167 protein-coding genes, 4 tRNA genes and 1 riboswitch (2 of these 172 only partly in view) are annotated in these 230,686 nt (G+C 63.5%); of the genes, 110 read left to right on the forward strand and 61 right to left on the reverse strand.

Annotation, left to right across the window (positions count from 1 at the left end):
- Window positions 1–351: the 3' portion of an O-antigen polymerase gene (locus tag ACJMKZ_RS16270; protein WP_405234273.1), read on the forward strand. Its footprint begins 1,122 nt before the window's first position; only the last 351 of its 1,473 coding nucleotides appear in the window; its start codon lies off the left edge, out of view; it ends in the stop codon at window positions 349–351.
- On the opposite strand, the gene ACJMKZ_RS16275 is transcribed toward ACJMKZ_RS16270, so the two are convergent.
- Window positions 324–1,046 (reverse strand): dTDP-4-amino-4,6-dideoxyglucose formyltransferase, encoded by a 723-nt coding sequence (locus ACJMKZ_RS16275; RefSeq protein WP_405234274.1) that lies wholly within the window; start codon window positions 1,044–1,046, stop codon window positions 324–326. The genes ACJMKZ_RS16270 and ACJMKZ_RS16275 overlap by 28 nt on opposite strands.
- A 371-nt stretch (window positions 1,047–1,417) precedes the next feature.
- Between ACJMKZ_RS16275 and ACJMKZ_RS16280 the strand changes: the two genes are divergently transcribed.
- The 18 genes from ACJMKZ_RS16280 (at window position 1,418) to ACJMKZ_RS16365 (ending at window position 24,825) form a co-directional block, all read left to right on the forward strand.
- On the forward strand, window positions 1,418–2,191 hold the full coding sequence (locus tag ACJMKZ_RS16280; RefSeq protein WP_405234275.1) for a class I SAM-dependent methyltransferase: 774 nt from the start codon (window positions 1,418–1,420) through the stop codon (window positions 2,189–2,191).
- Window positions 2,192–2,538: 347 nt separating this feature from the next.
- Window positions 2,539–3,594 carry a glycosyltransferase family protein gene (locus ACJMKZ_RS16285; protein ID WP_405234276.1) on the forward strand — a complete coding sequence of 352 codons (1,056 nt, stop codon included), beginning with the start codon at window positions 2,539–2,541 and terminating at the stop codon, window positions 3,592–3,594.
- Window positions 3,591–4,571: a sulfotransferase family protein gene (locus ACJMKZ_RS16290; RefSeq protein WP_405234277.1), complete on the forward strand. Its 981-nt coding sequence runs from the start codon at window positions 3,591–3,593 to the stop codon at window positions 4,569–4,571. Before ACJMKZ_RS16285 ends, ACJMKZ_RS16290 begins: the two co-directional genes overlap by 4 nt.
- 1,207 nt (window positions 4,572–5,778) lie before the next feature.
- The gene (locus ACJMKZ_RS16295) at window positions 5,779–7,446 is read left to right on the forward strand and encodes a heparinase II/III domain-containing protein (RefSeq protein WP_405234278.1); all 1,668 of its coding nucleotides are present in this window, start codon (window positions 5,779–5,781) and stop codon (window positions 7,444–7,446) included.
- A gap of 50 nt (window positions 7,447–7,496) precedes the next feature.
- On the forward strand, window positions 7,497–8,735 hold the full coding sequence (locus ACJMKZ_RS16300) for a glycosyltransferase family 4 protein (protein ID WP_405234279.1): 1,239 nt from the start codon (window positions 7,497–7,499) through the stop codon (window positions 8,733–8,735).
- A complete protein-coding gene (locus ACJMKZ_RS16305; RefSeq protein WP_405234280.1) occupies window positions 8,732–9,661 on the forward strand; it encodes an NAD-dependent epimerase/dehydratase family protein in 930 nt (309 codons plus the stop codon). The genes ACJMKZ_RS16300 and ACJMKZ_RS16305 overlap by 4 nt, the downstream gene beginning before the upstream one ends.
- A gap of 17 nt (window positions 9,662–9,678) precedes the next feature.
- On the forward strand, window positions 9,679–10,692 hold the full coding sequence (locus tag ACJMKZ_RS16310) for an MraY family glycosyltransferase (RefSeq protein WP_405234281.1): 1,014 nt from the start codon (window positions 9,679–9,681) through the stop codon (window positions 10,690–10,692).
- A gap of 361 nt (window positions 10,693–11,053) precedes the next feature.
- Entirely contained in the window at window positions 11,054–12,832 is a 1,779-nt protein-coding gene (locus ACJMKZ_RS16315) for a polysaccharide biosynthesis protein (RefSeq protein WP_405234282.1), read from the forward strand.
- A 125-nt stretch (window positions 12,833–12,957) separates the two neighbouring features.
- Entirely contained in the window at window positions 12,958–14,334 is a 1,377-nt protein-coding gene (locus ACJMKZ_RS16320; RefSeq protein ID WP_405234283.1) for a UDP-glucose dehydrogenase family protein, read from the forward strand.
- A 4-nt stretch (window positions 14,335–14,338) separates the two neighbouring features.
- Window positions 14,339–15,418 (forward strand): mannose-1-phosphate guanylyltransferase/mannose-6-phosphate isomerase, encoded by a 1,080-nt coding sequence (locus tag ACJMKZ_RS16325; RefSeq protein WP_405234284.1) that lies wholly within the window; start codon window positions 14,339–14,341, stop codon window positions 15,416–15,418.
- A gap of 221 nt (window positions 15,419–15,639) precedes the next feature.
- On the forward strand, window positions 15,640–17,010 hold the full coding sequence (locus tag ACJMKZ_RS16330; RefSeq protein ID WP_405234285.1) for a prolyl oligopeptidase family serine peptidase: 1,371 nt from the start codon (window positions 15,640–15,642) through the stop codon (window positions 17,008–17,010).
- Between the two features lie 277 nt (window positions 17,011–17,287).
- Window positions 17,288–20,212: a penicillin acylase family protein gene (locus ACJMKZ_RS16335; protein ID WP_405234286.1), complete on the forward strand. Its 2,925-nt coding sequence runs from the start codon at window positions 17,288–17,290 to the stop codon at window positions 20,210–20,212.
- Between the two features lie 140 nt (window positions 20,213–20,352).
- Window positions 20,353–21,420: an FtsH protease activity modulator HflK gene (gene hflK / locus ACJMKZ_RS16340; protein WP_405234287.1), complete on the forward strand. Its 1,068-nt coding sequence runs from the start codon at window positions 20,353–20,355 to the stop codon at window positions 21,418–21,420.
- Window positions 21,417–22,364, forward strand: a complete 948-nt coding sequence (gene hflC / locus ACJMKZ_RS16345) for a protease modulator HflC (protein WP_405234288.1) — start codon at window positions 21,417–21,419, stop codon at window positions 22,362–22,364. The genes hflK and hflC overlap by 4 nt, the downstream gene beginning before the upstream one ends.
- Complete coding sequence (locus ACJMKZ_RS16350; RefSeq protein WP_405234289.1) at window positions 22,364–22,630, forward strand: hypothetical protein; 267 nt, start codon at window positions 22,364–22,366, stop codon at window positions 22,628–22,630. The genes hflC and ACJMKZ_RS16350 overlap by 1 nt, the downstream gene beginning before the upstream one ends.
- Before the next feature lie 208 nt (window positions 22,631–22,838).
- The gene (locus ACJMKZ_RS16355; protein WP_405234290.1) at window positions 22,839–23,090 is read left to right on the forward strand and encodes a type II toxin-antitoxin system ParD family antitoxin; all 252 of its coding nucleotides are present in this window, start codon (window positions 22,839–22,841) and stop codon (window positions 23,088–23,090) included.
- Window positions 23,083–23,373, forward strand: coding sequence for a type II toxin-antitoxin system RelE/ParE family toxin (locus ACJMKZ_RS16360; RefSeq protein ID WP_405234291.1), 291 nt, complete (start codon window positions 23,083–23,085; stop codon window positions 23,371–23,373). The genes ACJMKZ_RS16355 and ACJMKZ_RS16360 overlap by 8 nt, the downstream gene beginning before the upstream one ends.
- 96 nt (window positions 23,374–23,469) lie before the next feature.
- Entirely contained in the window at window positions 23,470–24,825 is a 1,356-nt protein-coding gene (locus ACJMKZ_RS16365) for a phosphohexomutase domain-containing protein (RefSeq protein ID WP_405234292.1), read from the forward strand.
- 102 nt (window positions 24,826–24,927) lie between these two features.
- On the opposite strand, the gene ACJMKZ_RS16370 is transcribed toward ACJMKZ_RS16365, so the two are convergent.
- From ACJMKZ_RS16370 to ACJMKZ_RS16385, 4 genes are all read right to left on the reverse strand, one after another.
- A complete protein-coding gene (locus ACJMKZ_RS16370) occupies window positions 24,928–25,953 on the reverse strand; it encodes a DUF4382 domain-containing protein (protein WP_405234293.1) in 1,026 nt (341 codons plus the stop codon).
- A 231-nt stretch (window positions 25,954–26,184) separates the two neighbouring features.
- Entirely contained in the window at window positions 26,185–26,853 is a 669-nt protein-coding gene (locus ACJMKZ_RS16375; protein ID WP_405234294.1) for a PEP-CTERM sorting domain-containing protein, read from the reverse strand.
- A 160-nt stretch (window positions 26,854–27,013) separates the two neighbouring features.
- A complete protein-coding gene (wecB, locus tag ACJMKZ_RS16380) occupies window positions 27,014–28,105 on the reverse strand; it encodes a non-hydrolyzing UDP-N-acetylglucosamine 2-epimerase (protein ID WP_405234295.1) in 1,092 nt (363 codons plus the stop codon).
- A gap of 212 nt (window positions 28,106–28,317) precedes the next feature.
- Window positions 28,318–28,947 (reverse strand): PEP-CTERM sorting domain-containing protein, encoded by a 630-nt coding sequence (locus ACJMKZ_RS16385; protein ID WP_405234296.1) that lies wholly within the window; start codon window positions 28,945–28,947, stop codon window positions 28,318–28,320.
- A gap of 245 nt (window positions 28,948–29,192) precedes the next feature.
- Between ACJMKZ_RS16385 and ACJMKZ_RS16390 the strand changes: the two genes are divergently transcribed.
- The 3 genes from ACJMKZ_RS16390 (at window position 29,193) to ACJMKZ_RS16400 (ending at window position 32,061) form a co-directional block, all read left to right on the forward strand.
- A tRNA-Val gene (locus ACJMKZ_RS16390) sits at window positions 29,193–29,268 on the forward strand.
- A 55-nt stretch (window positions 29,269–29,323) separates the two neighbouring features.
- A complete protein-coding gene (serA, locus tag ACJMKZ_RS16395; RefSeq protein ID WP_405234297.1) occupies window positions 29,324–30,553 on the forward strand; it encodes a phosphoglycerate dehydrogenase in 1,230 nt (409 codons plus the stop codon).
- 89 nt (window positions 30,554–30,642) lie between these two features.
- The gene (locus ACJMKZ_RS16400) at window positions 30,643–32,061 is read left to right on the forward strand and encodes an FAD-binding oxidoreductase (protein WP_405234298.1); all 1,419 of its coding nucleotides are present in this window, start codon (window positions 30,643–30,645) and stop codon (window positions 32,059–32,061) included.
- Between the two features lie 7 nt (window positions 32,062–32,068).
- Here ACJMKZ_RS16400 and ACJMKZ_RS16405 read toward each other — a convergent pair whose 3' ends face one another.
- A complete protein-coding gene (locus tag ACJMKZ_RS16405) occupies window positions 32,069–34,372 on the reverse strand; it encodes a protein kinase domain-containing protein (protein ID WP_405234299.1) in 2,304 nt (767 codons plus the stop codon).
- Window positions 34,373–34,511: 139 nt separating this feature from the next.
- Window positions 34,512–35,459, reverse strand: a complete 948-nt coding sequence (locus ACJMKZ_RS16410) for a hypothetical protein (RefSeq protein WP_405234300.1) — start codon at window positions 35,457–35,459, stop codon at window positions 34,512–34,514.
- Window positions 35,460–35,881: 422 nt separating this feature from the next.
- Between ACJMKZ_RS16410 and ACJMKZ_RS16415 the strand changes: the two genes are divergently transcribed.
- From ACJMKZ_RS16415 to ACJMKZ_RS16425, 3 genes are all read left to right on the forward strand, one after another.
- On the forward strand, window positions 35,882–37,297 hold the full coding sequence (locus tag ACJMKZ_RS16415; RefSeq protein WP_405234301.1) for a TIGR03013 family XrtA/PEP-CTERM system glycosyltransferase: 1,416 nt from the start codon (window positions 35,882–35,884) through the stop codon (window positions 37,295–37,297).
- A gap of 4 nt (window positions 37,298–37,301) precedes the next feature.
- Complete coding sequence (gene prsK / locus ACJMKZ_RS16420) at window positions 37,302–39,356, forward strand: XrtA/PEP-CTERM system histidine kinase PrsK (RefSeq protein WP_405234302.1); 2,055 nt, start codon at window positions 37,302–37,304, stop codon at window positions 39,354–39,356.
- A 269-nt stretch (window positions 39,357–39,625) separates the two neighbouring features.
- Window positions 39,626–41,560: a TonB-dependent receptor plug domain-containing protein gene (locus ACJMKZ_RS16425; protein ID WP_405234303.1), complete on the forward strand. Its 1,935-nt coding sequence runs from the start codon at window positions 39,626–39,628 to the stop codon at window positions 41,558–41,560.
- A gap of 23 nt (window positions 41,561–41,583) precedes the next feature.
- Here the strand turns inward: ACJMKZ_RS16425 and ACJMKZ_RS16430 are convergent, their stop codons facing one another.
- The 16 genes from ACJMKZ_RS16430 to ACJMKZ_RS16505 form a co-directional block, all read right to left on the reverse strand.
- On the reverse strand, window positions 41,584–43,938 hold the full coding sequence (locus tag ACJMKZ_RS16430) for a VWA domain-containing protein (RefSeq protein ID WP_405234304.1): 2,355 nt from the start codon (window positions 43,936–43,938) through the stop codon (window positions 41,584–41,586).
- Window positions 43,931–45,484: a BatA domain-containing protein gene (locus ACJMKZ_RS16435; protein WP_405234305.1), complete on the reverse strand. Its 1,554-nt coding sequence runs from the start codon at window positions 45,482–45,484 to the stop codon at window positions 43,931–43,933. The genes ACJMKZ_RS16430 and ACJMKZ_RS16435 overlap by 8 nt, the downstream gene beginning before the upstream one ends.
- Window positions 45,485–46,369, reverse strand: coding sequence for a DUF58 domain-containing protein (locus tag ACJMKZ_RS16440; RefSeq protein WP_405234306.1), 885 nt, complete (start codon window positions 46,367–46,369; stop codon window positions 45,485–45,487). It abuts the gene before it with no gap.
- Window positions 46,345–47,334, reverse strand: a complete 990-nt coding sequence (locus ACJMKZ_RS16445) for an AAA family ATPase (protein WP_405234307.1) — start codon at window positions 47,332–47,334, stop codon at window positions 46,345–46,347. Before ACJMKZ_RS16445 ends, ACJMKZ_RS16440 begins: the two co-directional genes overlap by 25 nt.
- The gene (locus ACJMKZ_RS16450; RefSeq protein ID WP_405234308.1) at window positions 47,331–48,389 is read right to left on the reverse strand and encodes a hypothetical protein; all 1,059 of its coding nucleotides are present in this window, start codon (window positions 48,387–48,389) and stop codon (window positions 47,331–47,333) included. Before ACJMKZ_RS16450 ends, ACJMKZ_RS16445 begins: the two co-directional genes overlap by 4 nt.
- Complete coding sequence (locus ACJMKZ_RS16455; RefSeq protein WP_405234309.1) at window positions 48,386–48,874, reverse strand: hypothetical protein; 489 nt, start codon at window positions 48,872–48,874, stop codon at window positions 48,386–48,388. The genes ACJMKZ_RS16450 and ACJMKZ_RS16455 overlap by 4 nt, the downstream gene beginning before the upstream one ends.
- Window positions 48,862–50,049 carry a hypothetical protein gene (locus ACJMKZ_RS16460; protein WP_405234310.1) on the reverse strand — a complete coding sequence of 396 codons (1,188 nt, stop codon included), beginning with the start codon at window positions 50,047–50,049 and terminating at the stop codon, window positions 48,862–48,864. The genes ACJMKZ_RS16455 and ACJMKZ_RS16460 overlap by 13 nt, the downstream gene beginning before the upstream one ends.
- 12 nt (window positions 50,050–50,061) lie before the next feature.
- On the reverse strand, window positions 50,062–51,144 hold the full coding sequence (locus ACJMKZ_RS16465; protein ID WP_405234312.1) for a prenyltransferase/squalene oxidase repeat-containing protein: 1,083 nt from the start codon (window positions 51,142–51,144) through the stop codon (window positions 50,062–50,064).
- A complete protein-coding gene (locus tag ACJMKZ_RS16470; RefSeq protein ID WP_405234313.1) occupies window positions 51,141–51,830 on the reverse strand; it encodes a hypothetical protein in 690 nt (229 codons plus the stop codon). Before ACJMKZ_RS16470 ends, ACJMKZ_RS16465 begins: the two co-directional genes overlap by 4 nt.
- A 453-nt stretch (window positions 51,831–52,283) precedes the next feature.
- Window positions 52,284–53,684 (reverse strand): sigma-54-dependent transcriptional regulator, encoded by a 1,401-nt coding sequence (locus ACJMKZ_RS16475; RefSeq protein WP_405234314.1) that lies wholly within the window; start codon window positions 53,682–53,684, stop codon window positions 52,284–52,286.
- Window positions 53,685–53,686: 2 nt separating this feature from the next.
- Window positions 53,687–55,009 (reverse strand): sensor histidine kinase, encoded by a 1,323-nt coding sequence (locus tag ACJMKZ_RS16480; RefSeq protein ID WP_405234566.1) that lies wholly within the window; start codon window positions 55,007–55,009, stop codon window positions 53,687–53,689.
- 114 nt (window positions 55,010–55,123) lie between these two features.
- Window positions 55,124–55,750, reverse strand: coding sequence for a hypothetical protein (locus ACJMKZ_RS16485; RefSeq protein WP_405234315.1), 627 nt, complete (start codon window positions 55,748–55,750; stop codon window positions 55,124–55,126).
- 69 nt (window positions 55,751–55,819) lie between these two features.
- Complete coding sequence (locus ACJMKZ_RS16490) at window positions 55,820–56,452, reverse strand: PEP-CTERM sorting domain-containing protein (protein WP_405234316.1); 633 nt, start codon at window positions 56,450–56,452, stop codon at window positions 55,820–55,822.
- Window positions 56,453–56,558: 106 nt separating this feature from the next.
- The gene (locus ACJMKZ_RS16495) at window positions 56,559–58,667 is read right to left on the reverse strand and encodes an Ig-like domain-containing protein (RefSeq protein ID WP_405234317.1); all 2,109 of its coding nucleotides are present in this window, start codon (window positions 58,665–58,667) and stop codon (window positions 56,559–56,561) included.
- Between the two features lie 335 nt (window positions 58,668–59,002).
- Complete coding sequence (locus ACJMKZ_RS16500) at window positions 59,003–59,272, reverse strand: DUF3303 domain-containing protein (RefSeq protein WP_405234318.1); 270 nt, start codon at window positions 59,270–59,272, stop codon at window positions 59,003–59,005.
- Window positions 59,273–59,288: 16 nt separating this feature from the next.
- Entirely contained in the window at window positions 59,289–59,876 is a 588-nt protein-coding gene (locus ACJMKZ_RS16505) for a VTT domain-containing protein (protein ID WP_405234319.1), read from the reverse strand.
- 103 nt (window positions 59,877–59,979) lie between these two features.
- Here ACJMKZ_RS16505 and ACJMKZ_RS16510 point away from each other — a divergent pair, with 103 nt between their 5' ends.
- The 19 genes from ACJMKZ_RS16510 (at window position 59,980) to ACJMKZ_RS16600 (ending at window position 84,455) form a co-directional block, all read left to right on the forward strand.
- The gene (locus ACJMKZ_RS16510) at window positions 59,980–61,218 is read left to right on the forward strand and encodes a radical SAM protein (protein ID WP_405234320.1); all 1,239 of its coding nucleotides are present in this window, start codon (window positions 59,980–59,982) and stop codon (window positions 61,216–61,218) included.
- Window positions 61,215–62,234: a methyltransferase gene (locus tag ACJMKZ_RS16515; RefSeq protein ID WP_405234321.1), complete on the forward strand. Its 1,020-nt coding sequence runs from the start codon at window positions 61,215–61,217 to the stop codon at window positions 62,232–62,234. Before ACJMKZ_RS16510 ends, ACJMKZ_RS16515 begins: the two co-directional genes overlap by 4 nt.
- A 2-nt stretch (window positions 62,235–62,236) precedes the next feature.
- A complete protein-coding gene (locus tag ACJMKZ_RS16520) occupies window positions 62,237–62,968 on the forward strand; it encodes a YdjY domain-containing protein (RefSeq protein ID WP_405234322.1) in 732 nt (243 codons plus the stop codon).
- A 5-nt stretch (window positions 62,969–62,973) separates the two neighbouring features.
- Complete coding sequence (locus ACJMKZ_RS16525) at window positions 62,974–65,127, forward strand: TonB-dependent receptor (protein ID WP_405234323.1); 2,154 nt, start codon at window positions 62,974–62,976, stop codon at window positions 65,125–65,127.
- A gap of 220 nt (window positions 65,128–65,347) precedes the next feature.
- A tRNA-Val gene (locus ACJMKZ_RS16530) sits at window positions 65,348–65,423 on the forward strand.
- A 278-nt stretch (window positions 65,424–65,701) separates the two neighbouring features.
- Window positions 65,702–68,512, forward strand: coding sequence for an XrtA/PEP-CTERM system TPR-repeat protein PrsT (gene prsT, locus ACJMKZ_RS16535; RefSeq protein ID WP_405234324.1), 2,811 nt, complete (start codon window positions 65,702–65,704; stop codon window positions 68,510–68,512).
- 88 nt (window positions 68,513–68,600) lie between these two features.
- Complete coding sequence (locus ACJMKZ_RS16540; protein ID WP_405234325.1) at window positions 68,601–69,221, forward strand: XrtA/PEP-CTERM system exopolysaccharide export protein; 621 nt, start codon at window positions 68,601–68,603, stop codon at window positions 69,219–69,221.
- A gap of 16 nt (window positions 69,222–69,237) precedes the next feature.
- Window positions 69,238–70,836 (forward strand): XrtA system polysaccharide chain length determinant, encoded by a 1,599-nt coding sequence (locus ACJMKZ_RS16545; protein ID WP_405234326.1) that lies wholly within the window; start codon window positions 69,238–69,240, stop codon window positions 70,834–70,836.
- A complete protein-coding gene (locus tag ACJMKZ_RS16550; protein ID WP_405234327.1) occupies window positions 70,833–71,726 on the forward strand; it encodes an XrtA-associated tyrosine autokinase in 894 nt (297 codons plus the stop codon). Before ACJMKZ_RS16545 ends, ACJMKZ_RS16550 begins: the two co-directional genes overlap by 4 nt.
- Window positions 71,665–73,149, forward strand: coding sequence for a TIGR03016 family PEP-CTERM system-associated outer membrane protein (locus ACJMKZ_RS16555; RefSeq protein WP_405234328.1), 1,485 nt, complete (start codon window positions 71,665–71,667; stop codon window positions 73,147–73,149). Before ACJMKZ_RS16550 ends, ACJMKZ_RS16555 begins: the two co-directional genes overlap by 62 nt.
- Window positions 73,150–73,195: 46 nt before the next feature.
- Entirely contained in the window at window positions 73,196–74,137 is a 942-nt protein-coding gene (locus ACJMKZ_RS16560; RefSeq protein ID WP_405234329.1) for an XrtA system polysaccharide deacetylase, read from the forward strand.
- Window positions 74,137–75,216: a FemAB family XrtA/PEP-CTERM system-associated protein gene (locus ACJMKZ_RS16565; protein WP_405234330.1), complete on the forward strand. Its 1,080-nt coding sequence runs from the start codon at window positions 74,137–74,139 to the stop codon at window positions 75,214–75,216. The genes ACJMKZ_RS16560 and ACJMKZ_RS16565 overlap by 1 nt, the downstream gene beginning before the upstream one ends.
- Window positions 75,213–76,439 (forward strand): TIGR03087 family PEP-CTERM/XrtA system glycosyltransferase, encoded by a 1,227-nt coding sequence (locus ACJMKZ_RS16570; protein WP_405234331.1) that lies wholly within the window; start codon window positions 75,213–75,215, stop codon window positions 76,437–76,439. Before ACJMKZ_RS16565 ends, ACJMKZ_RS16570 begins: the two co-directional genes overlap by 4 nt.
- Complete coding sequence (xrtA, locus tag ACJMKZ_RS16575) at window positions 76,423–78,015, forward strand: exosortase A (RefSeq protein WP_405234332.1); 1,593 nt, start codon at window positions 76,423–76,425, stop codon at window positions 78,013–78,015. Before ACJMKZ_RS16570 ends, xrtA begins: the two co-directional genes overlap by 17 nt.
- Before the next feature lie 3 nt (window positions 78,016–78,018).
- Window positions 78,019–79,170, forward strand: a complete 1,152-nt coding sequence (locus tag ACJMKZ_RS16580) for a TIGR03088 family PEP-CTERM/XrtA system glycosyltransferase (RefSeq protein WP_405234333.1) — start codon at window positions 78,019–78,021, stop codon at window positions 79,168–79,170.
- Window positions 79,171–79,179: 9 nt separating this feature from the next.
- Window positions 79,180–81,108 carry an XrtA/PEP-CTERM system amidotransferase gene (locus tag ACJMKZ_RS16585; protein ID WP_405234334.1) on the forward strand — a complete coding sequence of 643 codons (1,929 nt, stop codon included), beginning with the start codon at window positions 79,180–79,182 and terminating at the stop codon, window positions 81,106–81,108.
- Between the two features lie 6 nt (window positions 81,109–81,114).
- Entirely contained in the window at window positions 81,115–82,095 is a 981-nt protein-coding gene (locus tag ACJMKZ_RS16590) for a sulfotransferase family protein (protein WP_405234335.1), read from the forward strand.
- A 15-nt stretch (window positions 82,096–82,110) separates the two neighbouring features.
- On the forward strand, window positions 82,111–83,289 hold the full coding sequence (locus tag ACJMKZ_RS16595; RefSeq protein ID WP_405234336.1) for a glycosyltransferase: 1,179 nt from the start codon (window positions 82,111–82,113) through the stop codon (window positions 83,287–83,289).
- A complete protein-coding gene (locus tag ACJMKZ_RS16600) occupies window positions 83,286–84,455 on the forward strand; it encodes a glycosyltransferase family 4 protein (RefSeq protein ID WP_405234337.1) in 1,170 nt (389 codons plus the stop codon). The genes ACJMKZ_RS16595 and ACJMKZ_RS16600 overlap by 4 nt, the downstream gene beginning before the upstream one ends.
- 13 nt (window positions 84,456–84,468) lie before the next feature.
- Here ACJMKZ_RS16600 and ACJMKZ_RS16605 read toward each other — a convergent pair whose 3' ends face one another.
- From ACJMKZ_RS16605 to ACJMKZ_RS16615, 3 genes are read right to left on the reverse strand one after another with little or no spacing between them, the layout of a single operon-like run.
- Window positions 84,469–85,320: a hydrolase 1, exosortase A system-associated gene (locus ACJMKZ_RS16605; RefSeq protein ID WP_405234338.1), complete on the reverse strand. Its 852-nt coding sequence runs from the start codon at window positions 85,318–85,320 to the stop codon at window positions 84,469–84,471.
- Complete coding sequence (locus tag ACJMKZ_RS16610; protein WP_405234339.1) at window positions 85,317–86,153, reverse strand: hydrolase 2, exosortase A system-associated; 837 nt, start codon at window positions 86,151–86,153, stop codon at window positions 85,317–85,319. The genes ACJMKZ_RS16605 and ACJMKZ_RS16610 overlap by 4 nt, the downstream gene beginning before the upstream one ends.
- Entirely contained in the window at window positions 86,150–86,404 is a 255-nt protein-coding gene (locus ACJMKZ_RS16615) for a phosphopantetheine-binding protein (RefSeq protein ID WP_405234340.1), read from the reverse strand. Before ACJMKZ_RS16615 ends, ACJMKZ_RS16610 begins: the two co-directional genes overlap by 4 nt.
- Before the next feature lie 145 nt (window positions 86,405–86,549).
- On the opposite strand from ACJMKZ_RS16615, the gene ACJMKZ_RS16620 reads away from it, so the two are divergent.
- Complete coding sequence (locus ACJMKZ_RS16620; protein ID WP_405234341.1) at window positions 86,550–87,776, forward strand: glycosyltransferase; 1,227 nt, start codon at window positions 86,550–86,552, stop codon at window positions 87,774–87,776.
- A 28-nt stretch (window positions 87,777–87,804) separates the two neighbouring features.
- On the opposite strand, the gene ACJMKZ_RS16625 is transcribed toward ACJMKZ_RS16620, so the two are convergent.
- Window positions 87,805–88,761: a polysaccharide deacetylase family protein gene (locus ACJMKZ_RS16625; RefSeq protein ID WP_405234342.1), complete on the reverse strand. Its 957-nt coding sequence runs from the start codon at window positions 88,759–88,761 to the stop codon at window positions 87,805–87,807.
- 20 nt (window positions 88,762–88,781) lie between these two features.
- Window positions 88,782–90,086 (reverse strand): putative O-glycosylation ligase, exosortase A system-associated, encoded by a 1,305-nt coding sequence (locus ACJMKZ_RS16630; RefSeq protein ID WP_405234343.1) that lies wholly within the window; start codon window positions 90,084–90,086, stop codon window positions 88,782–88,784.
- Window positions 90,087–90,283: 197 nt separating this feature from the next.
- Here ACJMKZ_RS16630 and ACJMKZ_RS16635 point away from each other — a divergent pair, with 197 nt between their 5' ends.
- The 4 genes from ACJMKZ_RS16635 to ACJMKZ_RS16650 all read left to right on the forward strand — a co-directional run bounded on the left by ACJMKZ_RS16635 (window position 90,284) and on the right by ACJMKZ_RS16650 (window position 97,259).
- The gene (locus tag ACJMKZ_RS16635; RefSeq protein WP_405234344.1) at window positions 90,284–92,095 is read left to right on the forward strand and encodes an asparagine synthetase B family protein; all 1,812 of its coding nucleotides are present in this window, start codon (window positions 90,284–90,286) and stop codon (window positions 92,093–92,095) included.
- 1,903 nt (window positions 92,096–93,998) lie between these two features.
- The gene (locus tag ACJMKZ_RS16640) at window positions 93,999–94,697 is read left to right on the forward strand and encodes a tetratricopeptide repeat protein (protein WP_405234345.1); all 699 of its coding nucleotides are present in this window, start codon (window positions 93,999–94,001) and stop codon (window positions 94,695–94,697) included.
- A gap of 63 nt (window positions 94,698–94,760) precedes the next feature.
- Window positions 94,761–95,585, forward strand: a complete 825-nt coding sequence (locus ACJMKZ_RS16645; RefSeq protein WP_405234346.1) for a sulfotransferase — start codon at window positions 94,761–94,763, stop codon at window positions 95,583–95,585.
- Between the two features lie 810 nt (window positions 95,586–96,395).
- Window positions 96,396–97,259: a sulfotransferase family protein gene (locus ACJMKZ_RS16650; protein WP_405234347.1), complete on the forward strand. Its 864-nt coding sequence runs from the start codon at window positions 96,396–96,398 to the stop codon at window positions 97,257–97,259.
- A gap of 16 nt (window positions 97,260–97,275) precedes the next feature.
- On the opposite strand, the gene ACJMKZ_RS16655 is transcribed toward ACJMKZ_RS16650, so the two are convergent.
- Window positions 97,276–97,755, reverse strand: coding sequence for a hypothetical protein (locus ACJMKZ_RS16655; RefSeq protein WP_405234348.1), 480 nt, complete (start codon window positions 97,753–97,755; stop codon window positions 97,276–97,278).
- Window positions 97,756–98,858: 1,103 nt separating this feature from the next.
- On the opposite strand from ACJMKZ_RS16655, the gene ACJMKZ_RS16660 reads away from it, so the two are divergent.
- The 11 genes from ACJMKZ_RS16660 to ACJMKZ_RS16710 all read left to right on the forward strand — a co-directional run bounded on the left by ACJMKZ_RS16660 (window position 98,859) and on the right by ACJMKZ_RS16710 (window position 114,648).
- The gene (locus ACJMKZ_RS16660) at window positions 98,859–100,694 is read left to right on the forward strand and encodes a right-handed parallel beta-helix repeat-containing protein (protein WP_405234349.1); all 1,836 of its coding nucleotides are present in this window, start codon (window positions 98,859–98,861) and stop codon (window positions 100,692–100,694) included.
- Window positions 100,695–101,143: 449 nt separating this feature from the next.
- Window positions 101,144–102,640, forward strand: a complete 1,497-nt coding sequence (locus ACJMKZ_RS16665) for a lipopolysaccharide biosynthesis protein (RefSeq protein ID WP_405234350.1) — start codon at window positions 101,144–101,146, stop codon at window positions 102,638–102,640.
- Between the two features lie 86 nt (window positions 102,641–102,726).
- A complete protein-coding gene (locus tag ACJMKZ_RS16670; RefSeq protein ID WP_405234351.1) occupies window positions 102,727–103,836 on the forward strand; it encodes a CapA family protein in 1,110 nt (369 codons plus the stop codon).
- Between the two features lie 750 nt (window positions 103,837–104,586).
- Entirely contained in the window at window positions 104,587–105,378 is a 792-nt protein-coding gene (locus ACJMKZ_RS16675; protein ID WP_405234352.1) for a sugar-transfer associated ATP-grasp domain-containing protein, read from the forward strand.
- Window positions 105,379–106,506: a sugar-transfer associated ATP-grasp domain-containing protein gene (locus ACJMKZ_RS16680; protein WP_405234353.1), complete on the forward strand. Its 1,128-nt coding sequence runs from the start codon at window positions 105,379–105,381 to the stop codon at window positions 106,504–106,506.
- A 169-nt stretch (window positions 106,507–106,675) separates the two neighbouring features.
- Complete coding sequence (locus ACJMKZ_RS16685; RefSeq protein ID WP_405234354.1) at window positions 106,676–108,187, forward strand: asparagine synthetase B family protein; 1,512 nt, start codon at window positions 106,676–106,678, stop codon at window positions 108,185–108,187.
- A gap of 117 nt (window positions 108,188–108,304) precedes the next feature.
- Complete coding sequence (locus tag ACJMKZ_RS16690; protein ID WP_405234355.1) at window positions 108,305–110,053, forward strand: asparagine synthase-related protein; 1,749 nt, start codon at window positions 108,305–108,307, stop codon at window positions 110,051–110,053.
- A gap of 180 nt (window positions 110,054–110,233) precedes the next feature.
- Entirely contained in the window at window positions 110,234–111,250 is a 1,017-nt protein-coding gene (locus ACJMKZ_RS16695; RefSeq protein WP_405234356.1) for a hypothetical protein, read from the forward strand.
- 52 nt (window positions 111,251–111,302) lie between these two features.
- The gene (locus ACJMKZ_RS16700) at window positions 111,303–112,214 is read left to right on the forward strand and encodes a sulfotransferase family protein (RefSeq protein ID WP_405234357.1); all 912 of its coding nucleotides are present in this window, start codon (window positions 111,303–111,305) and stop codon (window positions 112,212–112,214) included.
- A 188-nt stretch (window positions 112,215–112,402) separates the two neighbouring features.
- Complete coding sequence (locus tag ACJMKZ_RS16705) at window positions 112,403–113,269, forward strand: glycosyltransferase family 2 protein (RefSeq protein WP_405234358.1); 867 nt, start codon at window positions 112,403–112,405, stop codon at window positions 113,267–113,269.
- Window positions 113,270–113,379: 110 nt separating this feature from the next.
- Window positions 113,380–114,648: a methyltransferase domain-containing protein gene (locus ACJMKZ_RS16710; RefSeq protein WP_405234359.1), complete on the forward strand. Its 1,269-nt coding sequence runs from the start codon at window positions 113,380–113,382 to the stop codon at window positions 114,646–114,648.
- Between the two features lie 18 nt (window positions 114,649–114,666).
- Here ACJMKZ_RS16710 and ACJMKZ_RS16715 read toward each other — a convergent pair whose 3' ends face one another.
- On the reverse strand, window positions 114,667–115,674 hold the full coding sequence (locus tag ACJMKZ_RS16715; protein ID WP_405234360.1) for a hypothetical protein: 1,008 nt from the start codon (window positions 115,672–115,674) through the stop codon (window positions 114,667–114,669).
- Window positions 115,675–115,849: 175 nt separating this feature from the next.
- Between ACJMKZ_RS16715 and ACJMKZ_RS16720 the strand changes: the two genes are divergently transcribed.
- From ACJMKZ_RS16720 to ACJMKZ_RS16750, 7 genes are all read left to right on the forward strand, one after another.
- A complete protein-coding gene (locus ACJMKZ_RS16720; RefSeq protein ID WP_405234361.1) occupies window positions 115,850–116,737 on the forward strand; it encodes an NAD-dependent epimerase/dehydratase family protein in 888 nt (295 codons plus the stop codon).
- Between the two features lie 101 nt (window positions 116,738–116,838).
- Window positions 116,839–117,873, forward strand: a complete 1,035-nt coding sequence (locus tag ACJMKZ_RS16725) for an NAD-dependent epimerase/dehydratase family protein (protein ID WP_405234362.1) — start codon at window positions 116,839–116,841, stop codon at window positions 117,871–117,873.
- Window positions 117,873–118,436, forward strand: coding sequence for a dTDP-4-dehydrorhamnose 3,5-epimerase (rfbC, locus tag ACJMKZ_RS16730; RefSeq protein ID WP_405234363.1), 564 nt, complete (start codon window positions 117,873–117,875; stop codon window positions 118,434–118,436). The genes ACJMKZ_RS16725 and rfbC overlap by 1 nt, the downstream gene beginning before the upstream one ends.
- A complete protein-coding gene (locus ACJMKZ_RS16735; RefSeq protein ID WP_405234364.1) occupies window positions 118,433–119,713 on the forward strand; it encodes a DUF4910 domain-containing protein in 1,281 nt (426 codons plus the stop codon). The genes rfbC and ACJMKZ_RS16735 overlap by 4 nt, the downstream gene beginning before the upstream one ends.
- A 9-nt stretch (window positions 119,714–119,722) precedes the next feature.
- Window positions 119,723–120,505 (forward strand): sugar phosphate nucleotidyltransferase, encoded by a 783-nt coding sequence (locus ACJMKZ_RS16740; RefSeq protein ID WP_405234365.1) that lies wholly within the window; start codon window positions 119,723–119,725, stop codon window positions 120,503–120,505.
- A gap of 12 nt (window positions 120,506–120,517) precedes the next feature.
- Window positions 120,518–121,177, forward strand: a complete 660-nt coding sequence (locus ACJMKZ_RS16745; protein WP_405234366.1) for a PIG-L deacetylase family protein — start codon at window positions 120,518–120,520, stop codon at window positions 121,175–121,177.
- 46 nt (window positions 121,178–121,223) lie between these two features.
- Window positions 121,224–122,105 carry a phytanoyl-CoA dioxygenase family protein gene (locus tag ACJMKZ_RS16750; protein WP_405234367.1) on the forward strand — a complete coding sequence of 294 codons (882 nt, stop codon included), beginning with the start codon at window positions 121,224–121,226 and terminating at the stop codon, window positions 122,103–122,105.
- Window positions 122,106–122,149: 44 nt separating this feature from the next.
- Here ACJMKZ_RS16750 and ACJMKZ_RS16755 read toward each other — a convergent pair whose 3' ends face one another.
- Window positions 122,150–123,373: a pyridoxal-dependent decarboxylase, exosortase A system-associated gene (locus ACJMKZ_RS16755; protein ID WP_405234368.1), complete on the reverse strand. Its 1,224-nt coding sequence runs from the start codon at window positions 123,371–123,373 to the stop codon at window positions 122,150–122,152.
- Entirely contained in the window at window positions 123,370–124,956 is a 1,587-nt protein-coding gene (locus ACJMKZ_RS16760; protein ID WP_405234369.1) for an acyl-CoA ligase (AMP-forming), exosortase A system-associated, read from the reverse strand. The genes ACJMKZ_RS16755 and ACJMKZ_RS16760 overlap by 4 nt, the downstream gene beginning before the upstream one ends.
- 190 nt (window positions 124,957–125,146) lie before the next feature.
- Between ACJMKZ_RS16760 and ACJMKZ_RS16765 the strand changes: the two genes are divergently transcribed.
- Complete coding sequence (locus ACJMKZ_RS16765) at window positions 125,147–126,265, forward strand: NAD(P)/FAD-dependent oxidoreductase (protein WP_405234567.1); 1,119 nt, start codon at window positions 125,147–125,149, stop codon at window positions 126,263–126,265.
- Here ACJMKZ_RS16765 and ACJMKZ_RS16770 read toward each other — a convergent pair.
- Window positions 126,258–126,962 carry a putative Ig domain-containing protein gene (locus ACJMKZ_RS16770; RefSeq protein WP_405234370.1) on the reverse strand — a complete coding sequence of 235 codons (705 nt, stop codon included), beginning with the start codon at window positions 126,960–126,962 and terminating at the stop codon, window positions 126,258–126,260. The two genes, ACJMKZ_RS16765 and ACJMKZ_RS16770, sit on opposite strands and share 8 nt — an antisense overlap.
- A gap of 85 nt (window positions 126,963–127,047) precedes the next feature.
- Window positions 127,048–127,132, reverse strand: a riboswitch (cyclic di-GMP riboswitch).
- A gap of 454 nt (window positions 127,133–127,586) precedes the next feature.
- Here ACJMKZ_RS16770 and ACJMKZ_RS16775 point away from each other — a divergent pair.
- The 10 genes from ACJMKZ_RS16775 to ACJMKZ_RS16820 all read left to right on the forward strand — a co-directional run bounded on the left by ACJMKZ_RS16775 (window position 127,587) and on the right by ACJMKZ_RS16820 (window position 144,881).
- Entirely contained in the window at window positions 127,587–130,496 is a 2,910-nt protein-coding gene (locus ACJMKZ_RS16775; RefSeq protein WP_405234371.1) for a PQQ-dependent sugar dehydrogenase, read from the forward strand.
- A 52-nt stretch (window positions 130,497–130,548) separates the two neighbouring features.
- Window positions 130,549–131,334 carry a sulfotransferase domain-containing protein gene (locus ACJMKZ_RS16780; RefSeq protein ID WP_405234372.1) on the forward strand — a complete coding sequence of 262 codons (786 nt, stop codon included), beginning with the start codon at window positions 130,549–130,551 and terminating at the stop codon, window positions 131,332–131,334.
- A 161-nt stretch (window positions 131,335–131,495) separates the two neighbouring features.
- A complete protein-coding gene (locus ACJMKZ_RS16785) occupies window positions 131,496–133,004 on the forward strand; it encodes an asparagine synthetase B family protein (protein WP_405234568.1) in 1,509 nt (502 codons plus the stop codon).
- A 227-nt stretch (window positions 133,005–133,231) separates the two neighbouring features.
- Window positions 133,232–139,438: a golvesin C-terminal-like domain-containing protein gene (locus ACJMKZ_RS16790; RefSeq protein ID WP_405234373.1), complete on the forward strand. Its 6,207-nt coding sequence runs from the start codon at window positions 133,232–133,234 to the stop codon at window positions 139,436–139,438.
- Window positions 139,439–139,467: 29 nt separating this feature from the next.
- Window positions 139,468–140,085: an SCO family protein gene (locus tag ACJMKZ_RS16795; RefSeq protein ID WP_405234374.1), complete on the forward strand. Its 618-nt coding sequence runs from the start codon at window positions 139,468–139,470 to the stop codon at window positions 140,083–140,085.
- Between the two features lie 243 nt (window positions 140,086–140,328).
- The gene (locus tag ACJMKZ_RS16800; RefSeq protein ID WP_405234375.1) at window positions 140,329–141,507 is read left to right on the forward strand and encodes an acyltransferase family protein; all 1,179 of its coding nucleotides are present in this window, start codon (window positions 140,329–140,331) and stop codon (window positions 141,505–141,507) included.
- An 824-nt stretch (window positions 141,508–142,331) separates the two neighbouring features.
- The gene (locus tag ACJMKZ_RS16805) at window positions 142,332–143,045 is read left to right on the forward strand and encodes a PEP-CTERM sorting domain-containing protein (RefSeq protein ID WP_405234376.1); all 714 of its coding nucleotides are present in this window, start codon (window positions 142,332–142,334) and stop codon (window positions 143,043–143,045) included.
- 144 nt (window positions 143,046–143,189) lie between these two features.
- Window positions 143,190–144,605 (forward strand): glutamate--tRNA ligase, encoded by a 1,416-nt coding sequence (gene gltX, locus ACJMKZ_RS16810; RefSeq protein WP_405234377.1) that lies wholly within the window; start codon window positions 143,190–143,192, stop codon window positions 144,603–144,605.
- A 109-nt stretch (window positions 144,606–144,714) separates the two neighbouring features.
- A tRNA-Ala gene (locus tag ACJMKZ_RS16815) sits at window positions 144,715–144,790 on the forward strand.
- A gap of 15 nt (window positions 144,791–144,805) precedes the next feature.
- Window positions 144,806–144,881 (forward strand) — tRNA-Glu (locus tag ACJMKZ_RS16820).
- Window positions 144,882–145,276: 395 nt separating this feature from the next.
- On the opposite strand, the gene ACJMKZ_RS16825 is transcribed toward ACJMKZ_RS16820, so the two are convergent.
- From ACJMKZ_RS16825 to ACJMKZ_RS16835, 3 genes are all read right to left on the reverse strand, one after another.
- Window positions 145,277–146,029: a class I SAM-dependent methyltransferase gene (locus tag ACJMKZ_RS16825; protein ID WP_405234378.1), complete on the reverse strand. Its 753-nt coding sequence runs from the start codon at window positions 146,027–146,029 to the stop codon at window positions 145,277–145,279.
- A 48-nt stretch (window positions 146,030–146,077) separates the two neighbouring features.
- A complete protein-coding gene (locus ACJMKZ_RS16830) occupies window positions 146,078–147,394 on the reverse strand; it encodes a right-handed parallel beta-helix repeat-containing protein (protein ID WP_405234379.1) in 1,317 nt (438 codons plus the stop codon).
- A 127-nt stretch (window positions 147,395–147,521) separates the two neighbouring features.
- Complete coding sequence (locus tag ACJMKZ_RS16835; protein ID WP_405234380.1) at window positions 147,522–148,703, reverse strand: VanZ family protein; 1,182 nt, start codon at window positions 148,701–148,703, stop codon at window positions 147,522–147,524.
- Window positions 148,704–148,951: 248 nt separating this feature from the next.
- On the opposite strand from ACJMKZ_RS16835, the gene ACJMKZ_RS16840 reads away from it, so the two are divergent.
- Genes ACJMKZ_RS16840 through ACJMKZ_RS16855 form a run of 4 tightly spaced genes read left to right on the forward strand, consistent with a single transcriptional unit; the run spans window position 148,952 to window position 151,848 of the window.
- Window positions 148,952–149,437 carry a hypothetical protein gene (locus ACJMKZ_RS16840; protein WP_405234381.1) on the forward strand — a complete coding sequence of 162 codons (486 nt, stop codon included), beginning with the start codon at window positions 148,952–148,954 and terminating at the stop codon, window positions 149,435–149,437.
- A gap of 50 nt (window positions 149,438–149,487) precedes the next feature.
- Complete coding sequence (locus ACJMKZ_RS16845; RefSeq protein WP_405234382.1) at window positions 149,488–149,796, forward strand: HPr-rel-A system PqqD family peptide chaperone; 309 nt, start codon at window positions 149,488–149,490, stop codon at window positions 149,794–149,796.
- Between the two features lie 5 nt (window positions 149,797–149,801).
- The gene (locus tag ACJMKZ_RS16850) at window positions 149,802–150,731 is read left to right on the forward strand and encodes an HprK-related kinase A (protein WP_405234383.1); all 930 of its coding nucleotides are present in this window, start codon (window positions 149,802–149,804) and stop codon (window positions 150,729–150,731) included.
- Window positions 150,721–151,848, forward strand: coding sequence for a nucleotidyltransferase domain-containing protein (locus ACJMKZ_RS16855; RefSeq protein ID WP_405234384.1), 1,128 nt, complete (start codon window positions 150,721–150,723; stop codon window positions 151,846–151,848). Before ACJMKZ_RS16850 ends, ACJMKZ_RS16855 begins: the two co-directional genes overlap by 11 nt.
- Window positions 151,849–151,875: 27 nt before the next feature.
- On the opposite strand, the gene ACJMKZ_RS16860 is transcribed toward ACJMKZ_RS16855, so the two are convergent.
- Window positions 151,876–152,271, reverse strand: a complete 396-nt coding sequence (locus ACJMKZ_RS16860) for a VanZ family protein (RefSeq protein ID WP_405234385.1) — start codon at window positions 152,269–152,271, stop codon at window positions 151,876–151,878.
- A 171-nt stretch (window positions 152,272–152,442) separates the two neighbouring features.
- Here ACJMKZ_RS16860 and ACJMKZ_RS16865 point away from each other — a divergent pair, with 171 nt between their 5' ends.
- The 6 genes from ACJMKZ_RS16865 to ACJMKZ_RS16890 all read left to right on the forward strand — a co-directional run bounded on the left by ACJMKZ_RS16865 (window position 152,443) and on the right by ACJMKZ_RS16890 (window position 171,697).
- Window positions 152,443–153,099 carry a PEP-CTERM sorting domain-containing protein gene (locus tag ACJMKZ_RS16865; RefSeq protein ID WP_405234386.1) on the forward strand — a complete coding sequence of 219 codons (657 nt, stop codon included), beginning with the start codon at window positions 152,443–152,445 and terminating at the stop codon, window positions 153,097–153,099.
- Window positions 153,100–153,281: 182 nt separating this feature from the next.
- Window positions 153,282–154,427, forward strand: coding sequence for an acyl-CoA dehydrogenase family protein (locus ACJMKZ_RS16870; protein ID WP_405234387.1), 1,146 nt, complete (start codon window positions 153,282–153,284; stop codon window positions 154,425–154,427).
- Between the two features lie 13 nt (window positions 154,428–154,440).
- Complete coding sequence (locus tag ACJMKZ_RS16875; RefSeq protein ID WP_405234388.1) at window positions 154,441–155,649, forward strand: acyl-CoA dehydrogenase; 1,209 nt, start codon at window positions 154,441–154,443, stop codon at window positions 155,647–155,649.
- Window positions 155,650–155,792: 143 nt separating this feature from the next.
- On the forward strand, window positions 155,793–156,074 hold the full coding sequence (locus tag ACJMKZ_RS16880; RefSeq protein WP_405234389.1) for a type II toxin-antitoxin system RelE/ParE family toxin: 282 nt from the start codon (window positions 155,793–155,795) through the stop codon (window positions 156,072–156,074).
- Between the two features lie 9 nt (window positions 156,075–156,083).
- Complete coding sequence (locus ACJMKZ_RS16885) at window positions 156,084–156,374, forward strand: HigA family addiction module antitoxin (RefSeq protein WP_405234390.1); 291 nt, start codon at window positions 156,084–156,086, stop codon at window positions 156,372–156,374.
- 311 nt (window positions 156,375–156,685) lie between these two features.
- Window positions 156,686–171,697 carry a hypothetical protein gene (locus tag ACJMKZ_RS16890; RefSeq protein ID WP_405234391.1) on the forward strand — a complete coding sequence of 5,004 codons (15,012 nt, stop codon included), beginning with the start codon at window positions 156,686–156,688 and terminating at the stop codon, window positions 171,695–171,697.
- 383 nt (window positions 171,698–172,080) lie between these two features.
- Here ACJMKZ_RS16890 and ACJMKZ_RS16895 read toward each other — a convergent pair whose 3' ends face one another.
- The 4 genes from ACJMKZ_RS16895 to ACJMKZ_RS16910 form a co-directional block, all read right to left on the reverse strand.
- A complete protein-coding gene (locus ACJMKZ_RS16895; RefSeq protein WP_405234392.1) occupies window positions 172,081–172,467 on the reverse strand; it encodes a hypothetical protein in 387 nt (128 codons plus the stop codon).
- Window positions 172,464–172,949, reverse strand: coding sequence for a bacterioferritin (gene bfr, locus ACJMKZ_RS16900; RefSeq protein ID WP_405234393.1), 486 nt, complete (start codon window positions 172,947–172,949; stop codon window positions 172,464–172,466). The genes ACJMKZ_RS16895 and bfr overlap by 4 nt, the downstream gene beginning before the upstream one ends.
- Before the next feature lie 143 nt (window positions 172,950–173,092).
- Window positions 173,093–173,314, reverse strand: coding sequence for a (2Fe-2S)-binding protein (locus ACJMKZ_RS16905; protein ID WP_405219725.1), 222 nt, complete (start codon window positions 173,312–173,314; stop codon window positions 173,093–173,095).
- Between the two features lie 225 nt (window positions 173,315–173,539).
- The gene (locus tag ACJMKZ_RS16910) at window positions 173,540–175,732 is read right to left on the reverse strand and encodes a TonB-dependent receptor family protein (RefSeq protein WP_405234394.1); all 2,193 of its coding nucleotides are present in this window, start codon (window positions 175,730–175,732) and stop codon (window positions 173,540–173,542) included.
- A gap of 393 nt (window positions 175,733–176,125) precedes the next feature.
- On the opposite strand from ACJMKZ_RS16910, the gene prsR reads away from it, so the two are divergent.
- Both prsR and ACJMKZ_RS16920 read left to right on the forward strand, forming a co-directional pair.
- A complete protein-coding gene (gene prsR, locus ACJMKZ_RS16915; protein ID WP_405234395.1) occupies window positions 176,126–177,508 on the forward strand; it encodes a PEP-CTERM-box response regulator transcription factor in 1,383 nt (460 codons plus the stop codon).
- Window positions 177,509–177,724: 216 nt separating this feature from the next.
- Window positions 177,725–178,420, forward strand: a complete 696-nt coding sequence (locus ACJMKZ_RS16920) for a PEP-CTERM sorting domain-containing protein (RefSeq protein WP_405234396.1) — start codon at window positions 177,725–177,727, stop codon at window positions 178,418–178,420.
- Between the two features lie 107 nt (window positions 178,421–178,527).
- On the opposite strand, the gene ACJMKZ_RS16925 is transcribed toward ACJMKZ_RS16920, so the two are convergent.
- The 5 genes from ACJMKZ_RS16925 to galE form a co-directional block, all read right to left on the reverse strand.
- Entirely contained in the window at window positions 178,528–179,007 is a 480-nt protein-coding gene (locus tag ACJMKZ_RS16925; protein WP_405234397.1) for an REP-associated tyrosine transposase, read from the reverse strand.
- 196 nt (window positions 179,008–179,203) lie between these two features.
- Window positions 179,204–180,568 carry a sigma 54-interacting transcriptional regulator gene (locus tag ACJMKZ_RS16930; protein ID WP_405234398.1) on the reverse strand — a complete coding sequence of 455 codons (1,365 nt, stop codon included), beginning with the start codon at window positions 180,566–180,568 and terminating at the stop codon, window positions 179,204–179,206.
- Window positions 180,549–181,172: a hypothetical protein gene (locus ACJMKZ_RS16935; RefSeq protein ID WP_405234399.1), complete on the reverse strand. Its 624-nt coding sequence runs from the start codon at window positions 181,170–181,172 to the stop codon at window positions 180,549–180,551. Before ACJMKZ_RS16935 ends, ACJMKZ_RS16930 begins: the two co-directional genes overlap by 20 nt.
- A complete protein-coding gene (locus ACJMKZ_RS16940) occupies window positions 181,165–182,631 on the reverse strand; it encodes a HAMP domain-containing sensor histidine kinase (RefSeq protein WP_405234400.1) in 1,467 nt (488 codons plus the stop codon). The genes ACJMKZ_RS16935 and ACJMKZ_RS16940 overlap by 8 nt, the downstream gene beginning before the upstream one ends.
- 46 nt (window positions 182,632–182,677) lie before the next feature.
- Window positions 182,678–183,688 (reverse strand): UDP-glucose 4-epimerase GalE, encoded by a 1,011-nt coding sequence (galE, locus tag ACJMKZ_RS16945; RefSeq protein WP_405234401.1) that lies wholly within the window; start codon window positions 183,686–183,688, stop codon window positions 182,678–182,680.
- 303 nt (window positions 183,689–183,991) lie between these two features.
- Here galE and ACJMKZ_RS16950 point away from each other — a divergent pair, with 303 nt between their 5' ends.
- The 6 genes from ACJMKZ_RS16950 (at window position 183,992) to ACJMKZ_RS16975 (ending at window position 195,289) form a co-directional block, all read left to right on the forward strand.
- On the forward strand, window positions 183,992–186,571 hold the full coding sequence (locus ACJMKZ_RS16950) for a PKD domain-containing protein (protein ID WP_405234402.1): 2,580 nt from the start codon (window positions 183,992–183,994) through the stop codon (window positions 186,569–186,571).
- A 50-nt stretch (window positions 186,572–186,621) separates the two neighbouring features.
- The gene (locus ACJMKZ_RS16955; protein WP_405234403.1) at window positions 186,622–187,248 is read left to right on the forward strand and encodes a hypothetical protein; all 627 of its coding nucleotides are present in this window, start codon (window positions 186,622–186,624) and stop codon (window positions 187,246–187,248) included.
- A 253-nt stretch (window positions 187,249–187,501) separates the two neighbouring features.
- Entirely contained in the window at window positions 187,502–191,029 is a 3,528-nt protein-coding gene (locus tag ACJMKZ_RS16960; protein WP_405234404.1) for an EAL domain-containing protein, read from the forward strand.
- Window positions 191,030–191,139: 110 nt separating this feature from the next.
- Window positions 191,140–192,033: an N-formylglutamate amidohydrolase gene (locus tag ACJMKZ_RS16965; protein ID WP_405234405.1), complete on the forward strand. Its 894-nt coding sequence runs from the start codon at window positions 191,140–191,142 to the stop codon at window positions 192,031–192,033.
- 54 nt (window positions 192,034–192,087) lie between these two features.
- A complete protein-coding gene (locus ACJMKZ_RS16970; RefSeq protein WP_405234406.1) occupies window positions 192,088–193,230 on the forward strand; it encodes a carboxylate-amine ligase in 1,143 nt (380 codons plus the stop codon).
- A 139-nt stretch (window positions 193,231–193,369) separates the two neighbouring features.
- The gene (locus ACJMKZ_RS16975) at window positions 193,370–195,289 is read left to right on the forward strand and encodes a diguanylate cyclase domain-containing protein (RefSeq protein WP_405234407.1); all 1,920 of its coding nucleotides are present in this window, start codon (window positions 193,370–193,372) and stop codon (window positions 195,287–195,289) included.
- A 35-nt stretch (window positions 195,290–195,324) separates the two neighbouring features.
- Here ACJMKZ_RS16975 and ACJMKZ_RS16980 read toward each other — a convergent pair whose 3' ends face one another.
- Window positions 195,325–196,650 carry an NTP/NDP exchange transporter gene (locus ACJMKZ_RS16980; protein WP_405234408.1) on the reverse strand — a complete coding sequence of 442 codons (1,326 nt, stop codon included), beginning with the start codon at window positions 196,648–196,650 and terminating at the stop codon, window positions 195,325–195,327.
- 137 nt (window positions 196,651–196,787) lie between these two features.
- Here ACJMKZ_RS16980 and ACJMKZ_RS16985 point away from each other — a divergent pair, with 137 nt between their 5' ends.
- Complete coding sequence (locus ACJMKZ_RS16985; RefSeq protein ID WP_405234409.1) at window positions 196,788–197,435, forward strand: VOC family protein; 648 nt, start codon at window positions 196,788–196,790, stop codon at window positions 197,433–197,435.
- A gap of 42 nt (window positions 197,436–197,477) precedes the next feature.
- Here the strand turns inward: ACJMKZ_RS16985 and ACJMKZ_RS16990 are convergent, their stop codons facing one another.
- Window positions 197,478–198,467, reverse strand: coding sequence for a CpcT/CpeT family chromophore lyase (locus ACJMKZ_RS16990; RefSeq protein WP_405234410.1), 990 nt, complete (start codon window positions 198,465–198,467; stop codon window positions 197,478–197,480).
- 257 nt (window positions 198,468–198,724) lie between these two features.
- Between ACJMKZ_RS16990 and ACJMKZ_RS16995 the strand changes: the two genes are divergently transcribed.
- Window positions 198,725–199,945: a putative porin gene (locus ACJMKZ_RS16995; RefSeq protein WP_405234411.1), complete on the forward strand. Its 1,221-nt coding sequence runs from the start codon at window positions 198,725–198,727 to the stop codon at window positions 199,943–199,945.
- A 34-nt stretch (window positions 199,946–199,979) separates the two neighbouring features.
- On the opposite strand, the gene ACJMKZ_RS17000 is transcribed toward ACJMKZ_RS16995, so the two are convergent.
- The gene (locus tag ACJMKZ_RS17000; RefSeq protein WP_405234412.1) at window positions 199,980–200,540 is read right to left on the reverse strand and encodes a hypothetical protein; all 561 of its coding nucleotides are present in this window, start codon (window positions 200,538–200,540) and stop codon (window positions 199,980–199,982) included.
- 126 nt (window positions 200,541–200,666) lie between these two features.
- On the opposite strand from ACJMKZ_RS17000, the gene ACJMKZ_RS17005 reads away from it, so the two are divergent.
- Entirely contained in the window at window positions 200,667–202,685 is a 2,019-nt protein-coding gene (locus ACJMKZ_RS17005; RefSeq protein WP_405234413.1) for a tetratricopeptide repeat-containing sulfotransferase family protein, read from the forward strand.
- A gap of 220 nt (window positions 202,686–202,905) precedes the next feature.
- Window positions 202,906–205,851: a TonB-dependent receptor domain-containing protein gene (locus ACJMKZ_RS17010; RefSeq protein ID WP_405234414.1), complete on the forward strand. Its 2,946-nt coding sequence runs from the start codon at window positions 202,906–202,908 to the stop codon at window positions 205,849–205,851.
- A gap of 138 nt (window positions 205,852–205,989) precedes the next feature.
- Here ACJMKZ_RS17010 and ACJMKZ_RS17015 read toward each other — a convergent pair whose 3' ends face one another.
- Window positions 205,990–208,137 (reverse strand): tetratricopeptide repeat-containing sulfotransferase family protein, encoded by a 2,148-nt coding sequence (locus ACJMKZ_RS17015; RefSeq protein ID WP_405234415.1) that lies wholly within the window; start codon window positions 208,135–208,137, stop codon window positions 205,990–205,992.
- Window positions 208,138–208,146: 9 nt separating this feature from the next.
- On the opposite strand from ACJMKZ_RS17015, the gene ACJMKZ_RS17020 reads away from it, so the two are divergent.
- A complete protein-coding gene (locus ACJMKZ_RS17020; RefSeq protein ID WP_405234416.1) occupies window positions 208,147–209,994 on the forward strand; it encodes a tetratricopeptide repeat protein in 1,848 nt (615 codons plus the stop codon).
- Window positions 209,994–211,634: a tetratricopeptide repeat-containing sulfotransferase family protein gene (locus ACJMKZ_RS17025; protein WP_405234417.1), complete on the forward strand. Its 1,641-nt coding sequence runs from the start codon at window positions 209,994–209,996 to the stop codon at window positions 211,632–211,634. The genes ACJMKZ_RS17020 and ACJMKZ_RS17025 overlap by 1 nt, the downstream gene beginning before the upstream one ends.
- Window positions 211,635–211,652: 18 nt before the next feature.
- Here ACJMKZ_RS17025 and ACJMKZ_RS17030 read toward each other — a convergent pair whose 3' ends face one another.
- Window positions 211,653–212,621, reverse strand: coding sequence for a class I SAM-dependent methyltransferase (locus ACJMKZ_RS17030; protein WP_405234418.1), 969 nt, complete (start codon window positions 212,619–212,621; stop codon window positions 211,653–211,655).
- Between the two features lie 82 nt (window positions 212,622–212,703).
- Between ACJMKZ_RS17030 and ACJMKZ_RS17035 the strand changes: the two genes are divergently transcribed.
- Entirely contained in the window at window positions 212,704–213,951 is a 1,248-nt protein-coding gene (locus ACJMKZ_RS17035) for an MFS transporter (protein WP_405234419.1), read from the forward strand.
- Between the two features lie 17 nt (window positions 213,952–213,968).
- On the opposite strand, the gene ACJMKZ_RS17040 is transcribed toward ACJMKZ_RS17035, so the two are convergent.
- Complete coding sequence (locus ACJMKZ_RS17040) at window positions 213,969–214,733, reverse strand: RES family NAD+ phosphorylase (RefSeq protein ID WP_405234420.1); 765 nt, start codon at window positions 214,731–214,733, stop codon at window positions 213,969–213,971.
- Window positions 214,711–215,082, reverse strand: coding sequence for an MbcA/ParS/Xre antitoxin family protein (locus tag ACJMKZ_RS17045; RefSeq protein WP_405234421.1), 372 nt, complete (start codon window positions 215,080–215,082; stop codon window positions 214,711–214,713). The genes ACJMKZ_RS17040 and ACJMKZ_RS17045 overlap by 23 nt, the downstream gene beginning before the upstream one ends.
- A gap of 143 nt (window positions 215,083–215,225) precedes the next feature.
- Here ACJMKZ_RS17045 and ACJMKZ_RS17050 point away from each other — a divergent pair, with 143 nt between their 5' ends.
- Genes ACJMKZ_RS17050 through ACJMKZ_RS17060 form a run of 3 tightly spaced genes read left to right on the forward strand, consistent with a single transcriptional unit; the run spans window position 215,226 to window position 218,242 of the window.
- Entirely contained in the window at window positions 215,226–215,678 is a 453-nt protein-coding gene (locus tag ACJMKZ_RS17050) for a ZapG family protein (protein WP_405234422.1), read from the forward strand.
- 15 nt (window positions 215,679–215,693) lie between these two features.
- The gene (pdxH, locus tag ACJMKZ_RS17055; RefSeq protein ID WP_405234423.1) at window positions 215,694–216,278 is read left to right on the forward strand and encodes a pyridoxamine 5'-phosphate oxidase; all 585 of its coding nucleotides are present in this window, start codon (window positions 215,694–215,696) and stop codon (window positions 216,276–216,278) included.
- The gene (locus ACJMKZ_RS17060) at window positions 216,278–218,242 is read left to right on the forward strand and encodes a tetratricopeptide repeat protein (protein ID WP_405234424.1); all 1,965 of its coding nucleotides are present in this window, start codon (window positions 216,278–216,280) and stop codon (window positions 218,240–218,242) included. Before pdxH ends, ACJMKZ_RS17060 begins: the two co-directional genes overlap by 1 nt.
- 37 nt (window positions 218,243–218,279) lie before the next feature.
- On the opposite strand, the gene ACJMKZ_RS17065 is transcribed toward ACJMKZ_RS17060, so the two are convergent.
- From ACJMKZ_RS17065 to ACJMKZ_RS17080, 4 genes are all read right to left on the reverse strand, one after another.
- Window positions 218,280–218,756, reverse strand: coding sequence for a hypothetical protein (locus ACJMKZ_RS17065; protein ID WP_405234425.1), 477 nt, complete (start codon window positions 218,754–218,756; stop codon window positions 218,280–218,282).
- Window positions 218,757–218,798: 42 nt separating this feature from the next.
- Complete coding sequence (locus ACJMKZ_RS17070) at window positions 218,799–219,035, reverse strand: EF-hand domain-containing protein (protein ID WP_405234426.1); 237 nt, start codon at window positions 219,033–219,035, stop codon at window positions 218,799–218,801.
- A gap of 336 nt (window positions 219,036–219,371) precedes the next feature.
- On the reverse strand, window positions 219,372–221,648 hold the full coding sequence (locus ACJMKZ_RS17075) for a copper-transporting P-type ATPase (protein WP_405234427.1): 2,277 nt from the start codon (window positions 221,646–221,648) through the stop codon (window positions 219,372–219,374).
- Window positions 221,645–222,871, reverse strand: coding sequence for a permease (locus ACJMKZ_RS17080; protein ID WP_405234428.1), 1,227 nt, complete (start codon window positions 222,869–222,871; stop codon window positions 221,645–221,647). Before ACJMKZ_RS17080 ends, ACJMKZ_RS17075 begins: the two co-directional genes overlap by 4 nt.
- 74 nt (window positions 222,872–222,945) lie before the next feature.
- Here ACJMKZ_RS17080 and ACJMKZ_RS17085 point away from each other — a divergent pair, with 74 nt between their 5' ends.
- A complete protein-coding gene (locus tag ACJMKZ_RS17085; RefSeq protein ID WP_405234429.1) occupies window positions 222,946–223,221 on the forward strand; it encodes a metal-sensitive transcriptional regulator in 276 nt (91 codons plus the stop codon).
- Between the two features lie 9 nt (window positions 223,222–223,230).
- On the opposite strand, the gene ACJMKZ_RS17090 is transcribed toward ACJMKZ_RS17085, so the two are convergent.
- The 3 genes from ACJMKZ_RS17090 to ACJMKZ_RS17100 are packed head-to-tail and all read right to left on the reverse strand — an operon-like array spanning window position 223,231 to window position 227,153.
- Window positions 223,231–225,111 (reverse strand): potassium transporter Kup, encoded by a 1,881-nt coding sequence (locus tag ACJMKZ_RS17090; RefSeq protein ID WP_405234430.1) that lies wholly within the window; start codon window positions 225,109–225,111, stop codon window positions 223,231–223,233.
- Window positions 225,108–226,541, reverse strand: coding sequence for a Na+/H+ antiporter NhaC family protein (locus tag ACJMKZ_RS17095; protein ID WP_405234431.1), 1,434 nt, complete (start codon window positions 226,539–226,541; stop codon window positions 225,108–225,110). Before ACJMKZ_RS17095 ends, ACJMKZ_RS17090 begins: the two co-directional genes overlap by 4 nt.
- A gap of 9 nt (window positions 226,542–226,550) precedes the next feature.
- Window positions 226,551–227,153: a YceI family protein gene (locus ACJMKZ_RS17100; RefSeq protein ID WP_405234432.1), complete on the reverse strand. Its 603-nt coding sequence runs from the start codon at window positions 227,151–227,153 to the stop codon at window positions 226,551–226,553.
- 172 nt (window positions 227,154–227,325) lie between these two features.
- On the opposite strand from ACJMKZ_RS17100, the gene ACJMKZ_RS17105 reads away from it, so the two are divergent.
- From ACJMKZ_RS17105 to ACJMKZ_RS17115, 3 genes are read left to right on the forward strand one after another with little or no spacing between them, the layout of a single operon-like run.
- A complete protein-coding gene (locus ACJMKZ_RS17105; RefSeq protein ID WP_405234569.1) occupies window positions 227,326–228,066 on the forward strand; it encodes a glycosyltransferase family 2 protein in 741 nt (246 codons plus the stop codon).
- Window positions 228,059–228,364 (forward strand): lipid-A-disaccharide synthase N-terminal domain-containing protein, encoded by a 306-nt coding sequence (locus ACJMKZ_RS17110; protein ID WP_405234433.1) that lies wholly within the window; start codon window positions 228,059–228,061, stop codon window positions 228,362–228,364. Before ACJMKZ_RS17105 ends, ACJMKZ_RS17110 begins: the two co-directional genes overlap by 8 nt.
- A 4-nt stretch (window positions 228,365–228,368) precedes the next feature.
- Window positions 228,369–230,075, forward strand: coding sequence for an ArnT family glycosyltransferase (locus ACJMKZ_RS17115; protein ID WP_405234434.1), 1,707 nt, complete (start codon window positions 228,369–228,371; stop codon window positions 230,073–230,075).
- Between the two features lie 46 nt (window positions 230,076–230,121).
- Here ACJMKZ_RS17115 and ACJMKZ_RS17120 read toward each other — a convergent pair whose 3' ends face one another.
- A protein-coding gene (locus ACJMKZ_RS17120) for a DUF2785 domain-containing protein (protein WP_405234435.1) crosses the window boundary here: on the reverse strand, window positions 230,122–230,686 show its 3' portion. 365 nt of this gene lie beyond the right edge of the window; only the last 565 of its 930 coding nucleotides appear in the window; the start codon falls outside the window, past its right edge — the gene reads right to left on this strand; its stop codon occupies window positions 230,122–230,124.

Consider the following 230,686-nt stretch of genomic DNA (forward strand, 5'->3'; position numbering starts at 1 on the left):
GGTGACGCATGGTACGGGATACCGGGTGGTGTGCCCCCGACAATAGTAGGAGAGGTGATCTTGAATTTCGGACTGACTGGGATAGTGCCAGTCATGATGATACTTGGGATCATCTTCGCCGCAGTCTATCGCTATGTTCGGAGAAGATCCGAATTTCTAATCTACGTCGTTTATTTGTCGCTACTTTTCAAGTTCGTATTCATCCTGCCAAAGGGCGAAATAAGCAATATAGTGGGTGCAATCTGGCATTTCGTCCCCACGATCATACTGTTTGGTGTACTAAATCTTGTTGTAGGTGCTATCGACAATTACAAACGATGGAATCAAGGGTCAAGACGATCGGTTAACTGACCGTCTTCGTCCGGCTCCAGCGAGATCTGGACGAATACCTTCCGCCCATTCCGGTCGACGAAATAGGCGTTGCGAAAGTCATCGTGCGTTAGAGCGCGCAGTCGTTTCAAAAAAGTGTCGAAGGTGCCGTGTTCATCAAGGTCCAGCCGGCACAGATCCTCGAAATCAGCGCGAAAGTTGACGTTGCCCTCGCTTTCAGGCCGGCTGGTCACGTAATCGTGATCGCGGAGCGAGCCGAAGCACTCCAGGAGCATTTCTCTTTCAAGCGATATGAGCTTCTTATATGCGGTACCAGATGTATCCCATTCCTCGATGCGGCATTCTCGTCGAAGGATGATAGGTCCGTGATCCAGTTGGTCGTCAATCTCGTGAATAGTCACCCCGGCCTTTTTACCATTGATAATCGAGAATACTTGGGGATACCAGCCTCGGTTGTAAGGGTTGTAGCCGGGGTGGACGTTGATACACCGTATGGATGCCAGCAATTCTCGATTGAAGAGTTGTTTGCAGTGTATCGACAACACCAGTCGATAGTTGCTCTTCACCCATTCGATACGATCGTTGATCTTTAATCTGGCGACGCCGGGCAACGGACCTTGCGGCGACTGGAACACGTCGATCTCACCATGCAGGTTCTGCAGTTCAAGAGCGAGAGCGAGGGAGTAGGGATTATCCGTGAGTATAAGGGTCTTCATGGCCAAACTCGGTATTACACCCAGTTTATCAATATTCGTTACACAGCTCTATCAGCATACGCTTGTCGGGCATAGATCGTTTCTTGGATCGGCGCAACTGCAATTAGTCATCTTGATCAGTTCTTCGACCTTCACCGGCCGGTCTTTACTGTCCGCATTGAGGGTGCTCGTCATCGATATCGAATTCTTGTATGCTCGCATCGCGAGCTTGATTGCGGCACGCAGAATCCAATCGCAGCCTGTTTTCTTCTATCGGGGTGGCTCGCATAGAGGTAGGGACAGCCTGTAGTGTCGGGTGTTAGATTTGGGCCAATGGCAGTCGTGGCCATTTGTCTGACGTGACACGGCAGTTGCGCTTACGGAGACAATTAATGGATCGAGAAACTACTCTGAAGAAGTTGTCGGAATACACGTTCCACCATACTGTGGACTTGGGCGATGGTATAAAGACACCCGGCCCACCCATCAGCGCCAAGCAACGTCAGGTTATCAAGCTGATCGAATCACTGGATCTGGAAGGCAAGCGAGCAGTTGATCTTGGTTGTGCCAATGGGCTTTTTGCGTTAGCCGCCGAGAAGCAGGGTGCAGGGGAGGTGTTAGCCGTCGATCATACGCAGATGTACATCGAATCACTGCGCGATCTGATTATCCCCCGATTGGAATCCAACATCATACCTGTGCATCGGAACGTAATGGACTTCAAAGGTGAAGAGTACGGTAAGTTTGATCTCGTCGTATTTGCGGGGCTTCTCTATCATCTAAGGTACCCGTTCGCGGCGCTGAAGACGATAAGAGACCTGCTGCGAGACGATGGCCATCTCATACTCGGAACCGGGATCATCGAAGACTTCAATATCAACAGTGTCTTATATTGCCCTTCCCCTGCCGACACACCCTCAGAATCCCGCGGCGGCAACTCCTGCTCTTTCTTTAACGAGAAGGCTCTACGGGAAACGCTGGAGTATTTCGGCTTGCGGATCGTTAGCAAGGCGGTCGCAGTAAGCCCCCTTCGGCGGCTCGGCAAGAAAATTTTCCGCAGACGCCTTACGGGATACCGCATCAGTGGCACGGTGATTCATTGTCGTCGGGACCGATCAATCGAAAACCCGGAATTGATAGAGTTCTACGAAGCCGTTACGCAATAGTCTCGATACTCCACGATGGTGTCAGCCGGAATATCTGTCGGGCTCGCCATGTGTTGTCGAGAGACTGGGGGCGCGCAGGCGGAAGAAGTAGATTGGTCACGAAGGAAGGGCGAGCCCGGTCCTCTCGATCGAGGTAATCGACAGTAGCTCAGAGTTTGACGATCGACATCAGCAATGCTGCGCTGTCGGTAAACGGGGTCCGATCCAGCTCGCGCAAACGACAGCATCCGATGACCTTATCGTCACCGTTGGTTAGAGCATTACACGGAATACGCTTAGTGCATGCGTCAAGGGAGCTAGCTAGAGATCGGGCGTCGATGCACGCGTGATACGCGGAGATAGTTGAGATGAGGGTTCTGTTCATCTTGAATCACGCGCCAGACTATCGTGAGCGCTTCCTCCGAATGCTCGGGCACGATGTAGAACTTACCGTCGTCGCGCAGCCGTGCTTGCCAGATGGCTTGCATCCACCAGAGCGTCGTGAAGCCTATCAGTATATTGAAGTCGCTCCATTTCAGTTCGCTGGGTTTCGATGGCAAAAGGGTTTGGCCGATATCCTTCGCAGTCAAGACTGGGACATTATTTGTGTTAGCGCGAATATGCGGCAGCTCAGTCGCATCAGTCTCTTTCTTGGCAATCCGGAGTATCGACGACGCTGGATTTGGTGGGGACTCATTTTCGGGGAGAATGACTCACGTCACCTTGCCGCGGTCAAGAAGCGACTCATCTCGCGGGCGGCGGCTTGCCTCGTGCATAGTCGTCAAGTGGAGCGCCGGCTTATGCGGGAGTTCGGTGTTCAGGCCCAGTCCTTTAATAATACCCAGACGCTGCGCGCGGAGTACCGTGACGCGACGTTTTCTTTGGAGAAAGACGTTCTCAAGTTGCTGTTTGTAGGTACGAACAAACCAAGAAAGAGATTGGACCGATTAGTCGCGATCGCTGAACGTAGAAGAGATGTTGCGATAAGGGTGATCGGCCCGGGAATGGACACTCTTGGAGTGCCAGTCGATAGTGAGGGCAATGAGCGACTGAAGGCGTTTGGACGGACTACAGGTGCAGACCTGAATAGGCATTTTGATTGGTGTGATTTTGTCGTCAGCCCAGGCAATGCGGGATTGCTGGTGCAACTCGCGGCCCAACATGGCAAGGGAATCGTTGTTGATCGAGACAGCTATCATGGGCCGGAGGTTGAGTTAGCGCATGCCAGTGGGCAACCTTTCATCGATTTCGGATGCACGGGCGCGGTGGATAGATTTATTGACTCGACAAAGGGTCGATACGACCTTTTGTCGAGCTATGGAAGGTCGTTACGGGAAGTTGCGAGAGAAGAATATTCGTTGGAGAACATGGTTCGAGTGCATCTTGATGTGTTCGCGCGACTTGACAGGGAGAATCGTCGTTGACCAGCGCACAGCCTCGGCTGATTTTTGTCGTTGGGGTGGGGCGATCAGGTACCTCCCTGTTGCAGAGCATGATGGCGGCACATTCGAAGATCTCCTACTTGCCAGAGACTTCGTTTTTCAGGCGATATGTGTCGACCAAGTCGCTAGGTAAGCTATATGAGAGGGATGGCAAGAGGAGCGTAGTCGATACGTTGAATGCTGATCCTCACTTTCTGCGGCTCGGATTAGACGCGAGCCGAATCGTCGATGCGTCCATGGACGCAGGTGGCAACCTAGACCTTGCGATCTATACGCGAATATTGCGGTCGTTCGTTCGTGGAGAGACTTATTTTGTTGGAGATAAGGACCCGCGGATGATCGAGTACCTTCCGCTCCTCGCGGCGTGCTTCTCCCGCTGTGTCGTAGTGAACATGGTCCGGGATCCCCGGGATGTCATCGTGTCAAAGAAAAAGGCGGATTGGTCCGCAGGTCGGCACGTCTGGGCATACGTCTTTGCGAACCGCGTGCAGATGAAGTCCGCGGTCTGGTACGGGGAGCGTCGTTTCGGCAGAAGGTATCTGGAAGTAGTCTACGAGGACCTGATAGACAAGCCCGAGGGTACACTGCGGCGGATTTGTACGGCGATCGGCCTCGACTTCGAGTATTCAATGCTGACGTTTGGAGATGCTGCAAAGAAACTTGTTGCGAATAATGAGATGGCGTGGAAGAAAGAGACGCTAGGACCACTATTGGCATCGAATAAGAACAAATGGAAGGAGGAGTTGCCCCGGCGTGAGGTGCGACTGACCGAACTTTGCTGCAAAGACGCCTTTAAGATCGGAAATTATACCTTGGAGACCGGTACGCGGGCCCTAGGGCTGCCCAACATGCTTTGGGTATTTACTGGATACTGTATTGTCGTCGCAGCAACCTATCCATATCTGTTACTCCGGTTCTTCGGTTTATCGCACAGATGGAAGAACCCGGCAAAATCCTAGGACGTTTGCTCTGGGCAGACTCCGACCGACTGATCGTCGGTCGCGGGCCGGACTTGTTGGAATCGAGGCGTGATGGCCTTGGTTGGCACCGGGTTTCTAGGCTAACCACAACAAGAACAGACGTATCTCTCAGATTCCTACCTTTGGTCGGGCGATTGCTCCGGAGAGGTATTCATCATGTTTCGCTGGCGGAATGCGGGTTCTGCGCAGTGGTCGATGGTCAAGTGGTCGTGCAACGAAATAGAGGGGAACGCCTTCAGCGGCATGAATTAGTCGGGTCTCGCCCACTCGCACTCTGTGCAGCGGAGGGAGCCTATTATTATGGTGAGTATAGAGCAAACCACGAACGTTCACCCGTTAGTGTATGGAAGTATGATGGAGGCTCATCCGATTGGCGCGCAGTTTGGACCTTCAAGGAAGTAAGGCATATTCATGGCGTGTACTTTGACTCGTATACGCAGTCTTTTTGGGTTACTACTGGAGATGAGGACGACGAGTCAGCGGTTTGGCGAAGCACCGACGGTTTTCGCTCCCTGAGTTCGATTATCAGCGGATCGCAGGAGAGCCGGGTCGTGTCCCTTCTTTTTACAGATCGACATGTCTATTTCGGCACGGATAGTCCTCATAGGGTCAATTATCTCTATCGGATGGATCGCACTGGGGATAACCTCTTGCGATTGCAGGAAGTTGGTGGGAGCGTTTTTTACTCCTGCAAGGTAGGAGATGCGCTGTTCTTTTCGACGGCTGTAGAGCCAAGCGAGGCGAACAGTTCCCGTTACGCGGAAGTATGGGGCTCGATGGATGGATTAGCGTGGAAGAAGGTCATGGAATTTCGCAAGGACCTTTGGCCGATGAAGTGGTTTCAATACGGGCAAGTTCTATTTCCGAATGGCCCGGGGGACAGTCGAAACCTGTACGTGACGCCTTTCGCAGCGCAAGGGCATGGGGAAACGTTGGTTCTTCCCCTTCGAGACGTCTTTGAGTGATGACAAGAGAGCGGCGGCCGGGCTCAGCCGCTTAGTTCAGTTGTCGGGCTTCCAGGGATGGCCAGCGATGCGTGGAAGGCGAGGACGGCTGCAAGCTGCAGACCAGGATGCGTACTAATATCACGTATCTGGAACCTGTGCCTTAGGGGTACCACGGCTCCGCTTGTTGAATTTCGGGATTATTTTGACGACTTCAGGCTGCGGTCTTTCGTCCGGCTTAGATGAGGTTGATTTTGGCGCGCTTGGCTAATATTCCTAGATACTGGCGTACCGTGCGCTATCTCCGTTGGAAGCAGATTGTTTACCGTCTTTACTATGCGTGGCGCGTTCCGAAAGCGAAGCACATAAAAGGACCTATAGGTATCCGAGCTTTGAGTCCGGCCTTCCCAGCATGGCAAGAGCCGGGTTGGAAGAACGCGCGAACCGTGCGCTTCTTGAATCTGGAAAAGAGACTGCCAGATCAAAGGAAATGGGAAGTTGCTGAGTCCCTATTGTGGAAATATCATCTTCACTACTTCGATGATCTGGCTGCAAAGGGCGCTGCCGCTCACCGAGCGCTGCACTCTTCTCTAATTTCTGAGTGGATCGATGCGGTAACGGATCAAACATCCCCAGCCTGGGATCCTTACCCGACATCCTTGCGAGTTGTCAATTGGACCAAGTTCTTTCTGAGGAATAGGGACCAATATCAGAACGATCCGCGAGCCCTTCATTGTTTGGCAGTCCAAGCAGAGTCGATCTCCAAACGTCTTGAATATCATTTGCTAGGCAATCATCTTCTCGCAAACGCGAAAGCTCTAGTCTTTGCAGGTACTGTGTTGGAGTCCCGGCGTTCACGGGCTTGGCTACGCAGGGGCCTGGAGGTTCTGGATCAGCAATTGCCGGAGCAATTCCTGGAGGACGGGGCACACTACGAACGTTCTCCGATGTACCACAATCTAGTCGTGTGGGATTTGTTCGACTTGATACGCATTGGATCGAGCGGCGGAATTGGCGAAATTGACCAGAGATTGCCCAGCTGGCGGGCGCTCGCTACACGAGCCCTCGAGTGGTCGCAGATGGTGAGTCATCCGGATGGTGAAATTGCTTTCTTTAACGATGCGGCGCTTGGAGGATCACCTTCCGTACCCGATCTGATCGCATACGCAAAAGAGCTAGGGCTAGTTACGCAGTACGATCAAGACCAGCCATCTCGGGAAGAAGTAGTCGTACGTCGATCGGTTAGCGGATATACGGTCGTTGAGGGACCTTCTTATAAAGCTATCCTGGATACGGCGCCGGTTGGGCCAGATTTCTTACCCGGCCATGCACATGCGGACACACTCAGCTTCGAGTTCTCTGTGAGCGAACATCGAATTCTTGTTAACGGCGGAGCATCAACATATGCAGCCGGACGAAGACGTGATTGGGAGCGGTCTACAGAAGCCCACAATACCGTTGAAGTGGCAGGACTAAATTCATCAGAGACTTGGGGAGCTTTTCGGGTCGGAGCTCGCGCCTATCCCGTGGATTACCAATGCCGAGAGATTCCGGGAAAGGGGTGGGAGGTTGTGTGTGGTCACTCCGGGTATTTGCATAGAGGCGTGAATACGCTTCATCGACGACGATGGTCATTCTTTGAGCGTGGTTTTCAAATACAGGATGAACTGGAGGGGGAATGTACAGAGGGAGCAGCTTTCTTTTACTTGCATCCGGACTGTACGCTCGAAGGTCATCCGCCAGACTCACTGCGCATTCGGGTCGGTAGAGAGGCTATGAACGTAGAAGTGACAAATGGGCGGCTATCGTTAGTTCATGTGCAGTGGGCAGAAGCATTCGGACGTCTACGCGAGACAACGGGAATAAAGGTGATTTTTCAGAATAGACTCTCTATCGAGTTTTCAATCTAGGCGTCCGTAGCATGTGGTGTCACGCAGGCGGCAACAGAGATTATTGAGAGATGCGGATACTTGTTTTTTCAGATCATTTCTACCCGGAACCGAGTGCGCCTGCTGCGCACGTATTCGAACGCGCAAAGAAATGGGTCGAGATGGGCCATGACGTGACGGTTATATGCAGCGCGCCGAACTTTCCGGAAGGTAAAGTCTACGACGGATATACGAATGCTTGGCGGACCGTCGAAGACCTATCGGGCGTGCGGGTTGTCCGGGTCAAGACGTACGTGACGGTAAATGAAGGTACGTTTCGACGTACCTTAGATTATTGCTCATACTCGCTGTCGTCTTCGTTCTTCTCGCTATTCGAACAAAGGCCTGACGTAATTCTCTCGACATCGCCGCATTTGTTTATCCCGGTGGCTGGCGTCTTTGCCGCAATGTCGAGACGCGTTCCACACGTATTCGAGATTCGTGATCTCTGGCCGGCGAGTTTGGTCGCGACCGGCGCTATGAGCCGGAGCCGTATCCTACAGGGGCTGGAGAAGCTGGAGCTTTGGCTGTATCGCCGCTCCGAGAGAGTCATGACATTGACGCCGTCGTTCAAAAGAGATCTTGTTTCGCGGGGTGTCAGCGATGGGAAGATCGACGTTGTGGTCAATGGCGCAAATCTGGATCTTTTCCGTCCGATGGAGGTCAAGGACGCGGAGATAGTCTCGAGGTATGGCCTCGAAGACCGGTTCGTGGTTGGCTACCTCGGGACCATTGGGTTGGCGCATGGTCTGGAGAATGTCGTGGCTGCAGCCGAGCATCTTCGGGATACGGATGTCTGCTTCTTTTTCGTTGGCGTTGGCGCAGCAAAAAGAACGCTCGAGGAGATGGTGGCGAAGAAAGGGCTGTCAAACGTCGTATTTGCGCCAAGGCAACTGAAAGAGGATATGCCGCGGTTCTGGAGTGTTTGCGATCTGTCGCTCATCCATCTGAAAGACGATCCCGTTTTCGGTACGGTCATTCCGTCGAAGATCTTTGAATCCATGGCAGTGGGTGTAGCGGCGCTATATTGTGTGCCGCGCGGCGATGGCAGTGATATTGTGGAGAAGCATCAAACGGGGCTCGTTGTGCCGCCAATGAACCCGGAAAAGCTAGCGGAGGCTGTGATGTCCCTGCGCAATGACGAGGCACTCCGCAGAAAATTTGCGGAAAGTAGTAAAGCGGCGGCAGGGAAATTTTCCCGACATAAGCAAGCGGAGGCATCACTTGCCGTACTTCGGCAAGCGGCAGAAGAATATGGGTCGTCGCAATGACAAGGGTCTTGATAACCGGGGCAAGCGGATTCATCGGGAACCACCTGGTCCCACGTCTGGCAAAAGATCATACTGTCAGGTGCGCAGTACGGGCGTTTGGCACTTCGTCAGCGGACTGGGGCGCGCAGTGCGAGATTGCAGTAGTGGGCGATATTGGACCGTCGACTCGGTGGGAAGACGCGTTACATGGCGTGGATTTGGTCGTTCACCTCGCTGCGTTGGCCCATAAGAATTCCCCGGACCCCGAGCAATTGGAACGGGTGAATGTGGAAGGGCTCCGCCAGCTTGTGAATGCATGTGAGATATCGGGTGTATCCAGGATCGTGCTGCTGAGTAGCATTGGGGTGCTGGGAAATAAGACTGGACAGGAGTCGTTTACGGAGGAATCTCCCCCTTGCCCGCATGACCTGTATTCGCGTTCAAAACTCAAGGGGGAAGAGTTACTGCGCGAGAAATCAGGACAGTCGGCCTTGGAGTTCGTCATCATCCGGCCGCCGCTCGTTTATGGCCCGCAGGCGCCGGGCAATTTTGGACGAGTTGTCGGGATTGTAAAACGCGGAATCCCGCTACCGTTTGCTGGACTTCAGAATCGGAGAAGCCTCATCTCCGTGGCCAATTTGGTCGATTTCATCGCTTTGGCGGTGGCTCACCCAAATGCTGCAAACGAGACTTTCGTGATCTGTGACGGCGAAGATGTTTCTACACCCCAGCTGTTCAGTGCCATAGCCAAGGCTTGCGGTAAGCGACCGCGGGTGTTTTACGTGCCCCTCCCTATTCTTAAGCTGGCGTTTGCGGGTATCGGGAAAGCTGACTACTTTATCCGGCTTTGCGAATCGTTGAAGGTGGACTCTACATATGCGCGTGAGCGACTCGGCTGGCAGCCCCCACAGTCGCTTGAAGAGGGGCTAAGACAAGCCTGCGTTTGACAGTTCAATAACTCTACATGACGTCGAATGTGATCTTCGCTATTGCGGTATTTGGGGGCGCCTATTTGCTCACTGGATTGGTACGCCGATTCGCGCTCCAAAGCAACATGGTTGATGTTCCGAATGAGCGTAGCTCGCATAATGTCGTTACACCGCGCGGCGGCGGTGTTGCGATCGTCCTCGTTTTTACCGTAGTTCTCTTGTACTGGGGACTTGCGACCGATTCCGCGTTGAATCCGCTGATTGCTCTTGGAGGAGCGCTTCCGGTCGCGGCGATCGGATATCTGGACGACAGGTTCGGCATGTCGGTGAGCATACGGATGCTCGTGCACGTTTTGGCCTCCGGCTGGTTTGTATATTGGGTATCGCCGGTGGCGCCAGTTCCATCATTAACTTTCGTGGTTTGGGACTCTTGGGTACTCGATGTGATGGCTGTGCTGTGGATGGTCGCACTACTCAATTTCTATAATTTCATGGACGGCATAGATGGACTAGCGGGGGTTGAAGGCGTGACCGTCGGGTTCGGCGCGGCTACTCTCGCTATGCTTAATGGAGATTCCCAGTCAGCGTTTCTCATTGCCCTACTTGCATGCTCAGTGTCGGGTTTCTTGATCTGGAACTGGCCTCCGGCACGTATATTCATGGGCGACGTTGGAAGCGGTTTCGTTGGCTTCACGTTCGCAGGGCTGGCGGTTGTAACGCACGACAATGGCGCTTTGGTAATCTGGTCGTGGCTGATTCTTCTCGGACTCTTCCTCGTAGATGCGATCGTCACTTTGCTACGTCGTATGATACGTGGAGACAGAATTCACGAAGCACACAGGACTCATGCCTATCAGCGGGCAACCCGGCGGTTCGGCAGTCACCGGCCAGTGACAATTGCCGCTGCGGCGATTAACTTGTTCTGGCTGCTTCCCTTTGCGTGGGTCGCGGCTGCTAACCCTTCATGGGGCCCCGTCGTTCTGATTCTTGCATGGTCGCCTCTTGTCGCCGTTGCCTTTTGGCTCGGCGCAGGACGTCCTGATCCCTAGTGGATCACGGGTTCGAGAGATCGCTCTGTGCCCGTCGATGTAAGAACCTTGATTCGGCGCACACTTTGCCTTTGACATTGGTTATACTATGTCAAATATCGTCAGCAAGGCCCTGAATTGCCTTAAGAAGGACCGTTTTCGCTGACGTTACAGCGGGGAGCACGTGAGCCCACAGGAAAGGAAATCGCTGGGACGCATTCGGGCATCCATAGTCCAGCTATCTCGGCCCGCCAAGCAGACTGTCATGCTGGCGGCGGATTCGGTCGCCATCCCCCTCATTGCACTGATTGCGCTAGCCGTCACGCTCGCTCCTGGCTGGCCTTCCGTTGCGCTGGGCACGACGGTGGCGGGCGTCGTGTTGATGGCTACTGTTCCCGTGATGTGGGGCATGGGGCTCCACCGCTCGGTGGTCCGATTCATGGGCCTGGATCTCTTCGTCAACGCGTTCCGCGTGGCGACCTTGTCGGCGGTACTGCTCACGTTACTCAGCGTGCTGCTCCCCACGGTTCAACTCCCCATCCGGACGATCGTCGTAATATGGGCCGGCATCCTCATCTGGATCTCGGGTAGCCGCCTGATGGCGCGACTATTGCTGCGCGGGTCACGGCAGCGCGCTGACCGTGTGATCATATACGGCGCCGGCGAGGCCGGGGTGCGGTTGGCGCAGTCGTTGACCAGCGGACAGGACTACTTGCCGGTCGGCTTCGTGGACGACAATGACAAGCTGTGGGGCAGCGTGCTGAATGGCCTCGAGGTGCATCCGCCGCGCTCGATGTCGTCCCTGGCTGATGAACTCGAAGTCTCCCGAGTGCTCCTCGCACTCCCGAGTGCTTCCCGCCGCCGCCGCCGGGATATTCTTCTCAAGCTGGAATCTCTGGCTGTTCACGTCCAGACCATTCCCGACATCACGGACCTGGTGACGGGCCGCGCGAAGGTCGACTCCATCCAAGACGTCGACGTGGAGGATCTTCTCGGCCGCGATCCCGTACCACCGGTTCCGGAGCTGCTGGACGCCTGCATCCGCGGCAAGTCCGTGATGGTAACGGGTGCAGGCGGTTCCATCGGCTCGGAGCTCTGCCGCCAGATCGCCCGGCTGGGTCCTAGTCGACTGATTCTTCTTGAGATTTCAGAGATCGCGCTTTACAACATCGAGAAGCAACTGTGCGCACTGAAGGAAACGGAGTCGCTCCAGTTCGAGCTGATCCCGCTACTGGGCTCTGCCCATCATAAGCCGCGGATTCGTAGCGTGATGAGCTCCTACGGCGTTCAGACCGTCTACCACGCTGCCGCCTACAAGCATGTGCCCATCGTGGAGCACAACGTACTGGAAGGCGTGCACAACAACGTGTTCGGAACGCTGCATACGGCGGAGGCCGCGCTGGAGGCGAAGGTGGAGACCTTCGTGCTGATCTCCACGGACAAGGCCGTGAATCCCACCAACACGATGGGCGCCACAAAGCGCTTCGCTGAGCTGGTGCTGCAGGCACTGCAGGAGCGCTCCGAGGCCACCACCTTCTGCATGGTGCGCTTCGGTAACGTGCTGGCCTCGTCCGGGTCGGTGGTGCCACTGTTCCGGGAGCAGATCCGCCAGGGCGGTCCCGTGACGGTCACCCACCCGGACATCATCCGCTATTTCATGACGATCCCCGAGGCGGCCCAGCTGGTGATCCAGGCGGGTTCCATGGGGCAGGGCGGCGACGTATTCGTGCTGGACATGGGCAAGCCGGTGCTGATCCGGGATCTGGCTTACCGGATGATCCATCTCATGGGGCTGACCGTCCGCGACGACAACGATCCGGACGGCGACATCGAGATCCACTACACGGGTCTGCGGCCGGCGGAGAAGCTCTACGAGGAGCTCCTCATCGGCAACGATGTCGTGGGTACAGACCATCAGCGCATCATGCGGGCGGCGGAGGCTTATCTATCCTGGGACGACCTGGAGCCCCGCATAAAGACTCTGTGGGACGCCTGCCAGCTGGGCGACTGCGAGACCGCACGCTCACTCTTGCTGGAGGCGGTGACCGAATACCAGCCGACGAACGAGATCGACGACCTCGTCTGGCGGCGGCGCAAGGTGCTGGCGTCCGGCAAGAAGAGCGCCAGCGTCACCGACATTACGGTGCGCCGTAGCAGCTGAGATTGCCCCCGATCACGCCGGAATCTGCCGATTCTGTCACTTACAGTACTCCTGCAATCGCTATAATTTCGGCGCTACGCATCACTCATGCCGTCCGCGGCACCTGACACCATAAGGTTGGCGAAATGAGACTCACTATCTTCGGCTCCGGCTACGTGGGCCTGGTCACGGGCGCCTGTATGGCCGAGATGGGCAACCACGTGGTCTGCGTCGATATCGACGCGGACAAGATCAAGCGCCTGAACAAGGGCGAGATTCCCATCTACGAGCCCGGGCTGGAGCCGCTGGTCGAGCGCAATGTCGAGGCGGGCCGTCTCGAGTTCACCACCGACATCGAAAAGGGCGTGGACCACGGTACCTTCCAGTTCATCGCGGTGGGCACGCCGCCGGACGAAGACGGTTCCGCCGACCTGAAGCACGTGCTTGCCGTCGCCGAGAGTATCGGCAAGCACATGAAGGAGTACCGAATCATCGTGGACAAGTCCACGGTGCCGGTGGGCACGGCCGACAAGGTGCGCGAGCGCGTCGCCCGGGTGCTCGCCAAGCGGGGCCTGCCGCTGGAGTTCGACGTGGTCTCCAACCCGGAGTTCCTGAAAGAGGGTGCGGCGGTCACTGACTTCCTGAAGCCGGACCGCATCGTGGTCGGCGCCGATAACCCGCGCACGATCGAGCTCTTGCGGGTTCTCTACGAGCCTTTCACTCGGCAGCACGACCGGCTGATCGCGATGGACGTTCGCTCGGCCGAGCTGACCAAGTACGCGGCGAACGCCATCCTGGCGACGAAGATCAGCTTCATGAATGAACTGGCCAACCTGGCCGAGCGTTTCGATGCGGACATTGAACAGGTACGTGTGGGTATCGGCTCGGATCCGCGCATCGGTTACCAGTTCATCTACCCCGGTATCGGCTACGGTGGCTCCTGTTTTCCGAAGGACGTGCAGGCGCTGGCCCGGTCCGCAACCGCCGTGGGTTACGACGCCGAGTTGCTGAACGCCGTGGAGTCCGTTAATAACCGGCAGAAGCGACGGCTGTTCGAGAAGATCCGCGAGCACTACGATGGCGATCTTTCGGGTAAAACCTTCGCGCTGTGGGGCCTTGCGTTCAAGCCCAAGACCGACGACATGCGCGAGGCGCCCAGCCGGGTGCTGATGGAGGCGCTGTGGGACGCCGGTGCGAATGTCCGCGCCTATGACCCCGTGGCGATGGAAGAGGCGGAGCGCATCTACGGCAACAGGGAGGATCTCGTCTTCTGCGAATCGTCCATGGAGACGCTGGATGGCGCGGATGCACTGGCCATCGTTACCGAGTGGCAGGAGTTCCGCAGCCCTGACTACGACACCATCAAAGACAAGCTGGCCCAGCCCGTAATCTTCGACGGACGCAACCTCTACGAGCCGCACCTCATGGAGCACATGGGTTTCACGTACTACGCGATCGGTCGCGGCCACATTCCCGGCCGGGAGGAGCGCGTAGCGGCGCCGAAGCGGCGCAAGGACGACTGACGCCGTGATCGTCCCCGTCATCCTCTGCGGCGGTTCCGGCACCCGGCTGTGGCCGGCGTCCCGGGCGGGGAACCCGAAGCAGCTGCTGCGCCTGACCGGCGAGCGTTCGCTGCTGCAGGAGACCCTGCGTCGCCTGGAGGGTCTGGCCGGCGACTGTGCCCCGCCCATCGTGGTCTGCAACGAGCAGCATCGATTTGCGGTCGGCGAACAGCTTCTGGAGGTACTGGGGCCGGAAGCTGCATCCAGCGCTTCCATTATCCTGGAGCCGGCGGGCAGGAACACCGCACCGGCGGCCGCTGTGGCCGCGCTCCTGGCCGAGGCCGTCCACCCGGGCGAGAATCCGCTCCTGCTGATCCTGCCGGCGGACCACATGATCCGGGATGCAGACGCCTTCGTCGCCGCGGTGCGCACGGCGCTGCCTTCGGCGGAGGCAGGCAATCTGCTGACCTTCGGCGTGGTGCCGGATCATCCCAACACGGGCTACGGCTACATCCAGGCGAAGCCGGAAGGCGCGGGTGCCGTGCCGGTGGCGTCCTTCGAGGAAAAGCCGGACGCCGCGACCGCCGAGCGCTATATCGCCGGCGGCGAACACTTCTGGAACAGCGGCATGTTCTTCTTCCCGGTGCGCGAGCTGCTGGCGGAGCTGGAGACGCACGCGCCGGAGATCCTCGCCGCCTGCCGCCGCTCCGTGGACGGCCGGGAAGAGGGCGACTTCGTCCGACTGGACGCCGAGGCGTTCGACGCCTGCCCGTCGGATTCCATCGACTACGCGCTGATGGAGAAGACGAACCGGGCGATGATGGTGCCACTGGATGCCGGCTGGAGCGACGTCGGCAGCTGGTCGGCGCTGCACGACGTCGCCGGCAAGGATGGCGACGGCAACTCTCTGTTCGGCGACGTGATCGCCGAAGGCTGCCGTGACACCTACGTGAGCGCGGGCAGCCGCCTGGTGGCGACGGTGGGACTGGAAGGCTTCGTGGTCGTGGAGACCGAGGACGCCGTGATGGTACTGCCGAAAGACCGCGCCCAGGACGTGAAGAAGATCGTGGAACGTCTGAAGAAGGCAGGCCGCTCGGAACTGTAACCGGTAGGAGGGCCTTCAGGCCCGATTCGATCGCCCGATCCTCATCCCCACCCTCACAACACCCGGTTAACATAATTGCGCTTCCCCGATATCCCCCAATCTCCTCTATACTCCCCTTAAGCAGGCACCCGGCGCAGAACAAAAAGCAGACGGATTGCGCCCCTGCATCCGCCCACGGCATTCCTGCGGGCAAGAAAGACAATCACGAGGGGGAGTAATCCATGAAGCGATTCGCAGCGCGTGCGCGCACGTTTTCCGTATGGCACAGGGGAACACTGGCGTCTCTGTTGTTGCTGGTGGTGGCGCCTCTCGCGGCGCTGGCGGCGAAGCCGCCCCAGTATTTCGTCGACGAATCCAAATTGCCGTTCGAGGCGCTGCCGGGTGCGACCGCTTATTGGGGCGTGCACACCGGCGCCGGCTACCGCATCGAGGTGCCTGAGAACTGGAACGGCACGCTGGTGCTGTGGGCGCATGGTTTCCGTGGCGAGGGGCTGGAGCTGACGGTGGATAATCATCCGCTGCGCGAATTCCTGATTCCCAATGGCTATGCCTGGGCGGCCTCCAGCTACCGCCGCAACGACTACGATGTGGCCTCCGGCGTGCAGGACACCCACGCGCTGACGAAGCTGTTCAACGGCATCGTGGCGAAGCCGGACAAGGTCTATATTGTGGGTGCCTCCATGGGCGGCCACGTGACGGCGGTCGCCATCGAGCAGTACCCGAAGACCTATGACGGCGCGCTGCCCATCTGCGGCGTGATGGGGGATTACGAGGTGTTCGACTACTTCTTCGACTTCAACATCGCCGCGCAGCAGATCGGCACGGGATCATCCAATTTCCCGGTCAACCCGCTGGTGTATCTCGGCATTACGGTACCGACGATCAAGGCAAACCTCGAGGCGTTCCCGGGCGGCTGGCCGGCGGTTCTGAATGCCGACGGCCAGAACTTCAAGAACCTGGTGGAGTTGCGCTCCGGCGGCGACCGGCCCAACTTCGATGAGGCCTGGTTCTTCTGGAACAGCTTCCCGGAGTTCGCCAGCGGCCCCGGCAACTTTCTGTTCGACCTCGGCACCACGGACGGCACACTGGTGCGCGCCCCGGGCGTCGCGGTGGACAACCGGGACGTGGTCTACCAGTTCGACACGGACCCCGCCCTGAGCCCGGCCGAGCAGAACTTCAACGACTCCGTCTTCCGCCAGGACGCCGATCCCCAGGCCCGCAAGCCCAACGGTCTGGCACAGGTGCCGACGGTGCAGGGTGACCCCTCCATCCCGGTGCTGACGCTGCACAACCTGGGCGACCTGTTCGTGCCCGTGCTGAACCAGGTGGAGTACGCCAAGCGCGTGCAGGCCAACGGCAAGAGCGATCTGCTGGTGCAGCGGGCCATCCGCGGCGTGAACCATTGCGGCTTCACGGGCATAGAGCTCGCTACCGCGTTCTCCGAGCTGGTCGCCTGGGTGGAATTCGGCGTAAAACCCGCAGGGGATAACTTCCTGGATCCGGCGGAAGTGGCCTCACCGGATTTCGGCTGCCAGTTCACGGACTTCAGCGGCACGACCGGCGACCACCTGCTGGCAACGCCCTGCGATTGATGCACTGAACGACTGTAGGAGGGCCTTCAGGCCCGATTTTTCGATGAATCGGGCCTGAAGGCCCTCCTACAGTCCGTCCTACCAGCCCCTCCTACGTCTTTATTGACGGCGTCGCGTCTGTCTGCGACTCTTTAAACCACATAAGAATAGCGGCCACGCAGAAGACGACGGGAGGGGGAGTCTCCAGTCTCTGACGGTCGACGAACAACCCCTTCCTCGAGCGATTTGCTGATCTGCCTGGTCATTGCCTCTCGCACTCAGACCAGGAGAACACGTTATGTTTAATCGAATCGGGGCTTCGATCGCGACGGCTCTGTTTTCACTTCTGCTGGCATTCCCGCTGTCCGCCGAGACGGTGGAACTGCCCGGGCTCTCGCAGCCGGCGGAGATCGTCCGCGACGAGCAGGGCATCGCCCACATCCGCGCGGCGAGTCAAGAGGACCTCTATTACCTCCAGGGCTGGGTGCACGCCGAGGACCGGCTGTTCCAGATGGATCTCAGCCGACGGCAGCCGAGCGGGACGCTGGCCGAGTTATTCGGTCCCGGCTCGCTGGCCGGTGACGTCGAGCTTCGCACCATCGGCCTTCGCCGCGCGGCCGAGCGCTCGAAGGACGTGCTCAGCCGCGAGACCATCGAGGCGCTCGAGGCGTATGCGCGCGGCGTCAACGATTGGGTGATGCTCAACCCGAACGGGCTGCCGCCGGAGTATGCGTTCCTCGGCTTCACGGAGCGGGAGGATTTCCGCCCGTGGAACGTGGTCGACAGTATCGTCATCGCAAAGCTGATCGCCTTCGGCCTGTCGTTCGATCTCGATACCGGCCTGACGCAGCGGCTGGAGGCGTACGTCGGAGAGCTGGGCCCGATCGGCGCGCTCGTCTTCTCCCAGGATGTGTTCCGCTCGCAGCCCTTCGACTGCGCCTCCACGGTGCCGGACGCGACGGGCGAGTATCCGTTCGAGCCGGCGCCGCCGATGGTGCCGAACCCGTTCGCCTGCCCGGATGCGACGGTGGAGACTGTCGGCAAGGGCAAGGGCAAGGCAAGGGGACGGGACGAGGCCGGCGGTCCGGCTGAGGCGTCCGCCGCCGCCCGGGGCAGGGGTAGCGCTTCCGCCGCGGTCTCGGCGCTGGCCGGCAAGGCGTCCGCCAAGCTGCGCCGCTCGCCCTACATACAGAACGTGCTGGATGCGGACGGCGAGATCGGCTCCAACGAGTGGGGCATCACGCGCGCCCTCGGTGCGAACGGCCGCCCGATCATCGCCAACGATCCGCATCTGGCGCTGAATACGCCGTCTACCTTCTACCCCATGGGCCTGGAGGCGCCGGGGCTGAACGTGTTCGGCAGCACTTTCCCCGGCGTGGCGTTCGTGGTGCTGGGCCACAACAAGCACATCCACTGGGGCGCGACCACTAATCCCATGGACGTGACGGACACGTTCTTCGAGTTGCTCGCTTTCGACGAGACCGGCACGCCGGTGGCCACGATCTTCCAGGGTCAGCCCGAGCCCGTCGAGCTGATTCCGGAGACGTTCTTCTACAGCGACGGAAGCGGCGGGCTCGTAGAGGCGACGGGCGTGCCGGCGGCCACCATCATCGTGCCACGGCGCAATCAGGGTCCGATTATCACGACGCTGGCGGACCCGGCTCCCGGCGCGACGATACCCGCGCTCAGCGTGCAGTACACCGGCTTCAGTGCCACCCGCGAACTCGACACGTTCCGTCTCTGGAACGAGGCCCGCAACCTGAATGACTTCAAGGAAGGCCTGCAGTATTTCGATTTCGGCTCCCAGAACTGGGTCTACGGCGACAACGCGGGCAATGTGGCCTATTTCGCGAGCGCCGAGATGCCGATCCGTACCGACCTGCATCAGGGTACGGTGGCACCCGGCAACCCGGCCTTCTTCCCGCCGGGTGCGGGCATCCCGCCCTGGCTGATCCGGGACGGGACCAGCGGCGCCCACGAGTGGCTGCCGGTGGAGAATCCCCAGCCGGGGCAGGCGATCCCCTACGAGATCCTGCGCCAGGACGAGCTGCCGCACACCGTCAACCCGCCGGCGGGCTGGTTCGTGAACGCCAACAACGATCCGGCGGGCACGGTGCTCGACAACGACCCGCTGAACCAGCTGCGCAAGGGCGGCGAAGGTATCTACTATCTGAACCCGGGTTACGCGGGCGGCTTCCGGGCCGGCACCATCACGAACCGGGTGCGCGAGTACGTCGCCACCCAGGGCGAGCTGAGCCAGGCGGATCTGAAGTCCATCCAGGCGGACGTCTCGCTGCTGGACGCGAAGTACTTCGTGCCCTTTATCACGGCGGCCTTCGATAACGCCGGCGCCTCGGGTGTTGCGGAGCTGGAGGCGTTCGCGGCGGACGACGAACTCTCCGACGCCATCGACTATCTCCGCGACTGGGACTTCACGACGCCCACCGGCATCCAGGCCGGTTACGATGCGGGCGACCCGGTCGTGGCCAGCTGGACCGACCTGCCGGAGCCGAGCGAGGCAGAGATCGCCCACAGCGTCGCGGCGACCATCTACAGCATGTGGCGCGGCCAGGCGGTGCGCAGCATCGTCGATACGCCGCTGAATGCCCGCGGCCTGCCGACGCCGGGTAACACCGAGGCGATGACTTCGCTGCAGCACCTGATCCGGAGCGAGGGCGGCCTGGGCGTCATCCCGTTCTTCGAGGTGCCCGGCCTGAGCGACTTCGACGATCGGCGCGATTACCTGCTGCTGGCGGCGCTGCGCAGCGCTCTCGATCTGCTGGCGAGCGACGAGTTCGCGCCGGCCTTCGGCGCGACGCCGACGCTTGCGGATTACCGCTGGGGCAAGCTGCATCGCATCGTGCTGGATCATCCGTTTATCGGCCCGGCCAGTCTTCCGGCCCAGGGCGGCTTCCCGCAGCCCGTGCCCGGCCTGCCCGGCTTCCCGACGGACGGCGGCTTCAATGTGGTCGACGCCTCTTCCCACAGCGCCCGCGCCGATGGCCTGAACGACTTCATGTTCGGCAGCGGCCCGGTGCGGCGGTTCACCAGTGAGCCCCAGGGCGCCTTCCGCAGCAACGCGGAATCGGTCTGGGCCGGCGGCACGAGCGGCGTGCCGAGCTTCCTGTTCGGCATCGACAACCCGTTCTACGGCAACCTGCTGAACTACTGGCTGGTGAACGAGACCCTGCCGCTGGTGCTGCGTGCGAGGGATGCGGACTAGAAATGTAGGAGGGGCTTGTAGGAGGGGCTTGTAGGAGGGGCTTCAGCCCCGATTCCTCACGTAATCGGGCCTGAAGGCCCTCCTACATTGTCATCGCCAAAACCCGTACACTCTCCCCCTGATTTTCCAGGGAGCGAGAAATGATCCGAGTGGTCGACTCGAACGGCAAGGGACGCGGCGGCGATGGGCCGTCTGACATCACCGACATCATCAACCGCCTGAAATCAGGCGGCGGCGGCAGCGGCGGCGGGCCCTCGGCCCGTCCGATCATCCTCGGCATCGTCGTCCTGCTGCTGGCCTGGGGGGCGATGACCTCGTTCTACACGGTGCAGCCCGAGCAGCGCGCGGTGGTGAAACGCTTCGGCGACGTCATCGGTATTTCCGATCCGGGTCTCCACTTCAAGCTGCCCTTCGGCATCGACCAGACCCAGTTCGTCGCCACCGAGCGGGTGCTGAAGCAGGAGTTCGGCTTCCGCTCGGAGGAAGTGCGCCAGCAGGGCCCCACCCAGTACAGCGAGCGCGAGTTCGACAACGAGTCCGCCATGCTGACCGGCGACCTCAACATCATCAACGTCGAATGGGTGGTGCAGTACCGCATTAACGACCCCATCAAGTTCCTGTACGAGTTGCGCGAGCCCACCCGCACGCTGCGCGACATCTCCGAGTCGGTGATGCGCCGGGTGGTGGGCAACAGGCTGGGCTCCGAGGTGCTGACCGTCGGCCGCGTCGAGATCCAGGCGCAGAGCCGCGACGAGATCCAGCAGATCATGGACCGCTACGACTCCGGCATCCACATCATCACGGTGGAGCTACAGGATGTGGTGCCGCCGCGCGCCGTGCAGCCGGCGTTCAACGAGGTGAACGAGGCGCGCCAGGAGCGCGAACGGATGATCAACGAAGCGCAGAAGCGGGTGAACCAGGAGATCCCGCGGGCCGAGGGCGCGGCCATCCGCACCATCGCGGTGGCGGAAGGTTATGCCACCGAGCGTGTGAACCGGGCGCTCGGCGAGAGCGCGCGTTTCACCGCCGTGCTGGATGAGTACCGGGATGCGCCGGAGGTGACGCGCTCGCGGCTGTATCTGGAGACACTCAACGAGGTGCTGCCGACCATCGGCCAGGTGCTGGTGGTGCAGGACGAGCAGGTGGGGCCGCTGCCGCTACTGGACGTCAACCGCAACCGCGCGCCGCGCACGGGAGGTGACGAATGAAACCGATCATCGCAGCCGTCGCCGTGGCGGTACTCGCCATCGGCGGCATGACCATGCTCTACATTATCGATGAGGCCGAGCAGGCCATCATCGTGCAGTTTGGTGAGCCCATCGGCGACGTGGTCACCGAGCCAGGCCTGCACGTGAAGATGCCGTGGCAGAACGTGCGCTATTTCGACAAGCGCCTGCTGAGCTGGGACGGCGACGTCACCCAGATCCCGACGCTCGGCCGCGAGTTCATCCTGGTGGACACGACGGCGCGCTGGCGCATCGCCGACCCGCTCCAGTTCCTGAGGAGCGTGCGCGACGAACTCGGCGCCCGTACCCGGCTGGACGATATCGTGGATTCCGTCGTGCGCGACATGGTGTCCTCCACTCAGCTGGAGGAGATCATCCGCTCCCAGGATTGGGAGGTGGATGTGGAGGCACTGGAGGAGGAAGACCCGGCACTCGCCCAGCGCGACGACGTGGACCTGCAGCAGAAGCCGAAACTCGGCCGCGAGCTGCTGGAGCAGGAGATTCTCACCCGCGCGCGGCGGCTGATGCCGGAGCTCGGCATCGAGCTGGCGGACGTGCGCGTGAAGCGGGTGAACTACATCGAGTCCGTCCGCCGCCAGGTGGAGAGCCGCATGATCGCCGAGCGCCAGTCGATTGCGGAACGCTTCCGAGCGGAAGGCCAGGGCCGCGCCCAGGAGATCCTCGGCGACATGCAGCGCGACCTGCAACGCATCCAGTCCGAAGCCGCCCGCGAGGCCGAGGAGATTCGCGGCAACGCTGACGCCGAAGCCACCCGCATCTACGGCGAAGCCTTCGGCGCCGACCCGGAGTTCTACGCCTTCTTCCGCACACTGGAAAGCTACCGCGCGCTGGGCGAGAACAGCACGCTGATGCTGCGGGCGGATTCGGACTTCTTCCGGTATCTGGAGGAAGCCCAGGCGCGGTGATGATGCAGGAGGGCCTTCAGGCCCGATTGTTTTATTATGGATCGGGCCTGAACGCCCTCCTACAAGAGGAAATCGTGACCTCTACCCGATTCGTAATCTGCATAGACAACCGGGATTACCCGGTTTCGCTCGAGCGGCGGAAGCTCTATGAGGTGGTGCCGGACGGGGCCGCCGAGCAGCGCGATCAATTCCGCATCATTGACGAGTCCGGTGAGGATTACCTTTATCCTTCCCGGTGCTTCGTCGAGCCCGATATCTCTGAATAAGCTCAGGCGGCGCTCGCCCCGACCTCTCGCGACAGGACCTTGTTGAGATTGCGCGGCACGGCGGAGGCAGTCTGCCCAATTTCTATTTCACGCCAATCCACCAAATTTCCGCTCTGGCAGGTACGACAGTATCCAGGCAGATTCATCGGTATGGAGCCGGTACCGAATGTATGATAATGTCATACTTTGTTACCACTCGGACACCGTGATGAGCATGACACGCAAGACGATAACCGTTACCGATCAGATGGATAAGTGGATCAAGGCGCAGATTCGCTGTGGCCGCTACGGCAACGACAGCGAATACGTTCGCGACCTGATTCGCCGCGATCAGGAGAGGCTGGCCGAATTGAAGCTCGGTGAGATGATCGATGCAGCCGACGCCGAGGGATTGAGCGAACTGACCGCGAGCGAAGTCTGGGAGGAAGCGATATCGAAGGCCAAGGAACAGGTTGGCTGACTATCGTCTCACTCGCCAGGCTGCCGAGGATCTTCGAGAGATCGCGACATTCTCGATGTGTCGATTCGGAGCGCGGCAAGCACAGTCATACGGCGACGAACTGATATCGACCCTGAACATGCTCTCGGGACAGCCTGGGCTTGGCAGTGATCAGGGTCACGTGCGGCCAGAACTTCGCAGGTACGTCTTCGGCTCACATTCGATCTACTATCGCATCATCGACGACGGCATCGTCGTTCTCCGGGTCCTTGGCCCGGGACAGGATCCGTTGGCTCAGCTTTGAGTCGGGAATCAGCCCCGCCTGCGAACACCGCGTCACAAACAACCCGCCGTCCATTTGCTATTCTTGTCCGCGATACGATTCTCAGGAAACATACGCATGCCCATCCAGATCACCTGCTTCAAGGCCTATGACGTCCGCGGCCAGATCCCCGGTCAGCTGGATGCCGACATCGCGTATCGCATCGGCAACGCCACGGCCGAGTTCCTGAAGGCGGAGAAGGTGGTCATCGGCCGCGACATCCGGCTCTCCAGCCCGGAGATGGCCGACGCCATCGCGAAGGGCCTGATGCAGGGCGGCGCGGACGTCATCGACGTAGGCGTCGGCGGCACGGAGCTCGTCTACTTCGCCACCGAGGCGCTGGACGCCCATGGTGGCATCATGATCACCGCCAGCCACAATCCGGCCGACTACAACGGCATGAAGTTCGTCCGCGAGGAGTCGAAGCCCATCAGCGCGGACACCGGCCTCGCCGACATCCGCCGCCTGGCCGAGAAGGACGAGCGCTACGAGCCGCGCGAGTGGGGCACGCGCAGCGAGCACGACATCTGGCCGGCCTACGTCGAGAAGCTGCTGAGCTACGTCGACGTCTCAGCGCTGAAGCCCTACAAGGTGGTGGTGAACGCCGGCAACGGCGGCGCGGGCCCGGTCATCGACGCCCTCGAGCCGCACCTGCCGTTCGAGTTCGTGAAGATCCACCACGAGCCGGACGGCACTTTCCCGAACGGCGTCCCGAACCCGCTGCTGCCGGAGAACCGGGACGTCACCATCGACGCCATCCGCGAGCACGGCGCCGACTTCGCCATCGCCTGGGACGGCGACTACGACCGCTGCTTCTTTTTCGACGAGAAGGGCGGCTTCATCGAGGGCTACTACATCGTCGGCCTGCTCGCGATCTCGCTGCTGGCGAAATCGCCGGGCGAGAAGATCGTCCACGATCCGCGCCTCACCTGGAACACGATCGCCATGGTCGACGAGGCCGGCGGCGTCCCCATCCAGTCGAAGAGCGGCCACGCCTTCATGAAGGAGACCATGCGCCGGGAAGACGCTATCTACGGCGGTGAGATGAGCGCCCACCATTTCTTCCGCGACTTCGCCTTCAGCGACTCCGGCATGATCCCCTGGCTGCTGGTGGCGGAGATTATGAGCCGCCAGGGCAAGCCGCTGTCCGAGCTGGTGGCCGAGCGCATCACCGCCTACCCGGCCAGCGGCGAGATCAATCGGGAGATCTCCGGGACGGACGCAGCGTTCGCGGCCGTGCGCGAGCGCTACGAAGACCAGGCGCTGTCCGTCGACGAGACCGACGGCATCGGCTTCGAGTTCGAGGACTGGCGCTTCAACCTGAGGGCGTCGAACACCGAGCCGGTGGTGCGGCTGAACGTGGAGAGCCGCGGCGATCGCGGCCTGATGGAACGGAAGACCGAAGAGATTCTGAATCTGCTGGATTCGCTCTGATCGGATGTAGGAGGGCCTTCAGGCCCGATTGTTGAATGGATCGGGGCTAAAGCCCCTCCTGCAACCACGGCATCCTGAATGCCCTCCTACAGGGGTGCCTCTTTAGAACGAGCCGTCCGCCGTCAGGTCCACCTGCACCTCCACCAGTTGATCGGCGATGAAGCCGAACTCCTGGGGGTCCTCCGAGGCTGGGTCGTACTCGTCGCTGTCGGGCAAGTCCGCGTCGGCACTACAGGTGAGCGCCACCCGGTAGGTGCCCGCCAGCAGGAAGCCCGCCTCGTACTCGTACACCTCGTCGACGTCGTTCCACGCGACCGTCGCCGTGGTCACCGGACCTGACTCGGGGTCCACCGACGTGTCGATGTCATCGGGCACAACATCCTCGTTCGGATCCTCGAAGACGTAGACCGCCACGTTCTCGTACAGTCCGGTGGCTTCGTCGGCCGTGCAGCTTTGCTCCAGCGCGGAGCCGGGGCTGTCGTCCACGGTGCCGGCGATGGCTCCCACCTCGGTCGTGTCGACGATGCGGATGGCCGGCTTCAGCACGTAGTTCTCGTTGCACATGTCCGTGGCGGAGCCCGCGAGGCCCGGCGGATTCGTGACGGACTTGCGCACGTCGAAATCGAGGGTGTAATCCGAGACCCCGTTCGCCGTGACGGTGATGCCGCTCACGATCTGCAGGCCGCGCTCGGAACCGCTCGGGATGTACAACGGGCAATCCATACCGTCGGTGGTGGTCAGGTACGAGTCCATGACGTTGCGCTCGGCGTTGACCAGCAGACGCACCCACGCATAGTCGCCTGCCGGCAACTCCTCGCTGAAGACCACGCGCCGGTCCGTGCCGACAAGATCGAGCAGGTCGATGGAACAGGTCCCGGTGGCGGCATCCCACGTATCGCAGGAATCCTCGTCCAGGACGAACGGATCGAGCGCGGGGCCGCCTGCGGGCTTCACCTCGATGCCCGTGAACTGCACGACGACCGCGTCGGCGCTCTCGACAGGTCCGTCGGTCAGACCGAGGGTGAGGTTGCCGGTGGCGGGATCGCCGCTGCTGCCGCCGCAGCCGGCGGCGAGCAGGGCCGAGCAGGCGAGGGCGCCGATGAGTCGTGGAGATCGATTTGTGAACATGGTGGCCTCCGTCGGATGACTTCGGCGGATTGTGTGGGGTCGCACATGGTGCGAACTGTGAACCGTGTCACATTTGATCGTATCTGGGACAATTAGTCCCTTCAAGCTCAATGTAGGAGGGCCTTCAGGCCCGACTCGACTGGATTAGGAATCGGGGATAAATCCCCTCCTACAAGGCCCCTCCCACAAAAAAGCCCCGCACCAGGCGGGGCTTTCGCAGGTGGCGAGCGATTATTCTGCTTTCTTCCGCCTGCGAGCGAAACCTACTCCGACGAGACCGATGCCGAGCAGCGCCAGCGTACCGGGCTCGGGCACCCGCGCCACGTACATCTCGCCGAAGAACTCGTTGTCGATGCCGCCGACGATCTCGTGGAACTGAACCTCGTCGAAGGCCTGATCGAGAATCAGGCCCCCGAAGAACCACTGATCAGGGAACTCAGCCGAGGGGATAAAGCCAATTTGGTCGATCACTACCCCACCAAGCAGGAAACTGATGCGAAACTGTGAGTTGACGCAGGTGGCATTGCACCCATCGACGACTCCGGTGTTGTTCCCGGTTGGTTCGTAGAAGTAGAAGCCGAAGGCGGTGGCGAGGCCGACATCGATGGATATGTCCAGATTCTCGGGCCCGCTGATCGCGATGGCGTTGCGGTCGGAGGTGTAGGTATTGCCGACGAAGATCGTATTGTCCGCCGTCAGGGTGGCATCGCCGAGCGTCACTGTCAGACCCGACCCGCCGTCGATGTCGGGCAGCGCGCCGGTAAGACTCTCCGCGCCCGTGACGGCGGCAAAAGCGTCATCGTCTGCGTAGACCTGAGCAGAAATGATATCCGCATTGGCGACGCTGCCCCAGAGAAGTAGCGGAGCCGCGATCAATTTCAGCTTTCCGAAGTTTTTCATTTATCAGTTCCCATACCAGGCTTGTTAAGTCTGGTCAGGGAGAAGCAACTATCGTGCCATCCAAAAAATTGATCAACAAAACAGAACGTTGGCGTTTCGAAGCGAGGGATGAGACCGGTGATATGTAAAGAAGCCCGACGCCGGGCGGGCCGAAGATGGATCAGGTCAGGAATCGCCGCAGGCTCTCCGCCGCCCGCCCGGCGGTCTTGCCATCCCACAGCGGCGGGCGCTGGCCCGTCTTCCACTCGCCGGCCATGATCTTCGTGACGCTGTCCGCCAGCGTCGCCGCATTGATCAACTCGTTGGTGCCCATCGTCACCGTCACCGGCCGCTCCGTGTTCTCCCGCAGCGTCAGGCAGGGGATGCCGAGATAGGTCGTCTCCTCCTGCAGCCCTCCGGAGTCGGTGATGGCGAGTTTCGCGCCGGTGACCACGTTCATGAAGTCGATGTAGGGAATCGGCTCCAGAAGCTGGATGTTCTCCACCTGCTCCAGCGCCTCCTTCAGCCCGTGGCGCTCCAGGCTTTTGGTCGTTCGCGGGTGTGCGACGAAGGCGAGTTTCAGCGACTGCGCAGCCGCGGTGAGCGCGCCCACCAGCGGTTCCAGCGTCGCCTTCGCGTCCACGTTGGAGGGGCGGTGCAGCGTGACGATGGCGTAGTCCTCGCCGTCCAGGCCCAGGTCCTTGCGCGCCGTCGACGCCTCGATCTTGTCCCGCAGCAGTTCGAAGGAGTCGATCATGATGTTGCCGATGAGGTCTATCTTCTCCGCGGGCACGCCCTCGGCCTGCAGGTTCTCGTCAGCGTCGGCCGACGGCGTCCAGAGCAGATCGGCGATGGCGTCCGTCACCAGCCGGTTGATCTCCTCCGGCATGCGCCGGTCGCGGCTGCGCAGCCCCGCCTCGAGATGCACCACCGGAATCCAGAGCTTCGTGCCCACCATCGCGCAGGCGGCGGTGGAGTTGACGTCGCCCACGACGATGATGGCGTCGGGCTTCTCCTCCAGGCAGACCTTCTCGTAGGCGATCATGACGCCGCCGGTCTGCTCGGCGTGGGATCCCGAGCCGACGCCGAGGTGATGGTGCGGCTTCGGCAGGCCGAGGTCGCGGAAGAAGGCGTCCGACATGTTGTAGTCGTAGTGCTGGCCGGTGTGCACGACCTTCGGCTCGCACCAGTCGGTGGCAGCCAGCGCGTGGTACAGCGGCGCCACCTTCATGAAGTTGGGCCGCGCGGCGGCGATGAGATGGACGGTTTTCATGGGATCGCGGTTCCTGACTGTAGGAGGGCCTTCAGGCCCGACTGCCAAATATCTCGGAGCTTAAGCCCCTCCTACGTGAGATTCCGCGGCGGAGAATAGCAGATTGGCGTGCTGTCCGATGTGATGGCCGCCGGGTTACGGTCATCCGGCCTGGCAAAAAAAACGCCCCGCGAAAGGCGGGGCGTCGGTCTTCGGAACGGTTTTCGTAAGCGTCAGGCTTTGCGATGGCGCCGGGCTACGCCCATGCCGAGCAGACCCATCCCGAGCAGAGCCAGCGTGCCGGGTTCGGGTACGGGCTTTGCCGTCACGTTGATGAAGTAACCCGTGGCGCCGCCGTGATCGGCGCGGAGAATCTGCAGAGAGTGATCGCCGGCACCCAGGCCCGCGACGCTGACGTCGTACTCGTTCAGATTGGCTCCACCACTTCTTGTCGCCCCGAACAGAAAATCGCCGTTGAGCCAGATGATGATTCCATTGTCTATGCCGACGTCGATGTGCAGATCAGAGGTGCCAGCGAGGCTGAAGTCATAGACGATGGCGGTCTCGTCGTTGACCGTCCAGGTCGACGGGATGGCAACCGGACCCTCGCTCCAGGTGCCGCCGCTGTAGTCGCCATTGAGCCAATCCGCGCCGAACTCGTCCGTGAAGGCCAATTCCGGATCCTCGCCGAGCACGATGGTCGGGTCGCCTTCGCTCACATTCGGTCCCGGCAGAAAACCGCCTTCACCGTCAATGGCCTCAAGGTCGCCCAGACCCGCGTTATAACGGCCCTCGGTCGATCCGTCGATAATGATCATGTCCGCAAGAGCCGGTGTGGCGCCGATCAGGCCGATTGCTGCCACGAGTGCCAGAGTCCTTGATTTCACGTCTGCCTCCGATGCATGGAAAATCTGCTCGTCCCGAAAAAAATTGAGCAAGAATCGGGCCAGTAATAGATAGTTTTTGAAATCAATAAGTTAGATCATTGCTTGTTGCCGTCCGGCCGTGGTTGTCAAGTATGCCGACATTCCCATGCGCGAACCGAATCCGATCCCCCGGGGTATGGTTTCCGTTCCACCATTTCCTGTATTATTGCGATCCCTCGGGCGGGCGATTAGCTCAGCTGGGAGAGCGCCGCAGTCACATTGCGGAGGTCGCAAGTTCGATCCTTGCATCGCCCACCAGTCCACCACGGTGACGGTCCGCCGCCGGCACCCTGATCAAGGCCCCGATTGACCCGTGACCCGTTTGTCGCTGTCGAAGGACCGCATCCGCTTCCTCTTGCTGGAAGGCGTCCACCCGGCGGCCCGCGAGGCACTGCGCGAGGCCGGTTACACCAACGTCGAGTCCGTCACCGGCTCGCTGACGGGCGGCGACCTCAAGCAGGCCATCGCCGATGTCCACTTCGTGGGCATCCGCTCCCGTACCCAGCTCACCGCCGACGTGCTGGCCGAGGCTCGCAAGCTCGCGGCCGTCGGCTGCTTCTGCATCGGCACCAATCAGGTGGACCTGGACGCCGCCGAGCTGAAGGGCGTGCCCGTGTTCAACGCGCCGTTCTCCAACACCCGCAGCGTGGCCGAGCTCGTGCTGGCGGAAGTCGTCTTCCTGCTGCGCGGTATCCCGGCGAAGAACGCCGCCGCGCACCGGGGCGAGTGGGCGAAGACCGCGTCCGACTCGTATGAGATCCGCGGCAAGAAGCTCGGCATCGTCGGCTACGGCCACATCGGCAGCCAGCTCGGCGTGATGGCGGAGGCGCTGGGCATGCGTGTCATTTACTACGACATCGAGAACAAGCTGCCGCTGGGCAACGCGGCCTCCCGTCCGCACCTCTCCGACCTGCTGGAGGAGGCCGACGTGGTTAGTCTGCACGTGCCCGAGACGCCGGAGACTCGCCGCATGATCGGCGCCGGCGAGCTGGAGACGATGAAGGAGGGCGCCCACCTCATCAACGCCTCCCGCGGCAGCGTGGTCGACATCGACGCCCTGGTCGCGGCGCTCGAGTCCGGCCGGCTGGCCGGCGCCGCCGTGGACGTCTTCCCCGAAGAGCCCAAGTCGAATACGGATCCCTTCGTCTCGCCGCTGGCGAAGTTCGACAACGTGGTGCTCACCCCTCACATCGGCGGCAGCACCCAGGAGGCTCAGGAGAACATCGCCCTCGAGGTGGCCGGCAAGCTGATCAAGTACTCGGACAACGGCTCCACCACCCAGGCCGTGAATTTCCCCCAGGTCTCGCTGCCCTACAATGTCGAGTACCGGCGCATCCTGCACGTCCACCGCAACGTCCCGGGCGTGCTGGAAAAGATCAACCACATCTTCTCGGAGGAGGGCGTCAACATCGCCGCCCAGTACCTGCAGACCTCGCCCCGCATCGGCTACGTGGTCATGGACGTCGAACTCGACGACGCCAAACCGCTGGTCAAGCGTCTGAAAGGCATCGAGGGCACCATCCGCACGCGTCTGCTGCAGTGACGAGGCGGGCGCCGGCCGCAAGGCCGCGTCCGAAGCCGCTGACCCCACCCGCGAAGCCATCATGAGCGAAACCGAATGACCGATAGCGAATGACCGATAGCGACCGCCAACAGGCCCTCGACCGCATCCGGGAGATCGTCGGCCCCAAGGGCCTCGTCGACGCCGCCGCCGCCGACGGCTACCTGATCGACGAACGCCAGCTCTACAAGGGCAAGGCGGCGCTCATCGTGCGCCCGGCCAGCACCGCCGAGGTGGCCGAGGTCATGGCCACCTGCTATCAGGCCGGTCTCGGCATCGTGCCCCAGGGCGGCAACACCGGCTACTGCGGCGGCGCCACACCCGACGACGCCGAAGGCCAGGTGCTGATCTCCCTCTCGCGCATGAACGAAGTGCGCGCGATCGACCCCGTTGGCTTCACGATGACGGCAGAAGCCGGCGTAATACTGGCGAATGCGCAAGAGGCCGCCGCGGAACACGACCTCCTGTTCCCCCTCAGCATGGCCTCCGAGGGCAGCGCCGAGATCGGCGGGATCCTCGCCACCAACGCCGGCGGCCTGGCGGTGTTGCGCTACGGTACCGGCCGCGAGCTTTGCCTGGGCCTCGAAGTGGTGCTGCCGGACGGGCGCATCATCCACGGCCTCACGGGTCTCAGGAAGGACAACACCGGCTTCGACCTGAAGTCACTTTTCTGCGGCGCGGAGGGTACGCTCGGCATTATCACCGCCGCGACGCTCAAGCTCTTCCCCCAGCCGAAGTCCCGCCAGACGGCCTGGCTGGCGGTGGCGGATGCCGAAGCCGCGTGCCGCCTGCTGGGCCGCGCCCGCCGGGAGAGCGGCGACTGCGTCACCTCCTTCGAATACGTCACCCGGCCTTCGCTGGATCTGGCGTTCAAGCACGCCGACGGCCTGGTCGACCCCCTCGACGAGTCGCAGGACCACTACGTGCTGCTGGAACTCTCGTCCGGCCAGAGCGAGGAGCAGCTACGCGAGGTCAGCGAGGCCATCCTCATGACCGGCATGGAGGAGGGCGAGATCACCGACGGCGTTATCGCCGAATCCGGCCAGCAGCGCGAGCAGCTCTGGCGGCTGCGGGAGTCCATCCCGGAGTCCGAGAAGCACGAGGGCGGCTCGGTCAAGCACGACGTTTCCGTGACCATCGACCGCATCCCCGAATACCTGGCCGAGGCGCCGAAACGTCTGGCGGAGATTGCCGAGTGCCGGTACTCCATCTACGGCCATATCGGCGACGGCAACCTCCACTACAACCTGCTGGCGCCCGACGGCGAGGATGCCGAGGCGTTCAAGCGCGAGCACGGCGCCACGCTGTCGAAATGCGTCCACGACCTGACTGCCGAGCTGGGCGGCAGCTTCAGCGCCGAGCACGGGGTCGGCAAGCTTAAAAAAGGCGAACTCGCGACCTACAAGGACCCGGAGGCGTTGGAGGCCATGCGGGCCATCAAGACGGCGCTGGATCCGAAGGGGCTGATGAATCCGGGGAAGGTGCTTTAGCGGGATCTCAGTCAGAAGACGCCGCGGTTTCCGGCTTGCCCTGCAGCGGGGCGGGCAGCAACTCCACCAGTTCGCCGTACCAGTGGTGCTCTGCGCCGAGGGTGCGGGCGAATCGCTCGCGCAGCTCGAGCGCATGATCCACCGCACCCTGCGAATTGCTCTCGATGAGTGCCTTGGCGTAGATCAGCTGGGTGTAAAATGTTGCGGGGTTATCGAGCCCGCGGGTTTTCTCGAGACGCCGGACGAGTCCGGGCAGGATCTCCAGGGCATCTTCGGTCCGGCCCATGGTGATGAGGGTCGAGGCATAGTTGGACTGGGCTCTCAGGATCCGCACATTGTCGGGCCCGCGGATCGCGATCATCTTCTCGATGGCGGTGCGCTGCAGCGCCTCGCTCTTCTCGAGTTCGCCGAGTTCGCCGTACATGGCGCCCACGAAAGCCTGCTTGCGGAGGGTCCGGAAATCGTCGGGGCCGTACACGATGCGGTGTCGTGCGAGCACATCCTCGTTGTAGGGCAGTGCCTCGCCGATTCCGCGGACGACGTAGACCGAAGCGGCCATGTTGTTGAGCAGGCTCATGGAGATGGGATGGTTCTCGCCCAGCGCGGCGTCCGCGCGTGCGAGCGCTTCGGTGCCGACGTCGATCGCCTCCTCGTGGCGGCCCAGCCGATACAGCACGTTGACGAGCGCCACCGCGCTGCGAAGCGTGCTCTCGGCTTGCGGATTGCGGGCCTCGCGCTGGCCGTAGATCTCCCGGATCATGCCGAGGGCCTCGTCCAGCCGCCCCTCGTCGAGATAGCTGGAGGCGAGATTGGCGCGGGCGTCCAGGGTCCGTTCGTCGTCCGGTCCGAAGAGCGCCCGGATCCGCTCGAGAACATGCTCCAGCAGGGGCGTGGCCGCGGCAAGGTCTCCCTGCTCGCGGTAGATATTCCCGAGGATGCCCTGCAGCCGGAGGTGCACCGCGCTGTCGGGGCCGAATTCTGCCTCGCTCACTTCCAGCCCCTGCAGGACCATGGACTGCGCCTTGTCGAGCTGCTCCAGGCTCTTGTACACGGAGCCGAGGGAAAGCAGCACGCGCGCCCGCACGGCGGGCTCGTTGATCGTTTCCCCGGCGGCGCGCGCGGCACCCTGATCGAGCAGTTCCGTGGCCGAGATTTCGCGGCCCTGGGCGTTCTCCGGCGCCGCCGCCTCGAAGACATCGAGCAGAAAGTCGAGCGATGCGTCCGCCATCCGCGTCTGGCGCAGCGCCTCGTCGCGCTCCAGGCCAACGGCTCGCGTGTACCAGATGGTGGAGCCGACGATCGAGATCAGCGCAAGGGTCACGACCGCGGCCATCGGCCGGTTGCGTCCCACCAGCTTGCGGAACCGGTAGGCGGGACCCATGCCGGCGGCGCGCACCGGAAATCCGGCGAGGAAAGCCTTCAGGTCGTCCTTCAGCGCGTTGGCGTCCGGATAGCGATCGTCCGGGTCCGGCCTCAGGCATTGCTCGATCACGAGCACGAGCTCCCGGGGCAATTCACTGCGGGACGACGCCGGGATCTGCAGCGACCGGCCGGCCGCCGCCCGCTCGATCGCGTCGTTCAGGGTGTCTCCGCCACTGATCGATTGCCCCGTGAGCGTGGCATGGATCAGCAGCCCCAGCTGGTAGACGTCCGAGGCGACGTTGGCCTGACGGCCGAGCAGCTGTTCGGGGCTGGCATAGCCCGGCGTCATGGCGAGGGTGCGGGTGTGCACATCCATATCGCCGCTGATGAGCCTGGCGATGCCGAAATCCAGCAGCTTGGGGGTCCCTTCCCGGTCGACGAGCACGTTCGCGGGCTTGATGTCCCGGTGCACGATGAGCCTGGCGTTGGCATAGGCCACCGCCTCGGCCACCTGGATGAGCAGCCGCACCCGGTCGTCGAGGCCAAGGCCGGCCTCCTCGCAATAGCGATCGATCGGCCGACCGTCCACCAGCTCCATCACGATGTAGGGCCACTGCTGTTCCGTGACCTGGGCGTCGTAGAGCCGGGAGATGTTCGGATGGACCAGCTCGGCGAGCAGTCTCTGCTCGCGAAGGAACCGGCGCCGCATGTCCTCGTCGAACCCGCCGACCGGTGCGATCTTGATGGCGACCTCGCGCTCGAAGCTGCCGTCGATGCGTTTGGCCCGATAGACCTTCCCCATCCCGCCTGCGCCGATCAGGCCGGTGATGCGGTAGTCGCCGAGTTCCTTGCCGACGAAATCGATCTCGTCCATGCCGGAGATGTTCGCCAGCAGATCAAGCCCGCCGCCCGTTTCCAGTAGCCGGTCACTCTTGCGCTTGTCAGCCATGCGCGTCCTCCCCTCTCGTTCCGGCGAATTAAGCCCCTCTCAATATCCTAAATCGAATCTGAGCGGCTTTTCCCGCCAGCGCCACCGCCGAGGCCGGGTGCGCCTTTGCCGGGATACCGGTGGAGTGGTCCCGCCAGGGTCAAGGAATCCCGGGGCAGACAGGCTCGCCGGCACCCAGCCGGATCGCGTCCAACAGGAACACCTCCGTCCCCTCCGTATCGATCAGGAAGAACGTCATCCCGGCGATGGCGGCGAGCTCCATGCGGCGCCCGTCCGGCGCGTTCGCGATGTCGGTAATCGGAACGCAATACTCCCGCGGCTCCGGACCGATCGCGAAGGATCGGTTGAAGCGATCGACGAAGCGGTTGTCGTGGGCCTCGTCGTGGACGCGCAGCGTAAGCTCATGGGACGCACCGTCTCCGGCCGCCGCGACGAATCGCAGTTCGCTGAATCCGCCCCAGTGCGGATACGGATCCCGGAACTGCACGCCGGCGTAGCGCCGTGCCGGCGTCTCCACCCGCAGCAGGTAATGCCCGGCCGCCGGCCAGCCGGCTGGCGTCGCCACCCGCTCTCCGGCCGTGATGAGGGCGGTTTCCCATGCACCCTCGAAGTCGGCGATCACCGGCGCCGCGGCGGACCGCGCCGCCAGGACCCAGGTCCACCACACCACCGGCGCGAGCACGACTACGAGAAGGAACCCGCCGCCGGCCGTCACGGCGCGGGCGCGGTCGGACCGCAAGCGCCCCTCCCGCCGGCCGTGGCGGCCGATCATCAGGCAGAGCGCGGCAGCCGTCCCCAGCGCATCCTGGCCGATGTCCCGGAGAGAATATTCCTGGCCGTTGAGCCACTGGGCGAGTTCGCCGGCCGGCCCGGCAAGGAGCGAGGCGGCGGCCGCGAACAGCGCCGCGCGGTAGACGCCCAGCCGCGGCAGCGCGAGCCGGAAGATGATCAGTGTGAAGACGAAGAAGGCCAGCCCGTGGAGGGAGTCGCGCAGGGACTGGCCGATGTAGGAGTGGCCGCCGAGCGGGAGCAGGTGGCCGAGCAGGAGGATGGCGACGCCGCAGCCGGAAAGGGCGAGCAGGCGCAATAACGGTCTATGGGTCGATATCACCCCTCTCGCCCGTCGAGGCGATCGAGCGTGTCGAGCAGCGCCAACAGTCCGCCCGACCCGCGCTTGCCATCCTGCTTCCCAGGGATTCCGGCCAACAACGTCACCTGTCTTCGTCGAGGCGCCGAAAAGGATGGATCACCGGCATCGCAAGCTCAAGTCCCGTCACGCTGCGGCGCGGAATTCGGCGGCGAGCAACGCGTGCACGAAGCCGGGAGTCATCCGCACGTCACGCGGGCCCGCTATCCTGTCTCAAGCGGTTGATAAGTCTTTCACATAATTCTGTGGAATGCATCACAACCCGCTGAAACCTTTGGCCTATAATGCTAATCAACAACAGGGCCCGGTGGGACTCGATAGCCCATCGGCAAAGAACCCATGCCCGCTCGCCGGGAGACACGGTGCATATCGGCCTGATGCCATTCCGCCTTTTCAATAACTACCTGCGGCTGCCGGTAGTGCTGCTGGCTGCCGCGGAATGCGCGGTGATCTTCGCGTCGCTGTACGTCGCCGCCTGGGCGCGGTTCGACTGGAATTTCCAGGCGTACTCGTTGATCCACGGCCCGATCTGGTCCCAGGCGACGGTGCTGACGATCATAGTCTGCATCAGCCTGATTGCTCTCGGCCTCTATCAGTTCCACCAGCGCCTCTACTTCAAGGAATCGCTGGCCCGCCTGGCCGTCGCCTTCATCCTCGCTGGTTTCCCGCTGGCCGTCGTCTGGTACACGTTCCCACAGGTGGCGCCGACGCGAGGCGTGGCCGCTCTCGCCGCGCTGGTGGCCTTCGCGGGACTCTCCGGCATCCGGTATCTCTTCCTGCGCACCGCCGACGAGAACATCTTCCGTCGGCGCACGCTGGTCTTCGGAGCCGGCGAACGGGCGGCGGCCATCCGCGACATCCGCAGGAAGGCCGACCGGCGCGGTTTCCAGGTGGTGGCCAACGTGGGCGCGGCCGGAGACGGCAGCGTCAATCGTTGCGACAAATACGTCGACCATGATCGACCGCTACTGGCCATCACCCGGGAGCGCGAAGCCGACGAGATCGTGGTCGCCATGGACGATCGCCGTGGCAACCTGCCCATCGACGAGTTGCTGGCCTGCAAGGTGCGCGGGATCGATTGTCTCGATCTTCTCGGCTTCCTGGAGCGCGAGACCGGCAAGATCCGCATCGACCTCGTGAACCCGAGCTGGATGATCTTCTCCTCCGGCTTCCGCATCACGCCGCTGCGCCGGGCCACCAAGCGTGGCCTCGACCTGTTCGTGAGCCTTCTGGCGATGTTCGTTGCGCTGCCGGTGATGGCGCTCTGCGCGCTGGCCATCAAGCTGGAGGACGGACTCCGGGCGCCGGTGTTCTACCGCCAGCGGCGGGTAGGCCTGTACGGCGAAAATTTCGACGTGCTCAAGTTCCGCAGCATGGTGGAGGACGCCGAGGCGCCAGGCCAGGCGCAATGGGCGGAGAAGGACGACCCGCGCGTCACCCGGGTGGGCGGCGTGTTGCGCAAACTCCGCTTCGACGAACTGCCCCAGCTCCTGAACGTGCTCAGGGGCGAGATGAGCGTCGTCGGACCCCGGCCCGAGCGGCCCGAGTTCGTCTCGCAACTGAAGCAGAACATCCCGTTCTACGCCGAACGCCACACGGTGAAACCGGGCATCACCGGCTGGGCCCAGCTCAAGTACCAGTACGGCTCCACGGAACAGGACGCCATCGAGAAACTGCAGTACGATCTCTACTACGTGAAGAACCACAGCCTGCTGCTGGACCTGGTGATCATGCTGCAGACCGCCGAAGTCATCCTCTGGGGCAAGGGCGCCCGCTAGCCCCATGCTCGCTAGCCTGCCCGCGATCGGCTACGGCCTGGCTGGCGCGGCATTCCTGATCCTCACCCTTCTGCTGCTGACCAGCTGGCAGGGGCGTCTCCACGGCGCTTTGCTCACCACCGCCGCTGGCTTCTCGGCGCTGTGGGGTATCGCCCTGGCCGTGAGCCTTTCGCCGGATCCCGCCCTGGCGGTCCTGAAAGTGTTCCTGGTCGAGACGCTCAGGAACGGCGCCTGGCTCGTCTTCCTCTCCGCGCTCTTCGCCGGCGGCCTCGGCGGCGGCGCCGGCCATCGGGTGCTGGTATTCGGCGGGCCCGCTCTGGCGGCCGCCGTGCTGCTGGGCGGCGTCGGCCTGTTCGTAGCGGAGGCCGCCGGCATGCCGTCTCCCGGCGTCGGCCAGGCGCTCATCACGGGGTCGCTCGGCCTGTCGTTGTTCTCGCTGATCATGGTGGAGCAGATCTACCGCAACGCCCGTTCGGCGCAGCGGGCGGCGTTGAAGTTCCTGTGTCTGGGGCTGCTCGGCCTGTTCGCCTACGACCTGGTGCTCTATTCCCAGGCCATCCTGTTCGGCCGCATCGACGAGGTGCTCTGGAGCGTGCGCGGTATTGTTGCGGCCTTCTGCGTGCCGCTGATCGCCGTCTCCGCCCAGCGAAATCCGGACTGGTCCGTGGGCATCTTCGTCTCCCGCCAGGTGGTCTTCTACACCACCACCCTGATGGGCGTGGGCATCTACCTCATCCTGATGGCCGCGGTCGGCTACTACATCAAGGTATTCGGCGGGGAGTGGGGGCCGGCGGGGCAGGTGGTCTTTTTCGCGGCCGCCATCCTGATACTCGGGATTCTGATCTTCTCCGAGCGGCTGCGGGCGCAGCTGAAAGTTTTCATCAGCAAGCACTTCTTCAGAAACCGTTACGACTACCGGGAGGAGTGGCTGCGCCTGATGCATACGCTGTCGGCGCCCGAGGAGCCGGGCCTGCCGCTGGCCAAGCGCGGCATCAAAGCCCTGTGCGACATCCTGGAAGCGCCGGCCGGCGTGCTCTACCTGCGCGAGGATGGCCGCTTCCGCTGCACGGCAGGCTGGAATACCGCGCCCGACGGCCAGACGCTGGCGGCTGAGCACTCACTGCCCCGATTCCTGGAACAGAGTGGCTGGGTGATCGATGCCGACGAGTATCGACGCGAGCCTCCGCGGTATGAGGGCCTGGATGCCGATCCCGGCGTGCTGGGCATCGACCCGCCCGGCGTGATCGTGCCGCTGGTGGGCGAGGAGCAGATGCTCGGTTTCGTGGCCCTCGCACGCTCCGAGCGGCCGCGCAGCCTCAATTACGAGGACCATGACCTGCTGAAGACCGCCGGACGCCAGATCGCGAGCTATCTCGACCAGGAGCTGAAGAAATACCAGCTGGCCGAGAGCCGGCAGTTCGAGGCTTTCAACCGCCTGACGGCGTACCTGATGCACGATCTCAAAAACCTCATCGCCCAGCAGTCGTTGGTGGTGGAAAACGCCCACAAGCACAAGGACAAGCCGGAGTTCATCGACGACGCCATCCGCACGGTGGACAGCGGCGTCGCGCGGATGAAAAAGGTGCTGGAGCAGCTCAAGCAGGGCGCGCCGATGCAGGCCGCTATCCGCATCGAGGTGGGCAAGCTGGTGATGGAGGCGGTGTCCCAGTGCGCCGACCGCCGGCCCGAGCCGCGCACGGAGATCGGGGATCACCGGTTGTGGATACGGGCCGACCGGGAGCGGCTGCTGGCGGCGCTGATCCATGCGATCCGCAACGCGCAGGACGCGACACCTGCGGACGGGAGCATCCGCGTTACCGTCGAGGATTGCAACGGAGAATGCGCCATCCGTGTGATCGATACCGGCCGTGGCATGGAGCGCGAGTTCATCGAGACCCGGCTGTTCAAGCCCTTCGACAGCACCAAGGGCACGTCCGGCATGGGCATCGGCGCCTACCAAGTGCGCGAGACCGTGCGCGCCAGCGGCGGCGAACTGCACGTGGAGAGCGTTGCAGGGGAGGGCACGAGGATTTCGATGGTGCTCCCCCTGGCACAGTAGGAGGGGCTTTAGCCCCGATTCATCAGCCCCGATTCATCAGACCCGATTCGGTTAAGGCCCGGTCCCGGATGGCTCACCGGTGGTCGGGCCTGAAGGCCCTCCTACATTATGTCGAGGAATTCCCTGTCGGATTTTCCTACATCGAAAGCCGGATTTCTGACCGCAATCACGGCAAGAGGCTGTCCGATGGGCTAAAAATCAGCACTTTGAGCAGTTGGCACAGGCCTTGCCTGTTAATGAGTAAACTTTTTCCTGCGCAGAGGAAGCCCGTGACAAGAAGAACAATACCCCTCCCGGTGTCCAGTGTGACCCGGCTTGCCGCCCTCATCGTGCCTGCCGTCGGACTCGGCGCCGTTCCACCCGCATTGGCGCAGGACGATCCCATCGAGACCATCGTCGTGACCGGCAGCCGGGTCACCGACCTGCTGGCCGACATACCGAATTCGACCACCGTGATCGGCCTGGACCGGATAGAGGCGCAGAATCACGCCAACGTGCTCGACATCCTCAGGGAAGTGCCGGGTCTCCAGGTTACGCAGCCCGGCGGGCGCGGCGGCATCGCCTCGGTGTTCATCCGCGGCGGCGAGCCGAACTTCACGATGGTGCTGATCGATGGTATCCGCGTGAACGACCCCAACAACACGCGGGGCGGCTCTTTCGATTTCTCGACCCTGAACGTGGAGGACATCGAGCGCATCGAGATCGTGCGCGGGCCGCAGTCGGCGATCTACGGATCCGATGCCCTGAGCGGCGTCATCAACATCATCACGAAGGGGCCGGCCGAAGAACTCGGCACGACGCTGCACGCGGAAGCGGGCGAGGACGACTACCGGCGAGCCGCCATCGAGGTGGCGGGCCCCACGACGGAGACGGGCGGTTTCGCGCTGCGTCTCGGCCACGTCGACGACGACGGAGCCACGCCCGGCAATCGTTACGAGAGCAATTCCGTGAACGCAAAGTTCTCCTTCGGGGACGGCCGGGCGTGGGATCTTCGCTTCTTCGGCCGTTATTCGGATAACGAGGGCACGAGCTTTCCGGAAGACAGCGGCGGCCCGGAACTGGCGGTGATCCGCGATCTCGACGAGAAATCCTCCGAAGACCTCAGTATCGGTGTCGCGGGCGGCATCGACATCGCCGACGGCTGGCGGTTGAACGCGACGGCGAACCGCTATGACCACCAGGACAGCTACGTGTCGCCGGGCATAGCGTCGGGCGTGCGCGACGGCGTGCCGCCGAACGGGGCGGATTCGGAGCTGGAGCGAACGAGCTACTCGGCCCACGTCGTCGGAAACTTGACGGATTCCCTCAGAGCGACGTTGGGTGTGGATCACTATCGCGAGGACGGTGAATCCGAGGGCTTCGTCGAGTTCGCTCCGGGCTTTTCGATCCCGGCCGGATTCACGATCGACCGTGAGGTGACCGGCTATTTCGGCGAGTTCCGCTACCAGCCCGTCGCGGCTCTGACGCTGCTCGGCAGCCTCCGTCACGACGAGCCGGACGAGGAAGCGGGCGAGACCACCACGAAGCTGGGCGCACTCTACGACCTGGCAGGCGGCCGCACGACGTTCCGGGTCAATTGGGGCGAAGGGTTCAAACTGCCGAGCTTCTTCGCGCTGGCCAGTCCCCTGGTCGGCAATCCGGATCTGAAGTCGGAGAAGAGCGAAAGCTTCGATATCGGCGTGACGCAGCGGTTCTTCGCCGGCCGGCTGGCGACGACGGTCACGCTCTATCGCAACAAATTCAAGGATCTCATCGATTTCGACCCCGCGCTGTTCACGAATGTCAATCGCTCCGAAGTGGAGGCACAGGGTGTGGAACTGGAGGTCGACTACCGGGTTTCCGACACGCTGGACGTTTACGCCGAAGCCGTCTATCTCGACCTCGAAGTGAAGGACGCCGACCGGGAGCTGCTGCAACGCCCGGATTGGCGCGGCAGTGTCTCCGTGCGCTGGCGCCCGGCGGCGACCTGGCTGCTGCAGTCCTCCTGGCTCTACGTGGGTGAGACCTTCGACTCTTCGGTCCCCACGGGCCAGGTTGTTCTGGACGGCTACAACCGTTTCGATACGACGCTGACCTGGAGAGCGGCCGACAGCACGGATCTCGTTTTCGCCGTCGACAATCTCTTCGACGCGGATTACGAAGAAGCGGTCGGTTTCCCGTCTCCGGGCCGCCGCGGCCGGCTGGCACTACGCTACCGCTTCTGACCACCTCAATTGTAGGAGGGCCTTCAGGCCCGATCCCTGTCCCGACCGCTGTCCCGATCGCTGTCCCGATCGCTGTCCCGATCGCTGACCCTGTCCCGGCCCGGCCAGCGAACCGCGATCGGAGCTAAAGCCCCTCCTACGTATCGCTCCAGGGCCAGAGTGGCAAGAAACACCAGCAGCGCCGCCAGCGCCAGCCCGCGGCGTAGCGGCAGTGGCGGCGACAGGGCCGCCATCGATGCTTCGCCTTGCCACCGCCTGAGGACCCCGACCTCGACCAGGTCGCTGGCGAGAATTTGGTCCGGCCCGCCCGGATCGTCCTGGCCGGCCAGGAAAGCGTGACGCCACCGTCGCGCGTCGGTCTCCCAGGCCAGCTGCCACACGCCGTCGGGTCCGTCCGGCAACGGCACACGCCAGCGCCCCGGCGCCAGGGGTTCGGCTCGTACTTCGACGACGCCCGTCGGGGTCGTCAGGACGACACGCCTCGGCGGCTGCGAGCCGATCCCGGTGTCGATCACGACCTCCGCGGCACCACGCCGGTAGGCGATCGCCGACGGCCCCGTACTGCCGACGGCAACGGCTTCCACGACGCCGGCGGCGAGCGCCGGCCAGTGCTCCCAGCCGAGCCAGTCTCCGGCCCATGCGCCAAGCCCGCCGGTGAGGACCGCGACCCGGCCGGCACCCGCCGTGCCGGTAACCAGCAGGGGCTCGCCCCCCGGCGCGACGAGATAGACCGTGGCCTCCGGGCGCGGCCGGGTGACGAGCCAGGCGTCCAGCGGCGGCCAGCCCCGGTCGGCCGCATCCGGAAGGAAACCCGCGCGTACCACCACCGGCTCTGCCGGCCCCGTAGCGAAGGCGGGCCGGCGGGATTCCACCTCGTCGCGCATCAGCGCCGGGAGTCCGGCGAGATCGCGGCTGACGATCACGGTCACGTTCTCGCCGGCATCCAGCCGCTCGACGGGGACGTCGGCATCCGCATCACCGACGACGATCGCGATGAGTTCGGCGCCTTTGCCGTGCAGGCCGGCATCCAGCGCGGCGAGATCGTCGTCGGCGAGCTGTCCGTCGGTGACCAGCACCAGCAGGCGCTGGTACTGGCCAGCATCGGCGAGCATCGCGAGTCCGGTCCGGATGGCGGGCAACAGCCGGGTGCCGCCGCTGGCACGATCCGGAAAGGCCGCGCGCAGTGCCCGGGCGTGATCTTCGCGGGACGCCGATGCAAGCAGCACCCGCGCCTCGGCTTCGAACGCAACGAGGCCGGTGCGATCGGTCGGCGTCAGTGCGCGCGCGGTCGCGACGACTGCATCCCGCGCCGCACGCAGTGCGCCGTAGTCGTCCCGTCCCATGCTGCCGGAGACATCCACCAGGAAGACGAGGTCGGCGGGTTGGTCCGGCGCGGGGGGCTCCGAGACGACGGGCAGAACAGACTCCAGCACCGAGCCCCGGTAGGCGCCCAGGCCGAACGCATCCGGTCCGCCGAGCACGAGCAGGCCGGTCGCGCTTTCTCTGACGGCCGCCGCCAGCGAGCGCCAGGCGGCATCCGGGACGCCATCGGCCGGCACGTTGTCGAGGATGATGGCGCCGTAACGCCCCAGGCTGTCGGCCGCGGCCGGCCATGCATGCGGTTGCATGCGAACGACCGGCCAGCCGCCCCCCGCGAGTGCATCGCCGAGCGCCGACCGGTCGCGGCTCACGACGAGCAAAGCCGGTCGTCCGGCAATATTCACGATCGCGGCACCCGTCAGGCGATCCACTGGTTCCCCGGTCGATCGGTCTGCCAGCTCGGCGTCGAGCTGCAGCACTCCGGTGCGCGGCGCCTCGAGACTGAGCCGGGTCACCTCGTCGGGGCTCGCGCTCACCCGAGCGAGCCGCGCCCCCTCGTGCTCGAGGACCACATCGAGGGCCGCTCCCGCGGGCGCCTCGTGCCGGACCTCGAGGAAGATTGGCTCGCCGGCCGCGGCACGAGCCGGCGCCCGCACGCCGATAATCACGGGTTCGTGCACCCCGCGCGTCGGTTGCCAGAAGACCGGGTGGCCGGCTTCGGCCGACTGTCTGACGAGAGTCGCCGTGCGTGCCGGCCAGCGCCCTCGGGATGCGAGGACAATGACGTTGCGATCCCGCGGCGCCAGATCACGTAGCGTCGCCTCCAGTACGGCATCCATGCGGCCGGGCGGCGCCTGCCGGCTGGATACGGTCGTGCTGCGTCCATCTGTCACGGCCACGATCCCGTCGGCCGCCGACATGGCCGCCTTGGTCGGCTCGGCGATCACTGTCAGCACGCTTACGCCCTGGCCAGAGTCGTGCCCGGGCACCAGGACGGCTGCCGCCAACAACAGCGCCGCCGCCGCGCGCCCGACCGGGCCCCGCCACCGCCTAGCCAAGTCGGGTCTCCCGGGCCGATCGCTGCAGGCGCAGACCGTCGAGCAGCAGCAGGGCGAGAGCGGCAGCGAGCAGCGGTGACGTCAGCGACCTCCGTTCCGAGACCGTGGCCGAGGCAGCGGCCGAAGCGATGGCCGGAAGGGCCAGCGGCGCGATGTCCGACTCCGCCGCCGGCCTCTCCGCCAGGGCGACGGGGTCGAGCACCGGTCGGCCGAGCGCGAGGTCGACCAGCGCGCCGACCAGGGCCGCGTACTCGGGTTGGCCCGTCAGGGCCGGGTTGGCCATGTCGATCACGGTCTCGACGAGCGGGCCGGGCCCACGCCGCAACAACGGACGTTCGCCTGCAGCGAGCAGCGTCTCGTACCCATTGGACGCGCCGTCATCGGGCCAGGCGGCGGCCGCGATCCAGTCGGGCTGCAGTCGAAACTCCGCGGTCTCCGCCAGCACCGCGGCCTGCAACAGGGGGGCGGTGACGGGTTCGGTTGCGCCGGTGTGCAGCACGATGCCCGGCATGCCGGGCGCGGCGCGCTTGCCGCAAGTGACCTGCAGCGCGGCGGGTCCGTCGCTGGCGCGAGTCACGAGCCCGGGGTGATGGGCGAGTGCCCGCTGCAGGTCGCCGGGACACACCGGATCGATTCGCGCGCGCACCGCATGCAGCGGCGTCATGTCGAGCGTGAGCCCGTCGTCGGCGGGCAGCGCGTCGCCGGGCTCGAGTCGGGCGGACAGTCGGCCCGTCCCGACCGGGATTTCCATTCGCAGCGGCGGGGCTTCGCCGGGTGCCATCTCCAGTTCGTAACTGCTTGCCGCTTTGCCGTCGGTTTCCAGCTGCAGACGGCGAAGCTGCTGCTGTTCGCCCCGGTTGGCGACGACGACGAGCACACGTGCCATCGTCGGCTCATCCGGATTGCGGCGGGCGGCGAGACGGACGACGCTCGCATTCTCGGTGGCTGCGCCGACGAGTAACGACCGACTGATCGGGGCCCGAGCGGCCCAGTCGGCGATGCGGCGGTCCGCGCCGTCGCTGACGAGCCAGTGAGACGTATCCGTCTGCATGATTGCGGCGGGAGGCGGAGAGGGACGCACGGCGTCCGCGGATTGCCAGGCCGGGGCTCGCAGCGCATCCGGATCGCCGCCGTCGAGGGCGAGCGCGGGATCGGTGAGTGAGCGCAGGATCACGGAAGAGGCGGGCGCCTCGTCGAGTGCGTCCGCCAGGCGCGCGAGACCGGCCGTGAGGCGCGACTCACTGTCTTCTTCCGCGAGCATGCTCAGCGTATCGTCGATCCACACCGTGATCCGTCCGCCGGCCTGCTCCCAGCCGGGATCGGCGAGGGCGAGGATGACCAATGCCGTGATCAGTGCGCGCAGGCGCCAGGCCGGGTCGGGCGGACGCTTCGCACTGGCGCCGGGCCGGAGGCCGCTCGCTTCCCGCCACAGGAAAACGGCACCCGTAGGCACCTCGATCAGTGGCGCCTGCCAGCGGTGCAGCCAGCGGATGACCGGCAGCACGGCGAGGGCCGCCAGCCAGAGCGGTGCGCCGAGGACGAACACTCAGGCTCCGAGATGGGTGAGCAGGGTCCGTTCCCAGTCGCCGTCGTCGCGACAGCGGCTGAAGCGCATACCGAGCCCGACGGTGATGGCCCGCAGGCGTTCACCGTGCCGATCCAGGCGTTCGCGAGCAGCGACAATGGTGGCCGGGGAGAGGGTGAGCGGGCGGCGCTCGCCGCTCTCGACGTCACGCAGGAGCGCGGGTCCGACTGCCGCCGGGTCCGCCTCGTCGCGAGCGAGGACCTGGATCACCTCGGCGCCGGCGACACTCGCGCGCAGCCGCCGCAGATCCGCCGCCATGGCATCCTCGCGCAGCAGATCGCTGATCAGCATCAGGTTGCCCGAGCGCCGCATGTGCGCAGTGCACACGCCCGGCAGCGAGGCGCCGCCCCGCGGCAATGGCTCGAAACGGCGGAGTTCGCGCACGAGCGTCGCGAACTGGCGCGAACCGCGCCCGGCGGCCACGCGGACGCGCACGCGGTCGTCGAACACCAGCAGTGACACCCGGTGTCCCGCCTGCAGCAACGCATAGGCGAACCCGAGTCCCAGTTCCACGGCGAAGGGCCACTTCCGTCCCAGGGCCATCGAGGCACTGCCGTCGACGGCGAGATACCAGTCCGCGGCCGACTCGTCCCGGTAGCGGCGGATCAGCGTCCGGCCCCGGCGGGCGGACTGGCGCCAGTCGATGTGGCGGATGTCCTCCCCCGGCGCGTAGGCGCGCAGGTCCAGGAACTCGAGGCCGGCCCCGGCCCGGTCCCGTGCCGAGCGTGGCCCGACCCCCTGTACGGCATGGCCGCCGAGGAGTGGCGTTGCCAGCCGGGCGAACCGCCGCAGCCGCGCCTCGTCCGGCGGCGCGGTGCCGGTCAGCCGATGTGCCTGGTGCGCCATGCCGTCAGTATGCCCTCGACGACCGCATCGACCGTGATGCCCTCCAGTTCGCTGGCGGTATGCAGCAACAGCCGGTGCAGGAGTATGGCTGGCGCCACCTCGGCGACGTCCTCGAAACCGGCCTGGGGCCGGCCGTCGAACAGCGCCCTGACGCGTGCACAGCGGATCAGTGCCTGCAGCGCCCGGGGACTCGCCCCGTAACGGATATGGCGCGCGGCCGGTTCCGTCGCGGTGCGCGCATCCGGCTGGGTGGCGAGCACCAGTTCGATGGCCGCCTGCCGTACCGGCGTGGAGACGATCACCTCGCGGGCGGCGGCGCGGATCGCCAGGGCCCGGTCGCGGTCGACGAGGCAGCCGAGCTGGTCGGCCGGTTCGCCGTCCAGCGACGTCTCCAGCAGCGCTTCCAGGCTGTCGGCCGACGGGTAGGCGATGGGTATCTTCAGGAGGAAGCGGTCCAGCTGGGCCTCGGGCAGGGGATAGGTCCCCTCGAGTTCGATCGGGTTCTGCGTGGCGATCACCCAGAACGGGTCGGGCAACGGAAAGCGGATGCCGGCGTAAGTGACCTGCCGCTCCTGCATCGCCTCCAGCAGCGCGGACTGGGTGCGCGGGGTCGCCCGGTTTATCTCGTCGACCAGCACGAGGTGGGCGAACAACGGGCCCGGGCGGAATTCCACCTCGCCGGAGCCGCCGCGCAGCACCTCGCTGCCGGTAATGTCCGCCGGCAGCAGATCGGGCGTGCACTGGATGCGGCCGAGGTCCACGCCGACCGCGCCCGCGATGGCTTTGGCGAGGTGGGTCTTGCCCAGCCCGGGCAGTCCTTCCAGCAGGACGTGGCCGCCGGCGAACAGGCCGATCAGGAGGTGGCGGACCACGGCCTGCTGGCCGACGATCACGGCATTCAGCGCCTCCTCCAGCCGCTGCATGTCCCGGCGGATCGTCTCGGCGGTGTCGGCGAAATCGTTCACGATCCGTCCCTCCTCGACTCGAGGTAGCGGCGCGCATAAGCGGTCTGCGCCGGGCTCAGTCTCGCCTGTGTTGCGCCCTCCGGCGGTGCGGCGGCCGGGCGCAATAGCGATCCCCGAGGCGCGCGGTCGGCACCCTCTGCGTAATCCGCACCGGTTGTGGCGGCGGTTGCCACCACGGTTCCCTGCCGGGCAAGTGTGGCCGCATCGCTCGGCATCATGCCACTGTCCCGGCCGTCCATTTCGTCCGTTCCGTCGCGCGCGCCGGCTTGCGCGTCGCCTGCCTCGGCACCGCCGCCGGTGCTCCCCGCCGCATGGCCCGGAGCGCGGGGCTGGATTTCCGCTGCCTCTTCGCGCATCGCTCCCGGTTCCGGCGGTTCCGCCGATGGAGCCTGGCTGCGCATCCGGTCTTTGCCGTGGGAGGCCTCGGGCTCTTCACTGCCGTTGGCCGTCAGTGTCTGCCGAAGACGCTGCAGCGACCTCCCGTCTTCCTCCCGAGCCATCAGGGACGCCGTGCCGGTTGCCCTTCCGGCTTCGCGCGCTGTCATCGATGCCTCGTCGGTCGGCGAGGCCAGCCGGAGCACCAGCAGGCCGAGGAAGGCAGGGATCAGCGCGAGCGCGGCACGGGAGATGTGTGGCGCCTGCCGCAGTCGTCGGCGCTCGGTCAGCAGTGCGTCGGCTGTTTCTCTCGCCCGCCGTGTGACTTCGCGGGCCGCGGGCGAGGGGGCGAGGGCTGCATCCGCCTCGAGCGCCGAGACCAGCAGTGCGCGGGTGCCGAAAGTGCGGTCGGCGTGCAATGCGGCATCCGTAAGTGCAGGTCGGGCGGCGAGGCCCGGGGCGAGCGCGGCCAGAATCGCAGCGCACACGAGGCTCGCCGTTACGGTCCAGTCGGGTTCGAAGGCCGGCAGCAGGGCTGCGCCGCCGACCGCCAGCAGCGTCAGGCCCCCGAGCCAGGCGGCAAGGGGCACGCGGCGCACGATCATGCCCCACCAGAGGCTGCGTCGCGCGGCGCGCAGGAGTCGCAGCAAGGGGTCGGAGGCTGCCAGAAGCCGGGTCACGGCTGCACCCAGTTGCTTATCGGCGAACGCGCCAGCCAGATCCCGGCGGCGACACTTGCTCCGAGAGCCACGGCCAGCGGCTGCGCGGTCTCCTCGCCGACCGGCAGGCGTGAGATCAGTTCGCGGCCGAGGAGCACCACGCCGAACAGCGCTGCCGCGCCGGCCTGGGTGGCGGCGAGCGTGAGGGTGTCAATACCGGTCGCCGCCCAGAGCATCGCCAGCAGCGGCCAGAGCGGCAGGCTGGCGGCGGCGAGTATGGGCAGCGCCTCGCTCATCGGCGTATCCCGTGGGGTCCAAAAAGGTGTCAGCACCGCGATCAGGATCCACTGCCCGGTGATGCAGGCCGTCGCAGCGGTCGCGCTGATGGCGACGCTGGCGCCCGGCAGGCTCGGCGGCACCAGTGCCAGACTGGAGAGCCACCAGACGCTGGTCGCGGCCACCAGCAGAAAGACGGCGATCCCCGGTGCCGCGGTCAGCCGCTGCACGGTGCTGCCTCCGCCGACGGAATCTCCCGGCGCACCAGCCAGGCATCCTGTGCGATCCGGTCTCCGGGGATCGCCAGCCGGAGGAGCACCGCCAGCCCGCCTGCGCGCTCGCGCAGCAGCCGGGTTGCCGGGCCGGGAGACACGGCCGTGCCCGCGGCCTGCCAGATCTCGCCCGGCGCGAGGGGAGGTACGGCGTACACGCCATCTGCGGCCGCCAGCCACGCACCTTCGACGGTCCGGTGGCTACGATTGCAGACCCGTGCCGTGCCGTCCCTGATCTCGGCGCGCAGGCTGGGCTCCGCCGGGAAGCTTCCGGCCGACTCGACGGATAATTGCGCCAGCAGCGTGGCGCGCCACTCGATCCGGTTTGCCTCCTCGTCGAGCACGTAGTCGGTTCCGATCACGCGCGTGGGATACCCGCCGAATTCCCCCAGCGGCAGACGGTGCTCGCCGCGTCCGGTCGCAACTGCCGTGCCGAGGCTGACGTAGCGCGCGATCCGGTCGCCGCGGTCCACCTCGGCCCAGGCCACGAACGCGTCGTTGCGCCCGCCGGTCCAGAGCACACCCGCGACGGCGGTGGCCAGCAGGCAGAAGCCGAGAGCGGCGGGGCGCAGACCGGGCACAGCCAGCAATACCAGGAACACACCGAGGAAGCCGGCCACGAACACGGCCATCAGTTCGATCTCGCCATTGGCGTCGGGCAGCAGGGGCCGCAGCGCCTCCGCATCGATCATCGCCGGCGGTCCGTCCGCCGTCAGCCGTTCGAGCACGGCGGTCGAACTCCGCGCGTCGGCCCCGGCAACGAACCGGCCGCCACAACCCGCCCGCCGTGCCAGTACGTACTCCGCGTCGCCGGGGGCCCCGATCAGGATCAGCGGCCCGCAGCGACCGGCATACTCGAGCAGGGCGCGCAGCCGGTCCGTATCCAGGCGGGCGAGTGCGGAGCCGTCGATCACCAGCGCCTCGACTGCCGCATAGTCCTGCGGCTGCGTCGGCAGGTCGTCTGGCGATCTGGTCGGTACCGCGGCCAGATCGCCAGTAGACTCCATAGCGCCGATGGCGGCGGCCGCCGTCTCGCCAACCGCGACGACGCCCCTGAGTGGCTCCTCAGCGCCGGAACCGGCTGCCGGCGCGGCGACGACCAGCAGCAGGCCAAGGGCGAGGGAACCGGCCATACAAGATGCGGTTTACTGCAGCGCGGCGTTCAGCGCGATCACACTCCAGGCCGTGACCAGCTCCGGGTTGCCCTCCCACCAGCGGGGCGAGTCCGGGTTGACCCAGGAACCGTCCTCACGCTGCAGGCTGAGTAGCTTGCGCGCGATATCCTCGCGCCAGTTGTGTTCCGTCCCGTCGGTGTCGGTCACCGTGGGATCGCCGTAGGCCGACATCGCCTTGGAGAAGACGTTGTAATAATAGTAGAGGCCCTGCACGCCATCCGTTGCGCCGGGATTCTTCTCCAGGGTGTAGTTGTCCCGGATCCAGTCGTAGGCGGCCTGTACGCGCGGGTCGTCCTTGTCGGCGCCGGCGAACAGCAGGCTGAGCAGGCCTGCCGCCGTCATGCCGCCGTAGGAGTCCGTACCCTTGTGCGGGCTGTAGCCCGGCATGTAGGTAAAGCCGCCGTCGTTGCCCGCCCATTCCTGGTCGTTCGACTCACTGCGGTTCTGCGACCGGCTGACGAAAGTCAACGCCTTGTCCCACACCGGATCCTCCGGGTCCATGCTGCTCGCGCGCAGGCCCTCGAGCGCCATGTAGGCGTTGGAGAGGTCCGGCCGTTCGTCGCCGCCGTAGCCGATGCCGCCGTAGTAGGCGTGGTCGCTCTCGTAGCCCTCTTCCTCATCGATCTGCAGGCCCTTCAGGAAGTTCTGCCCGCCGCGGATGACTTCGTCGTACTCGTCGTTGCCGGTGGCGGCCAGGGCCGTCAGGGAGACCGCCGTGTTGTAGTTGCGGTTCTGGTTGGTCTCGCTGATGGAGCCGTCCGGGTTTACGTGGGCCAGGAGGAAGGCGATGGGCCGGGTGATGAAGGCGCCGTCCCTCTCGCCGTAGCCGCGATGGCTCTCTAGGAATGCGCGGAGGCCGAGCGCGGTGACACCGACGGAGTCGGACCAGGAGCCGTCATCGGCCTGGTTGTTGCGGAGGTAGTGGAGGCCGGCATCGACTGCTCTTTGCGCCTTGGAGCGGAGTTCAGGGTCCATCTTGTCGGCATCGGCCCCGTGGAGGCCTGCCATCGGCAACGTGAGCGCTGCCATCAACGCGAGGAAATTCTTCTTCATGAGTGCGCCTCTCGTGGAAATCGAACAAAGGGTTGCGCGCCTGCTGCCACAACGCGGCGGACCAGTACGGCCGCAGGCAACACGGACAGGCAGGCGAGGATCGTCAGCCATGTCGGGTAATCATAGCGCATGGATCCGAGAGCACTGTGCGCGTAGAACCATGGAGTGCGGAGATAATCCAATTCGATCGCGACAGACAATGCAGTGAGTGGACTGGCGCCGATCACCAGCCCCCGGAGCCAGCCTGGATTGCCGGCGAGTTCTACCAGCGGTCCTGCCCAGACCGGTGCGAGCGTAAGTGCAGCGAATACCGTGATCAGCTTGCCGACGCTGATCGTACGGGCCGCCGTGGCCGCGGTGGCACACAGAAGAAATACCGCGAGCAGGTACCCGTCGAGAACGCCGGCCAGCGACCGCGTCACAGGGTCGGCCAGAACGATCAGGCCCACGAGCAGCGTCGCGACGGCCGCTTCGAACAATGAGCGCTCGGGCCGCGCATCGTCGCACCGTACAAGAAAGAGCAGGGTGGCCAGAATACCGGCGCAACCGTAGATTGCTGCGCTGAGCAAGGCGGCCGCGGGTTCGGTCCCCACCGGGACCACGAGTCCCGAGATCAGCACCAGTACGGCCGCCAGGGCCAGTCGCGCCCCGGCATCGCTCGCCTTCTGCCCGCCAATACTGCCCATCTGTCTTCTCGTTATTCGCGGGCGAAGGCCGAGTGCGCGGTGCCGCCTTCGCTCGCCGTTATTGTTCGCACCGGAATCCGGCAGGGCAGCAAGCAGGCGGCGCGCCTCTTGGGGCGCGCCGCCCACACCCCCGCAGGGGGCACTGCCTGGACTCTGCCGCTATTCGGGATTGGGGTGGGGCCGAATCCCGTTCGGCGGCCGCCCGGGGTTATAGGTGGGGTACCCCGTTCGACCTGCCCTGTGTTGACAGACTCCACTATTGGAGAAGCAGGAATCATGCCAGCAGGACGTGCCGCGTGAGGTCAATGAAATCAGTGTCTTACATCAGAGATATCTGTGCGCAGAAGGCGACTGCTGGCCGATTAAACAGCACCTGTGGATTTTCTCGTCAAGGCGAATTTCGGGGGTCCCGGCGGGAGTGGCGGCAATGGTCGGAACGTCCTCAAGGGCCGGCTAGTCATCGGCCTCGCTGAGCTTCTTGCGTAGCGTCGACCGGTTGATGCCCAGTAGTTTGGCGGCAGCGACCTGATTGCCATCCGTGACGTCGAGGGCCGCTCGGATGAGTTGATAAGCCGCATTGTCCAGGAGGCACTGGTAAATCTCGCCTTCGCCGCCGTATTTGTCAGGATTGTTCACCATGGCACCGGCCTGGGTGCGCAATGCCTGCTCGAGGCTGGGAGGCTGCCGCCGATCCCTGCGGTTTGCTTCCGGCATCTCGAGATCATGCACCGTCAGCGTGGGACCATGAGCCGCAAGCACCGAGCGCTTGATGCAGTGCTCGAGCTCCCGTACGTTTCCCGGCCAGCTGTGCGATTTGAGCCGCTCTATGAAATCCGGCTCGATGCGGTCGATCGCCCTGCCCATTTCTTCGCTGGCGCGCGCGACGAAGTGCTCTGCGAGCGGTTCGATGTCATCGCGCCGATCACGCAACGCAGGCACCAGGACGGTCGCGAGATTCAGCCGGTGATACAGGTCGTCCCGAAAACGCCCGGCATCGATCTCCGCCTCGAGATTGCGGTTGCTGGCTGCGATCAGACGGGCGCGAAACTCCAGGGGCTTGACGCTGCCGAGACGCTCGAAGTTCCGTTCCTGCAACACTCGGAGCAGCTTGCTTTGCAAGTGGTAGGGCAGCTCCGAAATCTCGTCAAGAAACAGAGTGCCGTCGCCGGCAGCTTCGAATCTGCCGGCGCGAGTCGTCTTCGCGTCCGTAAACGCCCCTGCCTCGGCACCGAACAGCTCGGCCTCGATGAGGGTATCCGGTATAGCTGCGCAATTGACGGCAATGAACGGCTTGTCCGCGCGCGGGCTGTTGTCGTGGATGGCGTGCGCCACCAGCTCTTTTCCGACCCCGCTTTCACCCATGACCAGCACGGACAGGTCGTTGCCGGTCAGCAGCACGATCTGCTTGAACAGCGACTGCATGGCCGCGCTCTGGCCTATAAGTACCGGCTGCCCGTGGCTGCCGCCATCGACGAATCGCGTACCACGTGAGTCCGGCTTGTGCAGGGCTTTCTGCAGCAATTCGCGCATCTGGGCGAGTTCGACCGGCTTGCCCATGTAGTCGAACGCGCCGAGATCCATCGCCCGCTTGGCGGTATCGAGCGTGCCGAATGCCGTCATTATGATGACCGGCATCCCCGGCGCGAGCGTGCGCATCGATTCCAGCGCAGTGATACCGTCACCGCCGGGCATCCGCACGTCGAGAAACGTCACTGCGGGAGACTCCTCCCGAACGATCCGGATGGCCTCTTCGCCGCTCGAGGCGAGCAGCGCCTCGTGCCCCTCGGCCTCGAGAAAGGCCGAGAAAGCCTCGCAGATACTTCGCTCGTCATCGGCGACAAGGATTCGCGCCACGCTCAGCTGCTCCCGTTCCGGTCCCGGCCCATTATAGAGAGCGGCAGCGTTATCGTGAATTTGGCGCCGCCGAGCTTGTCACTTGCGCCATGATCCAGCGTACCGCCGTGGCGTTCCACGATCTCCCGGCTGATCTTCAGTCCCAGGCCAAGGCCGAGCGGTTTCCGCGAGCCTGACGGGTCGGGCGAGGCGGAGAGGCCCGGGCCGGAGTCTTCGACGGCGATGAAAGCGGTGTACTCGTCGCTGAGCCCCGCCGAGACGAGTATCCTGCCGCCGGCCTTCAGTTCTTCGGCTGCATTGTTCAGCAGATTCAGCAGAACCTGTTTCATGCGATCGGCGTCGATCGGGACACGCGGCATCCGACCCGTCACAGTGTCCAGTTCGATGTTCCGGTGTTCGAGGCTCGGTCCGACCATGGAGATCACCTCTCCGATGAGCCGGCCGGGGTCCGCGGGCGCCGGGTTCAATGAATCGGGTCCGCCGATCGCAAGCGAAGAATTCACGATCAGTTCGAGGCGCCGTATCTCATCGAGTATGCCGCCGAGGCGCGCGCGTTCGGCTCCCTCCGATCTTTCCTCGAGCAGCTGCAATTGCATTTTGATGGCCGTGAGCGGATTGCGAAGCTCGTGTGCCATGCGTGAAGCGAGCTCGCCGAGAGCGGAGAGCCGGCTCTGGTTGGCGAGGTCCGCTTCGTACTCACCCAGTCGCGAGCTGAGGCGATTCAGCGCGCTTGCGAGAACCCCGATCTCGTTCGATTCCCGGATATCGGTGGATATGCCGCGTTCGCCGTCTGCGATCCGGTCTGCCATGTTGGCGAGATCAGTGACCGGGCGGGTAACACTGCGCATGAAGAACGCCGCGATGGCGGCAACGAGCGCCATCGCCGTGAACATGGCGGCGGCCAGGAGAACGGCCGATTCCCGGGCAACATTCCTCGTCGCGGTCAGAGGGGCGGCCGCCGCGACATAGGCGTAACGATCGTCGAGTCCCGGCGAGAGCCGACGCACGGCGACGCGCCACCGTTCATTGTCGCCGTCGAAATGGAAAAACGTGACTGTCTCGGGATCGATCTCGTCACGCCTCGATCGGATCCGGTCGAGCGCAGCGTCTGCCTCCGCTCCGCCGGTGTTGAGGGCAGTCCGGGCGGCGGGGTCCAGCAGGGCAATCCGTGCGTCCAGGAGACGATCGAGCCGCGCGATGAGATCCGCGCTGAATGGAAAAGTCGCATTCGCCAGCGTTGCTGTGGCGTTTTCGAGACGAGCATCGAGTCGATTGTCGATGGCACTGATCAGCAGGTGGACCGCGATAGCCCACGCCGCGAGCATCGCGAGCACGAGAGCCAGTCCCAATGGCAGCAGCAGGCGTAGGTACAGGCTATTCAGTTCGTCTCACCGGCGGAGGACCACGATCCCGACAATAGCGTCCCTGAACGGCGCTGCCTACTCCGATTCCGGCGAGCCGTCGGCGCGGCCCTGAAAATAGTAGATACGGAAATGATCCTCGGCAGGCTCTGCGAATGAGACGACGAGCTTCACGGGGGAACTCGCCCCGGGTTGCGCGGCGAACTCATCGGCGATGGCCCGGACCACCTCGGTCGCAGACTCGACCGGCTTTTCGTTGATCGCCGCAATACGGTGGCGCGAACTCAAGCGCAGCTCGCTCGCCAGCTCGCGAGCGAGTTCCTCGTCCGTCAGTCGGCCAGCCTCCGCCGCGAGTTTCTCGATGCGCGCGCGCCCCTCGCCGTCGACCATCACGGGTCCGCCGCTCGTCTGAGTGGCCAGCGCGTCCGGGCGTTCCCGATCCGACTGGACGAGTTCCAGCACGATCTCGCCTTCGGGCAGCTGAAGTCGAACCAAACGGTCGGTGACGGAGACGACCCGGCCCTCGCCGATGCGATCACCGGCGCGGACAAGTTGCTGTGCACCGTCGGGCAGCTCTATCAGTGCGAGCGCATCGCCCGAATCGGGCGTGATGATACCCGCCAGACGATAGGTGGAATTTGCCAGTGCCACTGTGGAGACCAGCATGATCAAGGTGCCCAGAGCCGTTCCGGTGACGATTCTCATGACATAATCCAAGAAAAAGGCCCGCCGGCGATCGCCGGCGGGCCCAACAGAGACAGAAAGCTTCGTCTTTCAGGCAGCTGCGGCGCGGCGCCTTGCGAAACCGGCACCGATGAGTCCGATCCCGAGCAGCGCCAGGGTGGTCGGCTCCGGAACCTCTGCAATCGGGCAGCCGTCCGGCCCCACGCAGATTCGGCCCGGAGACAACGTCGGCACGATCTCCACGCCGAACTCTTCTCCGAAAACGGCCACCTGGCCGAACGTCAGGTCGGTGACGCCCACCGAGGCACCCACGAACGTGAAGGTGGCAAGCGTGAAGGCATTGCCGAGGCTGTCCTGGTTGGCGGTCAGCGTTCCGACATCATCGAACGATACGTGGAAGATCGATGTATCTCCGGCACCGCCCACCTGTCCGCACTGGCCGATAAGCTCAGCAAAGGCATCGCACCCAAACGCAGAATCGACGCCGAGATCAGGGTCGATTGTGACATCCGACAGCCCGGCTATGGCAGCGTCCCAGAGTATCTGGATGTCGAAGTCGCCCAGGTATTCACCTGCCTCGCCGGTCCAGACGAGATCCATGATGATGTCGTCGCCGACATTGCCTTCGCCATCGGCGGGCACCCAGCTGATGACGGCTGCCGTTGCCGAATGACCCATCGCCAGGAAACACGCCGCGATCAGTGTCTTTTTCAGTATCTTCATAATAGTCATCTCTCAGCTCCTGTCTCTTTTCTTCTTCTAGTCATACGCCGTTTGGGTTGAAAGACGGGAAGCAAAACGCCGTTATGCTCCCCGTCTTTCCATTACCCTACGGCGTGGCGCAACGGGGCAGCGTGCAAAGCAACACACACTGGCGCGCGTCGTTCACGTCGATCGTTCCGCTACCGTCGTTATCTCTCGGGTCATCCGGTCCGGAGGCAGGCTGGTTTCTCGCTGCCGTGATCAAGCCGATGTCGATCCGATCGACATCACCATCCTCGTCGATGTCGCAGCGGAGTCCGCCTTCCTCTTCCCAGATCTTCTCGACGATATTCGACTCCAGATTGCCGATGAAGGCCTGGATGTTGTCCGTGCCGGGCGTGCCGTCGCTGGTATAGGTGAAGCTCGCTTCACCGTCACCATTGGTCACGGCCGAGCCGGAGGCGCCAGCGTTCGGTCCGCTGATTACCTCGAACTCGATCGTCGTGCCCGGGATCGGCGAATCATTCGCCGATTCTGCCGTCGCGGTCACGGTGTGATCCGTTCCCACCGGGTTCGTCGCCGTGAAAGGTGTCAGACCGACCGTGGCGAATTTCACCGGGTCGGGCAGCACCAATGCCACCGGCGAGAGGATCAATTCGGCGATCGCGACGTTCGCAGCCGGGGAGTTGTCGATGGCGGAGAAAGCCATTGTCCCCCAGTTGCCGCCCGTCGGAGACGTCGGGTTGGTCTGGTTGGCGATCAGCCAATCGACGTAGTCGGCGTACCAGTCGTTCTCCGGTATCGCACCGGGTCCTGCCGGGCGATTGACGCCGGGCAGGGTCTGGGTACCGACCAGGCGCAAGCCCTTGAAGGCGTTGTACATCGAGTACGCACAGGCGTGGTTGTAATCGAAGTTCGCCGGAGAGCCGAGGCGACAGCGCCACGACGACGAGAACAAGGCAGTCGGACCGCCATTCCACCGGTCGCTGAGATACGTCTCCACGTCAGAGCGGGAGACGCCGCTGGCCGTGGCATTAAGGCCGGCGAAGAACAGGCTCTGGAGGCCGACGCCGCCTTTCTCGATACCAACGGAGTTGTTGGAGATCGGATTTCCGTCACTCTGATAGTCGTACGAGCCGTCGACGTTCAGACTGGCGTCCGCCGCGAAAGCATGTTCGGTCTTCACGAAATCCGGGATCGTGATGCCCGCCGCCTCTGCATCGAGCAGTCCGAGCAGCACCCAGCCGACGGTCGAGCCGTCACTGCTGAACGCATTGAAGTTGTAATACCAGCCGCCACGACCGGTTCGCTCGGGCTCGATTTGTCCGAATACGAGTGCGTTGGCCATCCGCTGCAGAATTTCACCGTAGCTCTTGCCATCGATGAAGCTGGTGTAGATGCTGCTCGCTTCGGTATTGGTGCGGTTGAGTGCGCCGCTGCCGGCGAGTGCCAGCACGGCGACACCGGTGGAGTAGTTCTGGTGGAACGTATCATGGCGCCTCTCGAACAGGCCGACGCATTCGTCACCGTCGGCCGGCACGCCGACACAGGGGTCGCCCGCAGCCTGTGGTGAGAGCTGGATTTCCGCCAGGTTCGTCAGGATACGATTGATGCCGCGGCGCACGATGTACTTCTCGTAGATACCGGTCGGCGGCGTATTGTCGTTCGAAAGCCGATACCCCTGGTTCTCGAAAGCCAGCACCACGAATGAGGTATAGGGGTTCCGCCAGGTGCCGCCGGCCCATTCGGTCGTCGTTCCCGCCGGGAAGTTCGCGGCCCGATTCTCCTGATTGACCCACAACCATCGAAGACCGTCCTCGATCGCCATGTTGATACGGACGCCACGCTCGGTGCGGTCGTCGATCAGAGCCGGATCAAAAACGGCGATCTCCGCCGTGTCCGATTCCGCGCCTACCGTCAGGGTGGCGGTATAGCTCGCTTCGGCACCGTAGTTACAGACAAAGGGAATATAGGATCCGTCGGTGACGGTTCCGTTCTGGGTGGTCCCGTTACCGCAATCGATCGTGTAATTGGCCCCCGCCTGATCTGTGGCGCCCCATACGACGATATCCTCGCCGACGAGCCCTTCTCTGTCGGGCATCATCAGCGTTTCGGAGACAGCGAATCCAGGCACTAGCAGCAGCAACGCGAAGGCGATCGCCAGAGGCCGACGGCGCGTCGGCTCGTGGCGGGATTCGTGCAATCGCTCTGCTGTTTTACATAACAGCTTTTTCATTTTCCAACCCCCACCGGGTTACGTGGTTTGTGAAGGAGCGCTTGCGCCCACCGCGTCGCGCTCCACGCAGGGCAGGAGATGCATCAACCGTGCCAGTCGAGATGACAACCTTGAATCAATAACTTGTCACTCACGAGGCCGCGCTGCTGTAAAGCAGTTCGACACGAATCTGGAATCAGTCTAAAGCTGATGAAGCGTTCAGTGGTCGATAACTATCTGTTCTCGGGAGAAATATCGGCTGACGGAGGGGTGGGTCGATCGTTCTGATCGAATGTAAAAAAATCTGAGTGGGGAAGGGGAGCAGGTGGAACGGGCGCCCGCGGGCAACGACTGCTTCAGCTGGCTTCCCAACCGGAAAGTTCGCGAACGGGCACGATCTCTATGTCCACATAGGGCCGAAACGGCGCCTGGATGGATTCGATCTGGCTTTGTTCCTCGGCCTCCATCAGCGCAAACGTCCGCGACTGGTCGAGCGCGCCCCAGTCTGCGTGCAGCGTTACGCCTTCAGGAATATCGGCATAGAAATTCTTTGCCAGTTCACCGAGTTTCTGGAATTCGTCGGCGGAGAGATCGGTGCGCGTGCGGTTAATCAGCATGAACAACATGATTCTTGCTCCTTGGTCAGGAAGCCCAACGCCAGATCGCCCAGGCGACTACAGGCAAGAGCATGGGAATGAACAGACCGGGGCCCAGGAGGGCATCCGGGAGCAGCATGGCTCCGTTGGCAGCCAGCACCGCCGCATAGATCACGTTGCCGGCGAAAGCGATGCCGAGGTAATGCGCAACCGGCATCCGGCTTGCGCCGGCCGCGATGGCCACTGCCTCCGCCAGTACCGGAACAGGCCGGCTGAGGAAGACGATGAGCAGCGTAGGAACCTCGGGCAGATCGGCGCCAACGCGGCGCAGCGCGAGGCGGCCCAGGAAATAGCCCGCCGCGTGACCGGCCGTGAGACCGACCAGCGCGATCAGGAAACCCGGCGCCAGCCCCAGACGCGCGCCGAGCAGCGTGCCGATGATGCTGGAGGGCAGGGGGAGGATAATGTCTCCCAGAAGCAGACCGCCCCCGGTCAGTCCGAACAGCCAGGCATTCTCGTCTGTGGCCGAGAGCCACCTCTCGCCCGGCATTTCGCCGATTATGGCAAATGGTAGGATCGGGACGAGCAACGCGACTATAATCGTGAGAAATTGCCGGTGGCGTTTCTTCTGCATCGGTTACGGCTCTTCGGACCGGCGTGTCTGACGGGCAGAATAATAGCACCAGGGCACGGCTTCCCGGCCCGTGGTCAACAATAAGCAGCCAGGGAGGTATGACATGTCCACCGAGAAGCTGCAGGGCTCGCCGGCGCTGAAGACCGGCGTCATGTTCGAGGGCATCCGCTACACGGATGCGCTCGGCGCGGCGGCAGAGCACTCACTGCCCAACTACTACCCGTATCGCTTCAAGCAGGGCGAGCGCGATCCCACCGGCGCCGGGAAGGCGAATATCCCCTACCTCATCAATACGGCGGACGATACGCTCATCCGTGTGCTAGGCAACGGCGATTCGAACTGGTCGGTGAGCGGCGACCGCGACAGTGGCTACCGTCTCGTGCATGACGAGCGTCCGGACGAAGCCATAGAAATCAGCTTCGAGCCATTGCATGACTGGATGCAGGCCGAGACCTCGGACGGGTTTCCCATCGCGAGGGCCGGCGTCAGCACTCACGGCGACATGATGGTCATCAATGTGGCCCCCGGTTGTGAGTATTTCCTGCACAAGGCCGACGGCAAGTCCATGCGCTGTACATTCTGCTCGTACGGCGCGCCGGATCAGCGTACGGCACACCTCGGCCAGGTTGCAGGACAGGTGGAGATTCCGGATCTGACGCTGCTGCGCATGCGCGAAGCGATGGCTGCGGTAATGGCGGAGAACACGATTCGCCACATTTACCTGGTTGGCGGTTCACTCAGCGATCCGGCGCAGGAGGGGGAGCGCTTCCTCAAGCTCGCGCGGGCTGCGCAGGCGGCGAATCCGGACAATATCCCCGTGACGCTCGGCTCCGGCGCGCTGCCGGACGAGATTCTGCGGCAATTCCACGAAGAGGGGCTGGTTGACGCGGTCTGTTTCAACCTGGAAGTCTGGTCCGAGGATCTGTTCTCGCGCGTCTGCCCCGGCAAACATCGTTACGTCGGCTACGGGCGCTGGATCGAGTCCCTCGAGCAAGCCGTGAGCCTGTGGGGCCGCGGGCGCGTCTACTCCGCAATGGTGGCAGGCATCGAACTCGAGCCGGAGTTCGACATGGAGTGGCGGGAGGCGGCGGATCTTGCGGTCCGCGGCGTCGAAGACCTGTGTTCGCGGGGCATTATTCCCATCTATTCTCTTTACTACCCCGTCGGTGGCAAGGACCGGTCAGACTACCAGAGCCGTCTGCGGAATTATTTCGAGCACCTGGTGCTGAATTACCGGGATATCCGCCGTCGCCACGGGCTCAGCGTCTGGCAGGGCTTCATGTGCCATCGTTGCGCCTACATGCAGCTCGAATGCGACCTGGACCGACAGGAGGCCCGATGACGGCAAATCCGGAACAAGCGTCGCATCCGGATCCATCCGGCATCATGGCACTCAGCACGGCCTATTGGGGGTCGCAGACACTCATCACCGCAAACCGCCTCGGCGTCTTCGATATTCTCCAGGGTGGAGCGCGGCCGGCAGTGGAGGTTGCCGGGGAGTTGGGGCTCGATGAGCGCATGACCGAACTTTTTCTGAATGCGCTGGCGGGGCTCGGACTTCTCGACAAGGCGGGGGAGCGATACGGCAACAGTCGCGTGAGCCAGGTATTCCTCACATCGGCGAGTCCGGCTTCCATGCGCGACTCACTGCGGTTCATGGACGATCTCTACGCCACCTGGGGCGATCTCGAGAATGCCTTGAGAAGCGGCGAGCCGGCAAAGGCGCCCGAGACTTATCTGGGCGGTGACGAGGCGCAGACCCGGAATTTCGTGCGCAGCATGCACGACCGCGCGCTCGCCATCGGCCGCGGCCTGGTGGAGGTGGTGGATCCGGACGGGCGGACGCGTCTGCTCGATGTCGGCGGCGGTCCTGGTACGTTCTCGGCGCTGCTCACCGAGCGTCATCCCCAGCTCGAAGCCGATGTGCTCGAACTGGAGGGCGTGGCCGCCGTGGCGGAACAGATCCTCGCCGAGACCGGTGCCGCGGATCGGGTACGGATGATCCGCGGCGACTACCACACCAGCGAGTTCGGTACCGGTTACGACATGGTGCTCATGAGCGGCATGTTCCACCGCGAGAGTGCGGAGAACTGCCGCAGGCTGATTGCCAAGTCTGCTGCCTGCCTCGAGCCGGGCGGACTGCTGGTCGTGACCGACGTGTTCACGGACCCCGATGGCACCACTCCCGAGTTTTCGGCGCTGTTCGGCATGACGATGATGCTGACCGCACCCGACGGCTGCGTACACGCCGATTCCGACGTGGCCGATTGGATGCAGGACGCCGGGTTCTCGACAGTCGAGCGGCGGCCGTTCCCGCCGCCGATGCCGCATCGGGTGATATCCGGTACGAAGAAGTGAGTATGCGAGCGGGCACGCTGCTATTGCTGCTGCTCGGTCTGAGCGCCGGTCCCGCCTTCGCGGCGGGCCCCTCGGACTCCACCGGCAGCGCGGCGCCCGCCATTGACATCGAGGATCTCGGCGACGGTCTGATAAGGGCCGGCAATATTCTGATCGACAAACCGGCAGGGCGTTTCAGCGTACCGGGCCGGATCATGGTCGTGGACAAGCCGCTCGAATATATCGCCGTGGCGGATGGGGGCTACAAGGCGTACGAGAGCCTCCTGGAACTCGAAACGACCGGCACCGCGTTCAAACTCGCGTGCATATTGATCGGTCTCGATGACTCGACAAGCGTCAAGCCGAGGCGCCAGTTCGACGACCGGGAGGCTGAGGGTGACGCTGTGGCACTGTGGATCAGCTGGGACGGCGGAGACGGGATTACGAGCGTCCCGGCGGAGAAGGCGCTGCTGGAGGGCGGCTCCGTATTCGGTGACGGAGGGTGGGTATACACGGGGTCCGTCGAAACGGATCCTGCCAGTGGCCTGCTTGCGGACGCCATCGGGTCGCTCATCAGCTTCGTCCACGATCCTGTGGCGGTCATCGATCACCGCACGGGTGCCGGCATCGGGGCGTACGGGTCGATAACGGGGAACGCCGAGCTATTGCCACCGGAAGGGGCCCCGGTGACGCTCAGCGTTGTGGTACGGGAATTGCAAGGTGGGGAGGAAGCCAAGACGACAACAGGAGAGTAGGTCCGATGAGAACGACAAGAACCGCGATCTTCGGCGCGACCGCTATGCTCGCGCTGGGGGGGAGCGCACTCGCCGCCGAGGGGGCAGCGGGCCAAAGCGCCGGCGACGTGGACGCCTATGACATCGAGGAGATCGTGGTCACGGCCTCGCGGCGCGAGCAGAGCGCGTTCGACGAACCTTTCATGATCAACGCCCGCGGCATGGAGGAGCTGCAGAGCGTCCGCCAGGTGCGCACCATCCCGGACGCGCTCCGCGACCTGCCCGGCATCATGATCCAGAAGACGGCTCACGGCCAGGGCTCCCCCTATATCCGCGGCTTCACCGGGCTGCGGACGCTGTTCCTGATCGACGGGATCCGGCTCAATAACTCCATCTTCCGGGAAGGTCCCAACCAGTACTGGAATACGGTGGACCCGCTGAGCGCCTACCGCCTCGAAGTGGTGAAAGGGCCCACCTCGGTGCTCTACGGCAGCGATGCCATCGGCGGTACCGTCAATGCCATCAGCCGCAGTTACCGCGATACCGCGGATGCCGGCGCGCCCGGAGGATCCCGGACCCGGCTGTATGCCCGGGGCGCGACCGCCGAGAACTCCGTCGTGCTGCGGCCGGAGATCGGCTACGCGGGCGAGCGCTTCGACGTCATCGCCGCGGTGACTTTGAAGGACTTCGGCGATATGGAGGGCGGCAGCGACGTCGGCGAACAGGAGAAGACCGGCTACGAGGAACGCAACGGCGAGCTCAAGCTGTACTTCGATCTGGCCGAGAATCAGCAGCTCGTGGCGGGCCTGCAGTCCGTGGACCAGGACGACGCCTGGCGCTCCCACCGGACCGTTTTCGGCTTCAGCTGGGAGGGCACGACGATCGGAAACGAACTCCGACGCTCGCTGGACCAGAAGCGCGTGCTGGGTTACCTGCAGTATCGGGCACAGGACCTGGCGCCATGGGCCGAGGAGCTGACCCTCAGCCTCTCCCATCATGCGCAGGAAGAGGAGCGCTTCCGCATCCGCTCCGACGGGCGCATCGATATCCAGGGCGTCGACGTCGGCACCACCGGCCTGTTCGGCAACCTGATCATACCGAGCAGCCTCGGCACCTTGACCACCGGCCTCGAGTTCTACCGCGACGACGTGGACTCCTACCGCACGGATTACAATGCCGACGGCACCGTGCGCGCCGTGCGTATCCAGGGCCCGGTGGCGGACGACGCGACCTACGACACCGCCGCCGCCTTCGTTCAGGATCAGATCGCCGTCGCCGACGGCACCGACCTGATCCTCGGCCTCCGCTATACGCGGGCCGAGGCGGACGCCGGCCGGGTCGAGGATCCGCTGACCGGCGATCCGACGAGCATCAGCGACAGCTGGGATGCGCTCACGGCAAGTGCCCGGTTCACCCATCGCCTCGGTGCGGCCGGCCGGGCGAGGCTGTTCGGCGGCATCTCTCAGGGCTTCCGGGCGCCCAATCTCTCGGACATCACCCGCCTGGATACCGCGCGCAGCAACGAGATCGAGACGCCGGTCCGAGACCTGGATTCCGAGCAGTTCCTGAACTACGAGCTCGGCCTGAAGTGGGTCGACGAACACTGGTCGGGCCAGGCGGCGGTGTTCTATACCGACATCGAAGACATGATCATCCGCACGCCCACGGGTGAGATCATCGCCGGCAACAACGAGGTCACGAAGCGCAACTCCGGTGCCGGCTACGTGCAGGGCATCGAGGCGCAGGCCCGCTACCGGTTGGACGACCAGTGGTCCGTGTTCGGCAACTTCACCTGGCTGGATGGCGAGGTCGACACGTTCCCGACATCGGATGCATCACCCGTGCGCGAGCCCATCGATCGTCTGATGCCGGTGACCGCCCACGCGGGCGTCCACTGGCAGCCCGCGGGCGCGCCCTGGTGGCTCGAGGGTCAGGTCAGCTATGCCGGCGAGGCCGACGACCTCTCCAGCCGAGATGCCGGTGATACCGACCGCATCCCGCCGGGTGGCACGCCGGACTACGCCGTATTCACGCTGCGGGGCGGTTGGGAGTTGTCGCAGTCGGTCCGCCTCTCCCTGGCGCTGGAGAACCTCACCGACGAGGATTACCGCGTCCATGGCTCCGGCGTGAACGAGCCGGGCCGCAACCTGGTGCTCTCGGTCTTCTGGCAACCCATGTAGGAGGGGATTTATCCCCGACAACGGCTTCCGGATATATGGTCTCTCTGAACACAAATTGCCACGGCCTGGTGTCGGCGGACCTTACACCTGCACGCACGGCGGGTTGATTCGGTTCCGTTACGTGCAGGGTTTTTTTGTGCCAGCGACCGAGTTCGCTCGTCAATATGTGACTCATTCCCTCCGCAAGGGCCTCATCCGGGCTATCCTAGTCCTTAATAGCAGGCGCGTAGCTCAGTGGTAGAGCACTGTCATTACATGGCAGAGGTCGGAGGTTCGAATCCTGCCCGCGCCTACCAATTTTCCCGGGCGGATACCCATGCCTTTGGACCGGCCATCGTCAGACGGCTTCGTCATCCCGGCCGGCAGCGGCGAGTTGTCCCGATGAGGCAGGGCTCGGGGCCCGCTCTTGCTGATCCTCCCGGCATGTGACAGGCGTCACATCCGGCCTGTCCAATCGGGTTCCCGCGTGCGTGCCCGTGTTGGTATAAAATCCGTGGGCTAGACTGGCACAGAGCCTGCCCCGGCGGGGTCGCACCAGTACGAACAGGGACTTACGACGAGGGACTGCCATCTTATGCCCAGCAAATTCCGTAACCCGTCTCCCGGCTTCCCGATTCGCTTTCTCGTCGTCGGCATTCTCGCCCTGAGCGCCGGCTGCGGCCTGGCCCTCACGAACGAGGCCCGCCTGGAGCGGGCGCAGGAAGCTTATGGCGAGGGCGACTACCGGGCCGCCATCATCGATCTCCGCAACGTCCTGCAGCAGGAGCCGGACAATCGGCAGGCGCGTCTCCTGCTCGGACGGGCTGCATTGCAGCAGGGAGACGTGACGACGGCAGAGAAGGAACTGCGCCGGGCAATCGAGCTGGGGGCCCCGCTCGAGGCGGTGGCCGTGGACCTGGGCCGCACGCTGCTCGGGCTTCGCCAGTTCAATCAGCTTCTGGAGGAGATCCACCCGGATCTCACGTCGGACGAGGCCGAGCGGCGCGAGATCCTCAGATTGCGTGCGGATGCACACATGGGACTTGGGCTTCCCGAAACCGCACGAGACATCTATCTGGAAGTCCTCGAGTCGGATCCCGCGGATCTCCGATCGCGGCTTGGCGTGGCGTCGTCTCATGTCGCACAGGATCAGTACGCCGACGCCCGGCGCGTCGTCGGCGAGATCCTCGCGATGGACCCGAATTTCGCGCCGGCGTGGCTCGCTTCCGGCTCGTTGAATCTCACGACGGGTGACATCGACTCGGCGATCGCCGATTTCGTCAAGGCGTCGGAGGTTGCGGACGCCGCCGGCGGCACGAGCGACAAGGTCTCGGCATTGATAGGGCTCGTCGAGGCGCGACTGGCCAACCAGGATCTTGCCGGAGGGAAACAGGCGGTCGAGGAACTGCAGAATCTCGCCCCGGACAACCTGACGACGAAGTACCTGACGGCCCGCGTGGCCTTCCTGGAAGGCGACTACGAGACCGCCCAGTCGGAGCTGGCCGAGATTCTGAGCGCCGCGCCGGAATATCGGCCGGCCCAGTTCCTGATGGGCGCGGTCCATCTGCGGCGAGGCAATCTCGGTCAGGCCGAAATGCACCTCTCTGCCGTCGTCGCGGCGGCCCCCGACAGCGTCGATGCGCGTCGGCTCCTTGCCGAGACGCGGCTGCGTCAGGACCGTGCGGACGAGGCGGCAGAGATCCTCCGTCCGGTACTCGACTCCGATGACGACAATGTGGCCGCGCTCGGCCTCGCGGTCCGCGCGAGCCTGGCGGCAGGACAGTACGACAATGCCATCGCCTTCCTGGAGCAGAGTCTCGAGAAGGATCCCGACAACGTGGAGCGCAAGCTGGATCTGGTTTCCGCCTACCTGGCGGCGGGCCGCATCGATAGTGCTGAAGCCATGATCGATTCTCTGCCGGAGGAGGCGGGAGAGTCGAGCTACAGGCGTGACCTGTTACAGGTGATGACTCCGCTTCGGCGGGGCGATCCGGCGTCGGCGCTCCGCGAGGCCGAGGCCATGGCCGAGCGCTGGCCGGAAGATGCGCGGGTCCGCAATCTGATGGGGGGTATCGCCCTGTCCATGGACCGTCCGGACCAGGCGCGAGAGAGCTTCACCGCCGCCCAGCAGCTCGCGCCCGATGCCGTGGCCAGCTATGTGAATCTGGCCCGCATAGAAGCCCGCGAGGGCAACCTCGCGGAAGCCAAGGCGCAGTACCGGGCCGCTCTCGAACACGCTCCCGAAGCTGCGAATATCATGGTGGCACTCGCCCAGCTGGAGGCGCGCACCGAGAACCGGTCCGCGGCCATGGAGTGGCTGGAGAAGGCGAGAGACGTCGATGCGGGCGCCCTGGCTCCCCGGCTGCTTCTGGCGCGGCTCCTGCTCGCCGATCGGGAATTCGAAAAGGCACGCCTGAATGCCGAGGAAGCCGTCGCACTGGATCGCGACAATGCGGAGGCCCACAACCTGCTCGGCCTGGCCCGGACCGGCCTCGGCGAGCATTCCCAGGCGGCGGCCAGTTTCGAGCGCGCCGTCGAGCTCGACAGCGACGAGCTTTCGTATCGCATGAACGAAGCCCGCGCGCAGATGGCACTGGGCAATGCGGCTTCGGCGGAGCGAACCATACGCGAGGCCGGCGGCGGCGATCCGGACAATCTCCGGGCATCCCTAGTCCTGGCGGCCACGCGGGCGCGGCAGGGAGACATCGAAGGGGCGATGAGGATCGCGAAGAATCTCCAGTCCCGTCATCCGGAGGATGGGCTCCCCTACGCCCTGGAAGGCGAGCTGTTGGCCTCTTCCGGGGATTTCGAGGCCGCCGCCGCCGCCTACGAGAGGGCGCTGGAACTGCGTGAAGACGATCGCCGCCTGGTGCTCCGGGCTTTCCGTATCCGGTCTCAGGGCGACCTGCCGGAGCCCGAGCAGCCGTTGCTCGCGTACCTGGAAGAGCGTCCGCTGGACACCGATATGAGAGTCGTCGTGGCGCAGCGATACCAGACGGGCGGCCAGAGCGACAGGGCCATCGCCGAGTATGAGCAGGTACTCGAAACGGCGCCGGAGAACTTCGTCGCGCTCAACAACCTCGCGTGGGAATATTTTCAGAGCGGCGATCCGCGGGCGGAAGACATCGCGCGCCGGGCTTACGAACAGGCGCCGGACAACGGCTCCGTGGCCGACACACTGGGCTGGATACAGGTGAATACCGGCAATCTGGATGAGGGTATCTCGACGTTGCGCAGGGCGATGGAGCTGAGCAACGGGCGTGCGCAGGTCACCTATCACCTGGCAGCCGCTCTGGCCCGCGCCGGCGAGTCCGCCGAGGCCCGGGCCCTGCTGGAAGACGTCTTGTCGTCGGGACAGGATTTCGCCAGTCAGGAGGAGGCCGAGCAACTCCTGGAGAGCCTCTGATGGGGCTTGCAGGAAATGCCAACCGGGTTCAGCAAAACGCCTTAATTCGGTGATAGGCTTGAGAAAATTTCAGGGTGACAGGCTGTTTATGTTCAACAAGGCAATCAAGGCACTCGTCCCGCTACTGACCGCCGTCATGGTTTCGGCCTGTGCGGGCACAGACTACACGGCGGAGAATCTGCCGGAAGAAGTGGCGTCACAGTCCGACGAGTACCGGATCGGTCCCGGAGACGGGGTGCAGATCTTCGTCTGGGATCACGCGGACTTGTCCACATCTGTCCAGGTACGGCCGGACGGCAGGATATCGACGCCCCTCGTCGAGGACCTGCAGGCGGCGGGCAAGACACCGACGGAGCTGGCCCGGGATATCGAGACCGTCCTGGCGGAATACGTCCGGTCGCCGGTCGTGACCGTTATCATGCAGGGCTTCGAAGGCGAGGCACAGCAGCAGGTGCGGGTCGTCGGTCAGGCGGCTGAGCCCGCCGCGGTGCCCTACCGGCAGGGCATGACCGTGCTGGACGTCATGATCCAGGTCGGGGGGCTGTCCGAATTCGCAGCAGGGAATCGCTCGAAGATCGTGCGCAAGGTGAACGGCGAATCGGTGGACATCCGGGTGAAGCTGGACGATCTCCTGAATGACGGCCGCATCGAGGAAAACATCCGCGTGCTGCCGGGTGACGTCCTGATCATCCCCGAATCGTTTTTCTGAGCGAGGGAATGCGGCCTTGAACATCCAGGAAATCATCTCGGAGATACTGGAACATCTCCGTGGCATGTGGCGCTACCGCTGGTGGGCGGCCGGAGTGGCCTGGCTAATAGCGGTGTTCGGCTGGTTCTACGTGTATTCGATGCCCGACGAGTATGCCGCCAGCGCGAAAGTCTATGTGGACACCAAGAGTCTCATGGGGCCGGTTTTCGAAGGCCTCGCCCTGGCGGATAACGTCTCGGCCCAGGTCGAGGCGGTCAGTCGCGCTCTCCTCACGCGGCCCAATCTGGAAACGGTAGCCAGGGAGACGGACCTGGACCTGCGTGCGGACACGCCGGAGGAGATGGAAGACCTGATCACGGATATTCAGAAGCGCATCCGGGTCAGCGGCAATCGCGACCAGAACGTGTTCGATATCTCTTTTGCGGACGTGGATCGTGGCAAGGCCCAGGATGTCGTCGCCGCAATCGTCGATGCCTTCGTCGAGAACTCTCTGGAGGGCCAGGGGGACGATGCCGCGATGACCGAGCGGGCGATCGAGGCGGAGATCCAGGATCACGAGGAGCGGCTGCTCAGTGCCGAGAGCGCACTCGCGCAGTTCAAGAAAGAAAACCTCGGCTACATGCCGGACGACCGCGGAGACTACTACACCCGCCTGCAGCAGGCGCTGGCGAACGTCACGACTACCGAAGAGCAGATCCGGCTACTCGAGGAGCGCCGGGACGAACTCGAGCGGCAGATCGCTGGCGAGGAACCCGTGTTCGGCATCATGTCGAGCCTGCCCGGACAGAGCGGCGTGGGCTGCTCGCAGCAGGGGCAGATTGCGCAGCTGGAGGCCCAGCTGTCCACGCTTCAGGTGGAGTTTACCGACAAGCACCCGCGCATCGTCTCGTTGAAGGAGACGATCGCCGCACTGACGGAAGCATGTGCCGCTGAGCGCGAGGCCGCCATCGAGGCCGGGGTCCGTCCGGCGATGCCGGCCGATCAGTCGCTGGAGACGAATCCCGTCTACCAGAATCTTCGCATCCAATTGAGCGACGCGGAGGTCGAGCTGGCAAGCCTGCGTGCCCAGCTGCGGAACTATCGCAACGAGGTAGCAAGCCTGCGTCGCGACGTCGACAAGATTGCCGAAGTCGAGGCCAACCTCAAGAAGCTGAATCGTGATTACGGCGTCGTACAGGGCCGCTACCAGGAACTGTTGAAGCGCCGCGAGACGTTACGTTCGAAGCAGCGTCTTGATCCCATGACCGATACGGTGCAGTTTCGGACGCTCGAACCCCCGTTCGCCCCGACCGAGCCGGTGGGGCCTATGCGGCCCCTGTTCCTGGTGGCATTTCTGTTCGTGGGTGTTGGCGCAGGCGTCGCGGTAGCCTTCGGACTCAATCAGCTGAATCCGGTCTTCTTCACGAGACGGTCCGTCAGAAAGGTCGCGGGACTGCCGGTTCTCGGCTCGGTGAGCTTATTGCTGTCGCCGAAGGAGGCAAAAAAACGCAGGCGCCGAGCCCTGGTGTGGGCCGGTAGTTACGCGATGCTCCTCGGCGCTACGGGACTGGCGATTGCATTCGAATCCCAGGGAGCCGCGCTGCTGCGGCAGATTCTAGGAGGACCGGGCGCTTGAGCAAGATACAGGACGCACTCAATAAGCTGCAGAAGGAAGCTCCGGCACCCTCGGAGAAGCCGCCGCCCGCATTACGGAACGGCTTCCTCCATGGACCGGAGCGGTCCTCCGTCCCGGTCGCGCGGAAGAAGAAGGTCACAATCGAGGGGCCGAAGCACCATGTCGATCAGCATGCGCTCGTGGCAGCCGGCCTGCTGGCGCCGCTGGATCACGCCATCCCGGTCGCCGACGAGTTTCGTCGCATCAAACGGCCGCTGATCACCAACGCGACGCAAGGTCTGGGCGACGGAACGGATCATATGAACGTGATCATGGTGGCCAGCGCGATGCCGAAGGCCGGCAAGACGTTCTGCTCGGTCAACCTGGCCGTCAGTCTTTCGCTCGAGCGGGAGCTGAATGTCCTGTTGGTGGACGCCGACGTGGCGAAACCCCATATCAGTCGCGAGTTCGGGCTGGGGGATGCACCGGGACTGATCGACCTGCTGGTGGACGATTCCCGCAGCCTGGAAGAGACGCTGGTCCGTACGGACCTTAACGATATCCAGATCCTCCCGGCGGGCAGCGGCCATCCGCAGGCCACCGAGCTGCTGGCGAGCGATCGCATGTCCGAGATCGTGGACGAACTGGCCACGCGTTACCCGGACAGGATCATCTTACTGGACTCGCCCCCGCTGCTCATCACGAGCGAGGCGCAGGCGCTGGCCAGTCAGGTGGGCCAGATCGCGCTCGTGGTCGAGGCCGGCAGGACGCAGCAGCACACGCTCGTGCAGGCGGTCGAAGTCCTCGACGGCGACAAGGCTATCAACGTAATCCTCAACAAGAGCCGTCATGCGTCTCAGCAAGGTTATTACGGGGGAGACTATGGCTATTACGGTTACGAAGGCAGCTGAGTACGGCATGCGGCGTCGTTTATGCTGGTTGGCTCTGGCGGCGCTGTTGCCGGTTTCGCCCGTGCTGCAGGCACTCGAGCTCGAACCCCGCATCACGATCGGCATCACCCGTACGGATAACGTCGCACTCGCCACTGAAGACGAGCAGAGCGAGACCGTGTATCGCGCAGAGCCCGGATTCAGCCTGAGCCACGATACCCAGCGCATCACTTTCGATGCGGACTACCTCATGCAGGCGTTCCGTTATGCCGATCTGGGCGAGAGCGAGATCTTCCATCAGTACGACGCGAGCGTCCGGGCCGCGCTGGTCCCCGAAATTTTCTTCGTCGAGGTGGGCGGCGATCGTACCCAGTCCATTCTGGATCCCGAACAGCGGATTCCGCAGAGCAATCTGCCGATCAGCGGCAATCGGACCGATCGCGATCAGTATTACGTTACGCCTTCCTTCCAGTATGTCTTTGGCGGCACTGTGACGGCGCAGGGGCAGTACCGGAACAGCTGGGTCAATTTTGGAGAGAGCGACAGCGTGGGGCTGGAACGGGACAGCGAGGATCGAACGGCGACTTTCTCCCTGGACAATTATCGGCGCGGCGGTGGCATCACCTGGGCTCTTCGCTATAACTGGGAACGGACCGACTACGACGAGAGTATCCCGTTCGAGTACCAGCAGGCATCCGTCGAGCTGGGGTTCTGGCTCAGCGGTACCACACGTGTGTTCGCCAGCGGAGGCCAGGAGAGCGCCTGGGACATGCCGCTGGATCCGGCGCTGGAAGACACCTTCTGGGAAGCCGGCTTCTCTCACCAAGTAGGCGAACGGCTCAGTGCAGAATTTGCTGCCGGTGAGCGAAGCTTCGGCTCGTCCTGGCGCGGCCGGCTGGAGTTCGAGTTCCCGCGCGGCTCCACCACGTTTAGCTATAGCGAGAGCCCCACGACCGAGAATCGAACCCGGTTTCGCGTTCCCCGATTTGACGACGCCCTCGACCTGCAGGACTTCCTCAGCCGGCCCGGCAGCGCCGACCGTTTCATCCGCAAGCGGCTGGAGTGGCGTTTCGACTACGGTCTGACGCGCACCGACTTCTCGCTGGGGGTGTTCAACGACGAACGCTCGGACAGGACGACCGCGGCGGGCGATCCGCTGGAGGATGAGGATCAGAGCGGCATTAATGTGCGAGTGGGCTATCGCCTCGGAGCCAAGACGACTCTCGGTGCGAGCGGGTCCTGGGCCGAAAGACAGTTCGGCGAGGGCGACGATAGCGAACTCATCCGGGCGGCCGTAACCGCGGATTACCGCCTCGGGGCCAAGACGACTCTCTCGCTGGAGTACGAGTATGCGGAAGAAGACGGCGAAGCCGGTGGGGGCGGTCCTTTCTCCAGGGACTATGTGGCGAATACCGTCTCGCTCTTGCTGACCCGCACGTTCTGACCCGCCATAGCAACACCATAGCAACGATCAGGATTGCCAATACCCCGTGAGTGCGCAGTCACAACCGTCCGTCGCGGCCGACGTTGCCGTGGAGCAAAGCCGATACGAAGCGGAATTTCCCGCCGTTGGCCGTCGTTGGGTGCCCGTCAAGGACGATCTGGCAAACGCACTGACCTGCGACGTGGAGGATTATTTCCAGGTTTCGGCCTTCGAGCACCTCGTGCCGAAATCGGCCTGGGGTGAGCATGAGTGCCGCATCCCCCGCAATGTCGACCGTGCGCTTCAACTGTATGACGATGCCGACGTCAAGGGGACATTCTTTACGCTCGGCTGGGTCGCCGAGCACTTCCCGGAAGTCGTTCGCCGCATCGCGGATGCGGGCCACGAGGTGGCGAGCCACGGCATGCAGCACGTCCGCGTCTGGGATCAGAATGCCGAGGATTTCCGCGCCGATATCTCGCGGACGAAGAAACTCCTGGAGGATGTGACCGGACAGCCCGTACTCGGTTACCGTGCCGCCAGCTGGTCTCTCGACCGCCGCACGCCCTGGGCCCATCAGATCATGGCGGAAGAGGGCTACCGTTACAGTTCGAGTATCTACCCGATCGCGCACGACCATTACGGGCTGCCGGATGCTCCCGTCTGGCCCTTCTACGTGCGCGGGTGCGGACTGCTCGAGATACCGGCAAGCGCACCGAGGCTGCTCGGGCGTAATCTGCCGGCGGCCGGCGGCGGTTACTTTCGACTGCTGCCGCTCGCGGTTTCGCGCTGGCTGGTCAACCGGGTACGCAACGCCAACCGGATTCCGGCCATCTTCTATTTCCACCCGTGGGAGCTGGATCCGGATCAGCCGCGGATGCCAGGCATCACGCTGAAGACCCGCTTCCGCCACTATCTGAATCTCCATCGTTTCGAGGGCCGACTGGTCCGGCTGCTGAAAGAGTTGCCGTGGGACCGTATGGACAAAATCTATCTGGAGGCAGTCTGATGTCGGCGCAGGGGCAGCGGATCGCCGACGCCGACGCCGACTCCGCGCCGGCCGCCCTTTCCGCGGTGCGGGAACTCTCCCCCGTCGACTATTCGAGATGGGACGCCTTCGTGCAGGCCCATCCCGAGGCCACGTTCTACCATCTCAGCGGCTGGAAAGAGGTCATCGGAGGCTATCTCCGCCACCCTACCCGCTATCTGTACGTGGAGCGCGACGGGCAGATGGAGGGCGTACTCCCGCTCGCCCGGGTGAAGAGCTGGTTGTTCGGCGATGCGTTGATCTCACTGCCGTTCCTGGTCTATGGCGGACCGGTGAGCCGCAGCCCGGAGGCCACCCGCCGCCTGATCGAGCATGCTGCCGCGCTTGCCGACGAGATGGGCGTGGACTACCTCGAGCTCCGGAATCGGCATCCGCTGACCGACTGGCCGCGCAAGGAACGCTACGTGACCTTCCGCAAGGAGATCGACCCGGATCCTGAGGTCAACCTCAAGGCCATCCCCAGGAAACAGCGGGCGATGGTGCGCAAAGGGATCAAGGCCGGCCTCGAGGCGGAGATCGATGGCTCCGCGGACCGGCTCTACGACGTGCTGAGCGAGTGCAAGCGCAACCTCGGTACGCCATTCTTCGCCGGCAGCTATCTCCAGAAGGTGGCGGACACCTTCGGCGACGACTGCGAGATTCTGACGATCACGCGGGACGGCGAGCCCGTCGCCAGCGTGATGAGCTTCCGGTTCCGGGACGAGGTTCTCCCCTATTACGGCGGCGGCATTGCCAGCGCCAGGGACGTCGCCGGAAACGACTTCCTCTACTGGAAAGTCATGGAGCGGGCTGCGCTGGAAGGGATCCGTGTTTTCGATTACGGGCGCAGTCAGAAGGACACGGGTCCCTACCGATTCAAGAAGCACTGGGGATTCGAGCCGGAACCGCTGAGCTACGAATACCACCTCGTGAAAGCCCGGCAGGTCCCGCAGCTCGACCCGTCCAACAAGCGCTATCAGCGGCTGATCCGTGCGTGGACACGGCTTCCGTTACCGGTGGCCCGTCTCATCGGTCCGCCCCTCGCACGGCGACTGGGATGAGCGATGTCATCCTGCTGGTGCACCGTATCCCCTTCCCCCCGGACAAGGGGGACAAGATACGCTCATGGCATCTACTGAGGCATCTGGCGCGCGAACATCGTGTGCATCTCGGCGCCTTTGTAGACGACCCCGCAGATAACCGGTATCGCTCTGAATTGGAGGCCTGCTGCGAGGCAGTGTTCCTCCGTCCCGTGGGCGGATGGCGATCGCGCCTCGGTGCGCTCGCCGCCCTGAGCCATGGCCGGTCGCTGGGCGTGGGCTACTACGCCGATGACGAGATGAGGGACTGGGTGTCCGGCGTGCTGGCCAGCCGAGACATACGGTCAGTCATCGCCTTCTCTTCCACCATGGCGCAATATCTGCCGCTCACCGACCCGGGATCCTCGACTCTCATCGCCGATTTCGTCGACGTCGACTCCGACAAGTGGCGGCAGTACGTCGAAGAGAGCTCGTGGCCCCGGCGTTGGCTCTATCAGTACGAGGCACGGGCTCTGGCACGCTGGGAGGCCGGCGTCCTCGACCAGGTCGATGCGGTCTGTGTGGTGAGCCAAGCGGAGAGCGAGATCGTCCCTGGCCGCCACGCCGGGAACCGGGACAAGATCGCCGTCCTCCCGAATGGTGTCGACTACGACTTCTTCGATCCCGAAGCCGCCTGGTCGGACCCGTTCGACGGAAACAGCCGGGCCCTGGTGTTTACCGGAGCAATGGACTATTACGCCAACGTGGACGGTGTCTGCTGGTTCGCCGACGGGGTCTGGGATGCCGTGCGCAGTGAGCATCCAGATGCCGAGTTCTACATCGTTGGCAGCAAGCCGACCGCGGCCGTGTCGGCACTCGCAGGTCGGCCGGGCATCACCGTCACCGGACGCGTCCCCGACGTGAGGCCCTACCTCGCACATGCGGCGGCGGTGGTGGCTCCGCTCCGACTGGCTCGCGGCGTGCAGAACAAGGTCCTCGAGGCGCTGTCCATGAACCGCCCGGTCATCGCGACGACGCAGGCACTGCGAGGGCTGGACGGCATGCCGCCGCGCTCTGCGGTTGCCGCCAGTTCGGCAGAAGATTTCGCTCGCGAGGTGATCGAGCGGCTGAATTCTCCATCGGCGGTTTCAGATTCCGCCGGCAGAGAATTCGTTCGCTCGCGTTACGACTGGACGCGCAATCTGGCGCAACTCGGCCGCTGGATTCCGGCCGACAGCGAGGTGCGGGATGGGACGGTCGGATAGCCTGCAGGGGATGCCGGCCGCATCGGCCGTGCCGATGCGTCTCCTGTTGATCGGGGGACTGTTGCTCGCATTGCTCGTGCTGCATCACCAGACGTTCGCATCGATGGTGCGGAGTTGGCTGGGCGATTCCACCTACACCCATGGGTTTGCCATACCGCTGATCGCGTTATTCTTCGCGTGGCAGCGGCGTGAGGATGCAGCGGCCGCGGACACTCGCGTCTGGTGGCCGGGATTCGTCCTCATAGCCGGACTTTCCGGACTCTGGACCGTAGCGACGATAGTCAACGTGCAAGTGGTCGCACAGCTCGCGTCTATCGGTCTGATAAGCGCGGTCGTGCTCACGCTCGCCGGGCCGCCAGTCGCCGCCGTCTTGGCGCTGCCGCTTCTGTACCTGCTGTTCGCCGTACCGTTCGGTGAGGGTATCGTGCCCCTGCTGATGGAGTGGACCGCGGATTTTACGGTTGGCGCGCTGCACCTGGTCGGCATTCCGGTTATCCGCGACGGTATGCACTTCAGTATCCCCAGCGGCAATTTCGAAGTGGCGAAGGCCTGCAGCGGCGTACGCTATCTGCTGGCGTCGGCTGCTGCGGGGGTCGCGTTCGCTTTCCTGACCTATGACAGCGGCAAGAAACGGCTGGTTTTCATACTGGCGGCACTCGTGGTACCGATCGTGGCCAATGGCTTGCGCGCTTTCGGTATCGTGCTCATCGCACACTACAGCGACCTCGCGCTGGCCACCGGCATCGACCACTTTATCTACGGCTGGGTCTTCTTTGGAGTCATCATTCTCCTGCTATTCATCGTCGGGGCGCGTTATGCGGACAGCTTGCCGGATTCCGGAGCGTCCGGAGTCGCCGGGGCGCGCCGGGTACTGCCCGATTCTTCCGACGGCCCGACTCCGCTCGTGGGTGCCGGTATTCTGGCGATAGTGCTCATCGCGGCAGGACCCGCACTCATCCAGTATCGCAGTGTTTCGGTACCGGACCCTGCGCTGGCGCTGCCGGATATCTCGGGCCCGACCTCGGAATGGGAGGGGCCGTCGCCACCTGACGAGGCGTGGCGACTCGGCTACCGGGGCGCTGCCGATGAGTTGGCAGCGGCCTATCGACACGGCCAGAGCGGTCGAACGGTCGAGCTGCGGCTGGCCGGCTACGGGCTGCAGCAACAGGGTGCCGAGCTGATCAACGCGACGAACCGCGTCGTGGACGGCGACGAATGGCAGATTCAGAATCTCGGCAGAACAGCTTCGCCAGTCGGTTCGATGCCCGGAGTCCGAGTCGTCAGAGCCCGACACGGCTCCGACAGCTATCTGATCTGGTACTGGTATCAGCAGGGGGAGCAGCAGACGACGAGCAACTACAAAGCCAAGTTGCTGGAGGCCCTTGCAATCGCCCGCCCTTCAGCCGCGTCCATCGTGGCCATCGGTGCGCGGGAAGCCGGCGGTAATACGGAGGAGGTCCTCCGGACGTTTCTGAGAGACGTCGATGACTCTCTGCAGCGCTGTGCCGCGGGCGCCGCCGTCGGCGACAATGACTGTACGCTGCCGGAATCGCCGGTATACCGGATCTCGGATTGACCCGTGTTCCGGCCGACACAAATCGTCCACATCATCTACCGTCTCGATTTCGGCGGGATGGAGAACGGGCTGGTCAATCTGATCAACGGGCTGCCCGCGGACAGGTTCCGCCACGCGATCCTGTGCCTGACCGAGGCGACCGACTTTCGACAGCGAATCCGCTCAGACAACGTAGAGATCATCGAGTGCCGAAAGCCGCCCGGCAATCACCTGCCGACTTACTGGCGCATCTTCAGGGAGTTGCGCCGGCTGCGGCCCGATATTGTGCATACCCGGAATCTCGGCACGCTCGACCTGAACTGGGTCGCCCTGCTTGCCGGGTGCCGGCACCGTATCCATGGCGAGCACGGCTGGTCGCCCGAGGATCCACGCGGGCTGTCAAGAAAGAACCGACTGCTCAGACGACTCTGCAACCCGGCCGTCGGCCGTTACGTAGCAGTCTCGCAGGATATCGCACGCTGGCTTGTCGATGTGATCGGTATCGCAGCATCCAAGGTCGAGACCATACACAATGGCGTACAGATCGAACGATTCACGCCTCCGGACGATTGCAGCGGGAAGGCAGCGGAGGATACCGGGAACGACGGCACTCTTGTGTTCGGCACTGTCGGCCGCCAGGAGCCCATCAAGGGCCTTGACGTGTTCCTGTATGCGTTGGCGGATCTGCTGGAGGAGCGAGCCGGATACGGGCAGCGCATCCGTGTGGTGATGGCCGGCGACGGGCCGGATCATCAGGCCTTGCGGCGGCTGCGGAACAAACTCGGTCTGGGGATGGTTGAGTTGCCAGGTGCCACTACGGATGTGCCCAAACTCCTCCGTGAGTTGGACTTCTTCGTACAGCCGTCGCTGAACGAGGGTATTTCGAACACGGTGCTTGAGGCAATGGCGAGCGGTTTGGCAACAATTGCGACGAATGTCGGTGGCAACCCGGAGCTGATCCGGGATGGCGAGGAGGGGCAATTGATCCGTCCGAACGACCGAAGAGCGCTGCGAGATGCTTTGGCACGGTACCTCGAGGATCGCGATCTGCGGCAACGACAGGGGCGGGCAGCGAGGAGGCGGGCGGAAAGTGAGTTCTCACTTGCGGCGATGATCGACAATTACCAAAACCTTTACGCTGGCATCGTCGGTGCTCGGCGCACGGTCCTGGCCTGAGAGACTCTTATGTGTGGCATTACCGGCATCTTCGATCTGGACGGGCGACGGGGGATTAACCGGAATCTCCTGGAGGCAATGAACCGATCTCAGGCCCACAGAGGCCCGGACGGTGAAGGCTACCACCTCGAGCCGGGGGTGGGACTAGGCCACCGACGGCTGTCGATCATCGATCTGGAGGGTGGCCATCAGCCGCTCTTCAACGAGGATGGGAGTGTAGCCGTTACTTACAACGGCGAAATATACAATTTCCTGGAGGTGCGCAAGGAACTCGAAGCAAAGGGACACGTGTTCAAGACCCGCTGCGACACCGAGATCATCGTCCACGGCTGGGAGGAATGGGGCGAGGCTTGCGTCGAGCGCTTCAACGGCATGTTCGCTTTCGGTGTGTGGGACCGCAATCGGGACTGCATGTTCCTGGGACGCGACCGCATCGGCATTAAGCCGCTCTACTACGCGGTTACATCGGACAGCTTTCTGATCTTCGCCACTGAACTGAAGGCACTAATGCTGCACCCGGGGTTTGATCGGACCTTGAGCCAGCAAGCCATTGAGGACTATTTCGCTTTCGGCTACGTTCCGGATCCGAAAACGATATTTAAGCGGGGGAACAAACTCCCTCCGGGTCATACGCTTACCGTGCGACGCGGCCAACCGGTACCGCAGCCACGACAATACTGGGATGTGGAGTTCTCAACGGACGGACCCGCTGATCCGGATCTACTGGATCGAGAATTGATCGAGCGGCTGAGTGCGAGTATTGACCGGCGACTCATCGCGGAAGTGCCGCTCGGCGCTTTCCTGTCCGGTGGCGTCGATTCCAGCGCGGTTGTAGCGCTGATGGCGCAACAGGACAAAGAGCCCGTGAATACGTGCTCGATATCGTTTGGAGATCCGGCCTACAACGAGAGCCGCTTCGCCGAGCAAGTAGCCCGGCGTTACCACACGCGTCATAAAGTTCGGCAGGTCGATCCTGCGGATTACTCCCTGCTGGAGGCTCTGCCACGACTCTACGACGAGCCGTTTGCAGACAGCTCCGCTATCCCGACCTACCGCGTGTGTGAATTGGCCCGCGAGTCCGTGACCGTGGCGCTTTCCGGTGACGGCGGCGATGAGAACTTCCTCGGCTACCGCCGGTATCGTTGGCACGCCTATGAGGAGCGGGTTCGCCGGCTACTGCCTCAAGCCATACGGGGACCTGTCTTCGGCGCCCTCGGTAGCGTGTACCCGAAAATCGATTGGGCGCCGAAGATTCTGCGCGCCAAGTCTACGTTGCAGGCCTTGTCCCGAGACAGTCTGGAGGCCTACTTCAGGAGCGTCTCCATTTTTCCCTCCGAGCTTCGTCAACGGCTCTTCTCAGGGGACTTCACCGGAGAGTTGGAAGGTTACCATGCCCTGGAGGTGTTCCGAAATCACGCCAAGGGGCAGCATTCTCTGGATCCATTGCAGCTCGTCCAATACCTCGACTTCAAGACCTATTTGCCCGGGGATATTCTCACAAAGGTGGATAGAGCCAGTATGGCCCACAGTCTGGAAGTGAGGGTGCCGTTGCTGGAGCACCAACTGGTGGAGTGGATAGCTACGCTACCGACTTCCCAGAAGCTGGCTGGGCGTGAGGGCAAACTCTGCTTCAAGCGTGCACTAAAGCCTCATCTTCCCCATGACATCATGTATAGGGAGAAGATGGGATTTGCGGTGCCGATCTCGTCCTGGTTCAGGAAAGAGCTTGCTGAAACACTGAAGGCAACGATCCGAGGCGACCGTCTGCGGGATAGCGGGATATTTGACGTGGCCTTTCTTGAACGGATCATGCAAGAACATCAGTCGGGTGCCCGGGAACATTCCGCGATCCTGTGGGCGCTCTCCATGTTCGACGGGTTTCTCGCGACGCTCGAGTCGCAGCCCGCTGGCGTTCGCGACTTACATCGTAGCGCTTAGCAGACGATGAACGCTCGACTCATCCTGCTTTTCGGTCTGCCCCGGTCAGGTACGACCTGGCTGGGGAAGATCTTCGACAGCCATCCGAGGACGCTCTACCGCCATGAGCCGGATAGCGTGGACCGCCTGGACCTCCCGCTGCTGATCGAGAGTCTTCCGGCCGATTCGGTCGAGACGCTGCGTGACTATTGTCGCGGGATCAGGTCGAATCGGGCACTTAAGGTCGTCGGGAAGTCGCCGGTCTTCCGGAAGGACTATCTCGGTTGGCATTCCCTGGCGCGCTACCGATTGGGCGTTGCGCTTTCTCGTGTTGCCAGCCGGGCTGGCTTTCAGTGGCCAGTTCCGGGTACGCCAACTGCGGCCAATGGAGAGTCCAGTGTCGTATGGAAGTCCATAGAGTCGCTCGGGCGTCTGGGCGCGATCATGGGCGTGTTGCCGGACGCCCGTGCATTGCATATAGTCCGGCACCCTTGTGGATTCGTCGCCTCTGTCGAGAGGGGAGAGACGCGCAACAGGTTCGATGACAACTCCGGTGCGAGCGAGGACTACCGGCTGCTCGAAATGCTGCTTGAGACCAAGGCAGGGCAGGAATGGGGAGTTTCGATGGCGGACCTCCGCGCCATGTATCCGGAAGAGCGTCTGGCATGGCGCTGGGCAGTTTTTAATGACAAGGCAATGGACGAGACGCAGTCGCTGCCGAATGTGATGCGTGTGGCGTACGAGAGATTGTGTGAATCGCCCATGGAAGTGTCTGCAGAACTTCTGGAGTTTGCGGGCCTGGATTGGTCGCCGCAGGTGGAACGCTTCGTCCAGGCGAGCACGTCCGGAGCCGGAGAATCCTCCTATTACAGCGTTTTCAAGAATCCACGCCAGGCGGCCTGGAGCTGGGAGCAGACGCTCGAGCAGACACGGATCGAGCGCATCATCAGGATTGCCGCCCGGTCCCGTACATGGCAAGGCCTCGGTATTGGCGAACTATCAGGGTAATAGTCCTGAGTACCCATGCGCATCCTGACTTTCTCCACCCTGTTCCCGAACCGTGAGATGCCACACCATGGCATATTTGTCGCGGAACGACTCCGACATGTGTTGGAGACTGGTGCGGTGGATGCGGCCGTCCTGGCCCCGATACCCTGGTTCCCGTTGACCGGTGAGGGATTCGGTCAGTACGGTGCGTTTGCGCGCGTTTCGCCGGAGGAATCATTCGAGGGGTGCGTAGTCGATCATCCCAGATACCCGTTGATCCCGAAGCTGGGTATGAGTTCGGCGCCGTTGTTCCTGGCGCTGGCGAGCCTGCTGGCAATTCGTCGGAGATTCGGCGATCTCGAGGATTTCGACCTGATCGATGCGCATTACTTCTATCCGGATGGCGTGGCTGCAGTACTTCTTGGCCACTGGTTGAACAAGCCGGTTGTCATCACCGGTCGCGGTACCGACCTGAATCTGATACCCCAGTACCGGATTCCACTTAAGTGGATACGGTGGGCTTCTGAACGTGCGAACCGGATGGTCACGGTCAGCGATGCACTGGCTCACCGATTGGTGGAACTCGGCGCTCCCGCCGATCGGGTTCGGACGCTGCGTAACGGTGTCGACCTCGAGAGATTCCGGCCACTCGAGCGCGATTCTCTGCGCCGTCGATTAGGGTTCTCAGGTCGGACACTCCTGTCGGTTGGGCTTCTCATCGAACGGAAAGGGCATCACCACGTCATCGAGAGCCTCAGAGCCCTCAAGGACTGCAATCTCGTGATCGTGGGTACGGGTCCGGAAGAGGGCGAACTCAGGCGGCTCTCGGAACAGCGAGAGGTAAGCGATCGTGTCACGTTCACGGGCGGCCTGGACCACCAGACTCTCGCCGAGTACTACAATGCCGCGGATTGTCTCGTTCTCTGCTCGAGTCGAGAGGGGATGCCGAACGTTGTCCTGGAAAGCCTTGCTTGCGGCACTCCGGTCGCCGGGACGGCCGTGTGGGGAACCCCCGAGGTCCTGAACGCGCCGGAAGCCGGCGTATTGATCCATGAACAGTCGGCGGCCGGGGTCGTCAAGGCGGTCAGACGCCTTCTTTCGGCGTATCCGGACCGCGCGGACACTCGGCGCCATGCCGAGAAGTTCAATTGGGACGCGACGACAGCGGGGCAGCTCGACGTTTTCTCGCAAGCCATCGCCGAGGGCAGGCGGTGAAATTGCTCTACCACCACAGGATTGCTTCCAAGGACGGTCAATTCGTTCACGTAGAGGAGCTCATTAGTGCGCTCCGCTCACAGGGAGTCGAGGTTGTGATCGTGGGACCACGGGGCACGGGCACTGCGGGTTTCGGAGGGGAAAACAGGGTCGTAGCCCGGCTCAAGAAGCTACTGCCGGATTTCTGCTATGAACTCCTGGAATTCGGCTACGCGCTCGTCGCATTCGTGAAGCTCGGCAGGGCCGTGCGACAACATCGCCCCGACGGCATCTACGAGCGCTACAACCTGTTCCAGCCAGCCGGCATATGGATCTCGAAAGTGTATGGTCTGCCACTGCTGTCCGAGGTCAATGCGCCGCTTGCGGAAGAACGTGCACGGTACAGCGGGCTTGCATTGGTCAAGTTGGCGGCCTGGAGCGAGAGATACGTCTGGAGGAACGCCGCTGTGGTACTGCCGGTAACGGAGGTTCTGGCAGCGAAAATCCGGGCGGCAGGGGTCCCGCGGGATCGAATTCGCGTGGTGCCGAATGGTGTCAATGCACTACGGTACCGTACCCTACCGGATCCCGAGGAGGTGAAGAGGACACTGGGTCTGAGCGGCCGCCAGGTGTTGGGATTTACCGGTTTCATGCGTGAATGGCATGGTCTCGAGCGTGTTGTGGAGTTGGTTGCCCGCGATACGTCTGGAAGACGCTGCGCGTTGCTGGTGGGTGACGGGCCGGTGAGGAACTCCCTGGAGAGATACGCGGCGCACCTCGGTGTGTCTGATCGGGTACGCATAACCGGCGTTGTCGAGCACGAAAAGGTCTCTGAGTTCGTGGCAGCATTCGACGTCGCGCTACAGCCTTCCGTTGTTTCCTATGCCTCGCCATTGAAGCTTTTTGATTACATGGCGCAAGGGAAGGCAATAGTTGCGCCGAACACGGCGAACATCAAAGAAGTGCTCGACGACGGTGTCAGTGCCAAGTTATTTGCGCCGGAGGACCCACGGGAATTTCTGATTGCCGCGGAGGAGCTTCTGGAGGATCCGGGAGCGAGGGCGCGACTTGGGGATGCGGCAAGAAAAGTGCTCTGGAGCAAGCCATATACGTGGCAGGAGAATGCCAGGCGTATCCAGCAGTTGATCGAAGCGCTGTTGAACGCCACAGCGACGGCCGAGACTTGATCTGCTGGCGAGGTTACCGGTCGAGCAACCAGTCCCTTGTGGTTTCGGCCGCCAGAGCGGCGTCCTTCGGATCGGAAAACGTATGATCTGCCTTCGGCATTCGACGTACAGTAGCCCTCGAAAGGACGGGCGTCCAGGACTCGTCCCCTTTGATCAGATCTTCGAATTCACGCGCGACGAAATCTCTTCCGCTCAGTAGAATCAGTATACGCGTCGGCCTCTCCGCCAGGCTTTCTCGGAGTCGATCGGGCAGTGGCAAATTCTCCATTGCGAGTGCTTCCTCGCCCGTGGTCCTGGTATTGACCGCGCTCCTCAATAGCTGCCAGGCATCTCCCAGAGACCGACCAACGCTGAAGTCGCCCTGTCGTAATTTCCTCCAAAAGGCAGCGGAGGCTAATCGCTTGATGTAGTAGTGCTTGAGATAGGCCCGGGCCTCGCCATGTTCCGTGTGGACCCACGGGTTCAGAAGCACCAATCCGGAGATCCGTGGCTCTCCGGCAGCACAGAAGGCAGATGCAGTGGCGCCGTCGCAGAGTCCCCAGAGGACGACATTGCGGACCGAGGGACAGCGCTCCAGCAATCCCTCAACGGCGGCAGCGATATCGTCGGATACATTCGTGAATTCCCGTGGCGTCCCCTCTGAATCCCCCATTCCACGATAGTCGAATCGGAGACATGGGATGCCCGCGTCCGCGAGAGTACGGGAGAGATGAACAAACTGGCGATGGCTGCCGACTCGGTACTGAGGGCCGCCGACCACGACGACGACGCCGGCATCGCAGACGCTGCGTTCCGGCTGCGCGAGGATCCCGACAAGGCGGTCACCATGGCACTCGAAAAGTATCGCGCGTTCGGTGTAGTTCATCTGGCGAGCCGCCGCGTTTGACGTACAGAGGCATCCACCAGGGAGGGGATCGTCTCGATCTCCGTCGTCCGCCAGAATCCGGGTCCGGCTATTTGTTCCGACAGCACATCGGATCCAGCGTTTGCCCATGTTCGAACTGCCTTTTCCAATGCCGGAGGAGGCGCCGAATTCGCATTCGGAACGACGTTGAGTACGATCAGGGTTGCGTCATGGTGGCCGGGAGGGACGAATCGCGCTTCGGCTAGCCCATTGGCAAGGTCCGGATGCAGCGTATAACCGGCAACCGTAACTGGTTTGCCGGCCGAAAGGTCTGCCTTGAGGGCGGACACGGAGCCTCGGGCTTCCCGCGCGTCCAGCATTTCGGCAGCGGCGCGCAAACGCAGGAACTGGGTAAGATATTGCTCGCCATTGGTTACCGGTTGCCACATTAACAAGGGCAGAGAATCTTCTTGCTGTTGCAGCCACGCGGACGCGAGCAGGGCGCCCGCCCGCAAGCCCCACAGGACGATGGGTCCGTTCGAGCGTTGTCGAAGCCACTCACACCAGAACGAGACATCATCTATCCAGCCTGCCCAGGTGGCCTCGCCGGATTCTCCGTCGCTGTCACCGCAACCGAACAGGTCGAACCGCAGCACATGCCAACCTTCCTGCGCAAGGGCTCGCGCGGTGAGTGAAGCCATGCGACGGCTCTTGTTCATCTCCTCTGCGAAAGGGGGCAGAAACAGGATACCCCCACGAGATTCTGTCCGAGGTCGGCTTGCGATCGCGAAACGGCGTCCCCGACCAGTATCGGCAAAAAAGGGATCGCAGACAACTTGCTGTGATGTGATCACGCCTCTTCGAGTTTGCTTTCCACAAAGCGCACGAGTGAACCCACTGTTTCAAACACAGCGGCATCCAGTTCGTCGTCCTCCACTGTGATGTCGAAGCGCTCCTCCAGAGACGTGACGACCGTTATCACAGCCATCGAGTCCAGTTCCGGCACCGCCCCGAGCAACTGCGTCTCTCGCGTGAATTTTGCGCTGCGACCCTGCAAGCTCAACGCCTCGTCCAGCGTGGACAGTACTTCCTGCTCCGCATTCAACGGCCATCTCCTCTTCAGAACGGCAATTATGCCAATTTGATTGCCCGGCACTTGGACAGTTTACGAAATCTGTGATAATCCGCTGTGCTGGAATTCACACTAGATTCAATGCCCTCGCGTCTCGGTAGGGCCCAGGAGTTTGCTCGTGCCACGCGTCCTCATGGTCGCCTATCATTTCCCGCCCCACTCCGGGACCAGTGGCGTGCAAAGAGCGCTTCGTTTCTCGTCCTACCTGCCGGACTTTGGTTGGGACCCTATCGTACTGACAGCGCATCCCGGCGTCTACGATCATCGTAGCCCCGACTTATTGGCAGAAGTGCGGGACGACATGCCAGTGATCAGGGCTCCGGCACTCGATGCGCGCAAGCATCTCGCCATTGCAGGGCGTTATCCGGCAGTCTTCGCGCGACCGGATCGATGGCGCTCGTGGTGGTGGGGCGCGGTTCCGGCCGGCCTGATCGCCATCAGACGATTCAAGCCCGATGCCATCTGGTCGACCTATCCGATTGCGACGGCACACCGGATTTCGTGCACCTTGGCCCGACTTACCCGGCTGCCGCTGGTGGCGGATTTTCGGGATCCTATGGCTCAGGAAGGCTATCCAAGCGATCCCGCTACCTGGAGGAGCTTCGAACGCATCGAACGCCGGACCGTCGGCCTGGCTGCCCGCTCGGTGTTCACCACGCCCGGCGCCAGGGAATCTTATCGGAGGCGTTATCCCGCCCAGGCGGAGAGGTTCGAAGTCATCGAGAATGGCTACGATGAGAAGGCGTTCGAAGATGCTCCATATTCGGAATCTCCATTGACTCCCCGGAAGATGACGCTGCTGCACAGCGGCGTCATCTACCCTGCTGAACGAGATCCAAACGAACTCTTCGCCGCGATTGCGATGCTGAAGAAAGAAACCCCGGAGCTGTTTGGCAGGCTGCTCGTGCGATTCAGAGCATCCATGGCCGACCGGTTGCTGTACGAGTTGGCTGAGCGTTACGACGTAAGCACTGCCGTGGAAATTTGCGGGGCCATGCCTTATCGCGAAGCGCTCGGCGAAATGCAAGCGGCAGATGGTCTCCTGATTCTGCAGGCCAGCAGCTGCAACGAACAGATTCCTGCAAAATTCTATGAGTACCTGCGTGCACGTCGCCCACTCATTCTGCTGAGTGACTCTGCGGGCGATACGGCGCATGTAGCGCGCCAGGCCGGCATTGACGATATGGCATCCTTGCACGATCGGCACGAGATCTTTTTATTGCTCAAGCGCTTCCTTAACGAAGACAAGCAGTTACTGCCATCGGATGATGCGATAGCGGCCGCCTCTCGTTACGCCCGTACGAAAGAACTAGCCTCTGTTCTCGACAAAGCGATCGGCAAATAGGCAAGTCTCGGTTTTAGACTTGCTGCTGTTACCCACGGAGATTCTGGGCCAACCTGAGCCCGAACCTGTGTCTCTTCCTGTCCCAGGGCGTGAAACGGCGAAGCTGGAAGATGTCATCTCTCGCGCTTGATGCGCCGGGTGCGGTCGAAACGGCGGCTTGGAAGTCCAGGCTCTCCACGAGCCGGGCCTGGGAGGTGGTGTAGTCTGTCCCGGGCTTACCGTTGGGGTAGGCAAACAGCCGTACCGGCTCGCCAATCACGCCCTCCAGATAGTCCCGGCTGTCACTAATCTGCCGGCGGGCTTCGTTCTCGTCACATAGTCGCAATATCGGATGATCGACTGTATGTGCCCCGATCAACATACCCGCTTCGTGAAGCCTCCGCACGCCGGAATCGTCCATCATGAGATCGCGCGGAAGGTGTACGTTGCACTGCTCGGTGATCGCCGTAGTCAATTCTTCGCGTTCGTCGTGATTCCGATACTTCAAATGCGCGATCAACTGTCGTATCGCCTCACGCTTTTCAGAGGGGGTCCTTACGGGGAGGATGCCTGCTCCCACACCTGATGCGTTCAATTGCGGTTTCGACATCCCCCTTACCGACTCGATAATTGTATCGTTCCACATTCGTCCTGTTCCGAGGTACCCGGTGGCGATGAAGAACGTCGCGGTCGCGCCGTGTCGCGTCAAAATCGGTAGGGCGTTTGTCACGTTGTCCCTGTATCCATCATCGAAAGTGATGCATGCTGCTCGCGCTGGAAGAACTCCACGATTCAGCTGATCTACAGCCCCGGACAAAGGCAGGATAGAGAACCACTGCGACAGCCACGATATGATTCGTTCGAAGCGTGTTGCGTCAATCTCATTCGGGAACAGAGGGTCCGGCGAGGACAGTACCCGATGGAATATCAGAATCGTGAGGCGGGATCGCGGACCTGCCGGTGAGAGGGCGCCCAATAGGGCGCGGATCATCGGATCGTAGTACATTGCGTCGTCCCCAAACGCCGTCATCCGTGGGTTGGCACTCGGCTCTGTCTCCCTCGGACGGCCGTAGTTTTCGGTGCGACGACTTCGCTGGTCTGGTCGAGTACCAAGCGGCGCGCAAGGACGACCATCACCATCAGGTTGTACGGGAGATCGAAATAGGACAGGGACAAAAATGCGCCCCCCACCGCGAACCCCACCAGGCTGACCTGTACCATGCTCCCTAGCATTGCAGCCCACTCGGTTTCGGGACTGCCGCGGGCGTTCTTTCTCAACCACCCGGCCGTCCTATAGCTGGAAACCCAGAGTCCGAGGTACAGGAATAACCCAACAAACCCGTGGTTGCCGAGGATCTGGAAATATATGCTGTGGGCGGCCCGGACTTTCGTCTCGTATACGCCGAATCGTTCGAAGAGCTCCGCATGTTGATATGACATTCCGCCACCGAACGGATAGGCCTTGGCTGTCTCCCAGGCGACGATCCATGCGTTGATGCGGCCCATTGCTGACGCGTCTTGTTCGAAGTTCTGAATCGTCTCCATTCGATCCCACCATTGATCCGGCAGGAACGGAATGTAGACCGTGATCATCACGACTATCAATATTCCGGTGAGAAGCTTGTGAGGCGAGCGCCACCAGAGAAAGCCGCCCATGGCGATCAAGGCCAGGAGTGCGCCCCGTGAGTGACTACCGAGAGAGCAAATAGCGCAGAGGGCCATGGTGACAAGGAGCGCATAACGGATTGAGTTACGAGGCGTGATGGTATAGAGAAAATAGACCATCGGCACGATAATGATCGTCGCGAGTGCGAAGTGATTGTTGTCAGCGATGAACGACTGCGGTGGTCCCCACACGAGATAGTTACCGCCGGTGAGAAGCGTAAAGACCCCGCCCTTGAGAGCGAGTAATGCGAGGGAGGCGGTGGTCACCCAGGCGAACGCCATCACGCGAAACTTGTCCACCAACAGGGCAAGCGCCACAAATGTCATCGCGAAGACCTTTATGGCGCGATCCCAGTTCCAGTAGTCACCGGCCGGGTCGAGTCCGAGTAACCACGTGATTGTCATCCAAACCGAGAATGCGGCGAGCCACCACACGGGTTTTCCCTGGAAAGGGGATTGCCGCTCGCTGGTGAACAGAAGTCCCAAAAGAGTCGATCCGGCGGCCATAGCGGCCAACGGCGCCGAGTAGGCAAGCCCCCACGCGTAGCGGTGCGGGTTCATGATGGAGAGCCAGGTCCATAACATTACGCCGACCCACGGGCGCCTTAGGGCCGTGATGGCGGCACCGATTACGATGGCCAGAATGAGCAGGTCGCGTATGGGCATGGTCCGAGCTGTTTAATCCCAGGCGGTACGCAGTTTCGCGCCAGATTATGGCCGGAAAAGGCTCTCGGTGCACGAGTTGTACTGAGGAATTGTGACCGAGTCGCGGTGCCAGTGCCGCCGATATACGTGATCTCAGTCGCACGATGCGATGGGCGGGTATGACATACTTCGTTATTGGTTGAGGGAGAATCTCACTGATGTCACAGCGCTCGGCCCTCGCGGGGGCGATTGGACAGAATGCGGCAAAGCTGGTCGCGGCCCGCACTGGGTCGGCAGAGCCCGTGGCACGAACGGACGATGGTATTGTCGTCGTAGAGGACGTCCGATGTGCTACGAATGAGGAATCGGTCCTTGGTGTCTTTGGCCATCCTCGGCTGGGGCTCGCACTTGGTGATGTTGGGACGGACACGTATCAGCGCATCCGCGAGTGGCGATCTGCGCTATTCGGCCGCACCTGTGATCTCGACGAGTGCGTATCCGGCCACTTCGCGGTTTTCTTCTGCGACGTCCAATCGCGTCGATTGGCACTTTGCACGGATCGATTCGGCAGCTATGCGGTGTATTATCGTCTTGTAGGCGACGGAATCGCTTTTGCGAACCGCGCTGATCTTCTTTTTGACGCCAAGCCTGCAATATCCTCCCAGGCCATTTTCGATTATCTCTATTTCCACTGTCTGCCGGCTCCGGGCACAGTTCATGAGGATGTACATCGCCTGGAGTCGGGAAGCATACTTCGATGGGAAAGGGGGTCACTAAAGGTCGAGCGATACTGGCGCCGCCAACCGACAGGACCACGTTATCGAGATTTTGGCGAGGCACGTCGAGACTTCCATAGCCTGTTGCGGCAGGCAATTGAAAGAGAATCCCCGGACGCCGACACCGGAGCGTTCCTCTCGGGAGGTACGGATAGTTCGACGGTAGTCGGGCTGCTCTGTGAGCGATCTGACCGGAAGATAAAGTCCTTTTCAATCGGATTCGATGTGCCGGGTTACGACGAGGCTGAGTACGCACGCTTGGCCTCCCGGCATTTCGGTAGTCAGCACCGGGAATACTATGTGACACCGGACGACCTGGTAGCCCGGCTTCCTGCGGTCGCAGCTCGCCTTGATCAGCCTTTTGGAAATTCGTCGATGCTCCCGGCGATGATCTGTGCTGAGAGGGCCCGGGACGACGGCGTCACGAAACTGCTGGCTGGGGACGGTGGCGACGAGTTATTCGGTGGTAATACGCGTTACGCCAAACAGAAAGTATTTGATTGGTATCGGAAAGTCCCGAGGATTCTCCGGCGCGGCTTAATAGAGCCCGTGACGGCGATTAGCTTGGCGAATCGTCTGCCGATCTTGCGCAAGTTGAAGAGCTATGTGGAGCAGGCGCGCATGCCGATGCCGGATCGGATGGAGACATACAATTTGCTCGAGCGGGAAGGGGCCGAGGCCATCCTCTGTGCAGAATGGCTGGCCGCGGCGGATCCGGATTACCCGCGTCGCTTGCAGAGTCAGGTATGGGACGAGCTTGCGGCTAACGATTTAGTCGATCGCATGCTGGAATTTGATTGGAAATTTACTTTGGCGGACAACGACCTGCGCAAGGTGCGTTATGCTGCTGCGTTCGCGTCTGTGGAGGTGGGGTTTCCGCTGCTTGATGACGACTTAGCAGAATTCTCCCTGCGCCTTCGCCCCGAATGGAAGGTCCGCGGCACAAATATTCGCTGGTTCTTTAAGGAGGCGCTCAGGGATTTTCTTCCCCACGAGATTATTCACAAGACAAAGCATGGGTTTGGACTGCCTTTCGGGAACTGGGTGTGTAAGCATGAATCACTGCGAAAGGTCACAGTGTCATCCGTCTACGGCCTTGCGGACCGCGAAGTCGTCAAAGGCGACTATGTTAAATCGCTATTTGAAGACCTACTGCCACGTCACCCCTACTACTATGGAGAATTGGTGTGGGTTCTAATGATGTTGGAACTGTGGCTGCAAGCGCATATGCCGAATGGTACGCGTAGTCCCTAACCGGCATGGTAACGAGTAGCCGTACCGGCGATGTGCTGCAAGTACCTGCATGCCTTAATCACCGGCTAGTGTTTCGCGTCGGGTAGCACTAGGTCTGGTATGTTCGCCGCTCGGCATGATATGTGAACGTATGGTGCACAAGTTGAGAGTAAAATTTGGGCTTTAAAGACTGAAATAAAGACAGCGCTCCCGACCAATTTCGCTCCCATTCGCAAATGAGCGCGTAGCGAATCGGGTGCGAGGGTTGACACTCGGCTAAAGCACCACAGTTTGCCGCTCGCCCTCAGATAGCATAGCGCGTCGACCCATATTTTAAGAAAGGCCGCCGTATCTCTATAAGCAGGTGAGATAAATAGGTCATAGTCCCAAACGCACGTGTGCTTATTAGGTAATACGTACCGACAGCGCACTTCGTCTTCAGCATAGCTGCAATCTTGAAGCCAAATGAATCCGACAAATTGACGATCCCGAAAGGCCCCAAGGCAGCATGAACCTTGTCTGTAGCGCGCTCTAATGATGTCAATAGGTCTCGGTACAGCAAGTGCGGTTACTTCCTTCAGAGACAACATTCGAGTCTCAACAGTGCGACCCAACCGTCGTGGAGTGGGTATGTTCACATCAGTCGGGAGCGCGAGAAAGCGATACCTGACGAGATTGACTGTTCCTCCCAACATCCGGGCAGAGAGCCGATTGAGTAGGTACAGCAGACCGTCCGGTATTCCGTACGTTCTGAAGGCGGAGACGAATACGTTGGTCATGGAACAGCGATGGGTGAGTCTCTGTAAAAGGCTATTAAGATTATGGCTGATACAGTTATATGTAAACTCTGTGTTACTAGCACATTCGACGATGCGCGTCGTCCGCGGTTACGCTGGCGCTTTTGACCAAGCGAGAGTGGGGTCCTGGAGTCATCACGACCTCAGAAGTACAGAACGTCGTCTATACTACCCTATGTGTACAATCGCAGGTCACTCCAACCTGTTAATGTCTAATATAAAGTGTAGACGCGATGCTCTCATTGCGTACTGCAATGGGATGACACCGTGGCATGGTTGATGAGACTGGGGAAGTCTGTTGCCGATCTGACTGAGGGCGGGCAATCTGGCTCACTGGTGCACACAATGCTACGCAAAGACTCGTTGGTGCGGTGGACTTGCGGCAATCGCGGTGACTGCATGCGACAACGAAAACTCTGTCTCTATTGCAGTTCGCACGGAACGAATAGGTAAGTTTGGTTGGGAGTGCAAACTGGCGGGAAGTGCGCTTCGTGAAGTGTGATTTGGTCGCATGATGGGGAGCAGCTGCGTTGGTATTTTTAGCGTTCAGGTGGATGCTGCCGGTTTCTCTGCAGTTGCTCTCGCATTCGAAAATGCAAGTTAGGATATTCGGCGATATTCATGTATGCCCTTCTGGTTCCGGTCATCTTTAGTGTCATCTAGGAGAACGCGGGGAGTCGGGCCGCCTTTTGACGTGAGGTGTGCAAGCGACCAAGTTATGGAGCCATCCGGACTCCCGCCTTTTGTGCGTTGGCGATCATGTAGTAGTTAGCAAACATTGCGTGAAAAGCCCTTTACCCAGGGATGCGCGTGATGGAAAGTGCACTATTATGATAGCCCGTTTGCGTATCAAGGAGTCTGGGACATTGGATGCGGCTCGCAGTTCGTTTTGTGCATTAGGCGGGAGGCGAGGAACTTTCTTGTGGCCGTTTGCCGAAATCCTGGAAAGTCCTACAGCATACAATGACCGGTAGGTTGACGAGATCGTGGAATCATATGTGCCAACGGCCGAATTTCAACTCGCCAGAGTACTCGGCCAGCAAAAGGCATCACTCCGGGGTGAATAGGTGTCGCATTTTGTCTCTTACTGACTATTTTGCCGGGTTGCGGGGAATTCGCCCCGCTCTATGACGCCGGCACTTTGCGTTAAGTTTGCCTTTGTTAATTGGTATTCGGATATGCGGAAAGTACTTCTCCTAGCAATCTGTCTGCATTCATGTGTTTGTGCGACGGTTCAGGCGCAAGATTATCTGGTGGAAGGTGTTGATTGTGGAGACTTGGCGGTTATCCATGAACAAGGCTCATACGGTCCTTTTGATTATACAAATCCCGAGCATTTTCGAGAGAAGTTGCCGGTCGTGGAGCAGCATCATTTTCAAAGGAAGATCGAAATGTTGTCGGAGAGTCCGTTGAATCTGAATAATAATCTTGACTATACCCTTCGTGCCTTTCCGAATCACCATCGTGCCCTTTATACGATGGTGCGATTGCGGCTTCGCCAACAGGGGGAGAAGTATGCTGGATACCCGGTGGAGTGTTATCTGGAACGTGCATTGAGATTCAAATCGGACGATGGGGCTGTGCTAACCATATATGGCATTTATCTTTATAAGATCGCGCAGTACGAACAAGCAACGCAAAAACTGAAAGAAGCCGTGATGGTCTCGCCAGAGTCCGCGGAAGCGCATTACAATCTTGGCTTGGTCCTCTATCGAACTAACCGTCTCGACGAGGCGGTAAAGCATGCGAAAATCGCAAATGAACTGGGCTACCCACTAGATGGCCTCATTCGTCGATTGAAGCAATCGGACGCGTGGCCCCCGTAACTTCGACCGAGGGAACGTAGTGGTATGCGGACATAGGATTTTGCAGTCAATGGGTAGGGCGAAATGTTAACTAGACGGCAGCAAGTGCGTAAGCATTTAAAGAAGGTTTTTGCGACGTTCTTCGTCCGCGAATCCTCACCAATTCCTTGTTTTATATTCGGGGAAATGAGATCTGGCACCAATATGTTGATCGGATGCCTCGATCGTTCCTTCTCAGTCGCTACATACAACGAAAATGACGTTGATGCTTTCAACGACTTTGTGCTCAAAGAGACAAGGGAGCTAAAACAAATCGTAAATGCAGCTAGCGCGAAGATTGTGGCATTCAAGTGCATTGCGGACAGTCAGCGGGCCAGCGAGTTGCTCCTGGAATTCCCAACATCACGCGCAATATGGATTTATCGAAACTATCATGATGTAGTTAATTCGGCTATACGAAAATGGACAGAGCACAACGCTTATCTCAAATACATAATCGATGAGTCGGCGGCGGCGAGGTGGAGGGGTGTGAATATCTCGGAAGATACTCGCTCCCTGATTGTCGAGCATTATTCACGTGGTATCAGCGACGAGTCAGCGCGGGCGCTCATCTGGTACTTTAGAAACAGGTTCTATTACGAACAAGCATTAGACAGAGAAGAAAGGGTCAAGCTTGTGAAATATGAAGACGTTACTCGAACCCCAGACCATGAGATTCGCCAATTGTTTGATTTTCTTAATCTTCCGTACAAGGCAAGGTATGTTGATGCGATATCGACTAGATCTATCGGGAAAGATAGTGTGCCGCAAATAGACCCCGCTATTGAGGAACTATGCCAAGGGCTTTATGCCCGTTTAAACGATGATGCGAGTTCTGGGCGGCTGGAGAAAACTGCACGCACTGCGTAGTCTCCGTTCGTATGGACGTGCGATTCAGGGCACGAGACCAGGCGCATGTCCAAGGTGGGAACGCTGTCTATCTTTTTCGTTTGATCCAGAGTCGTTCAGGCCCAACCGAGCCGGAGGTGAATTGTCGTTTGATGAAGGACCGCGACTAAGAAGCTCGCAGTACTCGTTACCTTATTGATCGTCAATTAAGCATGCGGCAACCACAAGGAACGATCGATGCGACAGGCTTCAAAGAAGTGGGAGTTTTGGTTTGGCATAGATCCAAGACTCGACGTTGTCGGCCGGACCCATTGCCGCAGTATTGCTTCAACGAATGCGACTAACGATTGTGATGTGTTGAGTCTTGATCGCCCGGCGGGCACACCGAGCGGAAGCGATTAGAAGTTGTTCACGCAGCGCGCTGTTTATCAGGATGCGTTATCTGTCTTTCAGGGCAAAGCTTCAGCATGAGGATCGGTGGGGCACTGCGATGAGTTGACCGGTGCTAGTGAGTTGGGCGTTTAATTCGACCGAGATATGGGGAAACACGCAACTCGTCGAACGTACAGTGCAAACATTGCGTCGGTATTCCTCAGTTAGTCTATTGATCGAATCGTGAGGAGCTAGGTATTCGCCTGACTAGGTCCGGAGCGGCTATTCGGGAACGTCTGGAATCACGGTAGCGAAGGAGGTGGGCGCAGTCCGATTTTGACCGCGGGTTGGTGTCGGCCAGTGGAGTGCGTCCGGCGTTCTTATTAGCGATAGGGTTGAACGAAGCGACGCGAATCGTGAAAACGGCGACACCTTATGAGGTGTACTAGGAGGACGTAAATGTCGTTTCCCCCGAATTTGTTTCTTGTTGGCGCTCAGAAAGCGGGAACAACCTTTCTTGCCAGCCTTCTAGGTCAGCATCCCGAGATTTGTCTGAGCGAACCTAAAGAACCTGGGTATTTCACTCATAATTCCGGCAAGGACTTGGCATGGTATCGATCGAGATTTCGGAGACCTGAAAAACCATATCTGTTGGATGCTACGCCCTCGTACAGTGCGTCACCCTTGCCAAGGCTGGATGATAGTGCACAGAAGAGTCCACTTTGGGGTGTTCCAACCAGGATAAAGGATCTCAGCCCAGATGCGCGAATTGTTTACGTTGTCCGTGATCCAGTGATGAGAACGTGGTCATCATATTGGCACGCTGTGCGTGCGGGCCATGAGTCTCGGTCATTCCATGATGCAATATCTGAAGGTTCGATATACATGCGAGCGAGCAGATATTTCGATCAGATACAATTGTTTCGTGAGTGTTTTGCCCGCGAACGCATTTCCATTCTTAAGTTCGAGAGTCTCATAAAGGACCCGAACGTTACACTAACGGAATTGTTAAGCAAACTCGATTTGCCTCCACTTGCGAATCCGGATTTCGATCGTGGTCAAAACCGGTCATTTCGGTATCGTGGTGCTCTGGCCGTTGTGAATCGCTACCTGAGCGGCATCGGAGGCATGAACAGAGTCTCGAAGGCGATCAGTCCGGTCCTGCCTCGATCATTGAAGGACTGGGCGTATCGACGTCTAGCTGACCGAATCCCGGATATGCCTGAAGAGGACCGGCGATTGCTTACGCAATATTTCGCGGATCAAAATAGGCGGTTATCGCAAGAGTACGAGATAGACTTGATTGAGTGGTCAAATCCCTAAAGCGTTGGAGTTTTGGTTAGGGCGTGACAAAGTCCGGAGGTTCGGGACGTGGGGCGCTGATCTCGTCGGAAAGTCTGTACACCCAAACGTTTTCGGTGATCCAGTAGTAGAGAATAAACAGATTGTGGTCAGGAACATATTGGAAACGACCATAGGTGCCCCAATACGGCGGGCTGTCATAGATTTCGTACGGATCTGCGGGCACGCGGCTAGATGTGGTGCCATGTTCTGTCCAGCGATTTGTGTCGAGATTCAGGGTATACACGCTACCGTTGCGACACCATCCCACGATTAAGTCGTTTGCCGAATCGTATGTAAGGCCAGGAGCTGCGCAATTGACGATTTCATCGCCTCCTGAAGTATTTAGTTCCTCTCTTGTCAAAACTCCTTTATTTCCGATATCAACGAACAGAGCATTTCCTCGCCCAATCATTATGAAGAGTCTTCGCTTGGGATCTATCGTTCCCGTCATGCCTTGCGGCAGATTGCCTAGCATGTCCGATCGAATGTCCCATTGGTCTCTAGTCGGGTCGTATACAACGATGTACCTAGTTCCATGTTGAAAAACTTGTCCGGTAATTGGGTCGTACGCAGTGGTATTGGAAAATCCAGTAGCATACCTGTCAGGTATGTCGCTAAGGTGGATCCACTTGTGGGTATCTAAGTCAAATCGCCACGTGAGACGGTTGCTGTTCCCGTCAGGCCAACGACTTCCACCTTGGACCCAGAGGCTATCAAACGGGGCCGGTAAATATGCGAGGTGATCGTAGGAATGATGAGAGAGAGGGGTACCATCCGGCATCATCGCATCACCCTTGCTCCAGCCATCGAGTGAACTTGGATTGGATAGCCTTTCCCACTTCCTATTTACCAAATCGAAAGCATATACCTCGTTGCCGCCGTAATTCCCATGTCCACCGCCCCACACCAATAGTCGATTCCTGCCGGTGTCGAACGTGCCTCCACTCCATGCGTGAATCACCGCTTGGGGCCCGGTTGAGCCTCTGATCCCGTCTGGCAATGGATCTGGCACGACCTCATTCATTGCCGTATTAGGGATTTCGTACCACTGGCCTGGTTCGAGTTCCGGGAATAGATCGTTCGCTTGCAACGGCGAGGCTGGGTACGCGAGTGAAAACGTGCACAGAATTACAAATGAACACGAGCCGACGCGCTGCGACAATTTACGACTGAGACCATGGAGGGGAAGAAGATGCTTCAACATGAGCTTATGAACCCAAGTAGTAAAGTCTGTGGATGCGGTAGTGTACGTCAGAATTGAATCAGCGCAATTGTCTGCATAATGCGACATGTTTCACAGTTTGCGCATCGCAGCTACCATTAGAAGCAATATCCAGTATCGTTCGACAGTGCGTCACGTTGTCAGAAGAAACGCACGCTTCGTGTCGATGTGACGGAGCCTCGAATTTTGGGTTGCAATCGCGCCATTTTTTTCTGCGGGCGTTTTGGTCGAAGGGCAAGAGCCCAAAAACTAGCGTGAGGAATCGGAACATGTCTATGCGACGACATTCGACAGAGCACTCGAAGCGGCAGATTCGGTCGACCATCAGCCTTAGCCGAGAGGCGTGTGTCGGTTTCATGCTCGCTGCGCTGATGGTTGGTCCAGGGACTTTGTTTGGCGCGACCTTGCCAGTCGGCCCCCTCAAGCTCGATGAGCCAGGACCGACAGCGGTAAGCTATACAGTACCGATCAACGGTGCGTTGGATCCATCAGCCAGTGCCACTGTACGGTACACCGCGACGGCGTCGGCAGAGTGGAAGGACGGCCCAGATCCATCGTTTGTCTCCTCGGACGATTCGGATCTGCCGCGAAATGACGAGTTTAGCGGGATGCTGTGGGATTTGACGCCTGGTGCTTCGTACGAGATTGAAGTTACTGTCACAGGTTCTGATGGTAGTAGTGAGATTTTCAGTGCTGCATTTAAGACCCGGGAGTTGCCTTTGGACGTGTCGGGCCGCGATGCTGACGTCGTTTTCATGTCGGGATCAGATTTTTCGGAGGTTCAATCGGCGCTGGATTCGGCCGAACCGGGTCAGATTTTTGAGTTCCGAGGCTTGCATTTAATTGCTGGTCTCAGTATTTCGCGGAGTGGCACAAAAGACCGACCGATAGTGATTAGAGGGGATGATCGCGAGACCGCGATTTTGGGAGACAGATCGGGGGCAGCCCTGAATGTCTATGGAGATCACATAGTTGTCGAGAATTTGACTCTGCGCGGAAGCTTGAGCTCCAGAGTTTTGGGGGCCGTGCGAGTTCGTGGTACATCGTCGTCGCCACAGACTGGGTTTACATTACGGAATTCAATCATCTCTGGACGACGGGGCGTTCGCCTATGGGAAGGGCCTGAAGGTGAAATGTACGCTGCTAATATCTACAATAATTATTTTGAGGGAAAATGGACTTGGGAGGACATTGTCGCTCTAAAAACGGGAGGAACTGCCCAGGGCGAAACAGGTATAAGTAGCACCTGGAATGACGACGGACTGAAGGTTACTGGCCAAGGCCATGCCATTTTCAACAACACCTTCGCCGGATTCGGAGATACGATAAAGGTCCATCGGGATACGTCCGTACCAAACATTGGAATTGTAATCGAGAAGAACTTGATTCTCTGGGGTGGTGATGACGCCTTCGAGCTTGACGATGGCTATCGCAATACGCTTGCGTATCGGAACATGGCGTTGAACACTGGCACGCTAGGTAGCCGGCAGCCAAATACCGTAACGGGAGGCCCTACCTATTTCGTCAGAAATGTCGGTGTGAATCAGTTCTTACGTCCGTGGAAGTTAAACGACGGTCCAACTGGCGTGCATATAATCCACAATACGCTTGTAGCAACAATCAACAGTCTTGGTGATCCGCGGGAGACGATTTGGACCCAGTTTCAATCATCTGTCAAGCGTAGCGATATTCTTAATAATCTCTGGGTCCACACAAATCCCGAATCCCCACTCTTCGATGGATTGATTAAGTTCACCGCGGTAACTTACGGGGAGGAATTCGAGTCTAGTCAGTGGGACGGCAGTGCTTGGTACCCGGACGGACGATTCGCGTGGAGCAACGGTAATTACGACAACCTAGGCGAAGCCCGGAACCGTGTTAGCAACGTTGGCGGTTACGATGGGGGATCGTTCGAGTCAAAAGGAATTGCATTAGCTGCTATGCCGTTTCTACGTGAAGACGAGTCTAGTCTTGGGGAAGACTGGACTACGCGAGTGAGTGATTTTGATCCTGCACTGTCGTCAGAATCCGCTGCAGCGAGAGGCGGCATCGTACTTCGCGGTTACGGCGCGGGTCTCGATCCAGCCCGGGGGGCCGTGCAGCTAGATCATGCCTCGACGGAGTACGGCGCGCGCATTCGAGTTTCCCAGCCGGTCCGACCCCGCGCTCCAACGAATCTGACGGCAGATTAGCGACTTTCGAATACTTGAGATCTCTGCCCCTGCTTCGATCACTTGCGGTGGCGAGCGTTCAATAGCGTTGTATCGGCGTTCAGGAGATTGACGGACCCGTATCAAGATGCTGCGGGGGGCAGATTACGTGGCCAATGAGCACCCTCGATTGCCTGTTGATGACCGTCCCGCCTGGCGCCCCGTGACAGGTCTCTCCTCTAGGGCCTATATAGCGAAGTTCAGCGCTTCGCATAGTAGGGTCGATCGAGAAAATGAAACAATTCGCGATAGCGAGCAGAGCAAAGCAAGTTTTTGCTCCGCTGGCTGGGTTATCCGGCGGGCGGCATATTGCCCCTGTCGGTGCATATGCGGTGACCGCAAGGGTGCCACTAGTAGACACTGGGTCGGCCACGAGAGAGCGTTATTCCCGCACTCAATGCGGCAAAGTTGGAAAGTGAGTACCTGAAGAAATGGAGAAGGTCAGCTTGTCGATCGGCAGGCGGATTGCGTCCGGCGCATTTTGGACCGTCGGAATGCGATTGAGCATCCGGGCGCTCGGTGTCATAAGTGGCATTATTCTGGCGCGACTCTTGGTTCCAGAGGATTTCGGGATCGTTGCGAAAGCGTCGATGATTGCCTCTTTCCTGGAACTCATCACGACGTTTGGATTGGAAGTGGCGCTGATCCAGAATCAGCGGGCTGTTGCAGGGCACTACAATACTGTTTGGACGATCCATGCAATTCGGGGTCTTTTTATTGCGCTCTTACTGGTGGCGTTTGCCGGCCCCGCTGCCAGTTTCTTTCACGAGCCTGCGCTGTTTTCGATTCTGTGGTTCTACGCGCTGGCAGCACTTCTGAATGGGTTCGAGAATGTTGGTGTAGTCGATTTTCGGAAGGAGCTGGAATTCGACCGAGATTTTCGGTTTAGCTTGTATCGCAAGCTCGCAGGCTTCGTCGTGACGATAGCTATTGCGTATGTATGGCGCACCTATTGGGCCTTCGTGATCGGGACGGTCTTTGCGTCGATGACGGCCCTGGTCTCGAGTTTCTTGATGTCGCCTTACCGACCCCGTTTTTCACTTGTCGAGTGGCGATCATTATTCCAGTTTTCGAAATGGATATTCCTGGTTGGCCTCGTTCGCTCGGTTTCTCAAAAACTCGACACGTTCATTCTCAGTCGGTTTTCTACCACGGATGTTGTCGGGCGATACACGGTTGCCTATGAAATAGCCGGGGCAGCATCCACGGAAATTGCAATGCCGATCGCTCGGGCAACGTTGCCGGGGCTCGCCAAGCTCAACGAGAGTCTTGACGAGTTTCGCGACATGTACCGAAGATCCATTGCGGTGTTGTTACTGCTAGCGGTACCCGCAGGCCTAGGGCTGTCGGCTGTGGCGGTCCCGTTGACAGACGTTGTCTTGGGTGACAAGTGGAGCGAAGCGGCCCCGATAATTCAGATTCTAGCAATCTACGGAGTCGTCCGTTCGGTCTTTGCAGTATCGACTTCCGCGTTCATGTCTTCCGGGCAGGTTAGGACGCTCGGGCTTCTATCGCTTTTCAATCTGACGATAAGGGTCATAGGTCTGGGAGCGGGATTCGCGATCAACGGCCTTCTCGGTCTAGCGGCAGGGGTGTTGATCGCAGGTACTGTACAGATGATCGTTTCACTATTTGTGCAGCAATTCGTGGGACTGCTGGGAGTGGCTCAGCTCGCCAACGATACATGGAGGCTCATATTCGCCGGGCTGGTTATGTACGCAGGGCTTGTGTACGGGCTACCGCTGATTGGTCCGCTGGAGGGATTGAGCGGAATACTTCTGCTGGGTATCCAAGTACTTGTCGGTGCGTTCGTCTATCTTTTGTTGGTGGGTCTGCTTTGGTGGCTGACAGGCAGAGGGGAGGGGCCGGAACAGACTGTGTGGAATTACGTTGCATCTGGTCCAGTTGCGCCGTCGACGGGGCAGTAAAATTGGTCAGGCTATGCAATCGGCGCGAATGAAACAATGTAGTTGAATTTGTAGAACCAGCATGAGTAATTGAGAGTGACACGCGTGTGGAAAGATTAAGGCTAGGCTTCGTTGGCGACCTCTCACTGTCGGTATTGAAATCAGGCAAGTATGGAGGCATGGGCGAGGTAGTGCGTCAATGCCGACAGTTCACGCAGGATGTGGATATTGCTGTCGCAAATTTGGAGTCGGTGATTGTTCCTCACGCCGATAATATTCCGCGGAAAATGGTGGTTAGCGCGGCGAAGTGCATCGACATAGGTGAGCTGCCTTTCGAGGTACTATCGTTGGCCAACAATCACATTCTCGATTGCGGCGAAAGTGGCTTGACGTTTACCGAGTCATTCTTGCAGCGGCAGGGCTTAAAGACGGTCGGCGCGGGTAGGGATATCGCGGCCGCTGAGACGCCTCTGGTGTTGACGATCAATACTAGAAGGATCGGAATTGTAAGCGTAACGGACGCTACGCATTATCGCGCCACGGACAGATCGGCTGGAGTCGCACCGCTGGCTTCGCGAAGGCTCATTCACTTGATTCGGCGATTGAGAAGCAGCGTAGATTTGTTGGTGGTGACTACCCATTCGGATCTTGAATTCACGAACCTCCCGGCGCCCTGGAAGGTGCGATTGTCCAGGCGATTGGTTGAGGCAGGAGCGGATGTTGTTGTTCATCATCACCCGCATACACTTCAGGGCATTGAACACTATTGTAATGGGATCATCGCTTATTCACTGGGCAATTTCGTTTTTCCGGTTGATGGGAATGCGTACATGAACAATAGAGAGGGGCATCCAACCGAGACAGTCTTCTTGACTATTGATGTCCGGTGGGAGACTGGGGCAACACGATCAATCGATTATCGAATCACGCCTGCGATCATTGGGAAGAAGAACCGATTGGTGGTCGCCGAAGGTGAACAAAAAGAGCGAATTGTCAGGAGAATGCGAATGTATAGTGACTGGCTTCAGGACAAAAAAAGACTCAGGAAGGAGTTCTTCGGGGCATGCGTACGACACGGCCGCCAATTCCTTTTTGGAGTGTATTACGAGTTCAGAAAAGATGGGTTTATTGCGGCACTCAAATTCGTTCACTTGCATTTAGCCACAGGCATGCACAGAAGCTGGATGCGTGGGTTGGTGTCTTTCGGAACAATGTAGGGTCGACACGACGAAAGGTTTTTGTCGGTTAGCAGGCGACCCTCCTTTGTTCGGTTGATTAGGCACAGGTGCGTACAAATTCGCGCCGGTGGAGCAAGTTGTCGTGCTGCGTACTCGATGATATCGATGGCTAGTTCCTGCTTGGAGGATTTCTTTGAAAGGGAGTTTGGCTTAACGGTAACCCCTCCCGCACACACATGGATCCACTCTGTGCGCTGCGTCCTTGTGGTATTCCAAGTCCCACGCATAATATGCTTGGGCTGCTATCGTGGTTCTATATAGAGGAGTGACCAAGAACCGGTCGTTGTAGTGTGGGCACGCGCATAAGGAGACAAAACATTCTCCGAAAGTTCATATAGATGGACACCAATTGGGTTACGTATAGGTTAGTCGGCGGCAGCATAGGTAATGGGAATATTGCGCTGGATCAAGAGGCGGTATTGGCGTCTTCGGCGGCTCCGCGACGACGCAGCAATGCTATGGGGTTTGATCTCTGAATCGCCATACAGTGCAAGTTACTTCCCCGATGCGCGAAGAAAGGCCCGGCGCAGAATAGCCGCGGAACTCGTTTGGTGGCTCGTCCGGCATCGCGAATTGCCTCTATTCTATTATGCCTACGGACTCGATCGAGTGGGGGAACGCGTATCCAGCAGGCTATCTTGGCGCGAGTTCAAAGGCGCGCGAAATAGCCGGAATGAACAACCCAGAAGTCAGTTCGTATTCTATCGAGGGAAGTTTGATTACTTATGTATGACGCGCGATAAGTGGCTATTCGGTCAATATCTGAAGAGCCTGAGTTTCCCGGTCCCCAGGACGGCTGCAATTGTGTTAGATGGGGAGGTCGCTTTGCTGGATACAGGTCAGACGATTTACCTCACTGACTTGGCGGACAACCTCGTTGACGGTGATTATTTCTGCAAGCCTATCGATGGGATTCTCGGCAAGCAGGTTTTCCCGTTGAGCGTCTGCGATAATACAATTTTCCGTGGGGATCAGAGGTTGGACGCGCGAGACGCGGAACATGCTTTCCCATCCGGCCGATGGTTGATCCAGCAGCGTATTGATCAGCACAGTGGACTCGCGTTGCTATATCCCCAGGCGGTAAACACGCTGCGAGTAGTGACACTGTATGCAGCTCCGGAGCCGAAGCTGCTATGCGTCGCGATGCGTGTAGGAGCTGGCGATAGGAAAACCGATAACTGGGCGTCGGGAGGCATTATCGCGAATGTGAATACGGAGACGGGTCGGATTTGCGGCGACGGATTCTTCAAGCCAGGCTTCGGTCTCCGCGTCTCTCGGCACCCTGATACCGGGGTCATGCTCGACGGGTTTGAAATTCCCTACTTCCATGATGCCGTCGAACTCGCCAAAGTCGCGCATACCTACTTTTACGGTCTGGATTCTATCGGATGGGATATTGCTTTCACGAATGATGGGCCGATGATCGTGGAGGGTAATGACGATTGGGACGGTGTCATTGCAATGACGCTCGATCCAGACTTTAGGGCGCAATTCGAGCAGTTTTTCAATGGGCGAAATTGAATGGCTGCAATGCACTGGCTAAAGCGTAAATGGTGGAGGGTACGGAGCAGTGTTATCTCTGGAGTTCAAGTTGTAGCGCTGTTGAAGGATCCGTCATTCTGGAGATCCTATTACCCGGAAGCGCCACGAAAGACGAAACTTATGGCGGGTCTTGACCTGCTCTATTGGACGATTCGGTACCGGGAGTTCAATCGGGGATATTTTTTGAGAGGGCTGGATAGAGTTCATGCTCCGGCGGCGGTCCGCTTATCTGAAAAACGCTTCAGGCGCACGCGTGATCAGCGGAATTCGAACCCGCAGTCTGTGAGTCCGTTCTACGAAGGGAAGTACAACTATCTGTCCCTGACGCGGGACAAGTTCCTCTTCGGTCAGTATCTTACCAGTCTTGACTTACCAACGCCGGAGAACCTGGCGGTTCTTACTCGTCACAGCGTCGCATGGGCAGATGGCTCCGGGTCGGCACCATTGATGGCGCTCGTAGAACGCTACGAAGATTTGGATGGATTCTGTAAGCCAGTGGATGGCATTCTGGGGCAGAAAGCGTTTGCTGTCGCCATCAGGTCCGGCAATCTGAAGATCGATGCAGATTCGGCGAGCGTCTCCGAACTCGGGGAGCGACTCGACGGGCGTTATTTGTTGCAGCGCGCGATCGTTCAGCATCCGGATATGAGCGCTCTGCATCCAGGATCGGTTAACACCCTCCGGGTCGTTTCCGTACGGACACGATCAGGCGACATTGAAGTCCTTAGCGCAACGTTGAAGTCGGGCGTACATGGGGGACGTACCGACAATCCGGCTTCCGGGGGGCTGGCGATAGCCGTTGATATCGAATCCGGTCGAGCCGTCGGCGACGGCTTCTTCAAACCTGGGAAAGGGTGGCGAGTCAGCACTCACCCGGACACTAATGTTCGCTTTGACGGATTTCAGATTCCGAATTTTGTCAAAGCGCTCTCGCTTGCGATGCAGGCGCATCGGTACTTTTATGGACTGCATTCAATAGGTTGGGACCTGGCCTTCTCGTCGGAGGGGCCGCTTATCATAGAGGGTAATGACGATTGGGGGATGCCGATTTTTCTAACAGATCGATTTCGCGATCGATTTCGCGACTTGTTTGAAGACTCGCGTTGATATGCGGGCGCTAATCTAGCGGCCGAATGCCTCGGCGCACCTGCCGACGGAGTATGAGCCTGCGCCGGCTAATTGATGTCCGGCGAAAGAAATGTGACCGTGCTGATGACGGTTTGGGCACCATGGAGCATGTGAGCAGGGGACGTCCCCCTGATTCGAGGAACGCCGAATGATCCGAACAGGCGCAAAGGGGCCAATAAAGTGCAGCGCGCGTATCGCCAACGGGCAGGTGACTGTTGCGCCATCGGAAACCGGCGCTCTCGGGTACAGGGCGGATCCGACAAGCCCGTCATCCGGGCTTTTCGTCGAGTGGGACTTCAATGGTGGAATCCTCGAAGTGCGGAATGATCCTCTTGGGTTTATCCCGATTTATTACAGGTATGATTCGCGCACCTTCGAGTTCTCGACGTCGATCCTCGCCCTTCTGGATGATGCCGGAGCGGGTCAATTCGATACCGCTGCGATTGCGCTATTCCTGCGCACAGGGTTGTATTTGTCGGACCGAACGCCCTTTTCAGCCATCCGTGTGATGCCGGGCGGATCTCGGTTGCGGTTTGGACCAAACGGGTTCTGTCTGGTCGCACCGGATCGCCCGCTGTGTGGAGACGAGAGCCCGGCGTCGTTGCCAGAAACGCAGGCAGCCTACGGCGATCTCTTTGAAGCCGGTATATCGAGATTTCGCGAGATGTCACTCAACAAGATCGCTGTTCCGCTGTCTGGCGGGAGAGACTCCAGGCATATTCTCTTGGAGTTGTGCCGCGCGGGTCTGGGAGACATCACATGCGTCACCGTCAGGAGCCGTTCATCGGACGCGGACGTCGATGTCGCGGGGCAACTAGCCCGGCGTCTCACCGTGCCCCATATTACGGTAGGGCCGGTTCCGAATTGGGTTGAGGCAGAGCGCAGGAAAAACCTGCTGACGAATTTCAACTCGAAAGAGCATACGTGGATTCTGCCGCTTGCCGACCACTTCTCAGCCAGCAGTTATGACGGCATTTTCGATGGGATTGGCGGCGATGTGCTCTCGCAAAGTAAGAACCTCACGGCAGAGAGACTTACAAGGTATCGGCGAGGAGAGTTGGGAGAATTGGCGGAGGAGATTCTCGGCAAAGAGGGCTACCTCCCCAAGATGCTGGCGGCGGGTGCGTACAGACAATTCAGACGGGAGGATGCCAAGGCGCTGCTTGTCGAAGAGTTAGAAAGGTATGTGGATACGCCGAACCCGGTTGGTCAGTTTTTCTTCTGGAACCGCACAAGACGGAGTATTGCGTCGAGCACTTTCGGAATCCTGGCGCAGCGCAATCCGGTCTTCGCGCCCTTCCTGGATATAGATCTCTACCGTTTTCTATCTTCCCTGCCCGGCGAGCTCCTTGTCGAGCGCCGGCTACACGACGAAGTGATAAAGGCTCGATACCCCGAGTATTCTGATATTGACTACGCAGATGGTCGGAGCACCGGCCAGCGAGATGCGTCAAAGAGCAGGCACGGGCAGATGCTGCAGCTGGCGCGTTACTTTGGGAAGCACTCGACGGGTCAAAAGAGCTTTCGACGTTCTTTCGTCTATGCACGCTTGCTCAAGGGCATGTGGTCATCTTCATTCTGTGGCGGATCAATCCCGGCGTTCACTATTCCACTGTACTTGAATGAATTACATCGGGCGGCGGCAGGAGAATATTCGTGAGCCCCGTGCATGAGCGGATCGAGAATGCCGTTCATTCGGTAATTGTCGACCAGAGACCAGAGCAGTGAGCGTCGTCTACGTTGTCGAAGACAAGCGGGCAGAGCAAAGCGAGAAAGCATGACGGTATTTGCGGGGGTATGTTTCCGTAGAGCTGCAGGGAATCTGCCTGACGAAACGAAGGCGGAGTTGCGGCGGTCCATATCCCGAACGAGAGGCCACGAGATACGCGAGTATTCAGTTCGTAATACGTATGTGGTCAATGTCGATATCGGGGCATATCGCGATGGTGGCACTGTCGTGGACAATGCCGGACTGACACTGGTGGCGGGCGACCCGATCCTGAAGACCGGGGCATCGCGAACTTCATCTTCAAGGTTGCAGGATGTAGAGATACTGCACCAACGGTTTGCACGACGAGATACGTCTGCGCTCTGCACGGCTTCCGGGACTTTTTCAGGTGTCCATATTCCCCGTGGGGCGGGAATGCCGTTCCTGTTCTCCGACAAAGTCGGCGTAAGGCAGTTGTTTGTGGCAGAGCAAGAAGACTTCGTGGCGTTCTCCACATCGCTGCGAGTCCTGGAAGAACTGTCGATCCTTCCCAAGAAACTCGATTACGCAGGCCTGACGGAGCAGGCGGAGCTGCACTGGCCCGTCGGCCGAAGAACACCTTATCAGGGGATCTCGCTGCTCGAAGGAGCGGAAGTGCTGTACATGGGGCAAGAGCTGTCTAGTGAGACCTATTGGTCCTGGCCCCAGACGGCGGATCGAGCATTGTCGACGGAAGATCACCTGCAGAATTGTTACGAGGAGTTTCAGAATGCCCTTCGCGCGAGGCTTGCGGGGGATACCGATATTCTTGCGTTTCTCAGTGGTGGTCTGGATTCACGGACTGTCGTGACGGGTCTTTCCAATTTGGGAATGAAGGTACATGCCGTCAACTATGCGCCGGAAGGTACACAGGATCGCGTCTATGCGGAGCGCTTCGCGAAGGTAGTGGGATGCGACTATCTGCAGATGCCGTTTTCGCCTGATCTGGCAGACTCCGGGAATGTGCATACAGCGGTGAGGCGCTTCGTATTGGAGCGGCACCGGGCTGGTGAGCTTTCACTCGATCGTCCGAACTGCATCTGGACGGGCAACGGCGGCAGCGTGGGATTGGGGCACGTCTATATGAATGAAGGAGTGGTGCGCGCGCTTGACGGCGGTCGTGTCGATGAGGCTCTCAAGCACTATCGTAAGACAGAGCGCACAGACTTGACGCGAAAACCGCTCAACAAGGAGGTCTTTCAGCAATATCGGAAGTGGCCATTCACGTCTTTAAAAGACGACTTGCAGAGATTTGAGGCGGAGGAGCCGGGACGCGCCTTCTACTTCTTCCTGATGGCGAATGATCAACGGCGGAGTCTCCACGGAGTCTTCGAAGACATCGATTTGCATCAGCTGGAATTCATCATGCCGTTTTTCGACAGTGATTTCCTCGAGGCGGTGGCCAAAGTGCCAATAGACGAATGCCTCTACCACAGATTCTACGTGCGATGGATACGCTGTTTCGGAGAAGCGGTAAGTGCGGTGCCGTGGCAGTCATATCCTGGTCATGTACCGTGCCCCATCGAGGATGACCCCTCGCTTGGCTATCAGTTTGATTCCGATTATTCGTCAGCGTGGAGCAACGCGAAGACGGCAATTCGTTTGCGGAAAGCGCGAGAGATGGTGACCTCGAAGTCCTTTCCACACCATATCCTCAGTCGTTCAAGCATCGCATTGGCCTATGTCCTGGGTTTGGCTCGGTCGAAGAGACTGACTTATGCGATTGAGAAGGGCTATGAGTACTTTCGGTACTGGAAAGTGGCGGCTGACCAGGGATGATCTTCCTGTCGTGGCCCTCGCGGCAGCCGCTGGGCTGGAGAATCCGATTTCTTGAACCAGGTCTCGGTAGGTGAGCATCGTGTGCCCTATAATGGCTTGGTCGTGGTAACCCACAATGGGGTACGCTTCCCATGAAAAGCGGATGGCTGTGTGGCTAGATGCGAAAGACGGTGTACGACAATGAGTATTGCTGAGCATCTAGAGGAGGCCCGACCGGTTTACCCGGAGATCGAGGCCTACATTTCAGATGTCGTCGAAGGGCTGCAGTCGGCGCCGGGGACGCCAGCCGGTGTCGTCTCGGATGGGGAGGCCTTGGCTAACGAGGTTTTCTCGGTGCTCACCAGCCGGCGATTCTGCTACCTGAGTCGCAAGCGGGTCGAGTGTTACAGACAGCAGGTAGTGACCTCACTCGTGCGGCGTATCGCGCTGGGCGAGCCATTCCGGTTTTTCTACGATATCGGACCTGGCTATCACGCGACGACACGTCCGGGAGAGCTGCCATTGAGGTTCGATGTCGGCCTGTCGGAGTTGCTGATTCTCGCGCAGGTGCACGACCTGTGCCATAGAATCGGTGAGCTCTATCCGCCGGGAGGAAAATTCTGGTTCGTAGTTGACAACCTGTGCGCTTTACGAACGAATGACGTGCCGCTCACAAACACGGAGCTGTACGTAACCAGGATGCGTGAGCTCATCAAGACGACGAAAATGACTGATATGGTCGAGCTCATCGTGGAGTCAGAGGCGTTCGATCTGGAAGAGTACGATAGCCTGTTGGCCGGTATTGCGTCCCGGGCTCCAATGAGCCACCCGTCCCCGGGGGCGGTCGATAACGTTTCACGGTTCCTCGGGCGACCCTGCACGGACGAGGAGGCTGCATCTCGTATAGAGCTCTATAGCCGGACGTCTGCTGTGACGGATCAGTTGGTCGACCGCCTGATCCGTGACGTTCACATGACCCAGCGGGCGACGGGAGCGACCCTCGGATTTCGCCCGTTCGCGGGAGGGGACCAACGCACACAGGCGGGTGAGCTCGTGCTTACACGAAGTGCGAAGGGTCGATTGAAGCCACTATTGCTGACCAGTCGCAATGTCGATTCCTACGACTGCGTCCGATTTGGCCTGACGAATGTCCTCCCGTCGCCGATCCCCTACGTGTCATACGCGGAGCCACTGTCGGTCGAGGAGATCGGCTCGTAGCCGGGCAACGGCTGTCCGATGGAGATGGCGCAGGCGCCAGCCGGACTGGACTATGCACCGATCAGACAGGACGATAACCGATGAGTTGGAGTGGCTGCGGTGGCGACTCCGCGTACCGGTCCGAAAAAGACTAAAGCGCATCGCCAAGGCGCCGCTCCATGCGTTAGAGCGGCAGCTCCACCTGCACTCTGTCAGGCCGCTCGAGCCACCTGATTTCATCCACATCGGTTCCGCGCAGTCCGGCACGACCTGGCTCTACAAGATGTGTCAGGCGCATCCGGACATATTTGTCTGCGACAAAAAGGAAACGAACTACTTTAGTGTGGCTTTCCCGGATTGGTCGTTCACATACTATTGTTCGCTGTTCGACGGTCCACCAGGCTCTGTTCGCGGAGAGCTTACTCCTGGCTACATGCTGTTACCTCTGCGGCGAATAGCAACAGTGAGACGTCTGATGCCGGACGTCCGCCTGATAATGACAATCCGGAATCCGGTTGACAGGGCATGGTCGGGCGCGAGGAGGATCCTGTCAAAGGTGGCTGATCAAGCGGGGACGACCATCGAGGAGTTGCCTGACAGGGAGTTCTACGAGTTTTTTCGGAAAGAGTGGGCCTATCGTCCCGAGAGACATCCTCCGGGCGTGTATCAGCGCGGGATGCTCCAAGGGCAATACTCGGTAGCTATCGAGCGCTGGCTACGATATTTCCGAGAGGACCAACTCTTGCTGCTTACTTTCGACGATATCAAGCAGAACCCTTACGGCACAATGGAAAAATTCTGCGAGCATATTGGCGTCTCGACAGATCTGGATTGGGACTCGATGCCACTGCGAAAAGTCGTGAACAAGAATCCGACAATGTCTATTCCTCCTCGTTTCCGCCACTATCTGGAGGATTTGTACGCAGACGAGCTGATACGGTTGAAGGAGCGCTATGGCCTGTCATTCGGCTACCGTGACGCATGAGCCAAAGGCATCGGCTCGGGGATGTTTGCCCATGCGTGGGGAGCGCAAGTGTCGATTTCAGGGAGAGTGATTCTTGTGTCTGAAGCCTACTGTTACAATTCGCGGTAGTGCGAACGGGTTCCGAGAGCTCTATTTTATGGCCTTGTTAGAATGACTGTCCTCATGTCGGCGCCACCCGGGGTGCGCGTGTGTCTCGAGTAACGATAGGCGTACCCGTCTTTAACGGCGAGAACTGGCTCGCCGCAACGGTCAACTCCGTGCTCGACCAGACATTCGCCGACCTGAAGGTGGTGATCTGTGACAACGCATCGACCGATGGCTCGGCGGAGATTGCGTCAGCACTCGTTAAACAAGATGAGCGAATAACCTACCATCGAAATCAAGAGAACGTGGGGGTGTTTCGGAATTTCGATCGAGCATTCGAATTGTCGGATAGTGAGTTCTTCAAGTGGTGTGCGGTCGGAGACCTGATCGACAAGTCATTCGTGGCCCGTGCCGTGGAAGCGCTGGATCGGCGGCAGGACGCCGTCTTGGCGTATTCGCAAACGGAGTTGTTCGGGGAGTTCAGCGACAAACCGGAGATCCAGGACGTGGAGATGGAACTCGACGTGCCCGATGCAGTGGCACGGTACCGGGCCTACTTCGGCAATTGTCGTCTGAATAACCTCTTTCACGGGTTGATTCGGTCGGATGCGCTCTCCCGGACCGGTTTGAATAAGAGGTTTCGCGGCTCTGATCAGTGTGTCGTGGCCGCACTGTTGCTAAGAGGGCCATTCGTGCGCCTGGGCGGGAAGTTGCTGTACCGGCGGGTCGACGTCGACACATCGACCGCCAGGAAGTCCGCGTCCGAACTGCGGGACTTCTTCTCGTCGGATCTTCGCGCACTCGATCAGCTGCCTACATGGAAATTCCAGCTCCAGTTATTTGTGGATCTGTTGCGATCCCCTCTGCGTTACAGCGAAAAGTTGACATTGGTCAAGTTTCTCATCAAAAAGTCGATTTGGCGCAGGCGAGAACTCGTCGAGGAAGCTCGTCACTACTTGCTACGCCACTGATCGGCCCCCGTAATGGATACGAAAGGAATCATCGACTTTTCGGTTGTCGCGCGAGTCCATGCTTGGTTTTGCGCAGTGGTGTCCAGAATTTGGCCGTGCGAGTGTTATCCATGAATGAGACCCTGGCGTTGTGCCGCTTCTGTAGCGCGCCCTTGGAACATACGTTCGTGGATCTGGGCGTAACGCCCTTGTGCCAGACGCATATCACGTCCGATTCGTTGAATTCGATGGAGCCGTTCTACCCGCTGCACGCCATGGTGTGTGATAGCTGCCTGCTGGTGCAATTGCAGGAGTACGTGGCGCCCTCGGATATCTTCGCGGAGTATGCTTACTTCTCGTCATTCTCGGACTCGTGGCTCGAGCACGCGCGTAGCTACTCGAGGTCGGTTATCGAGCGTTTCAGGCTCGATGAGGAGAGCTTTGTTGTCGAGATTGCCAGTAACGACGGGTATTTACTCCGGAACTTTGTTGAGGCGGAGATTCCCTGTCTCGGCATAGAGCCGGCTGCGAATGTTGCCGAGGCTGCGAAGGATGTTGGGGTGGAGTCGATTTCCTGCTTTTTCGGTCGCGATCTCGCGGCCGAGATTGTGCGAGAGCGCGGAAAGGCGGATCTGATCGTCGGAAATAACGTGCTGGCGCATGTTCCTGCACTCAATGACTTCGTGGCCGGTATGAAGTACATGCTCGCCGATGACGGTGTGATAACGATGGAGTTCCCCCATCTGCTGAGGCTGATACAAGACGCGCAGTTCGACACGATCTATCACGAGCACTTCTCATATTTCTCGCTCCTGGCCGCCTCCCGCGTTTTCAGAGAACACGGTCTCGACATATTCGATGTCGATGAACTGACTACGCATGGCGGATCGCTGCGTGTCTACGCACGGCACCGCGGGGGTGATTCGACCCGTGCAGTGGGGCGGGCTGTAATTGAAGTTCAGGCGGAGGAGAAGGCAGCGGGGCTAGGCAGTATGGAGGGCTATACGGGCTTCCAGGAGCGCGTAAACCGGATCAAACGCGATCTCCTCGCATTTCTGATCGACGTGAAGCGGCAAGGCAAGCGCATCGCGGCTTATGGGGCGCCCGGTAAAGGGAATACTCTGTTGAATTATTGCGGTATCGGCAAGGACCTGATCGAATACACGGTTGATAGAAATCCCTATAAGCAAGGGAAATTCACGCCGGGAATGCGCCTCCCGATACTCGAGCCGTCGGCCATTCGGGAGACACAACCGGATTACGTATTGATATTGCCCTGGAACCTGAAGACCGAGATTATTTCCGGAAACGCGTACATAGCAGATTGGGGAGGACAGTTCGTCGTGCCGATCCCGAATCTGGAATTGATCGACCCCGCGGCGTGCCGCCAGGCGCGGTGACGAGCGAATGCCGACCTGCTATTCGTCGATACGGCGCAACCAGATTTCGCGCCAATAGGGCGTAATGCGCCTGGGACACATCAGCCGCAGTGCGCTGTATTTTCCCTGACAGAACACCCCGTCGAGCACAATGCAGGGATTCGAAAATTGCATCATCTCCCCGGTGGCCTCGTTGATGATGTTCGTCACGCGCTTGGCTACGCGAAACCGGCTACCGCAATAGGGCACCATCTCCGGGTCGAAGCTCAGCCCGCGGTTACGGCCACGTTTGTTGAGTGTCGCGAGGATCTCATCCATCGACTTGACCTCAACCAACTCACCGACCTCAAGGTCCAGTCGTTCGTCCGGCGTTGGCTCGCCTTGCGGTATGGATCCTGTCCATCTGGGGGCAGGGCTCCCGCGCAACAGTCGATGCGTTACGTCATAGAGACGAACGGAAATTCGATGACCGATTCCGATGTGACGCAAATTGAAGACGGCTGCAAGAAAGAGAATGCGCAGAGCTTCTCCAAGACTGACATTTCGACTCCGGACGTCCGCGACGTATTGAGTCAGCTTCGTTCTCTCGAGTGGACTTGTGGCATCGAAGAGGCGCGTAGCTTGACAGGAATAGACCGTGTCTGGGCCCCGAGGCGATGCCGTTGTCGTGGGCAAGAGCCCTTTCTTAATGGATTCAGGGATGTCCGCCGTTTCGGAATGACCGGGCCCTTCCACGGGGCGAAGCCAATCGTACTTCCAGAAAATCTGACAATGTGCCTGACAGTCACCATGGAAGCTGCCGTCGCAGCGTAGATGTGCCAAATGAACGGCATTCTCCATGCGCCGGCCGCCGCTCCCTGTTACGGTATCGCAGGTCTTGTGCGCAGAGTGAGATATCTGAAACCGTCGTCCGCAATACTCGAGCATCTCCGGCATAAACGGCAGTTCATCCAATACTCCGTCTTCACCGAGTGTTGCCATGATCTCGGCAGGCGACTTGACTTCCACCCACTTGCCTGCCGCGAATTCAGTCTGAAACCAACTCATCAACCCTTCCTGTTGCTGCGGACCAACTCGTGTCGCAAGATTGTTTATGGTGTCGTGCCGCTGGTCTGTGCACTCGCCCACATTTTATACTGATGATCGTGATCTCACAGCGGATTGCCCATTATTTCCGCTATCTTTGGGCACCATCGAGATACTCCGATCAGGATTTTGTCAAATGGCGGGAAAGGTACTGATTACCGGCGGCCGGGGATTTCTCGGCCAACACCTATGCCGGGCCTTTGTGCAGCGTGAGTGGGAGGTGCACGCGACCACCCGAGCCGTACAAGAGGGGGACGGGCAATCGCCAGTCGAGTATCACGAAGGCGATATGGTGGACGCTGCGTTTGCCGGTAGGGTGCTTCACAGGGTCCAGCCGGACATCGTCTTTCATCTTGCGGGGTCTGTCGGTGCAGGGACAGCATTGGATCTCGTTCTCCCGACCTTTCACAGTCACGTTACCAGCGCGGTAAACCTCATGACCCATGCCGCTACGGCAGGAGGCCCCCGCATTGTTCTCAGCGGATCGCTGCTCGAGGCGTGCAAAGAAGTCCCCGCCTCCCCTTATGCGGCGGCAAAGACCGTCAGCACGATGTACGGTCGCATGTTCTATCTGCTGTACGACGCGCCGGTGGTTGTCGCACGTCCCTTCATGACCTTCGGGCCTGGTCAGCGGTTCGAGAAGGTCTTACCGTATTGCATTCGTTGTTTCGCGGCAGACGACTCGCCCGTGCTGAGCAGTGGGGAGTGGAAAGCAGACTGGATATTCGTTAGTGATGTGATCGATGGCTTTGTACGTGCTGGCACGGCGCCGGGTGTCGAGGGATGCGTATTCGATTTCGGACGAGGAGAATTGCTGTCCCTGCGCAGCATCGTTGGTCGGATAGCTCGCCTCATGGGCGCGCGCGTCGAACCGCGCTTCGGCGCAAGGTCCGATCGGCCTGGGGAGCCGGAGAGAGTGGCCGATCTCGAACTCGCGAGGAAGGGGCTGGGGTGGAGTCCGAAAGTGAGCCTTGACGACGGATTAATGCAGACCATTGCGGCATACACGCGAGGAAACGGCTAGATGTCCCTGGCCTGGAGGCGATCCCGAAGGAACTGTGCGGCACGACACAGCGATCTAATTCCTCGTTTCGTATAAATAGTGGTTTTCATCGGGGTGACGCAATGAAGGTCTTCGTGACGGGAACAGACGGATACATCGGTGCGGTGCTGGCGCCCCGGTTGATGCAGGAGTCCCATGAGGTCGTCGGCTTCGATACGGGCTATTATCGAAGAGGCTGGCTCTTCACGGATCCTAGCTATCTGTCTGTCGCTCCGCTGTCTATCTGTGGTGACTTGCGCAAGGTGGGTCCGGACCTTCTGGAAGGCGTAGACGCCGTCGTGCACCTGGCCGAGCTCTCGAATGATCCCCTTGGTGAATCCAATCGCGAGGTTACGTTCGACATTAATCATCGTGGTTCAGTTCGACTTGCGGAAGCGGCGAAAGCAGCGGGAGTGAAGCGCTTCATCTACACATCATCCTGCAGTGTGTATGGCGTTGCGGATGAGGCCGTAGTCGACGAGTCTTCAGCCGTGAACCCACAGACTGCTTATGCCGAATGCAAGGTGCGTGTGGAGGAGGACATCGGTGGGCTGGCGGATAAGGACTTCGCGCCGGTATTTCTCCGCAACGCCACCGCTTATGGTGCCTCACCGAGAATGAGATTCGACATTGTTCTCAATAACCTGGCCGGGCTCGCCTGGACTACGGGCAAGATCGCTATGACGAGTGATGGTACGCCATGGCGACCGATCGTTCATATCGAGGACATTGGTACGGCTATCCTCAATTGCCTTACCGCACCGGTGGACACTATCAACGGAGAGATCTTCAATGTAGGAGCCGATTCGGAGAATTACCGTATTCGGGAAATTGCCGAGATTGTCAAAGAGGTGTTCCCGGAGTGCGAGCTGACATTCGGCCCAAGCGGCGGGGACAACCGCAGCTACCGAGTCTCGTTCGAGAAGATAAGTGCTGCGTTACCAGGATTTCGCTGTCGGTGGACGGCGCGCGAGGGAGCGCTGCAGTTACGTCGAGTATTCGAGCGCATTGGCATGCGTAGCGAGGACTTCGAGGCGGCTCCCTACACGCGGCTCAAATGCATCAGAGAGCTGATAGCGACGGGTCAGATAGACGATAGCTATTTCTGGACGGTCTGATGCGCTTTGTGGAGACCGAGCTGGCGGGTGCATGGCTGTTGGAGCCGGAAAAGCATTCCGACGAGCGAGGCTACTTTACGCGCTTACGATGCTCTCGCGAGTTTTCCGATCATGGGCTGCCAGGTGATTTCGTGCAGACCAATCTCTCGTTCAATCGAAAGGCCGGCACGTTCCGGGGCCTGCACTTTCAGACACCTCCGTCCTTCGAGGCGAAGCTGGTACGATGCGTCCGTGGAGCGATTTCGGATGTGATAGTCGACCTCAGACGGGGTTCCGCCAGTTTTCTGCAACATCAGTGGTTTCGCCTGGATGCGTCCGATCTGCGGGCACTGTTCGTGCCGGCGGGATTCGCCCATGGCTTCCTGACGTTGGCGGACGAGTCGGAGGTGCTCTACGAGATGACTGATTACTACGCTCCCGATCTGGGTCGCGGAATCCGCTGGGATGATCCTTCGCTCGGTATAGAGATGCCGGGCGAGGTAGTGCGTATCCACCCGCGCGATGCCAACTACCCGGACCTGGATACCGGCGTACTGGCGCCCCTCGCGGAGTACGCGACTTGAATGCCGATCGTGCACTTCTCCCACTGGTGGAGGCGCTGTATCCGATCTGTCGTAGCATAACCGGCGACGGAGTCAGGCGGACTTTCGATATTCTCGGGGACTGGCTACCGCTGAAAGTAACAGAGGTCCCGAGCGGGACGAAAGTGTTCGACTGGATCGTCCCCGATGAATGGAACATTCGTGAGGCCTGGATCGAGGACACCGAAGGTCGGCGGATCGTGGATTTCCGGGACTCCAATCTCCACGTGCTCAATTACAGTGTTCCGGTGGATATGGTGGTGGACCGCACCACCCTGGATGGGCACCTCTTTTCTATCCCGGAGCATCCGGACTGGATCCCGTATCGTACGAGCTACTACGCGGAGCAATGGGGTTTTTGCGTGCCGCACCGTCTGCGTGAGTCACTCGCGGACGGCTATTACCGGGTGCATGTCGATGCGGATCGGTCACCCGGGAGCCTTACCTATGCGGAGTGTTTTATACCCGGCGAACTGGATAGCGAGATCCTGCTATATACGCACACGTGCCACCCCTCGTTGTGTAACGACAATCTGAGTGGTATCGCGGTTGCCGCTGCGGTGGGCGCTCGCCTGATATCTGCAGGACGTCGCCGCTACAGTGTACGGATCGTGTTCGGCCCCGGAACGATCGGATCGATTGTGTGGCTGAGCCAGCACCGCGAACAACTAGCCCGGATCGCACATGGGTTCGTGGTGGGCCTCCTCGGGGACGACGCGCCGTTTGCATGGAAGCGCTCTCGTGCGGGAAGCGCAGAGGTGGACCGCGTCGCCGACTATGTCCTCAATCGGCGCTCGACTGACAACAGGATTGTCGACTTTTCCCCCTACGGCTATGATGAGCGCCAGTTCGGCTCGCCCGGCATCAATCTCCCGGTTGGTCGGCTAACCCGTTCAGCGAACGGCGAATACCCTGAATATCATAGCTCCGCAGACAATCTGGATATTGTGACGGAGGATCGGCTCGCGGAGTCCGTGGAAGTTGTGACGGAAATCCTGCAGACATTGGACAGAAACCGCTACCTTTCCAATACAGAACCCTATTGTGAGCCACAGCTGGGGCGAAGGGGTCTCTATCGCAATACCGGCGGTACCGGTATACCGGACAGGGAATCCGCGATGCTCTGGCTGTTGAATCAGTGCGATGGCCACAATTCGCTGCTGGATATCGCAGTCAGGTCCGGCATCGACTTCGACGCTCTCGCGGCGACGGCCGTGGAGTTGTGTGACTCAGGGCTGCTTGCCGACGAATCAGCGTAGGATGGCGGCATGAAAGTTGTACTTTTTTGTGGCGGATTCGGCACTCGGCTCCGGGAGCATTCCGACGTGATCCCGAAGCCACTTGTGGACGTTGGGAACCGCCCGATCCTGTGGCACCTGATGAAATACTATGCGTATTTCGGGCACAAGGACTTCATCCTCTGCCTCGGTTACAAGGGGGAGCTGATCAAGCAGTTCTTCCTCGACTACAATAGTTATCTGTACCGCGATTTCACGATGGAAGAGGGCGGTAACAGACTGACACCGGCAGTGAGCGATATAGCCGACTGGTCCATCCAGTTCGTCGATACCGGGTTACACGCGAACATCGGTCAGCGTTTGCGGAGCGTGCGGGATTTGCTCGAAGGAGAGGATATCTTTCTGGCGAACTATAGCGACCAGCTCTCGAATTTTCCGCTGCCGGATCTGATTGAATTCCATCGGAAGAAGGGGATGGTGGCCAGTTTTCTCAGTGCGAAGCCTGCACAATCCTTCCATCAGCTCGAGGTCGACGACGACGGCGTGGTGACCCAGTTCGGAGCGGCCGCGGTTGCGGACTACTGGATCAATGGCGGCTACATGGTTCTGAGTCAGGGGATCTTCGATTATCTGGAAGAGGGGGACGAACTCGTGGAGGAGCCCTTTGCCCGCCTCATGGCCGAGAGACGCCTCGGATCGTTGAAATATGATGGCTTCTGGGCGGCGATGGATACTTTCAAAGACAAGATCATGTTCGACCGTATGCATGGTCGCGGTGACCGCCCGTGGGAAGTCTGGCCCAACGGCACCTAGGAGATAACGAGGATGATCGGATTGGAGATAGGTGGGTTTTCCGATCGTGCGATCAGGATACTGTGTGTCGGGGCTCACAGCGACGATATCGAGATCGGGGCCGGCGGAACGATCCTGGAGCTGGCCCAGCAGTATCCCGCCGCTCACGTCTCCTGGCATGTCCTGTCAGCCGAGGGTCAGCGCGCCGATGAGGCGCGAGACAGTGCCGCCTACTTTACGAGTGGTTTCGCAAAGGCGGAGATTCACATTCACGAATTCCCGGACGGTACATTCCCGGCGCAACTCGGGGCGATAAAGCGGACCCTCGAGGCGGCGAGGGCGAGTTTCCCGGCTCACATCGTGTTCACCCATTATCGAGGGGACCTGCATCAGGATCACCGTACGGTTGCAGAAGTGACCTGGCAGACGTTCCGTGACCATTTGATTCTCGAGTATGAGATTCTGAAATTTGATGGCGATCTCGGTGTGCCAAACGCCTATGTCCCCGTGAGCGATGAAGTGAGGGGAATCAAGCTGGAGGGGCTTCGGCGCTTCTTCGAGACCCAACGGGATAAGGACTGGTTTACCGATGATGCGCTCTCCGCGTTGTTGCGTATCCGGGGTGTGGAATGCCGCTCACGTAGCGGATACGCTGAGGCTTTCTACTGCCGCAAAGCCGTAATTTTCCGTTGATTGTCGCCCGTAGGGTCTCGCGGACGATTGCTGGAGGTAATCTCTGATGGCCGAGATACACTTCGATTCCCCGCTCAGTGATCCAGAGCGCCGTGAGGCTCTCTATCGTGGAGCAATCTTTGTATATCGTCCGACCGATCTCGCTCGAGAATTCTGTGCTTTCGCGGATGGTCTCATTGCTGAAGCTTTCGACGGACTGGACCCCGAAACAGCCCAGCATCATCTACCGGTTGAGCGCTACATCGAGATCCTAAAAGAGTTGAAACCGCACTTCATTCATCATCCGGAATCGAAACGGTACGTCGCCGCGATTCTCGCCGAGCGAGGCTGCGATCCCGCCGATACGTACTTCGACGTGCCGCGGATGCGGTCCTCTACAAGTGATGGATATCTCACCTCCGGGATCGCCTATGCGTGGCATCCGCATAGAGATACCTGGTATTCGGCGCCGGAGAGTCAGATCAATTGGTGGACGCCGATTTACCCGATAACCCCGGGGAATGGCATGTCTTTTTATCTGGAGTTCTTCGACAAGGTGGTTCCGAACGACAGCGACGGGTATGACTATGCTGTCTGGAATGCCAAGCATCGATTCGCCGCGGCTAGCCAGGTCAAGAAGGATACCCGGCCGCTGCCGGGGCCGAAGAACGAGATCGACGAAAGCAAGGCGACTACCCTGGTCTGTGACGTCGGGGGACTCATCGTATTCTCTGCGGCCCAGCTGCATGCGAGTGTGCCGAACGTTTCCGGCAAGACCCGTTTCAGCATCGATTTCCGTACGGTGAATCTGGGCGACTGCCGCAACCGCGTTGGTGCTCCGGCGCAGGACGTGGCCTGTACGGGATCCTCGATTCGGGACTTCAAGCGAGCCCAGGACCTCGAGGATATTCCCGACGAAGTGGCTCTGGCCCTGGAAGGTGGCGCCTAGAGCGGAAGTCTGCCTCTATGCGGCGCCGATGGTCTCTCGCCGATTTACAGGAGAATTTCGCTGCAGGTGGGGTGCGACAGGAACCGCTCGGGGCTGGCGGTTTTTCCGTAGGCGCCGGACTGCAGAATGCCAACGAGCGAGCCCGCTTCCAGTTGATGGATCGTCACCTTGTCGCCGAGCAGGTCCAACGGTGTGCAGAGAGGACCTACCACAGTCACCGGTTCTGCGGTGTCACGCCGTTCGATCGCCACGACAGGGTAGTTCTTCCGGATAACCTGTCCGAAATTGCCGGAAGCCGCCAGATGATGGTGGAGGCCGCCATCCGTGATGGCATACCGGGTTCCCCGGGATTCCTTGATGTCGATGATCCGGCAGACGTAGATGCCCGCCTCACCCACCAGGTAGCGACCCAGTTCCATGATGATCTCGGGGTCCCCGAGCGCTTTCCTTAGCCTCGAGACCGCCTCGTCGGCCGGCGCCGAGATTGCCGCCAGATCGAGCGGCTGCTCCTTTGGGAAGTACGGTATGCCGAGGCCTCCGCCCAGGTTCACGAAGGAGATATCGAGGTCCGTCGAGTCGGCCAGCTGGATGACCAGGTCGACGGTACTGGTCATCGACTCGATGATGGCCTCTGCCCGCAGGTTCTGGGAGCCCGAGTAGACATGGAACCCGCGAAAGTGCAGGTCGAGTGACTTGAGTTCGGCCAGCATCGCAGGCACCCGCTCGGCGTCGACGCCGAACGGCGAGGGCCGTCCGCCCATTTTCATGCCGGAGGTCTTCAGTTCGAACGGCGAATTCACCCGGATGGCCACGTTCGGGCGGCTGCCGTGCTTGCCGGCCAGGGCCGCGATGCGGCGCATCTCGCCCTCGGATTCCATGTTGATGGTGATGCCGGCACGGATGGCCGCCTCGAGCTCGAAGTCCAGTTTGCCGGGGCCCGCGAAGCTGACGTCGGCCGGATCCACGCCGGTGGCCAGAGCCACCTCGAGTTCGCCGGCCGAGGCTACGTCGAGGCCGTCGACCAGCCCGACCATGTGGCGGACGACCTCCGGCATCGGGTTGGCCTTCATGGCGTAGTGCAGGTGCAGCCCCTCGGGCAGGGCCTCCGTCAGCTCGGCGACCCGGGTCGACATCCGCGTGCGGTCATAGGCGTAGAAGGGCGTACCGGTCTCGGCGGCTATCTCGGTCAGCTTGCGTCCGCCCCAGAGCAGGATGTCATCCTCGTACCGGAGGCTGGCCAACGCCGGGTGTTCTTGCGTATCGGTCATCGGTCAATCGTTTCCTGGAACAGATCCTCGAGTTCGGTTGCGAGCCGCTTGCGGTCGATCTTGCCGTTGGGGTTGCGCGGCAGGGCTTCGCGGAAAACGATCTCCGCCGGCACCATGTAGTTTGGCAGGGACTGGCGGCAGGCCGCCAGTATCGCCTCTTTCGTCTCGTCCCCCGCTGCTTCCGAGTGGCAGGCGATGACGACCGCCTGTCCCAGATCGAAGTGGGGTATGCCGAGCGCCGCGCACTCGTTCACGCGCCCAGTGCCGTAGATCACCTCTTCCAGTTCCGTCGGACTGATGCGGTAGCCGGAAGACTTGATCATGTCGTCCTTCCGTCCGACGAAGTAGAGGAATCCGTCCTCGTCCTTCACGACCGTGTCGCCGGACCAGACGGCGACTTCCCGGAATGGCAGGCCGGCCGGCTGATTTGGCGCAGGGCGGAATCGGGCCGCGGTGCGCTCCGGGTCGTTCCAGTAGCCCAGGGAGACCAGGGCGCCGCGGTGGACGAGTTCGCCGGGTTCGCCAGGTGCACAGGGCGAGCCGTCCTCGCGAACGACCATGATCTCGGCATTGGGAATAGCCTTGCCCATCGAAGTGGGCCGCGCGTCCAGTTCTTCCGGCGGCAGATAAGTGGACCTGAAGGCCTCGGTGAGGCCGTACATGAGGTAGACGCGGGTGCTCGGCAGCCGCTGCCGCAATTCTCCGAGGGTCGCCGTGGGCATGGCGCCGCCGGTATTGGTGATGTAGCGCAGGCTCTGTACGGCGTCTTCCGGCCAGTCGAGCCGCGCGAGCTGGGTCCAGAGAGGCGGCACGCCTGCCAGGCCGGTCGCGCGGTAGCGGGCGGCTGCCTTCAGGACGTCGCGCGGCAGCAGATAGTCCATGAGAACCACCGAGGCGCCCACCGAGAAGGCCGTGGTCATCTGGCTGAAGCCGGCGTCGAAAGAGAAGGGCAGTACGGCGAGGATCACATCGTCCGCCGTGTTCTCGAGATATTCCGCCACACTGAGCGCGCCGGCCACCATGTTCCGGTGAGACAGCACCACGCCCTTGGGTTTGCCCGTGCTGCCGGAGGTGTAGAGGATCGCTGCCATGTCGGTGTCGATGCGGCGCACGGAGGTGCCGGGTTCGCCGGCTGTCAGATCCTTCCACGCCAGGGTCTGGACATGTCGCGGCGCCTCCATCCCGTCTGCGCCGGCCTCCAGGATGACGAGATGCCGCAGATCCGTGCAGTCGCCGAGGACTTCCGTGAGGCTCCGGGCCTGTGCCTCGGTGGTAACAAGGGCTGCGACATTACAGTCGCGCAGGATATGCGCCACCTGGGCCGGCTTCAGTGACGGATTGATCGGCACAAAGACGCCGCCGGCGTGCAGTGCGCCGAAGTAGGCCTGCACGGCCTGGATACGTTTGTTGAGATAGACGCCCACCCGCTCGCCGGGGCGCAGCCCCAGCGCAGTGAGACCAGTGGCGGTCCTGCCTATGCTGTCGGCCAGTTGGCCGTACTCAAGGCTCCCGTTACCCCGCAGGAGTGCGGGCGCGTCCGGCGTCCGCTCGGCCGCGGAGAAAATGAGTTCGTGCAAAAGCATGGCGTCTGATTGCCCTGGAGGAGACCGGTGGAACGATAAGAAAAGACTAGCAGAACCGCCCGTATTGTACGTGACGCTCTCCGCAGAATCCGCTGTGCGTCAGGTCCGGCGGGCATTGCCGTGAACTGCGTACTTGATCCCGTGGACGGGTCGGCAGAGACTCACGCACGAGTGAAAGGTGGCGTTCAGCATGGCCGATAAAGTCGATTGCGTAGTCGTGGGTGCAGGGGTCATCGGGCTTGCTGTCGGGCGCGCGCTGGCCATGCGCGGCCGTCAGGTCGTAGTGCTTGAGGCCGAAGAAGAGATCGCCGCGCACACGAGCAGCCGTAACTCCGAGGTGATCCATGCGGGAATCTACTATCCCCGCGGCTCGCTGAAGGCGGCGGCCTGCGTTGCCGGCAAGCAGGCGCTTTACGCCTATTGCGCAGAGCGTGGTATCCCGCACCGCAGGCTCGGCAAGCTGATCGTGGCGACCGCCGATGACGAGCTGGCATTGCTGGAGCGCTATCTTGCCAGCGCCCGGGGCAACGGTGTCCACGATCTCCGGTTGCTGAGTGCGAGCGAGGTCCGGGCGCTGGAGCCGGCCGTGCGGGCGGCAGGGGGGCTGCTGTCGCCGTCGACGGGCATTCTGGACTCTCATAGCCTCATGCAGGCGCTGCGGGCGGACTTGGAGGCGTGCGACGGCCTGGTCGTGTGCCGCAGCCGCGTGACCCGCGTGGATCCGGGAACGACCGGTTTTACCGTATACCTCGATGACGACGCCGGGTTCGCCGTCGAGTGTGACAGCCTCGTCAATTCGGCAGGGTTGTGGGCCACGCGCGTGGCCGGCACGATCACCGGCTTCCCGCGTGAGGCAATCCCGCGCCTGTACCTGGCCAAGGGTCACTACTTCACGCTGCACGGGCGTTCGCCGTTCAGCCGGCTGGTCTATCCCGTGGCCGGGGGCGGCGGCCTCGGTATTCACGTGACGCTGGATCTGGCGGGGCAGGCGAAATTCGGCCCCGATGTGGCCTGGATCGAGAGTGTCGATTACAGCTTCGACGAGGGCCGGCGAACCGCCTTTGCCGCTGCAATCCGGCGTTACTATCCGGACCTTGGAGATGAGGCGTTAGCACCGGGCTACACCGGCATCCGCCCGAAGCTGAGCGGGCCGGGAGGGGCCGCAGCGGATTTCCTGATCCAGGGGCCGGGCGACCACGGCATCCCGGGTCTGGTGAACCTTTTCGGCATCGAATCCCCGGGGCTGACGGCGGTGTTCCCGCTGGCCGAGCGGGCGACAGAGGCGCTCTCCCGCCCCGCCGTCAGTTGACGGACTTGACCGCCTCGCCGGAGAAGTCGCTCTCGATACCGGTTGAATTGAAGGCCGTGGCCGAGAAGTAGTAGGTGTTCGGGCTGAGGTTTTCCACCACGTAGGTGGTTAGGCCCGGATTGTCGATGGTGACGGTATTACCATAATTGCCCGAGCTGGTGCCGTAGTAAATCTTGTAGCCGGCGAGGTCGGTCAGCGCCGAGCCGTCGGTGTTCTCCGCTGGCGGCGTCCAGGAAAGCGTCACCGAGCCGGTGCCAACCTGGGTTACCGTCACCGAGAAGGCAAGCGAATCGGTGTCGGAGCCGTCGCTCGCGGTGATGCGGATGTTGCCGTAGGTGCCTTCATCCCCAGCCTGGGGTGTCCCGCTCAGGGCCCCGCTGGAGGCATTGAAATCGGCCCAGGACGGTTTGTTCTGGACCGTAAAGGTGATGGTGTCACCGTCGGGGTCCGAGGCATTCGGCTGGAATGAGTAGCTCTCGTCCACCTTGACTGAAGAGGGCGGATTGCCACTGATCGTTGGCGGGTTGTTGCCCGATGAGCCACCGCCGGGTGGCGGGCTCTGATTCGACCCGTCCCCGGCTGCGTCGGAGCCGCCGGACGAGCAGGCGGCCAGCCACATTGCCGCTGCGACGATGGCGGCGGTTCGCGAAATTGTCCCTCTCGCCTGAGTGCGTCTGTGCACGATGTCGATCTCCACCTGAGTTCAGATCCGAAGTCGGTCTGGGCGGAAGAGAGAGCCGGTGGAAACCGAGGCGGCCGACGGGTATGCCAGGCCTGATCAATTCGGTAACCCCGCTATCCTAGGCGTTCGCCCTTAGACCGGAAGCTTTGCGTCCCCGCCTTTCGGCGGGTTTGCCCTTTTCGGGTTCTCAGTTTCCCTGACATAACCCGATTCGGCAATCGGCATGTGACATAAGCGGGACCGCAGTTGCCGGAGTGTGACGAGAGTCACAGCTCACTTCTCGAACCCGGTCCGTTGCGCAATGGGGCGCCTGTCCCAGCCGGATGCGATTAAACCCCAGCCGATTTGTCGGTGCAAGGGCGTGGGCGAATTTTTTCTTATATAAATCATGGTCTTGGTGTCGCTCATTGGCGACACCTCAGCTAGAAATTACATTAAGTCACGATCGCAAGGATGGGACTGGACTTGGCAAAGACTCGGTCGCTCCCGGGTGGCAAATAGTCCGCTGCAGACTGACGCAGGAATCCTCGCGGGTGCCGTCCGCGTAGCGCGTCGTGTGGCACTCGTGACGCGGTGCAGCGATTCTGCGCAGCGGCGCTTGCAACGGTGCCGATCCGGGCATAGTTTCGACCCATTGACATGGCAGTCGAGGGCGACGTGATGACGGATATCGGTGGATTGCGGCACGCAGGGCTCTTGCTTGGCTGTCTGCTGGCGGCGGCCTGCGGCGGGAGTTCCGGCTCGGATTCCGGCGAGCCGGACCCCGACCCGGATCCCGGGCTGCCCTCGGCGAGCATCGACAACCCGACGGTGCAGGAAGGGGATTCCGGCACGGTCGACGCCACTTTCACGATCACACTCTCGGAGGGCGCGCCCGGTACGGCTTCCGTCCGCTACGAGACCGCGGACGGCACCGCCACCGCCGGAGAGGATTACACGGCCGTGTCCGGGACGCTCGACGTCGCCTCCGGGGCGACCAGTGCCACCGTGACCGTGCCGGTGCTCGGCGACACCCTGGACGAGGCGGACGAGACGTTCACATTGCGGCTGAGCGATGCGAGCGGTCTGGCACTCGCGAGTGCTGCCGCCGAGGCCACCATCGTGGATGATGACGATGCGCCGTCGCTGAGCATCGCCGATGCCTCACTGGCGGAAGGCGACGCCGGGTCCGCCCCGATGACGTTCACGGTGTCACTGGACGCCGAATCCGGTCGCACGGTCACGGTGGATTACGCGACCGCCGACGGCACGGCGGCGGCCGGAGACGATTACACGGCCACGACGGGTTCGCTGAGCTTCGGTGCGGGCATCACCGAACGCACGATCGAAGTCGCCGTGCTCGGCGATACGGTTGCGGAGGGGGACGAGACCTTCACGGTGACTCTCTCGAATGCCGACAACGCCACTCTGGCCGACAACGAAGGCACTGGCACAATCCAGGACGACGATGACGGCGCCGGCGGCCCGGTCTCGGGCCTCGACCAGCGCCCCTCCAACACCGCCTGCCTGGCCGGCGATGCGCCGGTGGAGGTCACCGGCATCGACACCGAGGTCGCCTTCCCCAGCCTGCCGGCGATCAGTCAGCCGGTGGCGCTGCGCCAGGCGCCCGGCGATGTCGGCCACTGGTATCTGGTGGAGAAAGCCGGCCGCATCCGGCGGTTCGAAAACTCGCCAGCGGTGGACAGCTACTCGACCGTTGTCGATATCAGCGCCCGGGTCAGCTCCGGCGCCAGCGAGGCCGGCCTGCTCGGTATCGCCTTCCATCCGGATTTCGCGACCAACGGGGAGGTGTATCTCTCGTACACCACGGGCAGCCTGACCTCCCGTATATCCCGATTCACCAGCCCGGACGGCGGTGTCACCCTCGATGCGGCCAGCGAGGAGATTCTGCTGACCCTCGATCAGCCCTACAGCAACCATAACGGCGGCAACATCCTGTTCGGCTCCGACGGCTTTCTTTACATCGGCTTCGGCGACGGCGGCAGCGCCGGCGATCCCCAGGACCTGGCCCAGAACACGACCACGTTGCACGGTGCGATGCTGCGGATCGACGTGGACAACGGCACTCCCTACGGCATTCCGGCCGACAATCCATTCGCGCCGAATGCGCTTTGCAGCGACGGGAACGGAGCGACGGATTGCCCCGAGATTTACGCCTGGGGGCTCCGCAACCCCTGGCGCTGGAGCTTCGACTCGGCCACCGATGCGCTCTGGGTGGGCGACGTGGGTCAGAACGCCTGGGAGGAGGTGGATATCGTCGAGCGGGGCGGCAATTACGGCTGGCGCTGCCGGGAGGGTGCCCACGACTACGACACCTCCGGCGTGTGCCCGGCGGGACTGATCGATCCGGTGATCGAGTACGACCACGGCGTCGGCCGCTCGATTACCGGCGGCTACGTGTACCGTGGCGCTGCCATCCCGGAGCTGGCCGGCCGCTATGTGTTCGCCGACCTGAACGGCAAGATCTTCGCCTCGGTGGACGACGGTGCCGGCGGCTACGGCTACGAGACGCTGCTCGCCACGGGCCATTCCATCGTCTCCTTCGCCGAGGACGAGAACGGCGAGCTCCTGTACATGGATTACGGCGCGAACACGGTGCGCCGGATCGTGGCGGCGGGCGGCAGCTCCAGCGGCTCGGTGGCGGATAATCTGTCGGAGACCGGCTGCGTGGATCCGGGCGATCCCACGCAGCCAGCGGCAGGCCTGATCCCCTATGAGCCCATCGCCGCCTTCTGGTCGGACGGCGCCGGGAAAGAGCGCTGGTATTCGCTGCCCGACGGCGCCACGGTCGACGTGGACGCCGAGGACGACTGGGTCTTTCCCGCTGGCTCCGTTCTCGTGAAGAACTTCCGTCTGGGCGGCGATCTCATCGAGACGAGGCTGTTCATGCGGCATAACGACGGCGACTGGGCCGGCTATACCTACGAGTGGAACGACGCGCAGACCGAGGCGACGCGGGTAGAGGGCGGCAAGACGAAAGACATCGGCGGGCAGACCTGGATCTATCCCAGCGGCGCGCAGTGCCTCGAATGCCACACCCAGGTGGCGGGCTTCTCGCTGGGCCTCGAGCATGCCCAGCTCAATAGTGAGTTCACGTACCCCTCGACGGGCATTACGGCCAACCAGCTGGTGACGGCTGACGAGATCGACGTGCTGGCCGCCCCGCTCGCCGATACGCCGGCCAACCTGCCGCGGTTGGCGGATCCGGCGGATACGTCAGCATCGCTGGAGGACCGGGCGAGGGCTTACCTCCACACGAACTGCGCCAATTGTCATCAGCCGAACGGGCCGACGCCTTCGAATATCGATCTGCGCTACTTCACGCCCCTGGCGCAGACCAATACCTGTGACGAGGTGCCACTGCAGGGTGACCTTGGCATTACGGAGGCGCGGATTATCGCGCCGGGTGATGCCAGCCGCTCGATTCTGGTGGTGCGGTCGAACCGAAGGGACGTTCATCGCATGCCGCCGTTGGGGAGCACTCTGGTGGACGGCTCCGGTATTCAGCTGCTTAGTCAATGGGTTGATAGCCTTGGGGGCTGCCCCTAAAGAAAGTAATATCATCCTCCGCTGCAGACCCTGGGCCAATTCGGAGATCCAGATGCCGTTGCTGCCTAATGACGAATTGCTCTGGTTTCTTTTTTCCGTCAGGAGACGATTTCGTCGGCAGGGCCCGTCTATCGTACTCACGTCGATGCCGAAGTCCGGTTCGACTTTTCTCAGTCGGGTATTGCAATCCGTTACAGGCTTTTCCGATGCCTATCTCGCATGCGCGTACGGCAATACTGAGCAGGAATTGTATCTTCCGAAGGTTATGGATGCCTGGGGCAGAGGAACCGTGACGCAGCAACACTTCAAGGCTAACCGGCACAACCTCAATCTGCTTGAAGCATTTGCTCTTCGACCTGTTGTCTTGGTCAGAAATGTCCTCGATGTGCTTGTCAGTATGCGTGACCACGCACTGCAGCCCGAACTCAACAGCCTGCCCGGTCTGTATCCGCCTTCCGGGTTTTCGGGTCTCGGGGAGGAACGACAATTTGATTTCCTCGTCGATTACGCAGCGCCATGGCTGATCTCGTTCTATGTCTCCTGGGAGCAGGTGCTGCGGAACGGGCGCAGTGAAGTTCTGTTGGTGCGTTACGAGGATGCGAAACAGGACTGGGCAGTAATGGGTGCGCGGATACTCGAGTTCTGCGGGGTGGAAATTGAGGCGGAGCGCATCTCCCGGACGGTGGATCGTCTGCAGAACGAGCGACCCGAGAACGTCCGCCGCAACGTGGGAATAGTTGGCCGAGGGTCACAAATGCTTACTGAATCACAACGGGAGAGGGTGGCGACAATTGCCTCACTATATCCCGATGTGGATTTTTCGCTCGTAGGCCTTTGAATATGCGACTCGCGTTAGTTCTGGGTAGAGATGAACCCGAAATTTTACTGAAGAATCAGTACCCGTCGCGTTCGTCTGAAGGCGCGTGTCGGGTGGGACAGTGTTCTGTCGCACTGTGGGGAGGATCCCTGCTGAGTCGGGACAACGCTTTTTTGGCGGTGATGGGCACGCCTCTAGGAGCGGGGCCTCTGCAAGTGCCAGCCGACTCCGGAAAGGCACGGCAGGTCTTTGGCACGTGGGACGGTATCTTCGCCGCGTTATATTGGAATGGTGACGAGGAGCGATTGATCGTCGCCACGGATTTCCTCGGTCTGTTTCCCCTCTACTACGCACGACAAGGGGGTTGCCTGCGAATCGCCACGCAGACACAGGCTTTCGGATCATCGGAGCCGGACCCCGGGAGTTGGGCCAGTTTCATACTGCTTGGCCATACTCTGGGAGATCGCACGTTATCGGCCGATATCCGCCGCTTCCCGCCTGGCAATACCAATGTTTTCGATGGACAAGGAAGATTGCTCGTGCAGAGCGAATCGTGGCGATATCCGGCGCGCTCGAATGTACATGGCGTGGCCGACGTGCTGGAGGCGGCACGTGAAAGCCGGGATCTGTATTTGGGACAGCAGCCGGCGGGACGGGCGACTCTTCTCTTGAGTGGCGGTTTCGATTCACGGTTTATTGGCTGTCTGCTCAGGGAACGTGATGTCGAGGCGACCGCTCTTATGGTCGACAATCCGGGCGAGCGAGCGAACGTAGAGGGCCTTCTTGCTCGACGTGTAGGCAGAGCCCTCGGGTTTCCGATCGCCACTCGCTGTGCCTCGAGGGATTTCTATTCGTCTTCGGAGTTTCTGAGTTATCTGCGATCGACCGATGCGGCAACACCAAGCCTCGGATTGTTCATTTCACAGATACATGCGTTCATCGAGGAAAATGGTCCTGTCTGGGAGGGACTTATCCCAGGCGCACTATTGGTGGATCTGCATAACCCCGGAGGGGGTTTCGCGGAATGGCGTCGATCGGAAGGAGCGACTTGGGAATCGGAAAAGTGGGTCGCGGCCAAGTCGGTGTTCAAGGAGCCCTTCCTCGATGCGATGCGCTCAGGGTTTGACGACCAGTGGCGTGAGGAGACCGCGAAATACTCGGACGATGCAGTCGGTATAGAGGAGTTTGTGCTGCGCAATCGTTCACGGAATCGGACGTCCATCAATCCACTGAAGGTGTTCGCTGTGGACCGCCCCGTCTACCTGATTGGTTCGACGCGCCACTTCGTCGAGGTCGCCGGTTCCATCCCCTTCGATCAGAAGTGCAATTTCCGGTTATATCGGGAGTTGATGGGGAGGTTTTCCGAGGTACGGAGTATCCCGTTTCTGTCCGGTGGTCAGTTGGTGAACGGTCCCCGGCCCTCAGCGCTCTATCTCCGTTATGCACTGAGAATCGGCGTTCACGAATTCGCGAGCAAGCGTCCTCGTCTCGGAAGATTGGTCCCCCATCAGTCCTTCGAGCGGTATTTCACCCCCTCAATATACGCTGAAGAAGGATTCCTCGGTGGGCGCGACGACACGTACGTTCGGGACGATTGTCTCTCGCCCGGCTCCGGCCTGTCCGCGAAGTGGCGGTTCCACTGGCTGGCCTGGCGTGACCTGCATTCTCATGCCAGGGAGGTATTCCATTGACGATCCGCCGGGATGACCAGGCTTGCACGACATTAACAACGCTGTGTCGGAAAACGTTACATCCCATGATGCCAAGGAATCTGGCAATAGAGGATAAGCCCCTGGTTTTGTTGCCCTAGCGAGTCATCGGCGTGCTTCTTGCATGATTTTGCCTGACAGCGACGTGCAGACATAAGGTCTGCGAGAAGAATAGCAAGAACGCAGCTGACAAGCCGGGGGAGAGACAAGTGGTCAGGAGCAGTAGTCCCTGCGCGGATCGAGCGCGGCGTTCGGCGCCGATTGCTTTTTTTTGGGTTTCCCTCGTTCTCTTCGCATGCAGTCTGAGTGCGACCGCGAAAGCCGATGACACCGACGGGGCGTGGTCGTCCGTTTTCGATTGGCCGCTGATCGCCGTCCATGCCGCGCTGACTCCTGACGGACGCGTGCTGACGTACGGGACGAAAGGCGACGGCACGCAGACCGGCTACTTCATCTACGACACCTGGGATCCTGCGGCGGGTCTGGACGGGGGGCACATGACCCTCGAGAACATGACGCTGACGGACATTTTCTGCAGCTCCCAGATCATCCTGCCTCAGAGCGGCGATATCCTCATCGCCGGTGGCGACAATTGGACCGGTACGCGTACTACCAACACCGGGAACAACAACAGCAACATATTCGATTACGACGACAATACGCTGGCTCGTTCGATGAACATGCATCGCGCTCGCTGGTACTCGTCGGCGACGGCGCTGCTGGACGGTGAGATCTACATCCAGGGCGGTACCGGAGGCGGGGACCTGCCCGAGGTCCGGGAGACGGACGGCGATTTCCGATTGCTGACCGGCGCCTCGACTTCCGGCTATGCTGTGCTGTTTCCCCGGAACTTCCTGGCGCCGGACGGCCGCGTGTTCGGCTACGACACGAGCGGTAAAATGTATTTCGTCGAGCCGGAAGGTACAGGCAGCTTGTCGCCCGTCGGGCAGTTCTCCTCATCGGCCGCAGGCTGGCAATCCGGCGCCGCGATGTTCGAGCCCGGAAGGATCGTGCAGATCGGCCCGGGCGGCACGGTCGTGATCGATATCACCGGACCGACGCCGCAGGTGACGTCGACGGAGCCGACGTCCTCGCCGCGGCGCTGGGTGAGCGCCACCGTATTGCCGGACGGCAAGGTGCTGGCGACCGGCGGCAGCCGCGTCGACAATCAGCTCACCGATGTCAACAATTTTGCAGAGATCTGGGACCCGCAGACTGGCAGCTGGCACATCGGGGCCGAGGGCGCCCTTGCTCGCCTGTACCATTCTTCCGCGGTGCTGTTGCCCGATGCCAGCGTGCTGGTAGCAGGTGGCGGTGCACCGGGGCCACTGAACAATACGAACGCAGAAATCTACTATCCGCCGTATCTATTCGATGCATCGGGGGAGTTCGCGAGCCGCCCGGAGATCGTGTCGGCGCCCAGTGTCGCCAATGTCGGCGATGCGCTGAGTGTGCAGGTGAACGGCAATGTCAGCCGCGTCACGCTCGTGAAGACCGGCTCCGTCACGCACAGCGTGAATATGGACCAGCGCTTCCTGGAGCTTGCGTTCACGTCGGCCGCGAATTTGCTGGACATCCAGTTACCGACGCGCACCAGCGACACGCCACCGGGCTACTATCTGATGTTCATCATCGACAGCGCCGGAGTGCCCTCTGTCGCCAGCATGCTGCGTATCAATATCGATCCGACACCGGATACTGCGGTCGACTATACGCCGACGATCGGCGGAGGCGGTGGGTCGCCGTTCCAGCTCGCCTGCCCGGCAGATGAGACCGTCGTGGGTATTCATGGTGTCTATGAGACTTACGTCAACCAGGTGGGTCCGCAGTGCGTAAAGGTGGACCAGCTGGGCCGCTGGATCCGTGATCCTGCCGATGGCGCGCTCACCGGCACGACGACCAGTGGGACGGCTTTCGCGAAGACTTGCCCGCGGGATTATGCAGTAAGCGGCTTCCGGGGGCGCTCCGGCCAGTACGTGGATCAACTGGAACTCGAATGCCGTGCCTTGACTGCGGACGGTACCCTGACGGGTGATCCGCATTATCTCGGCGGTGATGGTGGTGGCGGCGGCACCGCGCAGCCTGCCCAGAGCTGCGGCACAGGCAACCCCGTCTTTGCCTTGTACGGGCGTTCGGGAGGCTGGCTGGACAGCTTCGGTGTGGAGTGCCGGCCGGCGACGATCACCGAGATCAGTATCAACTCCTCGCCGGTGATCGTGAATCCCGGGGATCAGTCGGGATTCGTCGGGTCCGCCGTCGATCTGCAACTCAATGCAACCGACGGCGACGATGACGTGCTGACCTTCGATGCCGCGGGACTACCGCCCGGGCTGACGATCGGGTCTGCCACCGGCAGGATCACCGGACTGCCCGACACAGTCGGCGTCTATGATGTCTCAGTGTCGGTGACTGATGGTAGCGATTCCGATTCAGTGGATTTCACCTGGGAGATCGGCGCGGCTGCTCCGCTGACGGTAGAGGAGATGCCGGCTCAGGATCCGGTCGTCGTAGATACCGAAGTCGCCTATACGGCGGTAGCCGCCGGGGGCACGGATGTCGTCTACAAGTGGAACTTCGGCGACGATACCCCCGAGACCGATTATCAATCCTCGCCTTCGATCTCGCATACATACTCTGAACCCGGCGTGTTCTACGTCACACTGACGGTCAACGACGCTTCCGGGTCGCCAGTTGTCCAGACGTTCGTGCAGGCTGTCCATCGGCCGGTAACCGCCGAAAGACCCACCCATTCCTCGAGGATCGTCTACGAGGAGAGCGGCGCGGGCAATCCAAGGGTCTGGATCGCCAATCCGGATAACGACACTGTCACCGTGCTCGATGCGACGACGCACGCAAAACAGACAGAGATCGCAGTCGGCGACGGACCTAGGACGCTGGGTATCGCTGCCGACGGGAGAGTCTGGGTGGTCAACCGCGACTCGGCCAGCATCAGCGTCATCGATCCTGCGGCTCTGGTGGTCATGCAGACTCTGCCGCTGCCACCGGCCTCAGCCCCTTACGGCATTGCGTTCTCGCCTGCGGCGAACGAAGCGTGGGTCGCGCTGGAGGCCGTCGGACGCCTGCTGAAGCTTGACGGCACGACGGGGGATCCGCTTGCGGATGTCGCGGTAGGCACCCACGTCCGTCACGTCTCCGTCGACCATGACGGAAGTATCGTCTACGTCTCGCGCTTCCGGACACCGCCGCAACCGGACGAGCACACGGCGTCACCCAGGACCGAGGAGGGCGGCGTACCCCGCGGCGGCGAGGTGCTCGTCGTCGACGCGGCCTCGGCGACACTTCAGGGGACGATCACGTTGGCTCACAGCCAGGTGGCCGACGCCGAGAACCAGGGACGGGGTGTACCGAACTACCTGGGCGCGGTCACGATCTCACCGGACGGACTCGTTGCGACAGTACCGTCCAAGCTGGACAACATCGAGCGCGGTGTCCTCCGTGACGGGCTGAATCTGAATTTCCAGAACACCGTGCGTGCCGTTACCTCTCGCATCGATCCTGTGGCGAACAGTGAGGACTTCACCGGGCGCATCGATCATGACAATGCGAGTATGGTCAGCGCGACGGCTTACGATCCACTCGGAATTTACGAATTCGCTGCCCTGGAGACGAGCCGGGAAGTGGCGGTAATCGACGCCCATGGCGGCTTCGAGATCTTCCGCATCGCGACGGGCATAGCGCCGCAGGGCCTGCTGATCTCACCCGACGGCAATAAGCTGTTCGTGAGCAATTTCATGGATCGAAGCGTGACCGTATACGACCTGACAGCGCTAATGGCCACGGGGGACTGGACGGCGCCATTGCTCGATACGGTCGGGACCGTATCGAGCGAGAAGCTCGCGCCGCAGGTCCTGCGCGGGAAGCAGCTCTTCTATGATGCGGCCGATGATCGCCTCGCTCGAGACAACTACATGAGCTGTGCGAGTTGCCACAACGATGGTGGCAGTGATGGAAGAGTCTGGGATCTGACCGGCATGGGCGAGGGTCTGCGGAATACCATCAATCTCCGCGGCCCGGCGGCAAGGCATGGCCGACTGCATTGGTCGCAGAACTTCGACGAGGTACAGGACTTCGAGGGGCAGATCCGGCTGCTGGCCGGTGGTACCGGTTTGATGAGCGATGCGGACTTCAATGCCGGCACCCGGAGCGACCCGCTAGGCGATTCCAAACAAGGCATCAGCGCCGATCTCGATGCGCTGGCGGCCTATATAGTGTCACTGGATCGCTTCGACGAGAGTCCTTACCGGGATGCAGACGGTACGCTGACGGACGACGGCGAGGCCGGGCGCGAGATTTTCCGACGAGAGAACTGCGCCGACTGTCACACTGGCGATAACTTCTCTGACAGCGACATGGATGCCCTGCACGACATCGGCACTATCAAGGCCTCGAGCGGGCAGCGGCTGTACAGCGAATTGACCGGCATCGACACGCCGACGCTGCGCGGACTCTGGTCCACGGCGCCTTATCTGCATGACGGATCCGCCGCGACGCTCGCAGAGGCTGTGGCGGCCCATGGTGGTGTTTCGCTGGGAGCGGCGGAGATGCAGCAGCTCGTCGCGTACCTGGTGCAGATCGACGCCGGCGAAAGCACTGCGCCGGTACCCGGTCCCCTGGCCGAGTTAATCGTGGATAACGAAGATGCGAATACGTCCAGTTCGGGTCGATGGAAGTCGTCGACGGGACTCAGTCCGTGGGCGGGTGACTCGGTCTATTCCGACAACAACGGATTGTTCTCCTGGTATCCACAGGTTAGTGAGTCAGGGATTTACGAGGTCTATGCCTGGTGGACATATCACGTGAATCGTGCCTCATCCGTGCCTTATCGCATCGAGCATGACGGTGGCGTTGCTACAGTGATCGTTGACCAAAACGATGACCTTCTGGGTGGACAGTGGGTCCTCCTCGGTACATACAGCATATCGGCGGGAGTGAACGGCACTGTCACTGTCTCGAGCGAAAACGGTCAGGCCAGCGCCGATGCAGTGAAGCTGGTACTGATCGAGTCTAGACCGCCCGACAACACGCCGCCGACGGATCCGACCGGTCTGGCAGCGACGGCGATTAGCGATACGCAGATCGATCTGTCATGGGATCCCTCGACGGATGATTCATCGATCGTCAGTTATGAAATCTACCAGGATGGCGACTACGCGCAGCCTGTTGCAACGATCGCGAATGAGACGAGCTTCTCCGCAACCGGGCTGACAGCGAATACCACCTATGTCTTCGAGGTCCGCGCGATCGACCTGTCGGGCAATGTTTCCGGTCTCTCCGCTGCGGTCACCGCTACGACGGAAGAGGCGGCAACAGAAGTCATCGTCGACAACTCCGATGGGAGTACTTGGAGTTCGGGCACGTGGGCGTCCTCGAGCGGGGCGGACCCCTGGGCGGGCGGTTCGGTGTATTCGAACGCCAGCGGCGTCTTCAATTGGGAGCCGGAGCTCGGCACCTCGGGCATCTACGAGGTCTACGCGTGGTGGACCTATCATCAGAACCGCTCCTCTAATGTACCGTATCGAATCGAGCACGACGCTGGCATCGATACGGTCGTGGTCGCCCAGAATGATCAGGCGCTCGGCGGGCAATGGGTATTGCTGGGGACCTATGGCCTCACAGCCGGCGTCAACGGGACCGTGAGCGTCTCGAGTGAGAACGGCCAGGCCAGCGCTGATGCTGTCAGGTTGGTTCTACTCGAGAGCGGACCGCCGGATACGACACCGCCGACGGATCCGAGCGGCCTGACGGCGACGGCCATAAGCGACACACAGATCGATCTGGCCTGGACTGCATCGACGGATGATTCGCTCACGGGTGTGATTTATCGAATCTACCAGGACGGTGACCTCGGGGCTCCGATCGCAGCCGTGACCGAAGAGACATCCTTCGCCGTGACCGGGCTGACAGCCAGTACCGGCTATACGTTCGAGGTCCGGGCGTCGGATATTTCCGGCAATTCCTCCGGGCTGTCGAATGCGGCTACCGCCACCACCGCCGAGGCGCCGACGGAATTAATCGTCGACAATGAGGATGCGAATACATCGAGTTCGGGTACGTGGAAAGGTTCGAGTGGCGTCGATCCATGGTCAGGCGGTTCGGTCTATTCCGACCGCGACGGACTGTTTACCTGGCTCCCGCAGCTTGGCGCGTCAGGTACCTACGAAGTCTATGTGTGGTGGACTTATCATCAGAACCGCTCGTCCTCCGTGCCGTATCGGATCGAGCACGACGGTGGCGTTGCCACGGTAGTTGTCGATCAGAATGACCAGTCGCTAGGCGGCCAGTGGATTCTGATCGGGACGTATACTTTCACGGCTGGAGCCAACGGCGCGGTCAGCGTCTCCAGCGAGAACGGTCAGGCCAGCGCCGATGCGGTCAAGCTGGTACGGATCGATTGACGCGCGGGATGTTGGAGACAGGAGGCCATGTGCAGAACGTAGTGTGTGGATTTTCGGCGCTCCTGACAGGCGGCATATTCCTGGTGATGTCTGCCAGCCTGTTGGCAGACGGCTCACTGCCTGAATTTGACCGCGTTCGAGTCTTGGAATCGGCACCGCAAATCGGTGAAGCGGAACTCACCGATCAGGATGGAGAGTCGGTGCGGCTGAGTGATCTCCGCGGCAAGCTGGCTCTGGTATTTTTCGGCTTTACGAATTGCCGCAACGTCTGTCCGATGGCGATGGAGAAGCTGCGCCGCCTTGAGCGGTCTGGGCAGCTCGTTCCCGAGGATGTCGCATACATCCTCATTAGCGTCGACGGCGAACGTGACACACCGGAGGTCATGAAGGAGTTCCTCTCGACCTATTCGCCGCGGTTCATCGGTCTGACCGGTAAGCCCGAGTATGTCCGCGGGATAGCGAAGGAGTTTTCGGCAGCCTTCTTCAAGGGCCATAAGGATAAGAGTGGAGACTACCAGGTCATGCACTCACCGCAGATATTCCTGGTGGATCCGGATGGCCGTCTGCGGGCAGAACTCCATGATGCGTCGATCGAGGCGATGGTCGAAACGAGCCTGGCGGTCCTGAACGAGGACCGTGGCCCATAAGGAATAGTCACTTGCGTCATCGAGAACCTCGGCTTTCGCGTTACGGGGCCCACTGTTCTCCTCCGCCGAGCGCGAGATTGACGAACTGCTCGAATTGGATCGCGGTACGACTACAAAAAGGCGCATTCGGGCATGCGTCTGTAAGGAAGAGCGACTCAATTTCCTGGTCAACTTCGCAACGCCATGGCTCAGTATGACAATAGCAAAGAGTTGATCGGAGCAATCTGACAATACGTCTACGATATGGGAACCGCGGAGAATAGTAAGACGTCGAGCAAGCTCTCTTCGTGGCTCGCACTTTTTGTGTCGCGAGAATGGGAAGGCCGCGACCCCGTAATAGACCAATTTCGTGGTCTTGCGATAATCGCCATGATCATGGTGAATCACCGCCCTCCGACCGACAGTGTGTTCTCTCCATTCTTGCATGCTGAGTGGACCGGTTGGACCCTTGCCGACACCGTGTTCCCAATGTTCCTGTTCATAGTCGGGCTGTCAATTTCATATTTTCATCGGCCCCAGCCAAAGCACGATGAAGTGTACCTGTACGCGAGAATTGTCAGACGCTCGGCACTCCTGATCGTAATCGGCATCTTGCTGGCTAACTTTCCTTATTACGAACTTGAGAAGCTCCAGATTCATGGCACGCTTCAGCGAATAGGCATTTGCTATCTCGCTGTAGCTTTGATCAACAGGTTTGCAGGACTGCGTACCCACGTAGCGATCATCATAGTTGTACTCGCTACCTACCATTGGCTGCTAGTTAGGTTCCATGTGCCCGATTTCGGCCCCGGCGTGCTGACGCCGGAGGGAAATGTGTCGACATATCTCGACAGTCTCATTCTGGGTGACTACGCGCAGCACTTCCAGAGAGGTGGCCCGGTGACACAAGGGCTACTGCCTACCGCGTCTGCAATCGCAAGTACACTAGCAGGTCTCGTCGCAGGTTATTGGTTAAAGCATCAGACGACGATTACTAGTCAGGCGTTAGGCTTGTTTGCAGTCGGCTTTCTGTTTCTTTGTGGCGGTGCGTTATGGTCTTTGTTGGTCCCGATCAGCAAACCGCTTTGGACGCCTTCGTACGTGGTGTTGATGGTCGGTGTCGCCGCACAGGTTCTCGCCTTCCTATACTGGGTCCATCAACACGATCTTGCTGGGATCCTACAGCGCTTTTTTCAGATCGCCGGTGCAAATGCGATAACGTTTTTTGTGCTAGCCCAGATATTTCAACGTGTTCTCGTATATGGACGCATCCCACTCGCTGATGGCTCGACACCGCGCCTTCGCTATCTTATTTACGAGCATGCTTTTCAATCATGGTTGCCAGGCAAGATTGCCGCTTTAGCCTACACGCTATGCTTCTTGGCAATTTGCTACGCGGTCATTTTCGAGATGTACAGAAAAAGAGTGTTCATAAAGCTTTGAGTCCGGGTATTCAATAGGAATCTTGCCGGCTGCGTTCACCTACCCTGGATTCCGTGAACGCGTCGGCATGTTTTGAACATAGTTCCGCGTGGGCATGTCCCCCGAAAATGGGAAGTTGAGATTTTGACGTAGTTGTATCCGGGGAATTGGAGCCTAGCGTGATGTGGCAATTCATTGGGTTCTGACTGCTGCAGGGTTTCGCAACGAGGCGGAAGCGCCGTTTTGACGGGTGGATCTTCAACGGCAGTATTTTCGTGCTTTTGGACGACGACGCCACGGTCGACGAGATTGATGTGCTGACCGCCCGCCCGGCCGATGCGCCGACCAGTCTGCCGCGATTGGCGGATCCGGCAGGTACGTCAGCATCGCTGGAGGACCGGGCGAGGATTATCTCCACACGAATTGCGCCAATTGTGATCAGCCGAACGGGCCGGCGCCTTCGAATATCGATCTGCGCTACTTCGCGCCCCTATCGCAGACCAATACGCGTGACGAGGTGCCACAGGATGCCCCGCTGGCGAGTCGCATTGTCGACAGCGAGGGGATCGCTGTTTTGACCGAATGAGTCAATAACCTCTCGGCTTGCCCGTAGGCGCTGACGTTATCGGCGGCCCGATGTCTTGCGTGCGTAGCCAGGCGAGAGAGCGTCGAGAACTTTTACACATCGACTATCTGGGCTATTCGGTCCCAAAAAAAATAGTTAGAAAATCATGCAGTTAGAGAAATGGCACGGAGTTTGCTTTATCCAGACTGAAGATAGTTGGCCCTGACCTCCGGATTTGAATGTAAACGGGGCGCAGGTAGAAGGAAACGGAGAGATAACGATGAAAATGAGAAATTGGGTTGCGGGTGGATCCTCTGTGCTGGCACTTTGCCTGCTGCTGAGTGTTCCGCAAGTTGCACTGGCTGACTGGGTGGCTTGTTCCGAGCTCGGTGTCGATAACCATGTCGATGGGCAGGTGGACTGCCTTTCTATCAATCAGAACTTCAATGACGAGGGCTCAAGTCCTGCGATCGGTACGATCAATAACATTTTCGGCACCGGCGACATCCTCTTCGGCGGTGACGAGGAGTGGATGGAACTCCCGGTTAGCCCGGAGGGCGGCGCCTCACTGGTCGTGGGCGATGAGAACGGAATTCCGATAGACCCCGATCTCGGCGGCTTTCAGATCGGCACTTTCGGTATCGCGGCTTCCGTTTTTGACATGTACGATGAAGTCCTCCTGTTCTGGAAGGATGGTCAGGACGGTTCGACTGCCGTGATCATCGATCCGACGGGCTACTCGGACGTGGAAGGCTGGGTGACCGACAATGTTGGCGCGGGCCTGGCCTACAATGCCGGGTGTGCGCTTGGTGTGGCCTGCTATTTCGGCGACTTCAGGTACATGATTCCGCCTGGGGATAGCACCGGAGGCGCAATATCGCACCTGAATCTCTGGGTGCGCGGTGCAACCGGTGTGTCCGAGCCGGGAACACTCGCACTGCTCGGTCTGGGCCTTATCGCAACTGGATTCGCACGCCGTCGTAAGGCTGCCTGAACCCGAACTCCAATCTGGACTAACCTTCAAGCCCCGGCTCAGCCGGGGCTTTTTTTATGTAGGAGGGCCCTCAGGCCCGACCGATCAAAATCGGGCCTGAAGGCCCTCCTACATATCATGGCGTATGTGTAGAATTCCCGCCCCATGAACGTACGCACCCGCTTCGCCCCCAGCCCGACAGGCACGCTGCACATCGGCAGCGTCCGCACGGCACTCTTCAGCTGGCTCTACGCCCGCCACCACGCCGGCCAGTTCGTCCTGCGCATCGAGGACACGGACAAGGAGCGCTCCACCCCCGAGAACGTGGACGCCATTCTGGATGGGATGGCCTGGCTCGGCCTGGACGCCGACGAGGGTCCGTACTTCCAGAGCCAGCGCATGGAGCGCTACGAGGCCGTGATCGAGCGCTTCCTCGACGAGGGCCACGCTTACCATTGCTACTGCACGAAGGAGGAGCTGGAGGAACTCAGGGCGGAGCAGATGCGCGAGGGCGTCAAGACCCGATACGACGGCCGCTGCCGGTCTCGGACCGAGCCGCGGGAGGGTGTAAACCCTGTTGTCCGCTTCCGGAATCCCCTCGAGGGCGTCGTCGTGGTCGACGACAAGGTCCGTGGTCGGGTCGTATTCCAGAACGCCGAGCTGGATGATCTCATCATCGCCAGATCCGACGGCAGCCCCACCTATAATTTCACCGTGATCGTGGACGACCACGACATGGAGATCACCCACGTGATCCGCGGCGACGATCATCTCAACAATACGCCACGGCAGATGAACATGCTGCGGGCGATGGGCGTGGAGCCGCCGGTCTACGCCCACCTTCCCATGATCCTGGGCGAGGACGGAGCCAAGCTCTCGAAGCGCCACGGGGCGGTGGACGTGCGGGAATACCGGGCGGAGGGCTACCTGCCCGAAGCGCTACTGAATTATCTCGTCCGCCTCGGCTGGTCCCACGGCGACCAGGAGGTATTCACGATCGACCAGATGATCGAGCTGTTCGACATCGCCGACGTGAACCATTCGGCCTCGGCCTTCAACCCGGAGAAGCTCCGCTGGCTGGACCAGCAGCACATCATCGCCATGCGGCCGGAGGAGCTGGGCCATCGGCTGCTGCCGTACCTGCACCAGGCGGGACTGGATGTCGAGAGTGGTCCGGATCCGCTGGACGTCGCCAGGGCCTACCGCGAGCGGGCGGACACGTTGCTGCACATGGCGGCGAGCGCCCGGTATTGCTACGAGGACTTCGAGGAGATCGAGCCGAATTCGGCCAAAAAGCATCTGCGGCCCGTTGTGCTCGAACCGTTGAAAGAGGCCCGGAACCGCCTGGCGGAGCTCCTGGACTGGACGGCGGAGGCCATCAACCGCGTCATCAACGAGAGCGCCGAGGCCTTTGGCATCAACATGGGCAAGCTGGGCCAGCCGATCCGGGTGGCCGTGACCGGTGGACCCGTGTCGCCGCCCATCGACGTGACCGTGGCGCTGATCGGGCAGGAGCGGACGCTGGCGCGGCTGGATCACGCCATCAATCTGATCGAGGCCCGGGCGGCGGCGCAGGGTTAGCCGGCCGGCCGACGGCGTCTGATTTTTAAGCGGTTTTTCAAGCTAAGACGTTGATTCGGCGGCTTTCCTTGACACCCTGTGAGGGGTGCCTTAAAGTTCCGCGCTTCGTGGGGCCATAGCTCAGCTGGGAGAGCGCTTGCATGGCATGCAAGAGGTCGGCGGTTCGATCCCGCCTGGCTCCACCATTGTCACTTCCGAGTGTCCCCATCGTCTAGAGGCCTAGGACACCGCCCTTTCACGGCGGCAACCGGGGTTCGAATCCCCGTGGGGACGCCATATTCCTGTCGTAAGTGGCTGAGATAGCGAGCATTATTTGCTAGCCTGCGCGTCGACCATACACAATTCTACTCACTGCCCGTTCCACTGCCGGTGATGTTCCATGAGAGTGGAGCATCGGCTCTTTCTATCGCCTGCCAGAAATCGCAGCCGGGAAGCGGCCAATTTTTAGATATTGCATTGGCAATCCTGTTCTTACCGGCACCTGGTTGTTTGCCCCACAGAGGCTTTGCGCGCAATGGACGTCTCCGAATTCTCGGGAGCACCACGTGCTAGAGCGGAATAGCTGGCACCTGGGGCGATAGAAAGAGAATTCGTAGCTCAGGTCATGGGCCACTCTTCCGTGACTCCGCGGCGACACGTCCGCAAAATCTAAAACAAGAAAAAGTACCGAGTCAGGTGATGCGGCGGAATAGCATGGCGCCCCGACCCTGAGAATCATTGGGGACGATTCTCGACAGAACCGGCGACAGTGCTGCATCGACCTGAATTATTCGCCAATGATTCGTATACGTAGCGCTTATGCGCTTGCCCACTGCTTCCGCCAGGTGACCTAATGGAAAATAGTGGTAACGCTTGCTCATCAGACGCTCATAGCCCATAGAAACCACGCTTTCGGACCAATCACGTAGAGTCCTAGGAAATTCTCGTTCTCTAGGAGTTGAGCCCAGCCCTTCAAAAAGAAACAAGAAACCGCCCGGTTTGATCACACGCGTAAGCTCGCTAAGCAGCAAGCCTTGCTCGTTACGTCGATTATGATGAAGTACCGCTATACTGAAAATAAAATCAAAGGACTTGGAAGATGCGGGTATTCGAAGACCATCCATTGTTGAGAAATTGAGCGATGGGTGGGATTGCCGGCAGATCTGTATCATCTCACCTGAAATGTCCACGCCTTGGTACGAAGCGCCCAACTCAGCAAAATAGTGAACCCACCGTCCTGAGCCGCATCCAAAATCGAGGAGAGATTTTCCTTGGAATTCATCTCGACCGCCGATGCGTCGAACAACAGTTTCGAGCGCCTTTCTTTGGACTCGATCTATGCAGTGGTTTTGGACGTTGCTGGACGCACAGGCCGCCCGAACCGGATCATCCTCAAACTGCTTAGCCTTTTTGTCCCAATAGTCCTTGGTATCGTATTCAGACATGTATTTGTCCCATTGAGAGTATCGGCCTTGCCGATAACTGAACCGCACCTAATCCGCGGTAACGTCCGTCGGCGGGTTCGGTCGGATGTTACTGTTCTCTTCCTTTAGCGCGGCCGATAACGTCCATCCTGGGTTCCCCCCGGCCGCGTATCGGTAGGCGCCGGCATCCGCAGTCCCGTCTCGCGGCGATCCATTGAAATCCCGCGTTGCTGCATATTCCCGAGCGCCTGCGTCTATCAGAGCGCTCTCCAGCGCCGGGAAGACATTGATGGGGGGCGAGTTCCGATAACTGGCAGCCACGAAGTCGACTGCTATGCCGTTACCGTTCTCATAACCTGCACTTCCCCCCGAAAGCCCGCCAGCACCCACGTTACCAGCCACAGTCACTTTCGAGAGATCGCCACTGATCAGTCGAATAGCGGCGCCGCTCTGCGAATAGACGGCATTGTTCGCAATCAGCACGGGTCCGGAGACATCGCGTACATAGATGCCGCTGCCGTCATTGATGATGGTGTTGTGCACGATCTCGTGGTTCGAGGGGCTGCCTGCTTGATGACTCTGTAGCGCGATTTCGCCGCCGATAATGATGTTGTTTCGGATAATTGCATCGGCCGCAGACTGAATTGCATTGTCATTGCTATTCCAGACGAGGTTACTCTCAATTAGGTTCGGGGCACCATTGCCGCGAGTACTGTAGGTCAAGATGCCAGGATACTTGGTGTCGTGGATGACATTGTGGCGGACGATGTTTCCCGCGCTGCCTTCCTTAAGTTCGATTCCGTCACCTTGGGACACGGTTGCCCGGTTGGTGTGATGGATGTAGTTCCATTCGATCGTGCTATTCAGCACACGACACGCGTCGTTATTGCAGCCCAGGTACATACCCTCTCCGGTACCGTTGGTATGGTGGATGTGGTTACGGCGAAGTTGCAAACCTTCGTATGTGCCTCCCGAATTGGCAGAGATGGCCACATCACCAGTCTCGTAGATCTCGCAATCTTCGATGGTTACGTAGTCCGAATTCATCAAACGGATACCATGCGAGCCACCGCTGAATGCGATCCCCCTAATGACAAGATGACGCGAGCCTTGGATCTCGATCACGTTCTGCGAACTCGTGTTCATCCGGATAAGCGGTTTTTCCCCCGCCTTCGCCCTAATGACTGCAGGCCGGTTTGCCTCGCCGACGACGGTGATATTAAAGCGCGAATCGAATTCGTACGTGCCACCGGAAAGAACCAGTTCGTCCCCGGCGCCAAGCGCAGAAATTGCTAGTCTCAGATCGTCGCCGGGACTGACTTCCGTACTCTGTGAGAAAGCCGGGGCCAAGAGAAAGAAGAGCAGCGCTCGGTATTTTAGGGGCATTGAATATTCCCTCATCGGTTGGGCGCCAACTGAAGTGAGCCTCAGTATGCGGGCCTGCACATGTCGGTAAAATAGTCATTCCTGATATGGGTTTGCTAGACCTGTAGCGCCGATTCTGGTCTGTCGATCACGAGTCGGCTATCTTCTTGACCGCCTTATTCGCCGGTAGGACATCATCATGGCTGCCTGGCTCTCGGGTATTTTCAAGTGCGCGGATTCCCAGTGCTGCAAGGATCAAAAGAAGGGGATCGGTGATCTCCGCCGTATGGCCCACCATCCTTGTCTGGGCGACCTCGACCAGACCGAGAACCATTACGCCTGCGAGCACGGTGAGGAAGAAGGAAAGACGCAGCTGTCTGCCGAGATAAACGAAACTGGCGTACAGGAAGAGCTTCTCCAGCGCCGACTGAGTGTTGACGTACATGGAACCGCCGAGGAAACCCTGAAAGGGCACCCAGCCGAACTCGGCCGGAACGAATCGGAACTGGAAAGGCGTCAGCCCCGAAATCAGGATAGACAGCGTAAGCGCCGCCAGCAGCCAGGCCTCCGGTGCGCGCTGCCGTCGCAGGAACGCAAACCATAGCGTGCCGCCGAGCAGCAGGCCGAGGACGTTGGAGGCGCTCACGGAGTTCGCGACGATCGTGACCTCGGCTCCCAATACTCCGATACCCGCTGCAAGCAGAAACCGGTCCAGGCGGGCGGCTTCGTGAACGCGGCTGAGAAGATAGCCGGCGATCGCCCATGCCGTCAGATCGCGCATCACGTTTGAGAAGCGGAGGTCGAGGCTCAGCAGCGGCTTCAGGCTGTCTTTCCAGAGCTGAAGATCGATGGACGGTACGAAGGGGAAAAGCCGGTACGCGAGCCAGGCGCCGAAGAGTACCGCGGGGATGAGGGCCGCCTGTCGCGCTGCCGCCGATGGATGTCGCGAAATGGCGGTTACCAGCGGCGCGAGAGCCGCGCCGGCAAGTGTTCCGACGGTGTTCCAGATGACGTCCTGGAGGCTCTGGTCCCTGGAAGGCAGATAGAATTGGGCGACCTGGAGGATCAGCGCGAAAATGACGGAGACCGTCAGTACAACGAAAAACTGATATCGCCTTTCTCGAGGCTGCGGCTGTGCCAGCATCCCGGCGAACCCCACCGGTACGAAAAGTACGAAATTCCCCAGAATGTCGCCTCGACTGGTCATCACACAGCAGGTCGCGAGAAAAGCCCGCAGGGCATCCGCATTCGGTGCGGTCCAGCGGAAGTCCAGTGGATAGATAGAGACGAAGGCGACCACGACCAGGACCGCCAGCCAGATCTGCCTCATGACGCCAGCCAGGACCTGAGCCGCCTGGTGAGACGGTTCGCGTTATGTAAGGCGAGCATGGCGTGTCGAAATTTCATACAGTTTCATTCGTTTTACAGAATCCCGATTGCATAATTCCTTGATTGATAATCAGGTTTTTTAATTGGCGTGCTTCTTGCTTGATTCATGGTAAATCGCTAGCATCGAGATCAGGTGCATGACTTTTCAGAGTCAATTAGTCGGCCGGGCGCGGGTCGAAGGAAGCATTGATGAGCAACAGTGACAGAGAGTCGGATGCGATGAGGGACCGTAATCCCGTTTCGGGTCCCAAATCAATAAGTCGCCGGTCGATTCTCAAGGGGTCGGTCAAGGCCATGCCGGTGGTGCTGACGCTGCACAGCGGTGCCGCACTGGCGCGGTCGAGTAATCTGATCAGCGGCACGGTGACGCCGCATGTGGACGAGCTGAACCGCACGGCGTGCCTGGATACCACGTCGGTGGACCCGGCCGGGTCGCCGGATCTCTACGATATGGGCGAGCCGCCGCACGCTCGGGTGCACATGATCAACGAGCGCAATTACTACAAGAGCGATGATGCCTCGTCACCCATCTCCGAAGCGCAGATGTGCGAAACCGGCGGTACGTACTACTACAAAGATCAGGGTTGGCAGTCAGTCAACATGCCCAAAGGCATGCTTGTCTCCGGTACGGCGCTAACGTCATTTGCGGGCGCTGTGAATTACGTCGATCTCTGATTTCCGGTTAATCGATCATCCGCGGAACGATCCGGAACGATAAGGAGACGATGCGGCCCCAACCAGCGCAGGACTCGCCGTCCTGGTACGTGCCTTTCCCTGACGAACTGATGTGGGCGTCATGGGGTGGCGACGCCTACGTCGCCTATCATCGCCCGTCGGGCAAGACTCATTTCCTGAATGCCGCGAGCTACGTTCTGCTGTCTGAACTGCTCCGGGAGCCGCTGGACGTAGATGCCGTAGCCGGGCAAATGGCCCTGTCCGAGGGCGGCGACGAGGCGGCCTCTGCACGGAACCGCGAGCAGTTCGAAGCGCTATTGAACTACCTCGAACAGATCGGGCTTGTCCGGCGCACATGAGCGGCATGGGTTCGGCTCGGCCCACGGTGGGTTCGCTCGCGCCGGCGGAATTCCAACGCCGACTCGCGGAGGGGCTGGGTCTGGCGATCGGGCCGTTCAAGGCCCGAATCCGCGTCAGGCATGACGCGATCACGGACACTCTCTACCGCCTTTACCGTGACTACCCGCTCGTTGCGGAGGACAGCGTCTTCAGTTTTCACGCGTGGCTGGATCGACGTCGTGCGCTGCTGCCGTGGCGGGGCCAGAGGGTCCGATTCACCGTGGATGGCCGGGTGCCCCACGAGGACATGCCGGCGTCCCACGGGCTCGCGGTGCTGGAGTGGGGGATCAACCTCGTTATCGCCCTGCGCTTCCATTCGTACCTCATGCTTCATTCGGCGGTGGTTGCCAGAGACGATCGTGCACTGCTATTGCCGGCAGCGCCGGGAGCCGGCAAGACGACGCTCTGCGCAGCGCTCGCGCTGCGCGGATGGCGTCTGTTCTCCGATGAATTCGGGATGCTCCGGCCAGGCACGTCCGACATGATCCCGCTGCCGCGGCCGATGGCGCTCAAGAACGAGTCCATCGACGTCATCAGGCATTTCTCCGCGGACGCAGAACTCGGTCCGGCCATAGCCGGCACGCGCAAGGGGACCGTCGCCCACCTGAAACCGCCGACGGAGAGTGCTCGCCGCGCGGCAGAGGCCGCTTCGGCTCGCTGGATCGTCTATCCGAAGTGGCAGGCCGGGTCCGAGTGCCGGCTCGAGGAACTCGCTCCGGCAGACAGCTTCATGCTGCTTGCCACGAACGCGTTCAATTACGAAGTGCTGGGGGAGGCGGGCTTCGCGACCGTAAAGGGACTCGTGGACCGTTGCCGGAGCTACAGGCTGATATATTCCGACCTCGACCAGGCCATAGAGGCGCTGGAGCGCATGGCGGATCAGGATGAGGCGTAGCGGGGACGATTCCCGGGCAGAGGTACGCAGGCTGCTCGGACTGGTTGTTTCCGCGCCGGCGCGTTTCCCGGCTCTTTCCTCGTCCGAACAGGATCTGGCGCTGCGCGTGGCGCGCAGAGCCCGCCTGTTGGGCCGCCTGGCTGCCTCACTCGAAGAGGCGGGAGGGCTGGATGAGCTACCCATGGTAGTGGCCGATCAGCTCCATAGTGCGCAGATCATGGTCGACGCCCGGAAGCGGCTGGCGCTCTGGGAGCTCGATCGCATTGCCTGGGCGGTGGGCGATGACGACGAGCTGCCATTGGTAGCGATGAAGGGCTGTGCCTACCTGCTCCTGGATCTTCCCAATTCCCGGGGTCGTGTCTTCGCCGACGTGGACCTGATGACGAACGAGGACGCTCTGGAGGAGCTGGAGACCAGACTCGATGAGCGGGGATGGCGCACCGCTCCGCTGACTCCGTACGACGACAATTATTACCGCAGATGGACGCACGAGCTCCCCCCGCTGACGCACGAAACCCGGGAGATAGAGGTCGATCTCCATCACAACATCCTCCCGCGGACTGCCCGTCTGAAGCCGGACGGGAGCGCACTGATGCAGCGTTCGCGTGCGCTGGCAGGTTCGAGATATCGAGTGCTGGCGGATGAGGACATGGTGCTCCACGCCATGACGCACCTGATAGTCGCCGATGACCTCGCCGACAAGCTCAGGGAACTCGTCGATATCGCGGATCTGCTGGATTACTTTTCGTCCCGGGATACTGCGTTCTGGGATCGACTGGTCCTGCGGGCCGGGGAGCTCGACCTGCAGCGGCCGGCCTTTTACGCATTGCGCTATGCGCATCGCCTGTTAGGGACAGGAATTCCTGAGACAGTTTTGCTCGAGTCCAGGGCATGGGCGCCGCCCGGATTCGTCGTGGCGCTCATGGATCGTCTTGTTCCCCGGGCCCTGTATCCTCAGCACCCGGATGAACACAGTCGGGTTACCGAGTTCGCTCGCTTTGTGCTTTATCTGCGTTCACATTGGATACGTATGCCGCCTTGGTTGCTTGGCTACCACCTGGCCTACAAATTCATGGTCACCCGTTTGGGACGTGGCAAGAAACCTGACTCACCGTGAGCGAGTCTGGGATCGCTCTGCGGGTCCCTAGAGCACAATCCACGCAATAAAGAGCCCAAGCGCCGCACCGGCGCCATTCAGTAACGCATCGACGAGTGTCCCGAATCGGCCCGGTACATAGGTCTGCGCCAACTCCATGGCGGCTCCGAAGCTCGCGGCAAGTACGGCGGCCGCAAGGAAACGAATCCTTACGGGGTTAACGGCTTCCAGCGTCCAAGCGAGAAGGAACGCGAGGAGCGCATAGAGAAGGAGATGCATCAGCTTCTGCACAGGAGTGGGAGTGAGTGCGACTGCCCAGACGAAGACCGAATCGCCATCCTCCGCCGTGCCGGGGATCAGGGAGAGTATGACTAGCGCGGTCATGAGTCCCGCGGTCAGGGCCGCACGGAGCCACAGGGGAACGGTGTTCAGATAGTCGACCATAGAGACCCAGCGCCCAGAATCGGTTATGACAAGCGAACGTCGATGCGGTTTACAGTGACGTCAGATCTTTCTTATGTAATGCGCCTAAGCTGCTGTATTTGCGAGGTATTGATGACGTGGCACATGTCTTGCTTAGTCCTCGTCGGGTAACCTTAGAAGGAACTGAGCATAATGGTATTTTCACGAGTTTTGGCAGCTTGCCTGCTTTTATCTTCCTTGCCGGCAAGTGCGGATGTCATCTTGTCACTTGACGACGGTCTCGGAAATTCCGTCGTCGTCGAGGACGGAGGCGCTAACGACGATAGTGACCTGGACGGGGTCGTTGTTTTCAATGGAGCGCTCGGTGACTTCATTATCAACGTGAGTACCGGTATTTCGACTCCCGTGTTGGGTAGCGAAGACCAGCCCATCCTGGACCTGAACTCCGTCGACGTCAGTTCCGGTGCCGGGTCTCTGACAATTGGACTGACCGCAACCGGTTTTACCGGACCAGTCGGATCATCAAATTTCAGGTTCCTGCTCGGAGGTACGACCGACGGGTCGGTGGACGCCAGCTTCTATTACGACAGCAGCAACACTGCCTTCGGGACAGAAGAGTTGCTTGGAAGCATGCTGGGCACCGACGGCGCGTTCTCCGGATCCACCGGGGGCAGCTTCACCAATGAGAGTGAGTTGTACTCCATGACGATATTCTCCACGATCACTCATGGTGGCGGAGTGCAGATTTCGAGCTTTGATGCCTATGCCGCTGTTCCCGAACCCAATACGCTGGCTCTCCTGGGCCTCGGCCTGCTGGGAGCGGGTGCAGCCCGCCGGCGAAAAGCCTGACAACACGACTTCCGATAATTGCTGCCTCGAAGCCCCGCACCGCGGGGCTTCTTTTTTTGCAGGAGCGGCGCTGTAGGAGGGGCTTCAGCCCCGATACATTGATCAATCGGGCCTGAAGGCCCTCCTACAGCGTCTTTCCTCAATCTGCTACATTCCTCCCTGCCAAACGGGGAGGAAGCACCATGAATTTCGAGTTTTCCGAAGACCAGGAGATGCTGCGCCAGGAGGCGCGCAAGTTCCTGAGCGAGCAGTGCCCGCCGGAGACGGTGCGCGGCGTGCTCGACACTGATGCCACCCACGACGAGAAGCTCTGGTCGTCCATCGTGGAGATGGGCTGGACCGCGACGGCGCTGCCCGAGACCTACGGCGGTTTCGGCATGGGGTACCTCGAGCTCTGCGTCATTGCCGAGGAGCTCGGTCGGGCCGTGGCGCCGGTGCCTTTCTCGAGCGCGGTGTATCTGGCCGGCGAGAGCCTCCTCGCCGCCGGCAGCGACGCACAGAAGTCCGAGTGGCTGCTGAAGCTGGCGGCGGGTGAGGCCATCGGCACGCTGGCGCTCGCGGAGACGGCCGGCGCGGTGACCGCGCGGAAGATCCGGTCGAAAGTGGAGAACGGGAAGCTCACCGGCACGAAGACGCCGGTGCCGGACGGCAGCATCGTCGATTACGCCGTGGTGGCGGCGAAGGACGCGCAGGGCGTGTCGCTGTACCTGGCGGATCTCGCCGACGCCGGCGTGACCCGCGAGACCCTGGCCACGGTGGACCCGGCCCGGGATGCGGCGACGCTCACCTTCGAGGGGGTCCCGGTGGAGCCGCTGGGGCAGCCGGGCAAGGGTCTCGAGTACCTGGACCGGGTGCTGGACCGGGCGGCCGTGCTGGTGGCCTTCGAGCAGCTGGGCGGCGCCCAGGCGGCGTTGGAGATGGGTGTGACCTACGCCAAAGAGCGTTTCGCCTTCGGCCGTCCCATCGGATCCTTCCAGGCCATCAAGCATCGGCTGGCGGAGATGTTCGTGTCGCTGGAGCTGGCCCGCTCGAACACGTATTTCGGCGCCTGGGCCCTGTCGACGGGGGCGGACGAGCTGCCCGTGGCGGCGGCCACGGCCCGGGTGGCGGCGTCCCAGGCGTTCTACGAATGCGCCCGGGAGAACACCCAGGTGCACGGTGGCATGGGCTTCACCTGGGAGGGCGACTGCCACCTTTACTACCGGCGCGCGAAGCTCCTGAACTTGATTCTGGGCGGCGAGCGCGTGTGGAAGGACAAACTCATCCAGCGGCTGCAGGCCCGGCGCGAGCCGGACGCCACCACGGCCACCACGCTGAACGCGGCCTGAGGAGGGAGCGACCATGGATTTCAACGACACACCCCAGGAAGCGGAATTCCGCGCCGAGGCGCGCGAGTGGCTGAAGGCCAACCGGCCGGACGTGGACCTCTCGAAGGTTCACTACAAGCGCGACATCACCCCGTTCAAGGCGTGGCAGGCGAAGAAGTTCGACGCCAACTGGGCCTGCCTCGGCTGGCCGAAGGCGGCCGGTGGCCGCGGCGCGAAGCCCATCGAGCAGGTAATCTGGTCCCAGGAGGAGGGCGACGTCTCCGTGCTCTCCGGGCCGTTCATCATCGGCATCGGCATGGCGGGCCCGACCATCATGCGTCACGGCACCGACGAGCAGAAGGCGCGCTATCTGAAGCCGATGGCACGGGGCGACGAGATCTGGTGTCAGCTCTTCTCCGAACCGGCCGCGGGTTCCGACCTGGCGGGTGTCCGCACCCGCGCGGTGAAGGATGGCGACGAGTGGGTGGTGAACGGCCAGAAGATCTGGACCTCGTTCGCGCATGTGGCGGACTTCGCCATCCTGGTGCTGCGCACGGATCCCACGGTGCCGAAGCACCAGGGGCTGACGTATTTCATCCTGGACATGAAATCGCCGGGCATCGAGGTGCGGCCCATCAGGCAGGTGAGCGGGGAGTCCGACTTCAACGAGGTGTTCCTCACCGACGTGCGCATCCCGGACGCGAACCGCCTCGGCGAAGTGGGCGAGGGCTGGAAGGTGTCCATGACCACGCTGCTGAACGAGCGGCTCTCCGTGGGCGCGGCCTTCCCGTCTAACTTCGATGACATCCTGGAGATGGCCAACACGATGGAGGGCGCCGACGGCGCGCTGATCGAGGACGGTGCCGTGCGCGATCGCCTCGCCGACTGGTTCGTGAAGTCGAACGGGCTGGAGTACACCGGCTACCGGATGATCTCGGCGCTGTCGTCGGGCAAGACGCCGGGCGCGGAAGCGTCGATGACCAAGCTGGTGCTCGGCCGTGGTCGGCAGGACATCGCGTCGTTCGCCATGGACCTGCAGGACATGGCGGGGATCGTGACGGACAGCGAACAGGCGCCGCTGGATGCGGTGTTCCAGCGCTCGTTCTTCCGCTCCATCGGCAACCGGGTGGAGGGTGGCACCGACGAGATCCTGCTTAACATAATCGGCGAGCGGGTGCTCGGTCTGCCGCCCGATGTGCGGGTGGACAAGGACGTGCCGTTCAACGAGATACCGAAAGGGTGAATGTCTGGTGATGATGTAGGAGGGCCTTCAGGCCCGATTTGTTTGATGGATCGGGGCTAAAGCCCCTCCTACATTGCTTTTCTAGCCCTATAGGTCAATTATAACGTTTGACGTTATATAACGCATAGCGTTATGGTTCCGCCGTGATCACAGTGTTCGCGGATCGTGAGACAGAGAAGATCTGGCACGGAACGGTCTCGCGCCGGCTTCCGGTTCCGATTCAGCGCATCGGACGCCGCAAGCTGAGGATGCTGAATAATGCCCGCGACCTGGACGACCTGCGGGTGCCGCCGGGAAACCGGCTGGAGCGTCTGAAGGGGGACCGGAAGGGGCAGTACAGCATCCGCATCAACGACCAGTGGCGGATCTGTTTCACGTGGAGTGACGGCAACGCCGATCGGGTCGAGATCACGGATTACCATTAGGCAAGAGACATGGCCAAGAAACTCCCCAACGTCCATCCCGGCGAGATCCTCCTCGAGGAGTTCCTGCAGCCCATGGGAATAAGCCAGAATGCGCTCGCGCGTGCTGTGGGCGTGCCTCCCCGTCGTATTAACGAGATCGTACTTGGCAAGCGGTCCGTGACGGCCGACACCGCGCTCCGGTTGGCGAAGGCCTTTGGCACCTCCGAGCAGTTCTGGATGGGTTTGCAGGCGGACTTCGACCTGGAAGAGGCGCGCAGCACCGCAGCAGCTGACCTGCGCAAGGTCCGACGCGTAGCGTAGGAGGGCCTTCTGTAGGAGGGGCTTTAGCCCCGATCCCCCCTTCTTTCGCGGCCACCCTGCGGGGCAGTCCATCTTGCTCCCGACAAAAGGTCGTGGGGATGGATACCCCCGCATGACGGCCACGCCCGTGGTGGCGTGGAAGAGGTGCCCGTCAGGAGCGTTCCCACAACCCATGCCCACCCGATGGAGGCGACGCCAAGAGAAAGCCGGGTCGGGCCTGATGGCCCTCCTACATTTCTTTTGCGTGCGCGGGGGCGCTATCTGTAATAAAGTCGGGGCAACAATAAGAGCCTACAAAGGGAGGCTCAATAATGAGAGCGGTACGAACCGCCTTCCGCCGCACGTTGTGCGGCACCGCCCTGCCGGGGCTGTTTTTCGTCCTGGCCATGTTGCCCCATGTTGCCTGGTCCGACCCGCCCACGCCGGATTCCCAGGTCGGTGACACGGTCACTAACCCGATCACCGGCGAAGACGCGACCGTCGACGAGGTCATCCAGGACAACGAAGGCAATAACGCCTACGTCCTGACCTCGGACGGCGACGTCATCCTCACCCGCACCACCGTCGGCCAGACCATCGCCTGTACCGAGCCAGACCCGGACGATGCCAGCTGCGACGTCTACGAGGTGGTGGCCAACGAGACTGATCCGGACACCGGTTACATCGTCTCCGTGGATCTGCAGCTCGTGGTGGAGAACCCGGACCCGGACAATCCGGAACCGATCAACACCGAGTCGGTGGTGCAGGACAAGAGCCCCGAACTCGAGGCGGCCGCGGCCGAGAATGCCGGCTCCGACGGCGACCCGGAGTTCATCCCGCCGGAGTCCACCTCCGGGACCATCAACGAGGTGGCCGTCGGCCAGAACGGCAGCAACGGCGGCAATGCGTATGGCGTCCGCATCTGCCTGCCGCTGATCGGGTGTTTCAACATCGGCAAGAGCGGCAGCCCGGGCGGCGACGGTGCCACGGGCCCGGAGATCGACCGCACCGTGACCGCCTCCCACGGCGACATCAGTTCCACCGGCGACGAGGTCGACGGCATCAAGCTCGGCAGCATCGGCGGCAACGGCGGCACGGGCGGCGATTCCTACGGCAATATCGGGCCCTACGACGGCGGCGACGGCGGCAATGGCGGCAACGTGACGCTGACCAGCGAGGTGGGCATCACGACAGGCGGCGACGGCGCCCGCGGCATCTTCGTGTTCAGTCGCAGCGGGCGGGGCGGTGACGGGGGCGACGCGATCATCGGTTCCGGCGGCGGCAGCGGCGGTGGCGCCCGCGCCGGCGGGCCGGTGACGGTCACCAATACCGGCGACATCAATACCTTCGGCGTGGAGTCTCACGGCATCTATGCGCTCAGTGTCGGCGGCTCTGCGGGCTCCGGCGGCGACAGCTGGGGCATCACGGGCGAAGGCGGCAGCGGCGGCATCGGTGGCACCGGGGGCCCGGTCTCGATCACGAACGACGGGCTGATCCACACCCGGGGCGACGCGGCCCACGGCATCCTGGCCCAGAGTATCGGCGGCACCGGCGGCAACGGCGGCGATGCGGGCGGCATCACGGCATTCGGCGGCGGCGCCGCGGCGGGCGGCAAGGGCGGCACGGTGCTGGTGTCGCTGGGCACTTCCTCGTCGATCATCACCGAGGGCGAATATTCCATCGGCGTGCTGGCCCAGAGCATCGGCGGCAGCGGCGGCGACAGCGGCTCCCAGGGCGGCATCGTCTCCTTCGGCTCCTCGGGCGGCACGGGCAGCGACGGCGATACGGTGACCGTGACCACGGCCGACGGCAGCACCGTCACGACCGGCGGCGCGAGTTCCCACGGCATCTTCGCCCAGAGCGTGGGCGGCGGCGGCGGTTCGGCGGGCGGCGGCGGTGGTGCGATCAGCATGGGCGGATCCGGCAGCGTCGGCGGCGACGGCGGAGACGTCGAGGTCACCCACGACGGCTCGGTGATTACCGACGGACAGGATGCCCGCGGCATCTTCGCCCAGAGCGTGGGCGGCGGCGGCGGCGCCGGCGGGCAGTCGGGCGGCGTGTTCTCGCTGGGCGGCTCCGGCGGTGCAGGCGGCGACGGCGGTAACGTGACGGTGACCATCGGCGAGTCCGGTGTGGTCGCGACGACCGGGCTGGGCTCGGATGCGGTCTTCGCCCAGAGCATCGGCGGCGGCGGCGGCAGCGGCGCCTCTTCCGGCGGCCTGGCCTCGCTCGGCGGCGGCGGCAACGCCGGCGGCGAAGGCGGCGACGTGACGGTGACGAACGCCGGCACGTTGTCCACCGAGGGTGAGGTGGCCCGGGGCATCTTCGCCCAGAGCGTGGGCGGCGGCGGCGGCTCGGGCGGCGATTCCGGCGGGCTGGTGGGCATCGGCGGCAGCGGCAGCGCGACCAGCGGCGGCGGCGACGTGACGGTGACCAATGCCGGTTCCGTGGAGACGCTGGGCGCCCGGGCATCCGCCCTGTTCGCCCAGAGCGTGGGCGGCGGCGGCGGCGACGGCGGCAGCAGCAATGCGGTGATTACGATCGGCGGGGCCGGCGGTGGCGGCGGCGCCTCGGGCGACGTGATCGTGACCCAGAGCGGGTCGCTCGCGACCGCCGGCACCGATGCCTTCGGCCTGTTCGCGCAAGGTGTGGGCGGCGGCGGCGGTAACGGCGGCTCGGCGTTCTCGGCGGGCGGTATCGCGGGTACGACCATCGGCGGCGACGGCGGCGCGGGCGGCGACGGCGGGCTGGTGGACGTGACGCTGGCAGCGGCCGCGGACGGGTCGGAGTCGACCATCGTGACGGACGGCGAGCGATCCATCGGCATCATGGCCCAGAGCGTGGGCGGCGGCGGCGGCAACGGCGGCGCGGCGGTGCAGGCGAGCGGCGGCGCTTTCGCCAGCATCTCGACGGCGGTGGGCGGCAGCGGCGAGGCGGGCGGCGTCGGCGGCACGGTGCGCCTGAACGGCACGGGCTCGGTCACGACCGGCGGCGGCAATGCGACCGGCGTGCTGCTGCAGTCGGTGGGTGGCGGCGGCGGGAATGGTGGGACCACGGTGGCCGGCGCGGCGCAGTTCGGGCTCGGCGGTGCGGCGGTGGCGACGGCGGTGGGCGCGAGCGGCGGCGACGGCGGCCTCGGCGGGCTGGTCGAGAGTAACTTCGCAGGCACCATCACGACCAGCGGCGACATCGCCACCGGCTTCATCGCCCAGAGCATCGGCGGCGGCGGTGGCACCGGCGGCACGACCATCGGTGCGGCTGTCAGTGCCGGGGCGTTCGCGAGCGGCGCGGTCTCGACCGCCGTCGGCGGCGAGGGCGGCGAGGGCGGCGACGGTGGACTGGTGGACATCACGCTGGGCGGCGCGATTCGCACCGGCGGCAATCAGTCCACCGGCGTGCTGATCCAGAGCGTCGGCGGCGGCGGTGGCAACGGCGGCATCGCCATCGCGGGTTCGGCCTCCGGCGGCGGCGGTGCGAGCGGCGCCGTCTCGACGGCCATCGGCGGCAAGGGCGAGAAGGGCGGCCTGGGCGGCACGGTGCTGGCCGATGTCGGCGCGGACGTCGCCACCACCGGCGATGCCTCGAGTGCGGTCATCGTGCAGTCGGTGGGCGGCGGCGGCGGCAACGGCGGCGTGTCCATCGGCGCATCGGCGTCGGGAGCGGGCGGCGGCAGCCTGGCGGTGTCCACGGCCATCGGCGGCGCGGGCGACCTGGGCGGCGACGGCGGCAGCGTGGACGCGACCATCGGCCGCGCGGACCTGAGCACGATCTCGACGGCGGGCGACCAGTCCACCGGCGTGCTGGTGCAGAGCGTGGGCGGCGGCGGCGGGAATGGTGGGACCACGGTGGCGGCCTCGGCTTCCGTCGCCGGCGGCGTGGCCGGCGCGGTGTCGACAGCGGTGGGCGGTTCCGGCGCGGGCGGCGGCAACGGCGGCGACGTGCTCGCGGGCATCTCGTCCAATGTCTTGACGGCCGGCGAAGGCTCCAGCGGTGTCGTGGTGCAGTCCATCGGCGGCGGCGGCGGCAACGGCGGCCTCAGTACCGGTGCGGCGGCGTCCGGCGCGGGCGGCGGCAGCCTGTCGGTGTCGACGGCGGTCGGCGGCGACGCCGGACTCGGCGGTGACGGCGGGCTCGTGACCGCGAATTTCAGCGGCAGCATCGAGACCGGCCGGGACGGCTCCACCGGCCTGCTGGCGCAGAGCGTGGGCGGCGGCGGCGGTAACGGCGGCGGTGGCATCGCGGCGACCCTGTCCGGCGCCGGGGCGGGAGCCGGCGCGGTCTCCACCGGCGTCGGCGGCACCGGTGGCGGCGGCGGCGACGGCGGCAGCAGCGACGAAGAGCCGGCGGTGACCCTGACCGCGGACGGCACCATCGTGACCCGGGGCGCCAACTCCGCCGGCATCATCGCGCAGTCTGTCGGCGGCGGTGGCGGCAACGGCGGCTATTCGCTCGCGCTGTCGGGGGCTGTGGCCGGCGTGGGCAGCGGCGCAGTGTCCGTGGGCGTCGGCGGCGAGGGCGCCGGCGGCGGCGCGGGCAAGGCGGTGGACGCGACCTCGGATGCCGACATCACGACCCTCGGCGACGATTCCTCCGGCTTCGTGGCCCAGTCCATCGGCGGCGGCGGTGGCAACGGCGGCTTCGCCATCTCCGGCGCACTGTCCGCGGCCGGCGTGGGCAGCGGCTCGGTGGCGGCGAGCGTGGGCGGCGGTGGCGACGTAGGCGGCTCCGGCGGCGCGGTGTCGGCGACCTCCAACGGCACCATCATGACGGCCGGCGCACGCTCCATCGGTTTCCTGGCCCAGTCGATCGGCGGCGGCGGCGGGAATGGTGGTTACAACATCACCGGCAGCGCCTCGGGCGCCGGCATCGGCAGCGGCGCGGTGAGCGGCGGCGTGGGCGGCGCGGGGGCCGGCGGCGGCGACGGCAATACCGTCACCGCGGTCTCGACCGGCGACGTGGTCACGCTGGGCGACTCCGCCACCGGCATCCTGGCCCAGAGCGTGGGCGGCGGCGGCGGCAACGGCGGTTTCAACATCGTCGGTGCGGTCGCGGTGGCCGGCGTGGGCAGCGGTGTCGCCAGCGCGGGTGTCGGCGGCGAGGGCGCGGGGGGCGGCGACGGCGCCATCGTGAATCTGGACGTCGCCAACGACGTCTCCACCGCCGGCCGCAATGCCACGGGCGTGATCGCCCAGTCCATCGGCGGCGGCGGCGGTAACGGCGGCTTCAACATCGTTGCCGGCCTGACCGGCGCCGGCGTCGGCAGTGGCGCGGCCGGCGTGGGCGTCGGCGGGCTCGGCGGCGGCGGCGGCGACGGCGACGACGTCTTCGCCGAGGTGCGCGGTAACGTCGCGACGGCCGGTGCCGACTCCATGGGCGTGCTGGCCCAGAGCGTGGGCGGCGGCGGCGGCAACGGGGGCATGAGCATCACGGCGGCGGTGTCCATCGCCGGCGTGGGCAGCGGTGCGGGCGGCGTCGGCGTGGGTGGATTCGGCGGCGACGGCGGCAGCTCAGGCGACGTGGAGGCGACGGTTGCGGGCTCCGTCACGACGCTGGGCGCGGATGCGGCGGGCGTGGTGGCCCAGTCCATCGGCGGCGGCGGCGGCAATGGCGGCATGTCCATCATCGGCACGCTCTCCGGCGCCGGCGTCGGCAGCGGCGCGGGCAGCGTCGGTATCGGCGGTTTCGCGGGCGACGGCGGCGATGCGGGCGACGTGAACAGCACCGTGGACGCCGTCATCGGCACGGCAGGAGACCGTTCCACCGGCGTGCTGGCCCAGTCGCTGGGCGGCGGCGGCGGTAACGGCGGCATCTCCATTACGGCGACGGTCTCGGTGGCCGGCGTCGGCAGCGGCGCGGGCGGGCTGTCCATCGGCGGCGCCGGCGGCGGCGGCGGGATCTCGGGGACCGTCACCCAGACCGTGAGCGGCACGATAGTGACCGAGGGCCGCGAGGCGAGCGCGGTGATCGCCCAGTCCATCGGCGGCGGCGGCGGCAACGGCGGCCTGGCGGTGGACGGCACGTTCTCCGGCGCGGGCGCCGGCAGCGGCTCGGCTTCGGTGGCCATCGGCGGCATGGGCGGCGACGGCGGCACGGGCGGTGTGGTCACCAACACGGTGAACGCGGATATCGCCACGGCCGGCGATCGGTCCCTCGGCGTGCTCGCGCAGAGCGTGGGCGGCGGTGGCGGCAACGGCGGCATAGCCATCTCAGCCACGGCATCGGTGGCCGGCGCGGGCAGCGGCTCGGGTGCCTTCGGCTTCGGCGGTTCCGGCGGTGGCGGCGGCGACGGCCTGGACGTCACCAACATGGTCACGGGCTCGGTGTTCACGGCGGGCGAAGAGGCCACCGGCATCCTCGCGCAGAGCGTGGGCGGTGGCGGCGGTAATGGTGGGCTCACGGTGGCCGGCGCGATCTCCGGTGCCGGCGCCGGCAGCGGCGCGGTGGCCCTCGGCGTGGGCGGCTTCGGCGGCGACGGCGGCGATGCGGGCATCGTCACCAACACGGTGGAGGCGACCGTCACGACCCAGGGCGCGAAGGCCACCGGCGTGCTGGCCCAGAGCGTGGGCGGCGGCGGCGGCAACGGTGGGATTGCGATCGCCGCACCGGTCTCCCTGGCCGGCACCGGCAGCGGCGCGGTGAGCGTCGGCATCGGCGGTTCCGGCGGCGACGGGGGCGACGCGAAGTCGGTCACCAGCAGCGTCAGCGGCATCGTCGCGACCGGCGGCCGGGATGCCAGCGCGATCGTCGCGCAGTCCATCGGCGGTGGCGGCGGCAACGGCGGCCTGACCGTGGCCGGCACGCTGAGCGCGGCGGGCACGGGCAGCGGCGCTGCGTCCGTGGCCTTCGGCGGCACCGGCGGCGGCGGCGGCAATGCGGGCGGGGTGACCAGCACCGTCGACGCCGAGGTCATGACGGCCGGTGACAACGCCACCGGCGTCCTGGCCCAGTCCGTGGGCGGCGGCGGCGGCAACGGCGGGATTGCCATTTCGGCGGCCGTGTCGGTGGGCGGAACCGGCAGCGGCGCAGCGGGTCTCGGGGTCGGCGGCGCCGGCGGCGACGGCGGCAACGCGATGGGCGTGACCAGCACGGTCTCGGGTTCGGTGACCACCGGCGGCGACAACGCGGCCGGCATCATCGTCCAGTCGGTCGGCGGCGGCGGCGGGTCCGGCGGGCTCACAGTGGCCGGTACCTTCAGCGCGGCCGGCACCGGCGGCGGCAGCGCTTCCGTGGCCATCGGCGGCGCAGGCGGTGGCGGCGGCGACGCCCTGACCGTCGACAGCGTCGTGACGGCCGACGTGTCCACGGCCGGCAACGACTCCACCGGTGTGCTGACCCAGTCGGTGGGCGGCGGCGGTGGCAACGGCGGGATCGCCATCGCCGGCACGGTCTCGCTGACCGGCACCGGCAGCGGCGCGGCCAGCGTCGGCATCGGCGGCTTCGGCGGCGACGGCGGCGATGCGGCGGCGGTGACGGGCGTGTTCGAGGGCACGGCGATGACCGCCGGCGCCAATTCCGGCGGCATCGTGACCCAGTCCATCGGCGGCGGCGGCGGTAACGGCGGCCTCACGGTGTCCGCGGCCGTCTCGGCAGCCAAGACCGGCAGTGGCGCGCTGTCCGTCGGCGTCGGCGGCGCGGCGGGCGGCGGCGGCGATGCGGCGGACGTCACCAACACGGTCACCGGCTACGCGCAGACCGAGGGTGACGATTCCGCGGCCATCCTGGCCCAGAGCGTGGGCGGCGGCGGCGGCAACGGCGGCACGAGTATCTCCGGGACGTTCTCCGGCGCGGGCACCGGCAGCGGCGCCGTCGCCATCGCCGTGGGCGGTTTCGGCGGCGACGGCGGCGATGCGGGCGTCGTCACCAATACGGTCACCGGCGGCGCGGTCACGACCGGCGACCGCTCGAACGCCGTGCTGGCTCAGAGCGTGGGCGGTGGGGGAGGCAACGGCGGCGTCTCGGTGGCGGGCGCGATCTCCTTCAGCAAGCAGAACGGCGGCTCGCTGGCGATCGGCGTGGGTGGATTCGGCGGCGGTGGCGGCGACGCGGGCGACGTGACCAGCACGGTCGCGACCAGCGAGCAGTTCAGCCAGTTCGGCACCACGGGCCGGGAGTCGGCGGCGATCGTGGCCCAGAGTCTCGGTGGCGGCGGCGGCAACGGCGGCGTGAACGTGTCCGCCAGCGTGAACATGGCCGGGAGGAACGGCGCGGCCATCGGTATCGGCGTGGGCGGTTTCGGCGGCGACGGCGGCAATGCCGGCGACGTCACCCTGGACGTCAGCGGCGAAGTGGTGACCCTCGGCAATGACTCCCACGGCCTCATCGCCCAGTCGCTGGGCGGCGGCGGCGGCAACGGTGGCGTGAACGTGACCGGCAGCGTCAGCCTGGTGCGCGAGGGCACGGGCGGCGCGGCGTCCATCGGCGTGGGCGGTTTCGGCGGTGACGGCGGCGAGGCCGGCGACGTGACGCTCCGCTATCGGGGTACGCTGTTCGCGAGCCCCGAGGATGCGTCCGGGCCCGGCTCCCACGGCATCCTGGCCCAGTCCATCGGCGGCGGCGGCGGCAACGGTGGCGTCAACGTGAGCGCGGGCCTCTCCTACGCCTCCGGCGAGAACGGCGACGGACACGCGCTGGTGGTGGGCGTGGGCGGTTTCGGTGGCGCCGGCGGCGACGCGGGCGCGGTGGACGTGACCGTGGCCGAGGGCAGCAGCATCACGGCCTTCGGCGACGAGCGCTCCGCCATCTTCGCCCAGAGCGTGGGCGGCGGCGGCGGCAACGGCGGCGTGAACGTGAGCGCCGGCGTGGTCTCGGATGCGCCGATCGTCTTCGGCATGGGCGGCTTCGGCGGCGGCGCCGGCACGGGCGGCACCGTGGCCGTCACGGCGGATGCCGACATCCGCGCCAGCGGTGCCAACGCCCGCGGCATCTTCGCCCAGTCGCTGGGCGGCGGCGGCGGCAACGGCGGCCTCAACGTCTCCGGCGCGATCTCGTTCGGCAAGGAGGCGACTCCGCCTTCGGTGACCTTCGGCATGGGCGGTTTCGGCGGCGCGGGCAACGTCAGCGACGACGTCACCGTGGACCAGGCCGGCTCGATCGCGACGTTCGGCGAGAATGCCCACGGCATCTTCGCCCAGTCGGTGGCCGGCGGCGGCGGTAACGGCGGGCTCAACGTCTCCACCAGCCTGATCTTCGCCGACAACAACGATTCCGGCGGCTACAAGGACCTCTCCATCACGGCGGGCATCGGCGGCCACGGCGGCGAGGGCGCGGATGCGGGCGACACGGTCGTGTCCTCCACCGGCGCCATCACGACCAGCGGCGACTACGCCCGTGGCATCTTCGCCCAGTCGATCGGCGGCGGCGGCGGTAACGGCGGCCTGAACTTCTCCGGCAATCTGGCCAAGAAGAGCTCCATCGTCACGATGGGCATCGGCGGCTTCGGCGCCGGCGGCGGCAATGCCGGCAACGTGACCGTGCGCCGCGGCAGCGAGGACGCGAACGCCGGCCTGATCGCCACCGACGGCGTCGGCGCGATCGGTGTCGAAGCCACCAGCATCGGCGGCGGCGGCGGCGACGCGGGCGTGAACATCGTGGCCTCCGTGCTGCTGGCCGGCGACGGCGTGGACGAGCCGCCCGAGCAGCCGGACGACCCGGACGAGCCGAAGAAGAAGCGCCCCCATCCGCAGCATACGGGCGTGGACCCGGAGGTCTTCGTCAACTACGACGCCGTGCTGGACGAGCTGGAAGGCCGCCAGAAAGAGGACAAGGAGGACGAGAAGGACAAGGAGTCGAAACAATCCGCCTTCGCCGTGCAGCTCGCGGTGGGCGGCTCCGGCGGCGGGGCCGGCGACGGCGGCGACTCCACGGTGCACCACTACGGCGACATCGTCACCTTCGGCCAGCAGAGCCACGGCATCCTGGCGCAGTCCATCGGCGGCGGCGGCGGCAATGCGGCCTACAACCTGACGCTGACCTATATCAAGGACGAGTCCCGTAACACCGGCGTCAACCTGGCGCTGGGCGGCGCGACCGGCGACGGCGGCACCGGGGGCGATGTGAGCGTCACCCACGAAGGCGCCATCGAGACACTGGGCGACGACTCCCACGGCATCATCGCGCAATCCATCGGCGGCGGCGGCGGCAACGCGGTCGCCAACATGACCTACGAGGCGGGCAAGAACGGCAAGGTGGGCATCTCCATCGGCCGGCGCGGCGGCTCCGGCGGCGAGGCGGGCGACGTCTCCCTCTCGTCCGCGGGCAGCGTCGTGACCCGCGGCGAGCGGTCCTACGGCTTGCTGGCCCAGTCCATCGGCAACGGCGGCGGCAACAGTTCGGCGACCACCATCTCCGGCCAGGTGGAGGGCGAGGACGGCACCCCGACACGCGGCGCGAGCCTGTCCGTGGGCCTCGAGGGCGGCGAGGGCGGTACGGCGGGCGACGTGAGCGTCACCGTGTCCGGCCGGGTGGCCACCGAGGGTACGGACGCGCACGCGGTCTTCGCGCAGAGCGTGGGTGGCGGCGGCGGCAACGGCGGCGATGCCAGCGGCACCGCGGCGAATGCGTCGATGGCGATCGGCGGCACCGGCGGTATCGGTGGCACCGGCGGCGCGATCGACGTGGCAAGCGACGCCACGGTGCAGACCACCGGCACGGGCGCCATCGGCATCATCGCGCAGTCCATCGGCGGCGGCGGCGGCAACGCCGGCAAGTCCGAGGCGACGCTGAAGGGCTCGGAGGTGGGCGCGGCGCTCGCCATCGGCGGCAGCGGCGGCGAAGGTGCCGTGGCCGGCCGGGTCGACGTCGTGAACTCCGGCGTGGTGCTGACCGCCGGCCGGGGCGCCCACGGCATCCTGGCGCAGTCCCTCGGCGGTGGCGGCGGCAACGGCACGATGAGCGTGGTCACGCTGGAAGGCGAGGAGAGCAAGGACGACGACAAGAAAGACGACGACAAGAAGGACGAGAAGAAGAAGGAGCAGTCGATCGCGGCGCAGCTCGGTGTGGCCATCGGCGGCACCGGCGGCACAGGCGCTACCGGCGGCGCCGTGACCGTCGTGAACACGGGCAGCATCGGCACCGAGGGCGACGAGGCGGCCGGCATCTTCGCGCAGAGCGTGGGTGGCGGCGGCGGCAACGCGAGCCAGGTGATCTCGAAGTTCAAGGGTCCCGGCGCGCAGATCGCGTTCGGCATCGGCGGCAGCGGCGGCGAGGGCGGGACCGGCGGCGACGTGACCGTGGAAAACCTCACCGGCGAGGACGGTGAGCCGGGCCTGATCGTGACCAGCGGCGACCGCGCCCACGGCATCATCGCGATGAGCATCGGCGGCGGCGGCGGCAATGGCAGCACGGTGATTTCCGGCCCGGCCGAGGACGATGGCGGCCTGTCGCTGGACCTGCCGAAGTCGGTGACCGCCAGCGTCAATATCGGCGGCGAGGGCGGCACGGGCGGTACCTCCGGCCTCGTGACCGTTCGCAACGACGGCGAGATCGTGACCTATGGCGACGGCGCCCACGGCGTGTTCGCCCAGTCCATCGGCGGCGGTGGCGGTAACGGCGGGGCCACCTTCAGCGAGGCCGGCGGCGCGCCGCTCGTCGGTGAGCTGGCCGAGCGCAGCATGTCGATCGGCGGCAAGGGCGGCAGCGGCAACGTCTCCGGCGACGTGGTGGTCGAGAACTCGGGTTCCATCGAGGTGTTCGGCGACGCCTCCTACGGCATCTTCGCGCAGTCCGTCGGCGGCGGTGGCGGTAACGGCGGCCTGTCGGGCCGGAATCCGGAAGGCGCGGACGACGGCGGCGGCGGCCTGCTCGACGGCGAGGTGCCCGGGCCGTCGTTCATGAGCTTCGCGCTCGGCGGCGAAGGCGGCGCCGGCGCGGACAGCGGCGACGTCACCGTGGATCACACCGGCAGCATCGTCGCGCACGGCGACAACGCCTACGGCATCTATGCGCAGTCCGTAGCTGGCGGCGGCGGCACGATGGGCGCCACCTACGACAGCCCCGCCGGCAGTGCCACCGACTTCATCCTGCCGATGATCCTCGGCAGCCGGGACGGCGGCACCGGCGAAGCGGGCACCGTGACCGTGAACACCGAGGGCTCGATTCTGATGCTCGGCGCCAACAGCCGCTCGCACTTCGTGCAATCGGTGAACGGCGGCGGCGGCAACCTGGATCTGGCACTGGACGCGACCGCCATCACCCGGGGCCGCGTGGGCTCCACTCCCGGCGACGACGGTCTGGATGCGAACGGCGTCGTGTCGCTCGCCATCGAGATCGGCTCGGCGTTCGTCGAGGAGGGCGCCGGCGCGGCGATTGAAGCAGCCCACGAGGGCGATCTCTTCACCATGGGCGACAACTCCGCGGCGGCCTCGTCCCAGTCTGTGGGCGGCGGCGGCGGCAGCGGCGTGATCCGCATCGCCCGCGACGAGAGCACCCGGGTGAGCCTGGACGTCGACTTCGGCGGCGAGGAGTCCGAGAACAGCGGCGGCGGCGACATCGCGCTCGACCGTGAGGGCGACACCGCGACGGCGGGCGAGAGCGCCACCGGCACGCTGATCCAGTCCATCGGCGGCGGTGGCGGCAACCTGATCGTCAACGTGACCACCGAGAGCGGCGGCACGGACGGTGAGGGTGGCGGTGGCGCGGAGGCTGCCGCAGAGACCGACGGCGAGGCCGATGGCGAAACCGTCGTCGCGGCGGCCGGGTCCGACGACCAGGCGGGGACGGAGAAACTGCTGGCCGACGCGCCGCTATTGCCAGTCCCGACGGACGCGGATCCCCTTCTCGAGCAGCCGCGGCTGAGCGCATTCGCGTCGATCGCAGAGGGTGACGAATTTTCGGCGGCTCCCGCGCTGCCGGCCGCTCTGCCGTCGCAGAAGGCGGCGACCCGTCCGCCGGTGACCTACCAGCCGGTGAAGAATCCGGGTGCAGCGGCGGCGACTGCGGAGCCGACGACCGCCGCGGCCGAGGTGCCGCCGGCGAGCAACCGGGCCAGCATCGATCTCGGCGCCAAAGGCAGTGCCGGCAACGACGGCGGTAACGTCCGGATGGCAATCGACGGCGACACGGCGACCGAGGGCTCGCTGTCGCCGGGTCTGGTCGTGCAGAGCATCGGTGCGGGCGGCGGCGATGCACGCATCCGCGGCGTGGACGAGGTGGACGTGACCTTCGGCGGCACCGACGGCGCCAGCGGCGACGGCGGCGACCTGGTGCTCGATCACACCGGCGACATCTTCACTGCCGGCGACCTGTCCCATGGCGTCGTGCTGCAGAGCATCGGCGGCGGCGGCGGACTCGTACTGACGGACACCGGCGGCGAAGGCCTGACCTGGGATCTCAGGACGAAGAACACCGGCTCGGGCGGCGACATCACGTTCCGTCAGGCGGGCGACATTATTACTGCCGGCGACGGCGCCATCGCGGTGCTGGCGCAGAGCCTGGGCGGCGGCGGCGGGGCGCTGGATCGTGCGTACCTCGGCAGCGCCGGCGGCGAAGGCAGCGGCGGCGATATCACGATCGACCTCGACGGCAGCGCGATTGCCGAAGGGATACAGGGCGTCGGCGTGTTCGCCCAGTCGAGCGGCGCTGACGGCCGGGGCGATATCGACCTCAGCCTGGGCGCGGACCACTTCATCTACGGCGGTACCGACGGGGTGGCCGTCTGGTTCTCGGGCGGCGCCGATAACGGACTCGACAACTTCGGCACGATCATGACCGCCGACGGCATCGACGGTCAGGCGCTGCTCGCCGACGCGGGCAGCACCGCCGTGGACAACCACGGCACTATCGCGGGTGACGTCTCGCTGGCCGCCGGGTCGAACAGCTTCGTGAACCGCGCGGATGCCGTCTTCGCCGCGGGCGCGACGGTGGATCTCGGCAGTGCTGCCAGTCTCCTCAGCAATGATGGCTTCCTGGCGCCGGGCGCGTCGTCCCGCGCCGAGAGTGTCGCGCTGAACGGCAGCCTGCTGCAGAGCGCCAGCGGCATGACGCTCTCGGAGATCGACTTCGCGGCCGACACCATCGACCAGGTGCTCGCGAGCGGCAGCGTCGATCTCGCCGGCACCGTCGACGTCTCGCTGCTTAACGTCGGCAGGATCCCGGTCGGCACTTTCCGCAGCACGCTGTTCCGCGGCGAGGAAGGTGCGACGGACAGCGGACTCGAGCTGCAGACGGCGCCCTCCGTGGTGATCGTCTACGACCTCGGTTTCACGGCGGAAGAGGCCGTGCTCGACTACACCGTGGACTTCGATCCGGACGGCATGGGCGAGAACCTCTCGGCGATCGGCGAATACCTGAACCGGGCGCAGACGGCCGGCGGCGGCGACGGCGCTTACGGCGCGCTGATCACCAAACTGGTCTACGACCCGGACCTGCCCAGCTACCGCGAGTCGCTCTCGCAGCTCTCGCCGGAGTTCTACGCCGGCCATCAGGTGCAGCTGGTGGACAGCAGCATCGACTTCACCGAGCGCCTGATGAGCTGCCGCCAGTCTGGCGGGCGCTTCCACTTCACGCGGGAAGGGAGCTGCGTCTGGTTCCAGTACGACGCCTACGACACCAGCCTGGACGAGCACGGCGACTTCAAGAACTTCGACGGCTCCACCAGCCGCCTGTCGCTCGGTGCCCAGAAGACGCTCGACAACGACTGGTCGCTCGGCTTCGGCGTCGCCCGCGAGAGTGCCACCGCCGACGGCTACGACAGGCAGTGGTCTTCACGCGGCCACACCTACCACATCGGTCTCTCCGCGAAACGCCGCTACGGCCCGACGAAGCTCTCGGGCGTCATCTCCTATGGCTGGAGCGAGACGGACAGCTACCGTACCGGCGTGCTCACCTCGCCGTTCACGACCAGCGTGAGCCGGAACATCGACGTCACGACCGGCCGGCTGCGACTGTCACATGACCTCGACTACGAAAGCTGGTACCTCCGGCCGATCATCGAGGGCGGCATCACCCAGATTCGGGCGAACCCGGCGGCCGAGAGCGGTGCGGGTGCGGCGGACCTGGTCTTCCAGAGCTACAGCGAGACGCACCCGTGGGTACGCCCGGCCATGGAAGTCGGCCGCGAGTTCGCGGTGGCGGCGGAGAGCAGCCTGCGGCTGAGCGTCACGCTGGGGCTCCGTCAGTACCTGGACGGCAGCGAGACCGAGGTCAGGACGCGGCTGGCCGGCGCACCGGTGGATATCGAGCCGCTGGTGATCGCCTCGGACCTCGGCGACCCGCTCTACGATGCGGGCATCGGCATCGAGTTCCTGAGCCGCGACAGCTTGACGGCCCGCTTCCACTGGAATGCGAACCTGCGCGACGAGAGCGAGTCCGACGCGCTGACACTGCGATTCGAGTTCCCGCTGCCGTAACCGAGCATGTAGGAGGGCCTTCAGGCCCGATTTCTTCCGACCCGGCCCCTTCTATTGTGGCCGCCCTGCGGGGGTATCCATCTTGCTCCCGACAAAAGGTCGCGGCGATGGATACCCCCGCATGACGGCCAGGCCTTCAGTTGCGTGAAGTAGGTGCCAGTCAGCAGCGCCTGCTGACCGGTGCCATCCCTGTCGGCTACGGGCCCGTCAGCGGGTGGGTAAGGGTTGCGGGGTCGTCCGGGCCGACTGGAGCCATGACGGCGGGAAGGAGGCCTGGCCGAAGCGAAGGAGGACAGGACGTCCGACTGAGCGTCCCCGCGACCCTTACCCACCCGATGGCGGGCCTGGCTCAAAAGAAAGCAAAATCGGGCCTGAAGGCCCTCCTACCGGGCCGGGGTGGTGCTGCCGTCGGGGGAGACGCCGAGCGCCCGCCAGCGGTACTCGCCGTTGACGGTCACCGTCGCCACCCAGATGCCGTTATCCAGCCGGAAGGCATTGAAGCTGTCGATGCAGTTTGCGCCCTGGCCGCCGTCTGTCAGCGTGAACTCGTAGCAGGCGAGGATCTGCCAGGCGTCGTCGCCGGGTCGGTAATGGCGGCCGATGGTCCGCACGATCGTCACCTCTTCGAAAAAGCCGGTGTCGATCAGCGCGCCCGCCATGCCCTGAGTGATGGTGGCGGGCGGCGGCGCCGGCGGCTCGGCCGGCAGGCAGCCCGAGAGGGCGGCGAGCAGGAGCGTTGCGGGCAGCAGGTGCGCCGGGCGCGGCATCACCCGCCCTCGGCGCCTTCCCCGATCTGCGTCTGGATGTAGTTCTGCAGCCCGGTCTTCTCGATGAGGCCCAGCTGGGTCTCGAGGAAGTCCACGTGCTCCTCCTCGGACTCGAGGATGCGCTCGAATATCTCGCGGGAGACGTAGTCCTTGATCTCCTCGCAGTAGGCGATCGCCTCGCGCAGGTCCGGGATGGCGTCCATCTCCAGCGCGAGGTCGGCCTCGAGGATCTCCTGGACGTTCTCGCCGATCCTGAGCTTGCCGAGATCCTGCAGGTTCGGCAGGCCCTCGAGGAAGAGGATGCGCTCGATGAGGGTATCGGCGTGCTTCATCTCGTCGATGGACTCGCCGTACTCGTAGTCACCCAGCCGGTGCAGGCCCCAGTCCTTCAGCATGCGCGAGTGCAGGAAGTACTGGTTGATGGCCGTGAGTTCGTTCTTCAGCGTCTTGTTCAGATGCTGGATGACCGTTTTGTCGCCCTTCATGATGATCCTCGTCCTTAGGTTGGCGTTGTGTCAGGCTGACAATTCTAACGGAACGAGGATGCAGGCGCGATTCGGGCGTACGGGTAGGAGGGCCTTCAGGCCCGATTTCTACATGAATCGGGGCTAAAGCCCCTCCTACATTCTCAGCCGGCAGGGGCCGGCTCGGGGCGCCAGCGTCCGACCGGCGCGGGAGCGGCGGTGGAGGGCGCACAGCGGGCGATGATGGCCTCGGCGTCTTCCTGGCAGCTGCCGCAGCAGGAGCCTACGCCGATGTGATCCTTGAGGTCATAGAACGTCTGCGCGCCGTCCTTGACGGCTTTCTCGATCTGGCGATCGGTGATGGCTTGGCAGATGCAGACGTACATGGCTTCCCCTCCGTGAATGCAATACTAAGCGCGAATGAGAATGATTGTCAATTAGGTATAAGCCGAAATCTGACCAATTTCACGTAGGAGGGCCTTCAGGCCCGATTATTCGGTGAATCGGGGCTAAAGCCCCTCCTACGGGGCGTTCCTTTCAGGGGTGACCCCCTCCCGCACCCGGCGAGGTAGCAGCAGAACCGGGTGCGGAAGGGAGCCGTGCGCCAAACGTCAAATATCCCAGGTAAACCCGATGAACGCGGTCCTGGACCGCCCCGGCCGCAGGCCCGCCGGACGCCGTGCCACGGCATATTCCTCGTCGAGCAGGTTGTCGACGCGGAAGATGGCGCGGAAATCCGGGCGCAACTGCCAGCCGGCGGCGAGGTCCCAGACGACGAAGCTGTCGACGCCTTCGCGCGGACCCAGGTCGCCGCTGCCGGCGGTGGTGCGGGTCTCGCCGGTGTAGCTGGCGGCGATGTCGAGGCTCCAGCGCTCCGCCGAGAGGCCGGCGCTCGCGCGCAGCTGGTGCTCGGGGATGTAGGGCAGCTCGTCGCCCGCTTCCACCACGCCCCAGGGCTCGTAGCCGCTCTCGAAGCTGTTGTCGAACTCCGCCGTCGCGGTCCAGGTGTAGGCCAGCGAGAGGGGCACCTGGATGCCGCGGTCGAACGGGTCGTAGAGGTTCCAGGCGCCGGTGAGTTCGAGGCCGCTGACGGTGGCCTCGCCGCCGTCGAACTGGTCGCCGATGTTGCCGCTGCCGCCGGTGGAGGCGGTGACGGTGCCCACGAGGTTCTCGTAGTCGTTCAGGAACGCAATCGCCTCGAAACTGCGGCCGTTCTGGCCCCAGCGCACGCCGGCCTCGTAGTTCCAGCTTTCCTCCTCGTTGGCGTCGGAGCCGGGGCCCGGCGGGTTGAAGCCGCGGTGGACGCCGGCCAGCACGCGCCAGTTTTCGCCGATCTGATAGAGCGCGCCCATGCCCGGGATGAAGACGTCCACGGTGTTCTCGCGCACGCGGGTCGGGCCGATGGAGCGATCGGTGTTGTCCGTGGAATAGTCCTTGCGGACGAGGTCGATGGTCTCGTAGCGGAAGCCGGGGCTCAGCACCCAGTCGCCGAAGGCGATCTCGGCGTCCACGAAGCCGGCCAGCACCTCGGCGGTGCTCACGCGGTTGGTGGCGGTGCCGGGTTCGGCGTCGGTGGTGAGCACCAGCAGGCCGTCTTCCATGCGGTAGGCGTCGTCATCCTGGAAGCGATCTTCCTCGTCCTCGTGGAGCCGCATACCGAAGGTGAGGCCGATGTCGGCGCCGCCGATCGCCCAGTCGTAGCCCAGGCGGGCCTGGATGCCCTGGGAGTAGTACTCCCGGTTGTTGTTGCGCTTCTCGAGCGCGTCGTCGGCGCTGGTGGCGCCTTTCAGGATGGCGAGCTCGGCGGCATAGGTGTCGGGGTCCGACAGGATGCTGCTGATCCCGACGTCATTCACGCTGGAGAGCTTGTACCAGTTGCGCTCGAAGTCGTTGCGGTACGCCGTCACCTCGCCGTACCAGGGGCCGGTGGGGTCGATGGTCCAGGACAGCTGCACCTGGCGGTGGTTGGTGTCGATGACGTCGTCCTGGGAGGCGGCGTAGCGCCGGTACGGGTCCTCGGCGAAGTCCTCGTCGGTGAGGCCCAGATAGGTCTCGTCGGAGGCCTGCTCGGTGTAGCCGAGTTTCAGGTCGAGCGACTGGTAGAGGTCGGATCCGGGCGCGCTGTTCACGCGGAACTTGGCCATGTAGTCCTGCAGACGGTAGCCGGCGTCGAAGTCGCGCGGGGCGTCGATGGTCTTGAAACCGTCTGTGGACTGCTGCGCCGTCTCCAGCAGCCAGCCGTAACGCTCGGACCGGTAACCGTAACGGGCGATGCCGTTGTAGGTGGCGTCCTCGCCCGCGCGCACGTCGAGGCGCCCGCCGGTCGAGGAGGGGATAGGCGTCGAGATCATGTTGATCGCGCCACCGACCGTGCGGGCGCCCACGCCGATGGAGGAGGGGCCCTTCAGGACCTCCAGTGCGTGCATGCGCGCCTGGGTCGGAAAGTAGTAGGCGGAAGGCGCCGAGTACGGGGCCGGGGCGATCAGCACGCCGTCTTCCAGCAGCGCGATGCGGCTGGAGCGGTCGAGACCGGAGCCGCGGATGCCGATGTTCGGGCGAAGGCCGTAGCCTTCCTCTTCCTGCAGGTAGACGCCCGGCGCGGCGCGCAGTACGCGCATGATGTCGGCATTGGCGAAGACCTCGAGGTCCTCCGGGCTGAAGTACTGGGCGGAGCCGGCGATGTCGGAGACCTGGTTCGGGTCGCCGAGGATCGTGACGACGTCGATGACCTCGCCCTCATCGGTGGTTTCCTGGGCGATGGCAGGGCTGGCGATAAGGGCGAGGGGTGCGATGGCGATGATCACACCCTGTAGGAGGGCCTTCAGGCCCGATTTGAATAGCCGGATCGGGGCTAAAGCCCCTCCTACAGCCCCTCCTGCATGCTTCGAAGACGTCATTCGTGCCATTTCGGTCTCGCTCCGTTCTTTGTGGCGGTTGTGTGTCCCCGGGCCTTTCGGCCCCGTCGATTGGCGTAAACTAGATCAAATGAGAATCATTCGCAACCGTAAATCGTAAGCATTTATACCTACCGGTTCCATCGGCCCCTCAACTCGACCAGCACTCGACTGCCGATCGCACGGGTCGTATTCGCAATTCGCAGCCCCGAGTGTGATCTGGCCACTCCCACGCCCCGCGGTGCCGTGGCACTATGCGCGATGGGCACGGAGCCGGACATTCAGACGGAGAGCAATCCAGCCGTGAACGACACGCCGCGCAAGCTATTGATCGTAGAGGACGACCCGGGGCTGCAGAGCCAGCTCAAATGGTGCTTCGAGGACTACGAGGTGCTGACGGCGGAGAACCGCTCGGACGCCATCGCGGAGCTCCGCCGGCACGAGCCCGCCGTGGTCCTGCAGGATCTGGGCCTGCCGCCGGACGCCGAGGGCGTCAGCGAAGGCATGGCGACGCTGGAGGAGATCGTCAGCCTTGCGCCCCATACCAAGGTGATCGTGGTGACCGGCCACGGCGACCAGGAGAACGCCGTCAAGGCGGTGGGCCTCGGCGCCTACGACTTCTACCAGAAGCCGGTCGACACGGACACGCTCCGCCTGCTGGTCGACCGCGCCTTCCACATCCACGAGCTGGAGGCCCAGAACCGCCGCCTGATGAACCAGGAGGGGGTCTCTCCGCTGGACGGCATCGTGGCGGCCAGCGAAGCCATGCTGCAGGTCTGCCGCATGATCGAGAAGGTGGCCCCGACGGACGTCTCCGTGCTGCTCCTCGGCGAGAGCGGCACCGGCAAGGAACTCCTCTCCCGCGCGCTGCATTCGCTCAGCAACCGCAAGGACGAGCGTTTCGTCGCCATCAACTGCGCCGCCATCCCTGAAAACCTGCTGGAGTCCGAGCTGTTCGGCCACGAGAAGGGCGCCTTCACCGGTGCGCACAAGACCACGCCCGGCAAGATCGAGACGGCCAACAAGGGCACGCTGTTCCTGGACGAGATCGGCGACATGCCCATGCCGCTGCAGGCGAAGCTGCTCAGATTCCTGCAGGAGCGCGTGGTGGAACGCGTGGGCGGGCGCGACGAGATCCCGGTGGACGTGCGCGTGATCTGCGCCACGAACCAGAAGATCTCGAATCTGATCGAGGAGGGCCGCTTCCGCGAGGATCTCTACTACCGTATCAGCGAGATCACCGTGAACATCCCGCCGCTGCGCGAGCGCGAGGGCGGCCGGCTGATCCTGGCCCGGAAGCTCCTGGAGAAGTACTCCAAGCAGCACAAGCGCCCGCTGCGCGGCTTCAGCCAGGATGCCCAGGAAGCCATCCAGAGCCACAACTGGCCGGGCAACGTCCGCGAACTCGAGAACAAGATCAAGAGCGCGGTCATCATGGCCGAGGGCAAGCAGGTGACCGCCGCCGACATGGGCCTCGGCGACAAGGTGGGTGTCCAGCAGACACTGAACCTCCGCGAGGTGCGCCAGGAAGCGGAGACGAAGGCGATCCGGCTGGCGCTTATTCAGACCTATGGCAATATCTCGCGGTCCGCGGAGCTGCTGGGGATTACGAGGCCGACGCTGTATGACCTGCTGGACAAGTACGGGCTATCGGCGGATGGGTTCGCCAGGAAGAAGAGCGGGTAGGAGGGGATTTATCCCCGATTGCGAATTCGATCGGGGATAAATCGCCTCCTACATGCATTCCGCGCATATGGGACGATCCAACACGCGGCCCTGTCGGTAGGTTTTACAAAGGCTTACGACGCTTTTCTTAACTGCCGGTTTTGTAAGGCATTCCCGTTCTGGCATGAAAGCTGCTTTGTTACAGGCAGACGAGAAGTCTTTTGACAGGAGCGCCACGTGAACTTCAATGCCACGATCATTCGCACTGCCGTACTGCTGACCGCCGGCCTGTTCGGCCTGTCTGCTCACGCGGACGTCATCAAGAGCGACGACAACGTCACCATCAATTCACTGCCGGACGGGATCACCGACGACTTCCAGCTCGAAGATCTGGTGCCGACGGAGAATCCGCTCTCGAGCATTGCGTATGGCTCCGGGTCCGTCGAGTTCGAGGACGGTGATGGTCAGCCGCTGCCGGGAGAGGATCCGAACGATCCGGATTGGTGGCAAGGCGCCGGTCTGGTCTACACGACCGGCACGGATACGATGATCGTCGACTTCACCGACCTGAACGTCATCGGCTTCACCTTCCGTCTCGGCGCCAACATGAATGCCCGGGCCTGGATTCGCGCGCACTACAGCGATGACACGGGTGCAACGGGTTCGCTGATGACCGACTGGTTCGGCGGCATCGGCCCGGAGAGTTCGCCGGCCTACGGCGTGTTCGTGACGAACGAGTCGTCCTGCCGCAAGCTCGACCGGGTGGTGATCGATCCGGACTTCACCTGGGGCCTCGGCGACATGCAGATCGCGACCAGCGACGCCTGCACGACGCAGGTGCCGGAGCCGGGCTCGCTCGGCCTCCTCGGCGCAGGCCTGCTGGCAATGGGCCTCGTCTGGCGCACCCGCCGCCGCGCAACGGTCTCCGTGTAGGAGGGCCTTCAGGCCCGATTGTTCAAGGAATCGGGGTATGTAGGAGCGCCTTCAGGCGCGATCCGGCAATCGCGATCCGGTAATCGCGATCGGGCCTGAAGGCCCTCCTACATTTCTTTTTGCTGCCACCAGACGGCGTACGTCAGCGGATAGTCCTCCGGCCGCTCCACCAGCTTCGCGCGCACCGGGTTGTGCACGACGTAGTCGCCGACCCCCTCGACCACTTCATCCTTACGCAGCGCGTGGTCGTGGAACCCGGGCTGCCAGATGCGGCCGCAGGTGTTGCGCGCCTTGTTGATGCGCAGCGCCGAGCGGCCTTTCATCTGAGCCACCACCGATTGCAGCCTGTGCCCGGACTGCAGTTCGAACAGCCAGTGCAGGTGGTCCGGCATCACCGTGTAGGCGAGGGTGCGCGTGCCGCCGGCCTCGTCGGAGCGGCGCAGTTCGTCCACGACGATGGAGCCGCAGAAGAGACAGGTGAAGATCGTGCGCCGGGCGTGGCAGCAGGTGGTGACGAGGTAGATGCGCTGCGCCTCGGACCAGCGGCCGAGGCGTAAGGCGTGGGATCGGGGTCGGGTGTTCGCCATGGAGGGAGCATGGCGCAGGGAAAGTCTGGCAGCGACGTGGTTATTGGGGCTTTGAGCTTTGAAATGGTGTCGGAGAACCACTGACTGTGGGAGGGGCTTCAGCCCCGATCCCTTTAAAAAACCGAGCCTATGGGCCTGTCGGGCCTAAAGACCCTCCTACATGATTAGCCCCCAATCATCAGCCCCCAAATTCAAATCAATGGGGCTTGAACGCATCCGGATTCAATTCGTGCCTCGCCAGCAGCTTGTAGAAATCCGTCCGGTTGCGTTTCGCCAGCCTCGCCGCCTGGCTGACGTTGCCCGAGGTGATCTGCAGAATCTGACTCAGATAGTTCCGCGTGAACTCGTCCCGCGCCTCGGAGAACGACGGCAGCTTGCCGCCGTGCTCGCCCAGCGACGAGCGCACCAGCTCCGCGCTGATGACCGGCGAGCGGGACAGGGCCACGTTCTGGCGCACCACGTTATACAACTGACGGATGTTGCCGGGCCACTCGGCGGTGACCAGCATCTCGACCGCCTCCGGGGCGTAGACCTTGCGTTCGCCGCCGGTCTCCTCCGCGATGGTCTTGAGGAAGTGGGCGACCAGCAGGGGGATATCGTCGCGGCGGTCGTCCAGCGGCGGGACGTGGATGTTGACCACGTTCAGCCGGTAGTAGAGATCCTCGCGGAAGGTGCCTTCGGTCATCATCTCGCGCAGGTCCCGGTGGGTGGCGGAGACGACGCGGACGTCCACGGGGATGGAGTCCGTCGCGCCGACCGGGCGCACCTGGTCTTCCTGCAGGACGCGCAGCAGCTTCACCTGCAGGCGCATGGGCATGTCGCCGATCTCGTCCAGCAGCAGGGTGCCGCCCTCGGCCGCCTGGAACAGGCCCTTGTGGGCGCGGGTGGCGCCGGTGAAGGCGCCTTTCTCGTGACCGAACAGTTCGGATTCCAGCAGGTGCTCGGCCATGGCGCTGCAGTTGATGGCCACGAAGGGGCCGTCGCGGCGGTTGCTGGCCCGGTGAATGGCCTTCGCCATCAGCTCCTTGCCGGTGCCGCTCTCGCCGGTGATGAGCACGCGGGTGCCGCTGTCGGCCACCATGCGGGCCTGGTTGAGGCGCTCGCGCATGATCGGGTTGCGGGTGATGATCTCGTCGGCCCAGTCGTCTTCCGCCGGCGCCTTGGCCGAGACCTTCAGGGCGCGCTCGACGTGGTCCAGCAGCTCCGCCTTGTCGATGGGCTTGGTCAGGAAACCGAAGGCGCCGCTCTGGGTGGCCGAGACGGCGTCGGGGATGGTGCCGTGGGCGGTGATGATCAGCACCCTGAGCCCCGGCGAGCGCTCCTGCAGTTCCTTCAGGAGACCGATGCCGTCCATCTTGTCCATGCGCAGGTCGGTGATGACCAGGTCCGGCTCGAAGCGGTTCAGCACCGCCAGCGCGCGGTGGGCGCTCTCGACGGCCTCCACCTCGTATTTCTCGGCGCGCAGCCGGATGGAGAGCAGGCGCAGCAGCCCCGGGTCGTCGTCGACCAGCAGGATGCGTCCCTTCGGTTCGTCCTTGCGCTCAGCGTTGTTCGTCGGCATCGGAACGTTCCCTGATTGATCTCTCGATGGTGGTGATGGCGCGGAGTTTCTCCTCCGCCTCCTCGAGCGCCCGGGCGAGTTCCCGGTTCTCCGCCCGGGCCGCCGCCAGCTGCTGCTTGAGCCGCTGACGCTCGTCGTCCGCGGCGCGCTCGTACTGCGAGCGCAGCTGGCGGTTCTCCGTCTTCAGTAGCAGCCGCTGCTCCACCACCTCCAGCTGTAGTTCGGCCAGTGTGACCTCGGCCGGCAGCAACAGTTCGGAGCGTGCCAGGATCCCGGTCAGCATCTCCCGGGCCCGTCCCGCGTCGGCGCCGGCGTGTCCGGGGGTCGCGAGCGCCAGCGCCAGGTGCAGCCGGTTGGTGGTGGTCGGCGACTGACGGAAGGCGTCGTCCACCCGGGCGAACACCTCGGCCTGAGTCGCCGGATCCCCGGCCGCGAGGTCGCGCATCGTCCGAAGGTAGCCGGAGACATCGGCGCCATCAACGTCCCGTGTCGCAGTTCCGTCGTCGCCGTCCCGGTCCAGCCAGCCCGTGGTAGAAGTACACCCACTGGCGAGTACCAGCGCCGAGAGCAGGGCCGGGATCCATCCGGGTCTTGCGCTACGCATTGGCCGCCATCCTGTCGTTCAAGCTGATCTGCTCCTGCGGGATGTGCAGGCGGAAGTGTGCGCCGCCCCAGGGCGAGTCCACCAGTTCCACGCTGCCGCCGTGGGCCTGCACGCACTCCAGCACCACCGACAGGCCGATACCCGTGCCCGCCACCGGGCCGTCATGCTGCTGGTTGGAACCCTGATAGAAGGCCTGGAAGATGCGGCTGCGTTCCTCCGGCGGTATGCCCGGCCCCGAGTCCGCCACGTCGATGACGAAGCTCGAATTGGTCTCGATCGCGCGCACCTGGATATGGCCGCCGCGGGGCGTGTACTTGATGGCGTTGGAGATGAGGTTGTCGAGCGCGGTGCGCAGCTTCTCCTCGTCGGCGTTCACCCGGATGTCCTCGACGTCCAGCGCCAGTTTGATGCCCTGGGTCTTGATGGCCAGCCGGTGGTCCTTCAGCACGCCCGCGATCAGCGCCTTCAGCGAGAAGTCCGACAGCATCAGCATCTCGCTCTTCGTCTGCCAGGCGCTGAAGGAGAGCAGGTTCTCGATCAGGCGCTGCAGCTTCAGGCCGTTGGAACGAAGGATGTCGGTGACCTCGCGCTGGGGGTCGTCCAGCGGCCCGACGGCGCCGTCCAGCAGCAGGTCCGTGCCCTCGCGGATGTTGGCGAGCGGAGTCTTCAGCTCGTGGGACATGTGCCGGAGGAAACGGTTCTTCTCCTGGGCGAGCTCGAGCAGCCGCACCCGCAGCCACTCGAGCTGGCGGCCGAGTGCCTGCAGATCGGTGGGCCCGCCTACGCTGATGGGGCGGGAGAAACCGCCCTGGCCCAGCTGGTTGATAGCGGAGTCGATCTGGCGGATGGGCCGCGTCACCAGCAGCGCGAAGATCAGCACCAGTATCAGGATGATCGGGACCAGCGCCGCGGCCTGCCAGGCGAGCGTGGCCTGGAAATCGCTGGCGTCCTGCTGCAGCGCCGCGAGTTCGCGGCCGATGAAGTCGTTGATGGCCACGCTGAACTCGCCGGCCTGGCGGGACAGTTCCTCCAGCTCACGGGTGGCCTGCAGCACGCGTTCCGAATCCGCCGGCTGGGTGCGGATGGTGAACACCGCGGAGCCGGTGCGCCGGCCCAGGACGTCCGCCGCCTCGGCCGCGCCTGCCCGCTCGGCGAGCGGGGCCAGCGCGGTCAGGCGGGACTCGAAGCGGGCCGCATCCTGGGTCATCAGGTCCAGGTAATCCTCGGTCTGCTGCACCTGATACAGCTTGGCCAGGCGCTCGAGTTCGCGCAGACGCTCCAGCAGCAGGCGCGTGTTCTGGGTGGCGGTGACGCTCTCCAGCACCAGGCTCTCGCTTTCGTCGGCGTAGCGCTCCAGCTGCACCAGCGCCCACACGACGGCCACCATCAGCGGGATGGTGACCAGGCCGAAGCCCATGAAGAGCAGGCCGTTCAGAGATCGGGGGCGCGGGAATCTCATGGCGGAAGTTTAACGTAATCCCTCTGCCCGGAGTGCCGCGGCCCGATCAGCCGGTGGCCCGGGACGGAGTATCCCGCGACGCGAGCTTGCGCTCCCAGTTCAGGGCATGAGTGACGATGGTGTCCAGGTCGTCGTAGCGGGGCTGCCAGCCGAGCACCTCCCGCACCTGATCGGCGACGGCCACGAGGCTGGGCGGATCGCCGGCCCGCCGCGGCTCCTCGCGGATCTCGATGGCGTGGCCCGCGGCCCGCTGCACGGCGTCCAGCACCTCGCGCACGCTGTAGCCGTGGCCGTAGCCGCAGTTCAGCACGCGGGAGTCGCCGCCGGCGCGCAGATAGGTGAGAGCGTCCAGGTGCGCCCGGGCCAGGTCTTCCACGTGGATGTAGTCACGCACGCCGGTGCCGTCCGGCGTGTCGTAGTCGGTGCCGAAGATGGAGACGTGAGAGCGTTTGCCCACCACCGCCTCGCAGGCCACCTTGGTCAGCAGGGTCGCCTTGGCCGTGGACTGGCCGATGCGGCCCTCCGGGTCGGAGCCGGCGACGTTGAAATAGCGCAGCGCCACGTAGCTCGGCCCGCCGGCCGCGGCGAGATCCCGCAGCATCCACTCGGTCATGAGCTTGGAGGTGCCGTAGGGGTTGATGGGCGCGGTCGGCGTGGTCTCCGCGGCCCGGCCCTCCGGCGGAATCCCGTAGACCGCCGCCGTGGAGGAGAACACGACGTGCTGCACGCCGTGGCGCTGGCAGGCCTCCAGCAGCGTGCGGCTGGAGGCGGTGTTGTTGCGGTAGTACTTGAGCGGATCTGCGACGGATTCCGGCACGACGGTGTGGGCGGCGAAGTGCATCACCGTCTCGATTTCGTTGTCGGCGAACAGCCGGTCGAGGACGGCCTCGTCGCCCGTGTCACCCTCCACCAGCTCGCCCGCCAGGACGGCGTCGGCGAAACCGGTGCAGAGATTGTCCAGCGTGACCGGGCGCTCGCCGGCCTCGCCGAGCTGGCGCACCACGTGGCTGCCGATGTAACCGGCGCCGCCGGTGACCAGTATGTTCGCTTTGCTCATGTCGTTACCTGGGCTGCGTGAGTCTTCGGACAAGGCCGGCGCCCTCGGGTTTCGCCGCGGGCCGGATCTCACGCCCGGGCATCCGGATGCACCCGTCCAGCGAAAAGTCTAGCAGGCAAGTTGTTGAAAAAACGTGAACCCGTCCGCGCGGCACGGGTCCGATGAACGGTAACGTCGGAGGCCGGCGACGGGCTTCGGCGCTCGCCGGTGGGCCCGCCGGGCGCTATTATCTTCTCTCGTCGCCATGGGGCCATTGGCCGAATAGCGCCGCGCGGCCGGCACCTGCAGCAGGGATACGGGAACATGCAGTTATACAGGAAGTTCACGCTCGCCGTCCTCGTCGCACTGCTGGCCGCCTGCGGCGGCGGGGGAGGCGGTGACGGGGGAACCATCGCCCCGCCGAACGAGCCGCCGGTGGCGGATGCGGGAGCGGACCAGCAGGTGCGCGGCGGCGACACCGTCAGCCTGTCGGCGGCGGGCTCCTCCGACAGCGACGGCACCATCAGTTCCTATTCGTGGTCCCAGACGGCCGGCACCTCGGTAACTCTGCAGGGCGCCGCCACGGCGAACCCGAGCTTTACCGCGCCGAACGTCGCCGACACCCTGGAATTCACTCTTACAGTCCGGGATAACGACAACGCCACCGCCACCGACACAGTGGCCGTCACTATCGAGCCGAACGAGGCGCCCACCGCCGATGCGGGCGGCGACCAGACGGTGAACGAGGGCAGTCTGGTCACGCTGGCGGGCAGTGGCACGGACCCGGACGGCACGATCGCGAGTTACTCTTGGGTGCAGGTCGGCGGAGCGTCGATCGGACTCAGCGGGGCGGACATGGCAACGGCCACGTTCGATGCACCGGCCCTGGCGCTGGGCGAGAGCCTGACGGTGACCTTCGAGCTCACCGTGACCGACAACAACGGCGCCACCGACACGGACGCGGCGACCGTCACGGTGAACGCGGTGGCCGGCATCAACATCCCCCCAGAGGCCAACGCAGGCGCGGACCGGGTGGTCTTCGGGACGCAGACAGTGACCCTGGATGGGTCGGGCAGCAGCGATGCGGAACAGCCGGCTTCGAGCCTGGACTTTCTGTGGCAGCAGACTGCCGGTACCCCCGTCACGATCACCGACGCCGACCAGGCCGAGGCGACCTTCGTCGCCCCGGAAGTGACGGCGGATACGCCGCTGACTTTCCGCCTGACGGTGACCGACGCCGACGGCGCGAGCGACACGGACCTCGTCGAACTCACCGTGCGCGAGGCGCCGGCCACCGTGACCATCAGCGGCAGGGTGCAGTTCGAGTTCGTGCCGCGCGGGCCTATCGGGACCGGGCTGGATTTCTCCGCCACGGAGGTCCGGCCGATCCGCGGCGCCACGGTGCAGGCGATCGCCGCGTCGGACGGCACCGTGCTCGCCGAGGGCGTGGCGAACGAAAACGGAGACTATTCGCTCACCGTGCCGTCGCTGACTGACGTCTTCGTCCGCATCCGGGCGGACCTGAAGCGCTCGGGTGCGCCGGCATGGGATGTCGAGGTCAGGGACAACACCAGCAGTGTCGGCTTGCCTTTCGGGCAGCGCCCGCTCTACGTGCTGGACGGCGCCAGCGCTGACAGCGGTGGTGCGGACTCGGTACGGAATCTCCTCGCCGAGACCGGCTGGACCGGTTCGGGCTACACGGAAGCGCGGGCGGCGGCGCCGTTCTCGGTGCTGGACATCATCTATCAGTCGATGCAGCTGGTCACGGGCGTGGACCCGGGCGCGCAGTTCGCGCCGCTGGATGCATTCTGGAGCGTGAACAACACGCCCAACGTGAGTACGAGGAACCTGGATACCGGCGAGATTGGTACCTCGTTCTACCGCGGTGACCTGGACTCACTGTTCCTGCTCGGCGACGCGAGCGCGGACACGGAGGAGTTCGATACCCATGTGGTGGCACACGAGTGGGGCCATTACTACGAGGACGTACTGGCGCGTGCAGACAGCCCCGGTGGCCGGCACGGTCTGGACGAGCGGCTGGATGCCCGGCTCGCCTTCGGGGAGGGCTGGGGCAACGCCGTCGCCGGCATGATCATGAGTGACCCGCAGTACTTCGATACGTTTTTCCGCCCCACGGGCCAGACCAGTTTCGGCTTCAGTGTGGAATCCGACGGCACGTTCACGCCCGGCTGGTACAACGAGTCCTCCGTGCAGCTCATCCTGTGGGATCTCTTCGATGATGCGGCCGACGGCAGCGACAGCCTGACGCTCGGTTTCGCGCCTCTGCACGAGGTGCTGACCGGGCCGCAGCGGGTGACGCCGGCCTTTACGACGCTGTTCAGCTTCATCCACGAGCTTAGGGAGGCCAACGCCGCCCAGTCCGCGGCCATCGACGATATCGTCAGCGGCCAGAGCATCGACCCCATCGGCGACATCTGGGGCGACAGCGAAACCGGCAACAACCCCGGCGCCACCGATCTTCTGCCCGTCCATGCCCTGCTGCAGCTCGGCAGTCCGGTGACGGACCTGTGCGTCACGCGCCAGTTCGACCCGAACGAGGACGGCAACAAGCTCGGCATCTTCCGATACCTGCGCTTCACCGTAGGCGCGACCGGTAATTACCGCATCTCGGTGACCACCACGAACCCGCCGAGTGCGCCGCAGGGCGAACCGGCGCAGTTCTCCGATCCGGATTTCTTCGTCCTGCGTTCGGGTGAGTTCATCGACCTTGGGGCGACCGGCACCCAGAACGCCGAGTCCCTCGACCTGCTCGACCTCCCTGCGGGCACCTACGTCATCGAACTCTTCGAGGCGGGCTTCCCGAACGTCTACAACTTCACGACCGGCAGCGCCGACTTCACCCAGGACACCATGTGCTTCGACGTGTCTCTGAGCCAGTTCTAGGCGTCACCCACACCACATCGCGCCCACACCACATCCGTAAGGGAACAGCCATGACCCACACACCATTCATTCTCTCCGCCGGCCTGGCGACGGCCGTGGCCGCGCTCCTGCTGACCGGTTGCGGCAGCGAGGAACCGACTTCTACGGATCAATCAGTTACGGACACTAGCTCGACATTTACTGAGGATGTGCCGAAGAAAGCCACCACCGCGGAGATCGCGGCACGGCAGGGCGATTCCCCCGGCAAACCGGTGGCCCCCATCGATATCGACTACGAAGTGCTGGGCGAGCCCCGGCCCGGCGAGCCCGTGGAGATCGAGCTGAAGTTGCGCTCGAGTCTCGAGGGGCCGGTGACCGTCCAGCTCCAGCCCCGCGAGGGTTTGCAGATGGGCGCCAGCCAGGCGGCGGAAGTCAGGCACGAAACGCTGCGGCCTCTGGACGACGCGTCCCGGGAGCCTGCGACAGAGCGGGTCGTGGTCATCCCGTCGGCCGAAGGCCGCTTCTATCTCTCCGTGCTGGTCAGCGTGGCCACGGCGGAAGGCGAGCGGATCCGCGCGGTGTCCATTCCGGTGCAGGTGGGTGACCAGCCGCCGACCCTGCAGCAGAACGGTGAGCTGAGGACCACGGAGGGGGAGGCGGTCCGCTCGCTCCCGGCGAAGGAGAGCGGCGGCAATTGATGTCAGAATTCGCCATTCAATCAGCGCATTGGACATAAGCCTTGAGGGAGGCTCGAACGGAAGCGGGAAAAATTTCCCATCTACCTGATTGAAACGAGAGTTGGGTCACAGACACTTTTTGTGACGCCGACTATCGTGCCGGTTCATTAGCGCCGGTCTTGCCGGTGCACCAGGTGAAGCTCTGGGAGAAGCTCTGGTCCGACGCTCGCCGCGAGCGCGCCCAGGGGGTCTCGGAGGAATGGACCGGCCACCCATGCACCCGACCCTCAAAGAACAGATCAGACAGGCGACCGCCGGCGGCGAGCGACTCGATTATCCGAGCCTGCTCGAGCTGGTGGAGGCGCGCTACGCCGAGCTGGATCGTCTGGTCACGACCACGCAGGACGAGCCGAGCCGCAATGCGGACCTGCGGGTGGTGCTGGACAGCGTCGCCGACGCCGTGCTCACCGTCGATCCCGACGGCATGATCCGCTACGCCAACCGGGTCGCCCATCAGCTCTTCGGTTACGAGATCGGCGGCCTGCCCGGCGTGATGCTGCCGGCGTTGCTGCCCCAGGCCGGGAAGATCCCGGTCAAGATGTTCCTGCAGGCGTATATCACCAACCTGGACGATACCTACCTCGAGCTCGAGACCGGTCAGACCGAGGCGTTGCGCGCCGACGGCAGCCGGTTCACTGCCGAGATCAACACCACCCGACTGTCGGAGCAGGCCAGCGGCGCCTTCGTGCTGTGCCTGCGTGATATCTCCGAGCGGTTGCAGGCCGAGGGGGCGCTGCGCGAGAACGAGGAGCGCTACCGCGCGCTGGTGGACCACGCCACGGAGGCCATCGTGGTGCTGGACGTCGACAGCGGCCGATTCGTGGACGTGAACGAGAACGCGGTCAGCTTCTTCAACCTGTCGAGGAAGCGGCTGCTGGCGATGGGCCCGGAGGGCATCTCGCCGGAATACCAGCTGGACGGCTCGCTCTCGTTCGGCAAGGCGAGGGGTTACGTCGACCGTGCGCTGAACGGCGAGCAGCCCTGCTTCGAGTGGCTGCACATCGACGCGGACGGCCGGGAGATCCCCTGCGAGGTGCGCCTCGTGCGGCTGCCTTCGGCGAACCGCAAGCTGCTCCGCGGCAGCATCACCAGCATCGCCGAGCGCAAGCGCAACGAGCTGATCGCTTTCGGCGAGCACAAGGTGCTGGAGATGGTGGCCTCCGGCGCCAGCCTGAAGAGCACGCTGAAGGCCCTCTGCCGGACCGTGGAACAGGTGACACCGGGCGCCCGCGTGCTGGTGACCACCCTGGACCGGGAACGGGCGAGCTTCCGCGTCGCGGCCTCGATCGGGTTGCCGGATGCGGTACTGGAAATGGCAGACGGTCTGAAGGTGGACTCCGCCACCACCTCGTGTGGCCGCGCCGTGGCCGAGAACACCCAGGTGATCACGCCCGAGATCGCGCGCGACCCCGGCTGGGCATCGCTCTCGGACTTCGCCGAGACGCACGAGCTGCGCGCCTGCTGGGCTTTCCCGCTGGTGGGCGGCGCGGACGACGTGCTGGGCACGCTCGCACTGTATTTCTCCGAGACCCGGGAGCCGTCCACGGCCGAGCTGGACCGCATCACCGGCCTGGTGCGTCTCGCGGGCATCGCCATCAAGCGCCGCTACGACGAGGAGGCGCTGCGCTCCAGCGAGGCTCGTTTCCGCGGCCTGTTCGAGCACGTGGTGGAGGGCGTCTACATCGCCAACACCGAGGGCGAGATCGAGTCGGCCAACCCGGCGCTGATGCAGATACTCGGCTACGAGGACGAGGAAGACCTGAAGCGCGAGGTGAAGTCCTCCACCGCCTACGTGAACCCCCAGGACAGCGTGCGCTTCCGCGAGAAACTGGAGCGCGACGGCGTCGTGCGCAACTTCGAGGCGCGGATGAAGCGCCGGGACGGCAGCGAGATCGTGGTGCTGGAGAACTCCCGCGCGGTCCTCGATGCGGACGGCAAGATCATCGCCCATGAGGGCACCATCACCGACATCACCGAGCGCAAGATCGCCGAAACCCGCATCTTCGAGGAGAAGGAGAAGGCGCAGGTCACGCTGAAGTCGATCGGCGACGCGGTGATCACCACGGATGCCGACGGCAACGTGGACTACCTGAATCCGGTGGCCCAGGATCTCACCGGCTGGGAACTGAGGGCCGCCCGCGGCAAGCCCATCGGCGAGATCCTCTCCATCGTGCACACCCACACGCGGGAGGCGGTGGACAACCCGGTGGAGCGCTGTCTGCGCGAAGGCCGGGTGATCGCGCTGACCGAGGATTCGGTGCTGATAAACCGGTTGTCCAACGAGATTCCTATCCAGGATTCGGCGGCGCCCATCCGCGACCGGGTGGGCAACGTCATCGGTGCGGTGATGGTGTTCCACGACGTGAGCAAGGAGAGCCGGCTCTCCCGCCAGCTTTCCTACCAGGCCGCCCACGACAGCCTGACCGGCCTGATCAACCGGCGCGAATTCGAGAACCGGCTGACCGCCGCGCTGGAAGAGGCCACCCTGGACACGGGCATCTCCCATGGCCTGCTGTATCTGGACCTCGACCAGTTCAAGGTGGTCAACGACACCTTCGGCCACACCGCCGGCGACGAGCTGTTGCGCCAGCTGGCCGAGCGCATCCAGGGCTGCATCCGCTCGAGCGACGTGGTGGCCCGACTGGGCGGCGACGAGTACGGCATCCTGCTTCAAAACTGCGACTGCGAGCGGGCCGTGAGCGTGGCGGAGACGATCCGCAGCGCGGTCGAGAACCACCGCTTCGTCTGGCAGGACAGCGTGCAGACCGTGCGCGCCTCGATGGGCGTGGTGATGGTGACCCACGAGACGGTGAGCGTCGGCACGCTGATGAGCGCCGCCGACGTGGCCTGCTACTCGGCCAAGGATCTCGGCCGCAACAAGGTGCACCTGTATCAGGACGGCGACGCCTCCATGCGCCACCGGGAGATGCAGTGGGTCTCGCGCATCACCAGCGCGGTCGAGGAAGACCGCCTCGAGCTGTACTTCCAGCCCATCGTGGCTATTGATAAAGGGGGCGAGAACGGCAGCCATGCGGCCGAATGCAGTCACTACGAGCTGCTGCTCAGGATGCGCGACGAGGACGGCGAGCTGGTGCAGCCGAACGTGTTCATCCCGGCGGCCGAGCGCTTCAACCTGATGCCCATGCTGGATCGCTGGGTGGTCAGCGAGACACTCGATCACCTGGCGGACCGGGTGGGTGCCGACGGACAGGCCACCTATACGCTGGCGCTGAATCTCTCCGGCACCTCGCTGAGCGACGACCGCTTCCGGGCCTGGGTGATCCACGAGCTGCGCCGCCGGAAGCTGCCGACGGGGGCCATCTGCTTCGAGATCACGGAGACCGCGGCCATCGCGAATCTCGACCGGGTCATCCACTTCATGAAGGAGCTGAAGGACGTCGGCTGCCGCTTCTCGCTGGACGACTTCGGCAGCGGCCTGTCCTCGTTCACCTATCTCAAGCACCTGCCGGTGGACTATCTCAAGATCGACGGCGCCTTCATCCACAACGTGGGCGAGGACGCGAAAGACCAGAGCCTCGTGGATGCCATCAGCCGCATCGGCAAGGCACTCGGCATCGCCACGATTGCGGAGCGGGTGGAGAGCGAGCAGGTGCTGGAGATCCTCGGCAGCATCGGCGTGGAATACGCACAGGGCTTCCACATCGCCCGGCCCGAATCGGTGCGCCGTTTCGCGCCCTGGGGCGAGACGGGGCGCGATACCGAAGACCGGGCGCTGGCCTGAGCTTCGGACCCGTTGTTGGACCCCGTTGTTGGACCGATCGTTGGACCGGTCGTCGGCCTGGCGAGGCTCGCCTGCCGGCCCCTCTGTGAATGGGTTACACTCGGTAGCGTATGAAAGACGCACCCGAGCCGGTACACATACCCGCCCAGGCCGCGATAGAACACGCACAGCGGGCACTGCTGGCGCCGGACGAGCCGCCGCCATTCGATATCGTGCACGGGCGCCGCGACCCGCCGGTGCTGATCGTCTGTGACCACGCCAGCCGGCGCATCCCCCGCACGCTCGGCGATCTCGGCATGGACGAGAAGGGGTTGTCCACCCACCTCGCCTGCGACATCGGCGCCGGCGAACTGACCCGCAGGGTGGCGGCGAGGCTCGAGGCCAATGCGGTGTTGGCCTGCTATTCCCGCCTGGTGGTGGACTACAATCGCCACCTGACCGATCCGACGGCCTTCCTGAGCCGGGGCGACGGCCACATCATCCCGGGCAACGAGGGCCTCACCGAGCAGCAGAAGGCCTGCCGCGCGGATGCCCTCTACTGGCCCTATCACCGGGCCATCGAGGAGGAGGTCCGCCGCCTGACCGACGGCGACCGGGTGCCGGCGTTCATCTCCATCCACAGTTTCACGCCGGTGCTGGACGGGCAGGGCCGCGACTGGGACGTGGGCATCCTCTGGGACACCGACCCGCGCCTGCCGCGGCCGATCCTGGAGGGACTGCACCGCATCCCCGGGCTCGTCATCGGCGACAACGAACCCTACTCGGGCCGGGCGCCCGCCGACTTCACCGTGGACTATCACGCAGAGCGGACGGGGCTGCCCCATGCCGCCTTCGAGATCCGCCAGGATCACCTCATGAGCGAGGAGGGCCTCGAACTCTGGACCGACCGGCTCGTGCACCTGCTCGCGCCCCTCCTGGACAACCCGAATCTCTACCGCCGCCTGCCCGTGGTACCGGAGCACGACGCCCCGGGCCGCTCGGGGGACAATCCGATACCCGGCTGACGGGCCGGAGGCGGGCGAGCGGCGGCTGACGACTGGCGAGCGGAGCACCGGCCCATGAAAGAGCCTGCCTTTACCATCGGTATCGAGGAAGAGTACCTGCTGGTGGACCGGGAGACCCGGGGACTGGCGGACGACCCGCCCACCGCCATGCTCGAGGAGTGCGAGAAGCGCTGCAAGGGCCAGGTCAGCCCGGAGTTCATGCGCTCCCAGATCGAGGTGGGCACCCGGGTGTGCCGCAACATACGCGAGGCCCGCCGGGATCTCGCGCGGCTGCGGCGGGTGATCACGGACGTGGCCGACGAACACGGTCTCGCGCCGATCGCCTCCTCCACCCATCCGTTCAGTCGCTGGACCGAGCAGAAGCACACGCCCAAGACCCGCTATCAGGCGCTGGCCACCGAGATGCAGGCGGCCGCCCGGCGACTGCTGATCTGCGGCATGCACGTGCACGTGGGCATCGAGGACGATGCGATGCGCATCGATCTCATGTCGCAGATGAGCTACTTCCTGCCGCATCTGCTGGCGCTGTCCTGCTCGTCGCCCTTCTGGGAGGGCAAGGACACCGGGCTGAAGTCTTACCGCCTCACCGTGTTCGACGCGCTGCCGCGCACCGGGCTGCCGGAGCATTTCTCGAGCTTCGGCGAATACCAGCGCCACGTGGACGTACTGGTCTCGGCGGGCATCATGGAAGACGCCACCAAGCTCTGGTGGGACCAGCGCCCGAGTGCCCGCTACCCCACGCTCGAGACCCGGGTGATGGACGTGTGCACGCTCATCGACGACACCATGGCGCTGGCCGCGCTGGTGGTCTGCATCCTGCGCATGCTGTTCCGCCTGCGCGTGGACAACCAGCGCTGGCGCATCTACCCGAACATGCTCATCCACGAGAACCGCTGGCGGGCGATGCGCTACGGATTCGACGAGGGCATGATCGACCTGGCCAAGGGCCGCGTCATCGCCTTCGAGTCCCTGCTGGAGGAGCTCCTGGAGATGGTCGCCGAGGACGCCGAAGCGCTGGACTGCGTGGCCGAGGTGCGCTCGGTGCGCCACATCATCGAGCGGGGCACCAGTGCCCATCGCCAGCTCGAGACCTACCGGGACGCGCTGTCCGAAGGCGCCGATCACCAGGGGGCCCTGCAGGCCGTCGTCGACCACCTGATCGAGGAGACGGCGACGGGGCTGGATGCGCCCGATTGAACTCGTGATTGAGACCCTGATTGAGACATAATCCCGTCCGGCGCCGGGGGCAACTGAGTACCGGTTAACAGAAACCGGAGCCGCCCGCCGCTACAGTGCCCCAATCGCCGCCGGTGGGGGCGGCAGACGGACGGGGCGATTGGATAAGACGACCTTCTTCCTGCTGATCCAGCTCTCTGCCGCCGTGGGCTATGCGGCCATGGCGGTGGCGCTCTATCGCCGCCGGGAACCGGACGCCCGTTCGGTCTCGCTGGTGGTCTTCCTGGGATTGCTGTCCGTCTGGATTCTGGGCGCGGGGCTCGAGACGGCGTTCCCCACGCTCGCCGTGCACAACGTCGCCCGGGTGCTGGTGTTCGTCGGCGCCTGCTTCGCGCCCGTGGCCATCGTCGCCTTTCTCATGGGCTACACCGCGCAGGGAGTGCGCGCCAACCTGCTGGCCGGGTTGTGCGTGGTGCCCACGCTCACGCTGCTGATGACGGCGACCAATCCCTGGCACGGCCTCATGTGGGATTACCCGCCGCCGATGGACGACGGACGCACGCTGCTGTCGCTGGACTGGGGTCCCTGGTTCGCCTTCGTGCACGGTCCTTACAGCTACGGCATGGTGCTGGTGGCCTTCACGGTGTTCGGTTTCCACCTGCCGTCGGTGCCGCCGTCGCAGCGGCTGCCGGCGGTGGTCATGATGATCTCCGGCATGGTGCCGCTGACGATCAGCGGCCTGTCGGTGATGGGTTTCGGGCCCCAGGACGTGCCGGTGACCACGCTGACGCTGTCGGCGTTCATTCCGATCTACGCCTGGATGACGCTGGGCATGAAGGTGACCCGACTCAGTGTCGTCGCCTATCGGGGCGTGTTCGAACAGCTGAAGGATCCGGTGCTCCTGCTCGACAATGAGGACCGGGTGGTGGGCGCGAATCGCGCGGCCGAGAAGCTGCTGGGGGCCCGCGAGGCGGAGCTGGTGGCGCGCCGCCTGCGCGGCGAGACGCCGGTGGTGGATGCCATCCGGGAATGCGTCGAGAGCGGCATCATGCAGCACCTGTCGACGGACTGCGGCCGCCATTACGAGGTGCGCCGCTCGGCCATCCGCACGGCGAAGCGTCATCAGCGAGGGCAGATCGTGGTGTGCCGGGATGTGACAGAGCGGCACAAGGCACAGGATCGGCTGGCGAAGAGCGAGCGGCTGCTGCGCACGCTGGTGGACAACTCATCCAACGGCATCCTGCGGCTTCGTAAGACCGAGGACCGGGACGTGTTCCGCTGCGTGTTCGCCAATCGGGCCGCCGAGCGCTACCTGGGTCTGCCGTCGCGGCGCATCGTGGGCCAGGAGATCGACACGTTCCAGCTGCCCGGCGACGGACAGTTGCAGGCGCTGGTGGTGCGTTCGGCCACCGAGGGGGCGCGCTGCGACGACGAGATGGAGGTGGGCGAGGGCACGCGCCGGCGCTGGATGCGGGTGATCGCCGAGCCGGTGGACGACGATGTGGCGGTGACGTTCATCGATATTACCGAGCGCAAGGAGCGCGAGCGCCAGATGGAGACCTACGCGCTGTCGGACGCGCTCACCGGACTCTACAACCGGCGGGGGTTCGAGCAGCACGCCCGGCCGCTGCTCGCGCGGGAGGCGGGGCCGAGTCACGGCGCCGTCATCTTCCTGGACATCAACGGTTTCAAGGCCATCAACGACGAGCACGGCCACCGGCTGGGCGACTCGCTGCTGCAGAGCTTCGCGGACCGGCTGCGGGCGAACCTGCGGCCGCAGGACGTGATCGGCCGCTGGGGCGGGGACGAGTTCGTGGCGCTGGCGCCCGGGATATCGAAGCCGGAAGCCGAGCAGCTGGCGCGGCGGCTCACGCTGGCGCTGGCCGAGCGCTACCGCATCCGGGATGTCGCGGTGGGCTGTCCCGCGAGCGTGGGAATGGCGCTCTACCCCGAGCACGGCCGCCATCTTAACGAGCTGCTGCGCGCTGCCGACCACGCCATGTACCGCGCCAAGCAACGCAGCCGCGAAAACGACCGGCTCTCCGACTCCCAGCTCCTGGAGCAAGTCCAGGCCAGCTGATCAGGTGCCGGTCACTCGAAACGCAAATTTATTGATTAACTATCAGAAGTTCTAATAGTTCGGTCCGGCACCTTGTTGTATTGGCGGCCCAGGGCTACGGCGCAGACGGCCCAGATCGCCGCTACCAGCACGCCCACACTGGCGATGCCGGCCAGGCCCAGGCCGAAGACCTGCATCAGCTTGTAGAGACCCGCATTGGCTGCGTCGCCGCCGCGGTAGACCACGGTGTCGATGACGTTCTTCACCTTGTACCGGCTCTCTCGATCGACGGCGGTGTAGAGCATCTCCCGCGCGGGCCGGGTGATGGCGTAATTGCCGGAGCGCCGGATCACCTGCACGATCACCAGCACGGTCAGCGTCGGTACCGCCGCGAGCGCCACGAAGCCGCCAATCATGAACACTGGCATCGCGGCGAGCGTCACCACCATCCCCACTCGCTTGACGATGCGTCCGGTCAGGAAGACCTGGGTGCCCAGCGAGATCACGTTCACCGCCAGGTCGATGAAGGCGAAGACCTGCGTGCGTTCCTCCGAGGAGGCGAAGGCATCGCGCACCAGTTCGGCCTGCTGCAGGTAGATGAAGGTCCCGACCGCCGTGTAGAGGAAGATGAACGCGGCGAGGGTCAGCAGATACGGCGAGCGGAACAGCAGGGTGAAGCCCGCGAACGGGTTGCCGCCCATGGCTTCTTCGCGCCGTGTTGGAGTGCCGTCCGCCTTCACCTCGCTGCTGGCGGCCGAGGTGTGCGACCAGTGCAGGAGGTAGCGGATCAGGAACAGCGTGGCGCCGAGCAGCGCGGCGGCGACCAGCACCAGATTCCCGGTCCCCAGCGTCTCGGCGAAACTCACCGTGAACGCCGGTCCGACGATGAAACCGGTGCTGGCGCCGGCGGTGACGAAGCCGAACAGTCGCTTCGCCTGGTCGCCGGAGAAGATGTCCGCCATGAAGCTCCAGAACACGGAGACCACGAACAGGTTGTACACGCTCAGCCAGACGAAGAAGACGCGGGCGACGACCGGGTTGTCGGGATCCGCGCTGAAGGCCGCGTAGAACAGCGCCAGGTTGATGATGAAGAACAGGTACACCCACGGCAGGAATACGCCGCGGCGATAGCGCGAACACAGCCAGCCGTAGAACGGGACGGCGACGAGGGTGGCGAGGAAGGTCGCCAGGAACATCCAGGGCAGGTTCTCCACGCCGCCCGCGATGCCCATGGTGTCGCGCACCGGCCGCAGCACGCTGTAGCCGGTGAACAGGCAGAAGATATAAACGAATGCCGCCAGGCAGGCGGAGAGTTCCCCCGGCCGCGCGCCGATGGCGAAGCGCATCGCCGCGGCCAGTCTATCCCTCGGATTTCCCGCCATCGGTCGCCTACCCCCTGCGCCTGCACGGCAACGCGTGGAAACCGGGCAAGCCTAGCGCATTGCCGCCTTCCGTCACAGGCTCCGGTCCAGGCCGCTCCGCGCTACACTCTTCGGCGGTGAAACCAGGAGTGACCGCTATGAGCCGCCGCCATCCGCGTCCCCGTCCCGCCCGCTCGCTCGCCGTCCGGGGTTTCGGCGACGCCGCCCTGCCATCGGCTATCCCCGCGACCCTCGCAATCGCACTCCTCGCCGGGGTCCTCCTGGCCGCCGCCGCGCTAGCCGCCCCTGTGCCCGAGTCGGAGCAAGTGGACATCGACCTGCGCCGTACCACACTGGTGGTCCGCGACATCGACGCCTCGCTCGCTTTCTACCGCGACGCGCTCGGCATGGAGGTGATCTACGACCGGGCCATCCGCACGCCGCGGGACGCGGCCACGGACGAGGAGGCCGACATCGCCCGCCGTCTGGTCTTCCTGCGGGCGAACGACGACTACGTCGGCATCATCGGGCTGCTGCAGTACGTGAAACCGGCCAAGCCACCGGCGAACCAGGGCCTGGAGCCGTTCACGCCGGGCAGCATGGTGCTGCTGTTCAACACCAGTGACCTCGCGGCCCGGTTCGAGGCGGCGCGCAACGTCATCGGCGTGCGCGTGCTGAGCGAACCCCGGGAGATCAGCTATCCCTCCTACGACGGCAAGGGCACCATCCCCGTGCTGGTGAGCGTGCTCACCGACCCGGACGGCTTCGTCATCGAGCTGAACCAGCTCCTCGGCGAGCTGCGCTGACGCCGGCGCAGGGCTGCGCCGTCCGGCGGCTGCCGACGGGCCTTATTCGATATAGCCCGGCTCGATATAGTCCGGCACCGGCAGGCCGGGCAGCACCAGCACCTCGAAATCCGCGGCGCCCTCGCGCAGCGGCAGGATCTCGTTCTGGTAGGTGTCCGAGTACCAGAACTCCCGGGCGGCCTCCAGGCAGGGAAAGCGGGAGATCACCACGCCGCGCCCCGGCGGCGGGTCGCCCTCGAACACCTCCAGCGCCGGAGTAATGGCCTCGTAGTAGCCCTGCACCTTTTCGTACAGGCCGGACGCGAAGATCGCCCTCGGGTAGGCGGCGAAGGCCTCGCGGTCATGGATCTCGCCGAAGACCACCATGCGTACCGGCTTGTTGCAGGCCTCCGTGCTGTCGCCGTCGTCCACGGGGTGGAAACGGTAGCCGCCGGCCTCCGGTCCCCAGACCACGCGGCCGTCGGCCGCTATGCCCCGGTCCCAGTTCATCATGATCTCGTCGGTGAGCACGGAGCGGGAGACGACGTACGCGGCGCCCTTGTAGCCGTTCCTGCATTCGCGGCCGTGGGTGTTCCCCTCGAAGCGGCGCTCGCCGGCACGAACGAGGGTGACGTCGCAGCCCTCGACGGGTTGCAGGTCGTCCGGCGAAAGGCCCTCGAGCAGCGAAGGGTCTTTCCAGGCGCCGACGTAGCGCTGCGTCTCCGGCAGGCGGTAGCCGCGCGCGAGGAGACTGCCGTCCTCCGCCACTGTCAGGCGCGTGATGCGCTGCCGGTAAGGCCGCTCCGCCTCGCCGAACCAATTCTCGGCATACAGCCAGCGGCCGTCGTCCCGGCCATCCCAGACTTCCGCGATGTGCCAGACCGCGGTGCCGTAGCGATCGTCGGCCGCGGCCTGGGCGGCGGAGCTGAAACTGCCGGTGGTCATCTCGACGTACAGGTCCAGGGCCTCGCCGCCCCGGGCGGCCTGCGCGGCGAGAAGCAGGACCAACGTGAACGCACTGAGTACGGAGATCGGGAAAGTGGTGATGCGCATACCGGATGCCTCCTGCGGCGACGGAGCGCGCCGCAACCGCCGGATCGTAGCAGAACGGTTCCGTTGTGGACGCCGGCACGCGGCCGGCGCGGCCCCGCGAAAGTCATGAAACTGTAATAATTCGGAAACCTTTCCGTGACAATCTGCGACCATGGCGGCGCGCCGAGGGCGGACCGCCGGACCTCAGGCGAACCAGACCAGGGAGATCAGATATGCGAGTTCTGTTGCGAGCGTGCGTGGTGCTCGGCGTAGTGTTTGTGCCTGCATTTTCGGGCGCGGCTGCCGTCAGTCAGGAAGAAGTCCGCGAGTTGCGGGCGCAGATCGCGGCGCTCAGTGAGCGGCTGGCGGAACTGGAGGAGCGCGCCGGGATGGAAGAGGGCGGCACCGGACTCGCGGAGACCGCGGACCCGGCGCCGGCCCCCGAGCCGGCACCCCTGCCCGCGCGTCGCGAAGACCACTGGACCGACCGGGTCGCGTTGAGCGGCGACTTCCGCTACCGCTGGGAGACCATCGACCTGGAGGGCAACGACAGTCGGGAGCGCCACCGCATCCGTGCGCGATCGGCTCTGGTGGGGCAGGTGAACGAGACGGTGCGGGTCGGGTTCGGCCTCGCGACCGGCGGCGACAGTCCGGTATCCGCGAACCAGACCCTGGGCCGGGGCGGCTCCTCGAAGCCGATTTCCCTGGACCTCGCCTATTTCGAGTGGCGAGGGCTCGACGATACCCGCATCCTCGGCGGTAAATTCAAGCGGCCGCTGCTGCGCCCCGGCGACAGCAATCTCCTCTGGGACGATGACTGGCGGCCGGAAGGGTTCGCCGCCGTCTACGACAACGGCGGGCTCTTCGGCACGGCGATGGCGACCTGGCTGGAGGGCGACAGCCGCGCGGGCGAAGAAGTGGCGCTCGCCCTGCAGGGTGGCGGGAACTTCGCGCTGGGACGCGATCGCGCCCTGAAGCTCACCGCTGGTTACTACCAGATCGACGTCGCGGGCCGCCAGCCTCTGTTCGAGGAGGCCGAGTTCTTCGGCAATTCGTTCGCGCCGGACGGCAGTTTTCTCTACGACTACCACCTGCTGGAGCTCGGCGGCGAGTTCGAGTTCGGCCTTAGTGACTGGCCGTTATCCGTGTTCGCCAACTACGTGAAGAACCTCGAGGCCGGCGAATACGATACGGGCTGGGCCATAGGCGGAACCCTCGGCAGGGCGAAGGACGTCGGCAGCTGGAGCGTGCGCTATTTCTACGAGGACCTGGAAGCCGACGCGGCCCTCGGCCTGCTGACCGACTCCGACTTCGGCGGGGGTGGCACCGATGCGCGCGGGCACGTGCTGTCGGCCGACTACGTTATCGCATCCAACTGGGTCTTCCGCCTGACCTATTTCGATAACGTCGTCAACGAGAACGCGGTGGACCGGGGTGATCCCGGCGCCGAAGAACTCGACTACGACCACCTGATACTGGACTTCCGTTACAAATACTGAGGCCGCGGGCCTGGCCGCCGGCGGGGGCGTGGAGTCAGTCGGCCCGCTCCACCCGGATGCTGCGGCTCGAGCCCGCACGGCTCATCATGTACGAGCCGAGCGTCGCGCGGCGGATCTCCACTTCGTGGCCCTCGCGCAGGAAGAACCGGGACGGTACGGTCTGGCGCCAGATCTGGCCGTTGTCGAGTTTGACGGCGATGCGGTCCGGCGTGATCTCGATCAGCTCGACGACCTCGCCGGTGATCCGCTGCAGCTCTTCGCGTCCGACCGCCCGGTCCATACGGCGTTGGATGTCGGCGGGGTCGCGGCCGAACAGCTCTTCGGGCGAGGGCAGCGGAGCGGTTTCGGCACTGGCATCCCCGGGGGATGGCGGTGTCTCCGTCCGGGTCGGCGCCGACGGTGTCGCCGGCTGCGTGACAGCCCCTGGCGGTTCGCCGACGGAGTTGCGCTTTGTATCCGCGCGGCGTTCCGCGGCGCGGTCGTAGCAGGCCAGCCGCTCGTCTGCACCGGCGATGCCGCGGCAGGCCAGCAGATCTGCGGGCAGGCCCTGCGCGCCAGCCGGACCGGCGACGGTTGTGGCTACAGCGAGGAGCATCACTCCAGTCATTGCGGGGGTAAGGTGCAGTTTTCCCATGGCCGGTAAGATAGCATTGAAAAACCGCGGTGGCCCGCCCACAATCCGGCCGCTCCCGCCACCCCTTAACCAGCCCGGCTGACCGATTTGCAGAACCCGACCTCCAACGCCGACGCCGACCGGGCCCTCGAGGCCGTTCTGGCACGCATCGACGAGCTGCTCGGCACCGATCCGGTCCGCGCAGAGGCAGAGGCGCGGGCACTGCTGGACAAAGTGCCCGGCCAGCCGGTCGCCCTGCTGTTTCAGGGCATCGCCCGGCGCCTGATGGGCAACCCGGCCGCCGCGGCCGAAGTCCTGGGTCCGCTGTGCCGGGCGCATCCCAACGCGCCGGCGCCCCGGCTGCAGCTCGGCCTGGCGCTGCGGGAAACCGGCGACGACGAGGCGGCCCTGGCCACGCTCCGGCGCGCCGTCGACGCCAAGCCGGACTTTGCCGACGCCTGGCTCGCGCTGGCCGATCTGCTGACCGCACTCGAACGAACCGACGAGGCCGACCGGGCTTTCGGTGGCTACATTGCCCACGCGAACCAGAAGCCGCGTATCGCCGAGGCCGGCCGCGCGCTTGGCGAGAACCGGCCGGGCGACGCCGAATCCCTGCTGCGCGCGCAGCTCGCACCTTATCCGAACGACGTGGTGGCGATGTGTATGCTCGCCGACGCGGCGGAGCGCCAGGAGCGCATCGGCGAGGCGGAGGAGCTGCTGGCCCGCTGCATCGAACTCGCTCCGGGCTACCGCCGCGCCCGCCACAACCACGCCGTGATCCTCATGCGGCAGAGCCGCCTGCAGGAAGCGCTGGCGGAGACCGAACGCCTGCTGGAGGCGGAGCCGAAGAACACCGACGCGCGCAAGCTGAAGGCGTCCATCCTGGTCCGGCTGCTGGAGTACGACGAGTCGATCCGCATCTGCGAAGAGCTGCTTTCGGAGGACGAGGCCCAGCCCACGGTCTGGACCAGTCTCGGCCACATGCTGAAGTCCGTCGGGCGCAGGGACGACTGCATCCGTGCTTATCGCAAGGCCATCGAGCTGGCGCCGGGCTATGGCGAGGCGTACTGGAGCCTGGCCAATCTGAAGACGCACAGCCTGACCGACGAGGAACTGGAGGCGATCGGGCGGCAGCTGGACCTGACCGGGCTCGACGAGCGGGACCGCTGGCACCTGCACTTCGCGATGGGCAAGGGGCTGGAGGATCGGGAGAGCTACGAGGAGTCCTTCCGGCACTACGCCGAGGGCAACCGGCTGCGGCGCGCCCGCACCGCCTACGATATCGGCGACATGGCGGAGCACGTCCGCCGCAGCAGGGCCCTGCTGACCGGACAGTTTTTCGCGGATCGGGCCGGCTACGGCGCCGGCGCGGCGGATCCGGTCTTCATCGTCGGCCTGCCGCGCTCCGGCTCCACGCTGGTCGAGCAGATCCTGGCCAGCCACAGCCAGGTGGAGGGGACCATGGAGCTCCCCAACATCGCCGCCATCGCGCGGACGCTAGACGGCGGCGACGGCTCGGCCACTGCCTATCCGGAATCCCTGGCGCAGCTGACGGCCGGGGAATCCCGGGCGCTCGGGGAGCGCTACCTGGAGGAGACCCGGGTGCAGCGCAAGGACGGCACCCCGTTCTTCGTCGACAAGATGCCCAATAATTTTGCCCACATCGGCCTGATTCACCTGATCCTGCCGAACGCCCGCATTATCGATGTACGTCGCCACCCGATGGCGTGCGGTCTGTCGCTCTTCAAGGAGCACTTCGCCAGGGCGCAGCAGTTCAGCTACGACCTCGCGACGATCGGCCGCTATTACCGGCTGTATGCGGAGCTGGTGGCTCATTACGACGCCGTCCTGCCCGGGCGCGTGCACCGGGTCGTCTACGAGCATCTCGTCGAGGACACCGAGGCCGAGGTCCGCCGCCTCCTGGAGTATTGCGGCCTGCCATTCGAGGAAGCCTGCCTCGCATTTCACGAGAATCGCCGCGCGGTCAGCACCGCGAGTTCCGAGCAGGTCCGCCAACCCATCTTCCGCTCCGGCCTGGACTACTGGCGGCACTATCAGCCCTGGCTGGGGCCCCTCGAGGCCGAACTCGGCGATCTGGTTAACGACTGGGCGACTTTCTCCCTTTAGTGCCCATCCGGCCCGGCGACCGGTCGGGCGCCTGTTGCAGCCGAGCGACAGCGCGAATTCCTCCGTAAAGCTGTTGTGTAAATGTTACACCTTTTCTGTAACGAGCTATTGAAATGGTGCCTTGCTGTGGCATACTCGCCTGCCATGGTCGTAGTTGTATCGAAAACACAACGCGAGACGCGACCAGATTTTATTAGTTAAACGGTCTGGGGAGAGTTCAATGTTGACTAAGAAACCTCTGACCTGTGCTGTACAGCGGGCGCTGTACGGGGCGGCCGCGGTCACCGCGGCGGCATCCGTCGCGCCGATCGCTGCCCAGGCACAGGACGAAGCCGAAGGCGTTCTCGAAGAGATCGTCGTAACCGGTTCTCGAATCGCCACCGATGCAAACCTCGTCACCGCCAGCCCGGTCACGACGGTTCGGCCCGAGGAAATCAACTCACGGGGTATCACCCGGGTCGAGGACCTCCTGAACGACCTGCCGCAGATCACGCCGGAGCTGACCTCCGGTGAGGCCAACGGCGCCACCGGTACGGCCACCCTCGACCTTCGCGGTCTGGGCTCCGACCGTACCCTGGTGCTGACCAACGGTCACCGCATGGGCTTCGGCGACCCGTTCGCCCTGGCGCCGGACGTGAACCAGGTCCCGGCTCACCTGATCGAGCGCGTCGAGCTGCTGACGGGTGGTGCGGCGGCCGTGTACGGTGCCGACGCTGTCGCCGGCGTCGTCAACTTCATCATGAAAGACGACTTCGAGGGCGTGCAGCTCGACTACCAGTTCTCGGGCTACTCGCACAATAATGACAACAGTGCAGTCCGCGAGCAGCTCGCTGCCTCCGGCTTCGAAGTGCCGGACGACGACGTCCGTGACGGCTACCAGCGCCAGTTCAACGTCCTGATGGGCGTGAACTCCGCGGATGGCAAGGGCAACGTCACCGGTTACCTCGGTTATCGCGAAATTGACGCCCTGACCCACTCTCAGCGCGACTACAGCGCCTGCGCTCTGAGTTCCAGTAACGGCGAGACGTGTGCCGGCTCGGCAACGATCCCGACCGGCCTGATCACCCCATTCGATGGTACCTACTTCACGGTTGCCGGCGACCAGTTCGTGCCGTGGGATTACACGTACTACAACTACGGCCCGCTGAACCACTTCCAGCGCCCCGACGAGCGGTGGACCGGTGGTCTGTTCGGCCACTACGAGTTCGCGGACGAGCTCGAGGTGTACACGGAAGTCCAGTTCATGGACGACCGCAGCCTCGCGCAGATCGCTCCCTCCGGCGCGTTCTTCATAACCAGCTCTATTCCGTGCGAGAACCCGTTCCTCTCGCAGCAGCAGTTCGACACCCTGGGCTGCACGAGCGTCAACGACGTGGCGGCCCCGTGGTACATCGGCCGTCGTAACGTGGAAGGCGGCCCGCGCTTCGACGACCTGCGCCACACCAGCTTCCGCATGCTGCTCGGCGCGCGCGGCGACATCAACGACCAGTGGAGCTACGACGTGTTCATGAACTCGTCGCGCATGCGCTTCAGCCAGGTTTATCAGAACGACCTGTCTATCACGCGCATCACGCGAGCTCTCGACGTCGTAACGGATCCGCGTGCGACCATCCCGGTCGGCGGAGAGCCTCAGCCGAACCCCACGTTCGGTCAACCGATCTGCCGAACGGTGCTGAGCGGCGCGGATCCGTCATGTGTCCCATGGAACGTGTTCCAGACGGGAGGTGTCACTCAGGCGGCGCTCAACTACCTGACGTTGCCGCTGTTCTCCAAGGCGGACATGGAGCAGGACCAGTTCGTGGCCTACGTCCAGGGCGACCTGACCGACTACGGCATCCAGCTGCCGAGCGCCGAGACGGGCGTCCGCGTCATTGCCGGCGTCGAGTATCGTGACGAACTGATGGACTTCAATCCCGACCAGGGCTTCACCAGCGGTGATGGTGCGGGCCAGGGCGGTGCGACCTCGGCGGTCACTGGTGCGATCCTGGTGAAGGAGTTCTTCACCGAGGCTCGCGTGCCGATCGTGCAGGGCGCTCCCTTTGCTGAAGAGATTGCCCTGGATCTTCGCTATCGCAGGTCTTCCTACGACATTCCGGACGAAGACACCAATACCTGGAATATCGGCGGCGAGTGGCGGCCCGTGGACAGCCTCATGATCCGCGGTGGTATTTCAAAGGCGGTGCGTGCTCCGAACATCCGCGAGCTGTTCGAGCCGTCGACCTTCGGTCTCTGGGCCGGCACGGATCCTTGCGCCGGCGCGACGCCCGAGCTGTCCCAGGCGGAGTGCGCCAACACTGGCGTGACCGCGGCACAGTACGGCAATGTGCCGCTTAGCCCGGCAGGTCAGTACAACGCGATCTTCGGCGGCAGTCTGGACCTCGAGCCGGAGGAGTCCGACTCCTTCACGATTGGTGCCGTGTTCACACCTGGCCAGGACGTCTTCGGCGGGGTGCTCGAAGGGCTGACGCTCAGCGTCGACTACTGGAGCATCGAACTGGAGAAGGCCATTGCTGCGGGTATCGGTGAGGAGTTCACCATTAACCAGTGCGCTACCACCGCAAACCCGCAGGTCTGCGGCCTCATCAGTCGTGGACCGAATGGCAACCTCTGGGTCGGGTCGGCGAATATCGTGTCGCAGAACCTCAACATCGGCTTCTTCGAGACGGCCGGTTGGGATATCACTGGTACGTACACGTTCGACATCGGCGAATGGGGTACGCTGGACCTGTCGTTGCGCGGTACGCTCGTCGACAAGTTCGACCAGGCCCCGGTTCCGGAGGTCGTGCAGGAGTGTGCCGGCAAGATCGGCGGTGACTGCGAGCGTCCGCGGCCCGAATGGAAGCACATCTTCAATGCGAGCTGGATGACGCCCTGGGACGTGCAGTTGGTCGGTGCCTGGCGCTACGTCGGCGAGGTGGATCAGTTTGAGGGCGACGACTTCAAGGTCGACCCCGAAAACTACTTCGATCTGTCGGCTAACTACGCGGTCGATTGGTTCGGCGGGCAGACGGTCCTGAACGCGGGTATTTCGAACGTGTTCGACAATCCGCCGCCGGTGAACGGCTTCATCAACAACATCTCGACCTACAGTAACGGCAACACGATTCCGGGCACCTGGGATCACCTCGGCCGCTACTTCTTCCTGGGTGTGACTCAGAACTTCTGATCCCGCTCTAGGTCGAAGCCGTCAAGGATGGCGGGCCCCCGGAGTAGGGGGTCCGCCATTTTTTTTGTCGAGATCAGGATGTACGGATGAGCGCCCAGGGGCAGAGGGTTGCGGATGTCGGGTGCCGGGCCGGTATTGCTACAGATCGTCCCGTGCGAGCACTGAAATCAGGGGCGACAGCTCCTCTTCGTAGTGCCGCCAGCGATCGATCGAGCGGCTGTAGATCGGCTCCCGCACCTGCATGCTGCTCGCCGTCTTCACTGCCCGGCGGTTCTGGTGGAAATCCAGACAGGCCGGATCCCATTCCAGGCCGAGATACTCGATCAGCCTGCGACTCGTGGTCTCCTGATCGCGGACCAGGTCCTGATAATCCACCTCAAGAAATCCGGCGTTGAACGTCTCGCGCCAGTGGGTCATCAGCCGCTCGTAGTTCCGGTAGTAGTGCCCGAGTTCCTCGAGATCGTAGGAGAACTCGTTGCCGACCACGAAATAATTGAGGTAATTGGACAGGCAGGTGTCGAGGGGATTGCGGCGGCAATGCACGATCCTGGCCTTGGGGAACAGAAGCCGGATGAGGCCGATCCTCAGGAAGTTGCTGGGCGCTTTGTCGGTGATACGCGCCGCCGAATCCGCACGGCCATGTAGCACTGCCAGGTAGCGGGCCGACCAGTCGGCGGCCAGGGCAGCGCCGCGATACCGTATCGACTCCGGATATCCCGCCAGCTCCGTCTCGAAATTGGCGAGGGCCGGCAATTCTCCGGCGCCATGTACCCGGGGATGGCTGGCCACGATCTGCTCCACCAGGGTGGTGCCGGAGCGGGGCATGCCGACAATGAACACCGGGACTTCGGAATCCGATCCCCAGTCGCGTGCCGTTTCACGGAGTGCCGGCGAGAACGTCTCGATCAGACGGTCGATCAGGCGGGCATGCTCATCGGGATCGTAGTCGACCGCCCGGCGTCTGATCCCGTTCGCGGCCTGATAATGGCGGAATGCCTTCGCGAATTCGCGCTGATGCTCGGCTATTCTTGCCAGCGCATAGTGGAAGTGCATCGTGTCTTCGGACGACAGGTCCGCGCGTTCGAGTTGCTCTCGTATCGCCGCGGCCGTCTCCGGCTCCGCGCGCACATTGGTGAGATGCCGGTAGGCCTCGGCAAAAGAGGGTCGGATAGCGATCGCCGCCCGGTACTCTGTCGCCGCTGCGTCGGGGCGGCCGAGTTGAAAGAGAACGTTGCCGAGATTGTTCCTCGCATCGGCATAATCGGGGTCGATGGCGATGGCGCGCTCGTAGCAGGCCATCGCATCATGCGGTCGGGCGGTCTCGTCGTACAGCAGCCCCAGGTTGTTGTGTGCCATTGCGAAATCGGGGCGCAGGGCCAGGGCCTCCCGGTATTCGGCGGAAGCCCCGTCGAAATCCCCGCAGGCCTTCAACGCCGTGCCGAGGTTGTTATGAGCCTCCGCGAACCGGGGATCGAGCGCGATGGCGCGCCGGTAATGATCGATCGCCTCATCCATCCGGCCCAGGTCCCGCAGCGTATTGCCAAGATTGTTGTGTGCGCCCGGATAATCGGGAGCAATAGAGAGGGCGCGCTCGAAATGCGGCAATGCCTCTTCCGGGCGGCCGAGCGCCTTCATGGCGAGCCCGACATTGTCGTGGGACATCGCGAACTCCGGAGCGAGGGCTATCGCACGCTCGTACTCGGCCGCTGCCGCCTCGTACCGGCCGAGTTGCATATAAACGTTGCCGAGATTATTGATGGCGCCCGCGAATTGCGGGTTGAGCCGCAGTGCTTCATGGTAGTGACCGATCGCCTCGTCCGGGCGCCCGAGCGTTCGACAGGTCTCGCCGCACATGTTGTGGGCGTCCGCGTTTTTCGGGCTGACAGCGATGGCATTTTTAAGGAGCGTATATGCCTCGTCGTTCCGGCCGACCTGCAGGGCCAGGACGCCTAGGAGATACAGGGCATTCGGGTCCTCGGGCTGCTCCGCCAGGATGGAGCGGTATATTGCCTCCGCCTCGCGCAGACGGCCGGATTGATGATGAGCTACAGCGGTCTGCAGCTGCTCTGCGACGGTTGGCGACATACTCCGGACAGCTCTGATTCGGCTGCCGGCCATTCTACAGTCAACGGGCTCCCTGTGCCGGCAAGGGCCGCGCGTAGCGTCAGGGAGCCCTTGCCCTCGGGCGTCGGGCCCGAAAGAGCCGGCCTGCGGAGTCGGGCCTGAAGGCCCTCCTACATGGGGAGGGGCTGAACCACTATAATAACGGGTCATTTCCGCGATCACGGGTATCGAATGTCCACCGAGAACGCCCCACGGCAGCAGCCTGAATTCTCGCAGCTGCCGCAGAAGCTGAGTGAGGCCGTGGCCGCCCACCAGTCAGGCAAGCTGCAGGAGGCCTACCCCCTGTACCGGGAGTTTCTGCAGGCGAATCCGGAGCACCCGATGGGGCTGCAGCTCTGCGGCCTGATGCTCTCGCAGTTCGGCGACTACCCACGCGCGATCGCCTTCATGCAGGAGTCGCTGCGGCTGTTCCCCAGACAGCCGGACGTGCTGAATAACCTGGGTAACGCGCTTTCGCGGGCCGAGCGGCGCGACGAGGCGATCGACGTCTATCAGGAGGCGATCCGGCTCGAGCCCCGCTACGTGGACGCCCACCGGAACCTGGGCCGCTGCTATCTGCGCCTCGGCAGACTGGACGACGCCGAAGCGAGCTTTCGGCGTTGCGTGGAGCTGGATCCGAACGATGCGCCGGGCTGGCTCGGCCTCGGCAACGTCCATCGTCGCCGGGAAGATTACGAGACGGCGATTCCCTGCTACGACAAGGCCCTGGCCGCCCGCCCGGGCTATGCGGAGGCGCATCACAACAAGGGACTCTGCCTGCGCATGATGATCCGGCCGGAAGAGGCACTGGAGGAATACCGCCGGGCCGGGGATCTGGGCCTGGATCGGCCGGAGCTGCATCTCAATACCGGCAATGCCCTGATCGACATCCACGACGTGGAGGGCGCCATCGCCGCCTACCGGCGTGCGCTGGAGCGCAATCCGCTGGATGCCGAGAGCCATCGGAATCTGAACACGCTGCTGTGGCAGCAGGAACAGCTCGATGATTACCTCGGTTCGTACCGCCGGGCACTGGCCGATTACCCGGCCGCGGAAACGCTGCGCCAGGCCTACGCCATGGCACTCACCCAGCGGGACGATTTCGCCGGCGCCGAGCGGGTGCTCCGTGAGGGTCTGGCACAGACACCGGATTCGCCGGAGCTGAAGAGCCTGCTCGCCTACAGCCTGGAGGGCCAGGACCGCTGGGAGGAGGCGCTGGCCATGCACGGCGAGGCCGTGATCACCACCGGGTCGGTCCCAAACCACCGCATCAGCTACGCCCGGGCGCTGCTGGCCTGCCGCAGGCCGGAAGAGGCGCTGGAACAGGCGAAGCAGGGCGCGGCGCTGATGCCTTTCAATCAGCGGGCGCTGGCCTATCTCGGACTGTGCTGGCGGATGCTGGGCGACAAGCGGGATGCCTACCTGAACGACTACGAGAACCTGGTGGGTGTCTACGAGCTGCCGGTGCCGCCGGGTTACGCGAATATCGACGAGTTCAACCAGCGGCTGGCCCAGGTGCTGAACGGGCTGCACATCGGCAAGCGTCATCCGGCGGAGCAGACGCTCCGGGGCGGCAGCCAGACCATGGGCGATCTGTTCAGCCGCACCGAGCCGGAGATCCGTGAACTGGTGGCCTCGCTCCGGCAGTGTATCGGTGACTACATATCCCGCTTCCCTGACAACCCGGAGCACCCGCTGTTCTCGCGCCGGAGCGAGGGCTTCGACTTCGCCGCCTCCTGGTCCGTGCGGCTGGCCCGCGGCGGCTTCCATACCATGCACATGCACCCCCTGGGCTGGATCAGCTCCGCCTACTACGTGCAGGTGCCGAGCGAGGTCTCGGAGTCCGACGCCCACGGCGGCGGCATCAAGTTCGGTGAGCCGGACATCGACATCGGCGAGTACGGGCAGGCGCGGCGCCGGATCCAGCCGCAGGTGGGCCGGCTGGTGCTGTTCCCGTCCTACATGTGGCACGGCACCGTGCCGTTCGAATCCGACGCGCCCCGCATGACGGTGGCCTTCGACGTCGTACCGGAGAACTGATGGAACCTTCTGCAGAATTCCGCAACGCTTTCGAGGAGGCGCGCCGGCTGCACGCGGCCGGGCGGGTGGCCCAGGCCGAACAGGCCTACCGCCGCCTGGCCGAGCGCGGCGAGCAACGGCCGCTCGTGCTGGAGGCGCTGACCGAGCTCTACGTGGCCTCGGGCCGGGCGGATCAGGCCGTCTCCACCATGAACGAGCTGGTGCGCGCGGAGCCGGACAACCCCTATTACCGCGCCCGGCTCGCCGGCGTGCTGGACGCGACGGGGCAGACCGACGCCGCCATCCGGCTCTACGAGCAGTTGCTGGACAAGCAGCCGGAGCTCGCGCCGGTGCACTTCAACCTGGCGCTGCTGTACAAGAAGCAGAAGCGCTACGAGGACGCGCTGGCCGCCTACCAGCGGGCCGCGGAACTCGGTATCGACCGGGTACAGGAGGTCTGGTCGAACATGGGCGTGCTGTACTCGGACATGCGACGTCCCGATCAGGCCCGGGAGATGTACGAGCGCGCGCTCGCGGCGGACCCGACCTACGTGCCGGCGCTGTTCAACCTGGCCGGGTTATACGAGGAGTCCGGCGAGCGGGAGGAGGCGCTCAAGCTGTACGAGCGCATCCTCGGCATCGAGCCCGGCCACGGCGAGTCACTGGCCCGCATCGCCCACGCCCAGCGCGTGGCGAGCGCGCAAGACCCGATCGTGGGACGGCTGCGCGAGGCGCTGGCGGCCGGCGGTACCGATGCGATCGGCCGGGAAGCCCTGTTGTTCGCGCTCGGCAAGGCGCTGGACGATGCGGGCAGCTACGACGAGGCCTTCGCCGCTTACCGTGAGGCCAACGAACTCGGCAAGCGCCGCATGCCGGCCTACGATCCGCGGGCCGCGGAGGAGGCGGTGGAGCACCTGGTCGGGCTGTTCGATCAGGAGTGGCTCGAGCGTGCCGAGACCGACGTCGAGGCCGAGCCCGTGTTCATCGTCGGCCTGTTCCGCTCGGGTTCCACGCTGACGGAGCAGATCCTCGGTGCGCATCCGGCGGTGAGCGCCGGCGGGGAACTGGACCTGGTGCCCTGGCTGATCGGCAGGTCGCTCGCCCCGTATCCGGACCGGCTGCAGACGATCACCCCGGAGGAGCTGGCCACGGTCGCGGCGGAATACCGGGAGAAGCAGCGCGAGCTCTTTCCCGCGGCGGAGCGCGTGACCGACAAGCGCCCGGAGAATTTCCTGCACCTGGGCGTCATCCGGGCCATGTTTCCTCGGGCACGCATCATCCATACGCGCCGCCATGCGCCGGACAACTGCCTGTCCATCTACTTCCAGCAGCTGGGCGGCAATCTGGGCTACTCGACCGACCTCGGCGATATCGCCCACTACTATCGCCAGCACGAGCGCATCATGGCTCACTGGCAGTCCGTTTTCGGCGACGACATGCTCACCGTGGACTACGACGAGCTGGTGAGCGATCCGGAGCCCGTGGTGCGCCGGCTGCTCGCGTTCGTGGGACTGGACTGGGACGACCGCGTGCTCGACTTCCGGAACGCCGACACCCAGGTGAAGACGGCCAGCGTCTGGCAGGTGCGTGAGGGGCTGCAGACGCGTTCCAGCGGGCGCTGGAAGAACTACGAGCAGTATCTGAAGGATCTGCGCTTCTAAAATTCGGCCACGGGTCGACTACGCCTCGCCGCGCACCGCCACCAGCACCCAGGCCAGCGGCACGCCGGTCTCGGCTACGCCCAGTTCGTCTTCCCGCAGCAGGGTGAAGCCTGCCTCGCGGGCGCGGGCACAGAGTCCGCGGAAGGCTTCCTCGTCGACCGCCGCCTCGCACATCGAGGCCATGCGGCCGGCATAGGCCTGTACCTCGGCGTCCATCCGCTCCAGCCAGCCGAGTACGTCGGCGGGTTCGTAGCGGGCCATGCGCTCGTGCATCGTGCGGATGTCGCGGTACAGCCGGATCACCGTGCCGTCGGCCACGTGCTGGCCGTGGCGGCGCATCAGTTGCTCTACGGCCCGCAGCGCCGGCGCGAAGGATCGGCCCGCCTGGCGGTACCGCTCCCGGTCGCCGCCGCGCATCGCCGCGAACCCCGCCTCGAAGAGGTCATGCGCCAGCGGGAGGAAGCGCGCGTCGATGATTGCCTGCATCGCATCCCGGCTGGCCGCGCACTGGCGGTGGATCCCGCCGCCTTGCCGATGCACGAGCAGCGCGGTCCGGCCGCCGTCGCCCACCAGCCGCAGCAGTTCGGGGAACGCACCCGGCCCCGCGTATTCGATGCCGAACTGGCTGACGGCAATGGTCGCGCTGCCGCTCGCGATCGGCATGGCGCGGGCGTCTGCCACGACGCCGCGAACGTCCGGGTAGCGTTCGCCGATGGCGCGCACGGCGGCAGCCGAAACGTCCACGCAGACGTAGCGGCCGGCATCGCCGAATTGCGCCCGGGCGGCGCCGGTGACGGCGCCATTGCCGCTGGCCACGTCCACGACGAGGGGGCATTCATAGAGTGCCGCGGCCTCGCGGAAGAAAGCCTCCCAGAAACCGGTCACGGCCGGGTGGCTGCTGCCGCCGCCGGTGTAGGCGGCCGCGTCCCGCGCCCCCTGCCAGTAGGCGTCCCAGCTCGAGGTGATGTCGGCGTCCTGTTCGCTCATGTGGGCGGTCGGCATTCCGGTCGCGTGGCGGGGAAGTATAGCAACCGCCACGCGCCCGCCGGACCGGGCGGCTCCGTGCCGTATGCGGCATACTCTGCGCGTGCGCCTCTTCGCCGAAGATCTCCGTCCCGACCTGCCCTGGCTGTCCGGCGGCTTCCTGCTGACCTTTTTCTCCGGCTTCGGCCAGACCTACTACGTGGCGTTGTTCGCAGGCCACCTGAAGACGGACCTCGTCCTGACCGAGGGCGAGTTCGGCACGCTGTACACGATCGGGACGCTGGCCAGCGCGGCGCTGCTGACCTGGGCGGGCAAGCTTGCCGATACCGTCTCCATACGCCTGCTCGGCGCCGGCGTGATCGCCGGCCTGGCGGCGACCAGCGTCGGCATGTCGGCCGTCTCCTCCGCGTGGACCCTTGCGCTGGCCTTCTTTGGCCTGCGCTTCTTCGGTCAGGGCATGCTCACCCACGTGGCGATGACGGCCATGGGCCGCTGGTTCAATCGCAAGCGCGGCAGGGCGGTGTCCATCGCCGCCCTCGGGCTGCCTGCCAGCGAAGGGATGCTGCCGCTGCTGGCCGTCGCGGCCATCGGCCTGTTCGGCTGGCGCGGCGCATGGATAGCGGGCGCGGCCCTGCTGGTGATCGTGGCGCTGCCCGTCTTCGGCGTGCTGCTGCGCCACGAGCGCCACCCCACCCGCGGGCCAGCGGCTGCGACCCAGCCGGACGAGGAGGGCATGCGCCGGCACTGGACCCGCGGCGAGGTGCTGCGCGACCCGCTGTTCTACGCGCTCATGCCGGTGCTGCTCGCGACGCCGTTCATCATCACGGCGCTGTTCATCAACCAGGTGCCGCTGGTCGAGCTGAAGGGCTGGGATCTCGCCTGGTTCGCCGCCAATTTCCCGGTACTGGCGGCCGCGCACGTGGTGGGCGCGCTGGCGGCGGGTCGGCTCGCGGACCGGTTCGGCGCGCGGCGGCTGCTCACGGTCTACCTGCTGCCCATGGGCGCCGGCATCCTGCTGCTCGTGTTCGCCGAGAGCCGGCTGGTCCTGCCCGGCGCCATGGTTCTGCTCGGCGCGAGCCTGGGCTTCGCGTCCACAACCCATGGCGCCGTCTGGCCCGAGCTCTACGGTGCCCGCCACCTGGGCGCCATCCGGGCGGTCACGACGGCGCTCGCGGTCTTCGCCACGGCCCTGTCTCCTGGGCTGGTGGGCATTCTGATGGACCGCGGCGTCGGCCTGGAGCTGCAGCTCGGCGTCATGGGCGTCTACTGCTTCTTCGCGTCCCTCTGGACCGCGCTGCTGCAGGGCCGGCTGGAGCGCATCGCCGCCGGCTGACCGCCTGATCGCCTTGCTCAGGCGGGCTGCGGCAGGCGACCGTCCACCAGGAACTGCTCCCGCGGGAACCAGGTGCGCCGCTGGCCGAAGCGGAACTGCACGCCTTCCGGCCGGGTCTCGCACAGCCCGCTGACCGGGTTGCGATGGCGGCGCGAGCGTAGCGCATCGGGCCGGAGGAGCGCGATGTTGCACTCGCGTCCCGGTGCGCGGGCCGACAGATAGGTGAACGCCGCCGTGCCCGCGCCGCGCAGCACCGTACCCAGCGCCTGGCAGGGGCCGTATTCCGCGGGATGGCGCAGCACCCCCTCGTGACGCGCGAACGGCGGCGCCTCGAGACGGCGCCCATGATCGGTCTGGTAACGGGCCTCGAAGCGGGTGTGCTGGCTGATCACCCGGTCGGCGAATGGGGTCTCCATGCCCTCCAGGAAGACCAGCCGGTAGTAGGCGACCTCTGCGAGCAGCGCCGTCTCGCTCAAAGAGCCGTAGAAGATGCCCGGCTCGTAGCGACGCCCGAAGCGCGAACCCCAGGGCAGAGGCGGGTAGCGCCAGGGCGCACGCAGCAGATAATCGAAGCGCCCGGTGCCGTCGGCGGGGGACGGCTTGGAATCCTCCAGCAGGCCCTCGAGCACCTCGTGCTCGTCGAAGTCGTCCACCAGCGGGACGGTGACCTTCTGCTCCTGGTTCTCGACGATGCGCAGCAGCGTCCCCATGAGTGCCGTCTCGGGCGCGCGGGCCGCGACCCGGCGCCAGAACGGCTCGTCATAGCTTGCCGCGGATGGCATCCAGGTAGCCGGTAACGGTGACCAGGCCGGCGACGTCGCGCAATTGCTCGCGGGGGACGCCACCCGTGTGCGTATTGGCCGTCGCCAGCCACTCGCGAAGCTGCCCCTCGTCGTCGTCCACCAGCACCGCCAGCGAGCGGTAGCAGCGCAGCAGCAGCAGCGCGAGCTCGCCGGGTTTGCTGTCCGGGTCGATGCCGGAACGGGAGATACTGGAACGGTCGCGGCCGATGACGGCAGAGAGTTCGTCCCGGGACAGGCCCATGCGGGCGGCGGCGCGCAGCGTGGCCTTGCCGAGGACGGCGGCCGGATCGGGAGAGGACTTCGCGTGCGGGGTTTTCACGGGTTCCATGGTAGGTTCATCCGACGGGAAATGCAATTGCAAGGAAAATCGCAAAAACGTGCAAATGCCGTTACTTTGACGCCGATGCAATCCACGATGGGGGCCGGTGCGCTGTCGTGATATGGTCGGCGCAGGCTTTGCAGGAGGAATCCATGGAGGAATTTTCACTCGTATCGTTGCTGATCGGCGCCGCCATCGGCCTCGCGCTGGGCGCCGGCGGTCTGTTCGTCTGGTTCCGCTATGGCGGCGGAGCCACCGGCACGACGTCCGCCCGTCGCCGGGAAGAGGCCTACCGGGAGGAGGTGGCTGATCATTTCGTCAAGACGGCCGAACTCGTCAATCAGCTGACGGACAGCTACAAGGAAGTCTTCGACCATCTGCGCGAGGGTGCCGGCCACCTGGTCGACGAGGAGATACTGCGCCAGCGTCTCGCCCATCAGGACGACGAGAAGGTGACACTGCAGCGCATCGGTTACGCGGGCAGCGGCGACGGCCGCAAGGCCGGGGAGAAGCGGAAATCGGCCGAGACCGGCCAGCCCGGCGAGAGCCGCAACGGCCGGGCGGGCGGCGACGGCGGCGAGGTCGCCGACGAACCACGATCGTGAAATGAAGCGTCCCTCATGAAGCGCTACGGGGATCCGTACCAGCATTTCCGGGACTGGTTCGCGCAGGCCGAAGACGCCGAACCGGCATTCCCCGAAGCATTCGCTCTTGCCACCGCCGACCGCAACGGCGTGCCGTCGGTGCGCATCATGCTGCTGAAGGGCTACGACGAGCGGGGCTTCGTCTTCTTCACCAATCTGGAGAGCCGCAAGGGCGGTGAGATCGCAGAGAATCCCGTGGTCTCGATGTGCTTCCACTGGAAGACCCTGGAGAAACAGGTGCGCATCGAGGGGCCGGTGGACCCGGTGAGTGCCGAGGAGGCCGATGCCTACTTCGCCACCCGCCCGCGAACCAGTCAGCTCGGTGCCTGGGCGTCGCGGCAATCGCGGCCGCTCTCGGGCCGCTTCGAGCTGGAGGCGGAGGTGGCCCGCTACACCGCGAAGTTCAACATCGGCGAGGTGCCGCGGCCGCCCCACTGGTCGGGTTTCCGGCTGCGTCCGGAACGGGTGGAGTTCTGGCGCCAGTACGCTTTCCGCCTGCACGACCGGCTTGAGTACCGGCGCGGTGACGGCGGCTGGGAATCCCGGTACCTTTTTCCCTGATGTCCACCTCCAGTGCGATGGAATTGCTCCGGCAGGGGCTCGAGCATCACCGTGCCGGGCGCTTCGGTGAAGCGGCCGAGCTGTATCGATCGGCGCTGGAGGCGCAGCCCGAACATCCCGATGCGCTGTATCTGCTCGGGGTCATCAACCTGCAGACCGGCGATCCGGGCGCCGCTCTGGCGCTGCTCGAACGTGCCGTAGCGGCCAGCCCGGCACAGCCCGAGTTTCGCAATACCTGCGGCGAGGCCTATCGTGCGCTGGGACGCACGGAGGCGGCCATGGAACAGTACCGGGAAGCAATCAGGCTCAACCCCGGGCATGCCGGCGCGGAGAACAACCTCGGCAACGCGTGGCGGGACCGCGGCCGTCCGGACGAGGCGCTCACACACTACCGGCGCGCCGTCGAACTCGCGCCGGATTTCGCGATGGCGCGGAACAACCTCGGCGTCGCCCTGAAGGAGCAGGGTGCGACGGAAGAGGCCATCGAGCAACTGGCGCGGGCCATCGAGCTTGCGCCGGATTATGCGGAGGCGCACAGCAATCTGGGCAATGCGCTCCAAGAGGCGGACCGCCCGGAGGAGGCGGCAGCGAGCCACCGACGGGCGGTAGATCTGCAGCCCGGCTATGCCGAGGCGCATCTCAATCTCGGTAACGCGTTGCGTGCACTGCACCGAAGCGCAGATGCGCTGGCGGCATACGAGCGGGCGGCATCACTGCGCCCGGACCTGCCCGTCGTGCACTACAACCGTGGGATCGCGCTCGACGAACTCAGCCGTCCGGGAGAGGCGGCCAGGGCCTACGAGCAGGCGATAAAACTGGATCCGGGCTATGCCGACGCGCATCACAACCTCGGCAATGCGTACGATCAGCTGGGACGAAATGCCGATGCTGTCGCCTGCTTCCGTCGGGCGATCGAACTCAGGCCCGACTATGCGGAGGCCTATCGCAACCTCAGTCGGCTCGATCCCGAGGCCGATCTTGCCGGGCCGGTCGCTGCCCTGCTGAGCGAGGGCCGGATCTCGGAGGCCGACGCCGTCCACTGCCACTTCGCGCTCGGCAACGTGCACCAGGCCGCGGGTGATTTCGATGCTGCTTTCGAGCATTTCGCGGCGGGCAACCGGCTGCGGCGCAAGGCGGTGACCTATGACTCCCGACAATACGGCGAATATGTCGACCGCCTGATCGCCAGCTATTCCGAAACGCTGTTCCGTCACCCTCCCGTGCCCGGGTCAGGATCGGAACGGCCCGTGTTCATCGTCGGCATGCCGCGCTCGGGGACCACGCTGGTGGAGCAGATCGTCTCCAGCCATCCGCAGGTGCATGGCGCCGGCGAACTGAGGACGCTGGTCGAAATCGAGGCGGCTTTGTCGGCGTCGGGACAGGGCGGAGACCCGTATCCGGAGTGCATCCTGACGATGGATGCCGCGCTCGCGCGAGAGCATGCCTCGCGGTATCTGGCCGAACTGCACCGCCACTCAGCAGACGCCGCGCGCGTGACGGACAAGCTGCCCGGCAACTTCGTGCGCATAGGTCTGATCCGGTTGCTGTTCCCGCGTGCGCGCATCGTCCATTGCCAGAGGAACGCCCTCGATACCTGCATCTCCAACTTCGTGCATTTCTTCGCAACCGGAAACCAGTATTCGTTCGATCTGCGGGAGCTGGGGCTCTATTACCGTGACTACGAACGGCTGATGCAGCACTGGCACCGTCTGTTCGGCGACGACCTGCATACCGTCGAGTACGAGGCATTGCTCGCCGACCAGGAAGGCGAGAGCCGGCGGCTGATCCGCTATCTCGGGCTCGACTGGGATGCGCGTTGCCTGGAATTCCACGAAAACACGCGTCCGGTGCACGTCCTGTCGGGCCATCAGGTCCGGCGGCCGATCTATACCGGCTCTGCCGGACGCTGGAAGCGCTATGAGCGCCACCTGGCACCGCTGATCGAAGTCCTCGAGACGCTCTGAATCTGCCGGCAGCCGGCGCTCCCCTTCTCCCGGTGCGTTATCTGGGCGCCAGGTCGGCGTCTCCGAGGCCGTCCAGGCGGTACCAGATTTCGCCCCGCACGAGTTCGCGGGCCGCGCGGGTCTCAGCGATCACGTCGTCGACCGAGCGCTCCGGATGCACGTCGGGGAAGAGCAGGGCGGGGTCGCGCTCGGCGTCCTCGAACGAGTCGTAGACGTTCACCGTCGCGTAGTCGTACGGTTTGGCCGTTCCGAGCGGATAGCGCACCTCGTACAGCCCCCAGCCGCGCATCAGTCCGCGTTCGATGCGCTCGGCGTGTACGGCCTTCCAGGTCTCGCGCTCGATGCGCTCGTAGGCGGCCTTGTCCGCCGGCTCGACCTTCATGAAGTCCACGACGTAGACGAGCGGATCCTCCCGCTCGGCCACGGCGACCGAGGTGCTCACCCCCGCGGCGAAACCCGCGCCGAGCAGCACGAGCGCGACGAGCAGACCCTGAGGCGATCGATAGGCATCCATAGGTTCCTCCTGAGTGTGCCTCCTGCATGTGCAGGCGTGACGCTAGCGTTGCAGCCACCAGTCGACGAACTCGTCGAACGCAATGGATCCGTCCTGACGAGTGTCGATCTCGCGGAAGCCGATGCGGGCTTCCTCCTCGGTGGCGCCGGCTTCGAGCTCCTCCAGCATTTTGACGAACTCGTCGAACTCGATGCGGCCGTCTCCGTCCCGGTCGTTGTAATCGAAGCTCTCGCGGAGTTCCCGGGCTTCCTCCTCGCGGAGCGACAGGGGCTTGTCCATGATCGACTCCTCCTCTGTGACGTTTCCTGCCCCCGATTCTCGCATGGAATGCCGGGCCCCACGCCGTAGGAGGGCCTTCAGGCCCGATCCGCGGTCCTATGGGCGTTGGCCCGCCCCAGTCGCTGACGTGCCCGTAGCCGAGAGGTCTGGCACCGATCAGTCACCGTATCTGACTGGCAGATCCTCCCGGCCACCGCGAGCACGGCCGTCATGCGGGGGTATCCATCGCCGCGACCTTTTGTCGGGAGCAAGATGGATACCCCCGCAGGGCGGCCATAAAAGAAGGGGGTCGGGCCTGAAGGTCCTCCTACAGCCGGATCGGGCCTGAAGGCCCTCCTACAGGTTCAGGCGGCGGAGGCGGAGGGAGTTGCCTATCACCGAGACGGAGCTGAGGCTCATGGCGGCCGCGGCGATCATCGGGCTCAGCAGCAGGCCGAACCAGGGATAGAGCACGCCGGCGGCGACCGGTACGCCCAGGCTGTTGTAGATGAAGGCGAAGAACAGGTTCTGGCGGATGTTGCGCATGGTGGCGCGGGAGAGCGTCAGGGCCTTGGCAATGCCGCGCAGGTCGCCCTTCACCAGCGTCACGCCCGCGCTCTCCATGGCGACGTCGGTGCCGGTGCCCATGGCGATGCCGACGTGGGCCTTCGCGAGCGCGGGGGCGTCGTTGATGCCGTCGCCGGCCATCGCCACCATCGCGCCGCGCTCCTGCAGCTCCGTGACGATGCGGTTCTTGTCCTCGGGCAGCACCTCGGCGTGGATCTCGTCGATGCCGAGCTCCCGGCCCACTGCCTCGGCCGTCGCCCGGCTGTCGCCGGTGAGCATGACCACGCTGATACCCGCCTCGTGCAGGGAGCGGAGCGCCTCCGGCGTGGTTTCCTTGATCGGGTCGGACACCGCGACGAGGCCGGCCGGTGCGCCGTCGACGGCAACGAACATCACCGTGCTGCCTTCGCTGCGCAGTTCGTCGGCACGGTCCGCGAGTCCGTCGTCTCCCGCCCCGACCTCGTCCATCATGGCCCGGTTGCCCACCGCGATGCGTCGTCCGTCGACCGCACCGGACACGCCCTTGCCGGTCACCGAGCCGAAATCGCTGACGCCGGCGAGGCTGACCCCGCGCTCCCGCGCGCCATCGACAATCGCGGCCGCCAGCGGATGCTCGCTGGCCCGTTCCAGCGATGCCGCCAGGCGGAGCAGGTCGTCCTCGGCGAGATCTCCGCCGGCCTCCACGGCCGTGAGGCGGGGGCGTCCCTCGGTCAGGGTGCCGGTCTTGTCCACCACCAGCGTGTCGATCTTCTCCAGCGTTTCGAGCGCCTCGGCGTTCTTCACCAGGATGCCGCTCTGCGCCCCCTTGCCGGTGCCCACCATGATGGCCATGGGCGTGGCCAGTCCCAGGGCGCAGGGGCAGGCGATGATCAGCACGGCCACGGCATTCACCAGGGCATAGGCCATGGCGGGCTCGGGGCCCCAGATGGACCAGACGATGAAGGCGATGACGGCGATGCCGACGACGGTCGGCACGAACCAGCCGGCCACCACGTCGGCCAGCCGCTGGATGGGCGCGCGGCTGCGCTGGGCCTCGGCCACCATGTGGACGATGCGGGAGAGCAGGGTGTCTTCGCCCACCCGGGTGACCCGCATGATGAAGCCGCCGGTCTGGTTGACGGTACCGCCGGTGACGGGGTCGTCCGCGCTCTTCTCCACCGGCAGCGGTTCGCCGGTGATCATGGATTCGTCGATCGTGCTGCGTCCGTCTTCGATGACGCCGTCCACCGGCACCTTCTCGCCCGGGCGGACGCGCAGGCGGTCGTCGACGGCCAGTTCGTCCAGCGGGACGTCCTCCTCCGTGCCGTCCTCGCGGACGCGGCGTGCGTCCGCTGGCGCCAGTTCCAGCAGCGAACGGATGGCCCCGGAGGTGGCCCGGCGGGCGCGCAGCTCGAGAACCTGTCCGAGCAGCACCAGCGTGGTGATGACCGCCGCAGCCTCGTAGTACACGCCCACGCGGCCGCTCGCATCGCGGAACGAGGCGGGGAACAGTTGGGGCGCGATGGTGGCGACCACGCTGAAACCGTAGGCCACGCTGACGCCGAGCCCGATCAGCGTGAACATGTTCAGGTTCATGGTCCGTACCGATTGCACGCCGCGCACCAGAAACGGCCAGCCGCCCCACAGCACCACCGGCGTGGCGACCGCGAGCTGCAGCCACTGGGAGAGGCGGGCCGGGACCAGCTCGTGGAACGGTTGCCCGGGCAGCATCTCGCCCATGGCGTAGAGGAACAGCGGCAGGGTGAAGGCGGCGCTGATCCAGAAGCGGCGGGTCATGTCCCGGAGTTCGCTCTGGTCCTCCTCGCCCGTCACCACGCCCTCTGGTTCCAGCGCCATGCCGCAGATCGGGCACGAGCCCGGCTCGGTCTGGCGGACCTGCGGATCCATGGGGCAGGTATACACCGTGCCTTCGTAGCCGGCGGGGACCTTGTCGTAGCGGCCGTCGTCGGGTGCCGTGCTGCGGGCGTGATCGTGGCCGCAGCAGTGATGGCCGTGTTCCGGCTCGGCCGAGGAAGCGGGAGGCTCGTCGTGATCGTGGTGATCGTGGTGATGGCACTTGTCGTTCATGCGATGACTCCGCTGACGAACAGGGCGACGCCGCCGCCCAGCAACAACAGGATGAAAAGTCCGGTGACGACGTCCTGCACCCCGACGCCGCCACCACCGTGCTCGTGATCGTGTCCGTCACCGCCGGCCATGCGGCGGTGCCGCCGCCGCAGCCACAGCATGACGCCGGTGAGGGCGACGGCGATCAGGTTCATGTAGAACGTGTAGTCGAGCTTGAACTGTGCCACCTCGCCGGCCTCGCGGCTGCTCTCCGGCATCATGCCGAGCCAGAGGAAACCATAGTGCAGGATGATTGCCGTGGCGATGATGCTCACGTACATGATGCCCGCGATGTACAGGGCCACACGCCAGCCGTAGTACTTGGCGTTCACCTTCACCAGCGGCGGTACCATGAGGTCGGAGTAGATGAAACCCATGATGCCGGCGAACAGCACGCCGCCCGAGTTCAGCACAGTGGCGAGCGGGATGTTGCCCATGGAGCCGATAAACGTCGCCGCGGCCACGAACGGCGCCACCGCCGCGTTCTGCAGCACGATCCAGAAGTTGTCGGGATTGGCCGCGGCCGCCTCGGCGAGGAACAGCGCCTGCCAGAAGCTGTCCGGCACGTAGACGGCGATGAAGCCGGCCAGCGTGAAGCCGACCAGGATCTCCTGCCACACCATGCCCCACTCGTTGGCGAAGTTGTTGCCCACGCGGCACCAGCCCTCGAAGCTCGCGATGCGCTGCTTCCAGTCGAAGTCCTCTTCGTCGGTGTCGGTTTCCTCCTTCACCTTCTCCCGGGCGGCGTCCAGCCAGCGGCGCGGGTAGGTGAGCCGGATCAGCATCGAGCTGATCGCGATCAGCACGACGCCGCCCACGACCTCGGCGGCCAGGAACTGCCAGCCCAGGAAGATCAGGATCAGGATGCCGAGCTCGATGACGAGGTTGGTCGACGCGAACATGAAGGCCACGGCCGCGACGAAATGCGCGCCTTTCTGCACCAGGGCGCGCGCGGCCGAGAGGGCGGCGAACGAGCAGGAGCTGGAGATGGCGCCGAAGATAGTCGCCAGGCTGACGCTGCCGGCGTCAGCCGCGCCCATGTGGGCCGTCAGGCGCTTCTTCGGCACGAAAGCCTGGATGGCGGCGCTGATGGTGTAGCCGAGCACGAAGGCCCAGCCGGACTTCCAGAAGAAGCCGGCGGCGGTTTTCGCCGCCTCGCCGTAAGTGACCCAGAAATCACCCATGTCGGGCCCTGTTGCTCCGCGGACTCGTCTTCATTAGACTGCTACCTTATACCCCCATGGAGTATTGAGTCAACGTGGACACACCGGATCATGATGCGGCGGTGCGACGCCTCCGGAAAATCGAAGGGCAGGTGCGCGGTATCTCGAGGATGATCGAGGAGGAGCGCTACTGCATTGACATTCTTCATCAGCTGCAGGCGGTGCGCTCGGCATTGAACAAGGTGGAATCGCTGGTGCTGAAAGGCCACGCCGCTACCTGCATCGAGGAGGCCATCCGGGCGTCGGATCCTGCCGATCAGCGCCGGAAATTCTCGGAACTGGTGGAGCTGTTCGAGCGCACCAAGCGCTGAGCGGGTCGGTCAGATACGCATGCGGACGCCCACCTCGAACACCTGGTCCGGCGGCAGATCGAAATACAGCGTCGTGCGGCGCGTGTTGCGCCGGATGAGTACGTACAGCCAGGACCGCCACCACGCCATGCCCGTCCTCGCCGCGGGGTACTCCGTCTCCTGCTCCAGGAAATAGGAGGCCCGCTCCGGATCCAGGCCGATGGCGTGCTCGTCGTTGGCCTGTTCCAGGTCTTCGCGGGGCCTCGGCTCGTCCATGTAGCCGTAGTAGGCGACGATGCGGTGGATGTCGTCGCGCAGCTTCGTCACCTTCAGCCGCTCGTCGCGCCGGACGCGGGGCCGGCGCAGCGTCTTCGCCGTGTAGATCACGACCAGATCGTGCAGCGCCCGGTTGTGGTGGAGGTTGTGGATCAGTCCGTGGGGCGTGCCGCGCTCGTTGGCGGCGAGATAGACCGCCTGCCCCGGCACCCGGCGGTAGTAGCCGCCTCCCAGGGCCGCCAGGAATTCCCTGACCGGCGTGGCTTCGTTGCGCATGTGGCGCTGTTCGGTGGCGCGGCCCCGACGCCAGGTGGTCATCACGAGGTATACGCCCGTCGCGACGCCGACGGGCAGCCAGCCGCCGTCCATGAACTTGCCGGCGTTGGCCGCGAAGTAGGCGGTGTCGGGAACGATGAAAAGGACCGTTGCGGCGAGCGAGACGGGCAGCGCCCAGCGGAAGATCCGTCGTTCCGCGAAATACAGCAGGATGGTGGTCACGAGCATGGTTGCGCTGATGGCGATGCCGTAGGCGGCGGCCAGATTGCCGGAGCGCTGGAAGCCGGCCACGAGCGCGACGGCGGCCACGAGCAGCAGCCAGTTCACGGACGGCACGTAGATCTGGCCCCGCTGTCGGGACGAGGTATGCACGATCTTCACCGTCGGCAGGTAGCCCAGGTTCTGGCCCTGGAACGTGAGTGAGAACGCCCCCGAGATGATGGCCTGCGAGGCGATGATGGTGGCGAAAGTCGCGAGGCCTACCATCGGATACAGCGCCCAGCCCGGCACGAGCTCGTAGAAGGGGTTCACCAGCGCATCGCCCTCGCGCAGGATGAGCGCGCCCTGACCGAAGTAGTTGAGCAGCAGCCCGGGTAGCACCACCACATACCAACCGACGCGTATCGGCGCTCGACCGAAATGCCCCAGGTCGGCGTACAGCGCCTCGCCGCCGGTGACCACGAGAAAGACGATGCCGAGGATGGCGAACGCATGCAGCCCGTTGTCGCCGAAGAAGGCGACCGCGTGCCCCGGGTTCACGGCGGTGAGCACCGCGGGGTTCGCAATGATGCCGGGCAGACCGGCGAGGCCGATGCAGGCGAACCACACCAGCATGACCGGGCCGAAGATGATGCCGACCCCGCCCGTACCCAGCCGCTGCACGGCGAACAGCCCGCAGAGGATGGCGATGGTGACCGGCACGACGTAGGGCTCGAACACCGGCGTGGCCACCTCCAGGCCTTCGATGGCGCTCAGCACCGAGATGGCCGGCGTGATCATGCCGTCGCCGTAGAGCAGGGCGGCGCCGAAGAGTCCGAGCGCCATCACCGCCGTCCGGCCCCGGCCCTTGAGCGGCCGGCGCACCAGTTCCATCAGTGCCAGGATACCGCCCTCGCCGTAGTGATCCGCGCGCAGCACGAACACGAGGTATTTCACGGAGATGACGAGGATGAGCGACCAGAACACCAGCGACAGCACGCCGAGGACGTTGGCCGCCGTCGCCGCCACCCCGTAGTCGCTGTAGAAGCACTCGCGCACGGCATACAGCGGGCTGGTGCCGATGTCGCCGTAGACGACGCCGAGAGCGGCGAGCGTCAGCGGCGCGAGCCGCTTGCCGCCTTCCTCATCACCGTTATTCACGGCGGTGGTTGCCGCGTCTCGGAACCGTCGTCGGCTTCGTACGTGCGACCGAAGCCGGTGACGGCCGCGATCAGCATCACGGCCGCGAGGAACCAGCCGTGCAGGACGTACGCCCAGACGTCGGTGGGTGCCACGGCCTCCACGAAGTCGTACTGCTGCTCCAGCGTGCGCAGCGTCTGGTAGCCGATCAGCACGCCGCCGCCCCAGGGGAAGATGTAGCCGATGGCCGACGTCACGGCGTCCAGCATGTTGGCACGCCGGTAGGGATGCAGGCGGAAGCGCTTGCCCAGCCGGGAGATCACCGGGCCGGCGGCGATCTCGGCTGCCGTGTTGATGGTGATGAACGCGTTCAGCGAGAAGACGATGCTCCACATGGCCGTCTCCGCCCGGGCGACGGAGTCTCGGGCGAAGCGGCGCAGCCGGTCGATCAGCGCCTCCAGCGCGCCGCCCAGGCGCATGATGTGACCGCCGGCCACGATCAGCAGGATCAGGATGGCCAGTCCGACGTAACCGGCGACCCCGTCCACGAGCGCGCCGCCGACGAGATCCCGGTCCGGGTCGATGAACAGGATGTCGGTGGGTGGCGCGAGACCCAGTGCCAGCTCGAGTACGACGGCGCCCAGGATGCCCCAGGTGAGCGCCACCAGGATGTGGTAGCCGCGCAGCGCCAGGAAGATCACCAGCGCGAACGGGGCGAGCAGCACGAGGCCTTCGGGCGAGGCGGTCTCCGCGAACAGCGCGTTCGCCCGGGCGGCGTTCACCGGATCGCCGTCGCCGCCGAGCAGCGTGAACAGCGCCAGCGCCGGCAGCGCGGCGATCAGGGCGTACTTGACCCGCGAGCGCACGACGCCCGGGATGTCCGTCTCCTGGGTGGTGGCCGAGACCACGGTGGTGTCCGACACTGGTGCGAGGTTATCGCCGAAGGCGGCACCCGACAGGATGGCGGCGAACAGCCACACCGGGTCGGCGCCCAGCGTCACGCCGGCGGGGAACATGAGCGTGCAGAAGGCGACGGCAGTGCCGTAGCCGGTGCCGACCGCGGTGCCGAAGGTGGCAGCCAGCAGGAAGGTGGCGCCGACGAACAGCCCGCCGGTGGCGCCGGACTGGGCGCCCACCCAGACGAGCCCATCCACCAGACCGCCGACCCGCAGCACCTGGGCGAACATGCCCGCCCAGAACCAGGCGACGATGGTGACCGCGGCCACCGGGTTGGCCATGCCCTCGAACACCGCGTTGGCGTAATCCGCCCAGCGGCTGCGGCAGAGCAGCATGCCGAGCGTCAGGCCGCCGATCATGCCGAGTATGAGGCCCTGCTCGTCGGGGGCGCCGGCCACCGAGATGGCGACCGCCCAGACCACAAAGAAAAGCAGGGGGACGGCGGCGCCGAGGCGCCCGCCGCGGAAGACGAGTGAACCGGCGCCGTCGGTCATGCGGCCGGCCTATTGCGCGCCGCCGTGGATCAGTTCGACCTCGATGGTCAGCGTCACCTCGTCGCTCACCGCGGGCACGTACTGGTCCAGGCCCCAGGCGGAGCGCAGGACCGTGCCGTTGGCCGAGACACCCACCGCGGGGATCTTTTTCAGCGGATGCTCGCCGGCGCCGTTGATCGTGGCGGCGAGCGTGACCGGTACCGTCTTGCCCTTGACCGTGAGTCCGCCGGAGATGTCGTAGGTGTTCTCGCCGGTCTTCTCCACGCTCGTGGACTCGAAAGTGATGGCGGGGTGGTTCTCCAGGTCGAAGTACTCGGCGCCCATGAGATGGCCGTCGAACACCTCCACGCCGCTGTCCACGCTGGAGACGTCGATGCTGACGTCGATCTCGCTCGCCTCCGGGTCTTCCGTGTCGAGCTTCAGCGTGACGTCGAAGTCGTCGAAGCGAACCTTCGGGCTGGAGAAGCCGAGATGGGTGTAGGAGAAGATCACGTAGGCGTGCTGATCGTCCTCGTGATAGCTGCCGGAAGGCACTTGGGTCAGATCGGCCGCGCCTGCGGGAGCGCCTGCCGCCAGCAGGGCTGCTGCGGTGATGAACGTCGTGCGTCGCATGGATTCCTCCGCTGTGGGAACCGTTCGCATGCTAGCACGCGGCTGGCCGGGGCTTCAGCGGGTTTGCCCAGTCTGGAAAGTCGTCGCGAAGGATTTCCGTGTGCCAGAGCCTCTAACGGGCAGGAGCCCCGCCGTCAGGATCGTGCCGGCGAGATTTTCACGCGTGAATGCCATGAAAAACCGGGATCGAATCGAATACAGCATCGTCATCCCGCTTCGCAACGAGGCGGAAAACGTGGGCCCACTGGTGGACGAGATCCTGGCGGCCGATCGCAAGAAGCCGCCGGCGGAGATCGTCCTGGTGGACGATGCGAGCACCGACGACACCGTGGCCGCGGTGCGCTGCGCGCGGGTCCGGCACGGCGAGGTGATCGTGCTGGTGCGTAACGGACGGCAATGCGGGCAGAGCACGGCGGTCCGCAATGGCATACAGGCAGCCCGCTCGCCCTGGATCGTCACCATGGATGGTGACCGCCAGAACGATCCCGCGGACATACCTGCCATGCTGTCGCGCCTGCGTGAGTCGCCGGTCGAGGACATTCTCGTGATCGGCCACCGCGTGGCGCGGCGGGATACCTGGCTGCGCCGCCAGGCCTCCCGTCTTGCCAACGGCGTGCGCGGCGCGCTGCTCCACGACCGTGCTCCCGACACCGGCTGCGGGCTGAAGGCATTCAGCCGCGAGGTGTTCCTGGAGTTGCCTTATTTCGATCACATGCACCGCTTCATGCCGGCGCTCATGCTCCAGCACGGCGGCAGGGTGGAGTCACTGCCGGTACGTCATCGGCCGCGGGTCGCCGGCCGCTCGAAGTACGGCATCCTCGACCGCCTCTGGGTGGGCATCGTCGATCTCTTCGGCGTCGCGTGGCTGGCACGGCGCAACCGACACACGGAATGGACGCGAGACAATGCCTGACGTCAGCATTCCCGCCGTCTGGCTTGCCGTCGGATTCGCCGGCCAGGCCCTGTTCTCCATGCGTTTCCTGGTGCAGTGGATTGCCAGCGAACGGGCCCGCCGCAGCGTGATCCCGAAGCCGTTCTGGTACCTGAGCCTGGCAGGCGGGCTGACGCTGCTCGCCTACGCGATCCACCGTCACGACCCGGTCTTCATACTCGGCCAGTCCACGGGCGCGTTCATCTACGGCCGCAATCTCTGGCTGATCGCGACGGAGCGTGCGCAGCAGGCGGCACCGCAGACCCCTCAGACGGACTAGGCAGTTGCCGGCGCGATCCCGCCGCCTGCTCGGCTGGCTGCTGCTGGCCGGTGTCATCGCCCTGGGGTCCGGCTACGGCGTCCACGAGCCCTGGGCGCCGGACTCTCCGCGTTTTGCCGCCGTGGCTCGGGATATGCTCGCCACCGGTGACTGGCTGTTCCCGCGCGTGGGCGGCGATCTCTACCCGGACAAGCCGCCCGTCTTCTTCTGGCTGATGGCCGGGTCCATCTGGCTCACCGGCTCCGTGCGGGCCGGCTTCCTGCTGCCCTCGCTGCTGGCCGGGCTCGGTACCCTGTGGCTGGTGTTCGATCTGTCGCGCAGGCTCTGGGGCACTCGCGCGGCCATGTTAGCCGGCCTGCTGCTGCTCTCCTGTGTACAGTTCGTCCTGCAGGCGCATACGGCTCAGATCGACGGCACACTCGCATTCCTGACCACGCTGGGGCTCTACGGGCTGCTGCGCCACCTGCTGCTCGGGCCCGACTGGGGCTGGTACGCCGCCGGCGGCGCGGCCTGCGGCCTCGGTGTGATCACGAAGGGCGTCGGATTCCTGCCGTTGCTCGTGCTCCTTCCCTGGGGTCTGCTGCGCTGGCGCGGCGCGGTTCCCGGACCGCGCGGCGGAGCGCTCAATTGGAGTCTGGCGCCGCTGGCGGCACTCGCCATGATCGCGATCTGGTTCGTGCCGATGATCGTCGCCTCGCTGGGCGACCCGGCGCTGGCCGCCTATCGCGACGAGATCCTGTTCGGGCAGACGGTCGACCGCTACGTGGCCGCGGAGGGGCACCGCGAGCCGTTCTGGTATTTTTTCACCGGCGTGATCCCCTGGGCGTGGCTGCCGCTGGTCCTGGCACTGCCCTGGCTCGTACCGCGCTGGCGGGCTGCCTGGCGGGAGCGAGACGCGCGCGTCCTGCTGCCGCTCGGCTGGGCGCTGCTCGTCCTCGGTTTTTTCATGCTCTCCAGCGGCAAGCGCGGGGTCTATATCCTGCCCGCGCTGCCGGCGATGTGCCTGGCCGCCGCGCCGTATCTCGAGGATCTGCTGAGGAGGCGCCGGCTGAACCGGGCCGCATCCGGCCTGCTCGTGGTCTTCGCGCTGGCGGCAGCCTTCGCATTCGGTGAACTGGCGGGGCTGAAACCCGATGAGATCGGCGTCAGCGACCCGGCGGTCGTGCCTCATCTCGCCGCCGTCGCGGCGATCATTGCGCTGCTCGCGCTGGTCTTCCTCGGCCTCGGTCCGCGGCGCGACCAGGGCTTTGCGCGGCTGGCGGGTTTCCTGATGTCGGTGTGGCTGGTGCTGGGCTGGTATCTGATGCCCGTAATCGACGACGAGCGTTCCGGCGTGTGCATCCTCGAGGCCGCCTACGCCGCATTGCCGCCGGATGCGGATCTCGGGATCACGCGCCCGAAAGAGTCGCTGATCCTGCAGGCCACGGGACCATTCACCAACTTCGGCCACCGGCGGCCCGATCCGGACCAGGAGATGCGGGACGCCGCCGCCTGGCTGGCGGCGGCGGCGGACCGCTACCTGATACTGCCCGACGAGGTGGTCGCTCCCTGCTTCGACGCAGAGCGACTGACGCGGCTCGGCCATGCGCACCGGCGGGACTGGCTGCTGGCGGGGCCCGGCACCATGGACGAGGCCTGTGTAGCCGAAGGAGATGCGACGAGGGCCATTCCCTACCGGGCGCCGGCCTCGCTGCCGTCGCTCTGGCGCTGATACAGTGACTTGCGGCCCTGCGGTAGCAGGCCGGCGATCATGACGATCAGGGCAGCGCCTCCAGCAGGCGGAGGGTCATCGGCGCGAGCCGCCGCAGTGCCGGCTCCCCGCTCTCGGTGGCTTGCAGATGGATTTCCAGGGCGAACGCCCGCAGGTTGTGAATTGTCGCCAGTGCTTCGGCCGACTGGTACGGGGCCTGCCAGTAATCCTGGCTGCCGGGCTCCAGGCTTCGGAACCAGTGTCGCCAGTCGTCGTCGCTGAAGTGATCGGTGAGGGCCAGGTACAGGACGGGCCGCGCCAGCCGGCCGGGCTCGCCGAACACCCACGCGTGCCCCGTCGGCGCTACTTTCGTCGCGATGGCGTCGAGCATCTTCCGGGCGTCGCCGGGAGACAGCCGCGGGTTCAGCGCGAGTTGCAGGAACAGGTCTGCGGCGTGGGCCACCCCGTGCCGCCAGCCGGCCTGGGGGTCGAAACCCCGAAAATCCGTCAGTTGATCCAGGTAATCGGCGCCGGCCGCAGCGAGTTCGCTCAACTCGTCTTCGGTGAGAAAGGCATCCAGCCGGTCGTACCGGGCAACTTCGGCCAGCACCAGGACCGCGAAGGGCCCGCGG

It is taken from the genome of Lentisalinibacter salinarum, from assembly GCF_040706555.1.
GTDB classification, from domain to species: Bacteria; Pseudomonadota; Gammaproteobacteria; order Steroidobacterales; family Woeseiaceae; genus Lentisalinibacter; species Lentisalinibacter salinarum.

What these genes read in the sequence shown, in the direction of transcription:
- ACJMKZ_RS16960 (WP_405234404.1), top strand. Translation starts at nt 187,502, where the DNA reads ATGCACCCGACCCTCAAAGAACAGATCAGACAGGCGACCGCCGGCGGC.
- prsT (WP_405234324.1), top strand. Translation starts at nt 65,702, where the DNA reads ATGCCCAGCAAATTCCGTAACCCGTCTCCCGGCTTCCCGATTCGCTTT.
- ACJMKZ_RS16695 (WP_405234356.1), top strand. Translation starts at nt 110,234, where the DNA reads ATGAGTATTGCTGAGCATCTAGAGGAGGCCCGACCGGTTTACCCGGAG.
- ACJMKZ_RS16295 (WP_405234278.1), top strand. Translation starts at nt 5,779, where the DNA reads ATGAGGTTGATTTTGGCGCGCTTGGCTAATATTCCTAGATACTGGCGT.
- ACJMKZ_RS16720 (WP_405234361.1), top strand. Translation starts at nt 115,850, where the DNA reads ATGGCGGGAAAGGTACTGATTACCGGCGGCCGGGGATTTCTCGGCCAA.
- ACJMKZ_RS16605 (WP_405234338.1), bottom strand. Translation starts at nt 85,320, where the DNA reads ATGAACTACACCGAACGCGCGATACTTTTCGAGTGCCATGGTGACCGC.
- ACJMKZ_RS16280 (WP_405234275.1), top strand. Translation starts at nt 1,418, where the DNA reads ATGGATCGAGAAACTACTCTGAAGAAGTTGTCGGAATACACGTTCCAC.
- ACJMKZ_RS16785 (WP_405234568.1), top strand. Translation starts at nt 131,496, where the DNA reads ATGGGCACGCCTCTAGGAGCGGGGCCTCTGCAAGTGCCAGCCGACTCC.
- ACJMKZ_RS16885 (WP_405234390.1), top strand. Translation starts at nt 156,084, where the DNA reads ATGGCCAAGAAACTCCCCAACGTCCATCCCGGCGAGATCCTCCTCGAG.
- ACJMKZ_RS16755 (WP_405234368.1), bottom strand. Translation starts at nt 123,373, where the DNA reads ATGACCGATACGCAAGAACACCCGGCGTTGGCCAGCCTCCGGTACGAG.
- ACJMKZ_RS16905 (WP_405219725.1), bottom strand. Translation starts at nt 173,314, where the DNA reads ATGTACGTCTGCATCTGCCAAGCCATCACCGATCGCCAGATCGAGAAA.
- galE (WP_405234401.1), bottom strand. Translation starts at nt 183,688, where the DNA reads ATGAGCAAAGCGAACATACTGGTCACCGGCGGCGCCGGTTACATCGGC.
- ACJMKZ_RS16315 (WP_405234282.1), top strand. Translation starts at nt 11,054, where the DNA reads ATGGCTACTGTTCCCGTGATGTGGGGCATGGGGCTCCACCGCTCGGTG.
- ACJMKZ_RS16725 (WP_405234362.1), top strand. Translation starts at nt 116,839, where the DNA reads ATGAAGGTCTTCGTGACGGGAACAGACGGATACATCGGTGCGGTGCTG.
- ACJMKZ_RS16500 (WP_405234318.1), bottom strand. Translation starts at nt 59,272, where the DNA reads ATGTTGTTCATGCTGATTAACCGCACGCGCACCGATCTCTCCGCCGAC.
- ACJMKZ_RS16675 (WP_405234352.1), top strand. Translation starts at nt 104,587, where the DNA reads ATGACGCGCGATAAGTGGCTATTCGGTCAATATCTGAAGAGCCTGAGT.
- ACJMKZ_RS16860 (WP_405234385.1), bottom strand. Translation starts at nt 152,271, where the DNA reads ATGGTCGACTATCTGAACACCGTTCCCCTGTGGCTCCGTGCGGCCCTG.
- ACJMKZ_RS16350 (WP_405234289.1), top strand. Translation starts at nt 22,364, where the DNA reads ATGATGCAGGAGGGCCTTCAGGCCCGATTGTTTTATTATGGATCGGGC.
- ACJMKZ_RS17105 (WP_405234569.1), top strand. Translation starts at nt 227,326, where the DNA reads ATGAAAAACCGGGATCGAATCGAATACAGCATCGTCATCCCGCTTCGC.
- ACJMKZ_RS17000 (WP_405234412.1), bottom strand. Translation starts at nt 200,540, where the DNA reads ATGCTCCTCGCTGTAGCCACAACCGTCGCCGGTCCGGCTGGCGCGCAG.
- ACJMKZ_RS16715 (WP_405234360.1), bottom strand. Translation starts at nt 115,674, where the DNA reads ATGAGTTGGTTTCAGACTGAATTCGCGGCAGGCAAGTGGGTGGAAGTC.
- ACJMKZ_RS16845 (WP_405234382.1), top strand. Translation starts at nt 149,488, where the DNA reads ATGCGGCCCCAACCAGCGCAGGACTCGCCGTCCTGGTACGTGCCTTTC.
- ACJMKZ_RS17045 (WP_405234421.1), bottom strand. Translation starts at nt 215,082, where the DNA reads ATGGAACCCGTGAAAACCCCGCACGCGAAGTCCTCTCCCGATCCGGCC.
- ACJMKZ_RS16780 (WP_405234372.1), top strand. Translation starts at nt 130,549, where the DNA reads ATGCCGTTGCTGCCTAATGACGAATTGCTCTGGTTTCTTTTTTCCGTC.
- ACJMKZ_RS17030 (WP_405234418.1), bottom strand. Translation starts at nt 212,621, where the DNA reads ATGAGCGAACAGGACGCCGACATCACCTCGAGCTGGGACGCCTACTGG.
- ACJMKZ_RS16480 (WP_405234566.1), bottom strand. Translation starts at nt 55,009, where the DNA reads ATGCTCGCGGCGTGGGCTATCGCGGTCCACCTGCTGATCAGTGCCATC.
- ACJMKZ_RS16400 (WP_405234298.1), top strand. Translation starts at nt 30,643, where the DNA reads ATGACCGATAGCGACCGCCAACAGGCCCTCGACCGCATCCGGGAGATC.
- ACJMKZ_RS16990 (WP_405234410.1), bottom strand. Translation starts at nt 198,467, where the DNA reads ATGCGCATCACCACTTTCCCGATCTCCGTACTCAGTGCGTTCACGTTG.
- ACJMKZ_RS16495 (WP_405234317.1), bottom strand. Translation starts at nt 58,667, where the DNA reads ATGAAAAAGCTGTTATGTAAAACAGCAGAGCGATTGCACGAATCCCGC.
- ACJMKZ_RS16655 (WP_405234348.1), bottom strand. Translation starts at nt 97,755, where the DNA reads ATGCTAGGCAATCTGCCGCAAGGCATGACGGGAACGATAGATCCCAAG.
- ACJMKZ_RS16710 (WP_405234359.1), top strand. Translation starts at nt 113,380, where the DNA reads ATGAATGAGACCCTGGCGTTGTGCCGCTTCTGTAGCGCGCCCTTGGAA.
- ACJMKZ_RS16800 (WP_405234375.1), top strand. Translation starts at nt 140,329, where the DNA reads ATGGGAACCGCGGAGAATAGTAAGACGTCGAGCAAGCTCTCTTCGTGG.
- xrtA (WP_405234332.1), top strand. Translation starts at nt 76,423, where the DNA reads ATGGGACGGTCGGATAGCCTGCAGGGGATGCCGGCCGCATCGGCCGTG.
- ACJMKZ_RS16515 (WP_405234321.1), top strand. Translation starts at nt 61,215, where the DNA reads ATGACGGCAAATCCGGAACAAGCGTCGCATCCGGATCCATCCGGCATC.
- ACJMKZ_RS16305 (WP_405234280.1), top strand. Translation starts at nt 8,732, where the DNA reads ATGACAAGGGTCTTGATAACCGGGGCAAGCGGATTCATCGGGAACCAC.
- gltX (WP_405234377.1), top strand. Translation starts at nt 143,190, where the DNA reads ATGAACGTACGCACCCGCTTCGCCCCCAGCCCGACAGGCACGCTGCAC.
- ACJMKZ_RS16740 (WP_405234365.1), top strand. Translation starts at nt 119,723, where the DNA reads ATGAAAGTTGTACTTTTTTGTGGCGGATTCGGCACTCGGCTCCGGGAG.
- ACJMKZ_RS16850 (WP_405234383.1), top strand. Translation starts at nt 149,802, where the DNA reads ATGGGTTCGGCTCGGCCCACGGTGGGTTCGCTCGCGCCGGCGGAATTC.
- ACJMKZ_RS16745 (WP_405234366.1), top strand. Translation starts at nt 120,518, where the DNA reads ATGATCGGATTGGAGATAGGTGGGTTTTCCGATCGTGCGATCAGGATA.
- ACJMKZ_RS16890 (WP_405234391.1), top strand. Translation starts at nt 156,686, where the DNA reads ATGAGAGCGGTACGAACCGCCTTCCGCCGCACGTTGTGCGGCACCGCC.
- ACJMKZ_RS16555 (WP_405234328.1), top strand. Translation starts at nt 71,665, where the DNA reads ATGCGTCTCAGCAAGGTTATTACGGGGGAGACTATGGCTATTACGGTT.
- prsK (WP_405234302.1), top strand. Translation starts at nt 37,302, where the DNA reads ATGCTCGCTAGCCTGCCCGCGATCGGCTACGGCCTGGCTGGCGCGGCA.
- ACJMKZ_RS17010 (WP_405234414.1), top strand. Translation starts at nt 202,906, where the DNA reads ATGTTGACTAAGAAACCTCTGACCTGTGCTGTACAGCGGGCGCTGTAC.
- ACJMKZ_RS16585 (WP_405234334.1), top strand. Translation starts at nt 79,180, where the DNA reads ATGTGTGGCATTACCGGCATCTTCGATCTGGACGGGCGACGGGGGATT.
- rfbC (WP_405234363.1), top strand. Translation starts at nt 117,873, where the DNA reads ATGCGCTTTGTGGAGACCGAGCTGGCGGGTGCATGGCTGTTGGAGCCG.
- ACJMKZ_RS16635 (WP_405234344.1), top strand. Translation starts at nt 90,284, where the DNA reads ATGTCACAGCGCTCGGCCCTCGCGGGGGCGATTGGACAGAATGCGGCA.
- ACJMKZ_RS16855 (WP_405234384.1), top strand. Translation starts at nt 150,721, where the DNA reads ATGAGGCGTAGCGGGGACGATTCCCGGGCAGAGGTACGCAGGCTGCTC.
- ACJMKZ_RS16485 (WP_405234315.1), bottom strand. Translation starts at nt 55,750, where the DNA reads ATGAGAATCGTCACCGGAACGGCTCTGGGCACCTTGATCATGCTGGTC.
- ACJMKZ_RS16830 (WP_405234379.1), bottom strand. Translation starts at nt 147,394, where the DNA reads ATGCCCCTAAAATACCGAGCGCTGCTCTTCTTTCTCTTGGCCCCGGCT.
- ACJMKZ_RS16985 (WP_405234409.1), top strand. Translation starts at nt 196,788, where the DNA reads ATGAGCCGCCGCCATCCGCGTCCCCGTCCCGCCCGCTCGCTCGCCGTC.
- ACJMKZ_RS16950 (WP_405234402.1), top strand. Translation starts at nt 183,992, where the DNA reads ATGCAGTTATACAGGAAGTTCACGCTCGCCGTCCTCGTCGCACTGCTG.
- ACJMKZ_RS16870 (WP_405234387.1), top strand. Translation starts at nt 153,282, where the DNA reads ATGAATTTCGAGTTTTCCGAAGACCAGGAGATGCTGCGCCAGGAGGCG.
- ACJMKZ_RS16965 (WP_405234405.1), top strand. Translation starts at nt 191,140, where the DNA reads ATGAAAGACGCACCCGAGCCGGTACACATACCCGCCCAGGCCGCGATA.
- ACJMKZ_RS16825 (WP_405234378.1), bottom strand. Translation starts at nt 146,029, where the DNA reads ATGTCTGAATACGATACCAAGGACTATTGGGACAAAAAGGCTAAGCAG.
- ACJMKZ_RS16365 (WP_405234292.1), top strand. Translation starts at nt 23,470, where the DNA reads ATGCCCATCCAGATCACCTGCTTCAAGGCCTATGACGTCCGCGGCCAG.
- ACJMKZ_RS16565 (WP_405234330.1), top strand. Translation starts at nt 74,137, where the DNA reads ATGTCGGCGCAGGGGCAGCGGATCGCCGACGCCGACGCCGACTCCGCG.
- ACJMKZ_RS16300 (WP_405234279.1), top strand. Translation starts at nt 7,497, where the DNA reads ATGCGGATACTTGTTTTTTCAGATCATTTCTACCCGGAACCGAGTGCG.
- ACJMKZ_RS16510 (WP_405234320.1), top strand. Translation starts at nt 59,980, where the DNA reads ATGTCCACCGAGAAGCTGCAGGGCTCGCCGGCGCTGAAGACCGGCGTC.
- ACJMKZ_RS16465 (WP_405234312.1), bottom strand. Translation starts at nt 51,144, where the DNA reads ATGAAGAAGAATTTCCTCGCGTTGATGGCAGCGCTCACGTTGCCGATG.
- ACJMKZ_RS17035 (WP_405234419.1), top strand. Translation starts at nt 212,704, where the DNA reads ATGCGGCATACTCTGCGCGTGCGCCTCTTCGCCGAAGATCTCCGTCCC.
- ACJMKZ_RS16440 (WP_405234306.1), bottom strand. Translation starts at nt 46,369, where the DNA reads ATGGCGCACCAGGCACATCGGCTGACCGGCACCGCGCCGCCGGACGAG.
- ACJMKZ_RS16925 (WP_405234397.1), bottom strand. Translation starts at nt 179,007, where the DNA reads ATGGCGAACACCCGACCCCGATCCCACGCCTTACGCCTCGGCCGCTGG.
- ACJMKZ_RS16750 (WP_405234367.1), top strand. Translation starts at nt 121,224, where the DNA reads ATGGCCGAGATACACTTCGATTCCCCGCTCAGTGATCCAGAGCGCCGT.
- ACJMKZ_RS17050 (WP_405234422.1), top strand. Translation starts at nt 215,226, where the DNA reads ATGGAGGAATTTTCACTCGTATCGTTGCTGATCGGCGCCGCCATCGGC.
- ACJMKZ_RS16595 (WP_405234336.1), top strand. Translation starts at nt 82,111, where the DNA reads ATGCGCATCCTGACTTTCTCCACCCTGTTCCCGAACCGTGAGATGCCA.
- ACJMKZ_RS16640 (WP_405234345.1), top strand. Translation starts at nt 93,999, where the DNA reads ATGACGCCGGCACTTTGCGTTAAGTTTGCCTTTGTTAATTGGTATTCG.
- ACJMKZ_RS16320 (WP_405234283.1), top strand. Translation starts at nt 12,958, where the DNA reads ATGAGACTCACTATCTTCGGCTCCGGCTACGTGGGCCTGGTCACGGGC.
- ACJMKZ_RS16590 (WP_405234335.1), top strand. Translation starts at nt 81,115, where the DNA reads ATGAACGCTCGACTCATCCTGCTTTTCGGTCTGCCCCGGTCAGGTACG.
- ACJMKZ_RS16935 (WP_405234399.1), bottom strand. Translation starts at nt 181,172, where the DNA reads ATGCGTAGCGCAAGACCCGGATGGATCCCGGCCCTGCTCTCGGCGCTG.
- ACJMKZ_RS16840 (WP_405234381.1), top strand. Translation starts at nt 148,952, where the DNA reads ATGAGCAACAGTGACAGAGAGTCGGATGCGATGAGGGACCGTAATCCC.
- ACJMKZ_RS16700 (WP_405234357.1), top strand. Translation starts at nt 111,303, where the DNA reads ATGCACCGATCAGACAGGACGATAACCGATGAGTTGGAGTGGCTGCGG.
- ACJMKZ_RS16690 (WP_405234355.1), top strand. Translation starts at nt 108,305, where the DNA reads ATGACGGTATTTGCGGGGGTATGTTTCCGTAGAGCTGCAGGGAATCTG.
- ACJMKZ_RS16355 (WP_405234290.1), top strand. Translation starts at nt 22,839, where the DNA reads ATGAGCATGACACGCAAGACGATAACCGTTACCGATCAGATGGATAAG.
- ACJMKZ_RS17025 (WP_405234417.1), top strand. Translation starts at nt 209,994, where the DNA reads ATGGAACCTTCTGCAGAATTCCGCAACGCTTTCGAGGAGGCGCGCCGG.
- ACJMKZ_RS16875 (WP_405234388.1), top strand. Translation starts at nt 154,441, where the DNA reads ATGGATTTCAACGACACACCCCAGGAAGCGGAATTCCGCGCCGAGGCG.
- ACJMKZ_RS16835 (WP_405234380.1), bottom strand. Translation starts at nt 148,703, where the DNA reads ATGAGGCAGATCTGGCTGGCGGTCCTGGTCGTGGTCGCCTTCGTCTCT.
- ACJMKZ_RS16310 (WP_405234281.1), top strand. Translation starts at nt 9,679, where the DNA reads ATGACGTCGAATGTGATCTTCGCTATTGCGGTATTTGGGGGCGCCTAT.
- ACJMKZ_RS16570 (WP_405234331.1), top strand. Translation starts at nt 75,213, where the DNA reads ATGAGCGATGTCATCCTGCTGGTGCACCGTATCCCCTTCCCCCCGGAC.
- ACJMKZ_RS16970 (WP_405234406.1), top strand. Translation starts at nt 192,088, where the DNA reads ATGAAAGAGCCTGCCTTTACCATCGGTATCGAGGAAGAGTACCTGCTG.
- ACJMKZ_RS17095 (WP_405234431.1), bottom strand. Translation starts at nt 226,541, where the DNA reads ATGACCGACGGCGCCGGTTCACTCGTCTTCCGCGGCGGGCGCCTCGGC.
- ACJMKZ_RS17065 (WP_405234425.1), bottom strand. Translation starts at nt 218,756, where the DNA reads ATGGATGCCTATCGATCGCCTCAGGGTCTGCTCGTCGCGCTCGTGCTG.
- ACJMKZ_RS17070 (WP_405234426.1), bottom strand. Translation starts at nt 219,035, where the DNA reads ATGGACAAGCCCCTGTCGCTCCGCGAGGAGGAAGCCCGGGAACTCCGC.
- ACJMKZ_RS16630 (WP_405234343.1), bottom strand. Translation starts at nt 90,086, where the DNA reads ATGCCCATACGCGACCTGCTCATTCTGGCCATCGTAATCGGTGCCGCC.
- wecB (WP_405234295.1), bottom strand. Translation starts at nt 28,105, where the DNA reads ATGAAAACCGTCCATCTCATCGCCGCCGCGCGGCCCAACTTCATGAAG.
- ACJMKZ_RS17100 (WP_405234432.1), bottom strand. Translation starts at nt 227,153, where the DNA reads ATGCGACGCACGACGTTCATCACCGCAGCAGCCCTGCTGGCGGCAGGC.
- ACJMKZ_RS17110 (WP_405234433.1), top strand. Translation starts at nt 228,059, where the DNA reads ATGCCTGACGTCAGCATTCCCGCCGTCTGGCTTGCCGTCGGATTCGCC.
- ACJMKZ_RS16980 (WP_405234408.1), bottom strand. Translation starts at nt 196,650, where the DNA reads ATGGCGGGAAATCCGAGGGATAGACTGGCCGCGGCGATGCGCTTCGCC.
- ACJMKZ_RS16525 (WP_405234323.1), top strand. Translation starts at nt 62,974, where the DNA reads ATGAGAACGACAAGAACCGCGATCTTCGGCGCGACCGCTATGCTCGCG.
- ACJMKZ_RS16370 (WP_405234293.1), bottom strand. Translation starts at nt 25,953, where the DNA reads ATGTTCACAAATCGATCTCCACGACTCATCGGCGCCCTCGCCTGCTCG.
- ACJMKZ_RS16660 (WP_405234349.1), top strand. Translation starts at nt 98,859, where the DNA reads ATGCTCGCTGCGCTGATGGTTGGTCCAGGGACTTTGTTTGGCGCGACC.
- ACJMKZ_RS16540 (WP_405234325.1), top strand. Translation starts at nt 68,601, where the DNA reads ATGTTCAACAAGGCAATCAAGGCACTCGTCCCGCTACTGACCGCCGTC.
- ACJMKZ_RS16285 (WP_405234276.1), top strand. Translation starts at nt 2,539, where the DNA reads ATGAGGGTTCTGTTCATCTTGAATCACGCGCCAGACTATCGTGAGCGC.
- ACJMKZ_RS16680 (WP_405234353.1), top strand. Translation starts at nt 105,379, where the DNA reads ATGGCTGCAATGCACTGGCTAAAGCGTAAATGGTGGAGGGTACGGAGC.
- ACJMKZ_RS16760 (WP_405234369.1), bottom strand. Translation starts at nt 124,956, where the DNA reads ATGCTTTTGCACGAACTCATTTTCTCCGCGGCCGAGCGGACGCCGGAC.
- ACJMKZ_RS16665 (WP_405234350.1), top strand. Translation starts at nt 101,144, where the DNA reads ATGGAGAAGGTCAGCTTGTCGATCGGCAGGCGGATTGCGTCCGGCGCA.
- ACJMKZ_RS17020 (WP_405234416.1), top strand. Translation starts at nt 208,147, where the DNA reads ATGTCCACCGAGAACGCCCCACGGCAGCAGCCTGAATTCTCGCAGCTG.
- ACJMKZ_RS16865 (WP_405234386.1), top strand. Translation starts at nt 152,443, where the DNA reads ATGGTATTTTCACGAGTTTTGGCAGCTTGCCTGCTTTTATCTTCCTTG.
- ACJMKZ_RS17060 (WP_405234424.1), top strand. Translation starts at nt 216,278, where the DNA reads ATGTCCACCTCCAGTGCGATGGAATTGCTCCGGCAGGGGCTCGAGCAT.
- ACJMKZ_RS17080 (WP_405234428.1), bottom strand. Translation starts at nt 222,871, where the DNA reads ATGGGTGATTTCTGGGTCACTTACGGCGAGGCGGCGAAAACCGCCGCC.
- ACJMKZ_RS16685 (WP_405234354.1), top strand. Translation starts at nt 106,676, where the DNA reads ATGATCCGAACAGGCGCAAAGGGGCCAATAAAGTGCAGCGCGCGTATC.
- ACJMKZ_RS16650 (WP_405234347.1), top strand. Translation starts at nt 96,396, where the DNA reads ATGTCGTTTCCCCCGAATTTGTTTCTTGTTGGCGCTCAGAAAGCGGGA.
- ACJMKZ_RS16955 (WP_405234403.1), top strand. Translation starts at nt 186,622, where the DNA reads ATGACCCACACACCATTCATTCTCTCCGCCGGCCTGGCGACGGCCGTG.
- hflC (WP_405234288.1), top strand. Translation starts at nt 21,417, where the DNA reads ATGAAACCGATCATCGCAGCCGTCGCCGTGGCGGTACTCGCCATCGGC.
- pdxH (WP_405234423.1), top strand. Translation starts at nt 215,694, where the DNA reads ATGAAGCGCTACGGGGATCCGTACCAGCATTTCCGGGACTGGTTCGCG.
- ACJMKZ_RS16520 (WP_405234322.1), top strand. Translation starts at nt 62,237, where the DNA reads ATGCGAGCGGGCACGCTGCTATTGCTGCTGCTCGGTCTGAGCGCCGGT.
- ACJMKZ_RS16335 (WP_405234286.1), top strand. Translation starts at nt 17,288, where the DNA reads ATGTTTAATCGAATCGGGGCTTCGATCGCGACGGCTCTGTTTTCACTT.
- ACJMKZ_RS16470 (WP_405234313.1), bottom strand. Translation starts at nt 51,830, where the DNA reads ATGGGCAGTATTGGCGGGCAGAAGGCGAGCGATGCCGGGGCGCGACTG.
- ACJMKZ_RS17040 (WP_405234420.1), bottom strand. Translation starts at nt 214,733, where the DNA reads ATGCCATCCGCGGCAAGCTATGACGAGCCGTTCTGGCGCCGGGTCGCG.
- ACJMKZ_RS16405 (WP_405234299.1), bottom strand. Translation starts at nt 34,372, where the DNA reads ATGGCTGACAAGCGCAAGAGTGACCGGCTACTGGAAACGGGCGGCGGG.
- ACJMKZ_RS16460 (WP_405234310.1), bottom strand. Translation starts at nt 50,049, where the DNA reads ATGGCCGGTTCCCTCGCCCTTGGCCTGCTGCTGGTCGTCGCCGCGCCG.
- bfr (WP_405234393.1), bottom strand. Translation starts at nt 172,949, where the DNA reads ATGAAGGGCGACAAAACGGTCATCCAGCATCTGAACAAGACGCTGAAG.
- ACJMKZ_RS16765 (WP_405234567.1), top strand. Translation starts at nt 125,147, where the DNA reads ATGGCCGATAAAGTCGATTGCGTAGTCGTGGGTGCAGGGGTCATCGGG.
- ACJMKZ_RS16490 (WP_405234316.1), bottom strand. Translation starts at nt 56,452, where the DNA reads ATGAAGATACTGAAAAAGACACTGATCGCGGCGTGTTTCCTGGCGATG.
- ACJMKZ_RS17075 (WP_405234427.1), bottom strand. Translation starts at nt 221,648, where the DNA reads ATGAACGACAAGTGCCATCACCACGATCACCACGATCACGACGAGCCT.
- hflK (WP_405234287.1), top strand. Translation starts at nt 20,353, where the DNA reads ATGATCCGAGTGGTCGACTCGAACGGCAAGGGACGCGGCGGCGATGGG.
- ACJMKZ_RS16275 (WP_405234274.1), bottom strand. Translation starts at nt 1,046, where the DNA reads ATGAAGACCCTTATACTCACGGATAATCCCTACTCCCTCGCTCTCGCT.
- ACJMKZ_RS16625 (WP_405234342.1), bottom strand. Translation starts at nt 88,761, where the DNA reads ATGTACTACGATCCGATGATCCGCGCCCTATTGGGCGCCCTCTCACCG.
- ACJMKZ_RS16775 (WP_405234371.1), top strand. Translation starts at nt 127,587, where the DNA reads ATGGCAGTCGAGGGCGACGTGATGACGGATATCGGTGGATTGCGGCAC.
- ACJMKZ_RS16375 (WP_405234294.1), bottom strand. Translation starts at nt 26,853, where the DNA reads ATGAAAAACTTCGGAAAGCTGAAATTGATCGCGGCTCCGCTACTTCTC.
- ACJMKZ_RS16805 (WP_405234376.1), top strand. Translation starts at nt 142,332, where the DNA reads ATGAAAATGAGAAATTGGGTTGCGGGTGGATCCTCTGTGCTGGCACTT.
- ACJMKZ_RS16330 (WP_405234285.1), top strand. Translation starts at nt 15,640, where the DNA reads ATGAAGCGATTCGCAGCGCGTGCGCGCACGTTTTCCGTATGGCACAGG.
- ACJMKZ_RS16645 (WP_405234346.1), top strand. Translation starts at nt 94,761, where the DNA reads ATGTTAACTAGACGGCAGCAAGTGCGTAAGCATTTAAAGAAGGTTTTT.
- ACJMKZ_RS16505 (WP_405234319.1), bottom strand. Translation starts at nt 59,876, where the DNA reads ATGCAGAAGAAACGCCACCGGCAATTTCTCACGATTATAGTCGCGTTG.
- ACJMKZ_RS16940 (WP_405234400.1), bottom strand. Translation starts at nt 182,631, where the DNA reads ATGAGATTCCCGCGCCCCCGATCTCTGAACGGCCTGCTCTTCATGGGC.
- ACJMKZ_RS16930 (WP_405234398.1), bottom strand. Translation starts at nt 180,568, where the DNA reads ATGCCGACGAACAACGCTGAGCGCAAGGACGAACCGAAGGGACGCATC.